111 protein-coding genes and 1 pseudogene (2 of these 112 cut by a window edge) are annotated in these 230686 nt (G+C 70.6%); 61 read left to right on the top strand and 51 right to left on the bottom strand.

Annotated elements, in window-relative coordinates:
- Positions 1 to 269, top strand: the 3' portion of a protein-coding gene (locus ACWEIJ_RS07415; RefSeq protein WP_449836313.1) for an MFS transporter. The gene continues 856 nt to the left of window position 1, outside the view; 269 of the gene's 1125 nt are visible here — the last part of the coding sequence; its start codon lies beyond the left edge, outside the window; the stop codon is at positions 267 to 269.
- A 41-nt stretch (positions 270 to 310) separates the two neighbouring features.
- Positions 311 to 1615, top strand: coding sequence for a hypothetical protein (locus ACWEIJ_RS07410; RefSeq protein ID WP_449836312.1), 1305 nt, complete (start codon positions 311 to 313; stop codon positions 1613 to 1615).
- Between the two features lie 44 nt (positions 1616 to 1659).
- Here the strand turns inward: ACWEIJ_RS07410 and ACWEIJ_RS07405 are convergent, their stop codons facing one another.
- Complete coding sequence (locus ACWEIJ_RS07405) at positions 1660 to 2247, bottom strand: DUF4360 domain-containing protein (RefSeq protein WP_449836311.1); 588 nt, start codon at positions 2245 to 2247, stop codon at positions 1660 to 1662.
- Positions 2248 to 2336: 89 nt separating this feature from the next.
- Positions 2337 to 3161, bottom strand: a complete 825-nt coding sequence (locus ACWEIJ_RS07400; RefSeq protein ID WP_449836310.1) for a class II glutamine amidotransferase — start codon at positions 3159 to 3161, stop codon at positions 2337 to 2339.
- 98 nt (positions 3162 to 3259) lie between these two features.
- On the opposite strand from ACWEIJ_RS07400, the gene ACWEIJ_RS07395 reads away from it, so the two are divergent.
- The gene (locus ACWEIJ_RS07395) at positions 3260 to 3625 is read left to right on the top strand and encodes a hypothetical protein (RefSeq protein ID WP_449836309.1); all 366 of its coding nucleotides are present in this window, start codon (positions 3260 to 3262) and stop codon (positions 3623 to 3625) included.
- On the opposite strand, the gene ACWEIJ_RS07390 is transcribed toward ACWEIJ_RS07395, so the two are convergent.
- Positions 3626 to 4183, bottom strand: coding sequence for an ester cyclase (locus ACWEIJ_RS07390; RefSeq protein ID WP_449836308.1), 558 nt, complete (start codon positions 4181 to 4183; stop codon positions 3626 to 3628).
- A 9-nt stretch (positions 4184 to 4192) separates the two neighbouring features.
- The gene (locus ACWEIJ_RS07385; RefSeq protein ID WP_449836307.1) at positions 4193 to 5242 is read right to left on the bottom strand and encodes a hypothetical protein; all 1050 of its coding nucleotides are present in this window, start codon (positions 5240 to 5242) and stop codon (positions 4193 to 4195) included.
- Between the two features lie 74 nt (positions 5243 to 5316).
- Here ACWEIJ_RS07385 and ACWEIJ_RS07380 point away from each other — a divergent pair, with 74 nt between their 5' ends.
- The 3 genes from ACWEIJ_RS07380 to ACWEIJ_RS07370 all read left to right on the top strand — a co-directional run bounded on the left by ACWEIJ_RS07380 (position 5317) and on the right by ACWEIJ_RS07370 (position 8993).
- Positions 5317 to 5955 carry a TetR/AcrR family transcriptional regulator gene (locus tag ACWEIJ_RS07380; RefSeq protein WP_449836306.1) on the top strand — a complete coding sequence of 213 codons (639 nt, stop codon included), beginning with the start codon at positions 5317 to 5319 and terminating at the stop codon, positions 5953 to 5955.
- A gap of 63 nt (positions 5956 to 6018) precedes the next feature.
- On the top strand, positions 6019 to 6900 hold the full coding sequence (bla, locus tag ACWEIJ_RS07375) for a class A beta-lactamase (protein WP_449836305.1): 882 nt from the start codon (positions 6019 to 6021) through the stop codon (positions 6898 to 6900).
- A 41-nt stretch (positions 6901 to 6941) separates the two neighbouring features.
- Positions 6942 to 8993 (top strand): hypothetical protein, encoded by a 2052-nt coding sequence (locus ACWEIJ_RS07370; RefSeq protein ID WP_449836304.1) that lies wholly within the window; start codon positions 6942 to 6944, stop codon positions 8991 to 8993.
- Here the strand turns inward: ACWEIJ_RS07370 and ACWEIJ_RS07365 are convergent.
- Positions 8986 to 9396, bottom strand: a complete 411-nt coding sequence (locus tag ACWEIJ_RS07365) for a GyrI-like domain-containing protein (RefSeq protein WP_449836303.1) — start codon at positions 9394 to 9396, stop codon at positions 8986 to 8988. The genes ACWEIJ_RS07370 and ACWEIJ_RS07365 overlap by 8 nt on opposite strands.
- Positions 9397 to 9490: 94 nt before the next feature.
- Here ACWEIJ_RS07365 and ACWEIJ_RS07360 point away from each other — a divergent pair, with 94 nt between their 5' ends.
- Complete coding sequence (locus ACWEIJ_RS07360; protein ID WP_449836302.1) at positions 9491 to 11188, top strand: cellulase family glycosylhydrolase; 1698 nt, start codon at positions 9491 to 9493, stop codon at positions 11186 to 11188.
- Position 11189: 1 nt separating this feature from the next.
- The gene (locus ACWEIJ_RS07355; protein WP_449836301.1) at positions 11190 to 12068 is read left to right on the top strand and encodes an NAD-dependent protein deacetylase; all 879 of its coding nucleotides are present in this window, start codon (positions 11190 to 11192) and stop codon (positions 12066 to 12068) included.
- Positions 12069 to 12140: 72 nt separating this feature from the next.
- On the opposite strand, the gene ACWEIJ_RS07350 is transcribed toward ACWEIJ_RS07355, so the two are convergent.
- Together ACWEIJ_RS07350 and ACWEIJ_RS07345 are read right to left on the bottom strand one after the other, a co-directional pair.
- On the bottom strand, positions 12141 to 12968 hold the full coding sequence (locus ACWEIJ_RS07350; RefSeq protein WP_449836300.1) for a hydrolase: 828 nt from the start codon (positions 12966 to 12968) through the stop codon (positions 12141 to 12143).
- Positions 12969 to 13014: 46 nt separating this feature from the next.
- On the bottom strand, positions 13015 to 13374 hold the full coding sequence (locus tag ACWEIJ_RS07345; protein WP_449836299.1) for an RNA-binding S4 domain-containing protein: 360 nt from the start codon (positions 13372 to 13374) through the stop codon (positions 13015 to 13017).
- Positions 13375 to 13383: 9 nt separating this feature from the next.
- Here ACWEIJ_RS07345 and ACWEIJ_RS07340 point away from each other — a divergent pair, with 9 nt between their 5' ends.
- A complete protein-coding gene (locus ACWEIJ_RS07340; protein WP_449836298.1) occupies positions 13384 to 13938 on the top strand; it encodes a chorismate mutase in 555 nt (184 codons plus the stop codon).
- A 7-nt stretch (positions 13939 to 13945) separates the two neighbouring features.
- Here the strand turns inward: ACWEIJ_RS07340 and ACWEIJ_RS07335 are convergent, their stop codons facing one another.
- Positions 13946 to 14269 (bottom strand): STAS domain-containing protein, encoded by a 324-nt coding sequence (locus ACWEIJ_RS07335; RefSeq protein WP_449836297.1) that lies wholly within the window; start codon positions 14267 to 14269, stop codon positions 13946 to 13948.
- A gap of 113 nt (positions 14270 to 14382) precedes the next feature.
- Here ACWEIJ_RS07335 and ACWEIJ_RS07330 point away from each other — a divergent pair, with 113 nt between their 5' ends.
- From ACWEIJ_RS07330 to ACWEIJ_RS07305, 6 genes are all read left to right on the top strand, one after another.
- On the top strand, positions 14383 to 15435 hold the full coding sequence (locus tag ACWEIJ_RS07330; RefSeq protein ID WP_449836296.1) for a glycosyltransferase: 1053 nt from the start codon (positions 14383 to 14385) through the stop codon (positions 15433 to 15435).
- Between the two features lie 121 nt (positions 15436 to 15556).
- Complete coding sequence (locus ACWEIJ_RS07325) at positions 15557 to 17254, top strand: peroxidase family protein (protein ID WP_449836295.1); 1698 nt, start codon at positions 15557 to 15559, stop codon at positions 17252 to 17254.
- A gap of 60 nt (positions 17255 to 17314) precedes the next feature.
- On the top strand, positions 17315 to 17776 hold the full coding sequence (locus ACWEIJ_RS07320; RefSeq protein WP_449836294.1) for a hypothetical protein: 462 nt from the start codon (positions 17315 to 17317) through the stop codon (positions 17774 to 17776).
- 59 nt (positions 17777 to 17835) lie between these two features.
- Complete coding sequence (locus tag ACWEIJ_RS07315; RefSeq protein WP_449836293.1) at positions 17836 to 19065, top strand: MFS transporter; 1230 nt, start codon at positions 17836 to 17838, stop codon at positions 19063 to 19065.
- A gap of 32 nt (positions 19066 to 19097) precedes the next feature.
- Positions 19098 to 19598, top strand: a complete 501-nt coding sequence (locus ACWEIJ_RS07310) for a hypothetical protein (protein ID WP_449836292.1) — start codon at positions 19098 to 19100, stop codon at positions 19596 to 19598.
- Between the two features lie 59 nt (positions 19599 to 19657).
- Positions 19658 to 21052: a serine hydrolase gene (locus ACWEIJ_RS07305; RefSeq protein ID WP_449836291.1), complete on the top strand. Its 1395-nt coding sequence runs from the start codon at positions 19658 to 19660 to the stop codon at positions 21050 to 21052.
- Positions 21053 to 21074: 22 nt separating this feature from the next.
- Here the strand turns inward: ACWEIJ_RS07305 and ACWEIJ_RS07300 are convergent, their stop codons facing one another.
- The 4 genes from ACWEIJ_RS07300 to ACWEIJ_RS07285 are packed head-to-tail and all read right to left on the bottom strand — an operon-like array spanning position 21075 to position 22583.
- Positions 21075 to 21665, bottom strand: coding sequence for a nitrile hydratase subunit alpha (locus ACWEIJ_RS07300; protein ID WP_449836290.1), 591 nt, complete (start codon positions 21663 to 21665; stop codon positions 21075 to 21077).
- Positions 21658 to 21924 carry an SH3-like domain-containing protein gene (locus ACWEIJ_RS07295; RefSeq protein WP_449836289.1) on the bottom strand — a complete coding sequence of 89 codons (267 nt, stop codon included), beginning with the start codon at positions 21922 to 21924 and terminating at the stop codon, positions 21658 to 21660. Before ACWEIJ_RS07295 ends, ACWEIJ_RS07300 begins: the two co-directional genes overlap by 8 nt.
- Positions 21917 to 22168 carry a hypothetical protein gene (locus tag ACWEIJ_RS07290; RefSeq protein ID WP_449836288.1) on the bottom strand — a complete coding sequence of 84 codons (252 nt, stop codon included), beginning with the start codon at positions 22166 to 22168 and terminating at the stop codon, positions 21917 to 21919. The genes ACWEIJ_RS07295 and ACWEIJ_RS07290 overlap by 8 nt, the downstream gene beginning before the upstream one ends.
- Position 22169: 1 nt before the next feature.
- On the bottom strand, positions 22170 to 22583 hold the full coding sequence (locus ACWEIJ_RS07285) for a helix-turn-helix domain-containing protein (RefSeq protein WP_449836287.1): 414 nt from the start codon (positions 22581 to 22583) through the stop codon (positions 22170 to 22172).
- A gap of 47 nt (positions 22584 to 22630) precedes the next feature.
- Here ACWEIJ_RS07285 and ACWEIJ_RS07280 point away from each other — a divergent pair, with 47 nt between their 5' ends.
- Positions 22631 to 23806 (top strand): MFS transporter, encoded by a 1176-nt coding sequence (locus tag ACWEIJ_RS07280; protein WP_449836286.1) that lies wholly within the window; start codon positions 22631 to 22633, stop codon positions 23804 to 23806.
- 8 nt (positions 23807 to 23814) lie between these two features.
- On the opposite strand, the gene ACWEIJ_RS07275 is transcribed toward ACWEIJ_RS07280, so the two are convergent.
- The 3 genes from ACWEIJ_RS07275 to ACWEIJ_RS07265 all read right to left on the bottom strand — a co-directional run bounded on the left by ACWEIJ_RS07275 (position 23815) and on the right by ACWEIJ_RS07265 (position 25881).
- A complete protein-coding gene (locus ACWEIJ_RS07275) occupies positions 23815 to 24195 on the bottom strand; it encodes a class I SAM-dependent methyltransferase (RefSeq protein ID WP_449836285.1) in 381 nt (126 codons plus the stop codon).
- 64 nt (positions 24196 to 24259) lie between these two features.
- The gene (locus ACWEIJ_RS07270; protein ID WP_449836284.1) at positions 24260 to 24667 is read right to left on the bottom strand and encodes a VOC family protein; all 408 of its coding nucleotides are present in this window, start codon (positions 24665 to 24667) and stop codon (positions 24260 to 24262) included.
- A 68-nt stretch (positions 24668 to 24735) separates the two neighbouring features.
- Positions 24736 to 25881, bottom strand: coding sequence for an acyl-CoA dehydrogenase family protein (locus tag ACWEIJ_RS07265; RefSeq protein WP_449836283.1), 1146 nt, complete (start codon positions 25879 to 25881; stop codon positions 24736 to 24738).
- A 94-nt stretch (positions 25882 to 25975) separates the two neighbouring features.
- Between ACWEIJ_RS07265 and ACWEIJ_RS07260 the strand changes: the two genes are divergently transcribed.
- Positions 25976 to 26638, top strand: a complete 663-nt coding sequence (locus tag ACWEIJ_RS07260; RefSeq protein ID WP_449836282.1) for a winged helix-turn-helix transcriptional regulator — start codon at positions 25976 to 25978, stop codon at positions 26636 to 26638.
- Here the strand turns inward: ACWEIJ_RS07260 and ACWEIJ_RS07255 are convergent.
- Positions 26595 to 27581, bottom strand: a complete 987-nt coding sequence (locus tag ACWEIJ_RS07255) for a hypothetical protein (RefSeq protein ID WP_449836281.1) — start codon at positions 27579 to 27581, stop codon at positions 26595 to 26597. The two genes, ACWEIJ_RS07260 and ACWEIJ_RS07255, sit on opposite strands and share 44 nt — an antisense overlap.
- 218 nt (positions 27582 to 27799) lie before the next feature.
- Here ACWEIJ_RS07255 and ACWEIJ_RS07250 point away from each other — a divergent pair, with 218 nt between their 5' ends.
- The gene (locus ACWEIJ_RS07250; protein ID WP_449836280.1) at positions 27800 to 28240 is read left to right on the top strand and encodes a hypothetical protein; all 441 of its coding nucleotides are present in this window, start codon (positions 27800 to 27802) and stop codon (positions 28238 to 28240) included.
- A gap of 296 nt (positions 28241 to 28536) precedes the next feature.
- Here the strand turns inward: ACWEIJ_RS07250 and ACWEIJ_RS07245 are convergent, their stop codons facing one another.
- Positions 28537 to 28911 carry a PH domain-containing protein gene (locus ACWEIJ_RS07245; protein ID WP_449836279.1) on the bottom strand — a complete coding sequence of 125 codons (375 nt, stop codon included), beginning with the start codon at positions 28909 to 28911 and terminating at the stop codon, positions 28537 to 28539.
- 123 nt (positions 28912 to 29034) lie between these two features.
- Between ACWEIJ_RS07245 and ACWEIJ_RS07240 the strand changes: the two genes are divergently transcribed.
- Positions 29035 to 29520 carry an SgcJ/EcaC family oxidoreductase gene (locus ACWEIJ_RS07240; RefSeq protein WP_449836278.1) on the top strand — a complete coding sequence of 162 codons (486 nt, stop codon included), beginning with the start codon at positions 29035 to 29037 and terminating at the stop codon, positions 29518 to 29520.
- Here the strand turns inward: ACWEIJ_RS07240 and ACWEIJ_RS07235 are convergent.
- From ACWEIJ_RS07235 to ACWEIJ_RS07225, 3 genes are read right to left on the bottom strand one after another with little or no spacing between them, the layout of a single operon-like run.
- Complete coding sequence (locus ACWEIJ_RS07235) at positions 29501 to 30745, bottom strand: sensor histidine kinase (RefSeq protein ID WP_449836277.1); 1245 nt, start codon at positions 30743 to 30745, stop codon at positions 29501 to 29503. The genes ACWEIJ_RS07240 and ACWEIJ_RS07235 overlap by 20 nt on opposite strands.
- A complete protein-coding gene (locus tag ACWEIJ_RS07230) occupies positions 30742 to 31398 on the bottom strand; it encodes a response regulator transcription factor (protein WP_449836276.1) in 657 nt (218 codons plus the stop codon). Before ACWEIJ_RS07230 ends, ACWEIJ_RS07235 begins: the two co-directional genes overlap by 4 nt.
- 9 nt (positions 31399 to 31407) lie before the next feature.
- Positions 31408 to 31941, bottom strand: coding sequence for a DUF6886 family protein (locus ACWEIJ_RS07225; protein WP_449836275.1), 534 nt, complete (start codon positions 31939 to 31941; stop codon positions 31408 to 31410).
- An 18-nt stretch (positions 31942 to 31959) separates the two neighbouring features.
- Between ACWEIJ_RS07225 and ACWEIJ_RS07220 the strand changes: the two genes are divergently transcribed.
- A complete protein-coding gene (locus ACWEIJ_RS07220; RefSeq protein WP_449836274.1) occupies positions 31960 to 32982 on the top strand; it encodes a hypothetical protein in 1023 nt (340 codons plus the stop codon).
- A 4-nt stretch (positions 32983 to 32986) separates the two neighbouring features.
- Here ACWEIJ_RS07220 and ACWEIJ_RS07215 read toward each other — a convergent pair whose 3' ends face one another.
- Positions 32987 to 33436, bottom strand: coding sequence for a MarR family winged helix-turn-helix transcriptional regulator (locus tag ACWEIJ_RS07215; protein WP_449836273.1), 450 nt, complete (start codon positions 33434 to 33436; stop codon positions 32987 to 32989).
- Between the two features lie 57 nt (positions 33437 to 33493).
- Here ACWEIJ_RS07215 and ACWEIJ_RS07210 point away from each other — a divergent pair, with 57 nt between their 5' ends.
- From ACWEIJ_RS07210 to ileS, 7 genes are all read left to right on the top strand, one after another.
- The gene (locus ACWEIJ_RS07210) at positions 33494 to 34615 is read left to right on the top strand and encodes a cytochrome P450 (RefSeq protein ID WP_449836272.1); all 1122 of its coding nucleotides are present in this window, start codon (positions 33494 to 33496) and stop codon (positions 34613 to 34615) included.
- Between the two features lie 400 nt (positions 34616 to 35015).
- On the top strand, positions 35016 to 35993 hold the full coding sequence (locus ACWEIJ_RS07205; protein ID WP_449836271.1) for an ABC transporter permease: 978 nt from the start codon (positions 35016 to 35018) through the stop codon (positions 35991 to 35993).
- Between the two features lie 16 nt (positions 35994 to 36009).
- Positions 36010 to 36987: an ABC transporter permease gene (locus ACWEIJ_RS07200; RefSeq protein WP_449836270.1), complete on the top strand. Its 978-nt coding sequence runs from the start codon at positions 36010 to 36012 to the stop codon at positions 36985 to 36987.
- Positions 36987 to 39116, top strand: coding sequence for an ABC transporter ATP-binding protein (locus ACWEIJ_RS07195; protein WP_449836269.1), 2130 nt, complete (start codon positions 36987 to 36989; stop codon positions 39114 to 39116). Before ACWEIJ_RS07200 ends, ACWEIJ_RS07195 begins: the two co-directional genes overlap by 1 nt.
- Positions 39117 to 39204: 88 nt before the next feature.
- Positions 39205 to 40893, top strand: coding sequence for an ABC transporter family substrate-binding protein (locus tag ACWEIJ_RS07190; RefSeq protein WP_449836268.1), 1689 nt, complete (start codon positions 39205 to 39207; stop codon positions 40891 to 40893).
- Positions 40894 to 40960: 67 nt separating this feature from the next.
- Positions 40961 to 41839, top strand: coding sequence for a hypothetical protein (locus tag ACWEIJ_RS07185; RefSeq protein WP_449836267.1), 879 nt, complete (start codon positions 40961 to 40963; stop codon positions 41837 to 41839).
- A 256-nt stretch (positions 41840 to 42095) separates the two neighbouring features.
- Positions 42096 to 45200: an isoleucine--tRNA ligase gene (gene ileS / locus ACWEIJ_RS07180; RefSeq protein WP_449836266.1), complete on the top strand. Its 3105-nt coding sequence runs from the start codon at positions 42096 to 42098 to the stop codon at positions 45198 to 45200.
- On the opposite strand, the gene ACWEIJ_RS07175 is transcribed toward ileS, so the two are convergent.
- Complete coding sequence (locus tag ACWEIJ_RS07175; protein ID WP_449836265.1) at positions 45201 to 46106, bottom strand: DNA polymerase domain-containing protein; 906 nt, start codon at positions 46104 to 46106, stop codon at positions 45201 to 45203.
- Positions 46096 to 47040, bottom strand: coding sequence for a non-homologous end-joining DNA ligase (ligD, locus tag ACWEIJ_RS07170; protein WP_449836264.1), 945 nt, complete (start codon positions 47038 to 47040; stop codon positions 46096 to 46098). Before ligD ends, ACWEIJ_RS07175 begins: the two co-directional genes overlap by 11 nt.
- Before the next feature lie 61 nt (positions 47041 to 47101).
- Between ligD and ACWEIJ_RS07165 the strand changes: the two genes are divergently transcribed.
- From ACWEIJ_RS07165 to ACWEIJ_RS07155, 3 genes are read left to right on the top strand one after another with little or no spacing between them, the layout of a single operon-like run.
- Complete coding sequence (locus ACWEIJ_RS07165) at positions 47102 to 47869, top strand: thioesterase II family protein (protein ID WP_449836263.1); 768 nt, start codon at positions 47102 to 47104, stop codon at positions 47867 to 47869.
- 21 nt (positions 47870 to 47890) lie between these two features.
- Positions 47891 to 48928: a GDP-mannose 4,6-dehydratase gene (locus tag ACWEIJ_RS07160; RefSeq protein ID WP_449836262.1), complete on the top strand. Its 1038-nt coding sequence runs from the start codon at positions 47891 to 47893 to the stop codon at positions 48926 to 48928.
- A 42-nt stretch (positions 48929 to 48970) separates the two neighbouring features.
- Positions 48971 to 49612: a maleylpyruvate isomerase N-terminal domain-containing protein gene (locus ACWEIJ_RS07155; RefSeq protein ID WP_449836261.1), complete on the top strand. Its 642-nt coding sequence runs from the start codon at positions 48971 to 48973 to the stop codon at positions 49610 to 49612.
- Positions 49613 to 49618: 6 nt separating this feature from the next.
- Here ACWEIJ_RS07155 and ACWEIJ_RS07150 read toward each other — a convergent pair whose 3' ends face one another.
- From ACWEIJ_RS07150 to ACWEIJ_RS07140, 3 genes are read right to left on the bottom strand one after another with little or no spacing between them, the layout of a single operon-like run.
- Positions 49619 to 50098, bottom strand: coding sequence for a hypothetical protein (locus ACWEIJ_RS07150; RefSeq protein ID WP_449836260.1), 480 nt, complete (start codon positions 50096 to 50098; stop codon positions 49619 to 49621).
- A 43-nt stretch (positions 50099 to 50141) separates the two neighbouring features.
- Complete coding sequence (locus ACWEIJ_RS07145; protein WP_449836259.1) at positions 50142 to 52028, bottom strand: ABC transporter ATP-binding protein; 1887 nt, start codon at positions 52026 to 52028, stop codon at positions 50142 to 50144.
- Entirely contained in the window at positions 52025 to 53752 is a 1728-nt protein-coding gene (locus ACWEIJ_RS07140) for an ABC transporter ATP-binding protein (RefSeq protein ID WP_449836258.1), read from the bottom strand. The genes ACWEIJ_RS07145 and ACWEIJ_RS07140 overlap by 4 nt, the downstream gene beginning before the upstream one ends.
- Before the next feature lie 65 nt (positions 53753 to 53817).
- On the opposite strand from ACWEIJ_RS07140, the gene ccrA reads away from it, so the two are divergent.
- The 7 genes and pseudogenes from ccrA to ACWEIJ_RS07105 all read left to right on the top strand — a co-directional run bounded on the left by ccrA (position 53818) and on the right by ACWEIJ_RS07105 (position 110475).
- Entirely contained in the window at positions 53818 to 55137 is a 1320-nt protein-coding gene (gene ccrA / locus ACWEIJ_RS07135; protein WP_449836257.1) for a crotonyl-CoA carboxylase/reductase, read from the top strand.
- Positions 55138 to 55151: 14 nt separating this feature from the next.
- Positions 55152 to 56366 (top strand): cytochrome P450, encoded by a 1215-nt coding sequence (locus ACWEIJ_RS07130; RefSeq protein ID WP_449836256.1) that lies wholly within the window; start codon positions 55152 to 55154, stop codon positions 56364 to 56366.
- A gap of 117 nt (positions 56367 to 56483) precedes the next feature.
- Positions 56484 to 83384: a type I polyketide synthase gene (locus ACWEIJ_RS07125; protein WP_449836255.1), complete on the top strand. Its 26901-nt coding sequence runs from the start codon at positions 56484 to 56486 to the stop codon at positions 83382 to 83384.
- Between the two features lie 131 nt (positions 83385 to 83515).
- The gene (locus tag ACWEIJ_RS07120; RefSeq protein WP_449836254.1) at positions 83516 to 103627 is read left to right on the top strand and encodes a type I polyketide synthase; all 20112 of its coding nucleotides are present in this window, start codon (positions 83516 to 83518) and stop codon (positions 103625 to 103627) included.
- 31 nt (positions 103628 to 103658) lie between these two features.
- Positions 103659 to 108797 (top strand): annotated as a pseudogene (locus ACWEIJ_RS07115) (SDR family NAD(P)-dependent oxidoreductase); the annotation flags it as partial.
- On the top strand, positions 108794 to 109978 hold the full coding sequence (locus ACWEIJ_RS07110) for a cytochrome P450 (RefSeq protein WP_449836253.1): 1185 nt from the start codon (positions 108794 to 108796) through the stop codon (positions 109976 to 109978). The pseudogene ACWEIJ_RS07115 and the gene ACWEIJ_RS07110, both read left to right, overlap by 4 nt.
- Positions 109979 to 110046: 68 nt before the next feature.
- On the top strand, positions 110047 to 110475 hold the full coding sequence (locus ACWEIJ_RS07105; RefSeq protein WP_449836252.1) for a hypothetical protein: 429 nt from the start codon (positions 110047 to 110049) through the stop codon (positions 110473 to 110475).
- Here ACWEIJ_RS07105 and ACWEIJ_RS07100 read toward each other — a convergent pair.
- Positions 110472 to 110831 carry a DUF5997 family protein gene (locus ACWEIJ_RS07100; protein ID WP_449836360.1) on the bottom strand — a complete coding sequence of 120 codons (360 nt, stop codon included), beginning with the start codon at positions 110829 to 110831 and terminating at the stop codon, positions 110472 to 110474. The genes ACWEIJ_RS07105 and ACWEIJ_RS07100 overlap by 4 nt on opposite strands.
- A 57-nt stretch (positions 110832 to 110888) precedes the next feature.
- Between ACWEIJ_RS07100 and ACWEIJ_RS07095 the strand changes: the two genes are divergently transcribed.
- A complete protein-coding gene (locus tag ACWEIJ_RS07095) occupies positions 110889 to 111602 on the top strand; it encodes a LysR family transcriptional regulator substrate-binding protein (RefSeq protein ID WP_449836251.1) in 714 nt (237 codons plus the stop codon).
- Here the strand turns inward: ACWEIJ_RS07095 and ACWEIJ_RS07090 are convergent.
- From ACWEIJ_RS07090 to ACWEIJ_RS07075, 4 genes are read right to left on the bottom strand one after another with little or no spacing between them, the layout of a single operon-like run.
- Positions 111599 to 111793, bottom strand: coding sequence for a ferredoxin (locus ACWEIJ_RS07090; protein WP_449836250.1), 195 nt, complete (start codon positions 111791 to 111793; stop codon positions 111599 to 111601). The genes ACWEIJ_RS07095 and ACWEIJ_RS07090 overlap by 4 nt on opposite strands.
- Before the next feature lie 16 nt (positions 111794 to 111809).
- Complete coding sequence (locus ACWEIJ_RS07085; RefSeq protein ID WP_449836249.1) at positions 111810 to 112988, bottom strand: cytochrome P450; 1179 nt, start codon at positions 112986 to 112988, stop codon at positions 111810 to 111812.
- Between the two features lies 1 nt (position 112989).
- Positions 112990 to 114045: a DegT/DnrJ/EryC1/StrS family aminotransferase gene (locus tag ACWEIJ_RS07080; protein ID WP_449836248.1), complete on the bottom strand. Its 1056-nt coding sequence runs from the start codon at positions 114043 to 114045 to the stop codon at positions 112990 to 112992.
- Between the two features lie 7 nt (positions 114046 to 114052).
- Positions 114053 to 115426 carry a glycosyltransferase gene (locus ACWEIJ_RS07075; RefSeq protein WP_449836247.1) on the bottom strand — a complete coding sequence of 458 codons (1374 nt, stop codon included), beginning with the start codon at positions 115424 to 115426 and terminating at the stop codon, positions 114053 to 114055.
- Positions 115427 to 115610: 184 nt separating this feature from the next.
- On the opposite strand from ACWEIJ_RS07075, the gene ACWEIJ_RS07070 reads away from it, so the two are divergent.
- Positions 115611 to 118355, top strand: coding sequence for an AAA family ATPase (locus ACWEIJ_RS07070; protein WP_449836246.1), 2745 nt, complete (start codon positions 115611 to 115613; stop codon positions 118353 to 118355).
- Between the two features lie 88 nt (positions 118356 to 118443).
- Here the strand turns inward: ACWEIJ_RS07070 and mhpA are convergent, their stop codons facing one another.
- The 3 genes from mhpA to ACWEIJ_RS07055 are packed head-to-tail and all read right to left on the bottom strand — an operon-like array spanning position 118444 to position 122332.
- Positions 118444 to 120048 carry a bifunctional 3-(3-hydroxy-phenyl)propionate/3-hydroxycinnamic acid hydroxylase MhpA gene (gene mhpA, locus ACWEIJ_RS07065; protein ID WP_449836245.1) on the bottom strand — a complete coding sequence of 535 codons (1605 nt, stop codon included), beginning with the start codon at positions 120046 to 120048 and terminating at the stop codon, positions 118444 to 118446.
- A gap of 17 nt (positions 120049 to 120065) precedes the next feature.
- The gene (locus ACWEIJ_RS07060; protein WP_449836244.1) at positions 120066 to 121274 is read right to left on the bottom strand and encodes a 3-deoxy-7-phosphoheptulonate synthase; all 1209 of its coding nucleotides are present in this window, start codon (positions 121272 to 121274) and stop codon (positions 120066 to 120068) included.
- A 35-nt stretch (positions 121275 to 121309) separates the two neighbouring features.
- Positions 121310 to 122332 carry an FkbO/Hyg5 family chorismatase gene (locus ACWEIJ_RS07055; RefSeq protein ID WP_449836243.1) on the bottom strand — a complete coding sequence of 341 codons (1023 nt, stop codon included), beginning with the start codon at positions 122330 to 122332 and terminating at the stop codon, positions 121310 to 121312.
- 280 nt (positions 122333 to 122612) lie between these two features.
- Between ACWEIJ_RS07055 and ACWEIJ_RS07050 the strand changes: the two genes are divergently transcribed.
- The 10 genes from ACWEIJ_RS07050 to ACWEIJ_RS07005 all read left to right on the top strand — a co-directional run bounded on the left by ACWEIJ_RS07050 (position 122613) and on the right by ACWEIJ_RS07005 (position 199080).
- Positions 122613 to 130409: a type I polyketide synthase gene (locus ACWEIJ_RS07050; protein ID WP_449836242.1), complete on the top strand. Its 7797-nt coding sequence runs from the start codon at positions 122613 to 122615 to the stop codon at positions 130407 to 130409.
- Positions 130410 to 130445: 36 nt separating this feature from the next.
- On the top strand, positions 130446 to 158294 hold the full coding sequence (locus tag ACWEIJ_RS07045) for a type I polyketide synthase (RefSeq protein WP_449836241.1): 27849 nt from the start codon (positions 130446 to 130448) through the stop codon (positions 158292 to 158294).
- 24 nt (positions 158295 to 158318) lie between these two features.
- The gene (locus ACWEIJ_RS07040; protein ID WP_449836240.1) at positions 158319 to 187949 is read left to right on the top strand and encodes an SDR family NAD(P)-dependent oxidoreductase; all 29631 of its coding nucleotides are present in this window, start codon (positions 158319 to 158321) and stop codon (positions 187947 to 187949) included.
- Positions 187950 to 187963: 14 nt separating this feature from the next.
- Positions 187964 to 189664: a 3-hydroxyacyl-CoA dehydrogenase family protein gene (locus tag ACWEIJ_RS07035; RefSeq protein WP_449836239.1), complete on the top strand. Its 1701-nt coding sequence runs from the start codon at positions 187964 to 187966 to the stop codon at positions 189662 to 189664.
- A gap of 74 nt (positions 189665 to 189738) precedes the next feature.
- The gene (locus ACWEIJ_RS07030) at positions 189739 to 190188 is read left to right on the top strand and encodes a hypothetical protein (protein WP_449836238.1); all 450 of its coding nucleotides are present in this window, start codon (positions 189739 to 189741) and stop codon (positions 190186 to 190188) included.
- 150 nt (positions 190189 to 190338) lie between these two features.
- A complete protein-coding gene (locus tag ACWEIJ_RS07025; protein WP_449836237.1) occupies positions 190339 to 192948 on the top strand; it encodes a LuxR C-terminal-related transcriptional regulator in 2610 nt (869 codons plus the stop codon).
- The gene (locus tag ACWEIJ_RS07020; RefSeq protein WP_449836359.1) at positions 192948 to 195641 is read left to right on the top strand and encodes an ATP-binding protein; all 2694 of its coding nucleotides are present in this window, start codon (positions 192948 to 192950) and stop codon (positions 195639 to 195641) included. Before ACWEIJ_RS07025 ends, ACWEIJ_RS07020 begins: the two co-directional genes overlap by 1 nt.
- A 379-nt stretch (positions 195642 to 196020) precedes the next feature.
- Positions 196021 to 196695, top strand: a complete 675-nt coding sequence (locus ACWEIJ_RS07015; RefSeq protein WP_449836236.1) for a PAS domain-containing protein — start codon at positions 196021 to 196023, stop codon at positions 196693 to 196695.
- Positions 196696 to 196706: 11 nt separating this feature from the next.
- Positions 196707 to 198065 (top strand): aldehyde dehydrogenase family protein, encoded by a 1359-nt coding sequence (locus ACWEIJ_RS07010; RefSeq protein ID WP_449836235.1) that lies wholly within the window; start codon positions 196707 to 196709, stop codon positions 198063 to 198065.
- Between the two features lie 13 nt (positions 198066 to 198078).
- Positions 198079 to 199080, top strand: coding sequence for a beta-ketoacyl-ACP synthase III (locus tag ACWEIJ_RS07005; protein ID WP_449836234.1), 1002 nt, complete (start codon positions 198079 to 198081; stop codon positions 199078 to 199080).
- A gap of 53 nt (positions 199081 to 199133) precedes the next feature.
- On the opposite strand, the gene ACWEIJ_RS07000 is transcribed toward ACWEIJ_RS07005, so the two are convergent.
- Entirely contained in the window at positions 199134 to 199538 is a 405-nt protein-coding gene (locus tag ACWEIJ_RS07000; protein ID WP_449836233.1) for a DUF6069 family protein, read from the bottom strand.
- Positions 199539 to 199568: 30 nt separating this feature from the next.
- Positions 199569 to 200279, bottom strand: a complete 711-nt coding sequence (locus ACWEIJ_RS06995; protein WP_449836232.1) for a Crp/Fnr family transcriptional regulator — start codon at positions 200277 to 200279, stop codon at positions 199569 to 199571.
- Between the two features lie 146 nt (positions 200280 to 200425).
- On the opposite strand from ACWEIJ_RS06995, the gene ACWEIJ_RS06990 reads away from it, so the two are divergent.
- Both ACWEIJ_RS06990 and ACWEIJ_RS06985 read left to right on the top strand, forming a co-directional pair.
- The gene (locus tag ACWEIJ_RS06990) at positions 200426 to 201346 is read left to right on the top strand and encodes a PucR family transcriptional regulator (RefSeq protein WP_449836231.1); all 921 of its coding nucleotides are present in this window, start codon (positions 200426 to 200428) and stop codon (positions 201344 to 201346) included.
- 108 nt (positions 201347 to 201454) lie between these two features.
- On the top strand, positions 201455 to 202216 hold the full coding sequence (locus ACWEIJ_RS06985; RefSeq protein WP_449836230.1) for a PucR family transcriptional regulator: 762 nt from the start codon (positions 201455 to 201457) through the stop codon (positions 202214 to 202216).
- On the opposite strand, the gene ACWEIJ_RS06980 is transcribed toward ACWEIJ_RS06985, so the two are convergent.
- Positions 202210 to 202632, bottom strand: coding sequence for a YciI family protein (locus ACWEIJ_RS06980; RefSeq protein ID WP_449836229.1), 423 nt, complete (start codon positions 202630 to 202632; stop codon positions 202210 to 202212). The genes ACWEIJ_RS06985 and ACWEIJ_RS06980 overlap by 7 nt on opposite strands.
- Before the next feature lie 115 nt (positions 202633 to 202747).
- Between ACWEIJ_RS06980 and ACWEIJ_RS06975 the strand changes: the two genes are divergently transcribed.
- Positions 202748 to 203140: a CoA-binding protein gene (locus ACWEIJ_RS06975; RefSeq protein WP_449836228.1), complete on the top strand. Its 393-nt coding sequence runs from the start codon at positions 202748 to 202750 to the stop codon at positions 203138 to 203140.
- An 80-nt stretch (positions 203141 to 203220) separates the two neighbouring features.
- A complete protein-coding gene (locus ACWEIJ_RS06970; RefSeq protein ID WP_449836227.1) occupies positions 203221 to 204117 on the top strand; it encodes a ParB/RepB/Spo0J family partition protein in 897 nt (298 codons plus the stop codon).
- Positions 204118 to 204125: 8 nt separating this feature from the next.
- Here ACWEIJ_RS06970 and ACWEIJ_RS06965 read toward each other — a convergent pair whose 3' ends face one another.
- Positions 204126 to 205232 (bottom strand): helix-turn-helix domain-containing protein, encoded by a 1107-nt coding sequence (locus ACWEIJ_RS06965; RefSeq protein WP_449836226.1) that lies wholly within the window; start codon positions 205230 to 205232, stop codon positions 204126 to 204128.
- A 119-nt stretch (positions 205233 to 205351) separates the two neighbouring features.
- Here ACWEIJ_RS06965 and ACWEIJ_RS06960 point away from each other — a divergent pair, with 119 nt between their 5' ends.
- A complete protein-coding gene (locus ACWEIJ_RS06960) occupies positions 205352 to 205933 on the top strand; it encodes an NUDIX domain-containing protein (protein ID WP_449836225.1) in 582 nt (193 codons plus the stop codon).
- 338 nt (positions 205934 to 206271) lie between these two features.
- Here the strand turns inward: ACWEIJ_RS06960 and ACWEIJ_RS06955 are convergent, their stop codons facing one another.
- A complete protein-coding gene (locus ACWEIJ_RS06955) occupies positions 206272 to 207231 on the bottom strand; it encodes a hypothetical protein (RefSeq protein WP_449836224.1) in 960 nt (319 codons plus the stop codon).
- Between the two features lie 239 nt (positions 207232 to 207470).
- On the opposite strand from ACWEIJ_RS06955, the gene ACWEIJ_RS06950 reads away from it, so the two are divergent.
- On the top strand, positions 207471 to 209294 hold the full coding sequence (locus ACWEIJ_RS06950) for a S8 family serine peptidase (RefSeq protein WP_449836223.1): 1824 nt from the start codon (positions 207471 to 207473) through the stop codon (positions 209292 to 209294).
- A 69-nt stretch (positions 209295 to 209363) separates the two neighbouring features.
- On the opposite strand, the gene ACWEIJ_RS06945 is transcribed toward ACWEIJ_RS06950, so the two are convergent.
- Together ACWEIJ_RS06945 and ACWEIJ_RS06940 are read right to left on the bottom strand one after the other, a co-directional pair.
- Complete coding sequence (locus tag ACWEIJ_RS06945; protein ID WP_449836222.1) at positions 209364 to 209984, bottom strand: L-threonylcarbamoyladenylate synthase; 621 nt, start codon at positions 209982 to 209984, stop codon at positions 209364 to 209366.
- A 19-nt stretch (positions 209985 to 210003) separates the two neighbouring features.
- Positions 210004 to 211185, bottom strand: a complete 1182-nt coding sequence (locus tag ACWEIJ_RS06940; protein WP_449836221.1) for a zinc-dependent alcohol dehydrogenase — start codon at positions 211183 to 211185, stop codon at positions 210004 to 210006.
- 76 nt (positions 211186 to 211261) lie between these two features.
- On the opposite strand from ACWEIJ_RS06940, the gene ACWEIJ_RS06935 reads away from it, so the two are divergent.
- The 3 genes from ACWEIJ_RS06935 (at position 211262) to ACWEIJ_RS06925 (ending at position 217387) form a co-directional block, all read left to right on the top strand.
- On the top strand, positions 211262 to 212908 hold the full coding sequence (locus ACWEIJ_RS06935; protein ID WP_449836220.1) for a glutamate--tRNA ligase: 1647 nt from the start codon (positions 211262 to 211264) through the stop codon (positions 212906 to 212908).
- Between the two features lie 300 nt (positions 212909 to 213208).
- Entirely contained in the window at positions 213209 to 214414 is a 1206-nt protein-coding gene (locus tag ACWEIJ_RS06930) for a DUF222 domain-containing protein (RefSeq protein WP_449836219.1), read from the top strand.
- Positions 214415 to 214789: 375 nt separating this feature from the next.
- Positions 214790 to 217387: a glycoside hydrolase family 3 protein gene (locus tag ACWEIJ_RS06925; protein WP_449836218.1), complete on the top strand. Its 2598-nt coding sequence runs from the start codon at positions 214790 to 214792 to the stop codon at positions 217385 to 217387.
- Positions 217388 to 217403: 16 nt separating this feature from the next.
- Here the strand turns inward: ACWEIJ_RS06925 and ACWEIJ_RS06920 are convergent, their stop codons facing one another.
- From ACWEIJ_RS06920 to ACWEIJ_RS06895, 6 genes are all read right to left on the bottom strand, one after another.
- Positions 217404 to 221003: an nSTAND1 domain-containing NTPase gene (locus tag ACWEIJ_RS06920; RefSeq protein ID WP_449836217.1), complete on the bottom strand. Its 3600-nt coding sequence runs from the start codon at positions 221001 to 221003 to the stop codon at positions 217404 to 217406.
- Between the two features lie 149 nt (positions 221004 to 221152).
- Positions 221153 to 221752 (bottom strand): YigZ family protein, encoded by a 600-nt coding sequence (locus tag ACWEIJ_RS06915; RefSeq protein ID WP_449836216.1) that lies wholly within the window; start codon positions 221750 to 221752, stop codon positions 221153 to 221155.
- Positions 221749 to 222816, bottom strand: a complete 1068-nt coding sequence (locus ACWEIJ_RS06910) for an ATP-dependent DNA ligase (RefSeq protein WP_449836215.1) — start codon at positions 222814 to 222816, stop codon at positions 221749 to 221751. Before ACWEIJ_RS06910 ends, ACWEIJ_RS06915 begins: the two co-directional genes overlap by 4 nt.
- A 15-nt stretch (positions 222817 to 222831) precedes the next feature.
- Complete coding sequence (locus ACWEIJ_RS06905; RefSeq protein WP_449836214.1) at positions 222832 to 223941, bottom strand: MAB_1171c family putative transporter; 1110 nt, start codon at positions 223939 to 223941, stop codon at positions 222832 to 222834.
- Entirely contained in the window at positions 223942 to 224454 is a 513-nt protein-coding gene (locus ACWEIJ_RS06900; protein WP_449836213.1) for a hypothetical protein, read from the bottom strand.
- A 2-nt stretch (positions 224455 to 224456) separates the two neighbouring features.
- Positions 224457 to 224894 (bottom strand): helix-turn-helix domain-containing protein, encoded by a 438-nt coding sequence (locus ACWEIJ_RS06895; protein ID WP_449836212.1) that lies wholly within the window; start codon positions 224892 to 224894, stop codon positions 224457 to 224459.
- A gap of 149 nt (positions 224895 to 225043) precedes the next feature.
- On the opposite strand from ACWEIJ_RS06895, the gene ACWEIJ_RS06890 reads away from it, so the two are divergent.
- Positions 225044 to 225433, top strand: a complete 390-nt coding sequence (locus tag ACWEIJ_RS06890; RefSeq protein WP_449836211.1) for a hypothetical protein — start codon at positions 225044 to 225046, stop codon at positions 225431 to 225433.
- On the opposite strand, the gene ACWEIJ_RS06885 is transcribed toward ACWEIJ_RS06890, so the two are convergent.
- A complete protein-coding gene (locus ACWEIJ_RS06885) occupies positions 225430 to 226668 on the bottom strand; it encodes a ThuA domain-containing protein (protein ID WP_449836210.1) in 1239 nt (412 codons plus the stop codon). The two genes, ACWEIJ_RS06890 and ACWEIJ_RS06885, sit on opposite strands and share 4 nt — an antisense overlap.
- Positions 226669 to 226751: 83 nt before the next feature.
- Positions 226752 to 227624, bottom strand: a complete 873-nt coding sequence (locus ACWEIJ_RS06880) for a lytic polysaccharide monooxygenase auxiliary activity family 9 protein (RefSeq protein WP_449836209.1) — start codon at positions 227622 to 227624, stop codon at positions 226752 to 226754.
- A 67-nt stretch (positions 227625 to 227691) separates the two neighbouring features.
- Here ACWEIJ_RS06880 and ilvA point away from each other — a divergent pair, with 67 nt between their 5' ends.
- Positions 227692 to 228927, top strand: a complete 1236-nt coding sequence (gene ilvA / locus ACWEIJ_RS06875) for a threonine ammonia-lyase IlvA (RefSeq protein WP_449836208.1) — start codon at positions 227692 to 227694, stop codon at positions 228925 to 228927.
- 51 nt (positions 228928 to 228978) lie between these two features.
- Here ilvA and ACWEIJ_RS06870 read toward each other — a convergent pair whose 3' ends face one another.
- Entirely contained in the window at positions 228979 to 229623 is a 645-nt protein-coding gene (locus ACWEIJ_RS06870) for a DUF4360 domain-containing protein (protein ID WP_449836207.1), read from the bottom strand.
- A gap of 55 nt (positions 229624 to 229678) precedes the next feature.
- Positions 229679 to 230302: a DUF4360 domain-containing protein gene (locus ACWEIJ_RS06865; RefSeq protein ID WP_449836206.1), complete on the bottom strand. Its 624-nt coding sequence runs from the start codon at positions 230300 to 230302 to the stop codon at positions 229679 to 229681.
- Positions 230303 to 230655: 353 nt separating this feature from the next.
- On the opposite strand from ACWEIJ_RS06865, the gene ACWEIJ_RS06860 reads away from it, so the two are divergent.
- On the top strand, positions 230656 to 230686 hold the 5' portion of the coding sequence (locus tag ACWEIJ_RS06860; RefSeq protein ID WP_355446971.1) for a mycoredoxin. It continues 215 nt past the right edge of the window; only the first 31 of its 246 coding nucleotides appear in the window; the start codon lies at positions 230656 to 230658; its stop codon lies off the right edge, out of view.

Raw genomic sequence — 230686 nt, 5'->3', positions numbered from 1 at the left:
TCCTGTGGGGCGCGAGCGCCTGGAGCTGCCCGGCCACCCAGCAGCACCGGGTGATGGCGGCGCGACCGCTGGAGGGCCCGGTCGCCGTGTCGCTCAACGCGTCCGCGATCTACCTCGGCTCGTCGCTCGGGGCGGGGCTGGGCGGCATGGTGCTGGCGGGCGGGGGAGCGCCGGCGTGGCTCGCGTACGGGTTCGGCGGCCTGGCGGTGTGCGCGGCGGTGCTGAACCAGCTGATCACGGCGAAAGCGCCTGCCGCGCAACGGGTCTGAAGTCCTTGCCGCTCCGGCGCCGCCGTGATGTGGTGGTCACCATGTCGGCGGACCCCGAGCAGCCGGTCCCTCCTGGGATCACCGATGCGCACGACAGCTCTGGTTTTGTGATCGGCGACAACGCGCAACAACACAACAACTACAACTTCTACCTGCAGAAGCTCGCGGGCACCACGGACATCGAGTGGATGAACCGGTTGCTCGCCGCGCAGGAGAAGCACCTGGCATCACAGCAGGAACACATCGAGGAGCTGCGCGAACGTCAGGTGCGGGAGCTCGGCCGCCTGGAGGAGCAGTTCTCCAGGGTGCGGGACGTCTTCCCGGCCGTGGTGCAGGTGGCGCGGATACTCCAGGAGGACCGGGCGCGCGCCGCCGCGGAACAGGCGGTGCTGAACGAGAAGCTCGACCACGTGGTCAACGAGAACCAGCACCTCAGACAAGAGCACGAGCGGCTCACCGAGTACATCCGCGAGCTCGAGGTGGAGTACGCGCGGGCGAAGCAGGCACTGGTCGAGGTGCACGTCGAGCAGCGGTTCCTGGTGCGGATCGAGGACGCTCTGCGCACCCGGTGGATCGCCTTCTCGCGGGGACAGGCGGAGCCCGAACCGCCCCAGCGCACCACCGCTCGGTTCGCTCTTCCCACGAGGTCCGATGACGAGTGGGACGTGCTGACCTACTGCCGTCAGGCGCTCGACGAGGTGCACGCGATCCAGGTGGAGGTCCAGCAGGCGCTGGAGGAGCTCGCGGCCGATCTCTTCGGGACCGCGGCGGCTGAAACGGAGGCGAAGACGAGGTCCGAGGCGGAGATCACGATCCGTCGCAAGCTCGCGCAGGCCGAGGAGAAGATCCGCGAGCAGGAGAGAACCCTCGAGCGGGAGAAGCGCAAGCACGCACGGCCGAAATCCCCGGCAGCGGCCGTGCGCACGACCGACGTGATCAGCGGCGTGCTGCCGGGCCTCGGCCTGTTCCTGCTGGGCGTGGTCATCCGGGAGGTGCCCAGGATGCCCGCGCTGTCCGAAGGTCAGAAGCTCTTCTTCACCGCGCTCACGCTGCTCCTGCTGGGCCTGCCCGTGTGGACGCTCGTCAAGTGGGCGCGGTCAGCCGGCCGCCCGGCACCGGAACTGGCCGCCGCGATCTGCCTCTTCTGCGTGGTCGCGGGTTACTTCAGCTGGGTGCTGGTGGTGCTCCCGGCGCTCGCCGCGCTCACGTCGGTGCTGACGACGAGGAAGGCGGGCGGCGAGTTCGCGTTCATGTTCGTGGGCGTCGCCATCGCGGGGGTGGCGTTCCCGAAGGTCACGTGGTGGTCGTGGACCGGGTTCCACTGGCTGGCGGTCGTGCTCGGCTAGGACCGGGCGGTGACCGGATCACCCGGCCGCCGCCCAGCCGGTGCTCAGCAGCGCTTGACCCGCACCGTCCCGCGGCTCGACTCGACGATCGCGAAGTTCAGCCGGTCGGGATCCGCCGACCCGAGCATCACGCGCACCTCGGCGTTGATGTTGATGTTGCGCCGTTCACCGCACGGCACCCATTGGGTCTCCGCCGGGTCCGGCCGGTAGGTGGTCTGCCAGTCGTCGCTGAACGGCCCGGTGAACGCGTGGTTCACGGTGGCGCTCGACGTCATGCCCTGGATGTAGGTGTTGACGCGGTTCAACGCCGTCGCGCCGTCCTGCAGGTGCGTGTAGCCCTCGTAGGTGGTGCGCGCCAGGCCGTAGGTGTAGCCGTCGGGCACGGACACGCGGAGGTTGACCTGGCAGTTCTTGCGCATGTCGACGGGTGACGAGCCGCCGCCCGCGCGTGCCAGGAATGTGTGGTAGTCGATGGTGAACGTTCTGCCGGACGTCTTCACGTCGGCGTCGCCTGCCGGGCAACCCGATCCGTTGACGGTCACGACCTCGATGGTCGCCGCGGGTTCTTCCGCCGCGTCCGTGGGGGCGAGGGCGGTGAGGGCCACTAGTGCTGCCGCTGCGGTGGTGAGCATGAGGAACCTTTCCGAGGGGTCCGTGGCGGCGGGCAGCACTCGACGCTAGTGACGGAAGTTCCCCGGCTATCTGACGATTGCCTGACGATTCACGGCTTGAACGGCAGCAGTTCCTCCGCGACACCGGGGCGCACGACCACGCACGTCGACTCCGGCACCTCCTGCCAGGCGCCCACCAGGTCGCCCAGCGGTTCGGACACGACGAGGCGCGAGTCGTCGGCCAGGTCGTGCAGCGCCGGGTTGTCCGGGTACTGGCGGCGCAGCGTCGTCACGTCGGTGCTGTGGTACAGCGTCCGCGACTTGCCTCGGCTCGAGTAGCGGAACGCCCAGGTGGTGGAGCCGTCGGTGACCGCGACGGTCATCTGGATCGGGTACTCGACGCCCGCACGCCGGCCGACGTCCTCGACGAACTCGACCATGCGCGCGACGGCGGCGGGCGGGTCCTGCTCCAGGCCGAAGCTGACCGCGAGGTAGAACATGATCTCGGAGTCCGTCGAGCCCTCGATCAGCGGGAACAGCAGCGGGTCGATCGCCAGCGCCAGCTCGCGGTGCACCAGCGGGAACTTCGCCACGAGACCGTTGTGCATCCACAACCAGTTCTTCCAGCGGAACGGGTGGCAGTTCGACCGCTGCACCGCGCCGCCGGTGGACGCCCGCACGTGGGCGAACACCCGGTCGACGGTGATCTGCGCGGACAGCTCGCGGAGGTTGCGGTCGTTCCACGCCGGCTCGGTGCTCAGGAACAGTCCGGGCGTGCTCGTGCTGCCGTACCAGCCGATGCCGAACCCGTCCCCGTTCACGGCCGTCGCGCCCAGCCGGGCGTGCTTCGACTGCATGACCAGCGAGTTCTCCGGCGCGTAGAGCAGTTCCTCCAACAGCACCGGCGAACCGGAATACGCGAGCCACCGGCACATGACGGACCTCCCTTTGCCCAGCGGCTACATGGGAACACGGACCGGACCGCGAAGGCGAGGTTTGCGGCGGCGCGCCCTCCTCAGGCAGCATGCTGGGTGTGACGGTTCCCCCCGGCGTGCGGCCTCCGGCCCATCCGCAGCACTTCGAGACGATCGAAACGCGCGCGCCGGTCCAGGTCATCGAGCCGGCCGAGCCGCCGCAGGAACGCAACGACATGGCCGTCATCGGCCCGATCGCCGCGCTCGTGCTCGCACTGACGATCAGCACGCTGGTCCTGCAGCACCCGGCCGCGCGGGCCGTGGCCGCCGGGCTCGCGACGCTCGGGCTGATCGTCGCGGTGGTGCTGATGCTGATGGCGAAGAAGCCGGACAAGCCGAAGGGCGGCAGGCACGTCGCCCGGCACCGGGTGGAGCCCGAGGAGGGCACCGTGCGGATCACGCCCGGCTGGAACACCCGCCGCTGACTAGAGGGCCGGGGGAGTGGTGCTGGTCAGCCGCGGATCCGGCCGTCCGCCCGACATCGCGAGCATCCCGCGCAGCACCTGCAGCAGCTTGCGCAGCCCGCTCGGCCTGCGCCGGTCGATCCCGCCGACCAGCTGCTTCAGCACGGACAGCTGGTCGAAGTAGATCCGCTCGGTGACGAGGTTCTCGTTCTCGTCGAAGATGAAGTACGCGGTCATCCGCGTGCGGTGCGTGCCGCCGGTGGCCGGGATGCCGCCCAACGGCCCGAGGTGCGTGCCGAGCAGCCAGAACTCCACGATCACGGCGTCGACGCTGTGCCGGAACGAGATCAGCTCGTGGTGCTGGTCGGGGAACGCCACGCGCGTGTCGGTGTAGTACTGCCGCACCGCGCTGTCGCCGTCGTGGACGACCATCTGGGCGATGATCTCGTAGTGCGGGTGGGGGAACGTCGACAGCGTGGCGTCCCAGTCGTGGGCCACCTCGTCGCGGAAGTGGTCCAGCACGAGCTTCTCCCTGGCCTGGAGGACCTCTCGCGCGGGCAGGGTGAACCGGTCGGACATCAAAGCTCCTCAGTGGACGATGCGGCCGTGGCTGAACGTGGGCGCGGTGCCGGGGTTCGTCCAGGCGCCGGTGAGCTCGCTGGACGGGAAGAACTGGGGGAACCTCGGATCGGCCTGGCTGGGGTCGGCGAGCGTCTTCTCCAGCACGATCGAGTTGTACTGGTCGGCGGTGGTCTCGACGGTGTTCGCGTTGAGCACGACCTCCTGCTGCCACCGCCGCGCCCAGCTCGCGAGGCCGGGCAGCGACGAGTGCTCGGGCACCAGTGCCTCCGCGGCGATCACGTTCTCGCTGCTCACCCAGATGCCGGTCGAGGTGTTGAGCACGAGGCTCTGGTTGCCGAACACGTGACCGGGGGTCTTGACCACCGCGACGCCCGGCCCCAGCACGACCGAGCCGTCGATCGGCAGGAACGCCTCCGCCGGCACGTCGCGGTAGGCGGCGGGCTGGTACCAGGGCTGCTGCAACGGGTGCAGCTCCGCCAGGGCCGCCAGTTCGTCGCGCTGCACGATCACCTTGGCGTTGGGGAAGAACGCCTCGGAGCTGCTCGTGCCGATCCAGCGCCGCAGGTCCTGGGTGTGCAGGTGGTCGAACATCAGGTAGTCGACGTCCTCCGGCGCGATCCCGAGCCGCGCGAGGTGGCCGGGCACGGTGCCGTGGGACCTCACGACGCGGCGCTCGACGAACCCCGGCGTGCGCGCGGACAGGTCGTCGAAGTACGGCGTGTAGCGGCCCATCTCGTGGTCGCTCGGCTCGAACAGCAACACCCGGTCCTGCCAGCGGATCACCAGCATCCGGTTGGTGATCGACAGGAACGGCGCGATCGCCCGCGACGCCCGGAACAGCCCGAACCGCGTCGGGTACGGCAGCGTCACCAGGTCGCACGTCACCACGCCGTCCGGCGTGCCGGTCGACGCGAACTCGCCGCGGAACGCCAGTCCGCGCTCCCGTGCGACCCGCAGCCGTGCGCCCGGCCCGCCCTCGACGTCCAGGCCGCGAAGCGTGTCGATCTCGGTTCCGATCGTCGGCAGATCCGCCGTCGTGCCCCAGGGGAAGCGCATCGGCCCTCCATTACCCACGGTGTGGGTTAAACGCTAAACCCACACCGTGGACATCCGCAAGGCACAATGGCCGGGTGACCGGAACCCGCCGAGGCCGCCCCCGCACGCCGCTGCTGTCCCGCGAGTCGATCGTCGCGGCCACGCTGCAGGTCATCGACGCGGAAGGCACCGCGGCGGTGGGCATGCGCTCGGTCGCGCGGGCACTCGGGGTGGACGCGAAGAGCCTCTACAACCACGTCGACGGCAAGGACGGCCTGCTCGACGCCGTCACCGAGCACCTGCTGGGCGGCCTGGTCCTTCCCGCACCCACCGGCGACGCCCGCCGCGACCTGCGCGCCATCGCCGACAGCTTCCGCGACCAGGCCCTGAAACACCCGCAGGCCGCTCCGCTCGTGCTGACCCGCCAGCTCGCCTCCCACCAGGCGCTCGCCCCCGTCAACGCCGTGCTGGCGGTGCTGCGCGGCGCGGGCGCGGGCGCCGAGGAGGCCGTGCACATGCTGCGGATGCTGCTCGCCACGCTGATCGGCACGCTGCTGCGCGAGGTGTCGGCGGCTGCGGCGTTCGGGAACAACGACCGCGAGGACACGCTCGCCGCCAGCGGGCTGCCCGCGCTGGCCGACGCCGCGGCGCACCTCGCCCGGTTCGACCGCGAGGCCGAGTACGAGTACACAGTGGACCTCGCGATCACCGCCGTGCTGCACCGCATCGGATGACAACCAGTTGATCTCCCGTGCGTCCTGACAGGTGGAGAGTTCCACAAGAAGGGGGACAGGACGTTGGTTGTTGACCGCCGCTCGGTTCTGGCACTGGGCGCGGGTGCCGCGCTCGCCGTCGCCGTGCCCGCCCAGGCCCAGGCTTCGACGATCACCGGCAAGCTGCGCGAGCTCGAACAGCAGCACGGCGCGCGCCTGGGCGTGTTCGCCACCGACACGGGCAGCGGCCGCACGGTGCTGCACCGCGCGGACGAGCTGTTCCCGCTGTGCTCGACGTTCAAGACCCTGGCGGCCGCGGCGATCCTGCGCCGCGACCACGACGGTTCGTTGCTGGGCAAGGTCATCCGCTACACGCAGGACGACGTGACGAAGTCCGGCTACGGCCCGGTCACCGGCAGGCCGGAGAACCTCGCGAACGGCATGACCGTCTCGGCCCTGTGCGAAGCGGCCATCACCTGCAGCGACAACTGCGCGGCCAACCTGCTGCTCAAGGAGCTCGGCGGCCCCACCGCCATCAGCCGCTTCAGCCGCTCGATCGGCGACCCGGTCACGCGCCTCGACCGCTGGGAGCCGGACCTGAACTCGGCGGAACCCGGCCGCACCACCGACACCACGTCACCGCGCGCCATCGGCCAGAGCTACGCGCGCCTCACGCTGGGGCACGCGCTGAACCGCGCCGACGCCGACCAGCTCACGAAGTGGTTGCTGGCCAACAGGACCGGCGCCAACCGCATCCGCGCGGGACTGCCGGCGGCATGGCGGCTCGGCGACAAGACCGGCACCGGCAAATACGGCACCACCAACGACGTCGGCATCGCGTTCCCTCCCGGCCGCTCGCCGATCGTGATCGCGGTGCTGTCCACCAAGGCCGCGGACCCGAACGCCCCAGCGGACGAACCGCTGGTGGCCAAGACCGCCGAGCTGGTGGCGGGCTCGTTGGGCTGAACGTCCGGCGCTCGGGCGCCCCGTCTGGTCAGATGGGGCGCATGAACGTCTGGGGGAGATCGGTCCTGCTCACCGTCGCGCTGCTGGCCACCCTCGTGGCACCGGCGCACGCGAGCAACCGCATCACCGTGTCCGCGGCGGAGGTGACGCTGCCGCCCGGCGGGAGCTCGGCGCCGGTGAACGTCAGCTGGCACACCGACGGCAACCAGGTCGTGCAGATCTGGATCCGCGAGACCGGCAAGGCCGCCAGGCTGTGGACGCAGGCGGTCGACGGCGGCGCCACCTGGCCGTACCTCCACGCGGGCACCACCACGACGTTCGAACTGCGGGGCGGCCCGAACTTCGCCACCCTGCTCGGCACCGCGAGCAGCACCGGGAAACAGCCGGGAAGGCTCACCGCCAGCCGCACGCACCTCGCGCTCGCGCCCGGCGCCACCGGCACGATCGACCTGACGTGGGCCACGTCGGTCAGCAACGCGCAGGTGTGGGTGTCGCACGACGAAGGCCCGCAGAAGCTGTACGCGCAGGGCCCGTCCGGCACGGGCCGGATCACCTGGATCAGCCGCGGCACCACCGTGTTCACGCTCTGGTCGGGCACCGCGCAGGAACACCTGCTCGACACCCTCGTCGTCACCGCCGACTCCGGCGCCACCGTCTCCTTCGACCGGCCGGTGGTCGACGCGGGCGACCCCGCCGCGGTGCGCTGGACGGGCGGCGAGGCGCGGCTGGTCAACGACGACGGCACCGAGACCGTGCTCAGCGGCGGGTCGGCCGCGATCAGCACGCGGGGCGCGGACCGCAAGGTCGTCCGGGTCTACGAAGGCGGCCAGGTCGTCACGCACGCGAGCCTCACGATCCTGCGCGACGCACGCGGCTGGTCGGGCTTCAACTACCTGCCGGAGAACGAGAACCGCTACCAGGAGTACCTCGGCGACGCGGTGTGGCCGCAGGTCCGCGACCAGGTCGCGCGGGACTTCGACGTGATCGCGTCCACCGGCGGCACCGTCGCGAGGATCCTGCTGTGGCCGGAGAAGAGCACCGACGCGCCGGCGCAGGCCCGCAACCTCGCCGACCTCGCGGGCATCGCGAAGCAACGCGGTGTCCGGCTCGTGATCGCGTTCGGCAACAGCTGGCTCACCAACCCGAACTGGCAGAGCGACCGCACGAAGTGGGCGGAGTTCGCGGTCAGCAGCGCGGCTTGGATGAACACCTACATCACCGCTCTCGAACCCACCGGCGCGGTGCTCTACTACGACCTGCAGAACGAGACCTCCGGCGTGCGCGGCAACCAGCCCAACCTGCAGAGCGCCTACCTGGCAATGGTCTACGACCGCACGGCCGCACCGCGGGGCAAGCGCGGCGTGTCCGTCCTGCACGCGGCGACCGACGGCCCCGACCTCGCGGAGGCGTTGGCGGGCAAGCAGATGGACTTCGTCGACGTGCACGGCTACGACACCCTCGACCTGCTCGACGGCGCGGTGCGCGGGCTGCGGCAGAGGTTCCCGGCCAGCACGGTGGTCGTCGGCGAGTTCGGCAAGAGCGCGCCGGACGGCCAGAAGGAACGCGAACAGGCCGACCACACCAGGCGGACGCTCCAGACGGCCGGAGACCTCCAGGTGCCGCTCGTCCTGGCCTGGGAGCTCTACGACGACCCGCGCACACCGCCGCACCCGAACAGCATCGCCATGGGCCACCTCACGAAGGAACGCGCCAAGCCCGCGTTCGGCGTGCTGTGCTCGCGCTGGAGCCTCGTGCCCGACTGCGGCGCCCTCCGCGAGGCCTCGGCGCCGCGACCGTCCACTCTGGAGGTGAGCGCGAACTTCCCGGTGCGGCCTGGAGTTCTCACGCCGAACGCGGTCCTGCGCGGCGACGGCACCGCCCGGCTGGTGGTCACCGAGTTCGACTCGACCGGCCGCGAGCTGGCCACCACGTCGACCGGACCGGTCGCCGTCGGCACCGCGGGGCTCGACTACCTGCGGCACCAGGGGACGGACGTCCGGCTGGGCAACGGCACGACGTCCGTGCGGGTCGTGGTGCGGGCGGAGGGGGCCACGTGGCTGCAGGTGGACGCGCTGACGGCGGGCGTCAGGTGACCGGTACCCAGAGCTCGATCACGGTGTGCCGGCGGTAGAACTCGACGAGCGGCCGGGAGGAGTCCCAGGGGCCTGCCGCCTTGAGCTCCTCCATGGTCCGTCCGATCCGCCCGTACAGCTCCGGCGGCTCGCCCTTCAGGACGGCGCGCCGGTAGCGGCCTCCGGGCAGCACGCCGATCGTCAGGTCGTAGGAGTCACCGGGCTTGCGCGGCGTGCACACGGTGTAGGTGCCCGCCGTCTCGTCGACGCGCGCGAACATCCTGCGGCCCTTGAGCCCCACGAGGTCCTCGAACCAGCGCCACGCCTCGGTGGTCGCGGTGAGCTCGTCGGCGACGGTGTGTTCGAAGACTTCGACGTCGAACGCGTCGAACGTGCTGATGGCGTTGTGCGCCAACCGGCTCATGCGATCCCCCTTCGCCGAACCGACCCTAGCTGAACGTGAATTCACCGGCTACCGTGCAACGCGAATCTCGTTCACGTTCCCAAAGGCGGCGGCGATGCGGCGGGCAGTCCTGTTCACGGTCCTCTTCCTGCTGGCACTGGTGGTCACACCCGTGCACGCGGAGTCGTTCGACGGCACCGAACTGCGGGTGTCCGGCGGCGTCTTCCGCGACGAGTACGGCCGAGAGGTCGTGTTGCGCGGCTTCAACGTCTCCGGCACCGCGAAGCTCGCCGAGAACCGCGGCCTGCCGTTCGCGAACGTCGCGGACGCGCGCAGGTCCGCGGTCGCGATGAAGCAGCTGACCGGCGCGAACGCGGTGCGGTTCCTGCTGACGTGGGCCTGGATCGAACCGCAGCGCGGCCAGATCGACCACGCCTACCTGGACGGGGTGACGCAGCAGCTGCGGGCGTTCACCGACCAGGGGATCCGCGTCTACCTCGACTTCCACCAGGACCTGTACTCGCGGTACCTGTTCAACCCCGGCAGCTGGTACACCGGCGACGGCGCGCCGGCGTGGGCGGCGAGCGGGTATCCCAAGGAGTCGTGCGGCATCTGCGTGCACTGGGGCCAGAACATGAAGAGCAACAACGCCGTCACGGCCGCCACCTACGACTTCTGGCACAACCGCGACGGCGTGCAGGACTCGTTCCTCAACGCCGCCGGCGCGGCGCTCAAGCACGTCCGGGAAGCGTTGCCCGCCAACGAGTTCAAGCTCGTCGTCGGCGTCGACCCGTTGAACGAGCCGTACGCGGGCAAGTACGACAACGGCCAGACCTCGCAGCAGTGGGAGCGCGACCTCCTGATGCCGTTCTACCAGCGCTTCCGCGCCAAGATGGACGACGCCGGCTGGACCGCGAAGCCCGCGTTCGTCGAACCGCTGGTGTTCTGGAACCAGAACGTGGACTCGTTCGCCGAACCCGGCGGCCTCGCGCTGGTGCCGTCGCTGGGGGAGCGGTTCGTGTTCAACGCGCACTTCTACGACGGCAAGGCGCAGTCGGGCCTCCTGATGCCGGGCAAGGCGGGCGACGGCCAGTACACGCAGGCGTTCGGCACGATCCGCGACCGCGCCCGAGCGCTGGGCACCACGGCGATCGTGTCCGAGTTCGGGCACCCCGTCGCGGGTTACACCTCCGACAAGACGCCGTCGGTGCTCAAGGCGATCTACCAGGGCCTCGACTCCACCGCGCCGGGTGCGCGCTGGTGGTCGGCGCCGCGCGGCACCGTGATCTCCGGCAGCCAGTGGCATTGGGACATCAACTACGGCCGCCACCACGAGCTGATGAACGACAACCCGGACAAGGTCAAGACCGACGGTGACGCCATGAACGACGAGCACTTCTCGGCGGTCAAGCTCGACGCGTCCGGCAACCCCGTGCTGACCGTCGACCGCGGTGTCGTCGACCGCGTCTACCCCCAGGCCGTCGCGGGCAGCACGCTCGCGTTCACCTACGAGGACCGCGTCTACCAGTCGTGGCAGCAGATCCCGTTGACCGCGGTGCGCACGCTGGTCGGGTCCGCGCCGTTCGCGGTGCTCGTCTGGGACTCGAACGGCGGGTCCGCGCCGACCGAGGTGCACCTGCCGCAGTCGCTGCGCTCGCCGCTGGTCGTGAGCTCGGCCGCGACGAGCGTGGACGGCGACAAGCTGGTGCTGCGCGCCGGTGCGGGACGGCAGTTCGCGCTGGTCACGGCCCCGTCGGGGGCGAACACGGCGGCGGCGGAGGCAGAACTGCGGCAGTGGTCCGTAAGCTGGTGAGGTGCGTACAAGGCCCACTCTGACCTGGTCTCCTTCGGGCCCGTCGCTGCCGCGCACCACCACCCTCACCGACGTCGTCCCGGTCGTCGCGGACGGCGGGGTGCTGGTGCTCAGCGGCGCTGGCCTGTCCACGGAGTCCGGCATCCCCGACTACCGCGGTGAGGGCGGGTCGCTGCGCAAGCACACCCCGATGACCTACGAGGAGTTCACGACGAGCGCCGCGGGCCGGCAGCGCTACTGGGCCCGCAGCCACGTCGGCTGGCGCACCATCGCCCGCGCGCGGCCGAACGCCGGCCATCACGCGGTCGCCAGCCTGGCGCCGGTGCTGGCCGGCGTGATCACCCAGAACGTCGACGGCCTGCACCAGGCCGCGGGCAGCCGGGACGTCGTGGAGCTGCACGGCGGCCTGGACCGGGTGATCTGCCTCGACTGCAAGGCCGTCTCGCCGCGCCGCGACCTCGACCGCCGCCTGCGCGAAGCGAACCCGGCCTTCGCCGCCACGACCGACGAGATCAACCCGGACGGCGACGTCAACCTGGCGGAGGAGGCCGTGCGCGGCTTCGAGGTCGTCGGCTGCACCGAGTGCGGCGGCGTTCTCAAGCCGGACGTCGTGTTCTTCGGCGAGAACGTGCCGCGCCCGCGCGTCGAGCAGTGCTACTCGCTCGTCGACAACGCCCGCGCGCTGCTCGTCCTCGGCTCCTCGCTCACGGTCATGTCCGGCCTGCGGTTCGTGCGCCGCGCCGCCGGTGCCGGGCTGCCGGTCGTGATCATCAACCGCGGCGAGACCCGCGGCGACCCGTACGCCACGCTGCGCGTCGACCTGCCGCTGGGCGAAGCGCTCACCGAGTTGGTGGCGCGTCTCGGAAGGTCGGCGAGGTGATTCACGCCCGGCAGGGCGCCTCGCGGCACCGCCCCCACGCCCGAGCCACACCACTGGCCGACGTCGCCCTGCTCAGCCTAGGTGGTCGTTCGCGCCGCTGACCCAGGCCGCGTAGCGCTCGGCGGACCGGCGCACCGCGCCCTTCGCCTCAGTCGGCACCGTGCCGCCGGTCAGGGCGTAGAGGCGGTCGAACTCGTAGGGCTCCAGCCGGTCGGCGATCCGCCGGACCAGCCCGGCCGAGAGCGGGATCTCGTTGGGGTAGCTGCGCATGAACGTCACCCAGCCGGCGGCGGCGACCGGCACGATCGTGTCGCCGGCCAGCAGCGAGCCCTTGCCTCCGGATCCGGTCTCGACGTGCGCGACGGCGGCGCCGGGGAAGTGCCCGCCCGCCTCGACGAGCGTGATCCCGGGCAGGACCTGCCTGGTGCCGCTCCACTCCTCGATCACGGGATCCTCCCGCTGCACCCACCGCCGGTCGGCGGAGTGCACGAGGACGGGGACGTGCCCGAGGCGGTGGCTCAAGCTGACCTGTGACCCGTACATGTGCGGATGACTCGCCACGATCACCGCGGCCCCGCCGAGCTCCGCGATCTTGTCGAGCAACGGCTGGTCGACGCTGTTCGGCGGGTCCCACAGCAGGTTCCCCCGCTCGGTCTGGACCAGGTACGTCCACTGGCCGATCGCGAACTCCGGCTCGCGGTGCAGGCCGTGGACGCCCGGCTCCAGCTCCTGGTGCGTCAGCTCGTGCGCGGCCGCGGCCAGCTCGTCCAGCGTGGTCCAGCTCTGCCCGGACGCGCGCACGTACTGCCGTTCGTCCGCGCAGATCCGGCAGATCCCGGCCGGTGGTTCGTCGGTGTCGGGGTGCTCCACCCCGCAGGTTCCGCAGATCCAGATCGTCATGATCGAAGTCTCCGACCTCCAGCGCGCTGGAGGTCAAGATCGCGGACTAGAGCTGCTGGGACCGGAACTGGTCCAGCACCCGCCGCTCCCGCTTCGTGGGCCGCCCGGCACCCCGGTCCCGCCGCGCGATCGGGATGTCCGGCGGTGGCGGGGGAGTGCGGTCGATGAAGCACGTGGCCGCGTCCGCCGCGCCGACCCGCTTCTGAATCACCCGGACCACCTCGACGATCCGCGTCTTGTCGCCGACGCGGGCGCGGACCTGGTCGCCGGGCACCACGGTGGTGGACGGCTTCGCGGGCTTGTCGTTGATCCGCACGTGGCCGCCGCGGCACGCCTGGGCGGCGTCCGGGCGGGTCTTGGTCAGCCGGACCGCCCACAGCCAACGGTCGATGCGCGTGGACTCCACCTCGCCATCATGGCACTCTTGGAGATCATGAGGCTTCTGGCGGTCGCTCTGACCCTCGCCGCGTCGCTCACGCCCCTCGGCCCGCTCGGCGAGCTCACCGACCTCGCCGTGCAGCGCGTCCAGGTCGCGGACCTGGTGGCCGCGGCCAAGTTCGGCACACCGCAGCCCATCGACGACCCGGCGCGCGAGAAGCAGGTGCTCGACACGGTGCGCGTCAAGGCCGCGGAGCTGGCACTCGACCCCGAGAACGCGGTGACGTTCTTCCGCGCCCAGATCGAGGCCAACAAGCTCGTGCAGCGCGGCCTCTACGCGCGCTGGACGGAGCACCCGGAGGAGGTCCCGCAGCACCGCCCGGACCTCGGCACCGAGGTGCGGCCGGTGCTGGACCGCCTCACCACGAGCATCCTCGCCGAGCTCAAGGACACCGAGCAGCTCCGCCACCCCACGCTGAGGTGCCAGATCCACGCGGCGATCGCGGAACGGTCGGCGGTCGTGCTGCACGGCCTCGACCGGTTGCACGAGCAGGCGCTCGACGAGGCGATGAGCCCGGTCTGCTCCGGCTGACGCTCGCTCAGTCGTCCACTGTGGACGGAAGACCGAGCATTCTGGCGAGCCCCGCCAGTTCGAGCACCCGCGCGACCTGAGGTGACGCGGCCGACAACCGCAACGCGCCGGCCGCGGCGGAGGCGCGGGCGTGGCCGCGCACCAGGGCGCTCATGCCGCTGGAGTCGCAGAACGAGACGCCGGAGAGGTCCAGCACGAGGTGCCGGTGACCTCGGTCGAGAAGGCGGTCGAGCCGGGTGAGCAGGCGTTCCGCGCCGGACGCGTCGAGCTCCCCGGTGACGGTGAGAACGGCGGAAGCCGCAGCCGACCCGGTGGCCGTGACAACGAGCATCCCGCAGAGGTACCCACCCGTCCCTGATCGAAACGCGGTCCGCTGACCGGTTTTCCGGTTGTCCGCGCACGCGCGCCGGGAGTTCCCTCGAAGTACCGCGAGAGGGGACCCACATGCGCGTGTTGCTGACCTCGTTGCCCATCCACTCCCACCTGATGCCGACGATGGTGCCGCTGGCCAGAGCGTTCCGGGAGCAGGGCCACGAGGCGGTCATCGCGACCGGGCCGGCGATGGCGCACCTCGACCACGTCGCCGTGATGCCGGACATCCCGGCACCGCAGGACTTCGGGCCACCGCCGCCGTGGATCCCCGAACGCGACGGCGTGCTGAAGGTGCCGCTGTGGGCCGAGGAGCTGGTGGTCAGGGCGGCCGCGAACGTCCTCGACTTCGCCCGCACCTGGCGCCCGGACGTCGTCCTGCGCGAGACCAGCGAGTACGGCGGCCGGATCGCCGCGGAGGTGCTCGGCATCCCGCACGGGCTGATCGACATCGCCCCGTTCGCGCCGCTGGAGGTCGAGCACCTCGACGAGCGGATGGACGCCGTCCGCGCCAGGTTCGGCGTCGCCGCCACCGAACCGGCCTTCACCGCCGGGCTGACGCCGCGGTCGTGGCAGCCCGCGCAGCACCACTTCCGCGTGCCGATCGAGCAGGGTCACCCGGAGAAGGGCCCGGAGATCGTCGCGACGTTCGGCACCAACGCCGGACTGCTGATGAGCGGGTCGCGGCTGCCGCACCTCGTGGTCGAGGCGCTCGGGAAGGTCGCGGCACGGGCGGTCGTCGCGATCGGCCGCGGTGACTGGACGGGGCCGCGGCCGTCGAACGTCCGGCTCGAACCCGAGGTGCCGCAACAGCGGCTGCTCACCGCCGCGAAGGTGTTCGTGACGCACGCGGGCTACAGCAGCGTGCGCGAGGCGTTGACCGCGGCCGCGCCGATGGTGGCCGTGCCGCTTTTCGCCGACCAGCCGCGCAACGCGGCGCGAATTCAAGATCTCAAAGCCGGAGTGGCGGTCGACGTGAAAGGACTGACCGCTTCCGCGCTGGCCGAAAGGATCATGCACGTGCTCGACACACGGACATACCACGACGCCGCTGAGACATTGGCCGCCGAGATGGCGGAACTGCCGGTGTTCACCGAGATTCCGGGCCGGCTCGTATCCGCCGTGTGACGATGTTTTGGGTTTCGCCAAAAGCTTCGACGGTATTTTCGCCCGTCCGGAGACTTGGCGGTGGGGCAGGTGCTTGTTGGGGAGAACAGGACGCCTGACAGAGGGGATACAGGGGGATTACATGAAGAGGCACTCGCGCGACAGTTTCTTCGTCGTGGGTGAAGGTGTGCTGGAATTCGACGACAGAGGTGAGGCCACCACCCGCCGCCCCTCCACGGTGGAGGAGCTGCGCCGCTTCCGCTTCTCGCGGCTGGGGCCGAAAGGCCCGCGCACGGACGAGGCGTTGCGGGAGGCGCTCGCGAACGCGATGACGCCGCCGAAGGAGGTCCCGCAGCCCGACTCGCAGGATCCGGGCGTGCCGGCGGGCTTCACCTACCTCGGCCAGTTCGTCGACCACGACCTGACGATGGACCGCACCGAGTCGCAGCTCGGCCAGGACGTCAACGTGGACGAGCTGCTGCAGGGCCGCTCGCCCGCGCTCGACCTGGACTCGGTCTACGGCCGCGGTCCGCGGGACAAGGACGACCAGGTCTTCTACGCCGAGGACGGGGTGAAGCTCAAGGTCGGCACCACGACACCGGTGCCGTTCCCCGACGAGGGCACCAACGTGCCGTTCGAGGGCTTCGACCTGCCGCGGCGCGGTGGCACCGCGGGCACGCCGGCCGACCGGCGCGCGCCGCTCATCCCGGACCCGCGCAACGACGAGAACCTCGTCATCGCGCAGACGCACCTGGCGTTCATCCGCTTCCACAACCGCGTGGTCGACGAGTTGGCGCTCACCGGCCTCACCGGGGAGCGGCTGTTCCGCGCCGCCAAGGAGCTCGTGGTGCGGCACTACCAGTGGATGCTGAAGACCGACTTCCTGCCGCGGATCATCGACCCGGTGATCGTCGAGGACGTCTTCACCAACGGCCGCAGGTTCTTCGAGGTGCCCGGCCGGCACTACGGCCACGGCAACACGCCGACGATGCCGATCGAGTTCTCGGTCGCGTCCTACCGGCTCGGCCACAGCATGGTCCGCGACGCCTACCAGTGGAACCGCGTGTTCAACAGGACCGGGCCCGGCCCGGAGGGGACGCTGTTCCTGCTGTTCACGTTCACCGGCACCAGCGGCAACTTCGACCCGGGCTCCACCCTGCCCGGCGACCTGGACGACGTGAACCGGGGTACCACGTTCACGCTGCCCAGCAACTGGATCGCGGACTTCCGCCGCCTCTACGACTTCACCGAGGCGGACCGGGACGACCTGGTGCCACCGGCCGACTCCGGCGGCGGCAACCTCACCAAGCGGATCGACACGCTGCTGGTGAACCCGCTGCGGGAGCTGCCGGCCGGCACGTTCGGCGGCCGCGGCACGCAGTTCCCGGAGATCCAGCGCAACCTCGCGTTCCGCAACCTGACCAGGGCCAGCATGATGGAGCTCGCCACCGGTCAGCAGATGGCGGAGCTGTTCGGGGTCGAGCCGCTCACCGCCGAGCAGATCCTCGCCGGCGACGGGGGCGCGAACCTGGACGGGCTCACCGACGAGCAGAAGGCGCAGCTCGCCGAGGCGACGCCGTTGTGGTTCTACGTCCTGCGCGAGGCGGAACTGGGCAACGGCCGGCTGGGCCCGGTGGGCGGCCGGCTCACGGCCGAGGTGTTCCACCGGGCCATCGAGGGCAGCCGGATCTCGATCGTGCGCTCGCCGTACTGGCGGCCCACGCTCGGCCCGGACGCGAGCACGTTCCGGATGGTCGACCTGCTGCTGTTCGCGTTCGAGGGCAAGGCGGACCTGCTGAACCCGCTCGGCGAGAAGCCGGCACCGCCCGCGGGCGCCTGATCTCCCTCACCCCTCGGAGTCTGACTGGGTGGTGGCAGTCAGACTCCGAGGGGGAGATCGATGTTGCGTCCAGAAATCACGCGCCGCGAAAACGCGGAAGACCGCGTCACCCGTTTCGCGAGTGAGGCCGGAATTCCGCTGCTTCGCATCGGACTGGGGGTCGTGTACCTCTGGTTCGGCGCGCTGAAGCTCTTTCCCGGTGGCAGCCCTGCCCAGGATCTCGTCGAACGCACGGTTTCCGCGCTGACGTTCGGGATCATCCACGGGGATTCGGCGAGATTGAGTGCCGCGATCACCGAGATCGGGATCGCACTGGTTCTGCTGAGCTTCCGGGCACCGCGACTATCCGCGGTCCTGCTGATCGGTCACGTCCTGCTGGTGTCGACACCGCTGGTGTTGTTCCCCGGCGAGATGTGGGCCGGTCCGCTGCGGGCGTCGATGGAAGGTCAGTACATCCTGAAGAACCTGGTGACCGTCGCCGCCGCGGTGGTCATCGCCTCATCGCACCCTCGCGTGCGATGACACGGGAGCCGCTCGATCGTCCTGATCGGGCGGCTCCCGCTGCGGTACGTTCCCGATTCATGGGGGAATCGTTCGCGCCTTTGGCGCATGCAGCTTTTCGTTGGTTGCTCACAGCCCGTGTCACGACCATGGCGGGCAACGCGATGGCGCAGATCGCGCTCGCGTTCGCCGTGCGGGACGTGACGACGTCGGTCACCACCCTCGGTGTCGTGGTGGCGACACGCTCGATCACCAACCTGTTGTTCCTGCTCTGGGGCGGGGTCGTCGCGGACCGGCTGCCCCGGCAGCACGTGCTCGTGGGGTCGTGCACGGTCTCCGCGCTGAGCCAGGGTCTGCTCGCCGTGCTGGTGCTGACGGGGTCGGTGTCCATCCCGGCGTTCGTCGTGCTGGCGGCGGTGAACGGCATGTCGAGCGCCTTCTCGTTCCCCGCCTCGTCCGCGCTGGCCCCGCAGACGGTCCCGGACGAGCAGCGGCAGCGCGCCAACGCCCTGCTGCGGCTCGGGCTGAACTCCTCGATGATCGCGGGCGCGTCGCTGGGCGGCCTGCTGATCGCGTTCGCCGGACCGGGCTGGGGCCTCGCGGTGGACGCGTTGTCGTTCGCGCTGGCCGGACTGGCCTTCTCCCGCGTGCGGGTGGCGGCCGCGCGGGTCGCCGCCGAGCACCGGCCGGGCGTGCTGTCCGAGATGCGCGCCGGGTGGACGGAGTTCTCGTCGCGGACGTGGGTGTGGCTCGTGGTGGTGGCCTTCGTGTTCGTCAACGCGGCCTACGCGGGCGGCACGATGGTGCTCGGCCCGGTCATCGCCGACACCGTGATCGGCCGCGAGACGTGGGGCCTCGTGCTGGCCGCGCAGACCACGGGCATGGTCGCCGGCGCCTTCCTCGCGATGCGGCTGCGGGTGCGGCGTCTGCTGCTGTTCGGCGTGATCTGCATGGTGGCGTTCGCGGGTCTGCCGCTCGCGCTGGCACTGCACCCGGCGCCGTGGCTGCTCATGGTCGCCTCGTTCGCCTGCGGCGTGAGCATGGAGCAGTTCGGCGTGGCGTGGGAGACCTCGCTGCAGCACCACGTCCCGGCGGACCGGCTCGCCAGGGTCTACTCCTACGACATGCTCGGCTCGATGGCGGCCGTCCCGCTGGCCCAGCTCGTCGTCGGCCCGGTGTCCGACGTCGCCGGTATCACCGCGACCCTGCTCGGCTGCGCGGTGATCCAGGTGCTCGCGACGCTGCTCATGGTGGGGTCGCGGTCGGTGCGGTCGCTGGAGAACGTGCCCTCGGCCCAGCCGGCCCGCTGACTTCCGGGTGCTCGTGTGCCAGAGTGCTGGGCATGGGGAGAGTGCTGGGGGCACTGGCCGTGGCGTTGCTGTGGTGTACGGGCTGTGATGGGACCGAGCCGGTCACTCAGCCGTCGTTCACCGCCAGGCCGACCGTGTCAATGCACGCCGAGCTCGTGCAGCCGACCGCGCCGACCAGCCTGCCACCGAGGTCCTGCACGCCGAACCCTGCCACCGTGCAGGCGGTGCCCGCTCCGCTGATCCCTCGGGTGGCGCGGGAACCGCTGTCGCCGGACGGCACCCGCGCGGGTTCGGAGGTCGCCGCCGCGATCCGGTCCGCTGTGGAGCAGGTCTGCGCGTCCGGCGACTTCTCGCTCGACGCCACCCGGAAAGCGCTTGCCGGTCACGACGCGCGGGTGTTCCGCCCCGACGAGGCCGTCACCGGGGTGGCGTTCGTGATCACGCTGCCACAGGCGTGCGTGCTGGGTGAGCTGAGGCCCGGCGCCGTGCGGATCTCCGTGGAGGGCACTACGAAGAGCGCGCGCTGCGAGTGATGTACTACCCTTCGCGGGAGATCCACTTCGACTGGGGGAAGTGAATGAAACTCAAGCGGATGACCGTGTTGTGCACCGCTCTCACGCTGACCGGTGCCGCGCTGGCGCCGTCGGCGGCCGCGGACGGCTACCACCACTCGCTGGCCGAACGGCTGCGGGAAGCGATCGTCGCGCAGAACTTCAAGGACGTCATCGACCTGACGCCGCCGGCATCGGGCGCCCGGTCGCTGGCGCGGGGCGAGAAGCGCGAGAAGTACGACGCGTCGCCCGCCGACCTGAGGCAGAAGGCTCAGGCGCGGACGGCGGCGGAGGCCGGAAAGCCGTTGCACCAGACGCCGAACATGGACGCGGCGATCATCGAGCTCGACGCGTTCGGACGGCCGGCGAGCGTGGCGAACGTGCTGCTCAGCCCGCAGTACCCGAACGGCGTCGTGGTGCCGGTCAAGCACAAGGGCCTGTCGACCGACCAGGTCCGGTACCGCTGGTGGGACGACGACGAGTGGGACGCCAACGGCGGCAAGGGCACCCGTGACGTGCTGGCGGGCCGGGAGAACGCGGCGATCGACTTCTCCTCGCCGTACCCGGCGTCGGTGCTCAAGCTGATGGTGGGCTTCGGCGTGCTGCGGCTGGCCGACCAGGGCAAGATCGACCTCGACGCGGACTACGTCTACGACCCGAACCCGGTGCGCGAGGCGTGCGGCGGGCCGTCGGTGAAGAAGATCCGCCAGCACTTCGACGAGATGATCACCAAGTCGCAGAACGAGTCGACCTGCGCGCTGATCAAGCTGATCCACGACCTGAAGGCGTGGGACGCGGTCAACCAGACGTTCGCCGACCTCGGTATGCCGACCCTGATGGTCACCGGCACCATTCCCGGCAACGGTGGCCGCTGGATCGGCTCGAACATGAGCGGCCTCGACACCGCGAAGCTCCTGCTGCTGGTCAACGGCGGTCCCGGCGTGCTGTGGACGACCGACAAGGGCAAGCAGGTGACGAGGAACGAGCTGTCCGCCTCGTCGCGGAAGTTCTTCCTGGACACGCTGGGCGGCCAGGGCCACAACGAGATGCTGTCCACGCCGAACTGGTGCGGTCGCGCCTACCCGGTGCAGGGCCTGCCGCAGCAGGTGCCGGCGCGCTGGATCAAGCCGGACGGCACCGTCACGGTCGGTGACGCGATCTACGACCGCGACGTCCGCCCGTGCAACGAGGCCGCCGAGGTGACGTTCGCGCACAAGACCGGCTGGGTCGACACCACCGGTTCTGACGCGGGCATCGTGAAGTCGTTGCGCGGCAAGGACAAGCGCAACTACATCGTGGTGGTGTTCTGCAACCTCGGCACCGACTACGTCGACCGCGACCGCCCCGCCGACCCGCCGGGTGTGTTCCCCGTGCTGTACACGCAGAAGTACGCGCAGCTCGGCAAGGCGATCGACACCATCATGAAGAACCTGTAGTTCCCCAGGCACCGCGGTCGTCTCAGACGGCCGCGGTGCCGATCAGGCCGTTGCGCGTGACCCGTCCGGCCAGCTCTTCTTCACTCAGGTGCTCGGTGCCCGCGGGTCGCCGCGGCAACACCATGTACCGCGTCTCGGCGTTCGCGTCCCACACCCGGATCTCGGTCTCCCGCGGCAGGTCGAGCCCGAACCCCGCCAGCACCTCACGCGGGTGACTGACCACTCTGGACCGGTAGGCCGGGCTCTTGTACCAGGTCGGTGACGGTCCGAGCAGCGCGATCGGGTAGCAGCTGCACAGCGTGCACACGACCACGTTGTGGACCTCCTCGGTGTTCTCGACCACCCGCAGCCGCTGCACCTGCAGCCCGCCGCCCATCGACAACCCGACCTCCGGCAACGCCGAGTTCGCGTCCTCGACCAGCCTGGCCCTGAACCCGTCGTCCGCCCACGCCCGCGCAACCACGCGAAAACCGTTGGCAGGCGTGGCGTTGTGCGCGAACGCCTCCAACGCGCGGTCGAGCTCCGCGGCGTCGAGAAGTCCCTTCTCCTCCAGGACCGCTTCCAGCTCCCGGACGCGTGCGGCGATCGGGGAGTCGTCGTGGTCGTCACTCATCGCTGAGGTAGTCCTCCCAAAGGGACAGCGTCACGGTGTGATCGCCTCGTCCGAACAGCTCCTGTGCGGTGAACCGCACGACGTAGACCGGCTGCGGCCGCTCGATTCCTTGCGCTCTCAGGTCCGCCAGCGGATGCACGCCGTCGCTGCCGACGACCACCCCGGTCTTCCCGCGCGCGTAGCCCGGCAGCCTGGTGTGATGATCGGGGTCCACTGTGGACGTGCGCACGCGGTCGCCCTCCCGGTACCGCTCAGACATGCCCCTTCTCCTTCAGGAGCGTCTGGATGGCCCGGAACCAGTTCTCGTAGTACGACGACTCGTGCGACATCGTCCGCTCGACCGCGTCCCGGAACTCGTCCAGGTTGTAGACCCCGCGCCCGACCAGCGCCCGGTTCATGGCGAACACGTGCGCCTCCCAGTCCGCGTGGAACGGGGGTTCGTCGGGCTCCTGGAGCACCGGCCCGAACCCGTCCACCCCGCCGACGTCGTTGATCCTCGGCATCTCACCTCCCGCGCTCGGCCGGATGGCGGGCGATCAGCACCAGCGCGTCCAGAACCCGCCACCAGTCCTGCTCACCCGCCTCGACAACCTGCCCGATCGCGGCCAGCGCCGCAATCACCTCGCCGGGTTCGGCCTCCAGCAAAGCGACCGCACGGCGGAACCGCTCGGTCCGCCGCAGCCGCGCGAGCGAGGGCGGCAGCGGGGGCGGTGAGGACGACGGTGACCCGAACGAGACGTGCAGCTCGGTGCCGAGCGCGCCGGCCAGGCGGGCGAGGGCGCTCAACGTCGGGTTGCCGCGGCCGTTCTCGAGGTTGGCGATGTACGGCACGGACAGGCCGGCGTCGGCCGCGACGGAGGCGACCGTGCGGCCGCCGGCTTGCCGCAGGCTGCGGAGGGCGGGGCCCAGGTTGTCCACGGAGCTATCTTGACAGAACACTGCTTGCCTGTCTCTATCTTGTGAGTATGAGTGCCTGGGGGATGAGGGATTTCCGGTTGTTGTGGGGTGGGCGGGCGGTCAGCCTGTTCGGGTCGTGGTTGCTGGTGGTGGCGGTGCCGGCGCACGTGTACGCGCTGACCGGGTCGGTGTTCGCCACCGGGTTGACGCTCGCGGCGGAGTACCTGCCCGTGGCGGTGCTGGGGCCGGTGGCGGGGGTGCTGGCGGACCGGTGGGACCGGCGGCGGGTGATGATCGCGGCCGATCTGTTCCGCGCCGCCGCCGTGACGGCGATGCTGGTGGGGACGCCGACGGCGATCTACGCGGCGGTGGTCGCGGAAAGCGTTGGCGCGGTGGTGTTCCGGCCCGCGGCGCAGGCGCACCTGCCGGCGGTCACCGGGTTCGGGCCGGAGCTGAGCAGCGCCAACTCGTGGAACGCCGTGACCGACGGTGTGGTGCGGCTGGTGGGCCCACCACTCGGCGGCGTCCTGCTCGTGTGGGCCGGGTTCGAGGCGGTGGTCGGCCTGGACGTGGCCGGCTACCTGATCTCGGCGGCGGCGATCGCGTGCACTCGCCCGAGGCCGGTGGCGAAGGCGGAGCGGCAGGAGAAGATGCCGCTGGGGGAGCTGGAACGGGCGTTGTTGCCGCTCACCGGGGTGTTCCTGGCGGCGAACGCGGCGTTGAGCGCGCTGCTCGTGCCGTTCGGAATGCGCGACCTCGGCGGCAGCACGCAGGTCGGGGTCGTGTTGTCGGCGCTCGGGGCAGGGTTCCTCGGTGGCGCGGTGGTCGTGCGGTGGCTCGACCGCGTGCAGGTGCGGACGGTGCTCGCGGGGGCACAGCTCGCCACCGCGGCCGGGTTCGCGCTGTTGTTCAGCGCGCGAGAGCTCGGGGCGGCGGCCGGCGCGGCGGTGGTCATCGGGGTGTTCGGGTCGGTCACGGTCGTGGTGCCTCGGATCGCCTTGCAGCGGGTGGTGGGCAACGGCCGGCTCGGCCGGGTCAGCGCGGTGTTCCTGATGGTCGAGGCGTTCGCGACGCTCGCCGGCGCGCTCGCGGGACCGTGGCTCGCCGAGCGCGTTTCCCTGCACGCGGCGGCCATGACGGCGGCGGCGGTCACCGCCCTGGGTGCATTGGCCGGCGCCATGACCGTTCCTCGGGTCGTGCTCGCGCCGAAACGCTCAACCGAGCAGGTGGAGCCTCATGCGTGAGCCCGGCGCTAGACCGGCACGTCGTAGAACGTGCGCACGCGGGCATCCGGGGCGAGCCAGGGCCGCAGCAGCGAGTGCGCGCGGTCGGGGTCGCGGTGGAACAACCCGACCCGCACGGCGAAGACCAGGTCGAACCGGCGGTCGCCGAGGTTCACGTCCTCCAGCGAGGCGATGAGGAACTCGGCCTTGCCGGACGCGACGTACCCGGCGTTGCGGCGGGTGGCGGCCTCGACCATCCGCGTGGAGCGGTCGATCGCGGTGAGCGTGCCGGTGGACAGCAGCTGGCACACCATGGTGGCGGCCACGCCCTGGCCGCAGCCGATCTCCAGCACCCGGTCGCCCGGCCGGATCGCGAGTTGGTCGACCACGCTGCGCAGACGCTCGCTCATGGTCCACATGATGCGTCAGCGCGGCGGGCGGGGCCACCACGGAAGGCCCCGCCCACGACCGGGGTCAGCCCTGGCTGCCGATGTTGACCATCCAGCTGACGCCGAACCTGTCGGTGAGGTCGCCGTACTCGTCGCCCCACATCTGCTTCTCCAGCGGCGTGCCGATCTTGCCGCCGTCCGCGAGCTGCTCGAAGTACGTGCGCAGCACCTCCTCGTCACCGGACAGGGAGATGGTGATGGTGTCCCCGGCGTTGTAGGGCATGCCGGGCGGCGTGTCGGAGGCCATCAGCGTGTAGCCGGACTCCGTTTCCAGCTGCGCGTGCATGATCTGGTCGGCCTGCGGCGAGTCCTGCATGCCGAACTCGCCGAAGGTGTTCATCCTCAGCTCACCGCCGAAGACCGACTGGTAGAACTCCATCGCCTGACGGGCGTCGCCGTTGAAGCGCAGGTACGGGTTGAGGCGAGTTGCCACCGGAATCGCTCCTTTGGAAGAGACGGACCCGAATCCTCGCAAACCCTTGGCACACCTACAACCTGAACCTATTCGGTCACCCCGGGGTCACCCTGTGCGACCTTGCCCGCGTACACGAGTGTGGCTTCCGGGGTGAGCGGGTGGAACGTTCCAGCCCGCACGTCGCGGTAGGCGCGTTCCAGCGGTGAGCGCTTGAAGAACGACCGTCCACCGAGGACCTCCATCGCGAGGTTGACGACCTCGACCGCCTCCACCACGGCCTGGCGTTTCGCCAGCATCACGGTGGTGACCGCCTCGGCGCCGGCCGTGTAGTCCTCGCCCAGCTCGTCGATCGAGCCCATCAGCGACCACCACGAGGTGCGCAGCTTGTAGTCCATCAACCCGATCTGGCGCACGGCGTTCTTCGCCGTGGACCGCACGGCCACGTCCCGCGCGCCCGCCGCGATGCCGAAGTACGTGGCCCCGCACACCGGCGCGAAGTGCACGACCGCGGCGAACAGCGGCGCGCCGAACTCCCCGTACGGCCGGCGCGCCGCGATCTTCCCGGCCGGGATGAACACGTTCTCCAGCACCACGTCGTGGCTCGCGGTGCCGCGCATGCCGAGCGTGTCCCAGGTTTCCTCGATCCGCACGCCCTCGGCGTTCAGCGGCGCGCTGAAGTGCAGCACCTCCTCGCCGAGCACCGCGGACGTCGCCACGACGTTCGCGCGCGGCGACTGGCTGCAGAACGCCTTGCGCCCGGACACCAGGAACCCGCCCTCCACCGGGGTCGCGGTGGTCGTCGGCCACAGCCAGTCCGACCCGCCGCTGGTCGCGATGACCAGGCCTTCCTCGGCCACCCTGCGCAGCACGCCCTCCGCGTCCGGTGCGCCCTTGCGGCGGCGATAACCCTGCATCAGCGTGAGGTACAGGTGCATGGTCACGGCCAGGGCGGTCGCGCCGTCGTGCCGGGCGAGCTCCGCCTGCGCGTAGCAGACCTGGCGCATCGTGGCGCCGAGACCGCCCAGCTCCTCGGGTACGGCCAGCGCCAGGTAGCCCTCCGCGCGCATCGCCTCGTACGCCTCGGCCACGAACGTCGCGTCACGGTCGTGTTCGGACGCGTGGGCCGCCGCGACCGCGCCGATGCGGGCGGCCAGGCCGGCGAACTTCGCGTCGTCGTCTCTGGTGACCGTCGGGAACGTGCCGGTCACGCGTGGTGTCTCAAGTGTTGTCATGACACGAAGCTAAGAACGCGCGAGCCCCGCAGGTAGTTCTGAAAGTGAACCGGACGGGGGTAACGAAACACCCGCGGCGGCGGAGACTCCCCCTGTGAGGACCTATGCGCAGTACTGCCCGGTCGTCCGCGCCGTCGAGGTGCTGGGCGACCGGTGGACGTTGCTGATCGTGCGGGACATGCTCATCGGCGCCTCGCGCTTCAACGAGCTCTCCCGCGGCCTGCCGGGACTCTCCCGCGCGCTGCTGTCGCGCCGGCTGCGGCAGCTGGCGTCGGCCGGTCTGGTCGAGCGGACCGGGGACGGGTACACGCTCACTCAGGCCGGGGAAGCGTTGCGGCCCTTGGTGTTCGGCCTCGCCGACTGGGGTGCCCGGTACGCGTTCGGCGACCCGCGGGCCGACGAGCTCGACCCCGAGGTGCTGATGTGGTGGATGCACGGCCGCATCGACACCGGCGCGCTGAGCCGCCGCGCGACCATCGAGATCCGGGTCAACGACCGGCGCCGCACGTTCTGGCTCGTCGTCGAACCCGGTGACGCCTCGGTCTGCTACACCGATCCAGGCCTGGAGGTGGACGCCGTGCTGGCGTCCGACATCGCCACGCTCTACCGGATGTGGGAGGGCGAGGTGGAGCTGCTCGACGCCGTGCGCGCGGGCACGATCGAGCTGACCGGGCCGCGCTGGGTGGTGCGCGGCCTGCCGGACTGGCTGAAGCTCAGCCCTGTCGCCGAGTACGTGCGCGCGGCTCGTACCAGCTGATCTCGTCGTCGGCCTGGGCGCGTTCGAGGCAGATCCGCGCGTCCTCGATCCGGCCGAGCCTGGCGAGCGCGTGGCCCCTGATGCGCAGCGCCTCCCGGCCGGCCGAGAGCTGCACGGCCAGGTCGGCGTGCTTGAGCGCCTCCGGGTAGCGCGCCTCGTCGTAGAGCTCGTTCGCCCGTTCGACGTGCACGGCGGCCATGGCCTTCGCCTTGTCGCGCAGCAACGGGTGCTTGCCGAAGATGGTCGGTTCGGCGCGCAGGATCTCGCCGCCGCGTTCGTCGAGCAGCGCGGCGAGCGACCGGTGTTGCCCGAGCCGGTCGTGCAGACGGGCGGCGGCGGCCGGGAAACCGTTGTGCGCGTACCAGTGCGCGGCCAGCTGGTGGTTCACCGCGGTGGGTTCGACCGACTCCGCGACGGCCGGCACCAGCTGTCCGTCGACGAGGACGCCGAGCCTGGTCAGCTCGGCGACCGCGGCCGGGTCGACGCCGAGCTCGCCGCACAGCGCGCGCCGCACCGGGCCGAGCCGGGCGAACGTCGTGAGCAGGTGCCGTGCGTTCACCGACAGCGTGGGCACGACCGTCGCGAGCACGTAGTTCTCGTGGTCGGGCCAGCGCCGGGCGAGTGCGGGCCAGCCGAGCGTCGCCCGGTACACCTCGGGCACCACCGCGGCCTCGGGCAGCGCGAGCTCCCGCGGGCCGACCTGCACCGCGTCCTCCCACTCGAACGGCCGGGTCGTGATCAGCGTGACCCGCTCGCACGGCGTGCGCCGCAACCACTCCCGCAGCTCGTCGTCCGGCACGGCCGGCTCGTCGAGCACGACCTGGGGTGCCCACCTGCGGGTCCGGACGAACTCCGCCGCCGCCTCGCCCTCGCACCACCGCGCCGACCGCGCCTTGCGCCTGACCATCTCCGTCTTGCCGTAACCGGGGGCTGCCGCGACCACTGTCAATCTCACCTACCTGTAGAGCGGGCGGCGTGGCGGCGGATATACGCGTTCCGGGTGACGCGCGAGAGCGGTCAGCTGCGGCCGATCCGGTGACACGCACGCCTCTGACCAGCGCGAACAAAATTCCTGAAGTTTTTCTGGCGCCGTTGTCGATCCGGCGGGGTGGCCGTTCGACGCATCAGTGGAAGGACACGAGAGCCCAGGAGGAACCAGAGATGACCGCCACGATCGCCACCGCCGCCGCCACCAAGACCCGCAAGTTCGCCGTCGGCCGTTACGCCACGATCGTCACCCGCGTGCTGACCGGCCTGCTGTTCGCCACCACGGGCCTGAACGGGTTCCTGATGTTCATGCCCGCCCCGGACCCGAGCACGATGGCGCCCGCCGGTGTCGCGTTCAGCGCCGCCCTCTACGCCACCGGCTACATGCTGCAGCTGGCGTCCGGGGTCCAGCTGGTGGCCGGACTCCTGTTGCTGGCCGGGCGGTTCGTGCCGCTGGCGCTCGCGATGCTCGCTCCGATGATCGTGAACATCTTCCTGTTCCACGTCTTCCTGGAGCCGTCCGGCATCGTCACCGCGGTCGTCGTGGCCGCCGCCGAGATCGGGCTGGCGTGGGCGTACCGCGACAAGTTCCGCCCGATGCTGCAGGCCCGCTAGACCCCGCAGGCGACATCCCCCGCAGGCCACGTGCCGGCGGGGGATTTTTCGTTGCGCGGCCGGGATTTCTGCCTGGGGACGTCGAAACGCGCGGGTCTGGTTCGACGTATCTGCAGAGGCGAAATCCTTGGAAGGGAACGGAAATGTCCACCACCCGCTGCGCAGCCGTCATCGTGCGAGTGCTGGTCCGCAGCCGGTTCGCACCCACCGTCCTGACCGCGCTGAACCTGCTGCTGGACACGAGCCACGTCGTCACCGCGCTCCTGCTGGGCCTGGCCGAGGTGGCGCTCGCGTTGCTAGCGCACGAAAGCCGCCAGCAGGGCCTGCACCTCGTAGACGTCGACGCCCTTGCCGAACTGCTTGGCGATCGGGACGTCACTGCTGGAGACCCAGATCTTCAGCTCCGCGTCGAGGTCGAAGTGGCCGGCGGTCTCGACTGAGAACTGCGTGATCGCCTTGTACGGCACCGAGTGGTACTCGACCTTCTTGCCCGTCACGCCCTGCTTGTCGACCAGGATCAGCCGCCGGTCGGTGAACAGGAACGAGTCGCGCACCAGCTGGTACGCCGCGTGGATCTGCTCTCCCTGTGACAGCAGCCGGCCGAACTCCTGCGCGGCCGCCCTCGGGTCGAGCTTCGACGCGTTCCCCATCATCCCGCTGAGAAGTCCCATACGTCCACATTTACCAGGCTTTCCGAAAGCTTGTCCGAACGCTGGCCCGCCGCTGTCCAAGCACTTCCGTGTGTAACCCGAAAGTGGATGTCAACAGCCACACGATCGGGGATGAGGATGACGATGCGCAAGCAGCTGGTAGGAGTTTCCGCGGTCGCCGGAGTTGCTCTGCTGGTCGCCGGATGCACCAGCAATGCCGCCGAGCTGCCGAAGCAGGAGGCGAAGCCGACGGAGGAGCAGATCAAGGCGTTGTTCGCCGACTGGAACGCGGCCCTCGCGACGGGCGACCCCCAGAAGGTGGCCGACCGTTACGCTCCGAACGCGGTTCTGCTGCCCACGGTGTCGAACAAGGTGCGGTCCAGCCGCGCCGAGATCGTCGACTACTTCGAGCACTTCCTGCAGAACAAGCCGAGCGGCACGATCCTCGACTCGCACGTCGCCGTCCTCAACGCCGACGACGCGATCGACGCGGGCACCTACCGGTTCGCGCTCACCAAGGACGGGAAGCCGGCCACTGTGGACGCCCGCTACACGTTCGTCTACGAGAAGATCGGCGGGAAGTGGCTCATCGTGAACCACCACTCGTCGGCTATGCCGGAGAAAGCCTGATCCGCACGCACAGCCCGCCGCCGGGCGCGGCCTCCAGCGACACCGTGCCGCCGTTGTCGGTGACGAGCTGCTTCACGATCGCGAGGCCGAGCCCGGACCCGCCCTTGCCGGTCAGTCCCTGACCGCGCCAGAAGCGGTCGAACGCGCGCAGCCGTTCGGCCTCCGGCAGGCCGGGGCCTGAATCGATGATCTCCAGCAGGCCCGGCCGGGTGGTGCGGACCAGGATCGTGGCGCCGTCCGGGGACACCTCCAGCGCGTTGGACAGCACGTTGTCCAGCACCTGCTCGAGGTGCCCCGGCGTGGCGAGCACGCGGATGCCGGGCCCTTCGCGCACCAGGGAGATCGAGCGTTCGTCGGCCGCCGCGCGCCACGCGGTGAACCGTTCGGCGACGACGTCGGACACCTGCACGGGTTCGGGGTGCGCGACGTCGGCCTCGGCCCGCGCGAGTGCGAGCAGCCCGTTGACCAGCCGGGACATCCGCACGACCTCGGCCGTGGCCATCTCGACGTCCTCGCGCACGTGCGGGTCGTCGACGCCGTCGCCCACGTTGTCCAGCGACAGCCGCAACGCGGTCAGCGGCGTCCGCAGCTGGTGCGAGGCGTCGCCGATGAACGCCCGCTGCGACCCGACCAGCGTGCCGATGGTCTCGGTGGCGGTGTTCAGCGTGCGCGCGAGCGTGCGGGTCTCCGGCGGCCCGGTCTCCTCGGCGCGCGCGGTCAGGTCGCCGTCGCGCAACCGCGCGGCCATCTCGTTCAGCTCCCGCAACGGCCGGGTGACCCGCCGCGCCAGCCACAGCCCGAGGAACGCGGCCACGATCAGCACGCCGACCGCCAGTGCCGCGCGGAAACCCCAGATCTGCCACAGCCTGGCCGTCAGCTGGTCGTCCGGATAGGACAGCCGGATCGCGCCGACCACGGTGCCGTCCGGTTTCTTCGCCTGGACGGTGAGCTTGAGGCCCTTCGAGTCCCAGATCTTGCCCTCCGGCTCGGGGCCGAGGACGTCGATCCGGCCGGGCGTCTGCATTTCGTAGGCGTCCACCAGCGCGCTCAACGACCTGGTGTCGCCTGATGCCAGCAGCAGGGCCGCGGTCCTCGCCTCCCGGCGCGCGCTGTTCTCCGCGTCGCCGTAGATCTGGTTGTTCAGCGTGAACGCCACCGGCACCGTGAACGCCGCGATCGCCACCGCGACCAGCAGCACGTAGCTCCAGACGAGCTGGCGGATCACGTGAGCACCAACCGGAATCCCACGCCGCGCACGGTCTCCAGCGACGCCGCGTCACCGAGCTTGCGGCGCAGCACCCCCACGTGCACGTCGAGGGTCTTGGTGGGGCCGAACCAGTTCTCGTCCCACACCGCCTCCATGATCTGCTCGCGGGTGAACACCGCGCCCGGCTCCTCGGCGAGGAACACCAGCAGGTCGAACTCCTTCGGCGTGAGGTCGACCTCGGCGCCGTCGAGGTGCACGCGCCGCGCCCGCCGGTCGATCCGCAGCCGCCCGTGCTCCTGCGCGGGTTCCTGCCGCGCCGGTTGCGCGCGCCGCAGCACCGCCCGCATGCGCGCCACGACCTCCCGCACCCCGAACGGCTTGGTGACGTAGTCGTCGGCCCCGATCTCCAGCCCGACCACCCGGTCGACCTCGTCGGACCGCGCGCTGATCACGATGATCGGCACGTCACCGCGGGCCCGCAGCTCCCGGCACACGTCCAGGCCGTCCACGTCGGGCAGCCCGAGGTCGACCAGCACCAGGGCGAAGTCGTCGGCGGCGTCCAGCGCCTCCGACCCCGTCCGCACCCAGCGGACCTCGTAGCCGTAGCGCGACAGCCCGCGCGTGAGCGATTCCGCGATCGGCTCGTCGTCCTCCACCAGCAGCACCCGCATGGGCGCAGATCATTCCACCCAACGTGGCAGGGCGTTTCCCAGACGGATGCCGCTCCACCCGAGCGAACTCCGCGTCACCGCGTCCCAGAACGGCCACAACCGGGGGAGCACCCGCAGCCCGATGCCCGCCTCCTCGTGCAGCTCGAACAGGTCCCCGACCCGTTCGGCCGGTCCCAGCGGCACGACCGGCTCCACCGCGACCAGCGCGGAGTCGCCGAACGGCCGGAACACGCCCGCGGGCAGCCGGTACGCGTACAGCGAGACGGTCCGCATCCGTTCCAGCCACCCGTACTCGACCGCGTGCACCCGCTCGCCGCAGCCCGGCCCGATGATCCGCTCGCGGTCCGCGCTGGACGAAGAAGGTGTCACCCAGGCCATCGCGCGCGGGCACTGCCGGGGGAACCAGTAGGCGGGGGAGAGGTCGTGGTCGACCGCCCACACGTACTTCTCCGGCTGCCGGGCGGTGGCGGCCAGGTGCGGCACGAACCTCGTGATCGACGGGTCCTCGGAAAAGTGCAGTACCTCACCGGGTTCGGGCCGCATGTGGTCATACTGGCCCGCATGCGCAGGCTGACGCTCGCGGTTTTGCTGGTCCTCGCCGGCTGCTCCTCCGGCGGGGCGGACAACTCGGTCGGCTTCACCGCCGTCGACCTCACGGCCACCCCGGAGGCGCTGGCGCAGCACGGCGACCTGCTGGTGGTCGGCACCCGCCCGTCCGACCACCCGGAACTGCTCACCCGCGCCAAGGACGGCGCGATGAGCAACGTCCGGCTCACCCCGGCGACCCCGTACGGCAAGGAAGCGCACTGGTACGGCATCACCTCCGACGGCACCACCATCACCGGTGTCGGCGGCGAGCGCGGTGGCGCGCACGGCAACGTCCGGTGGAGCGCGTGGACCGGTGACGACCGGCAGATCGTGGAGAAGCCGCAGGGGTTCAGCACGTTCGGCGGCTACGGCGCGGGGGAGCTGATCGGCGTGGCGCGCACGCCGCAGGGGCCGGTGATCATCGGGACCTGGCAGAGCGCCAAGGCGGGTCTCGACATCGCGATGTGGACCTACGCGGAGGACACGTGGACCCGGCAGCCCTCCGGCGGCACCGTGCTGGAGAGCTCGCAGGAGCTGCTGCGCTTCCCGCTGTCGGTCACCCAGGACGGCAAGGGCGTGCTCGTCGTCGGCTGGCAGATCGCGAAGGGCACGCCCAGTGCCGCGGTCTGGCGGTTCGACGGGACGACCTGGACCACTTCGGTCCTGAAGGACGGTGACGCCGCGCTGGCCGCCCGGTGCTGGGACGGCACCTGCCACGTCGTGGGGCGCAGCAAGGGCAAGCTCGCGTGGTGGGCGGGCCCGGACTTCACGAAGCTGACCGTCCCGGACGTGCCGGTGGGCGACGACCTGCCCCTCGCCGCACCCGTCCCGGTCAACGGCACGCCGACGGTGTTCATCGACCACAACGGCGTGAAGCTCGTGTCCGAGAAGGGCGAACGGCCCGCGGACGGTCCCACCGGCCAGGTCAAGGCGGCGGAGACCTCCGGCGGTCAGGTCTTCGTGATCGCGGGCGACCGGCTCTGGCGGCTCAGCTAGCCGTTCACCGGGCCAGCAGCGCGCGCAACGTCTCCAGCCCGTCGAGCACGGCCTCGCGCTGGGCCGGGGAGGCGGCCTGCAGCGCGAGCGTCAGCCGCCCGTACGGTCCGTCCGCCAGGTCCTGCCGGTACTGCTGGACCGGCGCGGTCACCTGCACCCGCGTGTAGCGGCGGTCGTTCGCGTCCTGCTCGCGTGACACCAGCCCGCGCGCTTCGAGCCGGTCCACGATCCCCGACGTCGTGCTGTGCGAGAGGTTCAGCCGCCGCGCCAGCTCGGTCACCGTGGCCGGGCCGACCGTGAGCAACGAGTGCACCGCGCTGACCTGGGGTGTGGTCAGCCCGCTGCGCTCGCGGTCCCCGGACGGCTCCATCGACGTCGTCAGCAGCTCCTGCCGCAATGCGCGCAAATGCGTCATCACGGCCTCGGCGTCGCGGAAAGCGGTGTTGTCGGCCATGGCCGGAGCGTACGTTGGACACGACGCGTCGTATGCGACGGATTAGGGGGAACAGAAATGATCAAGCGAGTGACCACGCCGGCGGGCGACCCGGCGTGGCTGGTCACCGACTACGACCTGATCAAGACGCTGCTCGCGGACCGCAGGCTCGGCCGCGGCCACGCCGACCCGGACAACGCGCCGAAGTTCACGAACGCGGTGCTGCTCGGCAAACCGCATCAGGCCACGGAGGAAGAGGAGAACGAGCGCCACGCCTGGATGCGCAGGATGCTCACGCCGTCGTTCTCCGCCAGGAACATGGAACAGCTGCGTCCACGGGTGCGGCACCTCGTCGACGACCTGCTCGACGACCTCGTCCGGCAGCCTCAGCCGGCCGACTTCCACGAGGCCGTGTCCTTCACGCTGCCCGTGCTGGTGATCTGCGAGCTGCTCGGCGTCCCGTACGAGGACCGCGACACGTTCCGGCGCTGGTCAGAGGCGGTCGGCACGCTCAACGACCCGCAGCGGTCCCAGGAAGGCGCCGCCGGCCTCTGGGCCTACATGGGCGAGCTCGTCGAGCGGAAGAAGAAGGAACCGGGCGACGACGTCATCACCCGGTTGATCGAATCCGCCCCGCCGGGACAGGACGAGACGGTCGCGTCGCTCAGCGCGGGCCTGCTGTTCGCGGGACACGAGACGACGGTCGTGGCCATCGACCGCGGCGTCATGTTGCTGAGCCTCAACCCCGGCCAATGGCACGCCTTGCGCGAAAACCCCGGCGCGGTCCCGTCTGTCGTGGAGGAGATCCTGCGGCACCCGTCACCGATCTCGGTGCGGCCCTCCGAGGACTCCGGCATGCCGCGGTACGCGATGGCCGACATCGACGTCGACGGCGTCCACATCCCGTGCGGCGACCTGGTCCTGCTCGGCATCGCCCAGGCCAACCGCGACGAGACCCGCTTCCCGGACCCGGACGCGTTCGTGCCCCGCGAGCCCAACCCGCACCTCACCTTCGGCCACGGCCCGAGGTTCTGCATCGGCGCGCCTCTCGCCAGGATCGAGCTGACGGAGCTCTTCACCGCTCTCGTGACGCGGTTCGAGACGTTCGGCCCAGCGATCGACGTGGCGCAGCTCACCCCTCGGGCCGAGCAGCTCGTGGGCGGAGTGGCCCAGCTGCCGGTGCGCTGGACGGTCGCGTGACCCGGTCCGCATCGATGCAGTAACCGTCCACGTTCAAAGCGCTCCGCTGCGTGATGCCCGGTTTCCGATCGCATTGCGCTGCTTGTCCCACAACCTCCGGTCAATGCATTCACCCGGATGCGTCACGTGTAACCGTTGCGAGACAGAAGTTCACGGTGAAAACAGCGATCTGGACGCACAATGGTCACGCTTGGACACACAATTGCCGAGAGTCAACTGTTGATGTGGCTGTTGGCGCCGACATTCCGCCACGCATGGGTGACTATGGCCCGGTCAGTGGGCCCCCGCGAATGGTGGGGGTGGGCGGCGGTCCGCCAGATCGGCGGTTAATCTCTTGCAACTCGTCCACTGCAATCCAGTGCGCCGACGTCGCAACCACCGGGGAGAGGACTGAACACGGGTGGCCGGATTTCTGTTGCGGCGGTTGGTCAACTACGTGGTGCTCGCCCTCGTGGCGACGTTCCTCGCGTTCACGTTGGCCTCCGTCACCTTTGACCCGATCGGGGTGTTGCAGCAACGCAACCCACCGCCTCCGGCGGCGTCGATCGAGGCGAAGAAACGAGACCTGCACCTCGACCAGCCGATCCCTGAGCGGTTCGTGACCTGGATGAGCGGTGTGGTTCAGGGAGACTTCGGCCGGACGATCACCGACCGTCCGATCACCGACGAGCTGGGCCGGCGCATCGGCGTGAGCCTGCGGCTGTTCCTGCTCGGCATCACCGTCGGCATCCTGTTCGGCGTGCTGATCGGCGTGGTCAGCGCCATCCGGCAGTACAAGTTCAGCGACTACTTCGCGACCTTGTTCTCCTTCATACTGCTGTCGACGCCGGTCTTCGTGCTGGGCACGCTGCTCAAGATGGGCGCGCAGGGCATCAACGACTCGATCGGCAACAACGTGCTGATCTTCGTCGGTGAGGAGACGCCCGGCTTGCAGGGCAACTGGTTCGAGCACCTCGGTGACCGGATCCAGCACCTGATCGTGCCGACGCTCGCGATCGCGCTCGGCCAGATCGCCTACTACAGCCGTTACCAGCGCTCGTCGATGCTCGACGTGCTGGGCAGCGACTTCCTGCGCACCGCGCAGGCCAAGGGCCTCACCCGCCGCAAGGCGCTGTTCAAGCACGGTCTGCGCACCGCGCTGATCCCGATGGCGACGCTGTTCGCGTTCGGTTTCGGCCTGCTCGTCGTCGGCGGCACGTTCACCGAGCGGATCTTCGGCTGGTTCGGCATGGGTGACTGGCTGGTCACCGGCATCTCGGCGCAGGACACGAACATCACCGCCACGGTGACGCTGTTCGTCGCGGTGTGCGTGCTGTTCTCCGGCTGGCTCGCCGACGTGCTGTACGCCGCGCTCGACCCCCGAATCCGTGTGAACTAGGCAAGGTGACGACGACGTGACCGTGATCCTCAACGAGGGCGACTCCGCGGGAACCGCCGGCGCCGCCTCGGGCAGCCCCGTCGACGCCGCGCCCGAACCGGGCAAGGCGATGACGCGCGGCCGGTTGGTCCTGATCCGCTTCATGCGCAACCGGCTGGCACTGGTCGGCCTCGGCATCATCGTGGCGATGTACCTGCTCGCGTTCCTCGGGCCGCTGCTCACGCACTGGACCTACGAGGACCGCGACTACACCGCGTTCCTGCAGCCGCCGTACGCCGACCACGTGTTCGGCACGGACAAGATCGGCACCGACATGTTCGCGCTGACCATGCGCGGACTGCAGAAGTCGCTGATCATCGGTCTGCTGGTGGCGCTGATCTCGACCACCGTGGCCGCGATCGTCGGTGCGGCGGCCGGTTACTTCCTCGGGGTCGCCGACAAGGCGCTCATGTGGGTGGTCGACCTGCTGCTCGTGTTGCCGTCCTTCCTGATCATCGCCATCCTCAGCCCGTGGTTCCGCGGCAAGTCCTGGTGGCTGCTCGTGCTGATGCTGGCGGCGTTCCAGTGGATGATCACCGCGCGCATCGTGCGCGGTATGACGCTGACCCTGAAGGAACGCGAGTTCGTGAAGGCGGCCAAGTTCATGGGCCAGCCCGCGCGGACGATCATCGCCAAGCACATCGTGCCCAACATGGCGTCGCTGCTGATCATCGACGCCACCATCAACGTCGGGTCCGCCGTGCTCGCCGAGACCGGCCTGAGCTACTTCGGTTTCGGCGTCCAGTCGCCCGACGTCTCACTCGGCACGCTGATCGGCGGCAACGCCGAGTCCGCGACGACCTTCCCGTGGCTGTTCCTGTTCCCGGCGGGCTTCCTCGTCGTGTTCGTGCTGGCGGTGAACTGGGTCGGCGACGGTCTGCGTGACGCGCTCGACCCCACCTCCACGCGTGTGCGCAAGCGGGAGAAGAAGGACACCAAGGAGAAGGCCGCCTGATGACCAGTTCGGAGATCCTGTTCGACGCGCCGGCCGACCCGGTCGTCGAAGGGCCGGTTCTGCAGGTCGAAGACCTCCACGTGTCGTTCCCCAGCGAGTCCGGTCGCGTGCAGGCCGTGCGCGGCCTGAGCTACCAGGTCTCGCCCGGTGAGGTGCTCGGCATCGTCGGCGAGTCCGGTTCCGGCAAGTCCGTGTCGTCGCTCGCGGTCATGGGCCTGCTGCCCTCGTCCGCGCGCATCACCGGGTCCATCAAGTTCCAGGGCCGTGAGCTCATCGGCCGCTCCGACACGGAGCTGTCGAAGATCCGCGGCCGGCGCATCTCGATGGTGTTCCAGGACCCGCTGTCGGCGCTGACGCCCGTCTACACCGTCGGCGACCAGATCGCCGAGGCGATCCTGGTGCACCGCGGTGGCGCGGTGTCCAAGTCGGCCGCCGCCAAGCGCGCGGTCGAGCTGCTCGACCTCGTCGGCATCCCGAACGCGGCCGAGCGCGCCAAGGCGTTCCCGCACGAGTTCTCCGGCGGCATGCGGCAGCGCGCGGTGATCGCCATGGCGATCGCCAACGACCCGGACCTGATCATCGCCGACGAGCCGACCACCGCGCTCGACGTGACGGTGCAGGCCCAGGTGCTGCAGCTGCTGGAGACCGCGCAGGAGGTCACCGGCGCGGGCATCGTGATCATCACCCACGACCTCGGCGTCGTCGCCGGGTTCGCGGACCGGCTGATGGTCATGTACGCGGGCCGTGCCGTCGAGACCGGCCAGGTGGAGGAGATCTACCAGCAGCCGCGCATGCCGTACACGCTCGGCCTGCTCGGCTCGATCCCGCGCCTCGACGTCAGCGAGAAGCAGGCGCTGGTGCCGATCAAGGGCCAGCCGCCGTCGCTCACGGACCTGCCCCCGGGCTGCCCGTTCGCGCCGCGCTGCCCGATGGTCGTCGACGCCTGCCACACCGCGGAACCGCCGCTGATCGAGGTGGACGGCTCGGCCGAGCACCACGCCGCGTGCATCCGCACCGGTGAGATCGCGGCGACCGACGCCGAGGGCGCCGAGGCGGCCGCGGAGATCTTCGGCGCCGAGGTCGTCGAGGACGCCGAGATCGCCAAGGTGCCGCGCGAGCAGCGCGAGACCGTGCTGGAGCTCGACAACCTGGTCAAGGAGTACGCGGTCAACAAGGGCGTGGTGTTCAAGCGCCGCGTCGGCACCGTGCACGCCGTGGCCGGCATCTCGTTCGACATCCGCGAGGGCGAGACCCTCGGCCTGGTCGGCGAGTCGGGCTGCGGCAAGACCACCACGCTGATGGAGATCCTCGGCCTCGAAAAGCCGATGGGCGGCGAGATCTCCGTGCTCGGCACCAACGTGTCGTCGCTGAACTCGAAGCGCCGCTTCGAGATCCGCCGGGACATGTCGGTGGTCTTCCAGGACCCGATGGCCTCGCTCGACCCGCGCCTGACGATCAACGACGTCATCGCCGAGCCGATGCAGGTGCACGGTTACGGCAAGGACGAGATCAACCGCCGGGTGCCGGAGCTGATGCGGCTCGTGGGCCTGCGTCCCGAGCAGCTGTCGCGCTACCCCGGCGAGTTCTCCGGCGGTCAGCGGCAGCGCATCGGCATCGCGCGGGCGCTCGCGCTCGAACCGAAGCTCGTCGTGCTCGACGAGCCGGTGTCCGCGCTCGACGTGTCCATCCAGGCGGGTGTCATCAACCTGCTGGAGGAGCTGAAGTCGAAGCTCGGCCTCGCCTACCTGTTCGTGGCCCACGACCTGTCCGTCGTGCGGCACATCGCGGACCGGGTGGCCGTGATGTACCTGGGGAAGATCGTCGAGATCGGCGAGGTGAACGGCGTGTTCGACGCGCCGCGGCACCCGTACACGCAGGCACTGCTGTCGGCGATCCCGATCCCCGACCCCGTCAAGGAACGCCAGCGGGAGAGGATCATCCTCACCGGCGACCTGCCGAGCCCGGCGAACCCGCCGTCCGGCTGCCGGTTCCGCACCCGGTGCTTCCTGCACGCCTCGCTGCCTCCGGAGAAGCAGCGCACGTGCATCGAGCTGGAACCGCCGCGCGAGGTCCAGGCGCCCGACCACGAGGCCGCCTGCCACTTCGCCCAGATCCGTCAGGTCATCTGATGCATCCGTCGCCTCAGACCAGACCTGCGAGCACGAAGGAACAGTGTCCCCGGCAACTGGTGTCCGGGCACGAGGGAGGTTCACGACAGTGAGTCGACGTACCAAGGTGGGAGTGACCGCGCTGGTCGCGGTCGCCCTCACGCTTACCGCGTGTGGGGGGCCCAGCAAGACTGACTCCGGCCTGAAGGGCGCGGAGAACACGGTGGGTCAGGCGGACATCAACCCGCAGGACGCCTCCAAGGTCAAGGACGGCGGCGAGTTCCGCTGGCCGGTCGACCAGCTGCCGGACAACTGGAACTACAACCAGCTCGACGGCACCAACGCCGACGGCCGTCGCATGATCGACACGGTCATGCCGAACCTGTTCACGCAGAAGGCCGACTCGACGATCGAGGTCAACAAGGACTACCTGGAGGACGCGAAGCTCGCCTCCACCGACCCCGAGGTCCTCGAGTTCAAGATCAACCCGAAGGCGAAGTGGTCGGACGGCAACCCGCTGTCCTGGCAGGACTTCGAGGCCATGTGGAAGTCGCTCAGCGGCGCCGACAAGGCCTACGAGGTCGCCGGCACCACCGGCTACGAGGACATCGAGAAGGTCGAGAAGGGCGCGACCGACCAGGACGTCAAGGTGACGTTCAAGAAGAAGTTCGCCGAGTGGAGGGGCATGTTCTCGCCCCTCTACCCGAAGTCCATGTCCTCCTCGGTCGAGGAGTTCAACAAGGGCTGGGCGGACAAGCCGAAGGTGACCGCCGGTCCGTTCAAGATCGGCACGATCGACCTCACCGCCAAGACCGTCACCGTCGTCCGCGACGACGCGTGGTGGGGTGAGAAGCCGAAGCTCGAGAAGATCACCTTCCGCCAGGTCGACCGCCCCGCTCTCGCGGACGCGCTCGCCAACGGCCAGATCGACTACTTCGACATCGGTTCGAGCGTCGACAACTTCGCCAAGGCGAAGGCGATGCAGGGTGTCAGCATCCGTCAGGCGATCACGCCGGACTACTCGCACATCACGTTCAACGGCGCGGACTCCTCGATCCTCAAGGACCCGAAGCTCCGCGTCGCGCTGATGCGCGGTATCGACACCAAGACCATCACGCGCGCACTGCTCGGCCAGATGCTCAAGGGCGACGCGCAGGTCACCGGTAACCACTTCTTCCTGCTCGGCACGAAGGAGTACAAGGACAACTCGTCCATCGCGTCCTTCGACAAGGAAGCCGCGAAGAAGCAGCTCGACGAGCTGGGCTGGAAGCTCGACGGCGAGACCCGGAAGAAGGACGGCAAGGAGCTCGTCGTCCGCTACGTCATCCCGACGCCGAACCCCGTGTCCGACCAGATCGCGAAGCTCGTTCAGTCGCAGCTGAAGGAGGTCGGCGCCAAGGTCGACATCCAGGCCGTGCCGTCGACCGACTTCTTCAAGCAGTACGTCAACGTCGGCAACTTCGACATGACCGGCTTCCGCTGGCTGGCCTCGGCCACGCCGATCTCGGACGGCAAGGGCATCTACTACCTCGACCCGTCCAGCACCAACCAGAACTACGGCCACATCGGCTCGGACGAGATCAACAAGCTGCTCGACCAGGCCAACGGTGAGCTCGACGACGCCAAGCGCGCCGCCATCACCAACGAGGCCGACAAGAAGATCTGGGAGATCGGCCACCAGCTGCCGCTCTACCAGCTGCCCGGCGCGGTCGCGGTGAAGAGCAACGTGGCGAACTTCGGTGCCGTCGCGTACGCGAACCGCCCGTACGACTACATCCACATGGGCTTCACCTCCTGATGTAGTTAACTGATGAACGGCCCGGCGGGTCTCCCGCCGGGCCGTTCGTTTCTGTTTGGAGCCTGCCTTGCCGCGTTTCCGGGTTCGTGCGCTGCGCCACGGTGTTCTCGCCACGGCGATCGTGTTGTTCGTCTGCCTCGTGATCGCCGTGCTGTCGTGGCTGTCCTATTCGGACGATCGCGCGCTGTTGTCGTCCATGACCTCCCGCGAGGTCGGCAGCGTCGTCTCCTACTCCGCTGGCGCGGTCGAGGTGCGGTGGCCGTCGGGCTCGGCGCGCGTGCCCTACGAGGACGGCGACCGGGTCGTGGGCAAGCAGACGCAGGTGGCGTTCGATCCCGCGAACCCCTCCCGTGCCGTGATCCCCGGTGCGGACCTGTTGCTGCAGACCGATCGCGCGCTCGGCGGCGTGACGTTCTCGGTCGCCGTGGCACTGCTGGTGGTGTTCGCCGGTCTGGTGCGGGTGTTCCTGGCCGTGCGGTGTGCGCGTGCCGCCGCCTCCACCGCGTCCGTGCGGCGGATCAGGTTGCAGTCCGGGCTGATGGTGCGGTCGTGGCTGGAGATCGACGGTCCGGTGGAGCGCTGGCTGCCCGTCTACTACGACCCGGTGCTCGTGACGCTGCCGTCGCCGGTGGACGTCGAGCTGCGGGGTGGCCGGGTCGCCGTGGTGAACGGCGTGACGATCTACCCGTCCGGGCGGCCGGTGACGAAACATCCGCGGGGCCGGCGCACCGACAACCCCGCGCAGCCCGATCCCGAGACGCGCGCGCCGCGCGGCCTGCTCGCCCAGTTGCGGGTGGACGCGGTGTTCCTGATGCCCTCGCCGGTGGTGGGCCTGTTCTGGGCCTATGTGGACGGCAGCGGCTTCACCGGGTGGATCACCGCGACGGTGGTGGCGGCCGCGCTGGGCCTGTGGTGGGCGGCCTGGCGGGGATCCGACCCCTCGTAAAACCAACCGACAGCGATCACGCCGGTGCGCTACGCTCCGCGCCACCAGGCGTTGATCCGGCCATCACCGGGGAGCTTCCGGAAGAACGGGCCTCGGCCTCAGTAGAACCGGACGGGGAGCCCGTCACAGCCGTTGTCGAGAGGTGCTCGCCGCCGCGAGCACAAGCGGGGTGGTACCGCGGAGCCTGTCGCTTCGTCCCCGCGTGGGCGGTTCGCCGTCCGTGCGAGAACGAACTGCTGCAACAGGAAGCGGGCCCATGACCGACAACTCGCCGTTCACCGCGGTGTCCCCGAAGCTCGACCTGCCGGAGCTGGACCGGCGCGTGATCGCCTGGTGGCGGGACAACGGCATCTTCCAGCGCAGCCTCGACCGCACCGCGGACGGTCCGCGCTGGGTGTTCTACGAGGGACCGCCCACCGCGAACGGCTCGCCGGGCACCCATCACGTCGAGGCCCGCGTCTTCAAGGACGTGTTCCCGCGTTACCGGACCATGAAGGGCTACTCGGTGCCCCGCCGGGCCGGGTGGGACTGCCACGGGCTGCCCGTCGAGCTCGCCGTGGAGAGGCAGCTCGGCATCAACGGCAAGCCGGACATCGAGAAGGTCGGCATCGCCGAGTTCAACGAGCAGTGCCGGATCTCGGTGCAGCGGCACGTCGACGAGTTCGAGGCGCTGACCGAGCGGATGGGCTACTGGATCGACCTCGCCGACCCGTACCGCACCATGTCGCCCGAGTACGTGGACAGCGTGTGGTGGGCGCTCAAGAAGATCTTCACCGACGGCCGGTTGTTCGAGGACCACCGGGTCGCGCCCTACTGCACCCGGTGCGGCACCACGTTGTCCGACCACGAGGTCGCCCAGGGCTACGAGACCGTCGCCGACCCGTCGGTGCACGTCCGGTTCCCGCTGCTCGAACCGCTCGCCGGGCACCAGGCGGAGCTGCTGGTGTGGACGACCACGCCGTGGACGCTCGTGTCGAACACCGCGGTCGCCGTCCACCCGGACGTCACCTACGTGGTCGCGCGCACCGGACGTGGTGTGTTCGTGGTGGCCGAACCGCTGGTGGAGGCGGTGCTGGGACCGGACGCCGAGCGGCTCGCGGCGATGCCGGGCACCGACCTCGCGGGCCGCCGCTACCGCAGGCCGTTCGACCTCGTCGACATCCCCGGCGCGCATCTCGTGGTGCTCGCGGACTACGTGACGACGTCCGACGGAACGGGTCTGGTGCACCAGGCGCCGGCGTTCGGCGCGGAGGACCTCGCGGTGTGCCGGGCGAACGGGCTGCCCGTGGTGAACCCCGTCGCGGGCAACGGGCGCTTCCTCGACGAGGTGCCGCTGGTCGGCGGGATCTTCTTCAAGGACGCCGACGCGGTGCTCGTCGAGGACCTCGAAGCACGCGGACTGCTGTACCGCTACGAGCGTTACGAGCACCCGTATCCGCACTGCTGGCGTTGCCACACGCCGTTGATGTACTACGCGCAGCTCTCCTGGTACATCCGGACCACCGAGGTGCGGGAGGCGCTGGCGCGGGAGAACGAGCGGACCAACTGGTACCCGGAGCACATCAAGCACGGCCGGTTCGGCGACTGGCTGGACAACAACGTCGACTGGGCGCTGTCGCGCTCCCGGTACTGGGGCACGCCGTTGCCGTTGTGGCGCTGCGGGAACGCCCACGTGACCGCGGTCGGGTCACGGGCGGAGCTCGGTTCGCTCACGGGCACGGATCTGTCCACTTTGGATCCGCACCGGCCGTACCTCGACGAGATCACCTTCGCCTGCCCGGAGTGCGGGGAGCGGGCGGTGCGGGTGCCCGAGGTGATCGACGCCTGGTTCGACTCGGGCTCGATGCCGTTCGCGCAGCTCGGGTATCCCCACCTGCCGGGCAGCGTGGAGGAGTTCGAGCGCAGCTATCCCGCGCAGTACATCGCCGAGGCGATCGACCAGACGCGGGGCTGGTTCTACACGCTCATGGCGGTCGGCACGCTGGTGTTCGACCGGTCCGCCTACGAGAACGTCGTGTGCCTGGGTCACATCATGGCCGAGGACGGCCGGAAGATGAGCAAGCACCTCGGCAACATCCTGGAGCCGATCCCGCTCATGGACACGCACGGCGCCGACGCGTTGCGCTGGTTCATGACCTGCTCGGGCTCGCCGTGGTCGTCGCGCCGGGTCGGGCCGGGGCCGCTGGACGACATCGCCCGCCGGATCCTGCTGACGTACTGGAACACCGCGTCGTTCTTCAGCCTGTACGCGAGCCTCGCGCCGTGGACGCCCGAGCGCGCCGATCCGGTGGGGGAGCGGCACGTGCTCGACCGGTGGGTGCTGTCGGAGACCCACCGGCTGGCGCGCGACGTCGACGCGGCGCTGGAGAACTACGACACCGCGGGGGCCGGCCGGATGCTGTCCGCCTACGTCGACGACCTGTCGAACTGGTACGTGCGCCGGTCCCGCCAGCGCTTCTGGGCGGGCGAGCAGAACGCGCTGGTGACGTTGCACGAGTGCCTGAACGTGGTGACGCGCCTGCTCGCGCCGTTCGTCCCGTTCATCACCGAGGAGGTGTGGCGTGGCGTGGTCCGGCCAGGCGACGCGGCCCTGCCCGAGTCGGTGCACCTCGCGACGTGGCCGGAGGCCGACCTGGGGCTGATCGACCCGGTGCTCTCGGACCAGGTCGCGCTGGCCCGCGCGGTCACCGAGGCCGGTCGTGCCGCGCGCAAGGCGAGTGCCGTGCGGGTGCGTCAGCCGCTGAGCCGGGCGCTGGTCGGCCTGCCGACCGGTAGCGAGCTGTCCGCGGAGTTGCTCGACGACATCGCCGCCGAGCTCAACATCAAGCGGCTGGAACCGATGTCGGCGGCGGACGAGGCGGTCGACGTGACCGTGAAGCCCAACTTCCGGGTGCTGGGCAAGCGGTTCGGCAAGCGGACCCAGCAGGCGGCGAACGCGGTGCTGCAGGCCGATCCGCGGGACGTCGTCGCCCAGCTGCGCTCCGGTGGCACGGCGACGGTGCTGCTCGACGGTGAGCCGATCTCGCTGGACGCCTCCGAGGTGATCGTCACCGAGGTGCCGCGCACCGGCTGGGTCGTCGAGTCGCAGCAGGGCGTGTCCGTCGCGCTGAACACCGGCATCACGCCGGAGCTCGCGGCCGAGGGCCTCGCGCGGGACGTCGTGCGCGTCGTGCAGCAGGCTCGCCGGGACAGCGGGTTCGAGGTGTCCGACCGCGTCGAGGTGACCGTCGCGGCACCGGACGAGGTCGTCGCCGCGTTGCGCGTGCACGAGACGTTCGTGATGAACGAGACGCTGGCCGACTCGCTGGTGGTCACGACGGGCGGCGACCTCGCGGTGGAGGTGCGGAAGGCCGGCGGCTGATCAGGACTGTTCGCGCTTGCGGCGTTTGCCCTCGTGCATGGCGACGACGCGGGCGACCGGGATGGTGTGACCCTCGGCGATCAGGTCCTCCGGCAGCTGCTGGGGTGGTGGCATCAGCTCGGTCCACGGGTCGCCGTCGAACCTGGTCCGGACGGTGAAGTCGGCCGGGGTGACGCCGCGCAGGTCGTCCCACGGCAGCGGGAACGAGATCGGCAGGCCTTCGCGCAGGCGCGGGCTGTAGGCGGCGACGACCGTGGCACCCCAGGCCCTGGTCGAGTCGAGGAACACCTTCCCGCCGCGTTCGGCGCGGATGTAGGCGGTGGTGGCGAGTTCGGGGTCGAGCTTCTCGGCCCGTGCCGCCACCGCCCGCGTGGCCGCCGCGACGTCGTCCGGGTCGTGCTTGTCCAGCGGCACGAAGATGTGCACGCCCTTGGCGCCGCTGGTCTTGACCGCGCCTTCGAGACCGGCGTTCGCCAGGGCTTCCCTGATCAGGAACGCCGACTCGACCACCACGTCGAACCCGGCGCCCTCCGGCGGGTCGATGTCGAGGACCATGTGCGTCTGGTGGTCACCGAGGAACAACGGCACGTGGTACTCGACCGCGCGCTGGTTCGCGAACCACATCAGCGTCTGCTTGTCGTCGCACAGCGCGTACCTGATCTTCCGATGCGACGCCTCCGCCCACACCTCGACTGTCTTGACGTAGTCGGGCGTGTACTTGGGGACGTTCTTCTGCATGAACGGGTCCTGGCCGCGCAGAATCCGCCACACCGACAGCGGCCTGCCCGCCAGCACCGGCACGAACCGGTCGGCCACGAAGTCCAGGTAGTCCACCAGGTCGGCCTTGACCGTGCCGCCGAACAGCGGCTGGTCCAGGCTGGAGAACTTGATCGGGCTACTGCTCATCGGGCACCTCGAGTTCGTCGCGGGCGGCCCACTCCAGCAGCGGCTCGATCGACCAGACGGCGTCGTCGATGCCGGCGTGCAGGTCGCCCAGCTCGGCGTAGCGCTTCGGCACGGTGGCGATGGTGAACTCGCGCGGGTCGACGTCCGCGATCTCGTCCCAGCGGATCGGCGTGGACACGGTGGCCTCGGGGAAGCCGCGCACCGAGTAGGCGCTCGCGATCGTGCGGTCGCGGGTGTTCTGGTTGTAGTCGACGAACACCAGCGCCGGGTCGCGGTCCTTGCGCCACCACGTGGTCTCCACGTCGTCGGGCGCGCGTCGTTCGACCTCGTGCGCGAACGCCAGTGCCGCCTTGCGCACGTCCTGGAAGCCGTGGTCGGGCTTGATCCGCACGTAGACGTGCAGGCCCTTGCTGCCGGAGGTCTTGGGGAACCCCGTCGCGCCCAGTTCCGCGAGCACCTCCTCGACGACGCCCGCGACCCTTCGGACCCGGTCGAACGGGCAGGTGGGGCCGGGGTCGAGGTCGATGCGCCACTCGTCGGGCTTCTCGGTGTCCGCGGCCCGGGAGTTCCACGGGTGGAACTCCACAGTGGACATCTGCACGGCCCAGATCACGTCGGCGATGTGCGTGACGCACAGTTCGTCCGCGTGGCGGTTGTAGCGCGGAAAATGCACGCGCACGGTTCGCACCCACGGTGGCGCGCCGTGCGGAAGCCTTTTCTGGTGCACTTTCTCGCCGGTCACGCCCTCGGGGAAGCGGTGCAGCATGCACGGCCGTTCCCGCAGCGCGCGGACGATTCCGTCACCGACGGACAGGTAGTAGTTCGCGAGGTCCAGTTTCGTCTCGCCGCGTGCGGGAAAGTAGACGCGGTCGGGGTTGGAGATCCGCACGACGCGGTCCTCCACCTCGAGCTCCACAGCCGGGGACTTGCCCATGCCGTCCAACCTAACCGCTTCCAGGCGTTTCCTCAGCTCGAACGGTGATTGCATCGGCCTCGTGGACAGCGGTCTGTGGTTCCGGACGTTCTGCGAGGCACCTCCCGGCGCTCCCCGGCTGGTGTGCTTCCCGCACGCGGGCGGCGCGGCGAGCTGGTACCGGCCGTTCGCGCACGCCTTCTCCGGACGGTGCCAGCTGGTCGCCGTCCAGTACCCGGGACGGCAGGACCGCAGGTCGGAGCCGTTGGTCGACGACATCCGGGTGCTCGCGGACCGGATCGCACCGCTGCTGGCCCGTGACCGGCCGCTGCACCTGTTCGGGCACAGCATGGGCGCGATGATCGCGTTCGAGGTGGCTTTGCGCGCGGAGCCCGACCACCTGTTCGTCTCCGGCCGCCGTGCTCCCCAGATCGTCCGGGACGACCGCGTGCACCTGCGCGACGACGCGGGCCTGATCGCCGAGGTGCGGCGGCTCGCGGGCACGAACGCGCGGGTGTTCGACGACGAGGAGCTGGTGCGGATGGTGCTGCCGGCGATCCGCGCCGACTACCGGGCCGCGGAGACCTACCGGTACCGTCCGGGGCCGGCGCTGGCGTGCCCGGTGACGGCGCTGACCGGTGACGCCGACCCGAAGGCCTCGGTGGACGAGGTCGGACGGTGGCGGGAACGCACGACCGGCGCTTTCTCGTTGCACGTGTTCGCCGGTGGCCATTTCTTTCTTTCCGACAACAGAAGTGCGGTCGCCGCCGTCGTTTCCGGCGAATCCCCTAGTGCCCGGACCCCTAATTTGGCAAGGGATTCAGGTCCGTCCCGTGTCGGACCTTGGTAGAAGGTGATGAGAGGAAACGGGATGACCAAGCGGGCACTGATCACCGGGATCACCGGGCAGGACGGGTCGTACCTCGCCGAGCACCTGCTCAAGCAGGGCTACCAGGTCTGGGGGCTGATGAGGGGACAGGCGAACCCGCGCAAGATGCGGGTGTCGCGGCTGATGTCCGAACTGTCCTTCGTGGACGGTGACCTGATGGACCAGGCGTCGCTGGTGTCCGCTGTGGACCTGGTGCAGCCCGACGAGGTGTACAACCTCGGCGCCATCTCGTTCGTGCCGATGTCGTGGCAGCAGGCCGAGCTCGTGACCGAGGTCAACGCCATGGGCGTGCTGCGCGTGCTGGAGGCGATCCGCATCGTCTCGGGCCTGTCCAGCAGCCGCAACAACGGCACCTCCGGCCGCGACATCCGCTTCTACCAGGCGTCGTCGTCGGAGATGTACGGCAAGGCCGCCGAGACGCCGCAGCGCGAGACGACGATCTTCCACCCCCGCAGCCCCTACGGCGTGGCGAAGGCCTACGGCCACTTCATCACCCGCAACTACCGCGAGTCGTTCGGCATGTACGCGGTCGGCGGCATCCTGTTCAACCACGAGTCGCCGCGCCGCGGCGCGGAGTTCGTGACCCGCAAGATCTCGCTCGGCGTCGCGAAGATCGCGCAGGGCCTGCAGGACAAGCTGGCGCTGGGCAACCTGGACGCGTTGCGCGACTGGGGTTTCGCGGGCGACTACGTGCGGGCCATGCACCTGATGCTGCAGCAGGACGAGCCGGAGGACTACGTCGTCGGCACCGGCGAGATGCACTCGGTGCGCGACGCCGTGCGCCTGGCGTTCGAGCACGTCGGCCTCAACTGGGAGGACTACGTCTACATCGACCCGGTGCTGGTGCGCCCGGCCGAGGTCGAGATCCTGTGCGCCGACACCACCCGCGTGCGCGGCGAGCTCGGCTGGAAGCCCGAGGTCGACTTCTCGTCGCTGATGAAGATGATGGTGGAGGCCGACCTCAAGCACGTCGCCACCGAGCACGAGTACGGCGACCTGCTGGCCGCCGCCAGCTGGTAGATCCATCTGCCCGGGATCCACAACCGCTGTAGCTTGGCGGTTGTGGATCTTTTTTCGCTCGCGCTGGGGGAGCTGCTGGGGGCGGTCGGCGAGCTGACGGACGCCGACTTCGAGCGGCCGTCGGGCTGCGCCGGCTGGCTGGTGCGGGATCTGGTGTGCCACCTGGTGATCGACGCGCAGGACGTGCTGATCACGTTGGTGACACCCACCGCGGACCCGGTCACGCACGACGCCGTGACGTACTGGAAGGTCTCCGCTTCGCCGTCCGACGATCCGCTGGCCGCGTTGACGGTCCGGCTGGCCGCGGCCTACGGCGAGCCGTGGATGCTGAAACACCACGTCGACGACGTGGGGCAGGCGGCGTTGCGAGCCGCGCAGCTGGCCGATCCGACGTTGAAGGTCAGCACGCAGGACATGGTGCTGTGCACGTCCGGCTACCTGGGCGCGTACGTGTGGGAGTGGACGCTGCACCACCTGGACCTGGTGATGCACCTGCCGGCGGCTTCCGGTCCGCCCGCCTCGGCGCTCGCCCGGTGCCGGGAGATGCTGGAGCAGCTCGCCGGGCCGTTCCCCTCGTCGTGGGCGGACGCCGACGTGCTGCTGGTGGGAACGGGCAGGCGCGCTCCGACCGAAGCGGAGCGCGCCGAGCTGGGCGACCTGGCGATCCCGTTCGTGCTGGGCTGATCGCCGTTACGGCAGGTCGACCGCCCACCACGTCGCTGGGAGATCGCTGGGCTCGCCCCAGGCCACCGCGAGGGCGAGCTGGACGTCGCGGGAGGGCACGAACCCCGGTAGCTGCCACATCAGGGTGAGGTCGTCGAAGTAGCACACGCTGCTCTCCAGGCCGGACTTCGCGAGCAGGTGTTCCTCGATCGGCCCGCCGATCGACACCACCGCGGACGGGTTCTCGAACGTGACCGCGTGGACGCTCGCACCGGGATCCGCTCCGCCGTCGACGTCCGGCGCGGTCACCGTCAGGCCCGCCACGACCTCGAACCCGTTCACCGCCCGGCCGGCGGGGAACCGCCACGTCGCGGTCCACAGGGTCACCGGCGGGTAGTGGTCGGGCAGCACGGGTCCGGCCGGGCCGACGACCACCTCCTCGCCCACATCGGACCGCACGGTGAACGTCACCGGGCCGAGGGGCGTGTCGATGCGCGGAGCGGTCATGTGGCGCAGCGTGACACGGCCCTCTTCCCGGCGGCCACCGATTTCAGGCCGAGTACAGCCGGGCGTAGAACCCGTTGGCCGCCATCAGTTCCTCGTGCGTGCCGCGTTCCACCACCGCGCCGCGGTCCATCACGACGATCAGGTCGGCGTTGCGGACCGTCGAGAGCCGGTGCGCGATCACGAAGCTCGTGCGGCCGGCCCGCAACGACGCCATCGCCTGCTGGATCAGCACCTCGGTGCGGGTGTCGATCGACGACGTGGCCTCGTCCAGCAGCAGGATCGCGGGCTGGGCGAGGAAAGCGCGCGCCAGGGTGATGAGCTGCCGTTCGCCGGCGGAGAGGCCGCCGTGCTCCTCGTCGAGCACGGTGTCGTAGCCGTCGGGCAGTGCCCGCACGAACCGGTCCACGCACATGGCCTGGGCGGCTTCGACGATCTCGGCACGGGTCGCGCCGGGCCGTCCGTAGGCGATGTTCTCGGCGATCGTGCCCTCGAACAGCCACGTGTCCTGCGAGACCAGCCCGATGGCCGACCGCAGGTCCTCGCGGGTCAGCTGCGTGATGTCGGTGCCGTCCAGCAGGATCCGGCCGCCGTCGAGGTCGTAGAACCGCAGCAGCAGGTTGCCGAGAGTGGTCTTGCCGGCACCGGTGGGCCCGACGATGGCGACGAGCCGGCCGGGGGAGGCGGTCAGCGACAGGTCGTCGATCAGCGGTTTCTCCGGCTCGTAGCGGAAGGAGACGCCGCGGAACTCGACGTGGCCGCGGACCGGGGAGACGGTCGCGGGTTCGGCGGGCTCCGGTGCCTGCTCGGGTTCGTCCAGCAGTTCGAACACCCGCTGGGCGGACGCGATGCCGGACTGCAGCTGGCCGGAGAAGTTCGCGACGTCGATGATCGGCCGGGAGAACATGCCGGAGTACTGGATGAACGCCTGCACGTCACCGATCGACACGCTGCCGGTCGCCACCCGCAGCGCCCCGACCACCGCGACGAGCACGTAGTTGAGGTCGGTGATGAACCGGGTCGCGGGCCCGATCAGGCCGGAGATGGCCTGGGCGCTGAACGATGACCGGTACATGATCTCGTTGCGCTCGGCGAACTCCCGCGCCGCGTGTTCCTGGCGGCCGAACGCGGTGATCAGCGCGTGCCCGCTGTACATCTCCTCGACGTGGGCGTTGAGGGCGCCGGTCGACTGCCACTGCTGCGCGAACTTCGGCATGGCGCGCTTGGAGATCCACGCGGCGAGCACGAGCGCGAGCGGCACGCAGACCAGCACGAGCACGGCCAGCTGGACGGAGATCACCAGCATGATCGCCAGCACGCCGACGACGCTGACCACGGACGTGAGCATCTGGCCGATCGACAGCTGCACGGTCCGCTGCAGGTTGTCGACGTCGTTGGAGACGCGGGAGAGGATCTCGCCGCGCGGGTTGCGGTCGAAGTAGGCCAGCGGAAGCCGGGTCAGCTTCGCGTCGATGTCCTCGCGCAGCCGGTGGACGGCGTGCTGGACGATGTTGGTGACGAGCCGGCCCTGCACGAGCATGCTGAGCGACCCGATGAGGTACAGGCCGAGGATGAGCAGCAGCAGCCGGCCGAGTGCGGGGAAGTCGACGCCCTGGCCGGGGATGACGGTGACGGTGCTGATGACGTTGGCGAGGGTGTCCTTGCCCTGGTCGCGCAACTGGGCGAGGATCTGCTCCTCGGTGGCGCCGGCGGGCAGGGTGCGGCTGACCAGGCCGGTGAAGATGAGGTCGGTGGCGCGGCCGAGCAGGATCGGGCCGAGCAGGTTGAGGCCGATGGACACGACCGACAGCAGCCCGATCAGGGTCAGCTTGTTGCGGTAGGGCAGCAGAAGCCCGAACAACCGCCTGGTGGTGCGCGGTTCGCGGTGGTCCTCGACCTCGGCCGGGGCGGGCGGATCGGCGAGCAGCGTCATCGGAGCGCCCCTCCCACGGGCTGGGAACCGGCGATCTCCCGGTAGGTCTGGTTGGTGCCGATCAGCTCGGCGTGCGTGCCGGAGCCGACGACCTGGCCGTCCTCCAGCACGACGACGTGCGACGCGGCCTCGACGGTGCTGATCCGCTGGGTGACCAGCAGGATGGTGGCGTGGCCGAGCTCCTGGGCCAGTGCGGCGCGCAGCCGGGCCTCGGTGCCCAGGTCGAGTGCGGAGAAGCAGTCGTCGAGCAGGTAGATCTCGGGCCGTCGCACCAAGGTCCGCGCGATGGCGAGGCGTTGCCGCTGTCCACCTGAGACGTTCGAGCCGCCCTGGGTGATCGGCGCGTCGAGGCCGAGCGGGCGGACGAACTCGCCCGCCTGCGCGATCTCCAGCGCGTGCCACAGTTCGTCGTCGGCCGCGTCTTCCTTGCCGTAGCGGAGGTTCGACGCGATCGTTCCGCTGAACAGATGTGCTTTCTGCGGCACGTAACCGATGGTTTTGTGCAGGGCCAACGGGTCGAGGTCGCGGATGTCCACGCCGTTGACCAGCACCTGGCCGCTGGTGACGTCGTGCAGCCGCAGCGCCAGGGAGAGCAGCGTGGACTTGCCGCTGCCGGTGCTGCCGAGGATCGCGACGGTCTCGCCGGGCCGTGCGACGAGGCTGACGTCCCGCAGCACCGGTTTCTCGGCGCCGGGGTAGCCGAACGTGGCGCCGCGCAACTCCAGATGGCCGCGCGTTCTCATGCTGGTGACGGGGTTCTTCGGCGCGGTGATGCTGGACCGCGCCCGCAGCACCTCGTTCACGCGGCCCGCGGACACCGCGGCGCGCGGGGCCTCGGTGAACACCAGCATGGCCATGATGATCGCGACGATGATCAGCGTGACGTAGGACAGCAGGGCGAGCAGCGCGCCGAGCTGCATGGTGCCGTCGTCGATGCGGTGGCCGGAGAGCCAGATGATCGCGACGGTCAGCCCGTTCATCACGGTCATGACCATCACCGGCAGCGCGGCCATGATCCGCCCGACCCGCAGCGTCGTGCGGTAGAGGTCGCGGTTGGTGGCGTCGAAGCGGCCGCGTTCGTGCGGGTCGCGGACGAACGCCCGGATCACCCGCACGCCGGTGATCTGCTCGCGCAGCAGGTGGTTGATGCGGTCCAGGAACCGCTGCATGGCCTCGTAGAACGGCGAGAGCCGCTTGAGCATCAGCGCGAGCCCGGCGATCACGATCACCACCAGCGCGATCAGGATCGTGGCCACCGGCACGTCCTGGACCAGCGCGAGAACGACGCCGCCGACGCACATGATGATCGCCGACACGGCGACGTCGGCGGTGGTGAGCACGATGCTCTGGACCTGTCCGACGTCGTTGACCGTCCTGGTGATCAGCGACGGCGCGCCGATCTGGTCGACCTCGCGTGCCGACAGGCTCATGACCTTGCCGAACACCTTCTGCCGCAGGTCCCGGCCGAGGCCCGCGGACGCGCGGGAGCCCAGCAGCATCGCGCCGCTCGCGGTGAGGATCTGCACCGCGGCCACGCCGAGCATGGCCAGGCCGGTGCCCCAGATGTAGCCGGCGTCGCCACGCAGCACACCGTTGTCGATGATCTGCGCGTTGAGCGTGGGCAGCAGCAGCGTCGCGGCCGTCTGGACCAGCTGCAGCACCACCAGGAGCAGAAGTGTTCCCCGGTACGGCCGGAGGTGGTGGTTCAGGAATCTGACGAGCACACGGACCAGCAGACCGCAGTTTCTTCTGGGCATTCCCTAGCGTTCGCTCTCCTACCGTCTAGGGCATGAGCGAGATCCTCAGCGCTATCGAATCGGACGACGCGGTGGCGCGGGACTTCGAGGCGTTACCGGTGCCGGAGAGCTACCGGGCCGTGGTCGTGGAGGAGGCCGACGCGGAGATGTTCGCGGGCCTGGCTTCCCGTGACAAGGACCCGCGGCGGTCGTTGAAGGTCCGCGAGGTCGCGACGCCGGAGCTCGCGCCGGGTGAGGCGCTGGTGGCCGTGATGGCGTCCGCGATCAACTACAACACCGTGTGGACCTCGATCTTCGAGCCGGTGTCGACGTTCGGGTTCCTGCGCCGGCTGGGCGGCCGGCACGCGCTGCCGTACCACGTGGTGGGGTCCGACCTCGCCGGTGTCGTGCTGCGCGTGGGCCCCGGTGTGACGGTGTGGAAGCCGGGCGATCGGGTCGTCGCGCACTGTCTGGACGTGCCGCTGGAGCGCCCGGACGGCCACAACGACACGATGCTGGACCCGCAGCAGCGGATCTGGGGCTTCGAGACGAACTTCGGCGGTCTGGCCGACCTGGCGCTGGTGAAGGCGAACCAGCTGATGCCGAAGCCCGAGCACCTGACGTGGGAGGAGGCCGCCTCTCCCGGTCTGGTGAACTCCACCGCGTACCGGCAGCTCGTGTCGGTCAACGGCGGCAACATGAAGCAGGGCGACACGGTCCTGATCTGGGGCGCGTCCGGCGGTCTCGGTTCGTACGCCACGCAGTTCGCGCTGAACGGTGGCGCGACGCCGATCTGCGTCGTGTCGTCGCCGGACAAGGCCGAGCTCTGCCGCGCGATGGGCGCCGAGCTGATCATCGACCGGTCCGCCGAGGGGTACCGGTTCTGGAAGGACGAGCACACGCAGGATCCGCGCGAGTGGAAGCGGTTCGGCGCGCGCATCCGTGAGCTGACCGGCGGTGACGATCCGGACATCGTGTTCGAGCACCCCGGCCGGGAGACGTTCGGTGCTTCGGTCTTCGTCGCGCGCAAGGGCGGCAAGATCGTCACCTGCGCCTCCACGTCCGGTTACCTGCACCAGTACGACAACCGGTACCTGTGGATGAACCTGAAGTCGATCATCTCCTCGCACTTCGCCAACTACCGCGAGGCGTGGGAGGCCAACCGGCTGGTGGCCAAGGGGAAGATCCACCCGACGCTGTCCAAGGTGTACTCGCTGGACGAGACCGGCCAGGCGGCGTTCGACGTGCACCGCAACGCCCACCAGGGCAAGGTCGGCGTCCTGTGCCTGGCGCCCTCGGAAGGCCTCGGTGTGCTGGACCACGAGCTACGGGACAGAAACCTCGGCGCGATCAACCGGTTCCGCACCTCCTAGCGAAGGTTCCCGCGATGACGGAAGAAGCACTCGCGCCTGCCTCGGCGTGCCCGTTCCCGTTCGCCCGCGACCCCCACCGGCCGCTGGACCTGCCGCCGGAGTACGCGCGGCTGAGGGCCGACCGGCCGGTGCAGAAGGTGACGACACCGGCGGGCGACACGGCGTGGCTGGTGGCCAGGTACGCGGACGTGCGCGCACTTCTCGCCGACACGGAACGGTTCTCCGCGGAGGTGATGAACCCCGGCTACCCGCGGTACCTGTTCCCGGTCGACCCGCAGCCGGGCGCGTTCGTGACGGTCGACCCGCCGGACCACACCCGGTACCGGCGCATGATCATGTCGATGTTCACCAAGAAGAAGGCGGAGGAGGTCCGTCCGTCGGCGCAGAAGCTGGTGGACGAGCGGATCGACGCGATCCTGAAGCTGCCGCAGCCGGTCGACCTGGTGACGCACTTCGCGCGCCCGATCCCGTTGACCGTGGTGTGCGAGCTGCTCGGCGTGCCCTACAAGGACCGCCTGGCGTTCGGCCGGTGGATCAACACCCTGGTCGAGACCACGTCGTCGCAGGCCCACCGCAACGCCGCGGCCGGTGCCCTTTTCGGCTATCTGACGAAGCTGGTCGCTCAGAAGGAGAAGGAGCCCACCGACGACGTGCTCGGCCGGCTCGTCTCGAACCAGATGGCGGCGGGCGAGCTGAAACGCGAAGAGGCAGTCGTCATCGGCATGATGTTGCTGTCGGCCGGCTACGACACCACGGCGTCGTCGATCGCGTTGAGCATCCTGACGTTGCTGGAGCATCCCGAGCAGCTGGTGAAGCTGCGCGAGAACCCGGATCTGATCGTCGGTGCCGTGGAGGAGTTGTTGCGGCACCAGAACGTGATGCAGTGCGGGGTGGGCCGGGTGGCCAAAGTGGACCTGGAGATCGCGGGCCAGCCGATCAAGGCGGGGGAGGGCATCATCGCGCTGCTGTCCTCCGCCGACCGCGACGAGTCGGTCTACGCGGACGCCGACACGCTGGACATCACGCGCAAGGACTCGACGCCGCTGGCGTTCGGGCACGGCATCCACAGCTGCATCGCGAAGTTCCTGTCCAGGGTGGAGCTTCAGGTCGCGCTGCTGACGTTGATCACCCGCATCCCGACTCTGGCGTTGGCGAAACCGGCCGACGAACTGCGCTTCCGCGACGGCGCGATCGTCTACTCGCTGCGGGAGCTTCCTGTTACCTGGTGATGGTTCTTGTTGTAGGGGCGCCTCTCTCGCAGAGGCGCCCCTGTTCGTTTCTAGGGGTATGCCAGGCGCCGCGACGCGAGGATTTCAGGCAGGTCGCGTCTCGAGATGGGTTGAGGGATGGACAACGAACAGAAGCTCCGGGACTACCTCCGCCGGGCCAGTACGGACCTTCAGCGCACCAAGCGGCGCCTGCAGGACCTCGAGGCGGCCGCGTCGGAACCGATCGCCGTGGTCGGCATCGGCTGCCGCTTCCCCGGCGGGGTGCGCTGTCCCGAAGATCTGTGGCAGATGGTCGTGAACGGGGAGCACGGCATCCGCGCCTTCCCCACCGACCGCGGCTGGGACCCCGAGATGCTCGCGCTGTCGTCGAGCGACCAGGGCGGCTTCCTGGAGGGCGCGGGCGAGTTCGACGCCGACTTCTTCGGCATCTCGCCCCGCGAGGCGCTCGGCATGAACCCGCAGCAGCGAGTGCTGCTGGAGGTCACCTGGGAGGCCCTGGAGCGGGCGGGCATCGACCCCGTTTCGCTGAAGGGCACCTCGACGGCCGTCTTCGCGGGCGCGATGAACCAGGACTACCAGCTCGGCCCCGGCGAGGGCGGCGAGGGCATGGTGCTGCTGGGTTCGTCGAACTCGGTGATCTCGGGCCGCATCTCCTACACCCTCGGCTTCGTCGGCCCGTCCGTCACCCTGGACACGGCGTGCTCTTCCTCTTTGGTGGCAATGCATCTCGCGATGCAGTCGCTGCGCGCCGGCGAGTCGTCCCTGGCCCTGGCCGGCGGCGTCACGGTCATGACGAACCCCGCCACCTTCGTCGAGTTCTCCCGCCAGGGCGGCCTGTCCTCCGACGGCCGCTGCCGCTCGTTCGCCGACTCGGCCGACGGCACGGGCTGGTCCGAGGGCGTCGGCATGCTGGTGCTGGAACGGCTCTCCGACGCACGCCGCAACGGCCACGAGGTGCTGGCCGTGCTGCGCGGTTCCGCCGTCAACCAGGACGGCGCCTCCAACGGCCTGACCGCCCCCAACGGCCCGTCGCAGCAGCGCGTCATCCAGGCCGCCCTGGTGAACGCCCGCCTGACCAGCGACCAGATCGACGTCGTGGAGGCACACGGCACCGGCACCGTCCTGGGCGACCCGGTCGAGGCCCAGGCACTGCTGGCCACCTACGGCCGCAAGCGCTCGCCGGAACAGCCCCTCCTGCTCGGCTCGGTGAAGTCGAACATCAGCCACACCCAGGCCGCCGCGGGCGTCGCCGGCGTGATCAAGATGATCATGGCCATCCGCGCCGGAATCGTGCCGCGGACGCTCGGCGTCGACACCCCGTCCTCCCACGTCGACTGGGACGCGGGCGCCGTCCGCCTCGTCACCACCAACACCCCGTGGCCAGCCACGGGCCAGCCGCGCCGCGCGGCCGTGTCGTCGTTCGGCCTCTCGGGCACCAACGCGCACACGATCATCGAGGAAGCGCCCGCCCCGGAACTGTCAGACCCCTCTGAGACGATTGGAGTGGGGGGTGGCTCCCCCCAGGGGGCCGGCCAATCCGTATCGATTCCGAGCGGCGACACCGTGCCGGTGCGGGACGGCGCGCTGCCGTTCCTGGTCTCGGGCCGGTCGCGCGAGGCGTTGCGGGCCCAGGCCGAGCGGCTGCTGGCCGCTGTCGCCGGGACGTCCGACGCGGTTCGCACGCCCGGCGCGGCCAGTGCGCTCGACCTCGCCTACTCGCTCGCCACCACCCGCGCCCAGTTCGACCACCGCGCCGCGATCGTCGGCGACCTCCGCGCCGGCCTGGAAGCCCTCGCGAACGGCACCCCCGCACCCGGCCTGATCCAGGGCACCGCCGCCCGCGCCAAGCAGGCGTTCCTGTTCACCGGCCAGGGCGCCCAGCGCATCGGCATGGGCAGGGAGCTGCACGCCCGCTTCCCGGTGTTCGCCGAGGCGTTCGACGCGGTCCTGCGGCACTTCGATCCGGCCCTCAAGGACGTCATCTGGGGTGAGGACCAGGAAGCCCTCGACCAGACCAGCAACACCCAGCCCGCGCTGTTCGCGATCGAGGTCGCCCTCTACCGCCTCGCCGAGTCGTGGGGCCTGAAGCCGGACTTCGTCGCCGGCCACTCCATCGGTGAGATCGCCGCCGCGCACGTCGCGGGCGTGTTCAGCCTCGAAGACGCCGCGAAACTCGTCACCGCACGCGCGAGCCTCATGCAGAAGCTCCCGGCAGGTGGCGTGATGATCGCGCTGCAGGCCACCGAGGACGAGGTCACCCCGCACCTGACCGACGGCGTCTCGATCGCCGCCATCAACGGCCCGGCCAGCGTCGTCATCGCGGGTGTTGAACAAGAGGCACGTAGGATTGTTGAACAATTCGACGATCGCAAGGTCAAGCAGCTCACCGTCAGCCACGCCTTCCACTCGCCTCTGATGGAGCCGATGCTCGACGAGTTCCGGGCGAAGATCGCGGACCTCACCTTCGAAGCCCCGATCATCCCGCTCGTCTCGAACGTCACGGGCGAGCAGGCCCGCGTCGAGCAGATCACCACGCCCGGCTACTGGGTGAGCCACGTCCGCGAGGCCGTCCGGTTCGCCGACGGCGTCAAGTGGCTGACCGGACACGGCGTCACGCTGTTCGTCGAGATCGGCCCCGACGGCATCCTCTCCGCGATGGCGCAGGAAACCGCCGGCGACATCACCACGATCCCGTTGCTGCGCAAGGGCCGCGACGAACAAGAGGCCGTCACCCAGGCACTCGCCGGCCTCCACGTCCGCGGCACGAAGATCGACTGGCAGGCCTTCTTCGCGCACACCGGCGCGAAGCGCGTCGACCTGCCGACCTACGCGTTCCAGACGAAGCGCTACTGGCCCAAGGGCGGCGGCGGTTTCCACGACCCGCGCGCCGCCGGTCTCGGCGCCGCGCACCACCCGCTGCTCACCGCGACCGTCTCGTTCGCCGACCAGGACGGCGCGCTGCTCACCGGCCGCCTCACCCGCCAGACCCACCCGTGGCTGGTCGACCACGCCGTGCGCGGCGCGGTGCTGCTGCCCGGCACGGCCTACCTGGAACTCGCCATCCGCGCGGGCGACGAGGTCGGCTGCGACCGCGTCGAGGAGCTGACGCTGACCGCGCCGCTGATCGTGCCCGAACGCGGCGGCGTGCAGGTGCAGCTGTGGATCGGCAATGCCGACGCGAACGGCCGCCGCACCGTCAAGATCTACTCACGGGCCGAGGGCTCCGACGACGAGCCGTGGACGCAGCACGCGATCGGCGTTCTCGGCGCGCCCGCCAGGGAAACCGCCTTCGACACCGCGGTGTGGCCGCCCGCCGGTGCCACGGCCCTGGAAGTCGACTACGGCACGTTCGCCGCGATGGGCTTCGAGTACGGGCCCGTCTTCCAAGGGCTGCGCCAGGCCTGGCGCGGCGAGGACGGCGTCGTCTACGCCGAGGTCTCGCTGCCAGAGGGCGTCGACCTGGCCGGGTTCGGCCTGCACCCGGCGCTGCTGGACGCCGCCCTGCACGCCGCGATCGTCTCCGGAGAGGGCGATGCCGGGCTGCCGTTCTCGTGGGAGGGCGTGTCGCTGCACGCGACCGGCGCCTCCGCGCTGCGCGTCCGCCTGACCCGGTCCGGCGACAACGCCTATTCCATCGCCGCGGTCGACGGTGCCGGAAAGCCGGTCGTCTCGGTCGACTCGCTGGTGGTGCGCGCGGTCGCCGCAGAGTCCACTGTGGACCGCGACTCGCTGTTCCAGGTCGACTGGGTGCCCGTCACGGTCCCCGCCACCGGCAGCTCCGACGCGGTCGTCGTTCACCTGCGGGGCAACGAGGACGTCGTCGCGTCCGTGCACGAGCTGACCGAGCGGGTGCTCGGCCTGCTGCAGGAAGAACGCGACGAGCGCGTCGTCTTCGTCACGAGCAGCGCCGACCTCGCGTCGGCGGCGGTGTGGGGAATGGTGCGTTCGGCGCAGTCCGAGTCGCCCGGCCGTTTCTCGCTGATCGAGCTCGACGGCACTGACGCCTCCAATGCCGCGCTGGCCGCCGCTGTCGGTTCCGAGGAACCGCAGCTCGCGCTCAGGAACGGCGAGATCTACGCGCCGCGTCTGGCCCGCGCCGACATCGAGGAAGCCCCGATCGAGTGGGGCACCAAGGTCCTGATCACCGGCGGCACCGGTGGCCTCGGCAAGATCGTCGCCAGGCACCTGGTGACCGAGCACGGCGTGCGTGAGCTCGTGCTGGTGTCGCGTCGCGGCACCGGTGACGTGTCGGAACTGGAAGCGTTGGGCGCCAACGTTTCCGTGGTGGCGTGCGACGTCACCGACGCCTCCCAGGTGGCCGCTCTGGTCGCCGCGCACGAGATCACCGCTGTCGTGCACAGCGCCGGTGTGCTGGACGACGGCGTGATCTCGTCGCTCACGCCGGAGCGGCTGCACCCGGTGCTGGCGCCCAAGGTCGACGCCGCCTGGCACCTCGCGCAGGCGCTGCCGGACGTGCCGCTGGTGCTGTTCTCGTCGCTGGCCGGCACCTGGGGCACCGCCGGTCAGGCCAACTACGCCGCCGGCAACCACTTCCTGGACGCGCTCGCCGAGCACCGCCCGAACACGATCTCGCTGGCGTGGGGCGCGTGGGCCGGTGACGGCATGCTGTCCGAGGCCGACGCCGAACGCATGGCGCGCACGGGAATGCCGCCGCTGACCGTCGAGCAGGGCCTGGCGCTGTTCGACCGCGCGGTGGCCTCCTCCAGCACCGCACTGGTGCCGGCGCGTCTCGACCTGGGCACGTTGCGGCAGCGCGGCGAGGTGCCACCGTTGCTGCGCGGCCTGATCCGGGTGCGGACGCGCCGCGCGGCCTCCGGTTCGGAGACCGCCGACACGTTGATCCGCCGGCTGTCCGGCCTGGGCGCGGAGGAGCGCTCGGACGCGGTGCTGGAGCTGGTCCGCGGCCAGGTCGCGGCGGTGCTCGGGCACGCGTCCGGTGACGAGATCGAGGCCACGCGCCAGTTCCAGGACCTGGGCTTCGACTCGCTGACCGCCGTCGAGCTGCGCAACCAGCTGACCGCGGTGACCGGGCTGCGGCTGCCCGCGACGATGGTGTTCGACTACCCGACGCCGGTCGCGCTGGCCGCGCACCTGCTCGACGAGCTGTTCGACGGCGTGGCGGACGTCGTCGTGGCCGCCGAGGTCCGGGCCGCCGTCGCCGATGACCCGATCGTGATCGTCGGCATGGGTTGTCGCTATCCGGACGGCATCGGGTCGGCGGACGACCTGTGGCGGCTGGTGTCCGAGGGCGGCGACGCGGTCTCCGGCCTGCCGTCGAACCGCGGCTGGGACCTCGAGAACCTCTACCACCCCGACCCAGACCACCCCGGCACGACCTACTCGCGTTCCGGAGGCTTCCTGCACGACGCGGGCGAGTTCGACGCCGGGTTCTTCGGCATGTCACCGCGTGAGGCGCTCGGCACCGACTCGCAGCAGCGCATCCTGCTGGAGGTCGTGTGGGAGGCGATCGAGCACGCCGGGATCGACCCGGTGTCGTTGCGCGGCACCCAGACCGGTGTGTTCGCGGGCGTCATGTACAACGACTACGGCGCGCGGCTCGGCGGCGGTGACTTCGAGGGCTTCCAGGGCTCCGGCACCTCACCGTCCATTGTGTCCGGTCGTGTTTCCTACACCCTGGGTCTCGAAGGCCCGGCGGTCACGGTCGACACCGCCTGCTCTTCCTCCTTGGTCGCAATGCACTGGGCGATGCAGGCGCTGCGGGCGGGGGAGTGCTCGCTGGCGCTGGCCGGTGGCGTGACGGTCATGTCGACGCCGACCGCGTTGATCGAGTTCTCCCGGCAGCGCGGTCTGTCGCCGGACGGCCGCTGCAAGGCGTTCTCCGACTCCGCAGACGGTGTGGGCTGGTCCGAGGGCGCTGGTGTGGTGGTGCTGGAACGCATGTCCGACGCCGTGCGCAACGGGCATCCGATTCTCGCCGTGATCCGCGGCTCCGCGGTGAACCAGGACGGCGCCTCGAACGGCCTGATGGCGCCGAACGGACCCGCTCAGCAGCGCGTGATCCGCGCCGCGCTGGCCAACGCCGGGCTCACCTCGTCCGATGTGGACGTTGTCGAGGCGCACGGCACGGGCACGACGCTGGGTGACCCGATCGAGGCGCAGGCGCTGCTCGCGACCTACGGCCAGAACCGCACCGAACCGTTGCTGCTCGGGTCGGTGAAGTCGAACATGGGCCACACCCAGGCCGCCGCGGGCGTCGCCGGCGTGATCAAGATGGTGCAGGCGATGCGGCACGGCGTTGTGCCGCAGACGCTGCACGTCACGACGGCCTCGTCGCACGTCGACTGGTCCGAGGGCGCGGTCGAGCTGCTGACCTCGTCGCGTGCGTGGCCCGAGGTCTCCCGGCCTCGGCGCGCGGGCGTCTCGTCGTTCGGCATTTCGGGCACGAACGCGCACATCATCATCGAGCAGCCACCGGCCGTCGACGTGCCGACTCCTGCGTCTTCTGCGCCTTCGGATGTGGTCGTGCCGGTGGTGCTGTCGGGCCGCACCCGCCGTGCGGTGCGGGGGCAGGCCGCGCGGCTGCGGTCGTTCGTCGAGTCTTCCGACGTCTCGTTGCGCGACTTGGCTTTCTCGCTCGCGACGACCCGTTCGGCGTTCGAGCAGCGGGCTGCAGTAGTGGTAGGTGACCGCGAGTCGCTGCTGCGTTCGCTGGGTGCGCTCGCGACTGAGAACGCCGATGCCGCCGTGGTGGAGGGCGAGGTCGCGCCGGGCAAGGTGGCGTTCCTGTTCTCCGGTCAGGGATCGCAGCGTCTCGGCATGGGGCGTGAGCTCTACGAGCGTTACCCGGTGTTCGCCGCCGCGCTCGACGAGGTGCTCGAACGGCTGCCGGTCCGCGAGGTGATGTGGGGATCCTCAGAGGAGGACCTGCGGCAGACCGGCAACGCCCAGCTCGCGCTGTTCGCGTTCGAGGTGGCGCTGTTCCGGCTCGTCCGCTCGTGGGGCGTCAAGGTCAACGCCCTGGTCGGCCACTCCATCGGTGAGATCGCCGCCGCGCACGTGGCCGGAGTGCTGTCGCTGGACGACGCCTGCACGCTGGTGTCGGCCCGTGCCCGCCTGATGCAGGCGTTGCCGGCCGGTGGCGCGATGGCGGCCATCCAGGCGACCGAGGCCGAGATCACCCCGCTGCTGACGTCCGGCGTCTCGATCGCCGCGATCAACGGCCCGGCGTCGGTGACCATTGCCGGTGTTGAACAAGAGGTTCGTCGGATTGTTGAACGATTCGACGATCGCAAGACCAAGCAGCTCGCGGTCTCGCACGCCTTCCACTCGCCGCTGATGGAGCCGATGCTCGACGAGTTCCGCCAGGTCGTCGAGGGACTTTCGTTCAACAATCCGACGATCCCGCTGTTCACTGGTGGGATTGTTGAACAATCCGACTACTGGGTCCGGCACGTGCGCGAGACCGTGCGGTTCCACGACAACGTTGAGGCGGCGCGTGCCGCCGGTGTGACGACGTTCGTGGAGATCGGTCCCGAGGGTGCGCTGTCGGCGTTGGTCGACGGTGCGATTCCGGTCCTGCGCAAGGATCGCCCGGAAGAGGCGTCGATCGCGCTGGCACTCGGACGGCTGTTCGCGGCAGGTGTCCCGGTCGACTGGAAGGCCTACTTCGGCCCGGCGCGGCGGGTGACGCTGCCGACCTACGCGTTCCAACACGAGTACTACTGGCCGCTGGGCTCCACCGCCCCGGCCGTGACGGACGCGGACCCGGCGGACGCCAAGCTGTGGGCGGCGATCGAACGCGGCGACGCCCGTGAGCTGGCGGCGTTGCTGCGGCTGGGGGAGGAGCAGCGGTCGTCGCTGGACTCGCTGATCCCGGCGCTGTCGTCGTGGCGTGCGGGCAACCAGGAGAAGACGCTGCTCGACTCGTGGCGGTACCGCGTGCTGTGGGCGCCGGTCCGGGTCACGGGCACGCCGGTGTTGTCCGGTCACGTCGTGGTGCTGACGACCCCGGCGGTCGACGCCGAGCCCTACCGCGCGGTGCTCGCCGCGCACGGTGCCGAGGTCACGGTCGTCACCTCGGTCGAGGACGTGCCTTCCTGCGATCTCGTGGTGTCGTTGGTGGCGCTGGACGAGTCGCCCTCGCCGGTGCTGACCGTCGGCCTGGAGCAGTCGATCCTGCTGGTCAAGTCGGTGGAGGCACCGATCTGGGCGGTGACGTCCGGTGCGGTCGCCGCGGAGACGTCGGACTCGGTGCGGTCCGCCGCTCAGGCCGCGGTGTGGGGCTTCGGCCGTGCGGCGGCACTGGAGTACCCGCAGCGCTGGGCCGGTCTGATCGACATGCCCGAGGTGCCCGACGAGAACTCGTTGCGCCGCTTCGTGTCCTGCGTCGCCGGGCTGGGCGGTGAGGACCAGCTGGCCGTGCGGTCGTCCGGCGTGATGGGGCGCCGGCTGGCGCACCGTCCGGTCGACGCGCTGCCGTCGGACTACACGGCTCACGGCACGGTGCTGATCACCGGCGGTACCGGTGGTCTCGGTGCCACGACCGCTCGCTGGCTCGCTGAGCGCGGTGTCTCCGGTCTGGTGCTGACCTCCCGCCGAGGTATGGACGCGCCGGGGGCCGCTGAGCTGAAGGCGTCGCTGGAGGAGCTCGGTCCGCAGGTCTCGATCGTCGCGTGCGATGTCGCCGACCGCGAGGCGCTCGCTTCCGTCGTGTCGGGAATCGCCGACCTGTCGGGTGTCGTGCACACCGCCGGTGCCGCGCAGCACGCGCCGCTGGAGCTGACCTCGCTGGACGACTTCGCGGAGGTGTTGTCCGCCAAGGTGGTCGGCGCCGCGAATCTCGACGCGCTGGTCGGCGAGGTCGACTTCTTCGTGCTGTTCGGCTCGATCGCGGGCGTGTGGGGCAGCGGCGGCCAGGCGGCTTATGGTGCCGCGAACGCCTACTGCGACGCCCTGGCCGAGGCCCGGCGTGCTCGCGGACTGCGGGCGACGTCGATCGCGTGGGGCCCGTGGGCCGAGGTCGGCATGGCGACGCACGAGGCCATGTCCGACAACCTCGCGCGTCGCGGCCTGACGTTCCTGCGGCCAGAGCAGGCGGTCGTCGAGCTGAACCGCGCCGTGATGCACGACGACACCTGCGTCACCGTCGTCGACATCAACTGGGACACCTACTTCCCCCTGTTCACCTCGGTTCGCCCGTCCGCGCTGCTGGCAGATCTGCCGGAGGTGCGCGCCCTGACCGTTGTGGAAGAAGTGCGCCGCGACGACTCCGAGTTCGCCCGCAAGCTCCGCTCAGTGTCCGAAGAGGACCAGAAGCGCGAGCTCGTCGAGCTCGTGCGCGCCGAGGCCGCCGCCACGCTGGGACACAGCTCGGTCGAGGAGGTGGGGGAGAACCGGGCGTTCCGCGACATCGGGTTCGACTCGCTGACCGCGGTCGAGCTGCGCAAGAAGCTGTCCGACGCGACCGGCCTGACGCTGCCGGCGACGCTGGTGTTCGACTACCCGACCCCGGTGGTGCTGGCCGACCACCTGCTGGCCGAGCTGCTCGGTTCGGGACAGGAGGCCCTGTCGTACTCCGCGCAGGTCGACTCGGACGAGCCGATCGCGATCGTCGGCATGAGCTGCCGCTTCCCCGGTGACGCGAACACCCCGGAGGCGTTCTGGGAGATGGTGCTCGCCGGCACGGACGCGATCACGGAATTCCCGGCGGACCGCGGTTTCGACATGGCGCAGCTGTACGACCCGGACCCCGACCGTCCCGGCACCACCTACACCACCGCGGGCGGCTACCTGCCCGGCGCGGGCGACTTCGACCCGGCGTTCTTCGGCATCTCGCCGCGGGAGGCCACCGGCATGGACCCGCAGCAGCGGCTCCTGCTGGAAACCACCTGGGAGGCGGTCGAACGCGCGGGCATCGACCCGGCCGCGTTGCGGGGCAAGAAGGTCGGCGCGTTCATCGGCTCGTCCTACATCGAGTACGGCGGCGGTGACGGCGGTTCGGAGGGTTACCAGGTCACCGGCACTTCGCCGTCGGTGCTGTCCGGCCGCGTCGCCTACGTGTTCGGCTTCGAGGGCCCGGCCGTCACCGTCGACACCGCGTGCTCTTCCTCTTTGGTGGCAATGCATCTGGCGTGCCAGTCGCTGCGCACCGGCGAGTCGGAGTTCGCCGTGGCCGGTGGCGCGACGATCATGCCGAACCCGAAGCCGCTGATCGCCTTCTCCCGCCAGCGGGCCCTCGCCCGCGACGGCCGGTGCAAGTCGTTCTCCGACTCCGCGGACGGCATGATCCTTTCTGAGGGCATCGGCATGCTTCTGCTGATGCGCCAGTCGGACGCGGTCGCCGCCGGCCACCGGATCCTGGCCGTCATCCGCGGCTCGGCGGTGAACCAGGACGGCGCCTCGAACGGCCTGTCCGCCCCGAACGGCCCGTCGCAGCAGCGCGTGATCATGCAGGCGCTGGCGAACTCCGGCGTGTCGGCCAACGACATCGACGCCCTCGACGCCCACGGCACCGGCACCTCGCTGGGTGACCCGATCGAGGCCCAGGCGTTGTTCAACACCTACGGCCGTGACCGCGACGCCGACCGCCCGCTGCTGCTGGGCTCGGTGAAGTCGAACATCGGCCACACCCAGTCCGCCGCGGGCGTCGCCTCGGTCATCAAGATGGTGATGGCACTGCAGCACGGCGTCCTGCCGCGCACCCTGCACGCCGCCGAGCCGTCCACGCACGTCGACTGGTCGCCGGGCACCATCTCACTGCTGCAGGACACGACCGCCTGGCCCGAGACCGGCCGCGCCCGCCGCTGCGCCGTGTCGTCGTTCGGCATCTCCGGCACCAACGCCCACGTGATCTTGGAGCAGGCCGCGGGGATCCCCCCGATTTCCAGCGTATCGGTCACGCCACGCCCGTTGGCCGCCGCTTCGGAATCTGTGGACAACTCGACGCCTGTGGACAACTCGGCAGTTGTCGATCTTCGCGACGCCGAACCGTCGGTGCCGGGTGAGACGATTGGAGTGGGGACCTCGTTCTCCCCCCGGGGCCCCCAGTCGGGATCGATTCCGTGGCTCGTGTCGGCGAAGTCCGAGGCGGCGCTGCGGGCCCAGATCGCCGGGCTGAACACTGTTGACGCGAGTCCGGGAGACATCGCCTACAGCCTGACCCTGCGGCCGGACTTCGACCATCGCGCGGTGATCATCGACGGCGTCGAGACCAGGGGTGTCGCCGACCTGGAGCGCAAGGTCGCGTTCATCTTCCCCGGCCAAGGCTCGCAGTGGGTCGGCATGGGCGCGCAGCTCCTCGACGAGTCGCCGATCTTCGCCGCCCGCATGGCCGAATGCGCCGCCGCGCTGCGGCCCCACACCGACTGGAACCTCCTCGACGTCATCCGCCAAGCCCAGAGCCTGGACCGCGTCGACGTCGTCCAGCCCGCGAGCTGGGCGATGATGGTGTCGCTCGCCGAGGTCTGGAAGCACTACGGCGTCACCCCGGACGCCGTCATCGGCCACTCCCAGGGCGAGATCGCGGCCGCAGCCGTCAGCGGCGCGTTGAGCCTCGAAGACGCCGCCAAGGTCGTCGCCCTGCGCAGCCAGGCCATCGGCCGGGTCATGTCCGGGCGCGGCAGCATCGTGTCCATCGGACTGTCCGCGAGCGAGGTCCAGCCGCACCTCGAAGAGTGGGGCGAGCGACTCAGCCTCGCCGCCACCAACGGCCCGCGCAGCGTCGCGGTCTCCGGCGACCTGGAGGCGCTGGACGCGTTGTGCGGCAAGCTCGTCGAACAGGGCGTCCGGGTCCGCCGCATCGAGGTCGACTACGCCTCCCACTCGGCGCAGGTCGAGGACATCCGCGACGACGTTCTCGACGACCTGCGGACGATCACGCCGCAGACCCCGCACACCCGGTTCCTCTCCACGGTCACCGGCGAGTGGAACGACGCCAACACCGACGCCGAGTACTGGTACACCAACCTGCGCCAGACCGTGCACCTGAACGAGGCCGTCGAGCAGCTGATCGGCTCAGGCCACCAGGTGTTCATCGAGGTCAGCTCGCACCCGGTGCTCACGCCGGGCGTCCAGGACGCGCTCGCCGGCAGGCGGGGCGTCGTCACCGGCACGCTGCGCCGCGACATCGGTGGCCTGCAAAGGGTCCTGACCAGCCTCGCCGAGGTCTGGGTCCGCGGCCTGCCGGTGCGGTGGCACCTCCAGGGCAATCGTGTCGACCTGCCCACCTACCCGTTCCAGCACGAGCGGTTCTGGATCGGCCCGCCGCAGCACCCCGTCGCGGCGTCGGAGGACCCGGCGGACGCCGCGTTCTGGCAGGCCGTCGAGCAGTCCGACCTCGCCACGCTCACCCAGAGCCTGCACCTCGACGAGGCCACGCTCGCCGCCGTCCTGCCCGCGCTGACCACGTTCAGGCAGACCAGCCGCGATCAGTCCACAACGGACTCGTGGCGCTACCGCACGACGTGGAAGCCGTTGCGCGGGCTCGACAACGGCAAGCTCACCGGCAACTGGGTCGTCGTCACCACAGACGCCGTCAACGACACCGACGTCGTTACCGCGCTCGGTGACGTGCAGCGGATCGTGCTGGACGCCAACGACGACCGCGCCACCATCGCCGCCAAGCTGGTCGACGCGGACGGCATCGTCTCCCTGCTGCCGACCGACGAGCGCCACGGAACCCTCGGGCTGCCCGTCGGCCTGCTGCTCACCGTCCACCTGATCAACGCGCTCGGCGACGCCGGCATCACCGCCCCGGTGTGGAACATCTCCCGCAACGCCCTGGCCACCGGCCGCGCCGACACCGTCGACCACCCGGCACAGGTGCAGGCCATCGGCATCGGCTGGACCGCGGCCCTGGAGCACCCACAACGCTGGGGCGGCTCCATCGACCTGCCGGAGGAGCTCGACCAGCGGGCCTCGCAACGGTTCGTCTCGGCCCTGGTCAACGCGGGCGACGAGGACCAGCTGGCGATCCGCGCGTCCGGCACGCTCGCCCGCCGCGTCGTGCGCGCACCGTCCAAGCCCAGCCGCAGCGACTGGACCCCGCGCGGCACCACGATCATCACCGGCGGCACCGGAACGCTCGGCCCGCACGTCGCGAGGTTCTTCGCGCACAAGGGCGCCGAGCACCTGGTGCTGACCAGCCGCCGCGGCCTCGACGCCCCCGGCGCCCGCGAGCTCGTGGCCGAGCTGGAGGAGATCGGCACGCCCACCTCGGTCGTCGCGTGCGACATCTCCCAGCGGGACGACGTCGAACGCATGCTCAACGACCTCCGCGCGGAAGGCCGGGAGATCCGCTCGGTCATCCACACCGCCGCGGTGATCGGCCTGCACTCGATCGACGGGTCCACTGTGGAGAGTCTGAGCGAGATCCTGGCCGCGAAGGTCGACGGCGCCGCCCACCTCGACGCGCTGCTGACCGAGGACCTCGACGCGTTCGTGCTGTTCTCCTCGATCTCCGGCATGTGGGGATCGGGAAACCACGCGTCCTATGTGGCCGGTAACGCCTACCTGAACTCGTTGGCCGCCAACCGCCGTGCCCGCGGCCTGAAATGCACCTCGGTCTCGTGGGGCATCTGGTCCGACGACATCGGCCTCGGCCGCGTCGACACCGACCAGATCCGCCGCAGCGGCCTGGAGTTCATGAAGGCACGGCTGGCGCTGGCCGGTCTGCAGCGGGCGATCGAGGACGACGAGACAGAGATCGCCATCGCGAACATCGCCTGGGACCGCTACTACCCGGTCTTCACGGCGATGCGCCCGACCACGCTCTTCGAAGAGCTGCCGGAGGTCCGCGCACTCACCGTCGCCGCCGAGCAGACCACGGCGTCCGACAGCTCCGACCTCGCGGCCAAGCTGCGCGCCCTGCCGCCCGCCGAACGCGAACAGCAGCTCCTCGACCTCGTCCGCGCCGAAGCCGCGTCCGTGCTCGGCATGGCCTCGACCGACGCGCTGACCGAGCACCGGGCGTTCCGCGAGGTCGGCTTCGACTCGATCACCGCCGTCGACCTGCGCAACAAGCTCGCCGCCGCAACAGGTCTGACGCTGCCGACCACGATGGTGTTCGACCACCCGAGCCCGCTGGCGCTCACCGAGTTCCTGCTCGGCGAGCTCCTCGGCGCGGACGTGCCGTCGAACACGCAGGTGGTCGCGTCGGTGGCGTCCGACGAGCCGATCGCGATCATCGGCATGGCCTGCCGCTATCCCGGTGGCGTCGCGAGCCCGGAAGACCTGTGGAACGTCGTGATGAACGGCGTCGACGCGATCTCCGGCTTCCCGGCCGACCGCGGCTGGGACGGCGACTCGCTCTACAACCCCGACCCGGACGCCCCCGGCGGCGCCTACTCGGTGCAGGGCGGCTTCCTGCACGACGTCGCGAACTTCGACCCCGGCTTCTTCGGCATCAGCCCCCGCGAGGCCCTGTCGATGGACCCGCAGCAGCGACTGTTGCTGGAGACCGCCTGGGAGTCCATCGAACGCGCCGGCATCGACCCGCAGTCGCTCAAGGGAACCCTGACTGGTGCGTTCATCGGCGCCTCCTACCAGGACTACTCGGCGGGCGGCTCCGACCAGCCGGGCGACGAGGGCCACATGATCACCGGCACGCTCTCCAGCGTGCTGTCGGGCCGCGTCTCCTACCTGTTCGGTCTCGAAGGCCCCGCGGTCACCCTCGACACCGCTTGCTCCTCTTCTTTGGTGGCCCTGCACCTGGCCTGCCAGTCGCTGCGCGACGGCGAGTCGACGCTGGCGCTGGCCGGCGGCGTCTCGGTCATGGCGACGCCCGGCGCCTTCGTCGGCTTCTCCCGCCAGCGCGCCCTGGCTCGCGACGGCCGCTGCAAGGCCTACTCCGACGCCGCCGACGGCATGACGCTCGCCGAGGGCGTGGGCTTGGTGCTGCTGGAACGTCTCTCCGACGCTCAACGCAACGGCCATCGCGTCCTCGCCGTCGTGCGCGGCTCCGCGGTGAACCAGGACGGCGCCTCGAACGGCCTCACCGCCCCGAACGGCCCTTCACAGCAACGCGTCATCCGCCAGGCCCTCGCCAACGCCCGCGTCGATCCGTCCGAAGTGGACGCCGTCGACGGGCACGGCACCGGCACGGCCCTGGGCGACCCGATCGAGGCCCAGGCCCTGCTCGCCACCTACGGCCAGAACCGCACGCGGCCACTGCTGCTCGGCTCCATGAAGTCGAACATCGGCCACACCCAGATGGCCTCCGGTGTCGCCTCCATCATCAAAATGGTGCTCGCCCTGCGCGCCGGTGTCCTGCCGCGCACGCTGCACGTCGACCAGCCCTCGACCAAGGTCGACTGGTCGTCGGGCTCGATCAAGCTCCTCGCCACCGAGGAACCGTGGCCCGTGACCGACCACCCGCGCCGCGCGGGCGTCTCCTCGTTCGGCCTCTCGGGCACAAACGCCCACGTCGTGCTAGAGGCAGCTCCCGAACCTGTGGACAACTCGGCCCCTGTGGACAACCCCGCAGATGTCGATCTCCACGCCCCGGATTCGTCCGACCCCCGTGGGACGATTGGAGTGGGGACCTCGTTCTCCCCCGGAGGGGGCGAGTCGGGATCGATCCAGGTCGGTGCGGTGCCGGTGCTGCTGTCGGCGCGTGCGGACGAGGCCCTCCGGCAGATGGCCGACCGTCTGCTCGACGTCGACGCGGGCCTGCCTGAGCTGGCCGCGTCGCTGGCCACGAAGCGGTCCACGTTCGAAAAGCGCGCGGTCGTCGTCGCGAGCGACCGTGACGAGCTGGTGCGCGGCCTGACGGCGTTGCGCGACAACCAGCCGGACGGCGCGGTCGTCCGCGGCCAGGCCACGCGCGGCCGCACCGCGTTCCTGTTCACCGGCCAGGGCTCGCAGCGCCTCGGCATGGGCCGCGAGCTCTACCAGCGGTACCCGGTGTTCGCCGACGCTCTCGACGCGGCCTGCGCCCACCTCGACGCCGATCTCGACCGCCCGCTGCGCGAGGTCATGTGGGGCGAGGACGAGCAAGAGCTCAACCAGACCGGCTACGCCCAGCCCGCGATCTTCGCGGTCGAGGTCGCGCTGTTCCGCCTGCTCGAGTCTTGGGGCGTCACGCCCGACTACCTCGCGGGGCACTCGATCGGCGAGATCGCCGCCGCGCACGTCGCCGGCGTCCTGAGCCTCGACGACGCCTGCACGCTGATCTCGGCCCGCGCCCGCCTCATGCAGGCGCTGCCGGCCGGCGGCGCGATGATCGCCATTCAGGCCACCGAAAGTGACATCACGCCGTTGCTCACCGGCCGCGTGTCGATCGCCGCCGTCAACGGGCCCGCGTCGATCGTCATCGCGGGCGACGAAGCCGAGGCCGAGGCGATCGCGGCACGGTTCGAGAAGACCAAGCGGCTCAAGGTCAGCCACGCGTTCCACTCGCCATTGATGGACCCGATGCTCGACGACTTCCGTGCCGCGATCAGCGGCATCAGGTTCGGCGAGCCGTCGATCCCGCTGGTCGCCGACGACGTGACCGACCCGGAGCACTGGGTGCGGCACGTCCGCGACGCCGTCCGGTTCGCCGACAAGGTCACGCACCTGGAAAGCCGCGGCGTGCGGGCGTTCCTGGAGCTCGGCCCGGACGGCGTGCTCACCGGCATGGCCCAGGAGTCGCTCACCGAACAGGCCGTGCTGGTCCCGGCACTGCGCCGCGACCGCGACGAGGTCGTCACGCTGCTGACCGCGCTGGCCGGCGTCCACGTCCGCGGCACGACCGTCGACTGGGCCGCGTACTTCGCGGGCACCAGGGCTGATGTCGAACTGCCCACGTATCCGTTCCAGCACCAGCGTTTCTGGCCCGAGCCCGTCGCCGTCAAGGCCGCCGAAGGCGACTTCGTCGACGACGAGTTCTGGGCGGCGGTCGAGCGGGAGGACTTCGCCGCGCTGGCGCAGTGGCGTTCCCGCAAGCAGCAGTCCACTGTGGACTCGTGGCGGTATGCGGTCACCTGGAAACCGATTACGACGCAGTCCACTCTCACCGGCCCGTGGCTGGTCCTCACCGACCACGACACGTCCGAGCTGATCGACGCGCTGGGCGTCGAGACCGTGGTCGTCAACGCCGCGGACAACCGCCAGGAGCTCGCCGAGCAGGTCAGCGGCGACTACGCGGGCGTGCTGTCGTTGCTCGCGCTGGACGTCGAGGCCGAACAGGCGCTGGTCCGCACTTCCGTTGTGGTGCAGGCACTTGGTGACGCCGGAGTCGACGCCCCGCTGTGGGTGGCGACGCGCGGCGCGGTGTCGGTCGGCGGCGGCGAGCAGATCACCAACCCCGACGGCGCCACGGTCTGGGGTCTCGGCCGCGTGATCGCACTGGAACACCCGCAGCGCTGGGGCGGCCTGATCGACCTGCCCGCGCAGCTCGACTGGAACACCGCGCGCCGCATCCCCGGCGTGCTCGCGGGAACGGGCGAGGACCAGGTCGCCGTGCGGCCGTCCGGCGTCTACAGCCGCCGCCTCATCCACAGCACCCCGAGCGCGCTGCACCGCGACTACCGGCCGGGCCGCGTGCTCGTCACCGGCGGCACCGGCGCGATCGGCAAGCAGGTCGCGCAGTGGCTGCTCGACCAGGACGCCGAACAGGTCGTCCTGGTCAGCCGCACCGGTTCCGCTGAGTTCGCCGACCCGCGCGTGGTCGTCAAGTCCTGCGACGTCGCCGACCGCGACGCGCTGGCCGCCCTGCTCGCCGAGCACCCGGTGACGTCGGTCTTCCACGCGGCGGGCGTCGTCGAGGACGGCCTCGTCGAGTCGATGGACGCCACCTCGTTCACGAACCTGTTGCGCGCCAAGGTCCACGCCACCCGCAACCTGCACGAGCTCACGTCCGACCTTGACGCGTTCGTGCTGTTCGCGTCCACCGCCGGTGTCATCGGCGGTGCGGGCCAGGGCAACTACGCCGCGGCCAACGCCTTCCTCGACGCCTTCGCCGAGTACCGCCGCCTGCAAGGACTTCCGGCCACCTCGGTGGCGTGGGGACCATGGGGCGAGGCCGGCATGGCGGCCGCGGGAGGCGTCGCTGAACGTCTGAAGCGCGGCGGTTTCACGCCGATGGAGCCGGCACTCGCGTTGCAGGCGCTGAAAAAGGCCATCGAACACGGTGACGCGGCCGTGCTGGTCGCGGAGATCGACTGGGAACGTTTCCTGCCCGCGCTCGCCGGTCTGCGTCCTGCGCCGCTGGTCGGCGATCTTCCCGAGGTCAAACGCTTCCACACCAACGAGAAAGTCGTGGATGCCGCAGAACAGCCGCAGTTCCGCAAGGCGCTCGCGGGCCTGTCGAAGGCCGAACGCAACCGTGCGGTGCTCGATCTGGTGCGCGGCCAGATCGCCGCGGTTCTCGGGCACGGCAACGCTTCCGACGTCGACCCTGACCGCGCGTTCCTCGACCTCGGCTTCGACTCGCTCACGACGCTGGAGCTGCGCAACCGCCTGCAGGCCGCGACCGAGCTGACGTTGCCGGCATCGTTGCTCTACGACTACCCGACCCCCTACGACCTGGCGGAGTTCCTGCTGGGCGAGGTCGGCGACGTCCCGGCCGAGGTGGTGGTGCGGCGCGCCGGCGACGACCCGATCGCGATCGTCGGCATCGGCTGCCGCTTCCCCGGCGGCGTGACCTCCCCGGAAGCCTTCTGGGACCTGATCTCCTCCGGTGGTGACGGCGTCAGCTCGTTCCCGGCCGACCGCGGCTGGGACCTGGCCGCGCTCGGCGCCGGCGCGTCGGCGTCGCTGGAAGCGGGTTTCCTCGACGGGGTCGCGGACTTCGACGCGCACTTCTTCGGCATCTCGCCGCGGGAAGCGCTCGCGATGGACCCGCAGCAGCGCCTGGTGCTGGAGACGGCCTGGGAAGCACTCGAACGCACCGGCATCGACCCGCTGTCGTTGAAGGGCAGCCCGACCGGTGTGTTCGTCGGCACGAACGGCCAGGACTACGAGAACGTCCTGCGTCGCTCGCTCGACCGGGACATCCAGGGCTACCTCGCAACCGGCAACACCGCGTCGGTCATGTCCGGCCGCCTCTCCTACGTCCTCGGACTGGAAGGCCCGGCCGTCACCATCGACACGGCGTGCTCGTCGTCGTTGGTCGCCATGCACTGGGCGATGCGCGCGCTCCGCTCCGGTGAGTGCTCTCTCGCTCTCGCCGGTGGTGTCAGCGTGATGTCGAGCCCCGACTCGTTCGTCGAGTTCACGACCCAGGGCGGCCTCGCGCCGGACGGCCGCTGCAAGGCCTTCGCCGACGCCGCCGACGGCACCGCGTGGTCCGAGGGCGCGGGCATCCTCGTGCTGGAACGCCTGTCCGACGCGGTGGCGAACGGCCACGAGGTGCTGGCTCTGGTCCGCGGCTCGGCCGTCAACTCCGATGGCGCCTCCAATGGCCTCACCGCCCCCAACGGTCCCTCGCAGCAGCGCGTCATCCGCCGCGCTCTCGCGGACGCCGGACTGTCCGTGGGCGACATCGACGCTGTGGAAGCACACGGCACCGGTACGACGCTGGGCGACCCGATCGAGGCCCAGGCCCTGCTGGCGACCTTCGCCGACCGCTCGTCGCCGCTCTACCTGGGTTCGGTGAAGTCGAACATCGGCCACGCCCAGGCCGCCGCGGGTGTCGCGGGCGTGATCAAGATGGTGGAGGCGATGCGCCACGGCGTGCTGCCCCGCACCCTCCACGTCGACGCTCCGACCAGCCACGTCGACTGGACCTCGGGTCCGGTTTCGCTCCTCACCGAGAACATCGCCTGGCCGTCTTCGGGCCGTCCTCGCCGTGCGGGCATCTCCGCGTTCGGTCTCTCCGGCACGAACGCGCACGTCATTCTCGAGGCCGCGCCGTCGTCGTCGGTGGCGGGCGCGGGGATCCCCCCGATTTCCAGCGTACTCGTCGAAAACGCTGGTCAGGGCGCCGTCGCGGAATCTGTGGACAACCCGGCGCCTGTGGACAACTCGGCTGTTGTCGATCTTGCCGGCCCGGAATCGTCGGCCTCCCGTGCGACGATTGGAGTGGGGACTTCGCGTCCCCCCAAGGGGGCCCCCGTCGTTGTTTCGGCGAAGTCCTCCGATGCGCTGCGCGCTCAGATCGAGCGGATCCGCGCGGTCGAGGCGGATCAGCTGGACCTGGCGTTCTCGGCGGCGACCACGCGCGCGCAGTTCGCGCATCGGGCATTGCTGATCGACGGTGTAGAGGTCGTCAGCGGTGTGGCGCGCAAGGCGGGCACGACGGCGTTCCTGTTCACCGGGCAGGGCTCCCAGCGGCTCGGCATGGGGCGGGAGCTGTATGCGCGGTTCGAGACGTTCCGCGAAGCCTTCGACGAGGTGCTGGCCCATCTCGACCCGGAGCTGAAGAGCGTCGTCTGGGGCGAGGACGAGCAGAAGCTCAACCAGACCGGCTACACCCAGCCCGCCCTGTTCGCGATCGAGGTCGCGCTCGCCAGGCTCGTCCAGAGCCTCGGCGTCCTGCCCGACCACGTCGCGGGCCACTCCATCGGCGAGATCGCGGCCGCCCACATCGCCGGTGTCCTGACGCTCGAAGACGCCGCGAAGCTCGTCACCGCGCGCGCAAGCCTCATGCAGGCGCTGCCACAAGGCGGTGCGATGGTCTCCGTCCTCGCCACCGAGGCCGAGGTGCGCAAGCAGCTCGGCAAGTCCAAGAAGGTGTCGATCGCCGCGGTCAACGGGCCCAGCAGCGTCGTCATCGCGGGCGACAGCGCCGCCGTCGCCAAGATCGCCAAGAAGTTCGCGAAGACCAAGCAGCTCACCGTCAGCCACGCGTTCCACTCGCCGTTGATGGAACCGATGCTCGACGACTTCCGCGCGGCGATCGCGCACCTCAAGTTCGAGAAGCCGCGCATCCCGATCGCCACCACCGGCGACGTGACGACCGTCGACTACTGGGTGAACCACGTCCGCGACACCGTCCGCTTCCACGACAACGTCCAGAGCCTCGGAGCCGTCGACGCGTTCGTCGAGATCGGCCCGGACGGCGTGCTCGCGGCCATGGTCGACGGAGCCGTTGCCACGCAACGCAAGGACCGCGACGAGGTCAGCGCGTTCGATCTCGCGCTGGGCACCCTGCACGTGAAGGGGCTTGAGGTCGACTGGCCGCGGTACTTCGCCGGCACCGGTGCCAAGCGCGTCCCGCTGCCCACCTACGCGTTCCAGCGCGAACGCTACTGGCCGACGACCACGCCGAAGTCCGTCACCGACGACTGGCTGTACGAGGTGGTGTGGGAGAAGCACGACGTCAGCACCACGACGGAAGGCACCTGGCTCGTCCTCGGCGACGCGACGGGCTTCCCGGGGCGGACGACGACCGAGCTCGTGCCGGGCGACTACGCCGGTGTGATCTCAGTCGGCGACACCAGTCCGTTCGAGGTGCTGACCATGTTGGAGGACAACAACATCACGGCCCCGCTGTGGTGCGTCAGCAGCGAACCCGCGGTCTGGGGTGAGGGCCGGGTCGCCGCCGTGGAGCAGCCAGAACGCTGGGGCGGCCTGATCCGCGTCGAAACCGACAAGTGGGCGATTCCCCTGCAGGAGAAGGAAGTCACGTTCCACGAGGAGGGTGTGTTCGTCCCGCGTCTGCGCCGGGTCGAAGTCACCACCCCGTGGACGCCGACCGGCAAGATCCTCCTGTCCGGCGCCGAGGGGCCGATGGGTGAGCAGCTCAAGCAGAACCTGCCGAACACCGCGGAAACGCTGACCGACGACGTCACCGCGGTGATCCACCTCGGCGACCTCGACTCGCTCAAGCGGCTCGACGAGCAGCTGGGTGACCGCGCGCTGGAGGCGTTCGTGGTCTTCGGTTCGGTCGCCGGCACGTGGGGCTTCCGCGGCCAGGCCCAGCAGGCCGCGCACAGCGTGATCGTCGAGGAGTTCGCGCGGCAGCGGAAAGCCCGCGGCCTCAAGGCGACCTCCATCGCCTACGCGCCGTGGGAGGGCACAACCGATCAAAGCATGGCCGCGCATCTGCGAATGAGCGGCATCCCGGTCCTCGACGGCCCGAACGCCGTCGCGGCCATCCACGCCGCCGTCGCGAGTGGACGGACGAACGTCGTCGTCGCGAACGTCGACTGGAGCACGTTCGGGCAGGACAACGAGCTGTTCAGCGGCTTGGTGCAGAAGAAGCCCGTCACCGAGCCGGTGCTGAAGCAGGTCCTGGCCGAGCTGCCCGAGTACGAACGCCACGGCACGCTGCTCACGCTCGTCCGCGAGAAGGCGGCACTCGTCCTCGGCCACAACGGAACCGAGGCGATCGAGCCGGACGTGCCGTTCCGCGACCTCGGGTTCGACTCCCTGACCGCCGTCGACCTGCGCAACCAGCTCCAGACGGAGTCCGGTCTGCAGCTCAGTGCCACGCTGGTGTTCGACTACCCGACGCCGGACGAGCTCGCCGCGCACCTGCTCACCGAACTCCTCGGTGGCGCGGACGACGTCCAGTTCACGGTGAAGAGCATGACGGACGAGCCGATCGCGATCGTCGGCATGGCCTGCCGCTACCCCGGTGACGTGCGGTCGCCGGAGGACCTGTGGCAGCTGCTGCTCGACGGCCGGGACGCCATCGGAGAGTTCCCGGCGGATCGCGGCTGGGACCTCACCGCCCTCTACAGTGGACAGAGCGTGACCCGTCACGGCGGGTTCCTCTACGACGTCCCGAACTTCGACCCGGACTTCTTCTCGATCTCGCCGCGCGAAGCGATGGTCATGGACCCGCAGCAGCGCATCGTGCTCGAAACCGCCTGGGAGGCCCTGGAACGGGCGGGTGTCGACCCGGCCACGATCCGCGGCTCCGTCACCGGTGTGTTCGTCGGCGGTGGCAGCGGCGAGTACCGGCCGTCGCCGGAGGAGACCGGGCTGGAGTGGCAGACCGCGCAGTCCGCGTCGCTGCTGTCCGGCCGCCTCGCCTACACGTTCGGGCTGCAGGGGCCGACGGTCTCGGTCGACACCGCGTGCTCGTCGTCGCTGGTGTCGCTGCACCTCGCGGCCCAGGCGCTGCGCACGGGTGAGTGCGAGATGGCCCTCGCCGGCGGTGTGTGCGTGATGTCGACGCCGGTCGGGTTCATCGAGTTCAGCGCCCAGGGCGCGCTGTCGGAGGACGGCCGCTGCAAGGCGTTCTCCGACAACGCCGACGGCACCGGCTGGGCCGAAGGTGTCGGCATGCTGGTGCTGGAACGGCTGTCGGACGCCGTGCGCAACGGTCACGAGGTGCTCGCGGTCGTGCGCGGCTCGGCGATCAACTCCGACGGCGCGTCGAACGGGCTGACGGCCCCGTCCGGACCGGCCCAGCAGCGGGTGATCCGGCAGGCGCTGGCCGCGTCCGGGCTGCGTCCGTCCGATGTGGACGCGGTCGAGGCGCACGGCACCGGCACGAAGCTCGGTGACCCGATCGAGGCGCAGGCGCTGCTCAGCGTCTACGGGCAGGACCGCTCGGCGCCGCTGCTGCTCGGCGCGGTGAAGTCGAACATCGGGCACACGCAGGCCGCGTCCGGGGTCGCGGGCGTGATCAAGATGGTGATGGCGATGCGGGCGGGAGAGCTGCCGCGGACTCTGCACGCCGAGACACCGTCCGCGCACGTCGACTGGAGCTCCGGCGCGGTGCAGCTGCTGCAGGAACGCACCGCGTGGCCCGCGGTCGACCGTGCGCGCAGGGCTGCGGTGTCGTCTTTCGGCGCCAGCGGCACCAACGCGCACGTGATCTTGGAAGCGCCCGCGTCGGGGATCCCCCCAATTTCCAGCGTACCGGACGAAAGTGCTGGTCAAGGGGCCGTTCGGCGATCTGTGGACAACTTCGCGGTGCTGCCTGTGCTGGTCTCTGGGCGGACGCCCGCCGCGTTGCGCGACCAGGCCGCGCGCCTGCTCGACGTCGACGCGGACCTCGCCGACATCGCCCGTTCGACGGCGACCACGCGGGCGTCGTTCGACCAGCGCGCGGTCGTGCTGGCGAGCAACCGCGCCGAGCTGACCGACGCGCTCGCGGCCATCGCCTCCGACGTCCGCAACCCCCTGGTGGTCCGGGACGAGGTGGCGCGCTCCGGCAAGCTCGCCTTCCTGTTCGCCGGCCAGGGCTCGCAGCGGATCGGCATGGGCCGCGAGCTGCACGCCCGGTTCCCGGCGTTCCGGGACGCCTTCGAGGACGTGCTGAGCCACCTCGACCCGAACCTCAGGGACGTAATCTGGGGCGACGACCAGGACGCGCTCAACCTCACCGGCACCACGCAGCCCGCGCTGTTCGCCATCGAGGTCGCGCTGTTCCGCCTCGTCGAGTCGTGGGGCCTGAAGCCGGACTTCCTGGCAGGCCACTCGATCGGCGAGATCGCGGCCGCCCACGTCGCCGGAGTGCTCAGCCTGGCCGACGCGGCGAAGCTGGTCACGGTGCGGGCGAAGCTCATGCAGGCGCTGCCCGAGGGCGGCGCGATGGTCGCGGTGCAGGCCAGCGAGGACGTCGTGCTGCCCCACCTCACCGATGGTGTGACGATCGCGGCGGTCAACGGGCCCGAGTCGGTCGTCATCGCCGGACCGGAGAACGCGGTGGTCGCGATCGCGCAACGCTGGAAGTCCAAGCGCCTGCGCGTGTCGCACGCCTTCCACTCGCCGCTGATGGACCCGATGCTGGCGGAGTTCCGGTCCACTGTGGAGTCACTGACGTTCGGCCCGCCGCGGATTCCCGTCGTGGCGGAGGGTGATGTGACGTCACCGGAGTACTGGGTCCGGCACGTGCGGGAAGCGGTGCGGTTCGCGGACAACGTGCGGACCCTCACCGAACGCGGCGTCACGACGTTCGTGGAGCTCGGCCCGGACGCCACGCTGTCCGGCCTGGTTGACGGCGGCATTCCGGTGCTGCGCAAGGACCGCGGCGAGGAGCAGTCGATCGTCTCGGCGCTCGCCCGCCTGCACACCCGCGGCGTGAAGGTCGACTGGGCCGGCTTCTTCGGCACCATCGGCCGCAGGATCACCCTGCCGACCTACGCGTTCCAGCACCAGAGGTTCTGGCCGTCGACGATGATCAGCTCGGCGCGTCCCGCCGCACCGGCGAACGACGACGCGGCGTTCTGGGCCGCGGTCGAGGGCGAGGACTTCGGGTCGCTGCAGAACGTCCTCAGCGTCGACACGCAGGCGCTGGAACAGGTGCTGCCGGCGTTGCTGGACTGGCGCAAGCAGCGCACCGACCTCGCCCTGGTCGACAGCTGGCGGCACCGCATCACGTGGAAACCGCTCGACGCGGGCCGGTCCGGTGAGCTGACGGGCACGTGGCTCGTGGTGACCGCCGGCGACGACGAGTGGAGCGACACGGTCATCGACGCGCTCGGCGTGAGCGTGGTCCGGGTCGACGTGTCCGCGCCGGACCGCGAGGCCATCGCGGCGGAACTGCGGTCGCTGGGCACCTCGTTCACCGGCGTGCTGTCGCTGCTCGGCCGCGCCGAGCCGGGTTCGGGCAGCGCTCCGGCGGGTGTGCTGCGGACCGCCGCGCTGATCCAGGCGCTCGGTGACGCCGGCATCACCGCGCCGCTGTGGTGCGCGACCCGCGACGGCGTCGCCGTCAACGGCACGGTCTTCGAGGACCTCACGCAGGCCGCGATCCACGGCCTCGGCCGGGTCGTGACGCTGGAGCACCCCGAACGCTGGGGCGGCCTGGTCGACCTGCCGGCGGTGATCGACGACCGCGTCGCGAACGGTCTCACGTCCGTCCTTTCCGGACTCGACGGCGAGGACCAGGTCGCGGTGCGCTCGACCGGCGTGTTCGGACGACGCCTGGTCGCCGCTCCGGCACCCGTTCCGGCCCAGGACTGGCAGCCGCGCGGCACCGTCCTGATCACCGGCGGCACCGGCGCGCTGGGCGGCCACGTGGCGCGGATGCTCGCGCAGCAGGGCGCCGAGCACCTGGTGCTGGTCAGCCGCGGCGGCCTGAACGCACCGGGAGCGGCGGGACTGCGCGCGGAACTCGCCGGCCTGGGCGCCGGCGTCACGATCGCCGCGTGCGACGTGGCGGACCGCAAGTCGTTGCAGGCAGTGCTTTCCGAGATCCCCGGCCCGTTGACCGCCGTCGTCCACACCGCGGGCGTCATCGACGACGGCGTGCTGGACAAGATGACCCCGGAACGGTTCGAGGCGGTGTTCCGCAGCAAGGTCACCTCGGCGTTGCTGCTGGACGAGCTGACCTCCGGCCTGGACGCGTTCGTGCTGTTCTCGTCCGCGTCGTCCTCGGTCGGCAGCCCCGGCCAGGCGAACTACGCGGCGGCGAACGCGATGCTCGACGCGCTGGCGGACCGCCGCCGCTCCCAAGGCCTCGCGGCCACGTCGATCGCTTGGGGCGCATGGGGTGGCGGCGGCATGGCCGACACCGAGGACGCGGTCGCCAACGCCAAACGTGCTGGTATCGCGTCGATGGACCCGGTCCTGGCATGTGTCGCGCTGCGCCAGCTCGTCGGCGAGGGACTGCCGACCGCGGTCGTGGCGGCGGTGGACAAGGGCCGGTTCTCCGGCGGGTTCCGCCCGAACCCGCTGCTGCGCGAGCTGGCCGGGGACACGCCGGCCGAGGCACCGGTGACCGAAGGCGCGTTCCGGGACAAGCTGCTGGCGTTGCCCGCGGCCAAGCGGTTCGACGAGGTGCTGGAGCTGGTGCGGACGAGGGCGGCCGAGGTGCTCGGCCAGGCCGACGTCGACGCCGTGCGGCCAGATCGGCCGTTCCGCGACCTCGGGTTCGACTCTCTCGCGGTGGTAGAGCTGCGCAACCAGCTCAACGCCGCCACGGGACTGTCACTGGCGTCGACGCTGGTGTTCGACCACCCGTCACCGGAGGAGCTCGCGACGCACGTGCTGACCGAACTGGTCCCCGACGCGGTCGCGCAGGACTCGGAGGAGACGGAGATCCGCGACCTGCTGGCACGGGTGCCGCTCGCGCAGCTGCGGGAGATCGGCGTGCTGGAACCGTTGATGCAGCTCATCGGCCGCGGTTCTGCCGACGTCGCGGTGGAGGAGGACATCGACGAGATGAGCGTCGACGACCTCATCCAGGCCGCGCTCGACGGCCAATCCGACTGACCGCGCTTTCCAAGACGGCCGGCTGCCCCTCGCGGGTGGCCGGCCGTTTTTTCTGAGGAAATCGCTACCGCTTCGGCTGCTGGAATTGCTGGCGGGATGACCGTGTCCGGCTGGACTGACGGAGCTGATGAATGAGTACCTCCAGCGAGAAGGTTGTCGAGGCTCTCCGCGCCGCGATGAAGGAGGCGGAGCGGCTGCGCAAGCAGAACAGGCAGCTCGTCGCGGCCGCCACCGAACCGATCGCCATCATCGGGATGGCGTGCCGCTTCCCCGGCGGCATCAGCTCGCCGGAGGAGCTGTGGGAGCTGGTGTCGTCCGGGCGTGACGCGATCACCGGCTTCCCGGCCGACCGCGGCTGGGACGTCGACGCGTTGCTCGGCAGCGGCGTCGACGAACGCGGCCACAGCGTCTCGGTGCAGGGCGGCTTCCTGCACGGCATCGCGGACTTCGACCCGGCGTTCTTCGGCATCTCGCCGCGCGAGGCCGTGACGATGGACCCGCAGCAGCGCCTGCTGCTGGAAACCTCCTGGGAGGCCATCGAACGGTCCGGCATCGACCCGTCGTCTCTGCGCGGCTCACGCACCGGTGTTTTTGTCGGCACCAACGGCCAGGACTACGAACATCTGCTGATCCGCGGCCTCGACGACGCAACGGGTGACGTCGGCACCGGTATCGCGGCCTCCGCCGAGTCCGGGCGCATCTCCTACGCCCTGGGCCTCGAAGGTCCGACCCTGACCGTCGACACGGCCTGCTCTTCTTCTTTGGTGGCAATGCACCTGGCCGTGCACGCATTGCGCGCGGGAGAGTGCGGCCTCGCTCTCGCCGGCGGTGTGAACGTCATGTGCACGCCCGGCTCCCTGGTCGAGTTCTCCCGTCAGGGCGGACTCGCGCGCAACGGTCGATGCAAGGCCTTCTCCGACGACGCCGACGGCACGGGCTGGTCCGAAGGCGTCGGCGTGCTCGTGCTCGCCCGCCTGTCCGACGCGCTCGCGTCGGGCTACCCGGTCCTCGCCGTCGTGCGCGGCTCCGCCGTCAACTCCGACGGCGCCTCGAACGGCTTCACCGCCCCCAACGGCCGCGCGCAACAACGCGTCATCCGCGCCGCCCTCGACCGCGCGGGCCTGTCACCCGCCGACGTGGACGTCGTCGAAGCCCACGGCACCGGCACCCCGCTCGGCGACCCGATCGAGGCCCGCAGTCTTCTCGCCACCTACGGCACCGACCGCCCCACGCCGCTGTTGCTCGGCTCGGTGAAGTCGAACATCGGCCACACCCAGGCCGCCGCCGGTGTCGCCGGCGTCATCAAAATGGTCCAGGCGATGCGGCACGGCGTGGTGCCCGCGACCCTGCACGTGTCGCGCCCGTCCACGCACGTCGACTGGACCGCCGGTGCCGTCGAGCTCGCCACCACCGCCGTGGCCTGGCCCTCCTCCGACCGAGCCCCACGTGCCGCCGTCTCGTCGTTCGGCGTCTCCGGCACGAACGCGCACGTGATCCTGGAAGGCCCGCCCGAGCCGGCCGCCTCCGGCCAGGAATTGTCAGACCTGCCTGAGACGATTGGAGTGGGGACCCGATCCCCCCAGGGGGCCGGCCAATCCGGATCGATTCCGTGGCTGGTGTCGGCGAAGACCGAGACCTCTCTCGCGGCGCAGATCGAACGGGTGCGCGCGCTCGACGGCGATCCGGTGGACATCGGGTTCTCGTTGGCGACCACGCGCGCGTTGTTCGAGCACCGCGCGGTGTTGCTCGACGGTGCCGAGATCGCGACCGGACTCGCGCGGCGCACCGAGCTCGCCCTGCTGTTCTCCGGGCAGGGCGCGCAGCGCGCCGGCATGGGCAAGGGGCTGTACGAGGCGTTCCCGGTGTTCCGCGAGGCGCTCGACGAGGTCCTCGCGCACCTCGATCCGGCCCTGCGCGACGTCATGTGGGGTGACGAGGATGCGCTGAACCAGACGGGCAACACCCAACCCGCGCTGTTCGCGTTCGAAGTCGCCCTCTACCGGTTGCTGGAGTCCTACGGCGTCACGCCGGCGTACGTCAGCGGTCACTCGATCGGTGAGATCGCGGCTGCGTACGTCGCGGGTGTGTTCAGCCTGGAAGACGCTGCGAAGCTGGTCCAGGCTCGTGCGGCCCTCATGCAGGCGTTGCCGCCGGGTGGCGTGATGATCGCGCTACAGGCCACTGAGGACGAGATCACTCTGACGCCGGGTATTTCCATCGCTGCGATCAACGGGCCGGACTCGATGGTCATCGCGGGCAAAGAAGACGAGGCCCGTGCGCTGGTGGCGAGGTTCGCCGGCCGCAAGTCGAAGCAGCTGGCTGTGAGCCATGCGTTCCACTCGCCGTTGATGGACCCGATGCTCGACGATTTCCGCGCGGCCATCAGTGACATCACCTTCCACACCCCGGCCATCCCCGGCCTCGGCGACGTGGCGAACCCCGAGTACTGGGTCCGTCACGTCCGCGACACCGTCCGCTTCCACGACACCGTGACCCGCCTGGGCGACAAGACGTTCCTGGAGATCGGCCCCGACGGTGTGCTCGCGGCCCTGGTCGACGGAGCCATCCCGGCCCAGCGCAAGGACCGCGACGAGCGCACGACGTTCATCACCGCACTGGCCCGCCTGCACGTCGTGGGCGTCGCGGTCGACTGGAAACCGTTCTACCCCAACGGCAAGCGCGTCGACGTCCCCACCTACGCGTTCCAGCACGACCGCTACTGGCCGTCGGTGTCGGTGAGCGCGGGCGACGCGGCGAGCCTCGGCCTCACCCCGGCCGAGCACCCGCTGCTGGGCGCGGCGATGACCGTGGCGGGCTCCGGTGAGCTGATCCTGACCGGCACGCTGACCAGGACGGCGTGGCTCGCCGACCACGTCGTGTTCCCGACCGCGGGCGTGCTTGAACTGGCGTTCCGCGCCGCCGACCTCGCCGGCTACTCCCGTGTCGAGCGGCTCACGCAGGTCGCGCCGCTGGTGCTACCGGACAGCGGTGCCGTCCAGGTGCAGTTCCAGGTCGGGCGCGACGGCGCGTTCCGGTTCCACGCGCGGCGCGGCGACCACGACTGGACCGAGCACGCGAACGGCGTTCTCGGGCAGGCGGTTCCGGCGCCGGCCAGGGACACCGAATGGCCACCGAGGGGCGCGACCGTCGTCGACCTCGACGGCTTCTACGACGAAACGCCCTACGGGGAAGCGTTCCAGGGCCTGCGCGCGGCCTGGCGGCGAGGCCAGGAGGTGTTCGCCGAGATCGCGCTGCCCGTGGACGCGCAGGGTTTCGGCGTGCACCCGGCGTTGCTGGACGCGGCCACGCACGCGTCCGCCTTCCTCGGCCTCGACGGTGTTCCGGCGGACTGGCGCGGCGTCTCCCTGTACGCGAACGGTGCCGAGGTCGTCCGGATCCGGCTGTCCGCTGTGGACGGTGGCGTGTCGCTGAACGCGGTCGACGTCACCGGCGAGCCCGTGCTGACGGCCGAATGCGTCAGCATCGAACCGCTCGGCGAGCTGGCCGCGCAGAGCGGCGTCGACTCGCTGTTCCGCCTCGACTGGGTCCCCGTCACCTACACGCCCGGCACCGCGACGCTCGTGCACGTGACAGGGGAGCAGTCACCGGAATCCGCGCACGCTCTGGTTGCGGAAACGCTTGCCACCCTTCAGGAAGCCGCTGAGCGGCTGATCTTCGTCACGCGTGGCGCGGTCACCGGTGACGACGTCGCGGCCGCTGCCGTCTGGGGCCTGGTGCGGTCCGCGCAGACCGAGAACCCCGGCTGCTACCTGCTGGTCGACCTCGACGACGCCCCCGAGTCGGAAGCGCTGCTGCCCGGCCTCGGCGGGCTGATCGACGCGGGGGAGACCCAGGTCGTCGTGCGGGCCGGCGAGGTCTTCGCGGGCCGACTCGCCCGCGTGACGGAAACCGTTGTGCGCGAATGGGATTCCGACGGCACGGTCCTGATCACCGGCGGCACGGGCGGTCTCGGCGCCGTCCTCGCCCGCCACCTCGTGACGCGCGGCCAGCGCAGGTTGCTGCTCATCAGCCGCCGCGGTCTCGACGCCCCCGGCGCCGCGGACCTGCGGGACGAGCTGGTCGCGCTGGGTGCGGACGTCGAGGTGAAGTCCTGCGACGTCACCGAACGCGCTGCCGTCGCCGAGCTGCTCGACGGCGTGCGGCCGACCGCCGTGATCCACACCGCCGGCGTTCTGGACGACGGCGTGATCGGTTCGCTGACGCCCGAACGGCTGTCCACCGTGATGCGCCCCAAGGTCGATGCGGCGTGGCACCTCCACGAGCTCGCGGGTGATGCGCAGCTGATCCTGTACTCGTCGGTGTCGGGCGTGATGGGTGCCGCCGGTCAGGGCAACTACGCCGCCGCCAACGCGTTCCTGGATGCCCTCGCCGCACATCGCCACGGCCTGGGCCTGCCCGCGCTGTCGTTGGCCTGGGGTGCCTGGGACACCGGTATGACGTCCACATTGGACGACGGCGATCTGCGCCGCATGCCGATGCTGTCCGTCGAGCAGGGCCTGGCGCTCTTCGACGCGGCCGTCTCGTCGGGCGAGCCACTGCTCGTTCCGCTCGCTTCCGGCGGCGGTGCCGCACAAGGCGACGTTCCCGCGATCATGCGCGGCCTGGTGCGCGCGAGCCGGCGCACCGCCGCACGAGAGGTCGTCGCCGGCGGTCTGCTCGCCAAGCTCGCCGGTCTGCCCAACGCCGAACGCGTGCGGATCATCGTCGACGTGGTGCGCGCCGAGGCCGCGAAGGTCATCGGGTACGCCAACGCCGACGCGGTCGGCGCCGAGAAGGAGTTCCGCGCACTCGGCTTCGACTCGCTGACCGCGATCGAGCTGCGCAACGCCCTGGCGCTGGCCACCGGCCTGACGCTGCCCGCCACGTTGATCTTCGACTACCCGACGCCGCTCGTGCTGGCCGAGCACCTGCTGGCCGAACTGACCGGCGAGGGCGCGGATCTCGACGTGACCGCGCAAGGCGTGGCGGACGCGGACGACCCGATCGTGATCGTCGGCATGGCGTGCCGCTTCCCCGGTGGCGTCGCGACCCCCGAGGACCTCTGGCGGCTGCTGGCCGACGGCACCGACGCGATCGCGAGCTTCCCGACCGACCGCGGCTGGGAACAGGACGCGCTCGCGGCCGGCGGCACGGTCGAGGGCGGCTTCCTGTACGGGGCAGCGGAGTTCGACCCGGCGTTCTTCGGCATCTCGCCGCGCGAAGCCCTCGCGATGGACCCGCAGCAACGCCAGCTGCTCGAAGTCTCCTGGGAGGCCGTCGAACGCGCGGGCATCAACGCCGCCACGTTGCGCGGCTCCAAGACCGGCGTGTTCGTCGGCACGAACGGTCAGGACTACACGAACCTCGTGCTGCGGGCGCGCGGCGACATCGAGGGCCACGCCTCCACGGGCCTGGCCGCCGCGGTGATCTCCGGCCGCCTGTCCTACACGTTCGGCTTCGAGGGCCCGGCACTCACGATCGACACCGCCTGCTCTTCGTCCTTGGTAGCACTGCACCTGGCGGCCCAGTCGCTGCGTTCGGGCGAGTCGACGCTGGCGCTGGTCGGCGGCGTGACGGTGATGTCCACGCCGATGAACTTCGCCGGCTTCAACGCGCAGGGCGGCTTGGCGGCGGACGCCCGCTGCCGCGCGTTCTCCGACAACGCCGACGGCACCGGCTGGGCCGAGGGCGTCGGCGTGCTGGTCGTCGAACGCCAGTCCGACGCGCTGCGCAACGGCCACACCGTGCTGGCCGTCGTGCGCGGCTCGGCGGTGAACCAGGACGGCGCTTCCAACGGCCTCACCGCGCCGAACGGTCCCGCACAGCAACGCGTGATCCGCCAGGCCCTCGCCAACGCCGGACTGTCCACTTCGGACGTCGACGCGGTCGAAGCCCACGGCACCGGCACCCGCCTCGGCGACCCGATCGAAGCCCAGGCCCTGCTCGCCACCTACGGCCGCGACCGCACCGGCGCCCCGCTCCACCTGGGCGCGATCAAGTCGAACCTCGGCCACACGCAGGCGGCTGCCGGTGTGGCGGGCGTGATCAAGATGGTGCTGGCGTTCCAGCACGGCCTGCTGCCGCGGACCTTGCACGTCACCGAGCCCTCGTCGCACGTCGACTGGTCGGCGGGCGCGGTCTCGCTGCTCACCTCGAACACTCCGTGGCCTTCGGTGGACCGGCCGTGGCGCGCGGGCGTGTCGTCCTTCGGCCTGTCCGGCACCAACGCCCACGTGATCTTGGAAGCGCCGTCGGGGATCCCCCCGATTTCCAGCGTACTCGCCGAAAACGCTGGTCAGACTGTCGGCGCGGAATCTGTGGACAACTCGGCGCCTGTGGACAACTCGGCCGTTGTCGATCTTGTGGGCGCGGATTCGTCGGGCCTGCGTGGGACGATTGGAGTGGGGACCTCGGTCTCCCCCCGGGGCCCCCAGGCGGGATCGATTCAGGGCGTGGGCGTGCCGTGGCTGGTGTCGGCGAGGTCCGCGGCGGCGTTGGAAGCGCAGATCGAGCGGGTTCGCGCCGTGGAGGCGGACGCGGTCGACATCGGGTACTCGTTGTTGCACCGGCGTACGTTGTTCGAGCACCGGGCCGTGCTGCTGGACGGCGATGTACTGGCCAGTGGTGAGGCGTCAGGGAAGACGCTCGCCATGGTGTTCTCGGGTCAAGGCGCGCAGCGGCTCGGCATGGGGCGTGAGCTGTACGAAGCGTTCCCGGCCTTCAAGCGGGCGTTGGACGAGGTGCTTGAGCACCTTGCAGACGTCCGCGAGGTCATGTGGGGTGAGGACGCCGACGCGCTGAACCGGACCGGGAACACCCAGCCCGCGCTGTTCGCCGTCGAGGTGGCCCTGTACCGGCTGGTGGAGTCGTTCGGCGTCACCCCGCGCCTGCTCGCCGGGCACTCGATCGGCGAGATCTCGGCCGCGCACGTCGCGGGTGTCCTGAGCCTCGAAGACGCGGCGAGGCTCGTCCGGGCCAGGGCGGACCTCATGCAGGCACTGCCACCCGGTGGCGTGATGATCGCGTTGCAGGCGACCGAGGACGAGGTTGCCCCGCACCTGACGGACGGTGTGTCGATCGCGGCGGTGAACGCGGCCGACTCGCTGGTCGTCGCGGGGGTCGAGGAGGAAGCGCGGGCGGTGGTCGCGCGATTCCCCGGCCGCAAGAGCAAGCGGCTGCCGGTCAGTCACGCGTTCCACTCGCCGTTGATGGAACCGATGCTCGACGCGTTCCGCAGCGCGATCGCGGGAATCCGGTTCGCCGAGGCGAAGATCCCGATCGCGGCCACGGGCGATGTCACGGACCCCGAGTACTGGGTCGGTCACGTCCGTGACACGGTCCGGTTCACCGACAACGTCGCACGGCTTGAGGAACAGGGCGCGAACGCGTTCCTGGAGATCGGGCCGGACGGTGTGCTGGCCGCGCTCGTCGACGGCGCGATTCCGGTGCAGCGCAGGGACAGGAGCGAACCCGAGGCGTTCCTGGCGGCGCTCGCCAGGCTGCACGTCAGCGGCGTCCACGTCGAGTGGTCGAGCTGCTACCGGGGCGGGCGCGGGATCGACCTGCCGACGTACCCGTTCCAGCACGAGCGGTTCTGGCCGGAGGCCGCGACCGCGGCGGTGGCGGCGGACCCGGCCGACGCCGCCTTCTGGACCGCCGTCGAGCAGGAGGACGTCGCGTCGCTCGCCGCCACGCTCGACCTCGACGGCGAGACGCTCGCGGGTGTGCTGCCCGCGCTGTCGGCGTGGAGGGGCAAGCGCAGGGCTCAGTCCACTGTGGAGTCGTGGCTGCACGGGGAGAGCTGGCAGCCGATCACCGGTCTCACCGCGAAACCCGGCAAGTGGCTCATGATCGGCCACGACGAGAAGCTGTTCGACGCGCTCGGTGACGTCACGGCGATCGCTGTCGATCAGTTCGAACGCGAGAGTCTGGCGCATCGGCTGGCGGAGTTCGCGCAGGAGCGGTTCACCGGCGTGGTGTTGCTGCCGGTGTCCGGTGAGGAGCTCGCGCCGATCACCGCGACCACCGCGTTGGTCCAGGCGCTCGGTGACGCCGGTGTCCTGGCGCCGCTGTGGGTGGTGACGCGCGGCGCGGTGTCGACCGGGCGCGCGGACGCCGTCACCAGCCCCTGGCAGGCCGGTGTGTGGGGCCTCGGCCGGGTCGCCGCGCTGGAGCACCCGAACCGCTGGGGCGGCCTGGTCGACCTGCCCGCCGAGCTCGACGACCGTGCGGCGCAACGGTTCGCGGCGGTGCTCGGCGGGGACGAGGACCAGGTCGCGATCAGGGCGTCCGGCGTGTTCGGGCGGCGGATTCTGGTGGCGCCACGGGCGTCCGGGGAGTGGCAGCCGACCGGCACCGTCGTGATCACCGGCGGCACCGGCGCGCTCGGCAAGCACGTTGCGCGCGACCTCGTCGCGCGGGGTGCGGAGAAGGTCGTGCTGCTGAGCCGGCGTGGCATGGACGCGCCCGGCGCGGCGGAGGTCGTAGCGGAGCTGGGCGTCGAGGTCGTCAAGTGCGATGCCGCGAACCGCGACGACCTGGCCGCGGTGCTGACCCCCGATGTGAAGGCCGTCGTGCACGCGGCCGGTGTGCTGGACGACGGTGTGCTCGACGGGCTCACGCCGGAGCGGTTCACTGACGTGTTCCAGGCGAAAGTCACCTCGGCGTTCCTGCTCGACGAGCTGACGCGCGAGCTCGACCTCGACGCGTTCGTCCTGTTTTCGTCGGTAGCGGGCGCCGTCGGCAACCCCGGCCAGGCCAACTACGCCGCCGCCAACGCCGTGCTCGACGCCATCGCCGCGCAGCGCCGTGCACAAGGCCTGGCCGCGACGTCGATCGCGTGGGGCGCGTGGGCCGGCGACGGCATGGCCGGTGAAGAACGCGTCGCGCAGACCATCAAGTCCGTCGGTGCGTCCACTTTGGACCCGAAGCTCGCGGTCGCCGCGATGCGCTGCGTGGTGGCGGAGTCCGCCCCCACGGCCGTGATCGCGGACATTCACCACCCGCAGCTGCTCGGCGCGTTGCTGAGCCTGCGCCCGTCGCCCGTGCTGGCCGAGCTGCCCGGCGCCCGCGAGGTGCTGGACGACCTGGCCGCCGCGCGCCGCGACAGCGAGTCGGCCGGCGCGGAACTGCGTCGCAGCCTGCGCGAACTGCCTGCCGCGGAACGGATCGAGCCCGTCCTGGAGCTGGTCCGGACCCGCGCGGCCCAGGTGCTCGGCCACGCGGGCAAGGAAGCGGTGGCGAGTGAGAAGGCGTTCCGCGACATCGGGTTCGACTCGCTCACGGCGGTCGAGCTGCGCAACCAGCTCACCGAGATCACCGGCCTCGCACTGCCCGCCGGCCTGGTGTTCGACTACCCGTCACCGCGCGTGCTGGCCGAGCACCTGCTCGCCGAGCTGCTCGGTGAGGGAGGCGACGTCGACGACGTCTCGGTCGTGCAGACCACCGACGACATCGCGATCATCGGCATGGCGTGCCACTTCCCGAACGGCATCGACTCGCCGGAAGACCTGTGGCGGCTGCTGGTCGCGGGTGAGGACGCGATGTCGGACTTCCCGGCCGACCGCGGCTGGGACCTCACCTCGCTGCAGAGCTCGACCTCGCGCGGCGGCTTCCTGACCGGCGTCGCCGACTTCGACCCGGCGTTCTTCGGCATCTCGCCGCGGGAAGCGCTGGCGATGGACCCGCAGCAGAGGCTGCTGCTCGAAACCTCCTGGGAGGCCGTCGAACGAGCAGGCGTCGACCCGTCGTCGTTGCGGGGCTCGCGGACCGGCGTCTTCATCGGCACGAACGGGCAGGACTACCAGCACGTCGTCATGGCCTCCAACGAAGACCTGGAAGGCCACGCGGGCACCGGACTGGCGGCGTCGGTGATCTCCGGCCGCATCTCCTACGCGCTGGGCCTGGAGGGCCCGGCCGTCACGATCGACACGGCGTGCTCGTCGGCCCTGGTCGCGCTGCACCTCGCCGCGCAGGCGCTGCGCGGCGGTGAGTGCTCGCTGGCGCTGGCCGGTGGCGTGACGGTGATGGCGACGCCGACGTCGTTCTCCGGGTTCTCGCGGCAGGGCGGACTCGCACCGGACGGGCTGTGCAAGGCGTTCTCGGAGTCCGCGGACGGCACCGGCTGGTCCGAAGGCGTCGGCATCCTCGTCGTGGAACGGCTGTCCGACGCCGTCGCCGCCGGACATCCCGTGCTGGCGGTCGTGCGCGGGTCGGCGTTCAACCAGGACGGCGCCTCCAACGGGCTCACCGCCCCGAACGGCCCGTCGCAGCAACGGGTCATCCGGCAAGCGCTTGCGTCCGGCGGGCTTTCTCCGTCCGATGTGGACGCTGTCGAGGCGCACGGCACCGGCACCGTGCTGGGCGACCCGATCGAGGCGCAGGCGCTGCTGACCGTGTACGGGCAGGACCGCGCCGACCCGCTGTGGCTGGGCTCGGTGAAGTCGAACCTCGGCCACACGCAGGCGGCGGCCGGTGTGGCGGGCGTGATCAAGATGGTGCTGGCGTTCCAGCACGGCCTGCTGCCGCGGACCTTGCACGTCACCGAGCCCTCGTCGCACGTCGACTGGTCGGCGGGCGCGGTCTCGCTGCTCACCTCGAACACGCCGTGGCCTTCGGTCGACCGGCCGTGGCGCGCGGGCGTGTCGTCCTTCGGCATCTCGGGCACGAACGCCCACGTGATCCTTGAGGCGCCAAAACTGTCAGACCTGCCTGAGATGATTGGGATGGGGGGTGGCTCCCCCCAGGGGGTCGGCCAATCCGGATCGATTCCGCAGGTCGGAGCGGTGCTGCAGGCCGGCGCGGTGCCGCAGGCCGCAGCGGTGCCGCAGGCGTCGGGAACGGTGCTGCAGGCCGAAGCGGTGCCGGAGGCCGGAGTGGTGCCGCAGGCCGGAGTGGTGCCGCAGGCCGGAGTGGTGCCGGAGGCCGGAGTGGTGCCGGAGGCCGGAGTGGTGCCGCTGGTGGTCTCGGCGAAGTCCGCTCAAGCGCTGCGGGCACAGGTCGAGCGGATCCGCGCGGTCGAGGCGGCCGAGGTCGACGTCGCGTACTCGCTGGTGAAGTCGCGCGCGTTGTTCGAGCACCGGGCCGTGCTGTTCGACGGCGCCGAGGTCGCCGCCGGGGTGGCGGGAGAGCACACCCTGGCCGTGCTGTTCTCCGGGCAGGGCTCGCAGCGTCTCGGCATGGGCAAGGAACTGTACGCGCGGTTCCCGGAGTTCGCGGACGCGTTCGACGACGTGCTCGCGCACCTCGACCCCGAGCTGAAGAGCGTCGTCTGGGGCGACGACGAGGAGCGGCTCAACCAGACCGGGTACACGCAGCCGGCGTTGTTCGCGTTCCAGACGGCGCTTTACCGGCTGCTGCAGGCGTTCGGCATCAAGCCCGCCCACCTCGCGGGTCACTCGATCGGGGAAATCGCGGCGGCGCACGTCGCGGGCGTGCTGAGCCTGGAGGACGCGGCGAAGCTCGTGAGCGCGCGCGCCAGCCTGATGCAAGCTCTTCCGCAGACGGGCGCCATGGTGGCCGTGCAGGCGACCGAAGAAGAGGTGAGCAGGCACCTCACGAGCAACGTGTCGATCGCGGCGATCAACGGGCCGACCAGCGTGGTGATCGCGGGCGACGAGGCAGAGGTCGAGGCCATCGCGAGCCGCTACGAGAAGAACAAGCGGCTCAAGGTCAGCCACGCGTTCCACTCGCCGTTGATGGAACCGATGCTCGACGACTTCCGGCGGGCGATCGAGGGCATCCGGTTCAGTCAGCCGAAGATCCCGATCAGCACCACGGGCGACGTCACCGACCCCGAGTACTGGGTCCGCCACGTGCGGGACGCCGTGCGGTTCACCGACAACGTCGCGAAGATCCCGGCCACCAAGTTCCTAGAGGTCGGACCGGACGGGGTGCTGTCCGCACTGGTGGACGGCTCGATCCCGACGTTGCGGAGGAACAAGACCGAAGTGGCCGCACTGGCCACCGCACTCGGCCAAGTACATGTTGACGGAATCAATGTTGACTGGACTCCGTGGCTCAAGGGCGGCCGGCTCGTCACGCTGCCGACCTACCCGTTCGACCACGAGCGGTTCTGGCCCAAGGCCGCGGTCGGCGGCCGCGCGGGAGACCCCGCGGCGTACGGGCTGAGGCCGGGCGGGCATCCGCTGCTCGGCGCGGCCGTCGCCGTCGCGGGCACGGACGAGCTGGTGCTCAGCGGACGTCTCAGCCTCACCACGCACCCGTGGATCGCGGACCACGTCGTCGGCGGCGCGGTGCTGTTCCCCGGCACCGGGTTCCTCGACTTCGCGATCCGTGCCGGCGACATGGTCGGCTGCGACCGCGTCGACGGGCTCACGATCGTGGTGCCGCTGGTCCTGCCAGAACGGGACGCCGTCGCCGTCCAGGTGAGGGTCGGCGCACCGGACGAGCACGGCCGCCGGCCCGTCAGCGTCCACTCGCAGGTGCCGGACTCGGACGAGTGGATCCAGCACGCCAGCGGCACCCTCGCCGAAGGTCCGCACCAGGCCGAGCTCGACACCTCCGAGTGGCCGCCCGCGGGCGCCGAAACGCTCGACCTGGACGGGTTCTACGAGACGCTCGCGGAAGGCGGACTGGCCTACGGGCCGATCTTCCAGGGGCTCCGGCACGCGTGGCGGCACGGCGACGAGGTGCTCGTCGAGGTCGCCCTGCCGGACAGCGTCGACGACGCCGCGACGTTCGGCGTGCACCCGGCGCTGCTGGACTCCGCACTGCACGCCATCACGTTCGTCGACGGGGCCGGGCAGGGTCTGCCGTTCGAGTGGAACGGCGTGTCCCTGCACGCCATCGGGCCGTCGCGGCTGCGGGTCCGGCTCAAGCACACCGGTGGTGACGCGGTCGAGGTCACGGCGGCCGACGTCGAGGGCGCGCCGGTGCTGTCGGTGAAGTCGCTGGTCGTGCGGATGCCGTCGGCGACCGCGCCGGCGAACCCCGTGGCGGAGTCGCTGTTCCGCGTCGACTGGGTGCCGGTGCGGGTCGGCGAAGCGGCCGAGATCGACGCACGGGTCGTGGAGCTCGAAGGCGGTCCGGACGCGGCGGCAGCGCACGAGACGACCGAACGCGTGCTGGAGATCCTGCAGAACGCCGAAGAACGCGTGGTGTTCGTGACGCGCGGCGCGGCGGCGATCGGTGACGAACCGATCACCGACCTCGGCGCGGCGGCCGCGTGGGGCCTGGTCAGGTCCGCGCAGGCCGAGAACCCCGGCAAGTTCCTGCTCGTCGACCTCGACGAGCACAGCGTGCTGACGCCCGGCATGCTCGTCACCGAGGAGCAGCAGCTGATCGTGCGCGACGGCACCGTCCACGCCGGACGGCTGGCGCGTCTGCAGACCGGGCCGGCGCTGGTGCCGCCCACCGGCACACCGTGGCGGCTCGACACCACCGCGAAGGGCAGCCTCGACAACCTCGTGCTGGCCCCGTGGCAGCCGGAACCGTTGCAGGGCAAGCAGGTTCGGGTCGCGATCAGGGCGGCGGGCCTGAACTTCCGCGACGTGCTGAACGCGCTCGGCATGTATCCGGGAGAGGCCGGCTCGTTCGGCGCGGAGGCGGCGGGTGTCGTCACCGAGGTCGGACCGGAGTGCACCGAGCTGAAGGTCGGCGACCCGGTGTTCGGCATGCTCTTCGGCGGAATGGGACCGGTCGGCGTCATCGAAGAGCCTTATCTCACCAGGCTTCCGGACGGCTGGACGTTCGAGCAGGGTGCCTCCGTACCGCTGGTCTTCCTCACCGCCTACTACGCGTTGATCGAGCTCGGGAACGTGCGGCCGGGGGAGAAGGTCCTCGTCCACGCCGGCGCCGGCGGTGTCGGCATGGCGGCGATCCAGGTCGCTCAGCACCTCGGCGCCGAGGTGTTCGCGACCGCGAGCGAGGGCAAGTGGGACGTCCTGCGCGGCCTCGGCCTCGACGACGACCACATCGGCAACTCCCGCGACACCGGCTTCGAACACAAGTTCCCGCGGGTGGACGTCGTGCTCAACGCGTTGACCGGCGAGTTCATCGACGCCTCGCTGCGGCTGCTCGGCGAGGGCGGGCGCTTCCTGGAAATGGGCAAGACCGACCTGCGGGAGGACGTGCCGGGCATCTTCTACCGGCCGTTCGACCTCGGCGAGGCGCACCCCGACCACGTCCAGCGCATGCTCGTCGCGCTCGTGGACCTGTTCGGGCGCGGCGTCCTGAAGCCGTTGCCGATCGCCGCGTGGGATGTGAGGCGGGCGCGCGAAGCGTTCCGGTTCATGAGCCGTGCCAAGCACATCGGCAAGATCGTGATCACCGTGCCGGAGGGCTGGGACCCTGACGGCACCGTGGTGATCACCGGTGGCACCGGCGGCCTGGGCGCGGAACTGGCGCGGCACCTCGTCGCGCGGGGCACCCGGAAGCTGTTGCTGCTCAGTCGTCGTGGCCCCGACTCGCCGGGGGCGGCGGAACTGGCGCGGCTCGACGCGGACGTCACCATCGCGGCCTGCGACGTGGCCGACCGGGACGCGCTTCGTCGAGTCCTCAGTGGACACAACGTGACCGCGGTCGTGCACACGGCCGGTGTGCTGGACGACGGCGTGATCGCCTCGATGACACCGGAACGGCTGGAGAAGGTGTTGCGGCCCAAGGTGGACGCCGCCTGGAACCTGCACTCCCTGGTGCCGGACGCGCACTTCGTCCTGTACTCGTCGGTGTCCGGCGTGCTCGGCACGGCCGGGCAGGGCAACTACGCGGCCGGCAACGCGTTCCTCGACGCGCTGGCGCAACACCGGCGCTCCCGCGGCCTGCCCGCGGTGTCGCTGGCCTGGGGCGCCTGGACGTCCGAGGTCGGCATGACGAAGACGATGGACGCGGCCGCGCTGGAGCGGCTGGAGAAGTCGTCGATGCCGCCGATCTCGCTTGAGCACGGCCTGGCGCTGTTCGACGCCGCCATCGGGGTCGACGAGCCGCTGGTCGTGCCCGCACGGATCATCACCGGAGCCAGCACCACGATGGTGCCGCCGTTGCTGCGCAACCTGCTGCGCGGCGGCCGCCGGACCGCGGCACGGGCACAGGGAACCGTTGCGCTGCAAGGCTTGCAGGACGTGCGCCCGGCTGAACGCGTCAGGACCCTGGTCGACCTGGTGCGGGGTGAGGCCGCCGCCGTGCTCGGGCACTCGTCGGCCGACGCGATCGACGCCGACCGCGAGTTCCGGCAGCTGGGCTTCGACTCGCTGACGTCGGTCGAGCTGCGCAACCGGCTCGGTACGGCGACCGGGCTGACGCTGCCCGCGACGCTCGTGTTCGACTACCCGACCCCGCAGGCGTTGGCGGAACACCTGATCGCGGAGCTCTTCGGCGGGTCGGCCGAGGTCGAGGACTCGGTGAAGGTCTCGGACGAGGCCATCGCGATCGTCGGCATCGCCTGCCGGTTCCCCGGCGGCGTGTCGTCGCCGGAGGAGCTGTGGGACCTCGTGCTCGGCGGGCGGGACGCGATCACCGGGTTCCCGTCCGACCGCGGCTGGGATGAGAACCTCGTCGGCGACGGCGCCGGACAGTCCGTCACCGGCCAGGGCGGGTTCATCGACGGCATCGCGTCGTTCGACCCGGCGTTCTTCGGGATCTCGCCGCGCGAGGCCGTGTCCATGGACCCGCACCAGCGGCTCGTGCTGGAGGCGTCGTGGGAGGCCCTGGAACGCACCGGCATCGACCCGCTGGCGCTGCGCGGGTCGCGGACCGGCGTCTACGTCGGCGCTTCCGGGCAGGACTACGCGCACCTGATGCTCGCCTCGGAGCAGGCGCTGGAGGGCTACTCCGGCACGGGCACCTCGCCGAGCGTGATCGCCGGCCGGTTGTCGTACGCGCTGGGGCTTGAGGGACCGTCGATGACGATCGACACGGCCTGCTCGTCCGCCCTGGTCGCGCTGCACCTGGCGGTTCAGGCGCTGCGCAACGGCGAGTGCTCGCTCGCGCTGGCCGGTGGTGTGCAGGTGATGTCCGCGCCGGGCGCGTTCATGGAGTTCTCGCTGCAGGACGGCCTCGCGCGTGACGGCCGTTGCAAACCGTTCTCCGACACCGCCGATGGCACCGCATGGTCCGAGGGCATCGGTGTGCTCGTGGTGGAGCGCCTGTCTGATGCCGTTGCCGCTGGGCATGACGTTCTTGCTGTCGTGCGTGGTTCCGCGGTCAACCAGGACGGCGCTTCCAACGGCCTGACCGCCCCCAACGGACCCTCACAGCAGCGGGTGATCCGGCAGGCGCTGGCCTCGGCGGGCCTGAAGTTCGCCGACGTCGACGCGGTCGAGGCGCACGGCACCGGCACGACGCTGGGCGACCCGATCGAGGCGCAGGCGCTGCTGGCCACCTACGGCCAGGACCGCTCCGAGCCGCTGCTGCTCGGCTCGATCAAGTCGAACATCGGCCACACGCAGGCAGCGGCCGGTGCGGCCGGCGTGATCAAGATGGTGATGGCGCTGCGGCACGGGCTGCTGCCGCGCACGATCAATGTGTCCAAGCCGTCGTCGCACGTCGACTGGACGGCCGGCTCGGTCTCGCTGCTCACCGAGACCACCCCGTGGCCGTCGGTGGACCGCGCGCGCAGGGCGGGCGTCTCGTCGTTCGGCATCAGCGGCACGAACGCGCACGTCATCCTGGAGGCCGCCCCGACAGCTCCGGAATTGTCAGACCCGGCTGAGATGATTGGAGTGGGGACCTCGCGTCCCCCCAAGGGGGCCCCGCTCGTTGTTTCGGCGAAGTCCCCCGCTTCGCTGCGCGCTCAGGTCGAGCGGATCCGGGCGGTCGAGGCCGACCCGTTCGACGTCGGGTTCTCGCTGCTCAAGCGCTCGCGGTTCGAGCACCGGGCGGTGCTGCTGGACGGCGCCGAGGTCGCGCGGGGGCAGGCCACCAGGCGCAAGCTGGCCGTGCTGTTCTCCGGACAGGGCTCGCAGCGGCTCGGCATGGGACGGGAGCTGTACGAGCGGTTCCCGGTGTTCCGCAAGGCGCTCGACGAGGTGCTGGAGCACGTCGACGTGCGCGACGTCCTGTGGGGTGAGGACGAACAGGCGCTCGACCGGACCGGCAACACGCAACGGGCGTTGTTCGCGGTCGAGGTCGCGCTGTTCCGGCTCGCGGAGGCGTTCGGCGTCGAACCGGATTACGTCGGCGGCCACTCGGTCGGCGAGATCGCGGCCGCCCACGTCGCCGGCGTGCTGAGCCTGGAGGACGCCGCGAAGCTGGTGAACGCGCGCGCCGCACTCATGCAGGCACTTCCCGCGGGCGGCGCCATGATCGCGGTCGAAGCGGCGGAAGGAGAGGTCGCGATCACGGACCAGGTGTCCATCGCGGCGATCAACGGACCGAGGTCGCTGGTGCTCGCCGGCGAGGAGAAGGCGGTCCGACAGATCGCCGACGGGTTCGCCGCGCAGGGCCGCAAGACTAAGCGTTTGCCGGTCAGCCATGCGTTTCACTCGCCGTTGATGGAGCCGATGCTGGAGGACTTCCGCGCCGCCGTGACGGCGCTGGAGTTCGCCGCGCCCCGCATTCCCGTGGTGTCCAACGTGACCGGCCGCGTCGCAGGCCCCGAGCTCGCCGAGCCCGAGTACTGGGTGCGGCACGTCCGGGAGACCGTGCGGTTCGCGGACGGCGTCGCGACCCTCGAAGCCGCGGGCGTCAACGCCTTCCTGGAGATCGGGCCGGACGGGGTGCTGTCCGCGCTCGTCGACGGCGCGATTCCCGCGCTGCGCAAGGACCGCGACGAGACGACGGCGTGGCTCACCGCGCTCGCGAGGCTGCACGTCCAGGGCACCGACGTCGACTGGGCGGCGGCGTTCGACGGCACCGGAGCCAAGCGCGTCGACCTCCCGACCTACGCGTTCGACCACGACCACTACTGGCCCACGCCGATGGCGCAGGCCGCGGACGCGTCCGGACTCGGCCTCGGGCCCGCCGACCACCCGCTGCTCGGCGCCGCCATGACCGTCGCGCAGGAAGACGCGGTGGTGTTCACGAACCGGCTCGCGGTCGCGTTCCCGGAGACGGCGTTCGCGGAGATCGCGTTCCGGGCCGCGGACCAGGTCGGCTACGGCACGGTCGAGGAGCTCACGGTCACCGCGCCGCTCACGCCCGGCGTGCTGCAGGTGTGGGTCGGCGCACCGGACAACGGAAAGCGCAGCCTCACCGTCTACACGCGACCGAACGACGAGCAGCCGTTCACCCGGATCGCCTCCGGTGTGCTGAGCGAGGGCGAGTACCGCGCCGGCTTCACCGTCGGCGAGTGGCCGCCGAAGGGTGCGACCGCGATCGGCGAGCGGATCTGGCAGGCGGGCGACGCCGTCTACGCGGAGGTGACGCTGCCGGAAGGCACGACGGACGCCCAGTTCTACGGCGTGCACCCGGCCCTGCTCGACCGCGCCACCAGGATCACCGAGGAGAACCAGGTGCCGCTCCAGTGGCACGGCGTGAGCCTGCACGCGATCGGTGCCGGCACGTTGCGGGTCAAGCTGAGCGACGGCGGGTTCGCCGCGGTCGACCAGAGCGGGGCTCCGGTCGTCTCGGCGCGCAACATCGTCTTCGGCGCACCGCTTGCCGCACAACAACACCAGGACTCGCTGTTCCGCCTGGAATGGGTGCCCGCACCGGAAACCCAGCCGGCGCAGGACGTCCGCGAGGTCCGGTTCAGCGGCGACAGCGTCGCAGAAGCCCACGAGCTCGCCGCCAGGGCGCTGGAACTGGTGCAGCAGAGCGAGGAACGGCTCGCGTTCGTGACGAGCGGCCTGGCGAGCGCGACCGTCCAGGGCCTCGTCCGCACGGCCCAGTCGGAGAACCCCGGACGGTTCCTGCTCGTCGACACCGACGGCAGCGCCCCGCTGCCCACCGGCCTGATCGACGCGGGGGAGACCCAGGCCCGCGTCCGCGACGGACAGGTGCAGGTCGCCCGCCTCGCTCGTGTCACCGACACCGTCGAGACGGCGCAGTGGGACCCGGACGGCACCGTGCTCATCACCGGCGGCACGGGTGGTCTGGGCGCGGAGCTGGCGCGGCACCTCGTCGCCGAACGCGGCGTCAAACGCCTGCTGCTGATCTCCCGGCGCGGCGGCGACGCGCCCGATGCCGTTGCGCTGCAAGCGGAACTGACCGCTCACGGCGCGGACGTCACGATCGCCGCCTGTGACACCGCCGACCTCAAGGCGGTCAAGAAGGTCGTGAAGGGCGTCAAGCTGACGGCCGTCATCCACACGGCCGGCGTGCTCGACGACGGCATCATCGGCTCGCTCACGCCGGAGCGGCTGGAGAAGGTCTTCAGGCCCAAGGTCGACGGCGCCTGGAACCTCCACGAGGCCACGAAGAAGCAGAAGCTCCAGGCGTTCGTGCTCTACTCGTCGGTGTCGGGCGTGCTCGGCAGCGCCGGTCAGGGCAACTACGCCGCGGCCAACGCGTTCCTCGACGCACTGGCCGAACACCGGCGCGCGCAGGGCCTGGTCGCCACGTCGCTGGCGTGGGGACCGTGGGCGCAAACCGGTGGCATGACAGCACATCTGCAGGACGGCGCGATGGACCGCATCGGCCGCACCGGCATGCCGCCGCTGTCGGTCCGGCAGGGCATGGCGTTGTTCGACGACGCCACCTCGCGCGACGACGCGGTGCTCGTCCCGGCCCGCATCACCACCGGCCGCGCCAACGGGCCGGTCGCGGCGGTCCTGCGCGGTCTCGTGCGCGGCGGAAAGCGCACGGCAGAGGGCAGCGATGCGTCCTCTGCGGACGTGGCGGCGACCTTGGCCGCGTTGCCCGCCGAGGAACGTGCCAAGTACCTGGTCGACCTCGTGCGCGGCCACGCGGCGGGCGTCCTCGGACACTCCTCGCCCGCGGCCATCGACAACGACAAGCAGTTCCGCGACCTCGGCTTCGACTCGCTGACCGCCGTGGAGCTGCGCAATAGCCTCGCCTCCGCCACGGGCCTGAAGCTCCCCGCCGGTCTGGTCTTCGACTACCCGACCCCCGACGAGCTGGCCACCTACCTCGCGGGCGAGCTGCTCGGCGCCGACACCGGGCCGTCGATCACCGGCGAGCTCGACCGGCTGGAGGCCGCACTGGCCGCGAGCTCCGCCGACGACCTGGCCCGCGACGGGGTCGCGGCCCGCCTGCGCAACCTGCTCGCCCAGTACGGCGGTGCCAAGTCCGAAGAAGCCGTGAGCGACCGCATCAACTCGGCGAGCGTCGACGACGTGTTCGCCTTCATCGACAACGAACTCGGCCGACGCACCGAGCGCTGACCCCACCTGGACGACGGAGAGGTTTCCGGCGATGCCGAACGAAGAGAAGCTCGTTGAGTACCTGAAGTGGGTCACCGCTGATCTCGCCCAGACCCGCCAGCGGCTGGAGGAGGTCGAGGCCAGCCGGCACGAGCCGGTCGCGATCGTCGGCATCGCCTGCCGCTTCCCCGGCGACGTCCGCTCCTCCGAGGACCTCTGGGACCTGGTGGCGCAAGGCCGGGACGCCATCACCGGGTTCCCGACCGACCGCGGCTGGGACCTCGGCACGCTGGCCGGCGGCACCAGTGCCACGCTGCAGGGCGGGTTCCTCTACGACGCCGCCGACTTCGACCCCGGCTTCTTCGGCATCTCGCCGCGTGAAGCCCTCGCCATGGACCCCCAGCAGCGGCTCCTGCTGCAGACCACCTGGGAGGCCGTCGAACGCGCGGGCATCGACCCGACGACGTTGCGCGGCTCCCGCACCGGTGTGTTCGTGGGCACCAACGGCCAGGACTACGGTCACGTCCTGATCGCCTCGCAAGAGGACGTCGAGGGCCACGCCGGCATGGGCACCGCGGCCAGCGTCATCTCCGGACGCATCTCCTACACGTTCGGCTTCGAAGGCCCCGCCGTCACGGTCGACACCGCGTGCTCCTCTTCTCTCGTCGCACTGCACCTGGCCTCTCAGGCGCTGCGCAACGGTGAGTGCTCGCTCGCTCTGGCCGGCGGCGTCACCGTCATGGCGACGTCCTCGAACTTCGCCGGATTCACCCGGCAGGGTGGTCTCGCGACATCAGGCCGTTGCAAGGCGTTCTCGGACGACGCGGACGGCACCGGCTGGTCCGAGGGCATCGGCGTGCTGCTCGTCGAGAAGCTCTCCGACGCCCAGCGCAACGGCCACCCCGTGCTCGCCGTCGTCGCCGGCAGCGCCGTCAACCAGGACGGCGCCTCCAACGGCCTGTCCGCCCCGAACGGCCCGGCCCAGCGCGAGGTGATCAAGGCCGCGCTCGCCTCCGCGGGCCTGTCCGCGTCCGATGTGGACGCCGTCGAGGCGCACGGAACCGGTACGGTGCTGGGAGATCCGATCGAGGCCGAGGCGCTGCTCGCCACCTACGGCCAGGACCGCGCGACCCCGCTGCACCTGGGCGCGATCAAGTCCAACATCGGCCACACCCAGGCCGCGGCGGGCGTCGCGGGCGTCATCAAGATCGTCGAGGCGCTGCGCCACGACACCCTCCCGCCGACCCTGCACGTCACGACGCCGTCGTCGCACGTCGACTGGTCCGCGGGCAACGTCAGCCTCCTCACCGAGACCACGCCGTGGCCGCGCAACGGCAAACCCCGCCGCGCCGGCATTTCCTCCTTCGGGGTGAGCGGCACCAACGCCCACGTCATCATCCAGGAAGCACCCGAGGCGCCTGAACGGTCCACTCACGACACGACCACCCCAGAACTGTCAGACCCCTCTGAGACGATTGGAGTGGGGACCTCGGTCTCCCCCGGAGGGGGCCCAACCGGGATCGATCCAGCCGCGGTGCGGGACCTCGCGGGCAGGTACCCGTTCGTGGTGTCGGCGAAGTCGTCGAACGCCCTGAAGGCCCGCATCGAGCAGCTCAAGAGCATCGAGGGCGAGCCGCGGGACGTCGCGTACTCGTTGCTGACCACGCGGCCGACGACGTTCGACCACCGCGCGGTGGTCCTCGACGGCGACGTCATCGCCACCGGGGCCGTGGCGCGCAAGCCGGTCGCCGCGCTGTTCTCCGGCCAGGGTGCGCAGCGGGTCGGTATGGGCAAGGAGCTGTACGAGGCGTTCCCGGTCTTCCGCGAAGCACTCGACGCGGCCCTCGCACACCTGCCGGGCGGGCTCAAGCAGGTCATGTGGGAGGACGAGCAGCAGCTCGACCAGACGGGCCACACCCAGCCCGCGCTGTTCGCGTTCGAGGTGGCGCTGTACCGGCTGCTGGAGAGCTACGGTTTCAAGGCCGACAAGGTCGCCGGCCACTCCATCGGCGAGATCGCCGCCGCGCACGTCGCCGGGGTGCTGACCCTCGCGGACGCCGCCAGGCTCGTCACCGAACGCGCCCGGCTCATGCAGGCCCTGCCGCCGGGTGGCGTGATGATCGCGATCCAGGCCACCGAGGACGAGGTCGCGCCGCACCTCACCAGCGGCGTCTCGCTGGCCGCCATCAACGCCGAGGACTCCGTCGTCATCGCCGGTGTGGAACAAGAGGCACGTAGGATTGTTGAACGATTCAACGAGCGCAAGACCAAGCAGCTGCCGGTCAGTCATGCGTTCCACTCGCCGTTGATGGAACCGATGCTCGACGACTTCCGCGAGGCCATCGCGGGCATTTCGTTCAACGATCCGACGATCCCGCTGATCACTCGTGGGATTGTTCAACAATCCGACTACTGGGTCGGCCACGTCCGCGACACCGTCAGGTTCACCGACAACGTCAGCGAAATCGGCGACGCCACGTTCGTCGAGATCGGCCCCAGCGCCGTCCTCGCCGCACTCGTCGACCGCGCCATCCCGACGATGCGCAAGGACAAGGACGAGGTCACCGCGTTCATCACCGCGCTGGCCAAGCTCTACACCACCGGTAGCAAGATCAGCTGGCCCGCCCGCGGCGAGAAGATCGACCTGCCCACCTACCCGTTCGACACCGAGCGCTTCTGGCCGCGGAGCACCATGGCGCCGGGCACCCAGCCCAACGCCAGCCGCCCCGCGCTCTACGAGGTCGACTGGGTGAAGTCCACTGTGGACGCCAAGGCGATCACGGGCGCGCGGTGGGCCATCATCGGCGGCGACGAGTTCGACCTCGCCCACGTGTTGTACGCGGCGGGCCAGTCCGTCAGCGGCTACGGCGAAACCCTCACCGAGGCCGCCCAGTCCACCACTCCCGACGTGTTCGTCGTAGCCGTCACCGGCGAGAACACCCCGGAAAGCGTGCACGCCAACACCCAGCGCGCCCTGAACATCCTGCAGGAAGCACTCAAGTTCGAGAACTCCCGCGTCGTCTTCGTCAGCCGCGGCGCCGCCTCGGGCGAAGACCTCGCGGCAGCGGCGGTGTGGGGCCTCGTCCGCACCGCGCAAGCCGAGAACCCCGGCCGGTTCCTGCTCGTCGACAGCGACGGCCTCGACGTCTCCGGCGCCCTGCTGACCGGGCTCGTCAACGGCGACGAGCCGCAGGTGGTCGTTCGCGAGGGCAAGGTGAAGGTCGCCCGCCTCAAGGAGCTCCCCGAGAACCCGGAGGCCAGGCACGAATGGGCCGAGGACGAGACCGTCCTCATCACCGGCGGCACCGGCGGCCTCGGCGCCGAGCTCGCCAAACACCTCGTCACCCGGCACGGCGTCCGGCACCTGCTGCTCGCCAGCCGCCGCGGCGAGGAGGCGCCCGGCGCGCGGAACCTCAAGCGGGAACTGGAGAACAAGGGCGCCACCGTCACCATCGCGGCCGCCGACATCGCCAACCCCAACGACGTCCAGACCCTGTTCGCCGCCGCGGACCGCCCGCTCACCACCGTGATCCACACCGCGGGCGTGCTGGACGACGCCCTCGTCGACGCGCTCACCCCCGAACGCCTCACCGGCGTCCTCACGCCGAAGGTCGACGCCGCGCACCTGCTCGCCCAGCACGACCTCAAGCTGCTCGTCCTCTACAGCTCCGTCGCAGGCGTCATGGGCGCGGCCGGCCAGGGCAACTACGCCGCCGCCAACGCCTACCTCGACGCCCTCGCGAAGAACCGTCCCGGCACCATCAGCCTCGCCTGGGGGCCGTGGGCGCAGGACGGCGGCATGACCGCGGGCCTCAGCGACGCCGCCATGGACCGCATCCAACGCTCCGGCATGCCGCCACTGGCCGCCGAACAGGGCCTCGCGCTGTTCGACGCCGCCCTCGCCGAGCGCCGGCCCGCCGTGGTCCCCATGCACGTCAACCGGAACCAGCAGCGCGTCGCCCCGCTGCTGCGCGGCATCGTCGGCGAGCAGACCCTGCCGCGGCAGAGCCAGCTGACCGCGGTCACCGTGCTGGACCGGCTGCGCAACACCGACCCCGACGAGCGCGCCGACAAGGTGCGCGAGCTCGTCATCGGCACCTGCGCGGCACTGCTCGGCCACAACGACACGTCCAAAGTGGACCCGGAGAAGAACTTCCTGGAACTGGGCTTCGACTCGCTCATCGCCGTCGAGCTGCGCAACCAGCTCAACGACATGCTCAACCTGAAGCTCCCGGGCAGCGCCGTGTTCGACAGCGGCACCCCCGCGGCGCTCGCCGCCAGGGTCGACGGCGAGCTCGGCACCATCTCCGGACCGGCCACGGGCAACGGCACGGTCGTCAACGCCCAGGACACGGTGTTCGGCCTGTTCATGCAGAGCGTCACCACCGGCAAGGTCGTCGAGGGCCTGCGGATGCTCAAGGCGGTCGCCAACCTCCGCCCGATGTTCGACAGCCCCGCCGAGCTGGAGGACCTGCCCGCCCCCGTCACGCTCGCCGACGGACCGAAGCTGCCGAAGCTCGTCTGCGTCAGCGCCCCCGGCGCCACCGCGGGCGTGCACATGTACGCGCGGCTCGCCGCCCACCTGCGCGGCAAACGGCACGTGAGTGCGTTGCCGCTCATCGGTTTCGGTGAAGGCGAAGCACTCCCGCGCACCACCGAGGCCGCCGCCCGGTTCGTCGCGGAAAGCATCCTCAACGGCACCGACGGCGACCCGTTCGTCCTGGTCGGACACTCCTCGGGTGGCACGCTCGCCTACTTCGCCGCCGCGGTGCTGGAGGAGACCTGGGGCATCACGCCGGAAGCGGTGATCATGCTCGACACCCTGAGCATGAACTACAACTCCAGCGAGGGCATGGACTTCGACGCCGTCACGACGAACTACTTCAACACCATGGACTCGCCCGCGGTGAACATGAACAGCACCCGCCTGTCCGCGATGGCGCACTGGTTCCCGCTCATCATCGACACCGGCCTGCACACGACGGTTCCGAAGCTCCTCATCCGCTGTGCCAACGAAGTCAAGGGCACCGACCTCGTCACCACGAACCAGGACGTCGACGTCCCCGCCGACGAGATCCGCGTCGTCGCCACCGACCACATGGCGATGGTCAAGGAGGACGCCGGTGTCGTCGCCGAGGTGATGGAGGACTGGCTCAGCACCCGTATCGAGAAACTGGAAGGCGTCCGATGACCACATCGCAGGAACTGCCCCTGATCGGGGTCGAACTGCCGTCGATCCTGACGTTCAGCGAACTCCGGCTGCGGTTGCAGGAGCAGGCGCCGGTGTGCCGCATCCGGACGCCCGCGGGCGACGAGGGCTGGCTCGTCACCCGCCACGCCGAGGTGAAGTCGCTGCTGCAGAACAACAAGCTGGGCCGCAGCCACAAGGACCCGGCCACCGCGCCGAGGTTCCTGCGCAACCCCATGCTCGACATGCTCGTCACCAGCGACGACATCGAGGTCGAGAAAGAACGCCACGAGAAGAAACGCGTCCTCTACACCAAGAGCTTCGCCGCCCGCCGCGTGATCGAACGCAAGGAGCGCGTCGAGGCCATCGCGAACGCCAAGCTCGACGCCATCATCGCCGCCGGACCGCCGGTCGACCTGCACGAGGCCTACTCGATGGACTACTCGCAGCAGGCGTTGTGCGACATGGTCGGCATCCCGGTGCAGGACCGCCGCAAGCTGCTCGACATGATGGACACCGTCGGCGCGTCCGACCAGCAGCACGCCGAGGCCGGCATGGACCCGCTCTTCTCCTTCGCCGCCGAGATCGGTGAACGCCGCCGCGAGGACCTCGGCGACGACGTCATCTCCCGCTTCATCGAGACCGGTCTCACCAACGACGAGATCGGCCTGCACGTCGTCACACTGCTGTTCACCGGCCTCGCGGGGCTCGCCAGCCACCTCGACTTCGGTGTGCTGCTGTTCCTGCGCAACCCCGGCCAGCTCCAGAAGGCCATGTCCGACCCGACGATCATGGCTCAGGCCGTCGACGAGGTCATGCGCGCGACGATCAGCTCACCCGTCCTGCCCCGCTACGCGAGCGAGGACATCGAGATCGGTGGCGTCACGATCAAGGAAGGCGACCTGGTGATGCTGGACTTCAGCCTCGCCAACTTCGACCCGCGCGCGTTCGACGACCCGCACCGGTTCGACGTCACCCGCTCGCCCAACCACCACTTCACGTTCGGCCACGGCATGCGGCACTGCACCGGCGCCCCGCTCGTGCGGATCATCCTCGCCGTCGCGTTCACGACGCTGTTCGAACGCCTGCCCGGCCTGCGGCTCGCCGTGCCGGAGTCGGAGCTGGAGTCGCACCCCGGCGGCCGTCTCGCCGGTGGCCTGGAGAAGTTCCCGCTCACGTGGTGAGTCTTCCTCTTGGGTGACAGGCGTCACCTGTCAGCACCGTGTCAGCGCTCGCTGACACGGTGCTGAACATGGCTACGAAGTTCAAGAGCATCGTGCTCACGGTCGGCCTGGCCGCGGGCATCGCGCTGCTGGGAGGCACCCCGGCGACCGCCGAGACGGCACCGGGCTGCTCGCGCGTCACGCAGATCGGCGCGACGAAGATCCTCAAGGGCGGCGGCGAGACCATCGCCTCGATCAAGCAGTTCGTCGGCTGTGACAAGAACTACGGCTACACGTTCGTGTGGGAGTCGTGGGCGAGCACGCACCGGGGCTTCGACGCGGGCGCCGGCCTGTGGGTCAAGGGAACCGGTGACCTGCAGGGCTACAACGTCGACCCGAAGAACGACCGCGAGGTCTGGTCCGACGGCCTGCACACCGTCAACAAGTGCACCAAGGCCTACGGCGCGGTCGGCCGCGGCGAAACGGTCTACGCGGCCGACACCGAAGAGCGCTGCTAGGACTGCTCTTCCAGGCGCGCCTTCTCCGCGAGGCGCGCCTCCTCGGCCTTGAACTCCTGGTAGGTGGCGCGCTCGCGGACCAGCCAGTCCGGGTTCTCGTCCTTGATCGCGTTGATCTGCTCGGTGGTCAGCGCCTCGGTGATGCCGGCCCGCACCAGGCCCGACGTCGAGATGCCGAGCTTCTGCGCGATGAGCTGCTTGGGGTGCGGGCCGTTGCGGCGCAGGTCCCGCAGCCACTCCGGCGGGTTGGCCTGCAGCTCGTTGAGCTCGTCGCGCGACACGACCCCGGCCTGGAACTCCTCGGGCGTGGCCTCGAGGTACACGCCGAGCTTCTTGGCGGCGGTGGCGGGCTTCATCGTCTGCTGCGACTTCATGCCACACAGAGTAACTGCTGCGTCCGGTAGCCTCAGCGCGTGACCGGATCGTTCACGCTCGCGTACGTCCCAGGCGTGACGCCGGGCAAATGGGCACGGGTCTGGCAGGAGCGCCTGCCGGAGACCGAGCTGACCCTCGTGCAGGTGACCGTCGCCGAGGCCGGGGAGAAGGTGCGCGAAGGCGAGGCCGACGCCGCGCTGCTGCGGCTGCCCGGCGACCGCGAGGACCTGCACGCGATCCCGCTCTACACCGAGACCACGGTCGTGGTGTGCCCGAAGGACCACGAGTTCGCGGCGGCCGACGAACTGTCCCTTGAGGACCTGAGGCCGCACGTGCTGTGGCAGCCGCTCGACGACACCCTGGAGTGGGACGAGCAGCCTGGTCAGCCGCCCGTCGAACGGCCGGAGACCACCGCGGACGCGATCGAGCTCGTGGCCGCCGGGGTCGGGCTGCTGGTCGTGCCGCAGTCGCTGGCCCGGCTGCACCACCGCAAGGACCTCAAGTACGTGCCGCTGACCGACGCCCCTCAGTCGCGGGTGGCGCTCGCGTTCCCGATCCGGGACGAGAACCCCGAGCTGGTCGAGCACATGATCGGCATCGTCCGCGGCCGCACGGTCAACAGCACCCGAGGCCCCGCGCCGGAGCAGCCCCAGAAGAAGCCACAGCAGAAGCCGCAACAGCAGCGGCGGAGCCCCGCGCGTCAGCAGCCCGAACAGCCGGCCAAACGCGCGAAGCCCCGCCGCGGCCGTTAGTCGTGCACGGTGATCGCCTGCGCCGGGCAGATGCCCCTGGCCGTGCGCGCGGTCGCCTCCGCCTCACCCGACGGGTTGTCGTCGAGCACGGTGACGAACCCGTCGTCGTCCTGGTCGAACACGTCCGGCGCGGCCAGCACGCACTGTGCCGAGCCGATGCACTTGCCGGTGTCCACACTGATCCGAGCCATTGCCGTCCTCCAAGGATTACCAGCGCACGGGAAGCGCGTGGAGTCCGAAGAGGACTCCGTCGTACTTGAACTGCAGCTCCTCCAGCGGTACCGCGACCTCCAGGGTCGGGATGCGCCCGAACAGGCCGCGGTAGGCGACGTCCATCTCCAGCCGCACCAGGTTCTGACCGAGGCACTGGTGCACGCCGTACCCGAACGCCACGTGCCCGGTGGCAGAGCGGGACGGGTCGAACTCGTGCGGCCGTTCGAACATCTCCGGGTCGTGGTTCGCGCCTGCCACGAGCGGCACGACGCCCTCGCCCGCGCGGACCAGCTGCCCGCCGATCTCCACGTCCTCGATCGCCACCCGCAACGCCACCAGGTCGGCCACCGAGTGGTAGCGCAGCAGCTCCTCGATCGCGCGGTCGTCGTCGATCCACTGCTTCTGCTGCAGCAACGTGACGACGCCGAGCGAGATGTTGTTCGCGGTGGTCTCGTGGCCCGCGATGAGCAGCAGCATCGAGACACCGGACAGCTCCTGGGGCGTCAGCAGACCGCCCTGCAGCAGCCTGCTGATCAGGTCGTCGCCCGGCCGCTTGGACTTGATGGTGATCAGCCGGTTGATGTAGCGCAGCAGGTGCTCCGACGCCTTGTCGCGTTCCTCGTCGGTCGACGTCAGCGTCACGAGGACCTTCGTCTTCTCCTCGAAGAAGTCCCGGTCCACCTTGGGCACGCCCAGCAGTGACGAGATCACCAGCGACGGCACCGTCAGGGAGAAGTCCTCGACGAGCTCGGCGGTGCCGCCCTTCGCGAGCATCCCGTCGATGGCGCGGTCGACGATCTCCTCGACCGCGGGCCGCAGCGACCGGATGCGGCGCACCGTGAACTCGGGGATCAGCGCCTTGCGGAACCTGTTGTGGTCCGGCGGGTCCAGCGACACGAACCAGCCCGGCACGTCGTCCGCGGACGGCGCGCCCACCGTCCGCGACGGACGCGGAAAGCCCTCGTGCGTCGGGTTGGAGCTGATGCGCGGGTCGGTCAGCACCGCGCGCACCTCCTCGTGCCTCGTGACCAGCCAGACGGTCTCGCCGGACGGCAGCGCGGCCTTCACCAGGCCGGGTCGGTCGCGGAACTCGGAGTACTCGGGAGGGGGGAACGGCGCGCCGGGGCGGCGCAGCATGAACGGGACTAGGCCGGCGGCGGCGTCAGTGGTCATGTCATCCCTCGTAGAACTGGCGGACTTGCCCCACGATGTAGTCCTGGTCGTCTTCGGTCAGCTCGGCGTGGGTGGGGAGGTACAACCCGTCCTCGGCGAACCGGTTCGCGTTCAGCGACGGCCACACCGGGTCGAGATAGCCGGGCTGCCTGCTCATCGGCTTGAAGAAGAGGCGGGTCTCGATCCCCTTCCCGGCGAGGAACCCCATGAGCTCCTCACGGCGCTGCGCGCGCAGGTCGTACATCCACAACACGTCACGCGGCGGCATCAGCGTGATGCCCTCGATGCCCCGAAGGCCTTCGTCGTACCGCTTCTCGATCCGCGCGCGCGTCGCGATGATCTCGTCGAGGCGTTCGGTCTGCGCGAGCGCGACCGCCGCCTGCAGGTTCGTCATGCGGAAGTTGTAGGCGAGCTTCTTGTGCAGGAAGCTGTGGTCGCGGGTGAACGCCATGCCGCGCAGGTGTGCCATCTGCCGGGCCAGGTGCGGGTCGTTGGTGACGCAGACGCCGCCCTCACCCGAGGTGATGATCTTGTTGGCGAACAGCGAGAACGCCGCGATGTCGCCGGTCGGCTTGACGCCGTGCGCCTCCGCGGAGTCCTCGACCACGCGCAGGTTGTACTCGTAGGCCAGTTCGAGGATCGGCTCCATGTCGCACTGCCGGCCGTAGACGTGCACCGGCATGATCACCTTGGTGCGCGGGGTGATCTTCTCCTCGATCTTGGTGACGTCGATGTTCAGGTCGTCGGCGCAGTCGACGAACACGGGCGTGGCGCCGGTGTAGGTGACGGCCCACGCGCTCGCGATCATCGTGAACTCGGGGACGATCACCTCGTCGCCGGGACCGACGCCCAGCGCGCGCAACGCGAGCGTCAGCGCCGTCGTGCCGGACGAGCAGGCGACGCCATACCGGACGTTGTTGTAGGCGGCGAAGGCCTCCTCGAACTGCGGCACGTACGGGCCCTGCGAGGAGATCCAGCCGTCGGTCACGGCCTTCGTCGTGTAGTCGAGCTCGTTGCCGCGCAGGGACGGCATCGAGACCGGGTAGCGGTAGCTCATCGTCAGCTCACTTCGCGGACAGCGCGGGAAGGGACAGGATCAGGTCGGCGGCGGTCTTGCGGCCGCCGGCGGCGTGCTGCAGCGCGGCGAGACGCTCGGCGTTCTCGCGGAACGACGGGTCTTCCAGGACGCGGGTGAGCTTGTCCACGACGTCGTCGGGATCGACGGTGTGGGGCTTGTCCAGCGTCAGCCCGACCCCGAAGCTCTCCGCCCGCACCGCCTGGTCGTAGCAGTCGACCCACAACGGCCGCGACACCATCGGCTTGCCGAAGTAGATGCTCTCGGTGTAGGCGTTTCCGCCCGCGTGCGTGAAGAACAGGCTGACGTTCGGGTGCGCCAGCACGTCGAGCTGCGACGGCACCCACGTCTCGATGCGCAGGTTCGGCGGAAGCGTCGCGGGCAGGTGCTTCTGCTGGTCGCGGGGCAGCTTCCACAGCACCGAGTGCTTGCCGTCCAACCGCTGCGCGACCTGCACGAACGCCTCGACCTGGGCGCGGGTCAGCCGGGTGATGGTGCCGAAGCCCATGTACACCACCGACTTCTGCGCGTCCAGCCACCGGCCCAGCTCACCGGGCTCGGCCTGGGGCAGCGGCGGCACCAGCGCGCCGACCGTGCGGATCTTCGCCGGGATCTCGAACGGGTAGTCCATCTCGGGGATCGAGTAGCACAGCACCAGCTCGGACCTCTCGACCCGCGCGAACTGGCCGAGCGCCTCGGGTGAGATGCCGAGCTCTTCGACGACCTGGGCGTTCTCCGCGTTGCGTTCCTTGTTCTGCTTGGAGAACGCCATCGCGAGCGTGCGCCACCCGAAGAGCTTGTTGGCCCAACGTTGCGTGAACGACATGTCCGCCGGCAAACCGGTGTGCGGGCGCGGGAACTCCGCGGGCGTGTAGGACGGGCCGATCGGCACCGCGGACGTGACCAGGTTGGACGGCACGAACGGGTTGCTGAGCACGAAAGGGATTCCCTTGGTGATCGCGACCTCGTAGCCGAACATGCACATCGACTCGACGACCATCAGCGCGGGCCGGATCTCGTCGACGAGCTCGGCCAGCCTGCGGTACTTGGGAACGCGCAGCGACGGCCGGTGCGTCTGCTCGATGACGGCCTTGCGCGCCTTGAACCTCGACCGCTGCGTGACCTTCGCGTAGATGTCGTCGGGCCACGTCACCGACGACATCTCCGGGATCACCTCGCCGAGCGACGCGAACCGGATCGGTGCGCCGGCCGCGGCCGCCTCGACCTCCTCGCGGCCCTTGTCGTCGGTGGCGAACCACAGGTCCTCGACACCGCGGCGCGACAGCTCCTCCGCTAGCACGAGCATGGGGTTCAGCAGGCCGCTTTCCGGCAGACTGACGAACAGGACCGGCCGCTGGCTCATGGACCTCACCCTTCTCCACGCCTGGTGAAGGCGAGCCTGCCGGACGGCGCACCGGGAGAAGTCCTAGTGTTGCAACGCACGCCAGGTTCAAGGGAACCCCTAGAACCGGCACGTATCGATTTCATGAGGATGTGTCCGCCTGAGACCCTCGGTGCCGACTCGTCGTGGCGAGAGGTACATCATCATGACCAGGACGTCCGACAACAGCACCACCAGGGCACGGCTGCACGGTCTCGTCGAGCGCGACGACCAGTGGGCCGCCCTGGAGACGCTGTTGACGGACTCCCTGTCAGGATCCGGAAGGGTCGCGCTGCTCACCGGTCCGGTGGCGAGCGGGAAGACCGAGCTGCTGCACGCGTTCGGCGAGGCCTGCGGTGTCAGCTTCGTGAAGGCGACCTGCTCGGCGTTCGAACGCGACCTGCCTTTCGGTGTGGTGGGCCAGATCTTCCACCCCCTGGACGCTCCGGCCGAGGTGGGGGAGCTGCTCGACGCGGCCGCCCGGTCCGCCGACGGTCCCACGGCCCGGCAGCTGCACGCCCTGTGCATCGCGCTGATGGACCTGACGGCCGAGGCGCCGCTGGTGATCGGCATCGACGACGTGCAGCACGCCGACCCGTCGTCGCTGCACTGGCTGCTGTACCTGATCCGGCGGCTCGGCCAGGTCAAGGTGCTGCTGATGCTGACCGAGACCGCGTCACCGCGCGCCGCGCACACGCCGTTGCACACGGAGTTGTTGCGGCATCCGCATTGCCGCGACGTGCAGCTGGCCCCGTTGAGCGCGTTGGACGAGATCTTCGAGGTGCCCCGGCACGCCGCGGACGCGATGGCGCTCACGGGCGGCAACCCGTTGCTGGTGCGGTCACTGCTGGACGACCAGCGGTTGTGCAAGCCGCGTGACGACGGCGGCCTCGTGATCGGGCCGAGCTACCGGCGGGCGCTGGTCAGCTGCCTGCACCGCTGCGACGACCACGTGCTGCCGGTCGCGCGGGCGCTGGCCGTGACGGGCGAGAACGCGACGCGCGAGTCGTTGGGGCGCTTGGCCCGTGTGGACGCCGAGGCCGTCGGCTCCGCGCTGGACGTGATGAACGAGGCCGGCCTGCTGTGCGACGGCTGGTTCCGCGACCCGGCCGCGCGCGGTGCCGTCCTGGACGATCTGTCCACTCAGGACCGCAAGGAGATGTACCTCGGCGCCGCCCTGCTGCTGCACGACGAAGGCGCGCCCGCGACCGAGGTGGCGCCGTACCTGGTGATGGCCGACCACTCCGAGAACCCGTGGATGGTGCCGGTCTTCGAGGAGGCCGCCGAGCACGCGCTGCGCGACGAGCAGATCGACACGGCGTTGCGGTACCTGGAACTGGCGCACCGGGCGTGCGTCGAGGTGCACGGCAGGGCGGCGATCGCGGCGAAGCTCGTCCGGGTGGAGTGGCGGGTCAACCCGTCCGCCGCCGGACGCCGGCTGGGCACCGTGGTGCCGGCCATGCGCGCCGGACAGCTCTCGGACCGCGACGTGATCTCACTGGTGCAGCCGATGCTGTGGAACTGCCAGGTCGACGAGGCCACCGAGGCGCTGGAAAGGGTCCGGCGCGCCACGACGTCGAGCGGCGGCCTGCGCGCCATGGAGCTGTGGCTGGCGTGCTCGCACCCGACGCTGGCGCGGCGCCCCCAGCCGGAGCCGGTGAAGTCCCGCACGGTGAGCCTCACCTCCGGGCCGATGCTCAAGGCCGTCACGGCGTTGGCGAACGTGCTGACGTACGGCGCGAACGACGCCTCCGCCACGGACGCCGAGCACGTGCTGCAGGCCGCGCGGCCGTCCGACAGCGCGTCGTGGGGCCCGGAATCGGCGATGCTCGCGTTGCAGGCGCTGGTGTACGCGGACCGGCTCGACGTGGCGGCGCGGTGGTGCGACCGGCTGCTGGAGGAGACCCGCGTGAAGAACCTCGCCGTGGCACGGGCGTTCTTCTCGTCCGTGCGCGCCGAGGTGTCGTTGCGGCGCGGCGATCTGACGAGCTCTTTCGAGCACGCGCAGAACGCGCTGGACGTCATGCCCGCCGGCGGATGGGGCGTGGCGCTGGGCCTGCCGCTCGGTGTGCTGATCAACGCCGCCACGAGGATGGGACGGCACGAGGAGGCGGCGGCGCTGCTGGAACAGCCGGTGCCCGAGGCGATGTTCCAGTCGCGGTACGGGTTGCACTACCTGTACGCGCGCGGGCACCACTACCTGGCCACCTCCCGGCACTACGCGGCGCTGGCGGACTTCCTGTCGTGCGGCGAGCTGATGACGTCGTGGGGGGTGGACCAGCCGGGGGTGGTGCCGTGGCGGACCTCGGCCGCGGAGGCCTGGCTGCTGCACGGCGCGAACCGCGACGAGGCGAAACGGCTGATCAACGAGCAGCTGGCCCGGCTGGGGCCGGACGCGTCGCGCACCCGCGGGGTGGCGTTGCGGTTGCTGGCCGCCACGAACCAGCCGCACAACCGGCCGCAGCTGCTGCAGGACGCCGTGGCGGTCCTGGAGGAGTACGGCGACCAGTACGAGCTGGCCCGCGCGCTCGCGGACCTCTCCAAGGCGCACCAGGCGTTGCGGGAGCACCGTCGCGCGTGGACGGTGGCCCGCCGGGCGTGGCACGTCGCGAACGTGTGCGACGCGGCGGAGCTGTGCGAGGAGCTGCTGCCCTCGCGCGGAAAGGCCGACGCCGAGGACGCTCCGGCGGAGGAGAAGCCGGTCGACCCGATCGCCACGCTGACCGACGCCGAACGACGGGTCGCGGCGCTCGCGGCGGTGGGGTACACGAACCGGGAGATCGCGTCGAAGCTGTTCATCACGCCGTCGACGATCGAGCAGCACCTGACGAGGGTGTACCGGAAGCTGAACGTGAAGTACCGCAAGGACCTGCCCGCCGACCTGCACTCCTACCTGCCAAGCACGGCCTGAGCTGCGGAAACGCCGGACTGTCAGACCTGTCTGCGAGAATGAGAGAAGGGGTCCCCCTGGCCGGGGGACCCCTGCGTCAGCTCGGCGGTCAGAGCAGCGGCAGCCGGTCCTTCAGCTCGCGGACCAGCTCCGGCAGGTCCGCCCGGTCCTTCGCGAACCCGAACACGTAGTAGTCCGGCCGCACCAGCGCCGCCACCTTCCGATGCCCGGCCAGCCACGGCAGGTACACCCGCTCCACGTCCACGACCTCGTGCGCGCGGGCGATCTTCGGCGGGATCCCGGCCGGCATCACCCGCACCAGCTGCGCGCCCAGGGTCTTGAGGAACTCGAGCTCGTCCTCGCCCAGCGCCTCGTACGGGTCGAGCGTGGTGATCAGCTGCCAGCCACGCCCGGCGACCTCGTCGAACCGGTCGCGGACCGTCCCGCGCGCCACCACACCCTGCGGCGACAACTCACCGTCGGGCAGCGAGATCCCGCCGGCACCCCGCCGGACGATCCCGTCCTCCAGCGCGTACGCGGACGGCGCGAGGTCGACGCCCCCGGGCTTGGCCTGCATGGCGATCAGGAACGCGTCCCGGCGGGCGGCCGCGACGGGGTCCAGCTCCGACACGATCTTGCCGACCTCGATGGACATCTCGATCGTGTGCCGCACCTGCGACGCCCGCTCGGCCGGGTAGGCGTCCAGCAGCTCGTCGGAGGCGACCTCACGCAGGACGAGGTCGAGCTTCCACGCCAGGTTCGCCGCGTCCCGGATGCCCGAGCACATGCCCTGCCCGGCGAACGGCGGCATCAGGTGCGCCGAGTCACCGGCCAGCAGGAGCCGTCCGTCGCGCCACTTGTCGGCCATCGCGGCCTGGAAGGTGTAGACGATGTTGCGGGTCAGGTCGGCGTTGTCCGGGGTGACGTCGTAGGGCTTGAGCAGCTCCCACATGCGTTCCACGGTGGACAGCTCCTCGATCGACTCGCCCGGCAGGCGCATGAACTCCCACCGCCGGTGCCCGCGGCCGGACGCGACGATCGTGGTGGGCCGCGCCGGGTCGCACACCTGCACGTCGTTGGGGCGGAACGCGCGCTTCTCGTGGAAGACGACGTCGACCAGCAGCCAGTCGTGCTTGAAGTTCAGGTCGATCATGCGCGTGCCCATGACGTCGCGGACGAAGCTGTTCGCGCCGTCGCAGCCGACGACCCACTTCGCGGTCACCGGGCCCTCGAAGTCCGGTCCGGGAGCGGTGATCGAGACGAACGAGCCGTTGTCCTCGATCGCCTCCACCTTGTGCCCGAACAAGGTCCGGATGTTCGGCAACGTCGCGACGTGGTCGCGCAGTGCCCGTTCGAACGTGGGCTGGTGCATCACGGTCGCGATCGGCCAGCCGTCGCGGCCGGGCTCGTAGGGGGCCTCGAAGCTGAACAGCTCACGGCCCTCGGCGTTCTGGAACATGTACTGCCCCAGCGGTTCGCCGAGCTCCATCAGGTCGGCGCCGATACCGGCCGAGGCGAACGACCGCGCGGTCTCGCCGTCGAACGCGACCACCCGCGGGAACGGGTACTGGCCGCGGTACTTCTCCAGGATGACGACCCGCCATCCCTTGTGCGCGAGGAGGATGGACAGAACGAGGCCGACCGGGCCGCAACCGACGACCGCGACATCGGCGGTGGTCTCGGCGGCCCGGTCGGCCGGCTGGGGTGACGTCATCTGCTTCCCTGTCTGGGTCAGAAGAACGAGTCGATCACCCTGAGCGCCTGGTCGGGGTTGAGCCGCGGGTCGCAAAGGGTCTCGTAGCGCTCGGAGAGAGCCTTCTCGTCGGGGACGGAGCCACCGACGCACTCCGTCACGTCGGTCGCGGCCGCTTCCAGGTGCAAGCCCGCCGCGTGTGCGCCCTCGGTCTCGAGGATGTGCCGGAACGCCGTGGCCTCCTCGATGATATGAGAGACAAGTCGAGTCTTTCGCCCAGTTCCGGTCGTCACCGTGTTGCCGTGCATGGGGTCCGAGACCCAGACGACCGGGTGGCCCGCGCGCTGCACGGCACGCACGATCGGCGCGAGCGCGACGTGGATGTCCTCGTGTCCCATGCGGACGATCAGCGTCAGCCGGCCGGGCGTGTGGTGCGGGTCGAGCAGCTGGCACAGCCGCACGACGGTCTCCGGGTCGGCGGTCGGGCCGATCTTGCAGCCGACCGGGTTCGCGATCGCGGCGAACATGCTGACGTGGGCGTGGTCGAGCTGGCGGGTGCGCTCACCGATCCACGGGAAGTGCGTCGAGGTGAGGAACTGCTCGCCGGTGCGCTCATCGGTGCGGATGAGCGCGTTCTCGTAATCCAGCACCAATGCCTCGTGCGCCACCCACGGGCCACCGTCCAGTTCCTCGGCAGTTCCCGCCCAATGGGCGCGCACTTCTCGGATAACCGCGGACGACGCGTCGTAGGCCGACAACATTCGTTCGGGGTCGTGCTGACGGGCCGCGGTGTCGGCTTCGAACGAATTGACCAGCTCGCCCCGGAACGACGGCAGGTCGACTCCGCCGACCGTTTCGAAGTTGCTCGAACGAGGTTTCGCGTACTGGCCCGCCATCCGCCCGAAACGTGCCACCCGCTGACCCGAGCGTTCCGCCATGCGGGCGGCGATGCGCCCGATGTTGCGCACCTTTCGGGAAGTTGTCAGCGGGTCGGCGTCGGAAAAGGACTCCGCGCAGTCGCCGAGCTGCAGCACGCGCGCCTCGCCGAGCGCGGCGAGACCGAGCGCGCGCTTCGCCTCGCGAATTTCGGAATGCGCGACCAGGGGGAGCGCGCCGGACAGTTCGGCTTCGATCAGGTCGAACTCGGGGTGGTGGTGCCAGTGGGGCTGCTGCGTCGCCGGCAACGTCATCCACGGGGCCGCGGTCTGCGTGTACGTGAACTCCGTCAGCTTCACCGTCTGAGGCATTGTGCTCACTCCTGGTTCTGGTTCGGCCGGACGTTTCAGGCGACGATGCCTTCGATCTCCACGAGGAGATCGGCGCGGCAGACGTCGACGTTCAGGTACTGGACGCGGGCGTTCGGGGAGAAACGCTCCTCGCACATCGCGCGCACGACCGGGATGTCGGCGCGGTGCCGGACGTAGACCTTGATGTTGTCGAGATCCAGCAAGGAATTGCCCTGCGTGATCTCGTAGTCCGCCAGGTTCTCGTCGGAAATGAGGTGCTCGATGTTGTCCAGTGACAACTTCACCTGTGCCGCGATGTCGCCGTCGTGCAGGGTCTCGTGGCCGCGGATGCTGGCGGTGCCGGCCACGTAGATCTGCCCTGACCTGCGGTCGGTGTGCGTGGCGGCGAGGTAGGTGGCCCGCGCGAACTTGGGCGGGCGCGGGCCGTACTGCCTCGGGTAGTGGTAGGCGGCCATCTGCTTGGAGTTCTCCACCGACGTGAGCGCCGCCGAGCGGGAGGCGAGGAAGTAGAAAGCGATCCCGCCGCCCAGCGAGCCGATTCCGGTCGCGCTCGGCACCTCGGAGTCACCGAAGCAGAAGAGCTCGAACGCCTCCGCGCGGCCCTTGCAGAAGTCCCGGTAGATCTCCAGGCCCTCGGCGTTGTCGGCGTTGATGTCGTTGATGAAGTTCCACATGCGGAAGCAGTTCTTGTAACCGAGGGTGTCCATCAGGTCCAGCGCCGCGACGTAGGCGGCGCGGGTGTCCTCGGTGTAGCGGCCGGTCGGGGCGATGCGGCCGGCGACGAGCAGGTACTCGCCGTCGTGGGCGTAAACGACACCGTGGTGCTCTCCGGTCTCGACCGGACGTCCGGTCTTCCACACCTCCGCGAACGCCTCACCCTCGTCGGCGGCCATGTGCAGGTCGAGGGTCAGAAGGCCATTCTCGACACGCGGGGCGGTGCACTCGGTGGTGTAGTTGATGACGCCGAGAACGTTTCCGGTGGCCGCTGCGTCGTTGACTTCGGTCAGGCCGATGAACGCGGAGCTGGGAAGGTCCACCGTCTGCTGCGCCTGAGTCATTGAAATGCCCCTCCGAGGAGTAGGTAAAACATTTGGCGGAGTGAAACCTGGTGATTCTTTTGATCTTCTCTTCCGGGCTTTCTGCCGGGCCGGTGACCAAAGATTAGCCACCGGGCGTGCCCCGCAAAACGGCTCCGCCGGGGAAAGCACTTTCGGGCGGGATGATAGGGGGGTCCTAGGGGGGTGCTAGGGGATTTCCTACTTACTGGCCCCGTGCGGCCGAGGCTAGCATCGCTCGAGGTGCAAGCCACGTCGCCAGTAAATAGGGAGCGCCGTCGGGATGTTTCGAACCGAACTGATCCGGCCGTTGTCCGACCTGCTGCGATACCACGCCGCGAACGCGCCGGAGAAGGTCGCGTTCGCGGACTCGCGGCGCGCGGTCACGTACGCGGAGCTGGAGCGGCGCACCTGGCGGCTGGGCGGGCACCTCGCCGAACTGCGGCTGCAGCCGGGTGACCGGGCCCTGATCTTCCTGGGCAACAGCGTCGACATCATCGAGAGCTACCTCGGCGTCACGCGCGCGAACGCGGTCGCGGTGCCGTTCAACCCGCACTCCGCCGACGCCGAGCTCGCCTACGTGCTCGACGACAGCGGCGCCCGCGTCGTGATCACCGACTTCGCCCACCTGGAACAGGTCCGCAAGCTGCTGCCCGGCCGTCCCTACCTGAAGGTGGTCGTGAGCGGCGACGAACCGCTGCCGCGCGGTGGTTCCGTTGTCTCCTACCAGGATCTGACGTCCCGCGACCCCGCCGTGCCCGCGCGGGACGACCAGGGCCTCGACGACGTGGCGTTCATGCTCTACACCTCCGGCACCACCGGCAAGCCGAAGGGTGTGCTGTCCTCGCAGCGCGCGTGCCTGTGGTCGGTCGCGGCTTGCTACGCCCCGGTGATCGGGTTGAACCACGACGACAAGGTGTTGTGGCCCCTGCCGTTGCACCACTCCCTCGCGCACGTGCTGTGCGTCGTCGGTGTCACCGCGGTCGGTGCCACGGCCCGGATCCTCGACGGGTTCGCGGCGGACGAGGTGCTGACCGCGCTGGAAGGCGACGACTACACGTTCATGTGCGGTGTTCCCGCCATGTACCACCATCTGCTGGAGGTCGCCCGCACGCGGAAGGTGTCGTCGAGCGCGCTGACCCGGTGTCTCACCGCGGGCTCGCCGTGCCCGCCGGCGTTGCGGGTGGAGTTCGAGGCGCTGTTCGGCGTCGCGCTGCTCGACGGCTACGGCAGCACCGAGACGTGCGGCCTGATCGCGGTGAACTGGGCGCACGGCACCAGGGTGCCCGGTTCGTGCGGCCTGCCGGTGCCGGGTCTCGCGGTGCGGCTGGTCGACCCGGAGACCGGGATCGACGTCGACGCGGAGGCCGAGGGCGAGGTGTGGGTGCGCGGCCCGAGCCTGATGGTCGGCTACCACAACCAGCCGGAGGCCACGGCGCAGGCGATGCCGAACGGCTGGTACCGCACCGGCGACCTGGCGCGCCGCGACCTCTACGGGTACGTGACGATCACCGGCCGGGTCAAGGAGCTGATCATCCGCGGCGGCGAGAACATCCACCCCGGCGAGGTGGAGGAGGTGCTGCTGCGTGTTCCCGGTGTCGCCGACGCCGCCGTGGTCGGCAAACCGCACGACATCCTCGGCGAGGTGCCGATCGCGTTCGTCGTGCCCGGCGAGCAGGGCCTGGATCCCGTGCGCCTGTACGACGCCTGCCGCGAGCAGCTCTCGAACTTCAAGGTGCCTGAAGAGCTCTACGAGATCGACCACATCCCGCGCACCACGTCCGGGAAGATCACGCGGCACGTGCTGCTCGACCGCCCGGCCCGGTTGCGGGCCGCGAGCGGCGGGCAGCACGAGTCGTTGCTGCGCATGGACTGGGCGCCGATGCCGTCCGTGCGCACGACCTCGCTCGAACTGGCGAAGCGCTGGGCGGTCGTCGGACCGGACGCGTTCGGGCTGACCGCCTCCCTCGCGTCGGCCGGTGTGCACGTCGCCACCCACGCCGACGCCGCCGCGCTGCACGTGTCCGTTGTGGAGGGTGAGACGGCCCCGGACGTCGCGGTGTTGTGCTGCCCGGACGACATGGACACCGGCGGCAAGCTCACCACGGCGGCGCAGGAGGCGTTGCGCAAGGTCGGCGGCGTGCTGCGGACGTGGGTGAACGACGACTGGTTCGCGCACTCGCGGCTGGTCGTGCTGACCCGCGGCGCGGTGGCGGCGGGGGTCGAGGACGTGCGCGACCTCGTGCACGCGCCGGTGTGGGGGTTGCTGCGGTCGTTGCAGGTCGAGTTCCCGAACCGGTTCACGTTGATCGACATCGACGACCTGCCGTCGTCCACCGGGGTGCTGCCGCTGGCGGTCGCCGCGGACGAGCCGCAACTCGCGATCCGGTCGGGCATCGCGCTGATGCCTCGCTTGAAGCGCGTCTCCGCGTCGGTCGACAGCGACGAGGTGCTGCGCATCGACCCCAAGCGCACGGTCGTCGTGACAGGCGCGGACGGCACGATGGGCGCCGCGCTGACCCGGCATCTCGTTGCCGCGTACGGCGCACGGCACCTGTTGCTGATCAGCCCGCGCGGCCGGGCCGACGAGGCGACCGCGCAGCTGGAGTCCGAGCTGTCCGAGCTGGGCGCGCGCGTGGCCGTGGCGGCGTGCGACGTGGCCGACCGGGCGGCGCTGGCCGACGTGCTGGGCAAGCTGAAGCGGCCGGTCACCGCCGTCATCCACAGCGAGGGCGAGCACCCGGCGAAGCCGACCGTGCGCCGCGCCGACGTGTTCCGGTCCGTTGTGGACGGTGCGGTGAACCTGCACCAGCTCACCAAGAGCGGCGACGTCACGGCGTTCGTCATGCTCTGCACGGTCGCGGGCGCCCTCGGCCTGGTCGGGTCGGGGGAGCAGGCGGCGGCGAACTCGTTCCTGGACGCGCTGGCCCGCTACCGCCGCAGGCGCGAACTGGCCGCGACGTTCCTCGCGGTGGGCTCGACGGACGCGCCGACCACGGCGTCGCGGGTGGGTGAGCTGTCGACGCAGGAGTTCACCGCGATGTTCGACGTCGCGACCTCGGCGGGCCTGGCGCAGGCGGTGATCATGCGGATCAACAGCGCCGCGCTGCGCGAGCAGACGTCGTCGACCGAGGTGCCGGCGCTGCTGCGCGGCCTGATCGACGTGTCGGCGCGGCTGGCCACGCCGGACGAGCGCGACCTGTCCGCGTTGCGGCAGCGGCTGGTGGCGATGTCGGCGGAGGAGCAGGACATCTTCCTGCTCAACCTGGTGCGCACCGAGGTCGCGGGCGTGCTCGGCCTGACCGGTGCCGAGCGGGCGGAGTCGAAGAAGACGTTCCGCGAGCTCGGCCTGACCTCCGTGACCGCCGTCGACCTGCGCAACCGGCTGACCGCGGCGACCGGCCTGCACCTGTCGGCGCCGGTCGCGTTCGACTACCCGACGCCGGTGGTGCTGGCCCGGCATCTGCGCGCGGAGCTGCTGGGCGAACGCGCGGCCGCGGTGTCCGAGGCCGTGCGGCCGTTGCCGGACGAGCCGATCGCGATCGTCGGCATGGCCTGCCGCTTTCCCGGCGGGGTCGCCTCGCCCGAGGACCTGTGGCGGCTGGTGACGGCGGGCGCGGACGTCGTGTCGCCGTTCCCGGCCGACCGCAACTGGGATCTGGAGAAGCTGTTCGACGGCGCCTCGCACACGCGCTCGGGCGGTTTTCTGCACGACGCCGCGGACTTCGACGCGGAGTTCTTCGGGATCTCACCGCGCGAGGCGCTCGCGATGGACCCGCAGCAACGGCTGCTGCTGGAGGTGTCGTGGGAGGCGCTGGAACGGGCGGGCATCGACCCGGTCTCGTTGCGCGGCACCAACGGCGGCGTGTTCGCGGGCGTGATGTACCACGACTACGGCGCCGGGTTGCTGGACGCGCCGGCCGGCACCGAGGGGTACTGGACGACCGGGACCGCGGGCAGCGTGGTGTCCGGTCGCGTCGCCTACACCCTGGGGCTGCAGGGCCCGGCCGTCACCGTCGACACCGCCTGCTCGTCGTCGCTGGTCGCGTTGCACTGGGCCGCGCAGTCGCTGCGGTCGGGGGAGTCGTCGATCGCGCTGGCGGGCGGCGTGACGATCATGTCGACGCCGCAGACGTTCGTGGAGTTCTCCCGCCAGGGCGGGCTTTCCGCGGACGGCCGCTGCAAGGCCTTCTCCGACTCCGCGGACGGCACCGGCTGGTCGGAAGGCGCCGGCCTGGTCGTGCTGGAACGGCTTTCCGACGCCCGCCGCAACGGTCACACGGTGCTCGCGGTGCTGCGCGGCTCGGCGATCAACCAGGACGGTGCGTCGAACGGGCTGACCGCGCCGAACGGCCCGTCCCAGCAGCGGGTGATCCGGCAAGCGCTTGCGTCCGCCGGTCTGTCCACTTCGGACGTCGACGTGGTGGAGGCGCACGGCACCGGAACCACGCTGGGCGACCCGATCGAGGCGCAGGCGTTGCTCGCGACTTACGGCCAGGACCGGGACGTGCCGCTGTGGCTGGGGTCGGTGAAGTCGAACCTCGGGCACACGCAGGCCGCCGCCGGGGTCGCGGGCGTGATCAAGATGGTGATGGCGTTGCGGCACGGCGTGCTGCCGCGGACGTTGCACGTGACGTCGCCGTCCTCGCACGTCGAGTGGGGGACCGGCCGGGTAGAGCTGCTGACCTCGGAGCAGCCGTGGCCCGCGGTGTCGCGGGAACGGCGTGCGGCGGTCTCCGCGTTCGGTGTCTCGGGCACCAACGCCCACGTGATCCTCGAGGAAGTGTCAGACCCGCCTGAGATGATTGGGATGGGGGGTGGCTCCCCCCAGGGGGCCGGTCAATCCGGATCGATTCCGTGGGTGGTGTCGGCGAAGTCCGCGACGGCGTTGGAAGCGCAGATAGCGCGGATCCGGGCGGTCGAGGCTCCGGCTCTCGACATCGCCGCGTCGCTGGTGTCAACGCGGGCACAGCTGGAGCACCGTGCGGTGCTCCTCGACGGTGTCGAGGTCGCGCGCGGGGTGGCGTCGGAGCGGCCGCTGGCGGTGCTGTTCAGCGGGCAGGGGTCGCAGCGGCTCGGCATGGGACGCGAGCTGTACGAGCGTTTCCCGGTGTTCGCGTCGGCGTTCGACGCGGTGCTGGAGCACCTGGACGCGTCGCTGCGGGACGTGATGTGGGGCCACGACGTCGATGCGCTGAACGCGACCCGGTACACGCAGCCGGCGTTGTTCGCGGTCGAGGTGGCGTTGTTCCGGCTGGCCCAGTCGTTCGGGGTGCGGCCGGACTTCGTGGGCGGGCACTCGATCGGCGAGATCGTCGCCGCGCACGTGGCCGGGGTCTTCTCCCTGGAGGACGCGTGCCGCCTGGTGGACGCGCGCTCGCGGCTGATGCAGGCGTTGCCTTCCGGCGGCGCGATGGTGGCGGTGCAGGCCACGGAGGAGGAAGTGCTGCCGCTGCTGGGGCCCGACGTTTCCATCGCGGCGGTCAACGGCCCGCGCTCGGTCGTCGTCGCGGGCACCGAGGACGCGGTCGCGGTGATCGTCAACCGGCTCCCGGACCGCAAGACTAAGCGTCTCACGGTGAGCCATGCGTTTCACTCGCCCTTGATGAACCCGATGCTGGACGAGTTCCGCGCGGTCGCCGAGAGCCTGTCGTTCTCCGAGCCGCAGCTCCCGGTCGTGTCGAACGTGACCGGGCAGCTCGCCGTGCGCGAGCAGCTGACGTCGCCGGAGTACTGGGTGCGGCACGTGCGCGAGGCCGTGCGGTTCTCCGACGGCGTGCGGGCGCTGGGCCGGCAGGGCGTGTCGGCGTTCCTGGAGCTCGGCCCGGACGGCGTGCTGTCGGCGCTGGTGGCGGAGATGACCGAGACCGGCGCGGTGCCGCTCGACACCGCGGTTGTGCCGGCGCTGCGCCGCGAACGGCCCGAGGAGGCCTCGGTGGTGACGGCGCTGGCACGCCTGCACGTCGTGGGTGTGCCGGTCGACTGGTCGCGGTTGTTCGAGGGCACCGGTGCCGTGCGCGTCGACCTGCCCACGTACGCGTTCCAGCGTTCCCGGTTCTGGCCGGAGCCGGAGGTCGCGGCCGGCCAGGCCGATCCGCTGGACGCCGCGTTCTGGCAGCTGGTGGAGAACGACGAGCTGGCGTCCGTGCTGGATCTCGACCCCGAGGTCGCCGCAGCCGTCGTACCGGCGTTGTCGTCGTGGCGGACCCGGCAGCGCGCACAGTCCGTTGTGGACTCCTGGCGGTACCGGGAGTCGTGGCACCGGCTGTCGCTGTCCGGCGCGTTCTCCGGGTCGTGGCTGGTCGTCGTGCCGCCGGGGGAGCAGGACCCCTGGACGCGGGACGTCGTGGAGATCCTCGGCGGGGTCGCGGTGTCGCTGGACGAGGCCGGCTCACTGGCCGGGCGCGAGTTCACGGGCGTGGTGTCGCTGCTCGGCGCCGGGGACGACTCGGGTGACGTGCCGTTTCCGCTGGCGGGGACGCTGGAGCTGCTGCGGGCCGGCATCGACGCTCCGTTGTGGACGGTGACCCGCGGTGCCGTGTCGACCGGTCACGGCGACATCGTGACCTCACCGGTGCAGGCGGCGCTGTGGGGTCTGGGCCGGGTGGCCGCGCTGGAGCAGCCCCGCCGGTGGGGCGGGTTGATCGACCTGCCGGGCGGCGTGGACACCCAGATCGCGCAGGGCCTGCAGGCGGCGCTGGTGAACTCGCTCGGCGAGGACCAGATCGCGGTGCGCGGCAACGGGGTGTTCGCCCGCCGCCTGGTACCCGCGCCGCGCGGTGAGCACGGTGAGGACTGGGCGCCGTCGGGCACCGTCCTGATCACCGGTGGCACCGGCGCGCTCGGCGGGTTCGTGGCGCGCTCCATGGCTGCCCGTGGTGCCTCGCACGTCGTCCTGACCTCACGCCGAGGCTCGCTGACACCTGGCGTCGAACATCTCGTGGCGCAGCTCGAAGGTTTCGGTGCCGAGGTGTCGGTCGAGGCCTGCGACGTCGCCGACCGTGCCGCCCTCGAAGAGCTGCTGGCTCGGTTCCCGGACTTGACCGCGGTGGTGCACTGCGCGGGCATCGACTCCGGTGACGCGCCGTTGTCGTCACTGTCGGCCGACCAGCTCGGGGAGTTGTTGCGCCCCAAGATGGTGGCGGCGCGGAACCTGCACGAGCTGACCGGGAACCTCGACGCGTTCGTGCTGTTCTCGTCCGGCGCGGCGGCGTGGGGCAGCGGTGGTCAGCCCGCGTACTCGGCCGCGAACGCCTACCTCGACGGCCTGGCGCAGTTCCGCCGCGGCCAGGGACTGGTGGCGACGTCCGTGCAGTGGGGCGCGTGGGCCGAGGCCGGCATGGCGACCGATCCGCAGGCCTACGACCAGCTGCGCCGGCACGGTGTGCTGCCGATGGAGCCGGAGCTGGCGCTGACGGCGCTGGTGCAGGCCGTGTCGGACGGTGAGACGGTGCTGACCGTGACGAACACCGACTGGGCCCGGTTCGCGCCCGGTTTCACCTCGTCACGCCCGTCGCCGTTGTTCTCGTCGATCCCCGAGGCCGTCGCGGCTCTGTCCGCCGACGCGGACGCGGCCGGCGCCGAGGTGGCGTTGCAGGAGAAGCTCGCGGGTCTGTCCGAGGCCGACCGGTCACGCGTGCTGCTGGACCTGGTGCGGTCCGAGGCCGCCGCGGTGCTGGGCCACACCGGCGTCGAGTCGATCCACCCGGAGAAGGCGTTCCGCGACCAGGGTTTCGACTCGCTGACCGCCGTGGAGATGCGCGACCGGCTCAAGGCCGCGACGGGACTGCCGGTGCCGTCGGCACTGGTCTTCGACTACCCGACTCCGCGCCTGGTAGCCGAACACCTGCTCGCCGGCCTGTCGTGCGCGGTCGACGGATCCGCCCTGGCCGAGCTCGCCCGGTTCGAGGCGTCGCTCGCCTCGGCCGCGGAGTCCGACCACGACGCGATCCGCGAACGCCTGGAGAAGGTGCTCGCGCGCTTGAAGAAACCCGTGTCCACTTCGGACGACGACATTCGGAACGTCTCCGTCGAGGACCTCCTGACCATCATCGACGACGAGTTGCTCGACCTCTCGTAGAAGCAGTGTTTGCCCGCACGAAATGAGGACGGACCAGTGCAGGAAGAGCAGCAGGACAAGGTTGCCGACTACCTGAGGCGAGTCACGGTCGAGTTGCGCCGGGCTCGTGAACGCGTCCTCGAGCTGGAGCAGAAGCACAGCGAGCCCATCGCGATCGTGGGCATGTCGTGCCGCTTCCCCGGCGGTGTGACCACTCCCGAGCAGCTGTGGGACGTCGTGTCCTCCGGCCGCGACGTGGTCTCCCCGTTCCCGGCGGACCGCGGCTGGGACCTCTCGTCGCTGCGGTCGACGTCGCTCGCCCAGGAGGGCGGGTTCCTGACCGACCTGGCCTCGTTCGACGCCGGCTTCTTCGGCATCTCGCCGCGCGAGGCGCTGGGCATGGACCCGCAGCAGCGCATGATGCTGGAGCTCACCTGGGAGGCCCTGGAACGCGCGGGCCTCGACCCCGCCGCGCTGCGCGGTTCCTCCACGGGCGTGTTCGTGGGAACGAACGGCCAGGACTACGCGGACCTGGTGTCGGTGGACGGCGACGGGCACGCCTCCACCGGCCTCATCGCGTCCGTGCTGTCGGGCCGCCTGTCCTACACGTTCGGCTTCGAGGGCCCCGCGGTCTCCGTCGACACCGCCTGCTCCTCGTCGTCGGTGGCCATGCACCTGGCCATGCAGGCCTTGCGCGGCGGCGAATGCTCGCTCGCGCTGGCCGGCGGCGTGACGATCATGGCCACCCCGCACGCCTTCGTCGAGTTCACCCTGCAGCGCGGTCTCGCCGCGGACGGCCGTTGCAAGGCGTTCTCCGACTCGGCCGACGGTGTCGGCTGGGCCGAGGGCGCGGGCATGCTGGTGCTGGAACGCCTGTCCGACGCGGTGGCTCGCGGCCACCACGTGCTGGGCCTGCTGCGCGGGTCGGCCGTGAACCAGGACGGTGCCTCCAACGGCCTCACCGCCCCGAACGGCCCTTCGCAGCAACGCGTGATCCGCGCGGCCCTGGCCTCCGCGGGCCTGTCTCCCGCTGACGTCGACGCGGTGGAGGCGCACGGCACCGGCACCGCCCTGGGCGACCCGATCGAGGCCGCCGCGCTGATCGCGACCTACGGCCAGGACCGCACGGTCCCGCTCTACATCGGCTCGGTGAAGTCGAACATCGGCCACACGCAGGCCGCGGCGGGCGTCGCCTCGGTGATCAAGGCCGTGCAGGCGATGCGGCACGGCGTCCTGCCGCGCACCCTGCACATCACCGAGCCGTCCTCCCACGTCGACTGGTCGGCCGGCGCGGTCTCGCTGCTGACCTCGGAAACCCCGTGGCCCGCGGTGGATCGCCCGCGCCGCGTCGGCATCTCGTCGTTCGGCGTCTCCGGCACCAACTCGCACCTGATCGTGGAGGCGCCGTCGGGGATCCCCCCGTTTTCCAGCGTACCGAGCGGTGACGCCGGGCAACCGGGCTCGCCGAAATCTGTGGACAACTCGGCGTCTGTGGACAACTCGGCCGTTGCCGATCTTGTCCGCCCGGAACCGTCAGACCCCCGTGCGACGATTGGAGTGGGGACCTCGGTCTCCCCCCGGGGCCCCCAGTCGGAATCGATTCCGTGGCTGGTGTCCGCGAAGTCCGAGGCGGCGCTCGCCGGGCAGCTCGCGCGGCTGGCGGACGTGGCGGCCGGCCCGAAGGACGTCGGGTACTCGCTGTCGTTGCGCACGCTCTTCGACCACCGCGCGGTGGTCCTCGACGGGGCCGAGATCGCCCGCGGCACCGCCGCCGAGAAGCAGCTCGCGATGCTGTTCACCGGGCAGGGCTCGCAGCGGCTCGGCATGGGCCGTGAGCTGTACGAGGCGTTCCCGGTGTTCCGCGAGGCGTTCGACGAGGTCGCCCAGCACCTGGACGTGCGAGCGGTCATCTGGGGCGATGACGCCGAAGCCCTCGACCAGACCGGCAACGCGCAGCCCGCGATCTTCGCCCTGCAGGTCGCCCTCTACCGCCTCGTCGAGTCGTTCGGCGTCAAGCCCGGCCACGTGGCCGGTCACTCCATCGGTGAGATCGCGGCTGCGTACGTCGCGGGTGTGTTCAGCCTGGAAGACGCGGCGAAGCTGGTGCGCGAGCGTGCGCGGCTCATGCAGGCGCTGCCGCCAGGTGGCGTGATGATCGCGCTGCAGGCCACCGAGGACGAGATCACCCTCACGCCGGGCATTTCCATCGCGGCGATCAACGGGCCGGACTCGCTGGTCATCGCGGGCAAAGAAGACGAGGCCCGTGCGCTGGTGGCGAAGTTCGCCGGCCGCAAGTCGAAGCAGCTGGCTGTGAGCCATGCGTTCCACTCGCCGTTGATGGACCCGATGCTCGACGACTTCCGCGCGGCCATCAGCGACATCACCTTCCACACCCCGTCCATCCCCGGCCTCGGCGACGTCACCAACCCCGAATACTGGGTCCGTCACGTCCGCGACACCGTCCGCTTCCACGACACCGTGACCCACCTGGGCGACAAGACATTCCTGGAGATCGGCCCCGACGGCGTCCTGTCGGCACTGGTCGACGACGGCATTCCCACGCTCCGCAAGGACCGCGACGAGCGCACGACGTTCATCACCGCACTGGCCCGCCTGCACGTCGCGGGCACCGGCGTCGACTGGACGTCGTTCTACGAGGGCGGCAGCCGGGTCGACCTGCCGACGTACGCGTTCCAGCGGCAGCGTTTCTGGCCGTCGGCCGCGAAGAACGCCGACGCGTCCGGCCTCGGCCTCACCGCGGTCGGCCACCCGCTGCTCGGCGCCGCCGTCGAGCTCGCCGACGGACAGGGCGTGCTGTTCACCAGCAAGCTGTCGGTCGCGACGCAGCCGTGGCTGGCCGATCACGTCGTCGGCGGCCGAATCCTCTTCCCCGGCACCGCGTTCGTCGAACTGGCACTGCGCGCGGGCGACGAGCTGGGCCTCGACCGCGTCGACGACCTGACCCTGTCGGCGCCGCTCGTCCTCACCGACCCGGTGCAGCTCCAGGTCGCGGTGGGCGCCCTCGACAGCACCGGACGCCGCTCCATCGCCGTGTACTCACGCCTCGACCAGGACGCCCCGTGGCTCGAACACTGCACAGGCTTCCTCGCGTCCGGCACCGCCGACCCAGGCTTCGACACCGCTTCCTGGCCACCCGCAGGTGCGGAAGCCGTTGCCCTGGAAGGGTTCTACGAACGGTTCGCGGACAACGGCTTCGCATACGGGCCGTCGTTCCAAGGCTTGCGCGCGGCCTGGAAGCTCGGCGACGACGTCTACGCCGAGGTCGCCGTCACCGAGGACGCGGACCGCTACGGCCTGCACCCCGCGCTGTTCGACGCTGCTCTGCACGCCGTGGACCTCAGCACGTCCGAAGGCGGCATGCCCTTTGCATGGCAAGGGGTTTCGCTGCACGCGACCGGTGCTTCCGCGCTGCGCGTGCGCATTCGTCCCCATGGCGAGTCGTTCGCGGTCGCGGCGACGGACCCCAACGGCACCCCGGTCGTGTCGGTCGAGTCCCTGGTCACCCGTCCGATTCCCGCCGATGATTCCGGGATCGCGCGCGAAGCGCTGTTCCACGTCGACTGGACGCCCGTCGCACTCCCCGCCGAGACCGCTCAAGCCGAAGTGGAGCACGTCGTTTCCGACGGCTCACCGGTCGAGTCCGCGCACGCCCTGACGGCACGGGTGCTCGCCCGCCTGCAGCAGTGGATCAGCGATGGGCGCCAGGACCGTCTCGCCTTCGTCACGCGCCCCGGCGACCTCGGTGCCGCCGCCGTCTGGGGTCTGGTGCGGTCGGCGCAGACCGAGCACCCCGGCCGTTTCGTGCTGGTCGAGTCGGACGGGGAGGTGCCGCCGGAGGTCTTCGCGCTGGACGAGCCGCAGATCCGGTTGCGGGACGGCGAAGCGTTCGTGCCGCGCCTGGCCCGGCTGGCACCCGCCGGTGGATTCTCCTGGCAGGGCAGGGTTCTCGTCACCGGCGGCACCGGAGGCCTCGGCCTGGTGATCGCCCGCCACCTCGTCGTCACGCACGGCGTCCGCGATCTGCTGCTCGTCTCACGGCGCGGTGAAGCCGACGTCGCGGAGCTGGAAGGCCTGGGCGCCAACGTGATCGTCGAGGCTTGTGACGTCTCCGACCGCCCGGCCCTGGAATCGTTGCTGTCGCGGCACGAGATCCGCGCCGTCGTGCACACCGCGGGTGTCCTCGACGACGGCACCGTCGAGTCCTTGACGCCCGAACGCGTCGACACCGTGTTGCGCCCCAAGGTGGACGCCGCCTGGCACCTGCACGAGCTCACCTCCGACCTCGACGCGTGCGTCGTGTTCTCGTCCGTCGCCGGCACGATCGGCACGGCGGGCCAAGCCAACTACGCCGCCGCCAACGCGTTCCTCGACGCCTTGATGGAACACCGCCGCGCCGCGGGCCTCGCCGGAACGTCGCTGGCGTGGGGCCCGTGGATCGCGGGCATGCTGTCCGGCGCCGACGCGGAACGCATGGCGCGCAACGGAATCCCCGGTCTCACCGTCGAGCAGGGCGTGGAGCTCTTCGACGCGGCGGTCGGCGCCGGCAACGCCGTCCCGGTCCGCCTCGACCTGCCGGTGCTGCGCGGCCGCGGCGACATCCCGCCGATGCTGCGCGGCCTGATCAAGACCCGTCCGCGTCGCCTGGCCGCGGGTTCCGGCGCGGCGATGTCGCTGACCAGCCGTCTGTCCGGTTTGGACGAGGGCGCACGTCTGGAAGCGTTGCTGGACCTCGTGCGCGGCCAGGTCGCTACGGTCCTCGGCCACGCGAGCACCGACGAGATCGACCCCGGCCGCGCCCTCCAGTCCCTCGGCTTCGACTCGCTGACCGCCGTCGAGCTGCGCAACCAGCTCACCGCCGTGACGGGCCTGCGCCTGCCCGCCACCTTGGTCTTCGACTACCCGAACGCGGGCGTGCTCGCCGCCTACCTGCGCGACGAACTGTTCGGCGCCGACGCGGTGATCCCGTCCGCCGAGGTGCGTTCGACGGTCTCCGGCGACCCGATCGTGATCGTCGGCATGGCCTGCCGCTACCCCGGAGGCGTGTCTTCCCCGGAAGACCTGTGGCGCCTGGTGGTCGACGGCGTCGACGCCGTGACCGACTTCCCGTCCAACCGCGGCTGGGACGTGGACGCGCTCTACCACCCCGACCCCGACCACCTCGGCACCTCCTACACCCGTTCCGGCGGGTTCCTGCACGACGCCCCGCTGTTCGACCCGGCGTTCTTCGGCATGTCCCCGCGCGAGGCCCTGGCGACCGACTCGCAGCAGCGCCTCCTGCTGGAAACCGCGTGGGAGTCCCTGGAACGCGCCGGCATCGACCCGGTCTCCCTGCGGGGCAGCGCGACAGGCGTGTTCGCCGGTGTCATGTACACCGACTACTCGGTCGTGATCAGCGGCAGCGAGTTCGAGGGCTACCAGAGCATGGGCAGCGCCGGCACGTTCGCGTCCGGCCGCGTCTCCTACACCTTCGGCTTCGAGGGCCCGGCCGTCACGGTCGACACCGCCTGCTCCTCGTCCCTGGTCGCCCTGCACCTGGCCGCCCAGGCGCTGCGCAACGGCGAGTGCTCCCTGGCCCTGGCCGGTGGCGTGACGGTCATGTCGACGCCCTCCACGTTCGTAGAGTTCTCCCGCCAGCGCGGCCTTTCCGCCGACGGCCGCTGCAAGTCGTTCGCGGAGTCGGCCGACGGAGTGGGCTGGTCCGAGGGCGTGGGCCTGCTGGTGCTGGAACGCCAGTCCGACGCCGTGCGAAACGGCCACCAGATCCTGGCCGTGGTCCGCGGCTCCGCGATCAACCAGGACGGCGCCTCCAACGGCCTCACCGCCCCGAACGGACCGTCGCAGCAACGCGTGATCCGCTCGGCCCTCGCCTCCGCGGGTCTGTCGGCTTCCGATGTCGACGTGGTCGAGGCGCACGGCACCGGCACCACCCTGGGCGACCCGATCGAGGCCCAGGCTTTGCTGGCCACCTACGGCCAGGACCGCTCGGAGCCGCTGCTGCTCGGCTCCATCAAGTCGAACATCGGCCACTCCCAGGCGGCCGCCGGTGTCGCGGGCGTGATCAAGATGGTCCACGCCATGCGCCACGGCCTGGTCCCCGCCACTCTCCACGTCGACCGGCCTTCCACCCACGTGGACTGGGAGGCAGGCGACATCACCCTCGTCACCTCCGCAACGCCCTGGCCCACCGTCTCCCGCCCACGCCGCGCCGGCATCTCGTCGTTCGGCGTCTCCGGCACGAACGCCCACGTCATCCTCGAAGCCGCAACCCCTTCTCCGATTCCTGTGGACAACTCGTCCCTTGTGGACAACTTCGCCGCAGTCGATCTCCACGCCCCGGAACCGTCAGCCCAGCGTGGGACGATTGGAGTGGGGACCTCGTTCTCCCCCCGGGGCCCCCAGTCGGGATCGATTCCGTGGCTCGTTTCGGCGAAGTCGGCGGCCTCGCTCGACGCGCAGGTCGAGCGGGTGCTGCGGCTCGAAGGCGACCCGCTGGACATCGGGTATTCGCTCGCGTTGAAGACGACGTTCGACCACCGGGCCGTGGTGCTCGGCGGCCAAGTCGTCGCCAAGGGTGCCGTGACCGGGAAGCCGTTGGCGTACGTGTTCTCCGGGCAGGGCTCGCAGCGCCTTGGCATGGGACGCGAGCTGTACGAGGCGTTCCCGGCGTTCGCGAATGCGTTGGACGAGGTGCTGGCGCACCTCGAAGGCGTCCGCGAGGTCATGTGGGGCGACGACGCCGACGCTTTGAACCAGACCGGGTTCGCGCAGCCGGCGATCTTCGCGGTCCAGGTCGCCCTGTACCGGTTGCTGGAGTCGTTCGGGGTGAAGCCCGCGAAGGTCGCCGGGCACTCGATCGGCGAGATCGCGGCCGCACACGTCGCCGGGGTGCTGAGCCTGGAGGACGCGGCGAACCTCGTCTGCGCACGCGCCAGCCTCATGCAGGCGTTGCCGGCCGGTGGCGCGATGGTGTCGGTCATCGCGTCCGAAGAAGAGGTTCGCACGCACCTGACTGATGGCGTGTCCATTGCCGCCGTCAACGGGCCGCGCTCCGTGGTGATCGCGGGCGTCGAAGAAGAAGTGCTCGCCATCGCCGAGCGGTGGAAGAACAAGCGGCTCAAGGTCAGCCATGCGTTCCACTCGCCGCTCATGGAACCGATGCTTGATGACTTCCGCACGGCGATCGCGGACATCGAGTTCCACGAGCCGGTTGTCGGAATGTCAACATCCGGCGACGTCACCACCGTCGACTACTGGGTCAACCACGTGCGTGACGTCGTGCGGTTCCACGACAACGTCACCGCGTTGGGTGACGTGACGGTGGTCGAGGTGGGGCCGGATGCGCAGTTGACGGCGATGGTTGACGGGTTGATTCCGACGTTGACGCGGGTCAAGTCTGATGTTGAATCAATGTTGACTGCGCTCAGTCAAGTACACATCGACGGAATCAATGTTGACTGGACGCAGCTGTACACCGGCGGTCGACGGGTCGACGTGCCCACGTATGCGTTCGACCACCAGTCGTTCTGGCCGGAGAACACCGCGAGGTCGGACGTCCGGTCGGCCGGGCTCGGTGCGGTCGAGCACCCGTTGCTCGGCGCGGCCGTCGAGCTCGCCGGCGGAGCGGGCTACCTGTTCACCGCGCGGCTGTCGCGACGGTCGTGGCTCGCCGACCACACGGTGCACGGCGCGGTGCTCGTGCCGGGCGCGGCGCTCGTCGAGCTGGCCGTGCGGGCGGCGGACGAGGTCGGACTCGACCGCGTCGAGGAGCTGACGCTCGCAGCGCCACTGGTGCTGCCGGAGAGCGGTGGCGTCCAGGTTCAGCTGATCGTGGGCGTCGAGGAGAACGGCCGCCGCTCGATCGCCGTCTACTCCCGGCCAGAGACTGCGGTCGACGAGCCGTGGACCGAACACGCCACCGGTGTGCTCGGATCCGGCGGGGACGTCGCCGAGGTGGGGGAGTGGCCGCCGCGTGCGGAGGCGATCGACGTCACGGACGCGTACGAGCGGTTCGCGGAGAGCGGCTTCGAGTACGGGCCGGCGTTCCAGGGGCTGCGCGCGGCGTGGCGGGACGGCGACACCGTGTACGCCGAGGTCGCGCTGCCCGAGGGCGTGGCGGCCGGCGGGTTCGGGCTGCACCCGGCACTGCTCGACTCGGCGCTGCACGCGGCGTTGCTCGTTGACGACGGCGCGGGCCTGCCGTTCTCGTGGGAAGGCGTGTCGCTGCACGCCACGGGCGCGACGGCGCTGCGGGTGAAGCTGACCCGCCAGGGCGGCGGCATCGCGATCGCGTTGGCCGACACCACCGGGGCGCCGGTCGCGTCGGTGGACGCGTTGGTGGTGCGCGCGGTCTCGGCCGAGCAGCTCACCACGGTGGACCGGGACTCGCTGTTCCAGCTCGACTGGGCCGAGGTCGAGGTGCCCGCCGAGCCCGCCGCGGACGTCGTGGTGGAGCACGTCGTCGCCGAGGGCGAGGTCGTCGAGGCGACGCACACCCTTGTCGCACGGGCGTTGGCGAGGCTGCAGGAGTGGATTGCCGAGGAGCGGCCGGAGAAGCTGGTTTTCGTCACCGGCATGGGCTGTCTGGCGGGCGCGGCCGTGCGCGGTCTGGTGCGCTCGGCGCAGACCGAGCACCCCGGCCGGTTCGGCATCATCGACACCGACTCAGGCGAGCTCGTCCCGCGCGCGTTGGGCAGCGACGAGCCCGAGCTGATCATCCGCGACGGCGTGGTCAAGGCACCCCGGCTCGCGCGGGCGGCCGCGGTTCAGCACGAGGTCACGTGGCAGGGCCCGGTTCTGATCACCGGCGGCACCGGCGGCCTGGGCGGCGTCATCGCACAACACCTTGTCTCGCAAGGTGTTGATGAGCTGGTCCTGGTCAGCAGGCGCGGCGAGACGCCGGAATGGGTCGCTGAACTGGACGCGCGCGTCACCGTCGCGAAGTGCGACGTCAGCGACCGCAAAGCCGTGCAGAAGCTGATGAAGAAGCACCCGGTCCGGTCGATCGTGCACGCCGCCGGCGTGCTGGACGACGCAGTGATCGAGTCGCTGACGCCTGAGCGCGTCGCAAGCGTCCTGCGCCCCAAGGTCGACGCCGCCTGGAACCTGCACGAACTCGCGCCCGAGGCCAGGCTCGTGCTGTTCTCGTCCGTCGCCGGCACGCTGGGCAGCGCGGGCCAGGGCAACTACGCGGCGGCCAACGCGTTCCTCGACGCACTCGCGGCGCACCGGCCGAACACGGTGTCGCTGGCCTGGGGCGCCTGGGAAGGCGGCATGGCCGGGCATCTGTCCGAAGTGGACGTCGAACGCATGCGCCGCGCCGGCATGCCACCGATCTCGGTGCGGCAGGGCGTCGAGCTGTTCGACGCGGCGGTCGCGCACGGCGGTCCAGCGCTGGCGCCGGTCCGTCTCGACCTCGCCGTGCTGCGGGCCAAGGGCGAGGTGGCGCCGATGCTGCGCGGCCTGGTCCGGACGCGCTCGAAGCGTTCCACGGCAGGCTCCGACACCGCGGTCACCCTGGTCTCGCGGCTTTCGGCGTTGCCCGAGGAGGAACGGCTTGCGGTGCTGCTCGACGTCGTGCGCACCGAGGTGGCGGGCGTTCTCGGCCACGGTGGCGCGCACGCGGTGGATCCGGCGCAGCAGTTCCGCGACCTCGGGTTCGACTCGCTGACCGCCGTCGAGCTGCGCAACCGGCTGACCGCGTCGACCGGGATCCGTCTGCCCGCGACGCTGATCTTCGACTACCCGACGTCCGGCGCCCTGGCCGCCTACCTGTGCGACGAGCTGCTCGGCGCTGCCGCGCCGGTGGAATCGCTGCCCGCGCTCGTGTCCACTTCGGACGATCCGATCGTCATCGTCGGCATGGCCTGCCGCTACCCCGGTGGCGTCACGACGCCGGAAGAGCTGTGGCAGCTCGTGATGGACGAAACCGATGCGGTCACCGGGTTCCCGGCCGATCGCGGCTGGGACCTCGAAGGCCTCTACCACCCGGACCCCGACCACATCGGCACCTCCTACACCCGCTCCGGCGGCTTCCTGCACGACGCGGCCGAGTTCGATCCGTCGTTCTTCGGCATGTCACCGCGGGAGGCGCTCGCGACCGACACCCAGCAGCGCCTGCTGCTGGAAACCGCGTGGGAGGCCCTGGAACGCGCGGGCATCGACCCCACCTCGTTGCGCGGCAGTGCGACCGGCGTGTTCACCGGCCTGATGTACAACGACTACCAGTCCGTCGTCGGTGGCGGCGACATGGAAGGACACCAGGGCCAGGGCAGCGCGGGCAGCGTCGCGTCCGGCCGCGTGTCGTACGTGTTCGGCTTCGAAGGCCCCGCCGTCACGGTCGACACGGCGTGCTCGTCGTCGCTGGTGGCGATGCACTGGGCGATCCAGTCGCTGCGCTCCGGTGAATGCTCACTCGCGCTCGCCGGTGGTGTGACGGTGATGTCGACGCCGTCGACGTTCATCGAGTTCTCCCGCCAGCGCGGCGTTTCCGAGGACGGCCGGTCCAAGGCGTTCTCCGACTCCGCCGACGGCGTCGGCTGGGCCGAGGGCATCGGCCAGGTGGTGCTGGAACGCCAGTCGGACGCGCTGCGCAACGGCCACCGGATCCTCGCGGTCATCCGCGGCTCCGCGGTCAACCAGGACGGCGCGTCCAACGGCCTCACCGCCCCCAACGGTCCGTCGCAGCAGCGTGTGATCCGCGCGGCGCTGGCGTCGGCCGGTCTGTCCGCCGCCGACGTCGACGCGGTGGAGGCGCACGGCACCGGAACCCCGCTGGGCGACCCGATCGAGGCCCAGGCGTTGTTGGCCACTTACGGCCAGGACCGCGCCGAACCGCTGCTGCTCGGCTCGATCAAGTCGAACATCGGCCACTCGCAGGCCGCCGCCGGTGTCGCGTCGGTGATCAAGATGGTGCAGGCGCTGCACCACGGCGTGTTGCCGCGCACCCTGCACATCACCGAACCTTCGTCGCACGTCGACTGGGAAGCGGGCGCCGTCGAGCTGCTGACCTCGACGCGCTCATGGCCCGCTGTGGATCGCCCACGCCGCGCGGGCGTCTCCTCCTTCGGCGTCTCGGGCACGAACGCCCACGTCATCCTCGAAGCCGCAACCCCCTCCCCGGTTTCTGTTGACAACCCGGCACCTGTGGACAACTCGGCCGTTGTCGATCTTCACGGCCAGGATTCGTCGGCCTCGGATGGGACGATTGGAGTGGGGACCTCGTTCTCCCCCCGGGGCCCCCAGGCGGGATCGATTCAGGGTGTGGGCGTGCCGTGGGTGGTGTCGGCGAAGTCGGCGGAGGCGCTGGCGGCCCAGGTCGAGCGGATCAGGGCCGTGGACGCGGACGCGGTCGACGTCGGGTTCACCCTGGCCACGCGGGCCGGCTTCGACCACCGGGCGGTGGTCATCGGGGACGACGTCGTCACCGGGCAGGTCACGACCGCGGGCAAGACGGTGTTCGTGTTCCCCGGCCAGGGCTCGCAGTGGGTCGGCATGGGACGCGAGCTGCTGGCGACCAACGAGGTGTTCGCGCACCGGATCGCGGAGTGCGACGAGGCACTGCGGCCGTTCGTGAGCTGGTCGCTGACCGAGGTGCTGCGCGATGAGCTGGAACTCGACCAGGTCGACGTCGTGCAACCCGTGCTGTGGGCGGTCATGGTGTCGCTGGCCGAGGTGTGGCGCTCGTACGGCGTTGAGCCGCAGGCCGTTGTCGGGCACTCGCAGGGCGAGATCGCGGCGGCGGCGGTCGCCGGGGCCTTGAGCCTGCGCGACGCGGCGCGCGTCGTGGCGCTGCGGTCGCAGGCCGTCGACGAGGCGTTGTCGCGGCGCGGCGGCATGTTGTCGGTGTCGTTGCCCGTGGACGAGGTGCGGCCGCTGATCGCCCGGTACGAGGACCGGGTGGCGGTCGCGGCGGTCAACGGGCCGCGGTCGACGGTCGTGGCGGGCGAGACCGAGGCGCTCGCGGAGATCGTGGCCGAGTGCGCGGCGCGGGAGGTCCGGGCGCGGATGATCGCGGTGGACTACGCGTCGCACACGCCGCAGGTCGAGGCGATCCGCGAACGGGTGCTGGCCGATCTCGCCGGCATCGAGCCCCGCACCGGCGACATCGCGCTGTACTCGACGGTCACCGGTGAGCCGATCGACACCGCGATCATGGACGCCGGCTACTGGTACACCAACCTGCGGCAGACGGTCGAGTTCCAGAACGCCACGAACGCCTTGCTGCGCGACGGTTTCCGGTTCTTCGTCGAACCCAGCGCCCACCCGGTGCTGACGATCGGCATCGAGCAGACCGCCGAAGCCGCGGCCACCGAGGCCGTGGTGCTCGGAACCCTCAGGCGCAACGAAGGCGGCCACGAACAGCTGCTCACGGCGCTCGCGCAGGCCCATGTCAGCGGTCTGGATGTCAAATGGAACTACCCCGGCGGCAAGCTGATCGACCTGCCGACGTACGCGTTCCAGCGGCAGCGGTTCTGGCCGGTGGGGCGGGTGCGGCCGGGCGACCCGTCCGGACTGGGACTCAGCGCGGTCGAGCACCCGCTGCTCGGCGCTGCCGTCAGCATCGCGGGCAGCGAGGACGTGCTCTTCACGTCGAGGCTCTCGGCGCGATCCCACCCGTGGCTCGCGGATCACGCCGTCAACGGCACGATCCTGTTGCCCGGCAGCGCTTTCGTGGAGCTCGCGGTCAGGGCGGGCGACGAGGTCGGCTGCCAGAAGCTCGACGAGCTCACGATCTCCGCACCGCTGGTCCTCGACGGATCCGTGCAGCTGCAGGTCGCGGTGCGCGGCGAGGACGCGAACGGCCGCCGAGCGGTCGTGATCTACTCGCGCACCGAGGACGACGCGCCGTGGACCGAGCATGCTTCCGGCTCCCTGTCGGCAGGCAGCACCACCAGTGACTTCGATGCGACGACGTGGCCGCCGGACGCGGAAAGCGTTGACGTGGAAGGGGCTTACGAGCGGTTCGCGGACATGGGCTTCGAGTACGGGCCCGCATTCCAAGGACTGCGCGCGGTGTGGCAGGACGGCGACGACGTGTACGCCGAGGTCGCCACGGCCGAGAGCACGGCGGGCTTCGGTCTGCACCCGGCATTGCTGGACTCCGCGCTGCACGCCGCGTTGCTCGCGAAGGACGGCGCCGGGCTGCCGTTCTCGTGGGAAGGCGTGTCGCTGCACGCCACCGGCGCGACGGAACTGCGGGTTCGGCTGCGTTCCCACGGCGACGCTGTGGAGATCGCGCTCGCCGACACCACCGGCCAGCCCGTCGCCACGGTGGAGTCGCTCGTGGTGCGGCCGGTCGCGTTGCCGCGCAACGAGGTCGACCGCGACTCGCTGTTCCGGGTCGAGTGGACGCCTGTCGCACTGCCGGTCGAGGCCGCGGAGAACGTCGTCGTCGAACACGTCGTCGGCGACGGCAACGTGATCGAGTCGACGCGGGCGCTGACGTCACGGGTGCTCGCCAAGCTCCAGGAGTGGATCTCCGGCGAACGTGCCGAGCGGCTGGCTTTCGTGACCCGCGAAGGAGATCTGGCCGGCCAGGCCGTGTGGGGCCTGGTGCGGTCGGCGCAGACCGAGCACCCCGGCCGGTTCGTGCTGGCCGACATCGACGACGAAGCCGTGCTGCCGCAAGCGCTTGCCTCCGACGAGCCGCAGGTGCGCGTCCGGAACGGGCAGCTGCAGGCGCCGCGGTTGACGCGGACGGCAGCGGTGCGGGAGATCGTCTGGGAAAGCCCGGTGCTGATCACTGGCGCCGGCGGGCTCGGTGGCGTGATCGCGCAGCACCTCGTCGCCGAACACGGCGTCACCGAACTGATTCTGGCCAGCCGCAGCGGCAAGAAGCCCGACTGGGAGGTCGATGCCGCCGTCAAGGTCGTCAAGTGCGATGTCAGCGACCGCAAGGCGCTGCAACGGCTGCTGAAGAAGCACACCGTGAAATCCGTCGTGCACACCGCGGGCGTGCTGGACGACGGCGTGATCGAGTCGCTGACGCCCGAGCAGCTCGACACCGTGCTGAGGCCCAAGGTCGACGCGGCGTGGCACCTGCACGAGTTGTTGCCGGACGCCAGGATCGTGCTGTTCTCGTCCGCCGCGGGCATTCTCGGCGGCGCCGGCCAGGGCAACTACGCGGCGGCCAACGCGTTCCTCGACGCGCTCGCCCAGCACCGGCCGAACACCGTGTCGCTGGCCTGGGGCACCTGGGAGGCCACGGTCGGTCTGACCGGTTCGCTGACCGACACCGACCGGGAACGCCTGGTGCGGGCCGGAATGCCGCCGATCACGCCCGCGCAGGGCACCGCGCTGTTCGACGCGGCGATGGCGAGCGGCGAAGCGGTGCTGCTGCCCGCACGCCTCGATCTCGCGACCCTGCGGGCGCGGGGCGAGGTGCCTTCGTTGCTGCGCGGCCTGATCAGGACCCGCACGCGCCGCACGGTCGCCGGTTCCGACGCGGCGACCGGCCTGGCCGCGAAGCTGCGGCCGCTGAGCGACGCCGACCGCCTCGAAGCGCTGCTCGACCTGATCCGCACGCAGGTCAGCGCGGTGCTGGCGCTGGAGGGCTTCGACGCCGGACGGGCGTTCCGCGACCTCGGCTTCGACTCGCTGACCGCCGTCGACCTGCGCAACCGCCTCACCGCGGTCACCGGATTGCGGCTGCCCGCGACGCTCGTGTTCGACTACCCGACAGCACACGTTCTCGCGACGTTCCTCCGCGACGAGCTGTTCGGTGCGGACAGCGGCACCGTGGTCACCACGCCGACTGTTTCGGACGACGACCCGATCGTCGTCGTGGGCATGGCGTGCCGGTTCCCCGGCGGAGTGTCGACGCCGGAAGACCTGTGGCAGCTCGTGCTGGACGGCACGGACGCGATCACCGAGTTCCCGTCCGACCGCGGCTGGGACCTCGACTCCCTGTTCTCCGGCAACGACATCGGCACCTCGGCGACGCGGCTCGGCGGCTTCCTGCACGACGCGGGCGAGTTCGACCCGGCGTTCTTCGGCATGTCGCCGAGGGAGGCGCTCGCGACCGACTCGCAGCAGCGCCTGCTGCTGGAGACCGCGTGGGAGGCGTTCGAACGCGCCGGGATCGACCCGGTCTCGTTGCGCAGCAGCAACACCGGCGTGTTCGCCGGCGTCATGTACAACGACTACGCACAGCTGCTCGGCGGTGAGTTCGAGGGCCACCACGGCACCGGGTCGTCGCCGTCGGTCGCGTCCGGCCGAGTGTCCTATGTGCTCGGTCTGGAAGGCCCGGCCGTCACGATCGACACAGCTTGCTCTTCTTCTTTGGTGGCAATGCACTTGGCCGTGCAGTCACTGCGGACGGGGGAGTCGTCGCTGGCGCTGGCCGGTGGCGTGGCGGTGATGTCGACGCCCGCGACGTTCATCGAGATCTCGCGGCAGCGCGGCGTCTCGTCGGACGGGCGCTGCAAGGCGTTCTCCGAGGGCGCGGACGGCACCGGGTTCTCCGAGGGCGTCGGCCTGCTCGTGCTGGAGCGGCAGTCGGACGCCGTGCGGCTCGGCCACAACATCCTCGCGGTGCTGAAGGGCACCGCCGTCAACCAGGACGGCGCGTCCAACGGCCTGACCGCTCCCAACGGTCCGTCTCAGCAACGGGTGATCCGCGCGGCGCTGGCGTCGGCCGGGCTCGCCCCGGCTGATGTCGACGCGGTGGAGGCGCACGGCACGGGCACCTCGCTCGGCGACCCGATCGAGGCGCAGGCGCTGCTCGCCGTCTACGGCCAGGAGCGTTCCGAGCCCCTCTACCTGGGCTCGATCAAGTCGAACATCGGTCACACGCAGTCAGCCGCCGGCGTCGCCGGTGTCATCAAGATGATCATGGCTCTGCAGCACGGCGTGCTGCCGCGGACGCTGCACGTGTCCGCGCCGTCCTCCCGCATCGAGTGGGACGAGGGTGCCGTCGAACTCCTCACCTCCTCGCGCGAATGGCCCGCTGTCGACCGTCCGCGTCGCGCCGGCGTCTCCTCGTTCGGCATCTCCGGCACGAACGCCCACGTGATCTTGGAAGCGCCGTCGGGGATCCCCCCGATTTCCAGCGTAGTCGTTGAAACCGCTGGTCAACCGGGCTCGCCGAAATCTGTGGACAACTCGGCGCCTGTGGACAACTCGGCTGTTGTCGATCTTGTGGGCGCGGATTCGTCGGCCTCGCGTGGGACGATTGGAGTGGGGACCTCGGTCTCCCCCTGGGGCCCCCAGTCGGGATCGATTCCGTTGGTGGTGTCGGCGAAGTCGGCGGCGTCGCTGCGGACGCAGGTGGAGCGGATCAAGGCGCTCGTCGACGGTGGGCAGGACCCGGTGGACGTCGGGTTCTCGCTGGCCGGGCGCAGCAGGTTCGAGCATCGGGCGGTGATCGTCGGCGACGAGGTCGTCGAAGGTGCCGTGGTGGAGGCGGGGCCGGGGCCGGTGTTCGTGTTCCCCGGTCAGGGCAGCCAGTGGCACGGCATGGCGGTGCGGCTGCTCGACGAGGACGAGACGTTCGCGCGGTGGATGGCCGAGGCGGACCGCGCGATCGCGGGCCAGGTCGGCTGGTCGGTCATCGAGGTGCTCCGCGGCGACGCCGGCCTGCTGGAACGCATCGAGGTCCTGCAGCCCGCGCTGTTCGCGATCATGATCTCGCTCGCGCAGACGTGGCGGGCGAACGGCGTGGAGCCCGCGGCGGTCGTCGGCCACTCGCAGGGCGAGATCGCGGCCGCCTACATCGCCGGCGCGCTCAGCCTCGACCAGGCCGCGCGGATCGTCGTCAAGCGGTCGCAGCTGTTCGCCGACGAGCTCGTCGGCAACGGTGCCGTCGCCAGCATCGCCCTGCCCGCCACCGAGGTGGAGCAGCTGCTGCCGCCGGAGCTGGCGATCGCGGGCGTCAACAGCCCGCACGCCTGCACGGTCGCCGGCGCGGTCCCCGAACTCGAGAAGTTCGTGGAAAGCTGCGTGGTCAAGGACATCCGCGCCCGCGTGATCGGCAGCACGGTCGCCTCGCACTGCGCCCAGGTCGACCGGCTCCGCGACCAGATCCTGGAGCTGTTCGCGGACATCACGCCGCAGACCGGCAGCGTGCCGTTCTACTCGACCGTCACCGGCGGCCGCATCGACACCGCGACCCTCGACGCCGAGTACTGGTTCCAGAACGCCCGGCAGCCCGTCAGCTTCGCCAAGGTCGTCGAAAAGCTCGTGCGGGACGGCCATCGCGTGCTCATCGAGTCGAGCGCGCACCCCGTGCTGATGCTGCCCGCACAGCAGACCGCGGAGGCGATCAACGCCGAGATCGTCGCCATCGGCTCGCTGCGCCGCGACCAGGGCGACAAGCGGCGGTTCACCACCTCGCTCGCCCAGGCGTGGGTCGCGGGCCTCGACGTCCAGTGGCGCTACCCCGGCGGCAAGAACGTCCTGCTGCCCACGTATCCGTTCGACCGCCAGAGGTTCTGGCCAGAGCCGCTGGTCAAGGACACCTCCGACCCGGTCGACGCCGAGTTCTGGGCGCTCGTCGACAACGGCGGCCTCGAAGACCTCGGTGTCGGACAGGACGTCGCGCGCACGCTCGCCCAATGGCGCAGCCGCCGCAAGTCCGAATCCACAATGGACACCTGGCGGTACCGCGACCAGTGGGTCCCGGTCACCGTCACCGGAGCAGCGACCGGCACGTGGCTCGTCGTCACGTCCGGCACCGAGGCCCAGGACGTCATCGACGCGCTGAACGCCGTGCACATCGACGTGGACGAGCAGATCAACCGCGAAGACCTCGTCGGACGGCTGCCCGCGACGATCGACGGCGTCATCGCCATGACCGGCCTGCGGGCCACGATCACGCTGGTCCAGGCACTGGCCGAAGCCGGTGTCAGCGCACCGGTCTGGGCGGTCACGCGCAAGGCCGTGGCGGTCGGCGCCGAAGAGGTCGACCCGGACCAGACCGCGATCTGGGGTCTCGGCCGCGTCGCCGCACTCGACCTGCCCCGCCGCTGGGGCGGCCTGATCGACCTGCCGGACACGCTCAACCCCAAGGCAGCACAACGGTTCGCGGCCGCGTTGACCGGTACCGAGGACCAGCTCGCCATCAGGGACAACGGAGTGTTCGCGCGCCGTCTGGTCCGCACGAACGCCCACCACGGCCCGGAGTTCCAGGCGTCCGGCACCGTGCTGATCACCGGCGGCACCGGCGCGCTCGGCGGCCACGTCGCCCGCTGGATGGCCGAGGCCGGCGCCGAGCACCTGGTGCTCACCAGCCGTCGCGGTCTCGACGCACCGGGTGCGGCAGAACTCAAGGCAGAGCTGGAGAAGACCACGCGGGTCACGATCGCGGCCTGCGACGCCGCGGACCGCGAAGCACTCGCCGCCCTGCTCGCGGACATCGACGACCTGACGACGGTCGTGCACGCGGCGGGCATCGGCACCGGCGACGCCCCGATCGACGAGCTGCGCTACGAGGACGTCACCGCGTTGCTCGACACGAAGATCACCGCGGCGAAACACCTGCACGAACTCGCCCCGGACGCCCGGTTCATCCTCTTCTCGTCCGGTGCGGCGAGCTGGGGCAGCGGTGGACAGCCCGCGTACGGGGCGGCCAACGCCTACCTCGACGGCCTCGCCCACCTGCGCCGCTCGCTCGGCCTCAAGGCGACCTCCATCGCGTGGGGTGCCTGGGCGGACGCCGGGATGGCCGCCGACCACGACATGTACGAGGCGCTGCACCGGATCGGCATCGGCTCGATGCCGCCCGAGCTCGCGATGAGGGTGCTGCGTCAGGCCGTCGCCGACGACCAGACCCAGCTCACCGTCACCGACATCGACTGGGCGAAGTTCGCGCCCAGCTTCACCTCCGAACGCCCGAGCCCGCTGCTCAGCGGCATTCCCGAAGTGCGCCAGGCACTCGCCGAGGAACCCGTCGAGGAGTCGGGGATCAAGCAACGCCTGGCCGGGCTCACCGAGGCCGAACGCGACCGCGCGCTGCTCGACCTCGTTCGCGCCGAGGCCGCGAAGACGCTGGGCTACGCGGAAAGCGACCAGGTCCCGGTCGGCAGGGCGTTCCGCGAGCTGGGTTTCGACTCGGTCACCGCGGTCGAGATGCGCAACCGGTTGAAGACCGCGACCGGACTCGCGCTGCCCGCGACGCTCGTGTTCGACTACCCGACCGCGACAACGCTCGCGCAGCACCTGAAGGACGAGCTGTTCGGTGGCACGCAACAGATCGAGGTCCGCGCGGCCACCCAGGCCACGGACGACCCGATCGTGATCGTCGGCATCGGCTGCCGATACCCCGGCGGTGTCACGACGCCGGAAGCGTTGTGGGACCTGGTGTTCGAGGGCCGCGACGTGATCTCGCGGTTCCCGTCCGACCGCGGCTGGGACCTGGAACGCCTCGCCAGTACGACGTTCGAGGGCGGCTTCCTCGACGCCGTCGCCGACTTCGACGCGGGCTTCTTCGGCATCTCACCGCGCGAAGCCGTCGTGATGGACCCGCAGCAGCGGCTCCTGCTGGAGACCTCGTGGGAGGCACTGGAACGCGCGGGCATCGACCCCACCTCGCTGAAGGGCAGCCTGACCGGCGTCTTCGTCGGCACCACCGGGCAGGACTACGAGTCACTGCTCAACCGATCGTTGGAGGAGACCGGCCCGTACGCGACGACGGCGTTCTCCGCGTCGGTGCTGTCCGGCCGCATCTCCTACCTTCTCGGGCTGGAAGGCCCCGCGGTCACCATCGACACGGCCTGCTCCTCGTCCCTGGTCGCCATGCACTGGGCCTCGCAGGCGTTGCGCAACGGCGAGTGCGACCTGGCGCTGGCCGGTGGTGTCGCGGTCATGACCACCCCGAACGCCTACTCCGCCTTCACCGCCGCCGGTGGGCTCGCGCCCGACGGGCGCTGCAAGGCGTTCGCCGAGGCCGCCGACGGCACCGGCTGGTCCGAGGGCGCCGGTGTCGTGCTGCTGGAACGGTTGTCGGACGCGCGCCGCAACGGCCACGAGGTGCTCGCGGTGCTGCGCGGCTCCGCGATCAACCAGGACGGCGCGTCGAACGGCCTGACCGCTCCGAACGGCCCGTCCCAGCAGCGCGTGATCCGGCAGGCGTTGGCGAACGCCGGTCTGCAGCCGTCCGAAGTGGACGCCGTCGAGGCACACGGCACCGGCACGACGCTGGGTGACCCGATCGAGGCGCAGGCCGTGCTCGCGACCTACGGTCAGAACCGCGAGAAGCCGCTGCTGCTCGGGTCCATCAAGTCGAACCTCGGCCACCCGCAGTCGGCCGGTGGTGTCGCCGGCGTGATCAAGATGATCATGGCGCTGCGGCACGGCGTGCTGCCGCGGACGCTGCACGTCGACGCGCCCTCGTCCAATGTGGAGTGGCAGACCGGTGATGTCGAGCTGCTGACGGAACGTCGCGACTGGGTTTCGAGCGGTCGTCCGCGCCGGGCCGGTGTCTCGTCGTTCGGTGTGTCCGGCACGAACGCGCACGTGATCATCGAGGAGGCGCCGGAGTTCACCGCGCCGGCTCCCGAGGTGACCGTCAGCGCCGCGGTGGTGCCGCTGGTGGTGTCCGGGCGGTCCGAGGAGGCGCTGGCCGACCAGCTCGCGCGCCTCGGCTCGGTGGACGCCTCGCCGCTCGACCTCGCCTACTCGCTGGCGGTGTCGCGCAGCTCGTTCGAGCACCGGGTCGTGCTCGTCGACGGCGTCGAGATCGCCAGGGGAGAGGTGGCCGAGCGCGACCTGGCGCTGCTGTTCACCGGACAGGGCTCGCAACGGCTCGGCATGGGCCGCGAGCTGTACGAGCGGTTCCCGGTGTTCGCGGACGCGTTCGACGCCGTGCTCGCGCACCTCGACCCGTCGCTGCGGTCGATCATGTGGGGTGACGACGCGGACGCGCTGAACCAGACCGGCAACGCCCAGCCCGCGATCTTCGTGCTCGAAGTCGCGCTCTACCGGCTCGCGGAGTCGTTCGGCATCAAGGCCGACCGGCTCGCCGGCCACTCGATCGGTGAGATCGCGGCCGCGCACGTCGCCGGCGTGTTCAGCCTGGAGGACGCGTGCACACTGATCTCCGCACGAGCCTCGCTGATGCAGGCGCTGCCCACCGGTGGCGCGATGATCGCCATCGAGGCGAGCGAGGACGAGATCACGCCGCTGCTCACCCCCGGAGTGTCCATCGCGGCGGTCAACGGGCCGAACGCGGTCGTCATCGCCGGTGTTGAACAAGAGACTCGTAGGATTGTTGAACAACTCAACGGCCGGAAGTTCAAGCAGCTCAACGTCAGCCACGCGTTCCACTCGCCGTTGATGGAGCCGATGCTGGACGACTTCCGGGCGGCGATCAGCGGCATATCGTTCAACAATCCGACGATCCCGTTGTTGGCTGGTGGGATTGTTCAACAATCCGAGTATTGGGTCCGGCACGTACGGGAGGCCGTGCGGTTCCACGAGACGGTGCGCGCGCTCGACGGCAGCACGTTCCTGGAGATCGGGCCCGACGGCGTGCTGTCGGCGATGGTCAGCGGCATCCCGCTGCTGCGCAAGGACCGCGGCGAGGAGCAGGCGTTCGTCGCGGGGCTCGCCCGCCTGCACGTCAGCGGCGCGACCGTGAACTGGAGCGCGCTGTTCGAGGGCACCGGCGCGCGGCGGGTGGACCTGCCGACGTACGCGTTCCAGCACGAGCGTTACTGGCCGACCGTGCTCGACGTCGCACCGCTCGACCGCGCCAAGTCCTCTGTGGACTCCTGGCGTCACCGCGAGTCGTGGGAACAGATCACGCCGCGCGGCACGGTTTCCGGAACTTGGCTGGTGCTCGGCGAGGAGAGCGACTTCGCTCGCGAGGTCGCGGCGGCGGTCGGCGGCACCGTGGTGCAGGACGTTCCGGAGGCGCCGTTCGACGGGATCGTGTCCTTGCTCGCGCTGGACTCGGAGACGGACGAGAACGGCGTGCCGCGCGGTGTGATCGCGACGATGCAGCTGATCCAGTCGTTGGCCCGCAAGGGAGTCAGTGCTCCGGTGTGGGCGGTGACGCGCGGTGCGTCGACCAGCGCGACGCAAAGCGCCGTCTGGGGCCTCGGCCGGGTGGCGGCGTTGGAGTTGCCGGCGCAGTGGGGTGGACTGGTCGACGTCACCGGCGATGTCGCGCACCTGGCCGCCGTGCTCGTCGGCGACGAGACCGAGGTCGAGATCCGTCCCGAGGGCGTGTTCGCGCGGCGTTATGACGCTGCCACACCAACAGATGCGATGTGGGAGCCGCACGGCACCGTGATCGTCACCGGCGGCACGGGCGCTCTCGGCACCCACGTCGCCCGTGACCTGAAAGAACGCGGCGTCGAGAAGATCGTGCTGGTCAGCCGACGCGGTCTGGACGCGCCGGGCGCGACCGAGCTGCGGGACGAGCTGGGCGCGGAGATCGTGGCGTGCGACGTCGCGGACCGGGCCGCGGTCGAGCGGCTGCTGGCCGAGCACCCGCCGAACGCCATCGTGCACACTGCCGGCGTACTGAGCGACGGAGTCCTCGAAGGCCTTGCGCCGGAACGGTTCGCGGAGGTGTTCCGGTCGAAGGTCACCTCAGCGCTGGTGCTCGACGAGGTGACGCGGTCGCTGGAGCTGGACGCGTTCGTGCTGTTCTCGTCGGTCGCGGGAGCGCTCGGCAACCCAGGCCAGGCCAACTACGCGGCCGCCAACGCCGCGCTCGACGCCATCGCGCGGGACCGGCGTTCGGCGGGGCTGCCCGCGACGTCCATCGCGTGGGGCGCGTGGGCCGGGTCCGGCATGGCCGACGGCCTGGGCGCCGACCTGAGCGCGATCACGATGCGGCCGGACCTGGCCGTGGAGTCGATGTGGCGTGCGGTCGCCGAGCCCGAACCGACCGTCGCCATCGCGATCCTGCCCGAGAAACCCAAGGCGCGTAAGAAGGTCACGTTCACCGGTGACGTGCTGGACACCGTGCGGACGGCCGTCGCGTCGGTGCTCGGCTACGCCGGGCCGCACGCGGTGGGCGTGGACAAGGAGTTCCGCGACCTCGGCTTCGACTCGCTGACCGCGGTCGAGCTGCGCAACCAGCTGTCGGCGGCGACCGGCCGAACGCTGCCCGCGTCACTGGTGTACGACTACCCGACCCCACGGCGACTTGCCGACCATCTGCGCGGTGGCGGGGCCGAGTCGTCGGAGGCCGTCGTTGCGCGCAACGACGAGCCGATCGCCATCGTCGGCATGGCGTGCCGCTTCCCCGGTGACGTGAACACGCCCGAAGAACTGTGGCAGCTGCTGCTCGACGGACGTGACGGCATGGGCGCGTTCCCCGTCGACCGCGACTGGGACGTGGAGTCGGTGCTCGCGACGTCGATCACGCACGAGGCCGGGTTCCTCGCCGGGACCGCGGACTTCGACCCGGCGTTCTTCGGGATCTCACCGCGTGAGGCGCTTGCGATGGACCCGCAGCAGCGGTTCCTCCTCGAGACGACGTGGGAAGCGTTGGAGCGCGTCGGCGTCGACCCTCTCTCGTTGCGCGGCTCGCAGACCGGTGTGTTTGTCGGCACCAACGGCCAGGACTACGCCACTCTGCTCACGTCGTCGGCGGAAGACACGGAGGGGCACGCGGCTACGGGTCTCGCGGCTTCGGTGATCTCGGGTCGCCTGTCGTACACGTTCGGCTTCGAGGGCCCTGCGGTCACGGTCGACACTGCGTGCTCCGCTTCTCTCGTCGCCATGCATCTCGCCGTGCAGGCGCTGCGTGGTGGTGAGTGCTCGCTCGCGGTGTCCGGTGGTGCGACGATCATGACCACCCCGTACGCGTTCGCCGAGCTCACCCGGCAAGGTGCGCTCGCGGCGAACGGCCGGTCGAAGGCGTTCTCCGACGACGCCGACGGCGCGGGCTGGTCCGAAGGTGTCGGCATGGTCGTGATGGAGCGGCTGTCCGACGCGGTGCGCAACGGGCATCAGGTGCTGGCGGTGATTCGCGGTTCGGCGGTCAACCAGGACGGTGCGTCCAACGGCCTGACGGCGCCTAATGGTCCCTCGCAGCAGCGGGTCATCCGTGCTGCTCTCGCGAACGCCGGTCTGTCCGTCAGCGATGTCGACGCCGTGGAGGCGCACGGCACCGGTACAGCGCTGGGCGACCCGATCGAGGCACAGGCCTTGATCAACACCTATGGCACGGACCGGTCGACGCCGCTGTGGCTGGGATCGGTGAAGTCGAACATCGGCCACACGCAGGCCGCCGCGGGTGTCGCCGGCGTGATCAAGATGGTGCTCGCGCTGCAGCACGGCGTTCTGCCGCGGACGCTGCACGTGACCGCGCCTTCGTCGCACGTCGACTGGTCGGCGGGCGCGGTCGAGCTGCTGACCGAGTCGCGTGAGTGGGAGACCGACGGCCACCCGCGCAGGGCAGGCGTGTCGGCGTTCGGCATCTCCGGCACGAACGCCCACATGATCTTGGAGGAGGCGCCGTCGGGGATCCCCCCGATTTCCAGCGTACTCGGTGAAAATGCTGGTCAGGGCGCCGCCGACGGATCTGTGGACAACTCGGTGCCTGTGGACAACTCGGCTGTTGTCGATCTTGTGGGCGGGGATTCGTCGGGCTCGCGTGGGACGATTGGAGTGGGGACCTCGGTCTCCCCTTGGGGCCCCCAGTCGGGATCGATTCCGTTGGTGGTGTCGGCGAAGTCGGCGGCGTCGCTGAAGGCTCGTATTGAGCAGGTGCGCGCGCTCGAAGGCAAGGCGGAGGACATCGGGTTCTCGTTGCTGACCACGCGGTCGGTGTTCGACCACCGTGCGGTGCTCATCGGGGACGAAGTGGTCCAGGGTGTCGCGCAAGAGAGTGCGCCGGTGTTCATCTTCCCCGGTCAGGGCTCGCAGTGGCACGGCATGGCGGTCGAGCTGCTGGACGAGGACGAGACGTTCGCGCACAGCATGGCCGAGTGCGACGAGGCGATCGGCAAGCTGGTCGGCTGGTCCGTGCGGGACGTGCTGCGCGGCGAGGCGGAGCTGCTGGAACGCATCGAGATCCTGCAGCCGACGCTGTTCGCGGTGATGGTGTCGCTGGCGCGGACGTGGCGGAAGAACGGGGTCGAGCCGGCCGCGGTCGTCGGCCACTCCCAGGGTGAGATCGCCGCCGCCTTCACCGCCGGGGCGCTGAGCCTCGACGACGCCGCCAAGATCGTCGTGCTGCGGTCCCAGCTGTTCGCGGACGAGCTCGTCGGCAACGGCGCGGTGGCGAGCGTGGCACTGCCGGTCGAGGAGGCGCGGCAGCTCATCGAGCGGTGGCCGGCGCTGTCCATCGCGGGCATCAACAGCCCCAACGCGTGCACGGTCGCCGGCGCGCTTCCTGAGCTCACCGAGTTCGTGGAACTGTGCCAGGCCAGGGAGATCCGGGCACGGGTGGTGGCGAGCACGGTCGCCTCGCACGGGCCGCAGGTCGAACCGCTGCGCGAGAAGCTCATGACGCTGCTCGGCACGATCACGCCGCGCTCCACCGACATCGCGTTCTACTCGACGGTCAAGGCCGGCCGCATCGACACCGCGACCCTCGACGCCGACTACTGGTACGAGAACGCGCGCAGGCCCATCGAGTTCGTCGCGGTCACGCGGAAGCTGATCGAGGACGGCTATCGGGTGTTCGTCGAGTCGAGCCCGCACCCCGTGCTCACGATGTCCGCGCAGGCCACGGCAGACGCCGACGGCACGGAACTGGTCACGGTCGGGTCGCTGCGCCGCGACCAGGGCGGAAGGGCACGGTTCACCACGAGCCTCGCCGAGGCGTGGGTCGCGGGTCTCGACGTGCGGTGGAGCTACCCCGGCGGGCGCAGGATCGACCTGCCGACGTATCCGTTCGACCGCAGCAGGTTCTGGCCCAAGGCCGCCGCCAGGACGAGCAACGCCGAGGACAGCGCGTTCTGGCAGCTCGTCGAGAACGGCGAGCTCACCGACGCGCTCGGCGTCGACGCGGAGAACGTCCTCCCGGCACTCAGGGAATGGCGCGCGAAGCAGCAGCAGAAGTCCACTGTGGATGGATGGCGCTACCGGGACTCGTGGCAGCTGCTGCGCGGCGTCCAGGCGACCGGCATCAACGGCACCTGGCTCGCCGCCGTACCCGAGCAGACGGACGAGTGGCACGAAGCGGTGCTCAGGACGTTCGGCAACGACCTCGTGCGGGTCACCGTCACGAAGAACGCCGAACGCGCGCTGCTCGCCACCGAACTGGTCGGCATCGAACCGGTGGGCGTGATCTCGTTGCTCGGCACGGAGAACACGCCGCACGAGGAGTTCACCTCGACCCCGCTCGGTCTCGCGCTGAACGTCCTGCTCCTGCAGGCGCTCGGCGACGCCGGCAGCACCGCGCCGTTCTGGGCGGTCACGAAGCAGGCGATCTCGACCGGCGCCACCGACCACGTCACCAACCCCGGCCAGGTCGCGTTGTGGGGCCTGGGCAGGGTGGCCGCGCTCGACCTGCCGCGCCGCTGGGGCGGTCTGGTCGACCTGCCGGAGACGATCGACGGCCAGATCCAGCAGGGCCTGGTCGCCGCGATCACCAACGGCGGCGGTGAGGACCAGCTCGCGGTCCGCGACACCGGCGTCCACGGCCGCCGGCTCGTCCCGGCCCAGCGCGCGGCGAAGCCCGCCGAGTGGACCCCGCGCGGCACGGTCCTGATCACCGGCGGCACCGGCGCGCTGGGCGGCCACGTCGCCCGCTGGGTCGCCGGCCGCGGCGCCGAGCACGTGCTGCTCACCAGCCGCCGCGGTGACCAGGCACCCGGCGCCCAGGAGTTGCGCCAGGAGCTCGAGGCACTGGGCGCCCGCGTCACGATCGCGGCCTGCGACGCCTCCGACCGCGACAGCCTCAAGGCGGTGATCGACTCGGTGCCCGACCTCAAAGCCGTCGTGCACGCGGCCGGGGTGGTCGAGGGCAACGCGCCGACCGACGCGCTCGGCATCGACCAGCTGGACCGGCTGCTCAAGGCCAAGATGACCAGCGCGTGGCTGCTGCACGAGCTGACGAGCGACCTGGACGCGTTCATCCTGTTCTCGTCGGGCGCGGCGAGCTGGGGCAGTGGCGCGCAACCCGCGTACGCCGCCTCCAACGCCTATCTTGACGGCCTCGCGCACTTCCGCCGGGCCCGAGGCCTCAAGGCCACGTCGATCGCCTGGGGTGCCTGGGCCGGCTCCGGCATGGCGTCGGAGAACGAGGAAGGCGCCGAACAGCTGCGCCGCCGCGGCGTGCACACCATGAAACCCGACCTCGCGATCACCGCGCTGCAGCAGGCGGTCGAGGACGGCCACACGTCGCTGACGATCACCAACATGGACTGGGAGAAGTTCGCGCCGAGCTTCACCGCGGCCAGGCCCAGTCCGCTGCTGATGGGCATCCCGTCGGTCCAGAAGGCCCTGGAAGAACCCGAGACGACGGACTCGGGGCTCAAGGAGCGGCTGCTGGCGTTGCCCGAGGCCGACCGCACCCGCACACTGCTCGACCTCGTCCGCACCGAAGCCGCCGCGACACTCGGCTTCGACAGCGCGGAGGCGTTCGGGCCGAGCAGGGCGTTCCGCGACGTCGGCTTCGACTCGGTGACAGCGGTCGACCTGCGCAACCGGCTCAAGGCGGCCACCGGCGTGGCGCTGCCCGCGACGCTGGTGTTCGACTACCCGACCCCCGCCGCGCTGGCCCGGTTCATCCGCACGGAGCTCCTCGGCGAGGTCACGGCCGCCAACGACCCGGAAGCGCACATCCGGGAGACGCTCGCGTCGATCCCCGTCAGCCGCCTGCGCCAGGCCGGCCTGCTGGACCTCGTCCTGCAACTCGCTCAGGACAGTGGGGAAAACAACAGCGCCGGAGATGTTGTGCTTGCAGCCGAGGCGGAATCGATCGACGACATGGACGGCGAAGCCCTCCTGCGTCTGGCGATCGGGGACGCCATGAACTAGCGGGCGATCCGAGAAGGAAGCGCGATGACCACCTCTGCTAACCAGTACGTCGAGGCTCTGCGGTCGTCACTGAAGGAGATCGACCGGCTGCGCAAGCAGAACCAGCAGCTGATCGCGGCAGCGGTGGAACCGATCGCGATCGTGGGCATCGGGTGCCGGTACCCCGGCGGCGTGGCCTCGCCGGAGGACCTCTGGCAGGTCGTCGCCGAAGGCAGGGACGTGATCGGCGGCTTCCCCGCCGATCGTGGCTGGGACGTCTCCGAGCTCGACACCGCCACCGTCGAAGGTGGCTTCCTCGAAGACCCGGCGTCGTTCGACGCCGGGTTCTTCGGCATCTCGCCCCGCGAAGCCGTCGTCATGGACCCGCAGCAGCGCCTGCTGCTGGAAACCGCCTGGGAGGCACTGGAACGCGCGGGCGTCAACGCGCAGTCGCTGCGCGGCACCAGGACCGGCGTGTTCATGGGCACCACCTCCCAGGACTACGCCGACCTGCTCTCCCGCTCCGGCGAGGACGTCGGCCTCTACGCCACCACCGCGTTCGCCGCCTCCGTGCTGTCCGGCCGCATCTCCTACCTCCTCGGGCTGGAAGGTCCCGCGGTCACCGTCGACACGGCGTGTTCTTCGTCCTTGGTGGCCCTGCACCTCGCGTCGTCGGCGCTGCGTGCCGGTGAGTGCGACCTGGCGCTGGCCGGCGGTGTCGCCGTCATGACCACGCCCGCCGGGTTCGCCGCCTTCACCTCGCAGGGCGGCCTCGCCGGAAACGGGCGCTGCAAGGCGTTCTCCGACGACGCGGACGGCACCGGCTGGTCCGAAGGCGTCGGCGTGCTGGTGCTCAAGCGCCTTTCCGACGCGCGGCGCGCCGGTGACAAGATCCTCGCGGTCGTCCGCGGCTCGGCGGTCAACCAGGACGGCGCCTCGAACGGCCTGACCGCGCCGAACGGCCCGTCGCAGCAACGCGTCATCCGCCAGGCCCTGCAGAACGGCGGCCTCGCTCCGTCCGATGTAGACGCTGTAGAGGCTCACGGCACCGGCACCACGCTCGGTGATCCCATTGAGGCGCAGGCGATTCTCTCCGTCTACGGGCAGGACCGCGCCGAGCCGCTCTACCTCGGGTCGGTCAAGTCCAACATCGGTCACCCGCAGGGCGCCGCGGGCGTCGCCGGTGTGATCAAGGTCGTCATGGCGCTGCAGAACGGCCTGCTGCCCAAGACCCTGCACCTCGGCACGCCGTCCACCCAGGTCGACTGGACCAAGGGCAACGTCTCGCTGCTGCACGAGGCACGGCCGTGGCCTTCGGTCGATCGGCCGTTGCGTGCTGGTGTGTCCGCGTTCGGTGTCTCGGGTACGAACGCACACGTGATCCTTGAACAGGCGCCACCACTCGTCGTTGAGGCCTCCGAACCGGCAGTCAGCCCCGCTGTGCTGCCGTGGGTTCTGTCCGGCCGCACCCCCGCCGCGTTGGAGGAACAGCGGGTCCGGCTGCAGTCGGTCGTGGATGCCCTGTCGCCGCTGGACGTCGCATTCACCCTGGCGACCGCGCGGGCGTCGTTCGAGCAGCGGGCCGTGGTGCTGCCGGACGGAACGGAGCTGGCGCGCGGCGTCGCGGCCGAGGAGCACGCGCTCGCGTTCCTCTTCTCCGGTCAGGGATCGCAGCGCCTCGGCATGGGCCGGGAGCTGCACGCCCGGTTCCCGGTCTTCGCCGCCGCGTTCGACGAGGTCCTCGCGCACCTCGACCCGGCGCTGCGGTCGGTGATGTGGGGCGAGGACGAGGCCGCCCTGGAGCAGACGCGCTTCACCCAGCCGGCTTTGTTCGCGTTGCAGGTCGCCCTGTACCGGTCGATGGAGTCGTTCGGGATCGTGCCGGGGCACGTCGCCGGCCACTCGATCGGCGAGATCGCGGCCGCGCACATCGCCGGAGTGCTGTCGCTGGAGGACGCGTGTGCGCTGGTGACCGCGCGGGCGACGCTGATGCAGGGGCTGCCCGCGGGTGGCGTGATGATCGCGGTGCAGGCGACCGAGGGCGAGGTCGCGCCGCTGCTGACCGCCGGTGTGTCGATCGCGGCGGTGAACGGGCCCTCCGCGGTTGTCGTTGCGGGCGTTGAGGAAGAAGCGCTCGCCGTCGCCGCCCGGTTCGCCGATCGCAAGACCAAACGGCTTTCCGTGTCGCACGCGTTCCACTCGCCGTTGATGGAACCGATGCTGGACGCGTTCCGCACGGCCATCTCCGGGCTGACCTTCCACGCGCCGTCGATCCCGTTCCAGGCCTCCGGTGACGTGACCTCGCCCGAGTACTGGGTGTCGCACGTGCGGAACGCGGTGCGGTTCCACGACAACGTGACGGCGCTGGGGGAGCGGACGTTCGTCGAGATCGGACCGGACGGTGTGCTGTCGGCACTGGTCGACGGCGCGGTTCCGGTGCTGCGCAAGGACCGCGGCGAGGAGCTCGCGTTCGTCTCCGGCCTGGCGCGCCTGCACGTCTCCGGTGTTTCCGTGGACTGGGCGCAGTTGTTCGAGGGCTCCGGTGCCGCTCGGGTCGACCTGCCCACGTACGCGTTCCAGCGGCAGCGGTTCTGGCCGCGGCCGAAGACCTCGTCGGGTGACGTGCGCGGCGCGGGCCTCGGGGCGGTCGGGCATCCGTTGCTCGGTGCGGCGGTGGAGCTCGCGGGCTCGGCAGGTCACCTGTTCACGTCGCGCCTGTCGCTGGCCACGCACCCGTGGCTGGCCGACCACGTGGTGATGGGCCGGGTGCTGTTCGCCGGCACCGCGTTCCTGGAGCTCGCGGTGCGGGCCGCCGACGAGGTGGGCTGCTCGCGCGTGGAGGAGCTCACGCTCGCCGCGCCGCTGGTGCTGACGCCGGAAACCGCCGTGCAGGTGCAGGTCTCCGTCGGAGCCGCCGACTCCGCCGGACGCCGATCGGTCGCGATCTTCTCGCGTCCGGAAGGAGCCGTTGACACGCCTTGGCTCCAGCACGCTTCCGGTGTGCTCGGCTCGGGTGAGTCCGCGGTGTCGTTCGACGCCTCGGTGTGGCCGCCTGCCGGTGCCGAAGCCGTTGACATCACCGGTTCCTACGAGCGCTTCACCGACATGGGCTTCGACTACGGGCCGGTCTTCCAGGGCCTGCGGGCGGTGTGGCGGGGCGGCGACGGCGTCGTCTACGCCGAGGTCGCATTGCCCGAAGGTGCCGACGGCGGCGCGTTCGGGCTGCACCCGGCGTTGCTGGACGCCGGCATGCACGCCGCCGGGTTCGGTGACCTCGGATCGATCAGCCGGGGTGGGCTGCCGTTCTCGTGGCAGGGCGTGTCCCTGCACGCCTCGGGCGCTGCCGCGGTCCGGGTGCGGTTGACGCGCGGCGAGGACGGCTCGATGGAGATCGCCGTCGCCGACGCGACCGGCGCACCCGTCGCCTCCGTCGAGGCGTTGCAGACCCGTCCGGTCCCGGTTGACGAACTAGGCTCCGGGGCCGGTCGCGACTCGTTGTTCCGCATCGAGTGGACGCCGGTCGAGCTGCCCGCCGGATTCGCCGAGCAGACCGTCGCGGTGCTCGGCCCGGACGTCCTGTCGCTGGCCGCCGGTCCGGTCGTCTCCTCGTTGACCGACGCCGACCTGACGCTGGTTCCCGTTGTCGGCACTGATGTTCGTGAGACGTGCGCGCGGGTGCTCGCGCTGATCCAGGAGTTCGTGTCGCGGCCTTCGGGACGGCTCGCGTTCGTCACGCGCGGCGCGGTGGACGGCGATGATCTCGCCGCCGCGGCCGCGCGCGGCCTGGTGCGGTCGGCGCAGTCCGAGCACCCCGGCCGGTTCGTGCTGCTGGACCTCGACTTCGCCGAGGCCTCCGCCGGCGCGGTGCTGCACGCACTGACCACCGACGAACCGGTCCTGGCGATCCGCGACGGTGTCGTGCTCGCGGCGCGCCTGGCCCGGGCCGCGCTGCCGGCCGAACGGCTGTCGTGGTCCGGTCGCGTGCTGATCACCGGCGGCACGGGCGGACTCGGTCAGCTGGTGGCCCGGCACCTCGTCGCCGAGCACGGTGTTCGCGAGCTGCTGCTGGTCTCCCGCACCGGATCCGCCGACGTGTCCGCTCTGCGCGACCTGGGCGCGGACGTGATCGTGGAGGCGTGCGACGTCTCCGACCGCGCGGCGCTGGAATCGTTGCTGTCACGGCATTCTGTCGGCGGAGTCGTCCACACCGCCGCGGTGCTCGACGACGGCGTGGTCGAGTCGCTCACCGCTGAGCGCCTGGACACCGTGCTGCGCCCGAAGGCGGACGCGGCGCTGCACCTGCACTCGCTGCTGCCGGACGTGCCTTTCGTGCTGTTCTCGTCGGCCGCGGGCACGTTCGGTGGTGCCGGCCAGGCGAACTACGCCGCCGCCAACGCTTTCCTCGACGCCCTGGCCCGCGTCCGCCGCGCCGCCGGGCAGCACGCCGTCGCGCTGGCGTGGGGCGCGTGGGAGCAGACCTCGGGCATGACCGCCGCGATGTCGGACGCCGACATGCAGCGCATCGCCCGCTCCGGCATGCCGCCCCTGTCGGTGGCCGAGGGGCTCGCGCTGTTCGACGCGGGAGCCGCCGGCTCCGACGCCTTCCTGTTGCCGCTGCGCCTGGACCTTCCCGCGTTGCGTGCCCAGGGCACGCCGCCGCCGTTGTTGCGCGGCCTGATCAAGACCCCGAAACGCCGTGCCGCCGCGCAGTCCGTTGCCGCCGAAGGCCTGGCCGCGGAGCTGTCGCGACTCGGTTCCGACGCGCGCCTGGAGGCGTTGCTGGACCTGGTGGCCGCCGAGGTCGCCGCCGTGCTCGGCCACGGCGGTGCGTCCGAAGTGGACCGCACGCGCACGTTCCAGGGCCTCGGTTTCGACTCGCTGACCGCCGTCGAGCTGCGCAACCGCCTGACCGCGTCGACCGGTATCCGCCTGCCCGCGACGCTGATCTTCGACTACCCGACCGCCGGCGCCCTGGCCTCCTACCTGCACGACGAGCTGTTCGGCGCGGACGTCCACGTGCCGGAAGTCTCCTCCGGTCCGGTTTCCGACGACCCGATCGTGATCGTCGGCATGGCCTGCCACTACCCCGGAGGCGTGTCGTCGCCGGAAGACCTGTGGCGCCTGGTGTTCGAGGAGCGCGACGGCGTCACCGGCTTCCCGGCGAACCGCGGCTGGGACCTCGACGGGCTCTACGACCCCGACCCGGACACCGCGGGCAAGACCCACGTGATGCAGGGCGGGTTCCTGCACGACGCCCCGTCGTTCGACCCGGACTTCTTCGGCATGTCCCCGCGCGAGGCCCTCGCCACCGACGTCCAGCACCGCCTGCTGCTGCAGACGGCGTGGGAGGCCTTCGAACGCGCGGGCATCGACCCGGCCTCCGTGCGCGGCTCCAAGACCGGCGTGTTCGCCGGCGTGATGTCCAACGACTACTCGACTCTGGTGTCCGACGACATCTTCGAGGGCTACCAGGGCACCGGCACGGCGCAGAGCGTGCTGTCCGGCCGCGTCGCCTACACCTTCGGTCTCGAAGGCCCCGCGGTCACCGTCGACACGGCCTGTTCGTCCTCTTTGGTCGCCCTGCACCTCGCGTCTTCCGCGCTGCGCAACGGTGAATGCTCGCTCGCCCTGGCGGGCGGGGTGACCGTCATGTCGACGCCTGGTTCCTTCGTGGCCTTCTCGAAGCAGCGCGGTCTCGCGATGGACGGCCGCTGCAAGTCCTTCGCCGACGCCGCCGACGGCACCGGCTGGGGCGAGGGTGTCGGTCTGCTGGTGCTGGAACGCCAGTCGGATGCCCTGCGCAACGGCCACACCGTGCTGGCCGTCGTCCGCGGTTCGGCGGTGAACCAGGACGGCGCCTCCAACGGCCTCACCGCCCCGAACGGACCGTCGCAGCAACGCGTGATCCGCTCGGCCCTGGCCTCCGCCGGCCTGTCGGTCTCCGACGTGGACGTGGTCGAGGCGCACGGCACCGGCACCACGCTGGGCGACCCGATCGAGGCCCAGGCGCTGCTCGCGGTCTACGGCCAGGACCGTCCGTCCCCGCTGCTGCTCGGTTCCATCAAGTCGAACATCGGCCACACGCAGGCCGCCGCCGGTGTCGCCGGCATCATCAAGATGGTGCACGCCATGCGGCACGGCGTGGTGCCCGCGACCCTGCACGTCGACCAGCCCTCCACGCACATCGACTGGACCGCGGGCGACGTCTCCCTGGTGACCACCGCGACCCCGTGGCCCGCCGTCTCCCGCCCGCGGCGGGCCGGCGTCTCGTCGTTCGGCGTCTCGGGCACGAACGCCCACGTGATTCTCGAGGCGCCGGAAGTGTCAGACCTGCCTGAGATGATTGGGATGGGGGGTGGATCCCCCCAAGGGGCCGGCCAATCCGGATCGATTCCGTCGGCTGCCGCGGTGCCGTGGGTGGTGTCGGCCAGGTCCGAGGCGGCGCTGGCCGGGCAGATCGAGCGGATCAAGTCGTGGCCTGGGGACGCGGCGGACATCGCGTTCTCGTTGCTGACCACGCGCGCGTTGTTCGACCACCGGGCGGTGGTGCTTGACGGTGAGGTGTTGGCCAGCGGTGTGGCCAAGGCCGGGGAGCTGGCGTTCCTGTTCAGCGGGCAGGGGTCGCAGCGGGTCGGCATGGGGCGGGAGCTGTACGAGGCGTTCCCGGTGTTCGCCGAGGCGCTCGACGCGGTGCTGGTCCACCTCGACCCGGCTGTCCGCGAGGTCATGTGGGGTGATGACCAGGAGACGCTGAACCAGACCGGGTACACGCAGCCCGCGCTGTTCGCGTTCCAGGTGGCGCTGTATCGGCTGTTCGAGTTCTACGGAGTGGGACCCGACCACGTCGCGGGTCACTCGATCGGGGAGATCGCCGCCGCGCACGTCGCCGGCGTGCTCAGCCTGGAGGACGCCTGCCAGCTCGTGACCGCGCGTGCCTCGCTCATGCAGGCGTTGCCGGTCGGCGGTGCCATGGTGTCGGTGGTCGCGTCCGAGAAGAAGGTGCGTGAGCACCTCACCGATGGAGTGTCCATCGCGGTGGTCAACGGGCCTCGGTCCGTGGTGATCGCTGGTGTTGAAGAAGAAGTGCTGGCGGTTGCGGCGCGGTGGAAGAACAAGCGGCTGAAGGTGTCGCACGCGTTCCACTCGCCGTTGATGGAGCCGATGCTCGACGACTTCCGCGAGGCGATCAGCGGGCTGACGTTCACCAAGCCGCGTGTCCGCATGTCAACAACCGGACAAGTGGACACCGTCGACTACTGGGTCAACCACGTTCGCGACACCGTGCGTTTCCACGACAACGTGTCCGCGCTGGGTGACGTGAAGTTCCTGGAGATCGGGCCCGATGGCGTGCTGTCCGCGCTGGTGGACGGCTGTGTGCCCGCGATCAGGCGCAATGTTGACGAAGTCAAGTCAATGTTGACTGCATTGAGCCGAATCAATGTTGACGGCGTCAATGTTGATTGGAACAAGTTCTGTCAACATGGCCACAAGGTCGACCTGCCCACGTACGCGTTCGAGCAGCAGCGGTTCTGGCCAGAGGTGTCCACGAGGTCGGACGTCCGGTCGGCCGGTCTCGGCGCGGTCGAGCACCCGCTGCTCGGCGCCGCGGTCGAGCTCGCGGGCGGAGAGGGCCTGCTGTTCACCAGCAGGCTGTCGGTGCGCACCCACCCGTGGCTGCGGGACCACTCACTGCACGGCAAGGTGCTCGTGCCCGGTGCGGCGCTCGTCGAGCTCGCGTTGCGCGCGGCGGACGAGGTCGGCCTCGGCCGCCTGGACGAGCTGACCATCGCGGCGCCGCTCGTGCTGCCCGAGTCGGGTGCCGTGCAGGTCCAGATCCGGGTCGGCGCCGGGGACGAGCGGAGGGCGGTCACGATCCACAGCCGCCCCGAGGACAGCGACCTGCCGTGGACCGAGCACGCCGCCGGGTTCCTGGCGAGCGGCACCACCGCCAGCGACTTCGACGCTGCCGTGTGGCCGCCCGCCGGAGCGGAGGCGGTGCGGGTCGAGGGCGTTTACGAGCGGTTCGCGGAGCTCGGGTTCGACTACGGGCACGCGTTCCAGGGGCTGCGCGCCGCCTGGAAGCTCGGTGACCAGGTGTTCGCCGAGGTCGCGTTGCCCGAGGACGTGACCGCGACCGGGTTCGGCCTCCACCCCGCGCTGCTGGACGCGGCGCTGCACGCGGTGGCGTTCGCCGGCCAGCGGACCGAGGGCGCGGTGCCGTTCTCGTGGGAGAACGTTGCGCTGCACGCGATCGGTGCGACGTCGCTGCGCGTCCGGCTGCGGACCACGAGCGACAGCTCGATGGAGATCGCGATCGCCGACACCACCGGAGCACCGGTCGCGACGGTCGGGTCGCTCGTGACGCGGGCCGTGTCGGCGCAGCAGCTCGGTGCGCCGCAAGAGGCGTTGTTCGGGCTGGACTGGGTGCCGATCACGCTCACCGAAGCGGTTCCCGCGGCGCACGTCGTGGAGCACGTGGCGGCGCAGGGATCGCCGGTCGAAGCCGCGCACAGGTCGACGGCCGGCGTGCTCGCGAAGATCCAGGAGTGGATCGCGGGCGAGCGTGCCGAGAAGCTGGTTTTCGTCACACGGCGAGGCGACCTGGGCGCGTCGGCGGTGTGGGGCCTGGTGCGGGCCGCGCAGTCGGAGCACCCCGGCCGGTTCGCGCTGGTCGAGACGGACGGCGACCTGCCGGACACGGTGCTCGCGAGCGCTGAGCCGCAGCTGCGGGTGCGGGGCGGCGAGGTGTTCGTGCCGCGCCTCGCGAGGATCACCGCCGGTGAGCGCGTTGTGCTGGAAGGACCTGTGCTGATCACCGGCGGCACCGGTGGACTCGGTCAGGTCGTCGCGCGGCATCTCGTTGCCGCGCATGGTGTTCGTGATCTGGTGCTGGTCAGCAGGCGCGGCGAGACGCCCGACTGGGCGGCAGAGCTCGACGCGTCGGTCACGGTCGTGGCGTGCGATGTCGCCGACCGGCACGCGGTCGCGAACCTGCTCGCGAGCCGGCAGATCCGTTCCGTCGTGCACACCGCGGGCGTCCTGGACGACGGCGTCATCGAGTCGCTCACGCCCGAGCGCATGTCGGCTGTGTTGCGTCCCAAGGTCGACGCCGCGTGGAACCTGCACGAGCTCGCCGGTGACGTGTCGGCGTTCGTCGTCTACTCGTCCGGTGCGGGCATCTTCGGGTCGTCCGGGCAGGGCAACTACGCGGCGGGCAACACGTTCCTCGACGCGTTGATCGAGCACCGGCGTGCCGCCGGGCTGCCGGGTGTGTCGCTGGCGTGGGGTGCGTGGTCCGGCGCGGGCATGCTCGCGGACGCGGACGCCGAGCGGTTGGCCAAGTCGGGCATGCCGCCGATCACGCCTGAGGAAGGCGTCGAACTCTTCGACGCCGCACTGTCCTCCGGTGCTTCGCTGGTGCTGCCGTTGCGGCTCGACCTGCCGGTGTTCCGGGCGCGCGGTGAGGTTCCCGCAGTGCTGCAGGGCTTGGTAAAGGTGCGTGCGCGGCGCACGGCCGCGTCCGGGACGTCGTCGTCGCTGGTGCAGAAGCTGGCGGGGCTCGACGACGCCGGTCGCACCGACGCGCTGCTGGACCTGGTGCGTGCCGAGGTCGGCGCGGTGCTCGGGCACAGCGGCGGCGAGACGATCGATCCGTCGCGCGCGTTCCAGTCGCTGGGCTTCGACTCGCTGACCGCCGTCGAGCTGCGCAACCGGCTCGGCGAGGTCACCGGGCTGCGGTTGCCGGCGACGCTCACGTTCGACTACCCGACGGCCGCTGTGCTGGCCGGGTTCCTCAAGGACGAGCTGTTCGGCGGCACGGACGCGGTGTCCTCGCTGCCCGCCCTCGTGTCCACTTCGGATGATCCGATCGTGATCGTCGGCATGGCCTGCCGCTATCCGGGAGGCGTGTCGTCGCCGGAGGACCTGTGGCGGCTGGTGGCCGACGGTGTCGACGCCATCACGGAGTTCCCGGTGAACCGCGGCTGGGACGTCGACGGCCTCTACCACCCCGACCCCGACCACGCGGGCACGACCTACTCGATCTCGGGCGGGTTCCTGCACGAGGCGGGCGCGTTCGACCCGGCGTTCTTCGGGATGTCGCCGCGGGAGGCGCTGGCCACGGACTCCCAGCAGCGCCTGCTGCTCGAGACCACCTGGGAGGCATTGGAGCGCTCCGGCATCGACCCGGTCTCGTTGCGCGGCAGTGCGACCGGCGTCTTCACCGGTGTCATGTACAACGACTACGCGTCCATTCTGGACGGTGGCGAGTTCGAGGGACACCAGGGTCAGGGCAGTGCGGGCAGCATCGCCTCCGGCCGGGTCTCCTACACCTTCGGCTTCGAGGGCCCGGCCGTCACGGTCGACACCGCCTGCTCCTCGTCGCTGGTGGCGCTGCACCTGGCCGCGCAGGCCCTGAGGTCGGGCGAGTGCTCGCTGGCGGTCGCCGGTGGTGTGACGGTCATGTCGACGCCCACCACCTATGTCGAGTTCTCCCGTCAGCGCGGCCTTTCCGCCGACGGGCGGTGCAAGGCGTTCTCCGACGACGCCGACGGCACCGGCTGGGGCGAGGGCGTCGGTCTGCTGGTGCTGGAGCGCCAGTCCGACGCCGTGCGCAACGGCCACACCGTTCTCGCGGTCGTGCGCGGCTCGGCGGTCAACCAGGACGGCGCTTCCAACGGCCTCACCGCGCCGAACGGCCCGTCTCAGCAGCGAGTGATCCGCGCCGCGCTGGCTTCGGCCGGCCTGTCGCCCGCGGACGTCGACGCCGTGGAGGCGCACGGCACCGCCACGAAGCTCGGCGACCCGATCGAGGCCCAGGCACTGCTGGCGGTCTACGGGCAGGACCGCGACGAGCCTCTCTACCTGGGCTCGATCAAGTCGAACATCGGCCACACGCAGGCCGCCGCCGGTGTCGCCGGCGTGATCAAGATGGTGCAGGCGCTGCGTCACGGCGTCCTGCCCCAGACCCTGCACGTCGGCACCCCGACCACCCATGTCGACTGGGAGTCCGGCGCCGTCGAGGTGCTGACCTGCGCCCGCGCGTGGCCGTCGGTCGACCGTGCGCGCCGGGCCGCCATCTCGTCGTTCGGCGTCTCGGGCACCAACGCCCACGTGATCATCGAATCCGCAAGCACCACTTCGGATTCTGTGGACAACTCGGCGCCTGTGGACAACTCGGCCGTTGTCGATCTTGTGGGCGCGGAATCGTCGGCCTCCCGTGCGACGATTGGAGTGGGGACCTCGGTCTCCCCCCGGGGCCCCCAGTCTGGATCGATTCCGTTGGTGGTGTCGGCGAAGTCGGCGGGGGCGCTGGCGGGGCAGGTCGAGCGGGTCAAGGCGTTGCTGGACAGCGGTGTGTCCGCTGTGGACGTCGGGTTCTCGTTGGTGACTACGCGCGCGTTGTTCGAGCACCGTGCGGTCTTGCTCGACGGCGAGGTTGTTGCTGAAGGGGTTGCGGACGGGAAGCCCTTGGCGTTCCTGTTCTCCGGGCAAGGGGCGCAACGGGTTGGTGCCGGGCGTGAGCTGTACGAGGCGTTTCCCGTGTTCGCGGAGGCGTTGGACGCCGCGCTGGTCAATCTTGATCCGGGCCTGCGGGATGTCATGTGGGGTGGGGATCAGGAGCTGCTGAACCAGACCGGGTTCGCGCAGCCGGCGTTGTTCGCGGTCGAGGTGGCGCTGTACCGGTTGATCGAGTCGTTCGGGGTCAGGCCGGAGCGGGTGGTCGGGCACTCCGTCGGGGAGATCGCGGCGGCGCACGTCGCGGGCGTGATGAGCCTGGAAGACGCGTGTTTGCTGGTCACGGCTCGTGCAGCGCTCATGCAGGCGTTGCCCGCTGGTGGGGCGATGGTGTCGGTCGTCGCGTCCGAAGAAGAGGTGTTGCCGCATCTGACGGGCGGTGTGTCGATCGCGGTGGTCAACGGGCCTCGGTCCGTGGTGATCGCTGGTGTTGAAGAAGAAGTGCTGGCGGTTGCGGCGCGGTGGAAGAACAAGCGGCTGAAGGTGTCGCACGCGTTCCACTCGCCGTTGATGGAGCCGATGCTGGACGACTTCCGCGAGGCGATCAGCGGGATCACGTTCGCCGAGCCGGTTGTCGGGATGTCGGCCTCCGGCGACGTCACGTCGGTGGACTACTGGGTGCGGCACGTTCGGGACGCGGTGCGGTTCCACGAGAACGTCACTCGGCTGGGTGATGTGACGCTGCTGGAGGTCGGGCCCGACGCGCAGTTGAGCTCGATGGTGGACGGCGCCACGGCGGTGCTGAGGCGGGACCGCGGTGAAGTCGCGTCAATGTTGACTGCACTCGGTCAAGTACACGTTGACGGAATCAATGTTGACTGGATGCCGCTGTACACGGGTGGACGGAAGGTTGATCTGCCCACCTACGCGTTCGAGCACCAGATGTTCTGGCCGAAGGCGGTGCGCAGGGCCGGTGACGTCGGGGCGCTGGGGCTCACGAAGGTGGAGCACCCGTTGCTCGGGGCGGCGGTCGACGTCGCCGGGGCGGACGGGTACCTGTTCACGAGCAGGTTGTCGCTGAGCTCGCACCCGTGGCTCGCGGACCACGCGGTGTTCGGGCAGGTGCTGCTGCCGGGCACGGCGTTCCTGGAGCTCGCGGTGCGTGCCGGCGACGAGGCCGGGCTCGACCGGGTCGACGAGCTGACGCTGGCCGCGCCGCTCGTGCTCCCCGCGCAGGGCGCGGTCCGGGTTCAGGTCGCGGTGGGGGCGGAGGAGAACGGGCGGCGCGTGGTCGAGGTGTTCTCGCGGCCCGACGGTGAGGACGTGCCGTGGACGCGACACGCGACCGGGTTCCTGGCGAGCGGCGTGATCGGCAGCGACTTCGACGCGACGGTGTGGCCGCCGGTGGGGGCCGAAGCGGTCGGCGTCGAGGGTGCTTACGAACGATTCGCGGAGAACGGCTTCGAGTACGGGCCGGTGTTCCAGGGGCTGCGGGCGGTCTGGCGCGGGGACGGTGAGGTGTTCGCCGAGGTCGCCTTGCCTGAGGGCGAGGACGGCGGAGCGTTCGGGCTGCATCCGGCACTGCTCGACGCCGCCCTGCACGCGGGCGGGTTCTTCGACGGGGCCGAGGCCGGGCTGCCGTTCTCGTGGGAAGGCGTGTCACTGCACGCCACCGGTGCCGAGACGGTCCGGGTCCGGTTGCGGCGCAACGGTGACGCGTGGGTGATCGCGGTCGCGGACGCGACGGGGGCGCCGGTGGCCACGATCGGGTCGCTGGTGACGCGGGCGGTGTCGGCGCGGCAGGTCAGCGCCGTGGAACGCGACTCGCTGTTCCGGCTCGACTGGGTGCCGGTGTCGCTGCCTCAGGCCGGTGCGGCCGCCGTGGTGGTGGAAGAGCTCGTCAGCGACGGGGATGTTGTTGAGCAGACCCACACCCTCGCTGCCCGTGCGCTGGAGTTGGTGCAGCGCTGGATCGCCGAGGAGCGCGCGGAACGGCTGGTGTTCGTGACGCGCCAGGACGACCTGGCCGCGAGCGCGGTGCACGGCCTGGTGCGGGCCGCGCAGAACGAGCACCCCGGCCGGTTCACGCTCATCGACACCGATGCCGAGGTGTCCGAGCAGGTTTTCGCGGTCGACGAGCCGCAGCTGCGGGTGCGCGGCGGACAGGTGTTCGCCGCCCGCCTCGCACGGGCCGAGGCGGCACAACCGGGCGAGTTCACCGGGCCGGTGCTGATCACCGGCGGCACCGGCGGGCTTGGCCGGGTGATCGCAGGGCATCTCGTCGAACGGTACGGCGTCAAGGATCTGGTGCTGGTCAGCCGGACCGGCAAGGCCGACGTGTCCGATCTGGACGCCAAGGTCACCGTGGTCGCGTGCGATGTCAGCGACCGCAAGGCGCTGCAGAAGGTGCTGAAGAAGCACAAGGTCCGCAGCGTCGTGCACACCGCCGGTGTGCTGGACGACGGCGTCGTCGAGTCGCTCACGCCGGAACGCCTGGCGGCCGTGCTGCGGCCCAAGGTCGACGCGGCCTGGCACCTGCACGAGCTCACCCAGAACCTCGACAACTTCGTCATCTTCTCCAGCGCCGCCGGGACTTTCGGTGCCGCGGGCCAGGCCAACTACGCGGCGGGCAACGCGTTCCTCGACGCGCTCGCCGTGCATCGCAAGGCACTCGGCCTGCCGGCCGTCTCGCTGGCGTGGGGCGCGTGGCACCAGACCGGCATGCTGTCGGAGGCCGACGCCGAGCGCATGGCGCGCGGTGGAACGCCGCCGCTGTCGGTGGAGCAGGGGCTCGCGCTGTTCGACGCGGCGATCGCCGGCGAGGACGCGGTGCTGCTGCCGTTGCGCCTCGACCTCGCGACGTTGCGCGACCACGGCGAGATCCGGCCGTTGCTGCGCGGCCTGATCCGGACACGGGCACGCCGCGCCGCGGCCCAGGCGGACTCCGGACTCGTCCAGCGGCTGGCCGCCATGGCACCGGAAGCGCGCCTTGCCGCGTTGCTCGACCTGGTCCGGGCCGAGGTCGCCGCGGTGCTCGGCCACGACGGTGCCGCGGCCGTGGATCCGGCGAAGGCGTTCCAGGACCTCGGGTTCGACTCGCTCACCGCGGTCGACCTGCGCAACCGCCTGACCGGCGTCACCGGGCTGCGCCTGCCGAGCACGCTCATCTTCGACTACCCGACGGCCGCGGTGCTGGCGGGGTTCTTGAGGGACGAGCTGTTCGGCGCCGCGGATGTGGCGGCACAGCCGCCCTCGCTGGTGTCCACTTCGGATGATCCGATCGTGATCGTCGGCATGGCCTGCCGCTACCCCGGTGGCGTCGCGACGCCGGAACAGCTGTGGGACCTCGTGATCGACGGCCGTGACGCCATCAGCGAGTTCCCGGCCAACCGCGGCTGGGACCTCGACTCGCTCTACCACCCGGACCCGGACCACGCCGGCACCTCGTACACGAAGTCCGGTGGCTTCCTGCACGACGCCGACCTGTTCGACCCGGAGTTCTTCGGCATGTCGCCGCGCGAGGCCGTGTCGACCGACGCCCAGCAGCGACTCCTCCTGGAGGCGTCGTGGGAGGCGCTGGAACGCGCGGGCATCGACCCCGTCGCGTTGAAGGGCAGCCCGACCGGTGTGTTCGCCGGCGTCATGTACAACGACTACTCGCTGCTGCTCGAAGGCGACTCCGAGGGCTACCAGACGACCGGTGGCTCGCCCTCCGTCGTGTCCGGCCGCGTCTCCTACACGTTCGGCTTCGAGGGACCCGCGGTCACGCTCGACACGGCGTGCTCGTCGTCGCTGGTCGCGATGCACTGGGCGATGCAGGCTCTGCGTGCCGGTGAATGCTCCTTGGCGCTTGCCGGTGGTGTGACGGTGCTGGCCTCGCCGGGTGCGTTCATCGGGTTCTCGCGGCAGCGCGGGCTCTCGCCGGACGGGCGCTGCAAGGCGTTCTCCGACTCCGCCGACGGTGTCGGCTGGTCCGAGGGTGTCGGTGTGGTCGTGCTGGAGCGTCTGTCCGACGCCGTGCGCAACGGGCACACGGTGCTCGCGGTCGTGCGCGGCTCCGCGGTCAACCAAGACGGCGCTTCCAACGGTCTGACCGCGCCCAACGGTCCTTCACAGCAGCGGGTGATCCGTCAGGCGCTGGCTTCGGCCGGACTGTCCACCGCGGACGTCGACGTCGTCGAGGCGCACGGCACTGGCACCACTCTGGGCGACCCGATCGAGGCGCAGGCCCTGCTCGCGACCTACGGCCAGGACCGCTCCGAGCCGCTGCTGCTCGGCTCGATCAAGTCCAACATCGGCCACACGCAGGCCGCCGCCGGTGTCGCCGGCGTGATCAAGATGGTCCAGGCGCTGCGCCACGGCGTCGTGCCGCGGACCCTGCACGTCGACGAGCCGTCGTCCCACGTGGACTGGGAAGCCGGCGCGGTCCGGCTGCTGACCGGCAACGCCGAGTGGCCTGCCGTCTCCCGCGCGCGCCGCGCCGCCGTCTCGTCGTTCGGCGTCTCGGGCACGAACGCGCACGTGATCTTGGAACAGCCGAGCGGCCTGGAACTGTCAGACCCCTCTGAGACGATTGGAGTGGGGACCTCGGTCTCCCCCGGAGGGGCCCCAAACGGGATCGATGCAGTGGGATCGGTCCCGGTCGGCGGTGGTGTGCCGCTGGTGGTGTCGGCGAAGTCGCAGGCGTCGTTGACGGCCCAGGTCGAGCGGGTCGTGGCGCTGGTGGAAAGCGGCGCGTCGGCGGTCGATGTCGGGTTCTCGTTGGCGACCACGCGCGCGCTGTTCGAGCACCGGGCTGTGGTGTGGAACGGCGTTGAGCTGGCCCGTGGTGTGGTGCGGAACCGGCCGCTCGCCGTCGTGTTCTCCGGGCAGGGCTCTCAGCGGCCGGGCATGGCGCGGGAGCTGTACGAGGCGTTCCCCGTGTTCGCGGAGGCGTTGGACGCCGCGCTGGTCAACCTTGATCCGGGCCTGCGGGATGTCATGTGGGGTGAGGATCAGGAGGCGTTGAACCAGACCGGGTTCGCGCAGCCGGCGATCTTCGCGGTCGAGGTGGCGCTGTACCGGTTGCTGGAGTGGTTCGGGGTCAAGGCCGGTCAGCTGGCCGGCCACTCGATCGGAGAGATCGCGGCGGCGCACGTTGCCGGGGTGTTGAGCCTTGAGGACGCGTGTCTGCTGGTCACGGCGCGGTCGGCGCTCATGCAGGCGTTGCCGGCCGGCGGCGCGATGGTGTCGGTCATCGCGTCCGAGGAAGAGGTGTTGCCGCACCTGACGGCGAACGTGTCGATTGCTGCCGTCAACGGGCCCCGCTCGGTGGTGATCGCTGGTGTCGAGGACGAGGTGCTGGCGGTTGCGGAGCGGTGGAAGAACAAGCGGCTCAAGGTCAGCCACGCGTTCCACTCGCCGTTGATGGAGCCGATGCTGGACGACTTCCGCGACGCGATCGCGGAGCTCCGGTTCAACGCGCCCCGCATTCCGATCAGTGCGTCCGGCGATGTCACCACGGCTGAGTACTGGGTGCGGCACGTCCGCGACGCTGTGCGGTTCCACGACAACGTCACCGCGTTGGGTGACGTGACGGTGGTCGAGGTGGGACCGGATGCGCAGTTGACGGCGATGGTTGACGGGTTGATTCCGACGTTGACGCGGGTCAAGTCTGATGTTGAATCAATGTTGACTGCACTCAGTCAAGTACACATCGACGGAATCAACGTTGACTGGATGCGGTTCTACGAGGGCGGCAAGCGGATCGAGCTGCCCACCTACCCGTTCAACCGGCAGCGGTACTGGCCGGCGAGTGCCGGGCGGCCGTCGGACGCGTCCGGGCTGGGGCTGGTCGGCGTGGCGCACCCGCTGCTCGGGGCCGCCGTCGAGCTGGCCGAGGGCGAAGGCGTGGTGTTCACCAGCCGGCTGTCGCTGAGCACGCACCCGTGGCTCGCGGACCACGTGATCATGGGACGCACGCTGGTGCCGGCCGCTGTGCTGATCGAGCTCGCGCTGCGGGCCGCGGACGAGGTCGGACTCGACCGCGTCGACGACCTCACGCTCGCCGCGCCTCTCGTGCTGCCCGAACGCGGCGCCGTGCAGGTGCAGCTGAAGGTCGGCGCGGACACCGGCGGCCGTCGGCAGTACGCGATCCACTCGCGGCCCGAGGACGCGCCCGACTCGCCGTGGACGCAGCACGCGACCGGATTCCTCGCCGGCGGCACCACGAGCGGCCACTTCGAGACCGCGGTGTGGCCGCCTGCAGGGGCTGTCGCAATGGACCACGAGGAGTGCTACGAGCGGTTCGCGACCGTCGGCTTCGCTTACGGCCACGCGTTCCAGAACCTCAAGGCCGCGTGGCGCGTGGGCGACGAGATCTACGCCGAGCTCGCGCTGCCCGAGGACGTCGACGGCTCACGGTACGGGCTGCACCCGGCGCTGCTCGACTCGGCGCTGCACGCGGCGTTGCTGGACGAGACGCTCGACGCGGGGCTGCCGTTCTCGTGGGAGGGCGTGTCGCTGCACGCCACCGGAGCCGGCGAGCTGCGCGTCAAGCTCACCCGCGACGAGGGCGGCATGCGCAGGACGATCGCGCTGGCCGACGTCACGGGCGCACCCGTCGCCACGGTCGAGGCAGTGGTCGTGCGCGCGGTCAACGCCGACCAGCTCGGCCAGGCCGGGCAGAACGAACTCTTCGGGCTCGAGTGGGTGCCGGTCACCCAGGACGACGTCGCGGTGCCCGAGTCGGTCGCGGTGATCGGGCCGGACGTGCTCGGCCTCGGGTTCGGGGTGGTCGGCCGCGTCGCGGACACCGACGCCGCACTGGTGCTCGTGCCGATCACCGGCACCGAGGACGTGCTCGGCAGCACGCACGCCAACACCGGCCGTGTGCTGGGGCTCGTGCAGGAGTGGATCAGCAGCGGCCGGAACGGCAGGCTCACGTTCGTCACGCGCGGCGCGACCACCGGTGAGGACCTCGGTGCCGCGGCGGTGTGGGGACTGGTGCGGTCGGCGCAGTCGGAGCACCCCGGACGGTTCGGGCTGATCGACCTGTGCGGCACGACCCTCTCCACCGCGATGGTCTCGGTGGCGTTCGGGGTCGACGAACCGCAGCTGGTCGTCCGCGACGGTCAGGTGCTGGCCGGACGGCTCGCCCGCGTCACGGGCGAGCAGGAGGTCCGGTGGGAGGGCAAGGTCCTCGTCACCGGCGGCACCGGCGGGCTGGGCGCGGTCATCGCGAAGCACCTCGTCGAGACGCACGGCGTCCGGGAGCTGCTGCTCGTCAGCCGCCGCGGCCAGGCCGACACCACCGAGCTGGAAGCGCTGGGAGCACAGGTCACCGTCGCCGCGTGCGACGTGACCGACCGGGACGCCGTCGCGGAACTCCTGGCCCAGCACGAGATCCGCGGCGTCGTGCACGCGGCCGGTGTGCTGGACGACGGCGTGATCGAGTCGATGACGCCCGAGCGCGTCGCGAACGTGGTGAAGCCCAAGGCGGACGCGGCGTGGCACCTGCACGAGCTCACGAGCGACCTGACGGCGTTCGTCGTCTTCTCCTCGGCGGCCGGGGTGTTCGGCAACGCCGGCCAGGCGAACTACGCGGCGGGCAACGCGTTCCTCGACGCACTCGCCGCGCACCGCAAGGCGAACGGCCTGCCCGCCACGTCGCTGGCGTGGGGTGTGTGGTCCGGGGTCAGCGGCATGACCGGCGAGCTGACCGAGGCCGAGGCCGCCCGCATGACCGCCGCCGGCCTGCCGCCGATCACGCCGCGGCAGGGGCTGGAGCTGTTCGACGCGGCCGTGGCGAGCGGGGCGGCGCTGACCGTCCCGGTGCGGCTCGACCTCGCGACGCTGCGGGCACGCGGTGCGGTGGCACCGTTGCTGCAGGGCCTGATCCGGGTCAGGACGCGGCGTGCCGCGGCGGGATCGGCGACGGCGTCCGGGCTCGTGCGCAAACTCGGCGGGATGGACGTCGCCGACCGGCGTGCGGCGCTGGTCGACCTGGTGCGCACGCAGGTCTCGTCGGTGCTGGGGCACTCGTCGATCGACGCGGTGGACGCGACGCGGGCGTTCCAGGACCTCGGGTTCGACTCGCTCACCGCCGTCGAGCTGCGCAACCAGCTCACCGAGGCGACCGGGCTGCGGCTGCCGGCGACGCTGGTCTTCGACTACCCGACCGCGCTCGCGCTGGCCGACCACCTGCACACCGAGCTGTTCGGAGCCGCGGACGCGCTCGACGCGCTGCCGACGCCGGTGTCCACTTCGGACGATCCGATCGTCATCGTCGGCATGGCCTGCCGGTTCCCCGGCGGCGTCACGTCACCGGAGTCGTTGTGGGACCTGGTGGTCTCGGGCACGGACGCGATCACACCGTTCCCGGACAACCGCGGCTGGGACCTCGACACGCTGTTCCACCCCGACCCCGACCACCTGGGCACGTCCTACGCCCGCGCCGGCGGCTTCCTGCACGACGCGGACCAGTTCGACCCGGCGTTCTTCGGCATGTCGCCGCGGGAGGCGCTCGGCACGGACGGCCAGCAGCGCATCCTGCTGGAGACGACCTGGGAGGCACTGGAACGCGCCGGCATCGACCCGACGTCGCTGCGCGGCTCGCGGACCGGTGTGTTCGCCGGCGTCATGTACAGCGACTACGCGCAGATCGTCGAAGCCGACTCCGAGGGACACCAGGGTGCCGGAACGTCACCCAGCGTCGTCTCGGGCCGCGTTTCCTACACCTTCGGGTTCGAGGGGCCGTCGGTGTCGATCGACACCGCCTGCTCGTCGTCACTGGTCGCGATGCACCTCGCGGCCCAGTCGCTGCGGGCGGGTGAGTGCTCGCTGGCGTTGGCCGGTGGTGTGACGGTGATGTCGACGCCGGGCGCGTTCGTCGGCTTCTCCCGGCAGCGCGGGCTGTCGGAGGACGGGCGCTGCAAGGCGTTCTCGGACTCCGCGGACGGCGTCGGCTGGTCCGAGGGCGTCGGTCTGCTCGTGCTGGAACGGCTTTCGGACGCCCGCCGCAACGGTCACACCGTGCTCGCCGTCATGCGCGGCTCGGCGATCAACCAGGACGGCGCGTCGAACGGCCTGACGGCGCCCAACGGGCCTTCGCAGCAAAGGGTGATCCGGCAGGCACTCGCATCGGCCGGTCTGTCCACTTCGGACGTCGACGCGGTCGAGGCGCACGGCACCGGCACGACGCTGGGCGACCCGATCGAGGCACAGGCGCTGCTCGCGACCTACGGCCAGGACCGCTCGGTCCCGCTGCTGCTGGGCGGCATCAAGTCGAACATCGGCCACACCCAGGCGGCCGCCGGTGTCGCCGGCGTGATCAAGATGGTGCACGCGATGCGGCACGGCATCGTGCCGCCGACCCTGCACATCACCGAGCCGTCCACGCACGTCGACTGGAGCGAGGGCGCGGTCGAGCTGGTCACCGAGCCCACGCCGTGGCCGGAGGTGGCGCGCCCGCGCCGGGCGGGCATCTCGTCGTTCGGCTTCTCCGGCACGAACGCGCACGTCATTCTTGAGGCCGCGCCGTCGTCGTCGGTGGCGGGCGAAGGGACCTCGGTCTCCCCTCAGACGGCATCGATTCCGTTCGTGGTGTCGGCCAAGACCGCGGAGGCGCTGGCCGGGCAGGTCGAGAGGATCAAGACGGCGCAAGGGGCCGCGGAGGACATTGCGCACTCGCTGCTGACCACTCGGGCGCAGTTCGAGCATCGGGCCGTGGTGCTCGGGGACGAGGTGCTGGCGCAGGGGACCGCGCAGTCGCAGCGGTCGCTCGCGGTGCTGTTCTCCGGGCAGGGGTCGCAGCGGATCGGCATGGGACGCGAGCTGTACGAGGCGTTCCCGGTGTTCGCCGAGGCGCTCGACGCGGTGCTGATGTACCTGGACCCGGCGGTCCGGGACGTCATGTGGGGCGACGACCAGGAGGCGCTCGACCAGACCGGGTACGCGCAACCCGCCCTGTTCGCCGTCGAGACGGCGCTGTACCGGCTGGCCGAGTCGTGGGGGGTCAGGCCGGAGCAGGTCGCCGGGCACTCGATCGGCGAGATCGCGGCGGCGCACGTGGCCGGCGTGTTGAGCCTGGAGGACGCGTGCCTGCTCGTCACGGCACGGTCGGCGCTCATGCAGGCGCTGCCCGCGGGTGGCGCGATGGTGTCTGTGATCGCCGCTGAGGAAGAGGTGGTGCCGCACCTCACCGAGCGGGTGTCGATCGCGGCGGTCAACGGGCCGCGGTCGGTCGTCATCGCCGGTGACGAGGACGAGGTGCTGCGGATCGCCGAGCGGTGGAAGAACAAGCGGCTCAAGGTCAGCCACGCGTTCCACTCGCCGTTGATGGAGCCGATGCTCGACGACTTCCGCGAGTCGCTCGCGGAGGTCACGTTCAACCCTCCGGCCATTCCGGTGATCGCGAACGGGGACGTCACGACCGTCGGCTACTGGGTCAACCACGTCCGGGACGCGGTGCGGTTCGACGACAACGTGCGGAAGCTGCGTGACGCCGGCGCCACCACGTTCCTCGAGATCGGGCCGGACGGAGTGCTGAGCGCGCTCGTCGAGGACGCGATTCCCCTGCTGCGCAAGGACAAGGGGGAGCGGGTGGCGGCGTTGACCGCGCTGGCCCGCCTGCACGTCGACGGCGTCAAGGTCGACTGGAGCGGGTTCTGCGCCGGCGGCAGGAAGATCGACCTGCCCACCTACGCGTTCCACCACCAGCGGTACTGGCCCGCGGTGCGGGTCGGCGGGGACGACGCGTCCGGGATGGGCATGGTCGCGGTCGGGCACCCGCTGCTCGTCGCGTCGGCCGAACTCGCCGACGGGGAAGGGTTCCTGTTCACCGGCAGGCTGGCGCTGCGCACCCACCCGTGGCTGCGCGACCACACGATCGCGGGACGGGTGATGGTGCCGGGCGCGGCGCTCGTCGAGCTCGCCCTGCGGGCCGGTGACGAGGTCGGGCTGGACCGGCTCGAAGACCTCACCCTGTCGGCGCCGGTCGTGCTGCCCGAGCACGGCGGGCTGGCGTTGCAGATGAAGGTGTCCGCCGGGGACGAGCGCCGGACGTTCACGATCCACGCGCGACCCGACGACGGCGGCGACGCGCAGTGGACGCAGGTCGTCAGCGGTGCGCTGGCCAAGGGCGAGCAGCAGGTCCAGTTCGACGCCGCGGTGTGGCCGCCGAAGGCCGAGCCGGTGGACGTCGAGGGCTGCTACGAGAAGTTCGCCGAGGCGGGATTCGCCTACGACGGCATGTTCCGCGGGCTGCGGGCCGCCTGGCGCGACGGTGACACCACCTACGCCGAGGTCGCCCTGCCGGACGACGTGAGCGTCAAGCCGTTCGGGCTGCACCCGGCCCTGCTCGACGCCGCGCTGCACGCCTCGCTGCTCGACGAGAGCGGATCGGCCGGGCTGCCGTTCGCGTGGGAGAACGTGTCCCTGCACGCGACCGGGGCGACCGCGTTGCGGGTCAAGATGACCCGCGGCGACAACGGGCTGCGGATCGCGCTCGCCGACCCCGTCGGCAACCCGGTGGCGTCCGTCGAGTCGCTGGTGATGCGGGCCGTCGCGGCCGAGCGACCCGCCGAGCTGGACGCGTTGTTCGCGGTGCGGTGGACGCCGGTCGCGGTGCCCCCGGCCGAGGCCGGCCAGACCGTCAGCGTGCTCGGACCGGACGTGCTGGGGCTTTCCGTCGGACGGGTCGAAGGCCTGCTTTCGCTCACCGACACGGACGTCGTGCTCGTGCCGGTCGCGGGAGAGCAGAACGCCGAGTCCGTCCGGACGGCCACGCACCGGGCGCTGGAGCTGGTGCAGGAGTGGATCCGCGAGGACCGCGACGGTCGGCTCGTGTTCGTCACGCGCGGCGCGGTCGAGGGCGACGACCTGGCCGGTGCCGCGGTGTGGGGTCTGCTGCGGACCGCGCAGACCGAGCACCCCGACCGGTTCGGGCTGATCGACCTCGACGCCGAGGAGTCGTCGCTCGCGACCCTGCTCGGCGTGCTCGGCCTCGACGAGCCGCAGCTGGTCATCCGCGACGGCGAGGCACGGGCGGCACGGCTCGGCCGGGTCGCGGCCGGCGACGGGGAAGCCGGGTGGGAGAGCCCGGTGCTCATCACCGGCGGCACCGGCGGGCTCGGCCGGATCGTGGCGCGGCACCTCGTGCACGCCCACGGCGTCACCGAGCTGGTGCTGGTCAGCCGCAGCGGCCAGGGTGACGTCAGCGAGCTGGAAGCGCTGGGAGCGAAGGTCTCCGTCGTCGCCTGCGACGTCGCCGACCGGGCCGCGCTGTGGGAGCTGTTGAAGCAGCACAAGGTTCGCGGCGTCGTGCACGCGGCCGGCGTGCTCGACGACGGCGTGATCGAGTCGCTCACGCCGCAACGAGTCGACGGTGTGCTGCGCGCCAAGGTCGACGCGGCGCTGAACCTGCACGACCTCGCGACCGAGGCCACGCGGTTCGTGGTGTTCTCGTCGGCGGCCGGGGTGTTCGGCAACGCCGGGCAGGGCAACTACGCCGCCGGCAACGCGTTCCTCGACGCGCTGGCCGCGCACCGGCAGCTCAACGGACTGCCCGGCGTGTCACTCGCGTGGGGCGCCTGGGACACCGGCATGTTGTCGGCCGAGGACGCGGAACGCATGCAGCGCTCCGGCATGCCGGCCATGTCCGCCGAACTGGGACTGCGGCTGTTCGACGCGGCGGTCGCCGGAACCGAGGCGGCGGTGGTGCCGGTGCGGCTCGACCTCACCGCGCTGAAGCAACGCGGTGACGTGAAACCGTTGCTGCGCGGGCTGATCCGGGTCAGGGCACGGCGGAAGGTCGCCGGGTCCGAGACGGCGTCCGGGCTGGTGCAACGACTGTCCGGCATGGACGAGGCCGGTCGGCTGGACGCGCTGGTGGACCTGGTGCGCGGCGAGGTCGCGGCCGTGCTCGGCTACGACACGATCGCGGCGGTCGACCCGGCGCGGGCGTTCCAGGAGCTCGGGTTCGACTCGCTGACGGCGGTCGAGCTGCGCAACCGGCTGACCGCGGTCACCGGGCTCAAGCTGCCCGCGACCGTGGTGTTCGACTACCCGTCGTCCGCGCAACTGGCCGCGTACCTGAAGGACGAGCTGCTCGGCGCGGTGTCCGACGTGTCGGACCTGCCGGCGCTCGTGTCCACTTCGGACGACCCGATCGTGATCGTCGGCATGGCCTGCCGTTACCCCGGTGGCGTTTCGTCGCCGGAGGACCTGTGGGAGCTGGTCGTCTCGGGCACGGACGCGATCACGCCGTTCCCGGACAACCGCGGCTGGGACCTCGACACGCTGTTCCACCCCGACCCCGACCACCCCGGCACCTCCTACGTCCGCGCCGGCGGGTTCCTGCACGACGCCGACCTGTTCGACCCGGAGTTCTTCGGGATGTCGCCACGCGAAGCCGTCGCGACGGACTCGCAGCAGCGGCTCATGCTGGAGACCGCGTGGGAGGCGCTGGAACGGGCGGGCATCGCGCCGGCCTCGTTGCGCGGCAGCTCGACCGGTGTGTTCGCCGGTGTCATGTACAACGACTACACGCAGCTCATCGGCGGCGCGGACACCGAGGGCTTCGGCTCGACCGGCGCCTCGCCGTCGGTGATCTCCGGCCGGGTGTCCTACGCGCTCGGACTCGAAGGGCCGTCGGTGTCGATCGACACGGCCTGCTCCTCGTCGTTGGTGGCGCTGCACTGGGCCATGCAGGCTCTTCGGGCCGGTGAGTGCTCACTGGCGTTGGCCGGTGGTGTGACCGTGATGTCGACGCCGGGCTCGTTCGTCGGGTTCTCGCGGCAGCGCGGGCTGTCGGAGGACGGACGCTGCAAGGCGTTCTCTGACTCGGCTGATGGCGTCGGTTGGTCCGAGGGCGTCGGTCTGCTCGTGCTGGAGCGTCAGTCCGATGCGCTGCGCAACGGGCACACGATCCTCGCGGTCGTGCGAGGGTCGGCGATCAACCAGGACGGTGCTTCCAACGGACTCACGGCGCCGAACGGGCCGTCGCAGCAGCGGGTGATCCGTCAGGCGTTGGCGTCTGCCGGGTTGACTCCTGCCGATGTCGACGCCGTTGAGGCGCATGGCACCGGCACTTCTTTGGGCGACCCCATCGAGGCTCAGGCGCTCATGGCCACCTACGGGCAGGAGCGGGACGTGCCGCTGCTGCTGGGCGGCATCAAGTCGAACATCGGCCACACGCAGGCCGCCGCCGGTGTCGCCGGCATCATCAAGATGGTGCAGGCGATGCGGCACGGCGTGTTGCCGCGGACGCTGCACGCCGCCACGCCCTCGTCGCACGTCGACTGGAGCGAGGGCGCGGTCGAGCTGCTGCAGGAGAACACGGCCTGGCCCGCGGTCGGGCGGGCGCGCCGGGCGGCGGTGTCGTCGTTCGGCATCTCCGGCACCAACGCGCACGTGATCCTCGAAGCGCCGCCGGAGATGCCCCCGATTTCCGGTGTGGTCGCTGAGACCGCCGTTCGACCGGGCGTGCCGTGGGTGGTGTCGGCCAGGTCCGAGGCGGCGCTGGACGGACAGGTCGAGCGGATCAGGCAGATCAGCGGGGACGCCAGGGACGTGGCGTACTCGTTGCTGACCAGCCGGACGCTGTTCGACCACCGGGCGGTCGTGCTCGACGGCGAGGTGGTGGCCCGCGGGTCGGCCAAGCGCAGGCCGGTGGCGTTGCTGTTCAGCGGGCAGGGGGCGCAGCGGATCGGCATGGGACGCGAGCTGTACGAGGCGTTCCCGGTGTTCGCCGAGGCGCTCGACAACGTCCTGCTCCACCTCGACCCGGCGCTCAGGGAGGTCATGTGGGGCGACGACCAGGAGGCGCTCAACCAGACCGGGTACGCGCAGCCCGCGCTCTTCGCGGTCGAGGTCGCGCTGTACCGGCTGGTCGAGTCGTTCGGGGTGAAGCCGGACCACGTCGCCGGGCACTCGATCGGTGAAGTGGCGGCGGCGCACGTCGCCGGGGTCCTCACCCTCGAGGGCGCCTGCCAGCTGATCACGGCACGGGCGGCGCTCATGCAGCTGCTTCCGCCCGGCGGCGCCATGGTGTCGGTCATCGCCTCCGAGGAGGAGGTGACGCCGTACCTGACGGGCAACGTGTCCATCGCGGCGGTCAACGGACCGCGGACCGTGGTGCTGGCCGGCGAGGAGGACGAGGTCCTCAAGATCGCCAAGCAGTGGAAGTACAAGCAGCTCAAGGTCAGCCACGCGTTCCACTCGCCGTTGATGGAACCGGTGCTGCCGGACTTCCGGGAGGCGATCGCCGAGATCACCTTCAGCGAACCGCAGATCGCCTTCCAGGCCGCCGGGGACGTCACGACCGCCGACTACTGGGTCGACCACGTCCGCGACACCGTGCGGTTCCACGACAACGTCACGGCACTGCAGGACTGCACGTTCATCGAGATCGGGCCCGACGCGGCCCTCACGCCGCTGGTGGACGGGGCGATCCCGACGGCCAGGCGGGACACCGACGAGGTCAGGCAGGTCCTGACCGCGCTCGGACAGGCCCACGCCGAAGGCGTCGCGGTCGACTGGAGCCAGCTGCTGCACGGCGCCAGGAAGATCGACCTGCCCACCTACGCGTTCCGCAGGCAGTCGTACTGGCCCAAGGTCGTCGAGGGCGCGAGCGACGTGAAGGCGGCGGGCCTCAGCGGCGTCGGCCACCCGTTGCTCGGCGCCGCGGTGCAGCTCGCCGGACAGGACGGGCACCTGTTCACCAGCCGGATCGCGCTCAGGACGCACGCCTGGCTCGCCGACCACGTGATCATGGGACGGGCGCTCGTGCCCGGCGCGGCGCTCGTCGAGGTCGCGCTCAGGGCCGCCGAGGAGCTCGGGCTCGACACGCTCGAAGAGCTGACCATCGCGGCGCCGCTCGTACTGCCCGGACAGGGCGGCGTGCAGCTGCAGGTCGCGATCGGCGCCGAGCAGGACGACAAGCGCGCCGTCACGATCTACAGCAGGCCCGAGGACACCGACCTGCCGTGGACCGAGAACGCGAGTGGAACCCTGAGCAGCACCGGCGACACGGGCGAACGGCTCGACACCTGGCCTCCCGCACCGGAACCGATCGCGCTCGACGGGATCTACGACAGGTTCGCCGAGATCGGCTTCGCGTACGGGGACACCTTCCAGGGCCTCAGGAACGCGTGGCGGCACGAAGGCGCCGTCTACGCCGAGGTCGCGCTGCCCGACGGCGTCGAACCCGGCACTTTCGGCCTGCACCCGGCCCTGCTCGACGCCGCCCTGCACACCGCGCTCCTGCACGAGGGCGAGGGCGGCGCGGGACTGCCGTTCAGCTGGGAGGGCGTGAAGATCCACGCCACCGGAGCGGCCGCGGTCAGGGTCAGGACGAGCCGGGACGACAGCGGCGCGCTGCACATCGTCATCGCCGACCCGCAGGGCAACCCGGTCGCCGAGGTCGAGTCGCTCGTCGTCCGCGCGGTCAACGCCGGACAGCTCGACGAGAACACCACGCGCGACGCCCTGTTCACCCTCGGCTGGACGCCGATCACCGCCACCGACCCGATCACCGCGACGGTCGCGATCGCGGGCGAGGACCACTTCGGCCTGGCCGACCACTTCGTCGCCGGACGCGTCCACGACACCATCGAGACCGCCGACGCCGAGGTCGTCCTCACCCAGGTGACCGCCTACTCCGACGACGTCGTGGACTCCACGCACGCCGCTGTGTCGGACGCCCTGATCAACGTCCAGGAGTGGATCACCGGTCACCGCGCGGGAAGGCTCTGGTTCGTCACCCGCAACGCCATCGCCACCAACGAGAACGAGGCACCGGACCCCGTGTCCGCGGCCGTCTGGGGCCTGGTGCGGGTCGCCCAGTCCGAGCACCCCGGCAGCTTCGGGTTGCTCGACCTCGACGACCGGCGCTCCAGCCTCGCCGTCCTGCGCCAGGCCGTGAACGCCGGCGAACCGCAGATCGTGCTCAGGGACGGCGAGATCCTCGGCGGCCGGCTCGCCAGGGCCGAACGCGGCGACACCACGATCGAGCACGGCAAGGTGCTCATCACCGGCGGCACGGGCGGCCTCGGCCGGATCATCGCCCGGCACCTCGTCGAGCACCACGGCGTGCGGGACCTGGTCCTCGCGAGCCGCGGCGGCCAGGCCGACGTCAGCGACCTCCAGGCGAACGTCACCGTGGCGGCGTGCGACGTCAGTGATCGCGACGAGCTCGCCGCACTGCTCGGCACCCACGAGCCGGACACGATCATCCACGCGGCGGGCGTGCTCGACGACGCCACCGTCGAGTCGTTGACGCTGGACCGGATCGACCCGGTGCTCCAGCCGAAGGCCGACGCCGCCTGGTACCTGCACGAACTGGCACCGCGAGCACACCTGGTCCTGTTCGGCAGCGTCGCCGGCACGTTCGGCAACGCCGGCCAGGCGAGCTACGCGGCGGGCAACGCGTTCCTCGACGCGCTCGCCGCACTCCGCCAGGCCAACCACCAGAAGGCCACCAGCATGGCCTGGGGCGCCTGGGACACCGGCATGCTCACCGCCCAGGACGCGGAACGCATGGCCCGCACCGGCATGCCGGCGATCACCGAAGAGCTCGGCACCACCCTCTTCGACGAGGCGCTGCGGACCGGAGCGGCCCAGACGATCCCGGTCAGGCTGGACCTCGCGGTCCTGCGCAACCACGACGTCGCACCGCTGCTGCGCGGCCTGGTCCGCACCAGGTCGAGGAAAGCCGTGGCAGGCCAGGAAACCGCGGACTCGCTCGTCAGGCGCCTGACCGGCCTCACCGACCAGGGACGCACCGACGCGTTGCTGGAACTCGTCCGCGGCCAGGTCGCCGAGGTGCTCGGCCACGCCGAGGGCGAGGTCGTCGAGGACGACCGCCAGTTCCAAGACCTCGGGTTCGACTCGCTCACCGCGGTCGAGCTGCGCAACCGCCTCGGCGGCGCGACGGGTCTGCGGCTGCCGGCCACGCTGGTGTTCGACTACCCGACCCCCGCGAACCTGGTGGCACACCTCAAGTCCGAGCTGCTGGCCGACGCACCCGAGGCCGGTCTGCCGAGCGTGCTCGCCGACCTCGACGCGTTCGAGAAGGCACTCGCCGCGGCGGAGGTGGACGAGGCGCTGCACCAGCAGATCGCGGGCAGGCTCGACGTGCTGCGCGCCAGGTGGGCCAGGAACACCGGTGCCGAGAAGGACTTCGAGTCCGCCTCGGACGACGAGATGTTCGCCATGCTCGACGAAGAACTCGGCCTGTAGGCGAGGAGACGGACATGCCACTCGTGATCGGCGTGGTGGGGCTCGGCAGCCTCGGGGAGGGCCTCACCGAGGCCCTGCTCGCGAACGGGGCCGAGGTCATCGGCGTGGACAGCGACCTCGACGTCCTGTCCCGCGTCCACCGCAGGCTGAACGGCCCGCGGCTGGGCCTCGCGACCGAGCTCGTCGACCTCAAACGGGCCGACCTCGTCGTCGAGGCACTGCCGGAGGACCTCCGCACCAAGGAGACCGTGCTGCGCCGGCTGGCCGACCAGTGCGCGCCCGGCACGGTCTTCCTCACCACCACCTCGACCCTCTCGGTGGCGAAGCTCGCCATCGCGTCCGGCGCGCCGGACCGCGTCGCCGGACTGCGCTACGCCGTCCCACCGCCGTACGGAAAGCACGCCGGCCTCATCGGCACGGCCATGGCCTCACCCGAGGCGCTGCACCTGGCGCGCCAGGCGATCCGACTGGCCGGTACCGAGATCGTGAGCCTCGGCGGCCGGGCGGCCGAGGCCGCCACCGCGCTGCTCTACGCGTGCATGAACCGCACGATCGGCCTCGCCGACGCGGGGTACGCGACCGTCGAGGACCTCGACACCGCCGTGAAACTGGGCTGCGGCCTCAAGTTCGGGCCACTGCACCTGCTCGACCTCATCGGCCTCGACACCGTCCGAAACACGCTCACGAAGCTGCACGACGACACCGGCTGCGACTCCTACCTCCCGAGCCCGCTGCTGGACCGCCTGGTCGAGCGAGGACACCTCGGCCGCAAGACCGGCCGGGGCTTCCACCGCTACGACGACCACGGCGAGATCGTGCCGCCACCCCGCGACCGCGGCCCCGCCGGCCGCCCCCGCGAGATCCGCGAAGCCGGCGTCGTCGGCGCCGGGCTGATGGGCCGCGGCATCGCCGAGATCCTGATCGTGGCGGGCATTCCCACCACGATCATCGCCCGCACGCCGGAAAAGGCCGGCGCCGCCAGGGAACGAATCTGTTCGTCCCTCGACAGGCTCGTGCGGAAAGGCAGGATGTCCGATCAGGACCGTCAGGACGTCCTCGCCAGACTCACCGTCGCCACCGGGTGCGAAGCGCTGCGCGACGCCGACATCGTCATCGAGGCCGTCGCCGAGGACATGGCCGTGAAACGCGCTGTCCTGCGCGGCATCGACGCCGTCGTGAAACCCGGCGCGATCATCGCCACCACCACGTCCAGCCTTTCCGTCACCGACTGCGCCAACGCCACCGGCCGGCCCGCCGACGTGATCGGCACGCATTTCTTCAACCCCGCACCGGTCATGAGGCTCGTCGAGATCGTCCGCACCGAACACACCGCCGACGACGTGCACGCCACCGCCCACGCGCTGGTCAGGTGGCTGCGCAAGACCGCGGTCGACTGCCCCGACCGCGTCGGCTTCATCGTCAACCACGTGTTGTTCCCATATCTGAACGACGCCATCCGCATGATCGCGCGCACCGACGTCACCGTCGAGGAGATCGACACCGCCGTCGTCACCGCGTTCCACCACCCGATGGGCCCGTTCACGCTCCTGGACACCATTGGCCTCGACGTCTCGCTCGCCATTCTGGAGACCCTCTGCGCGGCCTCACCGACCGGCGAACCCGCCCCCGCCGAGGAACTGCGCCAGCTCGTCGCCGCGGGCCACCTCGGGGTCAAAACGGGAAGCGGTTTCCGGGGCGCGCACAAAGGAAAGTGAGGGATTCCCGAGCATTCCATGCCGTAGAACTCCCACCAGACAGCTCGTCGTTCGCAGAGAGGTGGTCATCGCAGATGGCCGAGGAGGTCGGCACGGGACGGCGGCACGTCGCGATCTTCGCGAATCCCTCCCGGGGACAGGCACTACCCGCGCTCGCGGTCATCGAGGAACTCGTGCGGCGCGGCTACCGGGTCACCTACGCCACCTCGTCCGAGGTCGCCGCCCGGCTCGCGCTGACCGCGGCGACCGAGGGCAGGTGGGACGTGGTGGGGTTCCTCGACGACAGCGTCTCGCCGATCTCGCTGGCCCGCGGGTACTTCGCCGACGACCTGCCCGACCTCGTCGTCTACGACAGCACCGCGGTCGAGGTCGCCAGAGCCGCCGCCGACACGTGGGACGGACTGCCCGACGACGACTTCGTCGACGCCGAGTTCGGCGAGTTCCTCACCCGGTTCGGGCTCGCGTTCCTGCCCGAGAAACCCAGCCTCTACCGGGTCGTGCCGGGACGCGTGGCCGCGTATTAGCTCACGGGCTGGAACCACCGCGCAATCACCCTGCGCACATTGCGGAATCACCGTGCCAGAATTTGGCACTTGCCTCGCGGAGTTTGCGGAACCGTCACCCCGGGCAATTATCCTCGGCAGGTCATCTCTTCTAGCCCGAGGCGGTAGGTGGTGGACGACCAGCCGGGACCCGTCACCGAGCTGTTCGGTCGGGAGAGCGCGCTCACCGCGGTGGCGCACCACACGACCGCCGCCCGCCGCGGCGCGGGAGGGCAGGCCGTGCTCGTGCGCGGCGCCCGCGGGTCCGGCAAGTCCGCCGTGCTGCGCCTGGCCGCGAACACCGAGTCCCGCGCCGGAACCACCGTGCTGTCCGCGGTCGGCCGAGGGGAACGCCGGCCGCTCACCGTCGCCCGCCGCCTGCTCGCCGGAGCGGGTGTGCCCGTCCCGGAGCTCACCGACCCGTCCGCGGCCACCCTGCACCGCGCATACCTCGGCATGTGGCGCGATGTCGTGACGCTCGCCGAACGCACGCCCGTCTGCCTGGTGCTCGACGACCTGGACGCGTGCGACGACGCGACCGTGCGCTGGGTCGACTTCGTCCTGCGCCGATTAGGCGACGAACCGATCAGTCTGGTGCTGTCGCAGACCTCACCGCTGCCCGCCGACCTGGCCCGCGCCCACGTCGTCGACCTGCCGCCGCTGACCTCGCCGCAGGTCGCCGACATGATCTCCACGACCCTGCACTTCTGCCCGGACGCGGTGTTCACCGGCCTGTGCCTGCGGCTGTCCGGCGGCAATCCGCGCCACCTCACGACCGTGCTCGCGGACATCCGCGCCGCCCGCGCGCTGCGGCAGGAGTCGGTCGCGCTCGTCGCCGCACGACGGCTGCGCGACCAGCCCGAACACCTCCGGGCCATCGCCGCGGCACTGGTCGTCGTCGGCCACGAGGAACTCGTCGGGCCGCTCGCCGGCGTCTCGGCCCGCGTCGCGCGGCACGGCATCTCCGCGCTGCGCGAGGAGCACCTGCTCGGCGACGGCCTGCCCGACCACGTCCGCGAGTGGTACCGCGAGGGCGTGCTGGAGGTGCTCGACCCGGCCCAGCTCGCCGACCTGCGCCACCGCGCGGCCGTCGTGCTGGACGAGTCCGGGCACGACGTCCGCGCCGTCGCCGACCAGCTCGTGCACCTGCCCGCCGTCGACACGCCGTGGATGTCGCAGGTCCTGCACGAGGCAGCGGCCGGAGGGCCGCCCCAGGACGCCGCCCGCTACCTGCGGCGCCTGGTCGAGCTGAACCCCGACGACGTCGAGCTGCGGGTCGGCCTCGCGACCCAGCTGTCCCGGCACGACCCCGCCGGGGCCTGCGAGCACCTCGCCGCCGCGTTCCACCGCACCACCGACCCCGACCTGCGGGCAGCCCTGGCCGTCAAGCACGCGCTGACCGGCCGGACCCGCGCGTTCCTCCGGCTGGCCAGGGACCCGGCGGTGTCACCGGACCTGACCACCCTGCTCGACGCGGTGCAGCTGTCGATCGACCTCTCCGACGTCCACGCCGTCGCGGCCGCGGTGGCCGGCGCCGTCCCGCCGGAAGCGGGGGACACCACCGCGCAACGGTGCCTGCTCGGGGTCGTCGCCGAAGCCACCATGCGCGGCGGCGGATCGATCGACACGGCGGTCGGCCACGCCCGCGCCGCGCTCGCCGACCCGGACGCGCTGACCGACTGGTCGATGCTCTCCGCGGCGTCCGTGCTGCGCGTCGCCGGGCACACCGCCGAAGCACTGACCGTGCTCGACCGCGCCGTCGACGCCTTCTCCCAGAACGGCGACTCGCTCGCCCACTGCCGATCGCTGGTGCAACGGGCGCTGGTGCACATGTCGCTGGGTGATCTCCCCAAGGCCACGCACGACGCCTCGGCCGCCGTCCAGGCCATGCGCGAAGGCGGCTGGCACCTGCCGCGCGCGGTGATCCTGCTGGCCTGGCTGTCGGTGCAGACCGGCCACACCGACCTCGCGGCCCGGCTGCTCGACGAGATCGACGAGGACGACATCCGGCACCTCACCCCCGCCCACCGCGAATACCTGCGCACCACCGCGTGGCTCGCGTTCGCGCGGAACGACATCGCGGTGGCCGCCGACCGGATGACGGCGTGCGCGACGGTGCTCACGGCCACCGGCCTCAGCGACCCCAGCACCCTGCCGTCGTGGACCGACATCGTGCAGGTGCTGACCCTCGCCGGACGTGACGCGACCGCCGCGATGCGCGAGGTCGACCGGCTGGCCAGGGCCTGGCCGACCAGGGAGGCCGTCGCGTTCTCCCTGCTGGCCAGGGCCTGCACCACCTCGGGGCCGGCCGCGCTGGACATGGCGAAGGCCGCCTCCGACGGGTTCGCCGCCGTGCCGTCACTGCTGCAGCAGGCCCGCGCGGAACTGCTGCTCGGGCAGCGGTGGACCGGCGCGGGACAGGCCAGGCAGGCGCGCACCCACCTGCGGGCGGCGGTCGGGCTGGCGTTGCGCGCGGGCAGCGGGATGCTCGCGGACGCGGCCAGGGCGCTGCTGCTCGGCGTCGGCGGCCGGATGCGCGTGCCGTCCGCGGTGGACGGTCTGGCGGTGCTGACCGCCAGCGAGCGCAAGGTGGTCGAACTCGCCGCGGCCGGCGTCACGAACCGCGCGATCGCCGACCACCTGTTCGTCACGCTGCGGACCGTCGAGGTGCACCTCACGCGCGCCTACCGCAAGCTCGGCATCTCCAGCCGCGCGGAGCTGGCCGGCGTCCTGGCCTCGTGATGATCCTGCTCGAACGCACCGACGCACTGCGCCGGCTCACCCGCGCCCTGCACCGCGCCCGCGACGGCCACGGCGACCTGATCCTCATCACCGGGCCGCTCGGCTGCGGCAAGTCCGCCCTGCTCGCCGCACTGCACGCGCGGGCGACCGGCCTGCGCGTGCTGACCGCGAACTGCTCGCCGCTGGAACAGGACTTCGCGTTCGGCGTCGCCCGCCAGCTGCTCGACCCCGCCCTGGCCCGGGCCGGGCGGTCCGCCCAGCGCTGGCTCACCGGCACCGCCGGACTCGCCAGGCCCGTGTTCGCCGACGACCTCCCGCTCGACGCCCCGGCCGACGCGGTGGTCGCCGTGCAGGAAGCCGCGGTCACCGGACTCACCGCCCTCACCCGCGCCATGAGCGCCGACCAGCCGGTGCTGCTGCTGATCGACGACCTGCAGTGGGCCGACGACCCGTCGTCGCGCTGGCTCGTCGCGCTGGCGAAAACCCTGCGGGAGCACCCGATCCTGCTCGTCGCGGCCACCAGGGACGGCGAGCGCGAGGAGTTCCGCGGCACCGAGATCCGGCCGGAACCGCTGTCGCGCCAGGCGGTCGCCGAGCTCGTCGAGCACCGCACCGGCCGGCACCCCGACGACGAGTTCGTCACCGCCTGCCACGCCGTGACCGGCGGCAACCCGTTGTTCCTCAACGCGGTGCTGCACCACGTCACCAGCCCCACCGCCGACCAGGTCCCGCACGTCCTCGACCTGCGGCCGGCCCGCCTCAAGGAACGGCTCGTGCGCGGCCTCGCGACCCAGCCCAAGCAGGCACAGGACCTCGCCAAGGCCCTCGCGGTGCTGGGGGAGGACGACGACCTCGCCGCACAGCTCGCCGGGCTGACCGAGCACCAGGCCCGTGCCGCACGCCGCACCCTCGACCAGGCCGGGCTCGTGATCAGAAGACCCGCCGTCCGCGACGCGGTGGAGGAGTCGATGCCGGTCCGCGAACGCGAGGACTGGCAGGCACGGGCGGTGCGGCTGTTGCACGACAACGGAAGGCCCGCCGAACAGGTCGCCGCCCGGCTCCTCGCGATCACCACCACCCAGGGCCGCTGGGCGGTGCGGACGCTGCGAGAAGCCGCCGGAACCGCACTGCGCCGCGGCGCGCCCGAGGTCGCCGCGAGATATCTGCGCCGGGCGCTGCGGGACGTGCCGGACGACTCCGAGGACCGCGCGCGGCTGCTCGTCGACCTCGCCACCGCCGAACGGTTCTTCGACCCCGCGGCGTCCATCCGGCACATCTCCTACGCCGTGCCGTTGTTCCGCGACGTCGAGGACCGGGCGGCCGCGCTCGTGCGGATCGCGCCCACCGCGCTGGGGCGGTCGCCACGACCCGTGCGCGACCTCATCGACCAGGTCGCCGCCGACCTCGGCCACCACCAGGAACTCGCCTACCGGCTCGAAGCGCGGCAACGGTACGTGTGGCACGCCGACCCCGCGTTGCTCGCCGACTCCGTCCAGCGCCTCAAGCAGATCGACGGCGGCACGCCCGCCCGGCGCGAGCTGCAGATCGTCCTGCTCGACGCCGCCATGCTCACCGCGCGCCTGCCCGCGCACGAGGTCGCGGACCTCGCGACCGCCGTGCTCAAGCAGGAACCACCGCACCCGCGGCACGTCCACACCGCGATCCCGTTGCTCATCAAGGTGCTCGCCGCCGCCGACGCCGCGCACGAGGCCGTGCCGTGGCTCGACCGCGCCCTCGCCGGGGCCACCACCGTCGAACAGGCGCTGATCCGCGCCCAGCAGTCGTTCGTGCTCATGCACCTGGGCAGACCGGGGGAGGCGCACCGGGCCGCCGACCAGGCCGTCGACCTCGCCGTGCTCGACTGGCGCGGCGACACGACGACCGCCGCGATCGGGCTCACCGCCGTCGCCATGGAACTGTGCGACCCCGGCCTGATCGCGCGGATCCTCGCCTCCCGCCCCGACCGCGACGAGACGCCCGGCGGCGACGCGGTCTACCGCATGCTGCACGCGGCGGGGGAGGGACTGGCCGGACAACACGCCCAGGCGCTGGAACGATTGCTGGACTGCGGCCGCGTGCTCGACAGCGCCGGCTGGCGCAACCCGGTGCTGCTGCCGTGGTGCGTCACCGCCGCCAAGCTGCACGCCCGGCTCGGCGACCTCACCGCCGCACGCGACACCGCCGCCCAGGCCTGGGACCGCGCCGTCGAATGGGGCGCGCCGGTCGGCATCGGGCGGGCGCTGTCGGTGCTCGGCCGCTACACCCCCGGCCGCCAAGGGCTCGCGATGCTGCGCGAAGCCGCCGGGATCCTGCACGCCAACTCGTTCGAACGCGCCAAGGCGCTGCTGCACCTCGGCGCCCGCGAACGCGCCGACGGCGACCCGCACGCCCAGCACCACCTCGACGAGGCACACCGGCTCGCGCTCGCCTCCGGCGCGGAAAGACTCGCCGGCAGAATCGCGCGGGAACTCGACGGTAATTCGCCGGGCATTGTCGTGACACTGACCCGGACCGAGTTCAAGGTCGCCGGACTCGCCGTCGCGGGCCGCACCAACGCCGAAATCGCGGAAGAGCTCGCGGTGACCTCGCGCGCGGTCGAGAAGCACCTCACCAACTCGTTCCGCAAGCTCGGCATCCGCCGCCGCACCGAACTCGCCGCCGCACTCGCCAGGGCCTGCCCGCCGCCCGCGTAACACCCGCGACACATCTACGAATTTCTTGTGCTGACTTCGCGCACAGTTGAGTAGCACCTCAGTTACCGTGCGGTGCCGTCTCAGCCGGACCTGCCGGTATCTGTGCAGCTCAGCGCGGGTAGCGCAGCATCAGGTGAGACGCACCCGAAACGTCCGACCGAAATACTCGGACGCCTCCCCGAACCCCCGCACCGCCCCTACCACAACATTAGGGGCCACCCCTCACACCTCGTTGACCGCGTTCGGCAGATCTTCCTACGATTCATCGTGTCAAGGCGGGAATCAGGAAATAAACCTAGATCGCCTGGCGACCACCGCAAGTTTCTCTTCTGCTGCAGTCGCGGAACGCCGAGTCCGAGATCGAGAGGGATTCTCTCCCATGCACACTGTTGCCGCTGGTTCTCTCGCACCTGACCACACCGCCGTCGTTCCCGACGCCGAAGTGTTCCGCTCCCTGCTCGAGCGGTCCGGTCTCTGCCTCGCGCGCCTCGACCTCCAGCTGCGCGTCGTCGAGGCCAACGACGACTTCGTCGCCCAGTTCGGGCACTCCCGCGCCACCCTGCTCGGCCGCAGCTTCTACGAGCTGCTGCACCCCGGCGTGCACGGCCCGATGCGCAAGCAGTTCGACCGCCTCGTCGAAGGCCGCCGCGAACGCTTCGTCGAGCACCTCGCCGGCATCGGCCCCCGCCACGCCGTCTTCACCGGCGACATCACCGGCATCGCCGTCCACGACGCGCACGGCGACCTGGTGCAGTTCGTCGTCGTCGTGAACCCGGAGAAGGGCGAGCAGCCCAACGCCGTCGTCGTCGACCGCAACCGCATCCTCACCGAGCTCGACGCCCGGATCCTGGAGGGCATCGCCACCGGTGAGTCGACCGTGCGGCTCGCCTCGCGGCTGTTCCTGTCGCGGCAGGGCGTCGAGTACCACGTCGGCACCATGCTCAAGAAGCTCAAGGCCCCCAACCGCGCCGCGCTCGTGTCCCGCGCCTACAGCCTCGGCGTGCTGAGCGTGGCCAGCTGGCCACCCCGGGTCTCGGCGGACTACATCAAGTAGGAGACGCCGCCGTGGAGGACGAGATTCTCGACCGGGCGGCCACCGCCGCCCGCGAGTGGGGCGCCACCAGCCCCGGCGACCGCGCGGCCGCCCTCGACGCCGTCGCCGACGCGATGGACCACGAGAGCGCCGACCTGGTCGCGCTGGCCGAGTGGGAGTGCCGGCTCCCCGGCGAACGGCTGCGCGCCGAGGTGGGTCGCACCACCTTCCAGCTGCGCTCGTTCGCCGAGTACCTGCGCTCCGGCGCGGTCAACGGGGTCGTCGTCGACCGCGAGGACCCGCACTGGCCGCCGGGACCGCGGCCCGACCTGCGCCGCGTGCTGGTCCCGCTCGGCCCGGTCGCCGTCTTCGGTTCGACGTCGTACCCGTTCGCGTTCAGCGTCGCCGGCAGCGACACCGCCTCCGCGCTCGCCGCGGGCTGCCCGGTCGTCGTCAAGGCCAGCCACAGCTACCCCGACCTCGCCGACCGCACCGCCGAGATCGTCGAGCAGGTGCTGCCCAAAGGCGTGTTCGCCCTCGTGCACGGCCAGCGCCGCGCCCGGCGGCTCGTCCTCGACCCGCGGATCAAGGCCGTCGCGTTCATCGGCAGCTCGCGGGTCGGCCGCGAACTGCACCACCTCGCCGCCACCCGGCCGGAGCCGATCCCGTTCTACGGCGGCTTCGGCAGCGTGAACCCCGTGTTCGTCACCCGGCAGGCCGTCCGGAAACGCGGGCGGGAGATCGCGCGCGGGTTCGCGCACGCGCTGGCGCAGCAGAGCGGGCAGCTGTGCACCAAACCCGGACTCCTGGTCGTACCGGAGGACTTCGCCGGCGACGTCGCCGCCGAGGTGCGCGCCCTCAGGGCGGAACCGTTGTTCAACAAGCTCGTGGCCAAGCGCTTCGAGACCGGTGTCGAGGCGCTGACCGCGTTCCTCGACGTGGTGGTCGAAGGCGGGTCCGGCGCGGGCGGGCACGCGCCGACGTTGTTGCGCACCACCGCCGCCGCGATCCTGGAGGGCCACGACGAGGCGTTGTCCGAGTGCTTCGGGCCCGTCGCCGTGGTCGCCACCTACCGCGACAGCCACGAGCTGCTGGAGCTCGCCGCCGCACTGCCGGGCCAGCTCACCGCGACCGTGCAGGGTGAGGACGACGACGTCCTGCCCGAGCTGATCGGCGAGCTGACCGGGCGCGCCGGGCGCGTCGTGTGGAACCAGTGGCCCAACGACATCGCGACCACACCCGCCATGCACCACGGCGGACCGTGGCCCGCGACCACGTCCCCGTTCCACACCTCCGTCGGCGTGCGCGCGGTCGAGAGGTTCCAGCGTCCTGTGGTGTTCCAAGGGTTTCCCAGCCGCTTCCTGCCGGAAGTGCTGGCGGACCAACAGTGAGGAAGGTCGGAGAATGCGCGCAGCGGTGGTCGCGGGACTCGGGTCATGGCTCCCGCCGCGAGTGGTCACCAACGACGAGCTGACAGCCAGGCTGGACACGACCGACGAGTGGATCCGGTCGCGGATCGGGGTCGCCACGCGCCACGTGGTCGAGCCCGGCATGGCGACCTCGGACCTGTCGGTGCAGGCGGCGCGGCGGGCACTGCGGTCGGCGGGCGTGCCGGGCGCGGGAGGGGTGATCCTCGCGACCACCACACCCGACCGGCCCTGCCCCGCGACGGCACCGGAGATCGCCTCGCGGCTCGGCCTCGTCGACGTCCCCGCGTTCGACATCGCCGCCGTGTGCACGGGTTTCGTGTACGGGCTCGGCGTCGGCGCCGGCCTGATCACCGCCGGCATCGTGGACAGCCTCGTCGTGATCGGCGGAGACGCCTACTCCACGATCCTCAACCCGCAGGACCGCACCACGTCCGTCATCTTCGGCGACGGCGCCGGTGCCGTCGTGCTGCGGGCCGGATCCCCGGACGAGCCGGGCGCGCTCGGGCCGTTCGACCTCGGCTCCGACGGTGAGCTGTCCGACCTCATCACGGTGCCCGCGGGCGGGTCGCGGCAGCGGTCGTCGCGCGAGATCGTGCCGCACGGCGACAAGTTCTTCCAGATGGAGGGCCGCGAGGTGTTCGCCAACGCGGTCGCGCGCATGTCCGCCGCGTCCCGCAACGCGGTCAAACGGCAGGGCTGGGTCGCGTCCGATGTGGACAGGGTGATCGCCCACCAGGCCAACACCCGGATCCTCGACGCCGTGTCCGCCGAGCTGGACGTGCCGCGCGACAAGTTCGTCTCCAACATCACCGACGTCGGCAACACCTCCGCCGCCTCGATCCCGCTCGCACTCGCCCACGGCGTGCGGTCCGGTGAGCTGCGGGCCGGTCACAAGGTGCTGCTGACCGCGTTCGGCGGCGGCCTCACCTGGGGTGCCACCACCCTGGTGTGGCCGGAGCTGAGCCTCGCGGAGTGAACGCGGGAACGGCCGGGGAGCCCGTCTCCCCGGCCGTTTCCGCGTTCAGGAACCTACAACGGGAGCACGCGGCGGAAGATCGGGACGGCGACCGCGGCCACGACGACGTGCATGACCATCAGCGCGACCACGCCGACCGCCGAAGCGCCCGGCAGGAAGAACACCGGCACGTCGGCGAGGAACGAGACCGCCACGACGACCGGCACGAGCTTGCCGAGCGTGCGCGCGGGGTTCTTGGCGCGTTTGCGGATCGACGCCCACGCGAACGCGGCGATGACCACGCCGACCGCGGTCAGCACGACGTAACCCTTGGGCTGCAGGCCTTCGACCGCGTTCGGATCGGCACCGAGCGCCTGTGCCAGCAACGACACGACGGCGTTGCCGGCGCAGGCGAGGGCGACCGCGGCGGCGACACCCAGCACGACCTTGCCCGTGCTGGTCCGGGTTTGGGTTGGCATGGAGCAACTCCTCTTGGGACAGAAGGATTCCTAGCGCTGCGTCGGCACAGCGGGCAGGCCGACGCGCACCCGGCGCGACAGCTGCGCCGGGTCGGTGAGGAAGATGCTCTTGCGCTCGATCGAGATCCAGCCCCGCTGGGCGAACTCCGAGAGCGTCTTGTTGACCGTGTCGCGCCGCGAGCCGACGTACTGACCGAGCTCCTCCTGGGTGAGGTCCTCGATCATCAGCAGGGCACCGCGCTGCGCGGCGCCGAACCGTCCCGCGAGCCGCAGCAACGCCTTCGCGAGCCGGGCGGGGGCGTCCAGCTGCACCACGTCCATGCGCATCTGGTGCGACTCGCGCTGACGGCGGGCGATGCAGCCCAGCAGCCGCTCGGTGATCTCCGGGCACAGCGCCAGCCACTTCGTCAGGTCGGCGCGGGAGATCCGGCCCGCCCGCACGTCGGTGATCGCGACCGTCGTCGACACCGCGGGGGCCGCGTCGAACAACGTCGGCTCCACCAGCACGTCGCCCGCGCAGTGGAAGTCCAGCACCAGCTCGCGGCCGTCGGTGGACGTGCAGCAGGTCTTCGCCTTGCCGGACCGCACCACGAACAGCTCCTCGGTCCGCACGCCCAGGCGCAGCAGCACATCGCCGCGCGCGAACTCGACGGGCTCCAGGGCGCGCGCGAACTGGCGCCACGCCTCGTTGGACGGCGCGAGGACCGCCGGCCGCGGCGGGGCGAGCAGCGTTGGGGCCACTTCGGTCTCCACTTCGTGCGAGCTGACCGGGCGTGCACTCGACGTTAGGGCGGCCGACACTGGCGTGACGCTGGAAAACGCTGGGGTTTTCCCCACCGCGAGGGCTGAGATCCTGCAGGGGCACGACACAGGGGGAGGAGCAACCCGTGCTTTTCGACGTCGGTCGTCTGCTGCACGAGGAGTTCCTCGCCGTCTACCGCGCGGCCGCCGCCGACGCCGACGGCTGGGAGGACGAGGCCGTGGCGGTCGCGCGCCGCGTCGGCTCCCGGCTCGCCGCGGCGAAGGTGCCGGTGGCCCAGGTGGTCGTGGCCCTGCGGTCCGCCGACAGGTTGCTGACCGAGGCCATGCTGGACGACGACGGCGACGCGCGTGCCCTGGCCGCCGCGGGCACCGCACTGGCCGCCGAGCTCATGTCCGCCTTCTGCGACAACGACGACGGGCTGGCCGACGCGCTGCTCGCCGGGAACGCACCCGACGACGCCGCCCCGTTCTACTCGGTCGTCTCCGTGCGCGGAACGGTGGCAGACAGGGTGGTAAGCGCTTTCCGCAAGCGCGGTCCGGTGCTGCTGGCGACGTCCGGGCACGTGCTGCTGCCGCTCGCCGAGGCGGCCGCGCTGCCGGTGTGCCGCGACGTGTGCGAGGAGCTCGGCGGCGAGGTGTGGTTCTGCGTCGCGGAACGGCCCGCGGCCCGCGTCGCGTTGGCGCGCAAGGAGGTGGACGAGATCGACGCGCTGACCGCGTCGCTCGGGCGGCCGCCGGGCGTGTACCGGATCGACGACATGTTGTTCGAGAGCGCGGTGCTGCAGACGCCCGAGGTGCGCGACGAGCTCGGCAAGGTCGTCGCGCCGTTGCTCGCGAACCCGGTCCTGGTCGAGACGGTGCTCGCGCTGCTCGACGCCGACGGCAACCGGGCGGTAGCTGTCAAGAAGCTGTTCATCCACCGCAGCACCATCGACTACCGGCTGTGGCAGGTCGAGCAGCTCACCGGGCTGAGCCCGGTCAACCCCCGTGACCTCGCCGTTCTCGGCACGGCGATCGGCATGAGCCGTGCGAACGCGTTGAGCTGAAACGGCTCCGAACGTCTCCGGCGAACGTTAAGGGTGCCTCAAGCCATCTGTGCCAACTGTCGACAGTTGCCTACGGTTGCGGGGCGAGACACCTCAGGGAGGCGACGCGTGACCACCGTTGTGGACAGCAGGCTGCTGGGCGATGTGTTGCGAGACATCCTCAGCCCGTTCGACCTTCCGCCCGTGGAGGACGTGGCGACCCGCCGTCAGCTGGCCAGGACGCTGCTCTCCGGGCGCGACAACGGATTCGAGGGTCTCGCCCTGGCCTACGCCGTCATCGCGTTCTGCGCGTCCACTGAGGACGGTGCGGCCGAGGTGCTCGCCGCCGTGCGCGACGACGCGGACGTCCTCGTGCTCGACGGCGTGCGCGGTGGTTACCTGCTGCTGCCGTGCGCCCAGGACCAGCACGTGGGCCTGGCTCGGGAGCTGCACGACCGGCTCGGCGGCGAGGTGTGGCTGGCGGTCGCCTGGGCGCCCCGGCGCGACCTGGCGCAGGCCCGCGCGACGGCCGAGGACGTGCTGCGCATCGCCTCCGGCCGCGCGCCTGGCGTCTACGAGCTGCGCACCGTGCTGGCGGACTTCGCCGTGCTGCGCCAGCCGCACGTCGCGGAACGGCTGGCCCGCATGATCGAACCCGTGGTGGCGCAACGGCCCCTGCTGGACGCGGTGCGGGCGTTCATCGCCGAGGACGGCAACCGCGCCGCCGCGGCACGCCGGCTGGACATCCACCGCAGCACCCTGGACCACCGCCTGCGGCAGGTCGAACGGCTCACCGGCTGCCGTCCGGCCTCACCGCGCGCGTTGCTGACGCTGAGCATCGCGCTGACCGCGCACTCGTCGCCCCAGGTGCCGCTGCCGCGCACTCACTGACCGCGGGCGGAGAGCTGCTCGCGCAGCCGGTCCTCCTGTGCCTGGATCTCGGGCGTCACGACGTCGGCGAACGCCTCGGCGCCGTGGACCTGCCGGATCTCGACCTCGCCGGTCCGGAACGGCGCCTTCTTCAGCCACTCCACCGCTTCCTCCAGCGACGGCAGCTCCCAGATCCAGAAGCCGGCGATCAGCTCCTTGGTCTCCGCGAACGGCCCGTCGGTCACCGTGGTCGCGCCCGAGCCGTCGAACGCGACCCGCGCGCCCTTCGAGCTCGGGTACAGGCCGTCACCGGCGAGCATCACGCCGGCCTTCACGAGCTCCTCGTTGTAGTCGCCCATCGCGGCCAGCTCCGCCGCGGTGGGCATGACGCCGTTCTCGCTGTCCTCGTTGGCCTTGACGATGACCATGAACCGCATCTCGATCTCCTCGTGTTCTGGTGTGCCCGTTTCTACTCACGCGTCGATCGGGCCGCCCGCCTTTCGACGAGCAAGACCAGATTGTGACCGGTGTCACACGCGTAGGCTCGATCGCATGCGCGAAGACGTCGAGTGGATCCTCGAGAACTGCCAGGTCTGGGCCATCGTGGGGCTCTCGGACAACCCGTCCCGCGCGGCCCACGGCGTGGCCAGGTTCCTGCAGCAGCGCGGCAAGAAGATCGTGCCGGTGCACCCGTCGGCGCAGACCGTGCACGGCGAGCAGGGCTACGCGTCGCTCGCGGACATCCCGTTCCCCGTCGACGTCGTGGACGTGTTCCGCCGCTCGCAGGACGCCGGTCGGTTCGCGGACGAGGCCGTCGCGATCGGTGCCCGCGCCGTGTGGTTCCAGCTGGGCGTGGTCGACGACGCGGCGTTCGAACGCACGAAGGCCGCCGGGCTGCGCATGGTCATGGACGTCTGCCCCGCGATCGAGTGGCGCGCCGGTTGACCGACTGGATACCCTGCGGCGAGAAGTCCTCGGACGCCTGGGGGTTCCGGGGACGCCAAGCCTGGGGGGCTTTGTTTCGCATGCTCGTTGACATCGATGTGCTGCGGCCCGCGGACTCTCCGCGACTCGGTGGCTGCAGCGAGGAGTTCGTTCGTTCACTCGCGACGTCCGGTGCCCGGCTCGCACCGATCGTGGTGCACCGCGGGTCCATGAGGGTCGTCGACGGAACGCACCGCCTGCGGGCGGCCGTGCTGCGCGGATCCCGGTCGGTCGAGGTCGAGTACGTCGACGGACCGGCGGAGGACGTGTTCGTGCTGTCGGTGTCGCTGAACGTCGCGACGCTGACCATCGCGGACCGCGAGGCCGCCGCCCGGCGCGTGCTGCGGTCGCACCCGCAGTGGTCCGACCGGGCGATCGCCGCGTCCACCGGCCTCGCGGCCAAGTCGGTCGGCGTGCTGCGCCGCGCCGTCGGCGGCCGCGCGGCCACCCGGATCGGGCGCGACGGCAAGGTCCGCCCGGTCAACTCCGCCGCGGGCCGCCGCCTGGCCGGAGAGATGATCGAGGCACGGCCCACGGCGTCGTTGCGCGACATCGCGCGGGCGGCCGGGGTGTCGCCGGGCACCGTCCGGGACGTGCGGCGGCGCCTGCTCGCCGGTCTCGACCCCGTGCCGGAACGGATGCGGACCGCCGAACTGGCCGAGGTCGAGGTGCCCGCGGCCCGCGGCGAGGCCCGCGCGCCCCGCAGCACCCTGCCGATCCTGCGCCGCGACCCCTCGTTGCGGTTCAACGAACACGGCCGCTGGCTGCTGCGGTGGCTGGAGGTGCACGCGGTGTCGCCCGGCGAGTGGGCGCCGGTCGTGGACGGGGTGCCGTCGCACTGCCGGGAGCTGGTCGCGGACATGGCGCGCGGCTGCGCCGAGGCGTGGGCGGAGATGGCCGACGCGCTCGACCGGGAAAGCCGCCGCCAAGCCGTCTAGTGGCGCGTCTACACGGCGAACAGGATCGCGCTGATCTCGCTCGCGATCTCCTTGCCCGCCGCCGGGCGGGCGCGGAACAGCAGCTTGCTGAACGACGTCAGGTCTATGTGGACGGTCGCCGACTGCACCTGCCTGATGTCGTCCAGCAGCTCGGCGATCAGCACGCAGGCGTGGTCGAGCTCGCCCGCCTCCGCGTGCGCGAGGGCCTGGCGCAGACCGAACCGGGTGCGGGCGCGCATCGCGGCCGGTGCGATCTGCGGGACCGCGACGTCCAGCATCGCGGCGGCCTCGGCGTGGCGGCCCAGGTCGTGGTACGACCACGCGGTCGCGATGGCCACCTGGTCGGCCACGCTCGTGCTGCCGTACCGGGCCTCGCCGACGTTCTCCTGCAGCGTCGTGGCCCGGTCGAGCGCCGCCTCGCACAACGTGGCCGCGCCCGCGAGCGCGTAGCCCTGCGCTTCCCGTTGTGCGGCAACGGCCTGGATCGCCGGCGAACGGGACCTGCTCGCCCGGCGCGCGCATTCGACGGTGGCGCGCGCATCGCCGCGGTACAGCGCGAACTCGGCGGCACGGACCAGTGCCCACGCCTCCAGTTCGTGGTCGCCGCCTTTGACCGCGTAGTGCACGGCGCGTTTGGTCATTTCGGCCGCTGACGCGTCGTCGCCGCGTTCCTGTTCCATCCAGCCCGCGTACTCGGCGTACCTCGCGGCGAGCAGCCACAGGCCGCTGCTCAGGCCGGGATCGTCGGCGGAGCGGGCCATCGTGCTGAGCACGTCCACCTGAGGGCGCAACGCGGCGAGCACCGACACCGGATCGCTGCGAAAGCCCAGCATCCGGTGATGGTCGAACATCGCGTCGTAGGTGAGCAGAACCCTGTCGTCGGCTGGAATCGGGCGGGCCGGCGTGTCCGCGAGCGCCATCAGGACGCCGTCCGCCTGCAGCGCGTCCTCGAACGCCCGCGCCATCTCGGGCGTCGGCCGGACCTGACCGTTCTCGATCTTGCTGAGGTAACCCTTGCTGTAGCGGACTCTCTCGGCGAGCCTGGTGAGTGAAAGCCCGCGCTCCGTGCGCAGTCGGCGTACCTCCCGTGCGAACGTGGGCGCCAACGGCTTCACCCCCCTCCCCGTAGTGTCTACGGGTTCAAACGAACAGATACCTGTTGTCCATTAATTGTCCGGAGATTGACGATCAACTGGAATCATCTGGAGCTGCCGTCGATGGTTCCATGTGAGTCATGGCGATGACACGCTCCGACGAGGCAGCTGGTGTGGTGATGGTCTGGCAGCGCTTGGCGACCAGCGTGGTGCACCGCTCCCCGTGGTTCGAGGTCCGCAGCGATGACGTCGTGCTGCCGGACGGAGGACACGGCACCTACACCCACGTGGTGGCCCCTGGCTCCGTCACGGTGCTGGCGTTGCAGGACGACGATCACGTCGTGCTGACCAGACAGTGGATCTACACCCACGGCGGCACCGAGTGGCGACTACCCGGCGGGGCCGTCGAGGACGGCGACAACGACCCCGAGACCGCCGCACGCCGCGAGCTAGCCGAGGAGACCGGGCTGCAGGCGGCGCGGTGGGAGCGCCTCGGGCAGATCCACGGCGCGGACAGCCTCAGCAACCACGTCGACCACATCTTCCTCGCCACCGGGCTCTCGCAGGGCGAAGCGACCCTCGGGCCCGGTGAGGCCGACCTGCGCGTGCGGACCATGCCGTTCTGCCGCGCGCTCGACCTCGTCAGGCAGGGCAAGCTCCCGCACGCCGGCAGCTCGCACGCGCTGCTCGTGATGGCGTTGCGCCGCTCGGCCCAGAAATAACGCACGACAGAGGGTTTCCTCATTCAGCAGGAAACAGGAAACCCGTTCTCATTCGACTGGCGGAAAGCCACTCTTGGTGCATCGGCGAGAACTTCAGCCGAAAGCCGGTCAGGATGAGAAGGTGAATTTCTCGATGAGAATGATCTGCTCACTCGCCACCGTTGTGAAGGTTGCCGCGATCTGCCTGTTCGTGGGATTCGTGGTCGGCAGCTTCTTCGTGGTGACGGTGATCTGACCCGACTTCGGACTGCGGTTCTCCCTGATCTCAAAGGGAGGTGTCAGCCGTGGAACCGCATTTCTTTTGCTGATCAGTGGTGTGTACTGCTGAACGTGCCCGGTTAAGCCCGTGGCGTCCATTGCACGCCGTAGCCGCGGCCCTGGCGGGGATGTGGGAACGACACGTCGATCTCACCGATCTCGTCGATGGGCAGCTTCTTCGGCCAAGGCGTCAGGTCATCGGTGTCGCGCGCCAGGGCCTCCTCGACGCGCCACACCGATTCCGGCAGGTCGTCCCGGTCGAACCGGACCCTCAACCGGAACGACTCGCACATCCGCTCCGGCCAGAACACGTAGGTCGGACGCATCACCTGCCCCCGCGGCACCTTGACCTCGAGCGCGAACTGGTGCGTTTGTCCCGCGTTGAGGGGTCGGGGCAACCGCAGCTTCATCAGGAACCGCCGTGGGGACGGCCGCTCGTGGCCGATCAGCTCCACCCCGTGCAGCACCTCGATGTCGATGTCGCCCGGCGCGCCGTCCGGCGTGGGGGCGGGGATCGTGATGGACCACGCGATCTCGTCGACACCGTCGGTGTCGGCCACCACGGTCCGGCGTTCCGTGCACGCGGGCGTCGGTCCGTCCAGTTTCAACAGCGCGTCGAACTCCTTGACGTGCCAGAGTTCCGACGGCGCCACGCGTGCCGTCGACGGGGCCGGCTGCAGCGCCACCTCCACCAGGCGCTGCAGTCCGGACTCCATCCTCCTGCGCACCGTGCGCGCACCGCGGTCCTGTTGCTTCGCAAGCCACTCGATGCGTTCGTTGAGGAACCGGAACTGCGCTTCCTCGTGCAGTCCGAGCGGCGCCAGAACGGCGTTGCGGACCTCCACCGGGAAAGCGCGCACCGCGTTCGTCACCCAGTCCCGCAGTTTCGTCCGCACGGCTTCCGCGCCGTCCGACTCCACGATGCCGCACACCTGGCGCAGTGCCGGTCCGACGTGCAAGTCGATTCCCGGAGTCTGCACCCCGCGCCCCCGGCACAACGTGCGCAGTTCTTCCATCAGCTGCTCAGGTGAGACAGGCATCCGTCCTCCGCGCGGAAATGCTTTGCCGGGCATGTCGGGCATACCTCGTCCGACGTTACTCCGGATGCACCATCCGGGTGAAACTGAATGTCGTCGGCCGAAGGGATTGTTCTACACCGGTAGCCGAGATGATCACCGCCAATCGACTGATGTCCTGACCTGGTCTTTCACGGTAACGTGCTGGTCACGGGCGGTGACTTCCTCCGGTCATCGCCACCCCTGCCGATGGAGGTTCATTCGTGCTGCGCACAATGTTGTCGGCCTTCTCCGCATTAGCCCTGTTCAGCGGTGTGCCCGCGGTGGCCGCCCCGGCGGAGAGCGCTTACCTGCTGCAGTTCCGCACCACTCTCTCCGACGTCCAGCGCCACGAGCTCAAAGGCCTCGGCGTGCGGCTCGGCGCGTTCGTCCAGGACGGCACCTACGTCGCCCGCATGACGAGCACCGCGCGGGTCTCGCGGCTGAGCTACGTCCGCGAGGTGCGCCCGTTCCAGGCCCGGCCGCAGATCGCGGCGCTCGGGTCGGCCGGCTACCTGATCACCCTGGCCGAGCAGGACACCCGCGACCAGCAGACCGTCGTGGCCGAGGTGAAGTCGTCGGGCGGCAAGGTGACCGTGGTGTCGCAGGACCGCGAGCACATCATGGCGGTGCTCGACTCCGGTCAGGCCGCCCGGCTCGCGAAGCTGCCCGCCGTGATCGCGATCGACCCGGTGTCCGCGCCGGAGACCGACATGGCGATCTCGCGCGAGTCGTCCGGCGCCAACTACGTCGAGGCCGCGGGCGGCTACCGCGGCCAGGGCGTGCGCGGCGAGGTGATGGACGGCGGTTTCCGCGCCACGCACCAGGAGTTCCGCGCCAAGCCGCCGGTGCTGCACACCGCCAACTCCACGGACATCTCGCACGGCACCTCGACGTTCGGGGAGATCTTCGCGTCCGGCGTCTCGTCCGCGCACCGCGGCGTGCTGCCCGAAGGCCAGGGCATCATGGCCGTCTACACCAACACCGCCGACCGGTACGCGCACACCAAGCAGCTCGTCGACCCGGCGGGGCAGTACCGGGCGGTGTTCCAGTCCAACAGCTGGGGTGACGCGCTCACCACGTCCTACACGTCGGTCTCGCAGGCCATGGACCGGATCGTGTTCGACACCGACCTCCTGATCTGCCAGTCGCAGAGCAACGCCGGCACCCGCAGCTCACGCCCGCAGGCGTGGGCCAAGAACGTGCTGTCCGTCGGCGGCCACTACCACTACAACACCCTGACGCGCGCCGACGACAAGTGGAACGGCGGAGCGTCCATCGGTCCCGCCGCCGACGGCCGCATCAAGCCGGAGCTGTCGAACTTCTACGACCGCATCGACACCACGTCGTCGTCCAGCGACACCTCCTACACCGCGTCGTTCGGCGGCACGTCCGGCGCCACGCCGATCACGTGCGGCAACGCCGGTCTGATGTTCCAGATGTGGGCCGACGGCGTGTTCGACGGCGGTCCCGGCAAGGCCCGCGACGTCTTCGCCTCCCGCCCGCACGCCGCGACCGCGAAGGCCCTGCTGGTCAACTCCGCGGAGCAGTACGAGTTCTCCGGCACCGCGGCCGACCAGACCCGCACGCACCAGGGCTGGGGCTCGGTGTCGGTGCGCAACCTGTACGACCGCGCGAAGGCGGGCGGCTGGAAGCTGCCGGTGCTGGTCAACGAGACCGACCTGCTCACCACCGGCCAGACCAGTCGCTACACCGTGACGTCCAACGGTCAGACGCCGCTGCGCGCCACGCTCGCCTACACCGACCCGGCCGGGTCGCCGACCGCGACCAAGGCGACCGTCAACGACCTGTCGCTCAAGGTCACCGCTCCCGACGGCACCGTCTACTGGGGCAACAACGGCCTGCTCGCGGGCAACTGGTCCACGTCCGGCGGGGTCGCCGACACCGTCGACACCGTGGAGAACGTGTTCGTCCAGGCTCCGGCGGCGGGCACCTGGACGGTCGAGGTGGTCGCGACCGCGGTCAACGTGGACGGCCACGTCGAAACGGCCGCGACGGACGCCGACTACGCGCTGGTCGTCTCGTAAGGCGGCGTTGTGAAGCGCACGCGGGGGCCGCTGTTCCCCACGAGGAAACGAAAGGCCCCCGCGTTGCCTTCACTCGAAGCGGGTCGGGTCGCCCGCGCCGTAGCGGATGATCTCGGCCTCACCGCTGGAGAAGTCCACCACCGTGGTGGGCGTGGTGCCGCACTCGCCCGAGTCGAGCACCGCGTCCACCACGTGGTCCAGCCGTTCCTTGATCTCCCAGCCGTCGATCAGCGGCTCCGCCTCGTCGGGCAGCAGCAGCGTCGAGGTGAGCAGCGGCTCGCCCATCGCCTGCAGCAGCGCCTGCGTCACGACGTGGTCCGGGATGCGCGCGCCCACCGTCTTCTTCTTCGGGTGCATCATGCGGCGCGGCACCTCCTTCGTCGCGGGCAGGATGAACGTGTAGTTGCCCGGCGTGGAGGCCTTGACGGCGCGGAACACCGCGTTGTCCACCACCACGAACTGGCCGAGCTGGGCGAAGTTCTCGCACATCAGCGTGAAGTGGTGCTTGTCGTCCAGCTTGCGGATCTCGCGGATGCGGTCGATGCCGTCCTTGTTGCCCAGCCGGCAGCCGAGCGCGTAGCAGGAGTCGGTCGGGTACGCGATCAGGCCGTCCTCCTGCAGGATCCGCACGGCCTGGTCGATGGCGCGCTTCTGCGGGTTGACCGGGTGGACGTCCAGGTACTTGGCCATGCGGGGCAGGATATGCCGATCAAGGTTTGAGCAGCACTTTGACCATGCCGTCGTTCTTCTTCTGGAATGTCTCGTAGGCGCGTGGGGCGTCTTCGAGCGGCAACCGGTGCGTGGCGAAGTCGTCCACGCCCAGTGGGTCGTCGTCGGTGAGCAGCGGCAGGATCTCCGGCACCCAGCGCCACACGTTGGCCTGACCCATCCGCAGCTGCAGCTGCTTGTCGAACATCGTCAGCATCGGCAACGGGTCGGCCATGCCGCCGTACACGCCGATGATCGAGATGGTGCCGCCGCGCCGGACCATGTCGATCGCGCTGTAGAGGGCCTTGAGCCGGTCGACGCCCGCCTCCTTCATCACCCTCTGCGCGACCGGGTCCGGCAGCAGCCCGGTGAGCTGCTGGGCGATCTTGGCGGCGGGCGCGCCGTGCGACTCCATGCCGACCGCGTCGATGACGGCGTCCGGGCCGCGGCCGCCGGTGAGGTCCCTGACCACCTCGGTGAGCCGCTTGCCCGCTCCCCGCAGGTCGATCGTCTCGACACCGCGCGCCTTGGCCCTGGCCAGCCGTTCCGGGACGAGGTCGATGCCGATGGCCCTGGCGCCCTTGTGCCGCGCCACCCGGCAGCACATGTCGCCGATCGGGCCGAGCCCCAGGACCGCGACGACGCCGCCCTCCCGCACGTTCGCGTACTCGACCGCCTGCCACGCGGTGGGCAGCACGTCGCTGAGGTACACGAACCGGTCGTCCGGCGGCCCGTCCGGCACCTTGATCGGCAGCGAGTTGCCGAACGGCACGCGCAGGTACTCCGCCTGGCCGCCGGGCACCTGGCCGTAGAGCTTCGTGTACCCGAAGAGCGCGGCACCGGAATTGTGCTCACGAACCTGCGTGGTCTCACATTGACTTTGCAGGCCCTGGTTGCACATGACGCACGAGTTGCACGAGACGTTGAACGGGATCACCACCCGATCGCCCGGTTTGAGGTTCGTGACGTGCGCGCCGACCTCCTCCACGACCCCCATCGGTTCGTGGCCGAGGATGTCGCCCTCGGTGAGAAACGGACCCAGGACCTCGTAAAGGTGCAGGTCGGACCCGCAGATGCCGGACGACGTGACCTTCACGATCACGTCCTCGGGTTCCTTGAGCGCCGGGTCGGGCACGCTGTCGACCCGGACGTCGCGTTTGCCGTGCCAAGTGACTGCCTTCATGCCCAGTGGCTTTCCCCGCGCCCTGGCGTTGATAACCTGGGCGTACTTCTTTCCCCGGTTTTGGAGACCCTCAGCGATGCTCGACCGTGCCGTCGTCGACGCCCTGTTCCCCTCGGACCTGCCCGAGCCGTCCTTCTGGGAGGAGCAGTACCCGCCACGACAGCTGCCGGAGGGCGCGAAGGTCACCCGTCTGGGCCCGTCCCCGACCGGGTTCCTGCACATCGGCGGCCTGTACGTCGGCATGATCGACCGCGACCTCGCCTCCCAGTCGGGCGGCTCGTACATCCTGCGCGTCGAGGACACCGACCAGGCCCGCGAGGTGCCCGGCGCCGTCGACCAGTTCAACCGGGCGTTCGCCTACTTCGGCATCGAGCCCGACGAGGCCGACTCGGTGGGCGCGTACGGCCCGTACTTCCAGTCGCAGCGCGAGCAGATCTACCTGACGTACGTGCGCGAGCTGTTGCGCCAGGACAAGGCGTACCTGTGCTTCGCCACGAAGGAGGAGCTGGCGGACATCACCGCGCGCCAGCAGGCCACCAAGCTCCCCACCGGCTACTACGGCCGCTGGGCGATCTGGCGCGACAAGACCGCCGAGGACGTCCAGGCCGCTCTGGACGAAGGCCGCCCGTACGTCGTCCGCTTCCGCTCGCCGGGCAAGGCGGGGGAGCGCACCTCGTTCGTGGACGCGATCCGCGGCCCGCTGGAGCACGAGGCCAACCGCAACGACGTGGTGATCCTCAAGGCCTCCGACTCCTCGCCGCGCCTGCCCACCTACCACTTCGCGCACGCCGTCGACGACCACCTGATGCGCGTCAACCTGGTGATCCGCGGCGAGGAGTGGATCTCCTCCGTCCCGACCCACCTGCAGCTCTTCGACGCCCTGGGCTTCGAGCGCGTCGAGTACGCCCACATCGCGCCGCTGATGAAGCAGCAGGGCGGCTCCCGCCGCAAGCTCTCCAAGCGCAAGGACGCCGAGGCGTCCGTCGAGTTCTTCATCGAGGCGGGCTTCCCGGCCGAGGCCGTCCAGTACTACCTGCGCGGCCTCGTGAACGCCCGCCTGGCAGAGCTCCCGCTGGCCGAGGCCCTGGCCGCCCCGATCTCGCTCGCCGAGTGCGGCGTGGCCGGCCCGCTGGTCGACCTCGTCAAGCTGGAGGACATCGCCGCCGACTACGTGGCCACCCTGTCGGGCGAGGAGATCATCTCCCGCATCTCGGCCTGGGCGGCCACGTACGACCCCGAGCTGGTTGAGGTGCTCTCGTCCGAGCGCGACGCGGCCCTGGCGGCCCTGCAGGTCGAGCGCGGCCCGGAGGTCGCGAACCCGCGCAAGGACCTCCGCAAGTGGTCCGACTTCCGCACCGCCTACGGCTTCTTCTTCCCGTCGCTGTTCCCGCTCGTCTCCGACCGCTCCGACGAGCGCCTGGGCGGCGTGTCCCCGGACCTGATCTCCGCGTTCGCCGCCGACTTCGCCGACGGGTACGCCGACCTGGAGGACGGCCAGGAGTGGTTCGGCCAGATCCGCGAGCTCGCGGGCAAGCACGGCTTCGCGCCGAACCCCAAGGAGTACAAGAAGAACCCCGACGCCTACCCCGGCTCGATCAAGGAGGCGGCGCAGCTGATCCGCGTCGCCCTCACCGGGTCGACCCGCAGCCCCGACCTGCACTCGGTGGCGCGCACGCTGGGGCGTGACGAGGTGCTGCGGCGGGTGCGCGCGCTCGTCGGCTGAGCTTGCCGCTGGGTCTGACGGCCCCTGGTTCCTTTCTCGGGAGCCGGGGGCCGTTTGCATGGTGGCTGGGGTTCAGGGCCGATGACGAGACGGGTCATTTCATCGCCGCTTCGCGACGATTGCGATTGGGGCTTGACTTCGAGCCTCTGGCGAGATGCTCTTCGGCCTTCAAAAGCCGGGTATGAGGAGCCCGGCCGATCCGATCACGGTAGCACCTCGCAGGGGTCGGCCGGGCGGTTCACGCTTTCGTGTATGGATTTATCCGTTATTGTCTCGTGATCTTGCGGTAGAGTGGAGCACGTGAGCGAATCCGACCTTCCTCTTCTCTCCACTGGCGAGCTGCTGGGCAGTCTCGTTGGTGAGGTGGCTGAGATTCGGGCTCGTGAGCACGCGGTGATGCGCAAGATTGCCGAGTTGGGTCGGCGTGGTGCCGCGAGTGAACTCGGTTATAAGGATTTGCCAGGCGTGTTGCAGCATGCGGTGCGCTGGAGCCGGAATACCGCCAAACAGTGGGTGGCGAATGCCGGGCTGCTCGGGTCGGGGATCACGCCGACTGGCAGTGAGATCGCGCCGGAGCTGCCGGTGACCGCGTCGGCTGCGGCCGAGGGCGTGCTGTCGATGGAGCATGTCGCGGTGGTGGCCGAGGTGATGAAGGAGCTGCCCGCCGAGTACGAGCGGACTGTGGTCGGTCTCGCTCGCGAGCACGATCCGGTGGCGTTGCGGACGATGGGCCGCAAGCTGGTCTACGCGCTGCTTCAGAACGATCCCGAACCACGTGACGCCGAACCGTCGCGGCAGGTCAATCAGCATGTGATGCGCTGGAAGGGCGACCAGCTGGAGATCCGGGCGACGCTGGACAAGGTCACCGGCGCCCAGTACGAGGCGCTGATGGACCCTCTGGCCAAACCACGGCCCACCACCGAGGCGGAAGGACCTGATCCGCGCTCGCGGGCCGAGCGTGAGGGCGATGCACTGGCCGAGCTGGTGGACCTGATGCTGCGCGCGGACCAGTTGCCTGAGCACGGTGGTGAGCCGGTCACGCTGACGGTGACGGTGCGCTACGAGGACCTGGCGGGCAAGCTCGGTCAGGGCATGCTGGACAACGGTGAGCGCATCTCGGCCGCGGAGGTGCGTCGGCTGGCGTGCAGCGCGGGGATCATCCCGCTGGTGCTGGGGGAGAAGTCGCAGCCGATGGACATCGGCCGCAAGACCCGCAGCTTCCCCGCCGGAATCCGCCGCGTCCTCGTCGCCCGCGACCGAGGTTGCGCGTTCCCCGGCTGTGGCAGACCACCGAAACAATGCGACGCGCACCATATCCAGCACTGGGCGAACGGCGGCGACACGTCAGTCAAGAATGCGGTGCTGCTCTGCCGCCACCACCACACGCTCATTCACCAGAGCGAGTGGGAAGTGAAAATGGCGCACGGCATCCCGGCGTTCTACCCGCCCGCGTGGCTGGATCCGCACCGCAAGCCGAGAAGCAATCTCATCAACACGGTTGCGTGATCGGCCTTATGCTGACCCGGTAAGCGGTGGTGACGTGCCCAGCCCACGCGATTGGGGCTTGACTTTGAGTGCGAGATGCGACGCCCGGCTTTTCAAGGCCGACCAGCACCCGCAAGGGCCCCGAAGTTGAGCCCCCATCGCGATCGTCGCGAAGCGGCGATGACGCAACCAACGCCCGTCAGGCCACGCACAGCCCCGGCCGCCAACGCAAGGTGGCCACCCGCGCGGCAGCCCCCGTGACCCCACCTCCACCAACTGGACCACTCCCGCGACCGGTCATCCGGAGGCCAAGCGAGACGCGGGCGGGGTCCCGGGAAAAAGTCGTGAGAGCGTTCCCATTGACGCAGACGTAACACAAAGTTGAGGATCTGCGGCATGCATTGGAGAAGCACTCTCGCCGCAGTGCTGGGGCTGACGCTCGCCGCCAGCGCGACAGCGGCCGCCGCGCCGGACGAGGCGCAGCACCGACCTGGGCAGCCGGTCATCGGGCAGCCCCGCACTGAGAACGGGTGCGCCCGCATCGAGAAGTCGTTGCCCACCCTCAAGGACTGGCCGAAGGTCGAGAGCCAGCTCAAGGGTGACCGCAGGGACGAGGCCCGCATCAAGGCCATGCTCAAGGACATGACGCTGGCCGAGAAGATCGGGCAGATGACGCAGCCCGAGATCGGCGCGATCACGCCGCAGGACGTGACGACGTACGGGTTCGGGTCGGTGCTCAACGGTGGTGGCAGCTGGCCCAACGCCAACAAGAAGGCCACGCCGCAGGACTGGCTGAAGCTCGCCGACGCCTACTGGGAGGCGTCGAAGGCCACGCGCACCAAGATTCCCGTCATCTGGGGCATCGACGCGGTGCACGGCAACAACAACGTCTACGGCGCGACGGTGTTCCCGCACAACATCGGGCTTGGCGCCGCGCACGACCCGTGCCTCGTCCGCGACATCGCCGCGGCCACGGCCGAGCAGATCAGGGTCACGGGGCAGGACTGGGCGTTCTCGCCGACGCTCGCGGTCGTCCGGGACGACCGGTGGGGGCGGACGTACGAGGGGTTCAGCGAGGACCCGCGGATCACGCGCGCCTACGGGTTCGAGGCGATCAAGGGCTTGCAGGACAACGCGAAGAGGCGCATCGGCGAGGACGGCGTGATCGCCACCGCCAAGCACTTCATCGGTGACGGCGGCACGACCGGTGGCAAGGACCAGGGGGTCAACGCCAGCACCGAGCAAGAAATGATCAACATTCACGGTCAGGGCTACTACGGGGCGCTGGCCGCGGGTGCGCAGACGGTGATGATCTCGTTCAACAGCTGGACGAACGACGTCATCAACGAGGGCAAGGTGCACGGCAGCAAGTACGTGCAGTCCGGCATCCTCAAGGGCAAGATGGGCTTCGACGGGCTGCTCGTCTCCGACTGGAACGGCATCGGGCAGGTCACCGGGTGCACGAACGCCAGCTGCCCGCAGGCGATCAACGCCGGGCTGGACATCATCATGGTGCCCAACGACTGGAAGGCGTTCATCGCCAACACGATCGCGCAGGTCGAGAGCGGCGTGATCCCCATGGCCCGCATCGACGACGCGGTCACCCGGATTCTGCGCGTCAAGCTGCGCGCCGGCACGTTCGACGAGCCGAAGCCCTCGCAGCGCGAGCACGCGGGGGACCAGGGCGACCTGCTGCACAAGGAGCTCGCGCGCAAGGCGGTGCGGGAGTCCGCGGTGCTGCTGAAGAACAACGACCGCGTGCTGCCGTTGCCCAAGCGCAGCAAGGTTCTCGTGGTCGGCAAGAGCGCGGACAACATCGGCAACCAGACCGGTGGCTGGACGCTGAGCTGGCAGGGCACCGGCAACACCAACGCCGACTTCCCGAACGCCACCAGCATCCTCAAGGGCATCCAGGACACGCTGGGCGCCGCGAACGTCACGTTCTCCGAGAAGGCGGACGACGTGAACCCCGCGGACTTCGACGCCGTCATCGCCGTGATCGGTGAGACGCCGTACGCGGAGGGCGTCGGCGACATCGGCAAGCGGACGCTGGAGACCGCGCGCCTGTACCCGCAGGACCTCGCGGTGCTGGACAAGGTGTCCGGCAAGGGCAAGCCGGTCGTCACCGTCTACGTCGGCGGCCGCGCGATGTACATGAACAAGGAGATCAACCGCTCCGACGCGTTCGTGGCCGCCTGGCTGCCGGGCACCGAGGGCCAGGGCATCGCGGACCTGCTGATCCGCGGGCGCCACAACGGGTTCACCGGCAAGCTGTCCTACTCGTGGCCGCGCAGCGCCTGCCAGACGCCGCTCAACGACCCGAGCCAGGACCCGCTGTTCAAGTTCGGCTACGGCCTGCGCGACTGGCAGACCGGCAACGTCGGCAAGCTCGACGAGTCGAGCCCCGGCGGCAGCTGCTCCGGTAACGGCGGCGGCACGGCCACCGAGGACCTGGAGATCTTCAACCGCGCGGACGTCGCGCCGTACAAGAGCTTCCTCGGCTCGCCGGAGAACTGGGGCCTGGAGATCGGCCCGGACGGGCAGGCCTCGCAGGCGAACATCAACGTCGTGCAGTCCGACGTCAACGTCCAGCAGGACGCGCTGAAGACGACGTGGACCGGCGCCGGACCGGGGCAGGTGTACCTGCAGAGCCCGGCCGGCACCGACCTGCGCGGGTACGGCAACGCGAACGCGGCCGTCGAGTTCGACGTGATCGTGCACCAGGCTCCGGCCGCCCGCACGGTCATCAGCGCGCACTGCAACTACCCGTGCATGGCGGAACTCGATGCCACACAAGCGTTCCGGAACCTCCCGATCGGACAGAAGTCGACCGTGAAGGTCTCGGTCGAGTGCCTGGCGAGCAAGGGACTGGACCTGGAGAACGTCAACACGCCGTTCCTGGTCTACACCGAAGGCACGTTCCAGGCGTCGTTCGCGAACGTCCGGTGGGTGCCCAAGGCGGGTGCTGATCCGGACGTACTTCCCTGCACTTAACGCACAGCGACGTGCCCTACCGGCAGACCGGCCGGTAGGGCACGTCCGGGAAGTACTCCGCCCACTGCGGGCGCGTGAGCGGTTCGGGGTGCCGCGCGCACAACCGCTCCCGCGCCCGATCGACGTCCACGTCCCACAACCGGACCGTCGTGTCGTTGCCGCCCGAGGCCAGATAGGTGCCGTCGGGTGAGAACTCGATGGCCGCGACATCACGGTCGTGCCCGGTGAACCGCGTGACCAGCCGCGGCCGCGCCGGGTCGGCGAGGTCCCACAGCCGCAGCACGCCGTCGGTGTGCGAGGTCGCCATCAGGGTTCCGTGCCAGGTCACCGCGTAGGGCCCGGCGGTCAGCCCGGTCAGCCTGCCGACCTCCCGCAGCGTGCGCGGGTCGGTCAGCCGGATCTCCTTGTCGCCGACCGCGGTGGCGAGCAGCCGGCCGTCCGGGCTGAACCCGCCGCGCAACGTCGTGTCGCCGGTGCCGGGGAACGCGATCTCGCGGGGATCGCGCCGATCGGTCACGTCGTAGAGCTTCGACTGGTCACCGGTGCCCGCGACGAGCTTGGTGCCGTCCGGGCTGAAGTGCACGGCCCACAGGTAGTTGTTCGCGGTGTCGCGGTACGACAGCAGCTTCGGTGACTTGGGTTCCGTGATGTCCCACAGCATGACCTGCCGGTACGTGCCGACGGCGAGCGTCTTGCTGTCCGGGGTGAACGCCGCCGACACCGCGCGGTCGGTCTGCACCGGCAGCGTCGCGCGCAGCACCGGGGCCGTCACGTCGGTGACGTCGTAGAGCCGGCAGAACCCGTCGTCGCTGGGCACCGCGAGCAGCCGGCCGTCCGGGCTGAACGCGGTGAACCGCAGGTAGCCGCGGGCGTCGGTGATCCGGGTGATCGGCTCGCGGCCGCGTTGCGGCGTCATCCGCCACAGCCACACCGTGCTGTCCCAGCTGCTGGTCGCGAGCACCTGGCCGTCCGGGCGGAACGACGTCGCCGAGAGGTTGTTCTCGTGGCCCAGCAACGGCAGGTCGCTCAGCCGCTGCAGCCGCACCGACTTCCCGCCCTCCGAGATCACCAGGGTGGCGTTGTCCTGGGTGAACTCGGCGGCGTAGACGCCGGCGGTGAGCGTGCCGAGCAGTCTCGGCCTGCCTTCCGGGTCGAGGTGGGCGAGGTCCCACAGCCGCGTGCGGCGGTCGCCCGTCGCGACGAGCGTGGTGCCGTCGGGGGAGAACGACACGCCCCAGACGATGGCTGTGAAGTCGGCGAACTCGGCGCGCTGCCGCGGGTTCGCGAGGTCGGCCACGTCCCACAGCTTGGCCAGGTGGTCCCAGCCGCCGGTCGCCACCGACCGGCCGTCCGGGCTGAACGCGAGCGACTCGATCCCTCCGGTGTGGCCGCGCAGCACGCCCAGGGGCCGCGGCTCGCCGTCACCGTACGTCCACAGCGTCACGACCTTGTCCACCGCGACGGCGAGCGCCTTGCCGTCCGGCCGGAACCGGACCCGGCGCGTGGCGGCGTCGAACCCGGTCAGCGTCGAGGTCAGCACGGGGTGGGCGGGGTCGGTGACCTGCCAGAACTGCACGACGGCGGCGACCGCGACCGCCGCCGTCGTGCCGTCCGGCGTGAACGTGACGTCGCTGATCTTGGTGGTGCCGCCAGGGCCGGGAACGGTACCCAGCTTCTTCGGGGCACCGGGGTCGGTCACGTCGTAGAACAGGACGCCCTGCTCCGTGGTGAGCGCGAGCAGACCGGCACGGGCGAAGACGACGCCGTGCAGCTCGGCGCCGGTGTCGACGGTGCTCAGGTGCCGCGGTGTGTGGGTGTCCGTGATGTCCCACAGCTTCAGCTCGTGGTCCCAGCTGACCGTCGCGAGCGTGGTGCCCCGCGTGGCCACGGCCGGGACGTCACTGCCGTGCGCGGCGATCCGGGTGAAGTACGGGTGCGCGGTGGCGCTCAGCAGGTTGTCGCGGGTCTCGGCGTTGTCGGAGAGCTGCTGGGCGGCGAGGCTCAGCTGGGTCGACAGCGCGGCGTCGACCGGCTGCAGGCCCTGCGCGTCGCTCACCGCCTTGCGCGCGATGGCGAGGTTCCGCTGGACCGTGGTCTCGTGCTGGGCGCTGATCGCGAACCCCACCGCCGTCACCGCGAGCACGAGCAGCACGGTCAGCAGGCCGACGAGCTGCCGCAGCCTGCGGGTGCGCCGCCGGCTGGCCTCCTGTTCGGCTTCCTCGGCCTCGATGCTGGCATTGAGGAACCGGCGTTCGCGTGCGGACATCGCGTCGTCGTCGCCCGCCGCCCACTCACGGGCCAGTGCGAGCCGCACGCCCCGGTAGAGCGCGCCCGCGTCGTGGTCGAGCGACTCCCAGGTCGCGGTGGCCTCGGTGAGCTGGTGGTGGACGCGCAGGCCGTCGCGGTTCGCGGTCAGCCAGCCGGACAGGCGCGGCCACGAGCGGATCACGGCCTCGTGCGCGAGGTCGACGCCGGTGTCGTCGAGCGTGATGAGCCGTGCGCGCGCGAGATGGTCCAGCACGAACAACGTGTTGTCATCGTTGTCGAAAGAGTCGCGGCCGATCCGGCGCTTGGTGTCCTCGGTGCCCTCACCGAGCGCGGTCAGCCGCAGGAAGATCTTGCGCGCGATCTCCCGCTGCCCGGCGTCCAGCGCCAGGTACGCGGCCTCGGCGCTCTGGGCCAGCGCGTGCCGGACGCCGCCCGTCTCCTCGTAGCCCGCCACGGTCAGACGGGTGCCGCGACGACGACGCCACGTCTCCAGCAGTGCGTGCGAGACCAGCGGCAACGGCGCGTGCTCGGCCTCCAGCACCGACACCAGCGCGCCCTCGACGGTGTAGCCGGCGCGCAACGCCGGTTCGGTGATCGCTCGCCGCAGCTCCTGCGGGCTCATCGCGCCGACCAGGATCTGCGCGTCGTGCAACGCGTCGACCAAGGCCGGATAGCGGCCGCAATGGCCGTAGAAGTCGGAACGGACGCCGATCACGACTTTGCGTCCCGCGGAATGCGTGATGGCCTCGATGAACGCGGCCCGTTCGTCCTCGTCCCGGCAGAGCGTGAAGACCTCCTCGAACTGGTCGATCACCACGAGCTCCGCGGTCACCTCGCTCCACAACGCCAGCGGATGCGGGCCGGGGGAGAACAGATCGGCCGGGCGCGCGGCCACGAGTCCCGCGCGCAGCAGTGACGACTTGCCTGATCCGGAAGCACCGAAAACGCCCACGAATGGCCGATCGCTGCATTTGTCCAGCAGTTGTCCGACGAGCTTCTCCCGGCCGAAGAACCGGCCGGCGTCCTGTGCCTGGAAGGCACCGAGGCCGAGGTAGGGCGGTTCCCGGCCGGGATCGGCGGGCTTCGCGCCTTCGGCGAGCTCGTGCCATCTCCGCCGCCATTGTTCGACGTTGCCGCCGCAGGCGTGCACGTAGGCCGTGGTCACGGCCAGGCTGGGCAGTTTCCGGCCGCTCGCGGCCTCCGACAGCACCGTCACCGAATAGTGCGCGACCTTGCTCAGCTCGCGGTAGGTCGGCTTACCTGCTTTCTCACGCAACAATCTCAAGTCCGCCGCGAACCTGAGCAGCTCGTCATCGTCGGAATCCAGCGGGCGCTCGGGTCTCGGCACCCGCCGGATTGTTCTCTCGTTGTTTGTCCGGCGTCCAGTCGGCGGAACCGAACAACGCGTTCGCTCTATGAAGAGCACATGAACGGTGACATTCGCGACCTGCTCGTCGAGACCCGCAGACCCGACAACCCGCCGCCCGATCCGAAGACCTAGTGGTCGAGGTCGACCGGCTCGCCCCTGATCGCGGTCACCGCACCGCCGGTCTGCGCGGCGAGCCACACCTCGAACGCCTCCGGCTCCTTCGTGAGCACCGTGAAGGTGACGTCGTGGCCGTACTCGGTGTCCGCGACGTGGTACCCGGCCGCGCGCAACGCGTTCTCCAGCTTGCCCGCCTGGTCGTGGTCCACGGCCAGAAGCACGCTCTCGTGGCGTTCACGGGTCAACGTGCCCAACGCGTCGATGGCCTCCGAGACGGCCCTTCCGTACGCCCGGACCAGGCCGCCGGCGCCGAGCTTGATCCCGCCGTAGTAGCGGGTGACCACGACGGCGGTGTCCACGAGATCCCGCCGCGTGAGCACCTCCAGCATCGGCACCCCGGCCGTACCGGCGGGTTCGCCGTCGTCGGACGAGCGCTGGGTGTCGCGCGTGCGGAACGCCGTGCAGTTGTGCGTGGCCTGCCAGTGCTCCTTGCGGATCCGCGCGAAGAACTCGGCCGCCTCCCGCTCGGAGGCGACGCGGGCGACGTGACACAGGAAGCGCGAGCGCCCGATCTCGATCTCGTGCGTGCCGTCCCGCTTGATCACCTTCACGTGCCGATTGTCCGCCGCCTCTGCTCGGCCTCCCCGAACAGGGCGTCCAGCTCGGCTGGCGGCACCTCCTCCAGCTGCTCGAACGTGCACTCGGCCGGGGTCTTGTCCTCACGGAAGCGCACCAGCCGGGCGGTGTGCCGGAACCGGCCGCCCTGCACGTGCTCGTAGCGCACCTCGGCGACCCGTGACGGCTCCAGCAGCACGACCTGGAGCTGCTTGTCGGGGTTCCACCGGCTGTTCATGCCAGGACCCTCGTAGGTCGCCCACGCGGCCCACGGGTGCTCGGCGGGGTCGAGCAGCGGCGCGAGCTCCTCGACGAGCTCGCGGCGGCGGGCCGCGGTGAAGCTGCTCGCCACGCCGACGTTGCGCAGCTCACCGTCCTGGTAGAGCCCGAGCACCAGCGACCCGACCGTCTCGCCGTCCTTGTGCCGGCGGTAGCCCGCGACCACGCAGTCGGCCGTGCGTTCGTGCTTGACCTTGAACATCACCCGCTTGTCGGGTTCGTAGACGCCGTCGAGCGCCTTCACCACCACGCCGTCGAAGCCCGCGCCCTCGAACCGCGTGAACCAGTCCTGCGCGACGTCCGGGTCCGTCGTGGACGGGGTGAGGTAGACGCCGGGGACCTCGGTGACGACCTCCTCCAGCAGCTTGCGGCGCTCACCGAGCGTGCGGCCGGTGACGTCCTGATCGCCGCACGCCAGCAGGTCGAACGCGACGAAGCTCGCCGGGGTCTCGGCGGCGAGCTTGCGGACCCGTGACGCGGCCGGGTGCAGCCGCAGCTGGAGCGTGTCGAAGCTCAGCCCGTCCGGGGTGACCAGCACGATCTCGCCGTCCACGACGCACTTCGGTGGCAGGGCCTCGCGCAGCAGCTCGACGACCTCGGGGAAGTAGCGGGTCAGCGGCTTGTCGTTGCGCGAGCCGAGCTCCACCTCGTCGCCGTCGCGGAACACGATGCAGCGGAAGCCGTCCCACTTCGGCTCGTACGCGAGACCGTCCGCGCGCGGCAGTCCGGGCACGGACTTCGCGAGCATCGGCTTCACCGGCGGCATCACGGGCAGGTCCACGCCGTGACCATAGGCTCAGCGCAGGGCCACCGCGAGCTTTTCGAGCTCCCGCACGTCCGCGTCCATGCCGTCGTCCTGCGGGACGGCCAGCGCGATCGGCCGCCGCAGCGACACCTGCCCGGACCTGCGCGTCTCCAGCCCGGCGCGCAGCCGTTGGGCCAGCGGCAGCTCGTCCGGCGTCTCGGCGACGTACGGGCTGATCCGCACCAGCCCGTCCCGGCACTCGATCACCCTCCGGTAGTAGCGCCGGTGCACGCCGCGCAACGAGAACGCGTCGCTCTTCGACGGCACGCGGTGCAGCGCGTCCTCGGGGAACGACTCGTTGAGCAGCGTCCACAGCGGAGCGAGCCGGTGGTAGGCGCGCAGGTGCCGCCACCACAGCCGCATCGCCGCGAACCGCATCGCGGCGATCGGGTAGACGACCCCGATGACGATCAGCAGCACCCCGGGCAGCAGGAACCACACGGCGGTGGTCAGCAGCCAGCGGGGCAGCGGTGCGCCGAAGTAGCGGGACACGTTGGACGACACGAAGATCGCGTCGGCGGGCACCAGCAGCCCGAGGCCCGTCGAGGTGATCAGCAGGCCCCGGCGCAGGCGCGGGTCGGCGCCGCGGGCGTAGCGGCGGGCCCAGACGAACATCGCCGCGAACCCGTAGAGCAGATAACCGTTGCCCAGCGCGTAGAAGACCGTGATCGCGAGGACGCCGGTGGGGCCGCCGCCGAGCGAGTTCGGCACGCGCGCCGCCGCGACGCGCAGGTCGTCCGGGATCGCCAGCACCGCCCACGTCATGGTCGCGACGCAGCAGGCCAGCGGGGCGAGCTGGAGCCACGCCTGCCGCCGCGCGCGGGTGTCGTCGAGCGCGGAGAAGACGAAGAAGCAGATCAGCCCGTACACGCCGACCTGCAGCAACGCGTGCTGGATCAGCTGGCAGACCATCGGGTCGAGGCCGAGGAACCACCGGCCGTTCGCCGCGGCCCGGCCGAACGGGTAGCCGACCGCCCAGCCGGCGACCAGGCCCGTGACGCTGCGCAGGCGGGGGTCGTGCGGGCGGCGCAGCAGCAGGTACAGCATCACCGCGAGCGCGGTGAACGCGACGACGCCCTGAGTCTCCTTGAGGTACTGCATCTACAGCCACCCGATCCGGTCGGCCAGCGCGGACGCCATCCGGCGCGCGGGACCCTCGACGTTGCGCGGCGCCACCTTGTCCAGCACCGACGCCCATTCGAGGATGATCGTCGCGACCGTCTCGGCCTCGCGTTCGTGCGCGGTGTCGTAGGAGGTGCGCCGCAGCGCGCGCCGCACCGCGTCCGGTTCGAGATCGGGGTACAGGCCCGTGAGCAGCTCGTCGTCCTGCTCGTCGCTGGTGTGCCCGGCCAGCAGGTGCCCGAGCTCGTGCAGGATGATGTGGTTCTGGTGCGCCTTCGACGTCTCCTGCTGGTAGAGGATGTAGTCGGCCTTGGCGGTGGCGATCCACACGCCGTACGGGCCGGGCACCGGGATCGGGTGGGCGATCAGCCGGATCGGTCTGCCCCGCTGGTCGCCGACGCGCCGGCAGAGCTCCTCCACGTCGAGCGGGGGCTGGATGTCCAGCTCGTTCAGCAGGCGGCGGCACCGCCTGCGCAGCTCACGTTCGGCCACGATCATCCTTCGCCGCGTTCGGCCTGTTCCTGTCGGTAGACGACGTCGAGCAGCTCCATGACCAGGCGGCGGCGGTCGGGCGACAGCTCGCCCGCGCGCATCGCCATGAGCTGCGCGTCGCTGCCCGCGGCGAGCTCGTTGAGGCGGTTCTGCTCGTCCTGCAACGACTTCAGCTGCTCGTCGACGCGGTCGGTGACCTCGTCGTCGAAGAAGTAGCTCACGGGCACACCGAAGAAGCCTGCCAGTGCCTGCAGGTGCTTGAACGTCGGGTTGTCCTTCTTGCCCTTGCGCAGCTGCCAGATGTAGCTCTGCGAGATGGTCACGCCGGTGTCCGCGATGGCGGCCGCGACCTGCTCGTTGCTGTACTCCTGGCCGGAGCGGGAGGTGTGCCGGGCGAAGAGGTGGTTGAGCTTGTCAGCCAGGGACCGTTCCCCCGCCATTGCCGGCTCCCCCCGTTGCGCGCAGTGAGCGTTTCCACTCACGGAAAGGGCTATCTGGGTGACGGGATTTTCACCAGTTGAAACCCGTCCATTCGCCAACATAGACTCCTGGCGAGCCTGTCTCAACTGCGGTGAGGAGGAGCTCGGACATGGCGCTCGCCGAACGGCAGGGATCCTTTCACCGGACCGTGATCGACGTCGTCTACAAGACCATGAACCAGCTCGCGCGGACGGACTCGCCCAACGAGGTGTTCGAACTGCGCGAACAGCTGCGCGCCGCCCTGCCGTGGTGGCGGGGGCTGCTGCGGATGCACGAGCCGAACGAGCGGCACCGGTGCAAGTCCTGCCACACCTGGTACGGGGTGCACCGGCCCTGGCCGTGTCCCGTCTGGCGGGACGCGGTGTCGGCGTTGCACCAGCTCAACGACATGTACGGGTTCCTGGCGACGTCGCAGGCGGTGCGTCCGGCGCCGGGGGAGCGGGTGGTCGTGAGCAGTGCCGGCCGCTCCGGCGACCGGCACCACTCGCGGTCCTCCTAGCCCAGCCGGAAGCTCTGGGCGGCCGAGCCGTTGCAGGTCGCCTGCACCAGCTGCACGCCGTCACCGGTGCCGGCCGGTGCCGACAGGCACTTGCCGGAGTGGCGGGCGGTCAGCGTCGAGTAGCCGTCCGCGCCGGTGGTGACGCGCCACTGCTGGTTGGCGCCGCCGACGTAGTCCCACAGGTGGATGCCCGCACCGTCCGCGGTGGACACGTCGCTCACGTCCAGCACCTTGGCGGTGTCGTTGCGGTACTCGACGCGGGAGTAGCCGTCGCTCGTCGCCACCGCGCGGAAGTTCTGCGCGGTGGTGGAGTTGCAGGTGTACTGCTGGACGACGGTCCCGTTGCCGGTGCCGGCCGAGCGCGCGTCGACGCACTTGCCGTTGCCCTTGTTGACGAGCGTCCTCCACTGCGGCTGCGGTGGCTGCGTGCCGCCGCCGCCCAGCCACAGCAGGCTGTCGACGAGGAAGTTGTTCTGGTCGGGGCTCGCGAAGGTGGACGACAACGGCCGGTTGTTCGCGTAGTCCATCGCGTTGTGGCCGAAGTTGGCGTAGATCATCTTGAAGTTCCTGTTCGTCCACATGATGGGGTAGTAGCCGCTGCGCCACTGCTGGTCCGGGTCGGTGCCGAGCGGGAAGCTCGACGGGTCCACGCTCGCCAGGATCTGGATGTCCGGGTTCGTGCGCAGGTCGCGCGACCAGCTGTACCACTCGCTCACCGCCGAGGTGAACCGCTCCGGCAGGCGCAGGGTCGACGGGTGCGTGCGGGTCTCCACCTTCAGCGTCGCGGTGGTCGGGCCCCAGGTGTTGCTGACGAAGTTCCCCTTGCCCAGGAACGTGTTGTGGTACCACGACCACTCGTCGGCGTTCTGCGTGAACGCCGAGACGTGGAAGCCGAACCACGCGCCGCCGGCCTCCATGTACCGCTGGAACCCGGCGCGCTGGGCGCCGCTCGGCAGGTCGTCGAGGAAGACCACGACCTGCGCCTGGGCGGGGGTGAGGGTGGTCAGCCGGTTCCAGTCGGTCGTGGCCTCGTAGGTGAACCCGTTCTCCTGGGCGGCCCTGGCGAGCCAGGGGTTCGCCTCCTTCACGAACGAGATGTGGGCCAGGTCGTTGGTGCCGTAGTAGAAGCCGAGCACCTTGAACGACGCGGCCCGGGCCGGATGGGTTCCCGGAACCGAGGCCGGGACGAGGGTCGCGGCGAGCAAAGCCAGCAGTGCCACCAGTTTTCTTGCCATGCGGGCACACACCTTCTGTCGCAGGGGTTGCGCGCCCGAAGATCATCGTAGGGATGGTCCAGACCTGTTGGGGACCGGGACGTTCACAGAATTCGCTTGCGCCACACCATGAACCCGCCCAGCACGGCCAGGCCGCCCAGTGCCGCCACCACGGCGGACAGGCCGAACCTCATGGTGTCCGAAGGAGGTTGTTCGACGCTCGACGCAACGGGAACGGGTCGCGGCGTGCTCGGCTTCGGCGTGGAGGGCGCGGTGGTGCTCGACGTCGTGGTGGTCGTGGTCGTCGTCGCGGCCGGGACGGCCGGGACCTGCTTCACCTGCGGTGCGGGCGGAGGAGCCGCCACGGCGGGTGCGGGTGCGGGTTCGGGCGCCGCGATCTCGACGTCCGTGCACGAGTAGTAGGTGTCCGGGGTGTCGGTGTTCTGCCAGACGGTGTAGATCAGGTGCCGCCCGGTGCGGTCCTGCGGCAGCCGCACCTTGAACTCGTAGGAGCCGTTGACCAGAGGGGGACTGGGCACCGAGAGGAACTGCTCCAGGTCCGCCCACCGCAGCGGCTGCGCCGGCGAGTAGCCGTCGCGGGTCACGTAGAACCGGAACGAGCCCTGGTGCGGGATCGTCGCCCGGTAGGTGAAGTCCGTGCTCTTGAGCTTCGTCGCCGGCCACTCGGCGGTCGGCAGGTCGAGCCCGGCGTACTTGGGCAGCCCGGCGCTGCACAGCTTGCCGTCCGGCACGCGCGCGGCGTCCTGCCCCGCGACGTTCGGGAGCCGGATGTTGTCCCACTCCTTGGACGGCAACCCCGCCTGAACGGCGCTGCGGCAGGGCGAGGATGATGCTGTTGGCTGACCGGGCGAGCACAGGAAAGCCCTGCTCGCGGGGTCGGTGGGCGCGCCATGGGCGTGCGCGGGAACCGCGGAGAGCATCATGAGCAGCGTCAGAACGCCCACAAGGCGAAACACGAGCACCTCCCCTGTCTTTCCAGGAGTACGCGTGCCAGACCCGAGTCGTTCACGGAAGATCTGAGGAATGTCCTTCGCTGATGAGGTGTCCGCGGCCGCAGCCCGGCTCGGTGGAGTCGCCCGCACCACGCCGCTCGAGGTGAACCAGCGCCTGTCCGAGCGGACCGGCGCGCGGGTGTGGTTCAAGCGCGAGGACCTCCAGGTGGGCCGGTCGTACAAGCTGCGCGGCGCGTTCAACCTGCTCTGCCAGACCGACTTCGCGTTCGGCGGCGCGGTCTGCGCGTCGGCGGGCAACCACGGCCAGGGCATGGCCTACGCGTGCCGCCGCCTGGGCATCGAGGGCCGTGTGCACGTGCCCCGCACCACCCCGCGGCAGAAGCGCGACCGCATCTCCGCCCTGGGCCAGGGCATGGTCCAGCTGGTCGTCGACGGCGACACCTACGACGACGCGGCCGCGCTGGCCAAGGAGTACGCGCTGAGCACGGGCGCGACGCTGGTCCCCGCGTTCGACGACCGCCGCACGGTCGCCGGGCAGGGCACCGTCGGCCTGGAGATCGTGCAGCAGCTCGGCGGCGCGCCCGACGTGGTCGTGGTGCCGGTCGGTGGCGGCGGCCTGCTCTCGGGGGTGGGCACCTGGTTCGCCGAGCGCTTCCCGCGCACCCGCGTGATCGGCGTGGAGCCGGCGGGCGCGGCGAGCATGATCGCCGCCCTGCAGACGGGCCACCCGGTGACGCTGCCAGAGGTCGACTCGTTCGTCGACGGCGCGGCGGTCCGGCGGGCCGGTGACGTGACGTTCCCGATGGTGCGCGACAGCGGCGCCGAGCTGCTGAGCGTGTCCGAGGGCGCGGTGTGCACGGAGATGCTGGAGCTGTACCAGATCGACGGCATCATCGCCGAGCCCGCGGGCGCGCTGGCCTCGGCGGCGCTGCTGGAGGAGATCTCGGTGGCGCCCGACTCCACGGTCGTGTGCCTGCTCTCCGGCGGCAACAACGACGTCTCGCGCTACGCCGAGATCGTCGAGCGGTCCATGGTCCACCGCGGCCTGAAGCACTACTTCCTGGTGGAGTTCCCGCAGGAGCCTGGCGCGCTGCGCAGGTTCCTCGACGAGGTGCTCGGCAAGGACGACGACATCGTGCTGTTCGAGTACGTCAAGCGCGACAACCGGGAGACCGGCGCCGCGCTGGTGTGCATCGAGCTGGGCCGCCGTGAGGACTACGACCTGCTGTGGGGCCGGATGAAGGAGTCCCCGCTCAAGATCCAGCACGTGGCGCCGGGCACCACGGCCTACCGGTTCCTGATCTAGGGAGATGCCGGGCACCCCTGGTGTGAGGAGTGCCCGGCACCGGGACGAGGGTCACGGCTTCGGTGGGCAGGTCTTCCACGCGAAGTGGTAGGTCGTCTCGATCGACCCGTCCGTCGAGTCCATCGAGATGAAGCTGGTGGTCTTCTTCGGGTCCGAGGTGCCCGCGTTGACCCGCAGCTCCGTGTTGATGTTGAAGTTCCGCTTCTCGCCGCACGGGTGGTAGACGATCGCGGCGACGTCCGTCGTGTCGGTCGCCTGCCAGTTGTCGCTGAGCGGGCCCCGGTAGTCGTGCTGCATGGGGACCGTCTGCGACATGCCCTGGAAGTAGTAGCTGGCCTTCTGCATGGCCGTGGCGCCGCGTTCCAGGCTCGCGAACCCTCGGTAGTCGGTGGACGCGATGCCGTAGGTGAAGCCCGACGGCACGTTGACCCGCAGGTTCAGCTGACAGTTCTTTCTGAAGTCGGTCGGCCCGGCTCCTACGCCGACCTGCGCCGTGTACTGGCTGTAGGTGACGGTGAAGGCCTTGTTGTCCGGGCTGACGGCGACCGCGGCCGTTCCAGCCGGGCATCCCGACCCGTTGACTGTCACGACGTCGATGGTGATGATGCTGGGCGGAGGCGTGGTGCCGGGGGCGCCGCCGGGCGGGATGATGATGGTCGACATCGCGAGAGCGGCCGCAGCCACTGTGTTGAGCATGGGGCACCTTTCCGTCTGAGGTTCAACAATGCGCGGCGGCGGGAATGGGTGCCTGTCAGCAGCGCTTCCAGGAGAACTGGTACTTGGTGCTCACACTGCTGTCCGTGGAGTCCATGGTCATGAAGCTGGTGCCCTTCGACGCGGTGCCCGCGTTGACCCGCAGCTCGGTGTTGATGTTCAGGTGCCGGACTTCTCCGCACGGCGCGTAGATGATTTCCGACACCTGGGCGCGGTCGGTCGCCTGCCAGTTGTCGGTCAACGGGCCGTAGATGTTGTGGGTGCGGCTCGCCGTTTGGGACATGCCCTGGAAGTAGTAGTTTCCTTTTTCTGTGCCTGTCGCCCCCTGCTGCAGGCTGGCGAATCCGCGGTAGTCCGCCTGGGCGATGCCGAACGTGAAGCCCTGCGGATAGCTCACTCTGATGTTGAGCTGGCAGTTCTTCCGGAAATCTGTTGGCGACGAGCCCTGCCCCGCCTGGGCGAGGTACTGGCTGTAGGTGACCGTGAACGCCGTGCGGTCGTCCGCGGGGGCGACGGCGGCGGTGCCGGCCGGGCAGCCGGAACCGTTCACGGTGACGACGTCGATGGTGACGAAGTCCGGGACATCGGGAACAGCATTCGCTGCGGGCGCGGTGACCACCGCGGACAGAGTCAGGGCAGCAGCCAGCACCGTTTTCAGCATGGCCAGCCTTTCTTTCCAGAAGTGTGGTACCGGCGGCGGAAGTCAAACGATATCGGAAACCCTGTGTGGCGAAGGGCCGCCGTTCGGGTGACTGGATTTTTCGGAGATACTCGCCGGAAAGCGCGACTAATAGCACCCCCGAAATATTCGGCCGTGCGCGAACTATGCTCACCCACTGTGTGCCGAATTCACCTGACGATTGTCTGACGATCGCCGTTCGCTGGGCCGTTCGAGTGAACGGGGTGCGCGCCGCTCGGGCGCCGAGGTGATCTGGGCCGCATCCCGGGATGAAGCGGCCCCCGCCGGGCGTTGGAACGGGTGACCGACCTCTACTTCGCGGAGGAGTGCCCCTGATGGCTCCCGACCAGCTGACCGTCTACTCGA

The sequence above is a fragment of the Lentzea sp. NPDC004789 genome (genome assembly GCF_053601075.1).
The sequence above is the reverse complement of the archived record's forward strand: the minus strand, read 5'-3'. Positions and strand labels throughout refer to the sequence as shown.

What these genes read in the sequence shown, in the direction of transcription:
- ACWEIJ_RS07410 (WP_449836312.1), top strand. Translation starts at nt 311, where the DNA reads ATGTCGGCGGACCCCGAGCAGCCGGTCCCTCCTGGGATCACCGATGCG.
- ACWEIJ_RS07405 (WP_449836311.1), bottom strand. Translation starts at nt 2,247, where the DNA reads ATGCTCACCACCGCAGCGGCAGCACTAGTGGCCCTCACCGCCCTCGCC.
- ACWEIJ_RS07400 (WP_449836310.1), bottom strand. Translation starts at nt 3,161, where the DNA reads ATGTGCCGGTGGCTCGCGTATTCCGGTTCGCCGGTGCTGTTGGAGGAA.
- ACWEIJ_RS07390 (WP_449836308.1), bottom strand. Translation starts at nt 4,183, where the DNA reads ATGTCCGACCGGTTCACCCTGCCCGCGCGAGAGGTCCTCCAGGCCAGG.
- ACWEIJ_RS07385 (WP_449836307.1), bottom strand. Translation starts at nt 5,242, where the DNA reads ATGCGCTTCCCCTGGGGCACGACGGCGGATCTGCCGACGATCGGAACC.
- ACWEIJ_RS07370 (WP_449836304.1), top strand. Translation starts at nt 6,942, where the DNA reads ATGAACGTCTGGGGGAGATCGGTCCTGCTCACCGTCGCGCTGCTGGCC.
- ACWEIJ_RS07365 (WP_449836303.1), bottom strand. Translation starts at nt 9,396, where the DNA reads ATGAGCCGGTTGGCGCACAACGCCATCAGCACGTTCGACGCGTTCGAC.
- ACWEIJ_RS07360 (WP_449836302.1), top strand. Translation starts at nt 9,491, where the DNA reads ATGCGGCGGGCAGTCCTGTTCACGGTCCTCTTCCTGCTGGCACTGGTG.
- ACWEIJ_RS07350 (WP_449836300.1), bottom strand. Translation starts at nt 12,968, where the DNA reads ATGACGATCTGGATCTGCGGAACCTGCGGGGTGGAGCACCCCGACACC.
- ACWEIJ_RS07340 (WP_449836298.1), top strand. Translation starts at nt 13,384, where the DNA reads ATGGCACTCTTGGAGATCATGAGGCTTCTGGCGGTCGCTCTGACCCTC.
- ACWEIJ_RS07335 (WP_449836297.1), bottom strand. Translation starts at nt 14,269, where the DNA reads ATGCTCGTTGTCACGGCCACCGGGTCGGCTGCGGCTTCCGCCGTTCTC.
- ACWEIJ_RS07330 (WP_449836296.1), top strand. Translation starts at nt 14,383, where the DNA reads ATGCGCGTGTTGCTGACCTCGTTGCCCATCCACTCCCACCTGATGCCG.
- ACWEIJ_RS07325 (WP_449836295.1), top strand. Translation starts at nt 15,557, where the DNA reads ATGAAGAGGCACTCGCGCGACAGTTTCTTCGTCGTGGGTGAAGGTGTG.
- ACWEIJ_RS07320 (WP_449836294.1), top strand. Translation starts at nt 17,315, where the DNA reads ATGTTGCGTCCAGAAATCACGCGCCGCGAAAACGCGGAAGACCGCGTC.
- ACWEIJ_RS07315 (WP_449836293.1), top strand. Translation starts at nt 17,836, where the DNA reads ATGGGGGAATCGTTCGCGCCTTTGGCGCATGCAGCTTTTCGTTGGTTG.
- ACWEIJ_RS07310 (WP_449836292.1), top strand. Translation starts at nt 19,098, where the DNA reads ATGGGGAGAGTGCTGGGGGCACTGGCCGTGGCGTTGCTGTGGTGTACG.
- ACWEIJ_RS07305 (WP_449836291.1), top strand. Translation starts at nt 19,658, where the DNA reads ATGACCGTGTTGTGCACCGCTCTCACGCTGACCGGTGCCGCGCTGGCG.
- ACWEIJ_RS07300 (WP_449836290.1), bottom strand. Translation starts at nt 21,665, where the DNA reads ATGAGTGACGACCACGACGACTCCCCGATCGCCGCACGCGTCCGGGAG.
- ACWEIJ_RS07295 (WP_449836289.1), bottom strand. Translation starts at nt 21,924, where the DNA reads ATGTCTGAGCGGTACCGGGAGGGCGACCGCGTGCGCACGTCCACAGTG.
- ACWEIJ_RS07290 (WP_449836288.1), bottom strand. Translation starts at nt 22,168, where the DNA reads ATGCCGAGGATCAACGACGTCGGCGGGGTGGACGGGTTCGGGCCGGTG.
- ACWEIJ_RS07280 (WP_449836286.1), top strand. Translation starts at nt 22,631, where the DNA reads ATGAGTGCCTGGGGGATGAGGGATTTCCGGTTGTTGTGGGGTGGGCGG.
- ACWEIJ_RS07275 (WP_449836285.1), bottom strand. Translation starts at nt 24,195, where the DNA reads ATGAGCGAGCGTCTGCGCAGCGTGGTCGACCAACTCGCGATCCGGCCG.
- ACWEIJ_RS07265 (WP_449836283.1), bottom strand. Translation starts at nt 25,881, where the DNA reads ATGACAACACTTGAGACACCACGCGTGACCGGCACGTTCCCGACGGTC.
- ACWEIJ_RS07250 (WP_449836280.1), top strand. Translation starts at nt 27,800, where the DNA reads ATGACCGCCACGATCGCCACCGCCGCCGCCACCAAGACCCGCAAGTTC.
- ACWEIJ_RS07245 (WP_449836279.1), bottom strand. Translation starts at nt 28,911, where the DNA reads ATGGGACTTCTCAGCGGGATGATGGGGAACGCGTCGAAGCTCGACCCG.
- ACWEIJ_RS07240 (WP_449836278.1), top strand. Translation starts at nt 29,035, where the DNA reads ATGCGCAAGCAGCTGGTAGGAGTTTCCGCGGTCGCCGGAGTTGCTCTG.
- ACWEIJ_RS07230 (WP_449836276.1), bottom strand. Translation starts at nt 31,398, where the DNA reads ATGCGGGTGCTGCTGGTGGAGGACGACGAGCCGATCGCGGAATCGCTC.
- ACWEIJ_RS07225 (WP_449836275.1), bottom strand. Translation starts at nt 31,941, where the DNA reads ATGCGGCCCGAACCCGGTGAGGTACTGCACTTTTCCGAGGACCCGTCG.
- ACWEIJ_RS07220 (WP_449836274.1), top strand. Translation starts at nt 31,960, where the DNA reads ATGCGCAGGCTGACGCTCGCGGTTTTGCTGGTCCTCGCCGGCTGCTCC.
- ACWEIJ_RS07215 (WP_449836273.1), bottom strand. Translation starts at nt 33,436, where the DNA reads ATGGCCGACAACACCGCTTTCCGCGACGCCGAGGCCGTGATGACGCAT.
- ACWEIJ_RS07210 (WP_449836272.1), top strand. Translation starts at nt 33,494, where the DNA reads ATGATCAAGCGAGTGACCACGCCGGCGGGCGACCCGGCGTGGCTGGTC.
- ACWEIJ_RS07195 (WP_449836269.1), top strand. Translation starts at nt 36,987, where the DNA reads ATGACCAGTTCGGAGATCCTGTTCGACGCGCCGGCCGACCCGGTCGTC.
- ileS (WP_449836266.1), top strand. Translation starts at nt 42,096, where the DNA reads ATGACCGACAACTCGCCGTTCACCGCGGTGTCCCCGAAGCTCGACCTG.
- ACWEIJ_RS07175 (WP_449836265.1), bottom strand. Translation starts at nt 46,106, where the DNA reads ATGAGCAGTAGCCCGATCAAGTTCTCCAGCCTGGACCAGCCGCTGTTC.
- ligD (WP_449836264.1), bottom strand. Translation starts at nt 47,040, where the DNA reads ATGGGCAAGTCCCCGGCTGTGGAGCTCGAGGTGGAGGACCGCGTCGTG.
- ACWEIJ_RS07160 (WP_449836262.1), top strand. Translation starts at nt 47,891, where the DNA reads ATGACCAAGCGGGCACTGATCACCGGGATCACCGGGCAGGACGGGTCG.
- ACWEIJ_RS07150 (WP_449836260.1), bottom strand. Translation starts at nt 50,098, where the DNA reads ATGACCGCTCCGCGCATCGACACGCCCCTCGGCCCGGTGACGTTCACC.
- ACWEIJ_RS07145 (WP_449836259.1), bottom strand. Translation starts at nt 52,028, where the DNA reads ATGACGCTGCTCGCCGATCCGCCCGCCCCGGCCGAGGTCGAGGACCAC.
- ccrA (WP_449836257.1), top strand. Translation starts at nt 53,818, where the DNA reads ATGAGCGAGATCCTCAGCGCTATCGAATCGGACGACGCGGTGGCGCGG.
- ACWEIJ_RS07130 (WP_449836256.1), top strand. Translation starts at nt 55,152, where the DNA reads ATGACGGAAGAAGCACTCGCGCCTGCCTCGGCGTGCCCGTTCCCGTTC.
- ACWEIJ_RS07125 (WP_449836255.1), top strand. Translation starts at nt 56,484, where the DNA reads ATGGACAACGAACAGAAGCTCCGGGACTACCTCCGCCGGGCCAGTACG.
- ACWEIJ_RS07120 (WP_449836254.1), top strand. Translation starts at nt 83,516, where the DNA reads ATGAGTACCTCCAGCGAGAAGGTTGTCGAGGCTCTCCGCGCCGCGATG.
- ACWEIJ_RS07110 (WP_449836253.1), top strand. Translation starts at nt 108,794, where the DNA reads ATGACCACATCGCAGGAACTGCCCCTGATCGGGGTCGAACTGCCGTCG.
- ACWEIJ_RS07105 (WP_449836252.1), top strand. Translation starts at nt 110,047, where the DNA reads ATGGCTACGAAGTTCAAGAGCATCGTGCTCACGGTCGGCCTGGCCGCG.
- ACWEIJ_RS07100 (WP_449836360.1), bottom strand. Translation starts at nt 110,831, where the DNA reads ATGAAGCCCGCCACCGCCGCCAAGAAGCTCGGCGTGTACCTCGAGGCC.
- ACWEIJ_RS07090 (WP_449836250.1), bottom strand. Translation starts at nt 111,793, where the DNA reads ATGGCTCGGATCAGTGTGGACACCGGCAAGTGCATCGGCTCGGCACAG.
- ACWEIJ_RS07085 (WP_449836249.1), bottom strand. Translation starts at nt 112,988, where the DNA reads ATGACCACTGACGCCGCCGCCGGCCTAGTCCCGTTCATGCTGCGCCGC.
- ACWEIJ_RS07080 (WP_449836248.1), bottom strand. Translation starts at nt 114,045, where the DNA reads ATGAGCTACCGCTACCCGGTCTCGATGCCGTCCCTGCGCGGCAACGAG.
- ACWEIJ_RS07075 (WP_449836247.1), bottom strand. Translation starts at nt 115,426, where the DNA reads ATGAGCCAGCGGCCGGTCCTGTTCGTCAGTCTGCCGGAAAGCGGCCTG.
- ACWEIJ_RS07070 (WP_449836246.1), top strand. Translation starts at nt 115,611, where the DNA reads ATGACCAGGACGTCCGACAACAGCACCACCAGGGCACGGCTGCACGGT.
- mhpA (WP_449836245.1), bottom strand. Translation starts at nt 120,048, where the DNA reads ATGACGTCACCCCAGCCGGCCGACCGGGCCGCCGAGACCACCGCCGAT.
- ACWEIJ_RS07060 (WP_449836244.1), bottom strand. Translation starts at nt 121,274, where the DNA reads ATGCCTCAGACGGTGAAGCTGACGGAGTTCACGTACACGCAGACCGCG.
- ACWEIJ_RS07055 (WP_449836243.1), bottom strand. Translation starts at nt 122,332, where the DNA reads ATGACTCAGGCGCAGCAGACGGTGGACCTTCCCAGCTCCGCGTTCATC.
- ACWEIJ_RS07050 (WP_449836242.1), top strand. Translation starts at nt 122,613, where the DNA reads ATGTTTCGAACCGAACTGATCCGGCCGTTGTCCGACCTGCTGCGATAC.
- ACWEIJ_RS07040 (WP_449836240.1), top strand. Translation starts at nt 158,319, where the DNA reads ATGACCACCTCTGCTAACCAGTACGTCGAGGCTCTGCGGTCGTCACTG.
- ACWEIJ_RS07035 (WP_449836239.1), top strand. Translation starts at nt 187,964, where the DNA reads ATGCCACTCGTGATCGGCGTGGTGGGGCTCGGCAGCCTCGGGGAGGGC.
- ACWEIJ_RS07030 (WP_449836238.1), top strand. Translation starts at nt 189,739, where the DNA reads ATGGCCGAGGAGGTCGGCACGGGACGGCGGCACGTCGCGATCTTCGCG.
- ACWEIJ_RS07020 (WP_449836359.1), top strand. Translation starts at nt 192,948, where the DNA reads ATGATCCTGCTCGAACGCACCGACGCACTGCGCCGGCTCACCCGCGCC.
- ACWEIJ_RS07015 (WP_449836236.1), top strand. Translation starts at nt 196,021, where the DNA reads ATGCACACTGTTGCCGCTGGTTCTCTCGCACCTGACCACACCGCCGTC.
- ACWEIJ_RS07005 (WP_449836234.1), top strand. Translation starts at nt 198,079, where the DNA reads ATGCGCGCAGCGGTGGTCGCGGGACTCGGGTCATGGCTCCCGCCGCGA.
- ACWEIJ_RS07000 (WP_449836233.1), bottom strand. Translation starts at nt 199,538, where the DNA reads ATGCCAACCCAAACCCGGACCAGCACGGGCAAGGTCGTGCTGGGTGTC.
- ACWEIJ_RS06980 (WP_449836229.1), bottom strand. Translation starts at nt 202,632, where the DNA reads ATGCGGTTCATGGTCATCGTCAAGGCCAACGAGGACAGCGAGAACGGC.
- ACWEIJ_RS06975 (WP_449836228.1), top strand. Translation starts at nt 202,748, where the DNA reads ATGCGCGAAGACGTCGAGTGGATCCTCGAGAACTGCCAGGTCTGGGCC.
- ACWEIJ_RS06970 (WP_449836227.1), top strand. Translation starts at nt 203,221, where the DNA reads ATGCTCGTTGACATCGATGTGCTGCGGCCCGCGGACTCTCCGCGACTC.
- ACWEIJ_RS06960 (WP_449836225.1), top strand. Translation starts at nt 205,352, where the DNA reads ATGGCGATGACACGCTCCGACGAGGCAGCTGGTGTGGTGATGGTCTGG.
- ACWEIJ_RS06955 (WP_449836224.1), bottom strand. Translation starts at nt 207,231, where the DNA reads ATGCCTGTCTCACCTGAGCAGCTGATGGAAGAACTGCGCACGTTGTGC.
- ACWEIJ_RS06945 (WP_449836222.1), bottom strand. Translation starts at nt 209,984, where the DNA reads ATGGCCAAGTACCTGGACGTCCACCCGGTCAACCCGCAGAAGCGCGCC.
- ACWEIJ_RS06940 (WP_449836221.1), bottom strand. Translation starts at nt 211,185, where the DNA reads ATGAAGGCAGTCACTTGGCACGGCAAACGCGACGTCCGGGTCGACAGC.
- ACWEIJ_RS06935 (WP_449836220.1), top strand. Translation starts at nt 211,262, where the DNA reads ATGCTCGACCGTGCCGTCGTCGACGCCCTGTTCCCCTCGGACCTGCCC.
- ACWEIJ_RS06925 (WP_449836218.1), top strand. Translation starts at nt 214,790, where the DNA reads ATGCATTGGAGAAGCACTCTCGCCGCAGTGCTGGGGCTGACGCTCGCC.
- ACWEIJ_RS06905 (WP_449836214.1), bottom strand. Translation starts at nt 223,941, where the DNA reads ATGCAGTACCTCAAGGAGACTCAGGGCGTCGTCGCGTTCACCGCGCTC.
- ACWEIJ_RS06895 (WP_449836212.1), bottom strand. Translation starts at nt 224,894, where the DNA reads ATGGCGGGGGAACGGTCCCTGGCTGACAAGCTCAACCACCTCTTCGCC.
- ACWEIJ_RS06890 (WP_449836211.1), top strand. Translation starts at nt 225,044, where the DNA reads ATGGCGCTCGCCGAACGGCAGGGATCCTTTCACCGGACCGTGATCGAC.
- ACWEIJ_RS06885 (WP_449836210.1), bottom strand. Translation starts at nt 226,668, where the DNA reads ATGGCAAGAAAACTGGTGGCACTGCTGGCTTTGCTCGCCGCGACCCTC.
- ilvA (WP_449836208.1), top strand. Translation starts at nt 227,692, where the DNA reads ATGTCCTTCGCTGATGAGGTGTCCGCGGCCGCAGCCCGGCTCGGTGGA.
- ACWEIJ_RS06870 (WP_449836207.1), bottom strand. Translation starts at nt 229,623, where the DNA reads ATGCTCAACACAGTGGCTGCGGCCGCTCTCGCGATGTCGACCATCATC.
- ACWEIJ_RS06865 (WP_449836206.1), bottom strand. Translation starts at nt 230,302, where the DNA reads ATGCTGAAAACGGTGCTGGCTGCTGCCCTGACTCTGTCCGCGGTGGTC.